The 229774-nt window shown below is 54.9% G+C and carries 217 protein-coding genes, 4 tRNA genes, 2 rRNA genes, 1 other RNA gene and 3 pseudogenes (2 of these 227 only partly in view); 101 read left to right on the forward strand and 126 right to left on the reverse strand.

The genetic code is table 11. The annotated features are described in order from the left end of the window. Positions 1-232, forward strand: the 3' end of a protein-coding gene (locus MKleb_RS24060) for a purine-cytosine permease family protein (RefSeq protein WP_025105908.1). It extends 1376 nt beyond the left edge of the window; only the last 232 of its 1608 coding nucleotides appear in the window; its start codon lies off the left edge, out of view; its stop codon occupies positions 230-232. Positions 233-279: 47 nt separating this feature from the next. On the opposite strand, the gene tsaD is transcribed toward MKleb_RS24060, so the two are convergent. Continuing rightward, entirely contained in the window at positions 280-1293 is a 1014-nt protein-coding gene (gene tsaD, locus MKleb_RS24065; RefSeq protein WP_025105907.1) for a tRNA (adenosine(37)-N6)-threonylcarbamoyltransferase complex transferase subunit TsaD, read from the reverse strand. A 237-nt stretch (positions 1294-1530) separates the two neighbouring features. Here tsaD and rpsU point away from each other — a divergent pair, with 237 nt between their 5' ends. The 4 genes from rpsU (at position 1531) to MKleb_RS24085 (ending at position 6750) form a co-directional block, all read left to right on the forward strand. Further along, on the forward strand, positions 1531-1746 hold the full coding sequence (rpsU, locus tag MKleb_RS24070; RefSeq protein ID WP_001144069.1) for a 30S ribosomal protein S21: 216 nt from the start codon (positions 1531-1533) through the stop codon (positions 1744-1746). 233 nt (positions 1747-1979) lie between these two features. Beyond that, on the forward strand, positions 1980-3725 hold the full coding sequence (gene dnaG / locus MKleb_RS24075; protein WP_014226898.1) for a DNA primase: 1746 nt from the start codon (positions 1980-1982) through the stop codon (positions 3723-3725). Positions 3726-3998: 273 nt separating this feature from the next. Then, entirely contained in the window at positions 3999-5843 is a 1845-nt protein-coding gene (gene rpoD, locus MKleb_RS24080; RefSeq protein ID WP_004105908.1) for an RNA polymerase sigma factor RpoD, read from the forward strand. Between the two features lie 244 nt (positions 5844-6087). Then, on the forward strand, positions 6088-6750 hold the full coding sequence (locus MKleb_RS24085; protein WP_025105906.1) for a TetR/AcrR family transcriptional regulator: 663 nt from the start codon (positions 6088-6090) through the stop codon (positions 6748-6750). Positions 6751-6819: 69 nt separating this feature from the next. Here the strand turns inward: MKleb_RS24085 and mug are convergent, their stop codons facing one another. After that, positions 6820-7326: a G/U mismatch-specific DNA glycosylase gene (mug, locus tag MKleb_RS24090; protein ID WP_009651862.1), complete on the reverse strand. Its 507-nt coding sequence runs from the start codon at positions 7324-7326 to the stop codon at positions 6820-6822. 124 nt (positions 7327-7450) lie between these two features. Here mug and MKleb_RS24095 point away from each other — a divergent pair. Next, positions 7451-7526, forward strand: a tRNA-Ile gene (locus MKleb_RS24095). Positions 7527-7621: 95 nt separating this feature from the next. On the opposite strand, the gene MKleb_RS24100 is transcribed toward MKleb_RS24095, so the two are convergent. The 3 genes from MKleb_RS24100 to MKleb_RS24110 all read right to left on the reverse strand — a co-directional run bounded on the left by MKleb_RS24100 (position 7622) and on the right by MKleb_RS24110 (position 11200). Further along, positions 7622-7945 carry a DUF1889 family protein gene (locus MKleb_RS24100; protein ID WP_071532228.1) on the reverse strand — a complete coding sequence of 108 codons (324 nt, stop codon included), beginning with the start codon at positions 7943-7945 and terminating at the stop codon, positions 7622-7624. Between the two features lie 139 nt (positions 7946-8084). Next, entirely contained in the window at positions 8085-9998 is a 1914-nt protein-coding gene (gene dhaR / locus MKleb_RS24105; RefSeq protein WP_025105905.1) for a dihydroxyacetone kinase operon transcriptional regulator DhaR, read from the reverse strand. A 104-nt stretch (positions 9999-10102) separates the two neighbouring features. Further along, complete coding sequence (locus MKleb_RS24110) at positions 10103-11200, reverse strand: glycerol dehydrogenase (RefSeq protein WP_009651847.1); 1098 nt, start codon at positions 11198-11200, stop codon at positions 10103-10105. A 596-nt stretch (positions 11201-11796) separates the two neighbouring features. Between MKleb_RS24110 and dhaK the strand changes: the two genes are divergently transcribed. The 4 genes from dhaK to MKleb_RS24130 all read left to right on the forward strand — a co-directional run bounded on the left by dhaK (position 11797) and on the right by MKleb_RS24130 (position 16660). After that, positions 11797-12867 carry a dihydroxyacetone kinase subunit DhaK gene (dhaK, locus tag MKleb_RS24115; protein WP_025105904.1) on the forward strand — a complete coding sequence of 357 codons (1071 nt, stop codon included), beginning with the start codon at positions 11797-11799 and terminating at the stop codon, positions 12865-12867. An 11-nt stretch (positions 12868-12878) separates the two neighbouring features. Further along, positions 12879-13511, forward strand: coding sequence for a dihydroxyacetone kinase subunit DhaL (gene dhaL / locus MKleb_RS24120; protein ID WP_014226902.1), 633 nt, complete (start codon positions 12879-12881; stop codon positions 13509-13511). A gap of 10 nt (positions 13512-13521) precedes the next feature. Further along, positions 13522-14943, forward strand: coding sequence for a dihydroxyacetone kinase phosphoryl donor subunit DhaM (gene dhaM, locus MKleb_RS24125; protein WP_217076302.1), 1422 nt, complete (start codon positions 13522-13524; stop codon positions 14941-14943). A gap of 67 nt (positions 14944-15010) precedes the next feature. Continuing rightward, a complete protein-coding gene (locus tag MKleb_RS24130; protein ID WP_025105902.1) occupies positions 15011-16660 on the forward strand; it encodes a glycerone kinase in 1650 nt (549 codons plus the stop codon). 583 nt (positions 16661-17243) lie between these two features. Here the strand turns inward: MKleb_RS24130 and MKleb_RS24135 are convergent. Beyond that, entirely contained in the window at positions 17244-18017 is a 774-nt protein-coding gene (locus MKleb_RS24135) for a siderophore-interacting protein (RefSeq protein ID WP_025105901.1), read from the reverse strand. A 238-nt stretch (positions 18018-18255) separates the two neighbouring features. Here MKleb_RS24135 and MKleb_RS24140 point away from each other — a divergent pair, with 238 nt between their 5' ends. Continuing rightward, on the forward strand, positions 18256-18810 hold the full coding sequence (locus MKleb_RS24140) for a PadR family transcriptional regulator (RefSeq protein WP_004854392.1): 555 nt from the start codon (positions 18256-18258) through the stop codon (positions 18808-18810). A gap of 240 nt (positions 18811-19050) precedes the next feature. Next, positions 19051-20430, forward strand: coding sequence for a putrescine aminotransferase (ygjG, locus tag MKleb_RS24145; RefSeq protein WP_004854393.1), 1380 nt, complete (start codon positions 19051-19053; stop codon positions 20428-20430). A gap of 37 nt (positions 20431-20467) precedes the next feature. Here the strand turns inward: ygjG and MKleb_RS24150 are convergent, their stop codons facing one another. Then, positions 20468-20800: a tRNA-binding protein gene (locus MKleb_RS24150; protein ID WP_014226909.1), complete on the reverse strand. Its 333-nt coding sequence runs from the start codon at positions 20798-20800 to the stop codon at positions 20468-20470. A gap of 219 nt (positions 20801-21019) precedes the next feature. Here MKleb_RS24150 and ebgR point away from each other — a divergent pair, with 219 nt between their 5' ends. The 7 genes from ebgR (at position 21020) to ygjK (ending at position 32956) form a co-directional block, all read left to right on the forward strand. Beyond that, positions 21020-22003, forward strand: coding sequence for a transcriptional regulator EbgR (ebgR, locus tag MKleb_RS24155; protein ID WP_025105900.1), 984 nt, complete (start codon positions 21020-21022; stop codon positions 22001-22003). 755 nt (positions 22004-22758) lie between these two features. After that, the gene (gene ebgA, locus MKleb_RS24160; RefSeq protein ID WP_025108300.1) at positions 22759-25851 is read left to right on the forward strand and encodes a beta-galactosidase subunit alpha; all 3093 of its coding nucleotides are present in this window, start codon (positions 22759-22761) and stop codon (positions 25849-25851) included. Beyond that, positions 25848-26297, forward strand: coding sequence for a beta-galactosidase subunit beta (locus MKleb_RS24165; RefSeq protein WP_025108301.1), 450 nt, complete (start codon positions 25848-25850; stop codon positions 26295-26297). The genes ebgA and MKleb_RS24165 overlap by 4 nt, the downstream gene beginning before the upstream one ends. 93 nt (positions 26298-26390) lie before the next feature. Continuing rightward, positions 26391-27824 carry an amino acid permease gene (locus MKleb_RS24170; protein ID WP_014226913.1) on the forward strand — a complete coding sequence of 478 codons (1434 nt, stop codon included), beginning with the start codon at positions 26391-26393 and terminating at the stop codon, positions 27822-27824. 227 nt (positions 27825-28051) lie between these two features. Further along, positions 28052-29485: an amino acid permease gene (locus MKleb_RS24175; RefSeq protein ID WP_025108302.1), complete on the forward strand. Its 1434-nt coding sequence runs from the start codon at positions 28052-28054 to the stop codon at positions 29483-29485. A 46-nt stretch (positions 29486-29531) separates the two neighbouring features. Beyond that, on the forward strand, positions 29532-30590 hold the full coding sequence (gene ygjJ, locus MKleb_RS24180) for a protein YgjJ (protein WP_025108303.1): 1059 nt from the start codon (positions 29532-29534) through the stop codon (positions 30588-30590). A gap of 17 nt (positions 30591-30607) precedes the next feature. Then, complete coding sequence (gene ygjK / locus MKleb_RS24185) at positions 30608-32956, forward strand: alpha-glucosidase (RefSeq protein ID WP_025108304.1); 2349 nt, start codon at positions 30608-30610, stop codon at positions 32954-32956. A 39-nt stretch (positions 32957-32995) separates the two neighbouring features. Here ygjK and lsrG read toward each other — a convergent pair whose 3' ends face one another. From lsrG to lsrA, 6 genes are read right to left on the reverse strand one after another with little or no spacing between them, the layout of a single operon-like run. Next, positions 32996-33292: a (4S)-4-hydroxy-5-phosphonooxypentane-2,3-dione isomerase gene (lsrG, locus tag MKleb_RS24190; protein WP_004854408.1), complete on the reverse strand. Its 297-nt coding sequence runs from the start codon at positions 33290-33292 to the stop codon at positions 32996-32998. After that, on the reverse strand, positions 33289-34176 hold the full coding sequence (lsrF, locus tag MKleb_RS24195) for a 3-hydroxy-5-phosphonooxypentane-2,4-dione thiolase (protein WP_004125444.1): 888 nt from the start codon (positions 34174-34176) through the stop codon (positions 33289-33291). Before lsrF ends, lsrG begins: the two co-directional genes overlap by 4 nt. 11 nt (positions 34177-34187) lie before the next feature. Continuing rightward, a complete protein-coding gene (gene lsrB, locus MKleb_RS24200) occupies positions 34188-35189 on the reverse strand; it encodes an autoinducer 2 ABC transporter substrate-binding protein LsrB (RefSeq protein ID WP_217076303.1) in 1002 nt (333 codons plus the stop codon). A gap of 1 nt (position 35190) precedes the next feature. After that, on the reverse strand, positions 35191-36183 hold the full coding sequence (gene lsrD / locus MKleb_RS24205) for an autoinducer 2 ABC transporter permease LsrD (RefSeq protein WP_014226923.1): 993 nt from the start codon (positions 36181-36183) through the stop codon (positions 35191-35193). Further along, positions 36184-37218 (reverse strand): autoinducer 2 ABC transporter permease LsrC, encoded by a 1035-nt coding sequence (gene lsrC / locus MKleb_RS24210; protein ID WP_014226924.1) that lies wholly within the window; start codon positions 37216-37218, stop codon positions 36184-36186. It lies immediately after the preceding gene. After that, complete coding sequence (gene lsrA / locus MKleb_RS24215; RefSeq protein ID WP_014226925.1) at positions 37215-38702, reverse strand: autoinducer 2 ABC transporter ATP-binding protein LsrA; 1488 nt, start codon at positions 38700-38702, stop codon at positions 37215-37217. The genes lsrC and lsrA overlap by 4 nt, the downstream gene beginning before the upstream one ends. 219 nt (positions 38703-38921) lie before the next feature. Between lsrA and lsrR the strand changes: the two genes are divergently transcribed. The 3 genes from lsrR (at position 38922) to MKleb_RS24230 (ending at position 43768) form a co-directional block, all read left to right on the forward strand. Then, the gene (gene lsrR, locus MKleb_RS24220; protein ID WP_004105944.1) at positions 38922-39893 is read left to right on the forward strand and encodes a transcriptional regulator LsrR; all 972 of its coding nucleotides are present in this window, start codon (positions 38922-38924) and stop codon (positions 39891-39893) included. 37 nt (positions 39894-39930) lie between these two features. Further along, positions 39931-41523 carry an autoinducer-2 kinase gene (gene lsrK / locus MKleb_RS24225; RefSeq protein ID WP_025108306.1) on the forward strand — a complete coding sequence of 531 codons (1593 nt, stop codon included), beginning with the start codon at positions 39931-39933 and terminating at the stop codon, positions 41521-41523. 223 nt (positions 41524-41746) lie between these two features. Beyond that, on the forward strand, positions 41747-43768 hold the full coding sequence (locus MKleb_RS24230; RefSeq protein ID WP_025108307.1) for an NADPH-dependent 2,4-dienoyl-CoA reductase: 2022 nt from the start codon (positions 41747-41749) through the stop codon (positions 43766-43768). Positions 43769-43818: 50 nt separating this feature from the next. On the opposite strand, the gene rlmG is transcribed toward MKleb_RS24230, so the two are convergent. Both rlmG and MKleb_RS24240 read right to left on the reverse strand, forming a co-directional pair. Then, complete coding sequence (gene rlmG / locus MKleb_RS24235) at positions 43819-44949, reverse strand: 23S rRNA (guanine(1835)-N(2))-methyltransferase RlmG (protein ID WP_014839608.1); 1131 nt, start codon at positions 44947-44949, stop codon at positions 43819-43821. 104 nt (positions 44950-45053) lie between these two features. Beyond that, on the reverse strand, positions 45054-46397 hold the full coding sequence (locus tag MKleb_RS24240) for a glycoside-pentoside-hexuronide (GPH):cation symporter (protein ID WP_025108308.1): 1344 nt from the start codon (positions 46395-46397) through the stop codon (positions 45054-45056). Between the two features lie 107 nt (positions 46398-46504). On the opposite strand from MKleb_RS24240, the gene MKleb_RS24245 reads away from it, so the two are divergent. The 3 genes from MKleb_RS24245 to MKleb_RS24255 all read left to right on the forward strand — a co-directional run bounded on the left by MKleb_RS24245 (position 46505) and on the right by MKleb_RS24255 (position 49725). After that, positions 46505-47371: a helix-turn-helix domain-containing protein gene (locus MKleb_RS24245; protein ID WP_025108309.1), complete on the forward strand. Its 867-nt coding sequence runs from the start codon at positions 46505-46507 to the stop codon at positions 47369-47371. A gap of 128 nt (positions 47372-47499) precedes the next feature. After that, positions 47500-49143 (forward strand): glycoside hydrolase family 43 protein, encoded by a 1644-nt coding sequence (locus MKleb_RS24250; protein WP_025108310.1) that lies wholly within the window; start codon positions 47500-47502, stop codon positions 49141-49143. Between the two features lie 78 nt (positions 49144-49221). Beyond that, on the forward strand, positions 49222-49725 hold the full coding sequence (locus MKleb_RS24255; RefSeq protein WP_025108311.1) for a M48 metallopeptidase family protein: 504 nt from the start codon (positions 49222-49224) through the stop codon (positions 49723-49725). Here the strand turns inward: MKleb_RS24255 and MKleb_RS24260 are convergent. Continuing rightward, positions 49705-50079, reverse strand: a complete 375-nt coding sequence (locus MKleb_RS24260) for a type II toxin-antitoxin system death-on-curing family toxin (protein WP_004105955.1) — start codon at positions 50077-50079, stop codon at positions 49705-49707. The genes MKleb_RS24255 and MKleb_RS24260 overlap by 21 nt on opposite strands. Continuing rightward, entirely contained in the window at positions 50076-50297 is a 222-nt protein-coding gene (locus tag MKleb_RS24265) for a type II toxin-antitoxin system Phd/YefM family antitoxin (RefSeq protein ID WP_004105957.1), read from the reverse strand. Before MKleb_RS24265 ends, MKleb_RS24260 begins: the two co-directional genes overlap by 4 nt. A 159-nt stretch (positions 50298-50456) precedes the next feature. Between MKleb_RS24265 and MKleb_RS24270 the strand changes: the two genes are divergently transcribed. The 3 genes from MKleb_RS24270 (at position 50457) to sstT (ending at position 54167) form a co-directional block, all read left to right on the forward strand. Continuing rightward, complete coding sequence (locus tag MKleb_RS24270) at positions 50457-51446, forward strand: Gfo/Idh/MocA family protein (protein WP_025108312.1); 990 nt, start codon at positions 50457-50459, stop codon at positions 51444-51446. A 250-nt stretch (positions 51447-51696) separates the two neighbouring features. Then, positions 51697-52665 carry a TerC family protein gene (locus MKleb_RS24275; RefSeq protein ID WP_014839614.1) on the forward strand — a complete coding sequence of 323 codons (969 nt, stop codon included), beginning with the start codon at positions 51697-51699 and terminating at the stop codon, positions 52663-52665. 254 nt (positions 52666-52919) lie between these two features. Then, complete coding sequence (gene sstT, locus MKleb_RS24280) at positions 52920-54167, forward strand: serine/threonine transporter SstT (RefSeq protein WP_004105963.1); 1248 nt, start codon at positions 52920-52922, stop codon at positions 54165-54167. 18 nt (positions 54168-54185) lie between these two features. Here the strand turns inward: sstT and MKleb_RS24285 are convergent, their stop codons facing one another. From MKleb_RS24285 to uxaC, 3 genes are all read right to left on the reverse strand, one after another. Continuing rightward, the gene (locus MKleb_RS24285) at positions 54186-54740 is read right to left on the reverse strand and encodes a YgjV family protein (protein ID WP_014226934.1); all 555 of its coding nucleotides are present in this window, start codon (positions 54738-54740) and stop codon (positions 54186-54188) included. A 194-nt stretch (positions 54741-54934) separates the two neighbouring features. After that, on the reverse strand, positions 54935-56422 hold the full coding sequence (locus MKleb_RS24290) for a UxaA family hydrolase (protein WP_014226935.1): 1488 nt from the start codon (positions 56420-56422) through the stop codon (positions 54935-54937). Positions 56423-56440: 18 nt separating this feature from the next. Beyond that, a complete protein-coding gene (gene uxaC, locus MKleb_RS24295; protein ID WP_025108313.1) occupies positions 56441-57853 on the reverse strand; it encodes a glucuronate isomerase in 1413 nt (470 codons plus the stop codon). A 481-nt stretch (positions 57854-58334) separates the two neighbouring features. Between uxaC and MKleb_RS24300 the strand changes: the two genes are divergently transcribed. The 11 genes from MKleb_RS24300 to MKleb_RS24350 all read left to right on the forward strand — a co-directional run bounded on the left by MKleb_RS24300 (position 58335) and on the right by MKleb_RS24350 (position 65779). After that, a complete protein-coding gene (locus MKleb_RS24300) occupies positions 58335-59636 on the forward strand; it encodes an MFS transporter (RefSeq protein ID WP_004854445.1) in 1302 nt (433 codons plus the stop codon). Positions 59637-59763: 127 nt separating this feature from the next. Then, positions 59764-60540: a transcriptional regulator ExuR gene (gene exuR, locus MKleb_RS24305; RefSeq protein ID WP_004854448.1), complete on the forward strand. Its 777-nt coding sequence runs from the start codon at positions 59764-59766 to the stop codon at positions 60538-60540. 336 nt (positions 60541-60876) lie between these two features. After that, entirely contained in the window at positions 60877-61539 is a 663-nt protein-coding gene (gene yqjA / locus MKleb_RS24310; protein WP_004125499.1) for a DedA family general envelope maintenance protein YqjA, read from the forward strand. Positions 61540-61547: 8 nt separating this feature from the next. Then, on the forward strand, positions 61548-61925 hold the full coding sequence (gene mzrA, locus MKleb_RS24315) for an EnvZ/OmpR regulon moderator MzrA (RefSeq protein ID WP_161506366.1): 378 nt from the start codon (positions 61548-61550) through the stop codon (positions 61923-61925). A gap of 149 nt (positions 61926-62074) precedes the next feature. After that, positions 62075-62443 (forward strand): DUF1090 domain-containing protein, encoded by a 369-nt coding sequence (locus MKleb_RS24320; protein ID WP_014226939.1) that lies wholly within the window; start codon positions 62075-62077, stop codon positions 62441-62443. A 45-nt stretch (positions 62444-62488) separates the two neighbouring features. Beyond that, a complete protein-coding gene (locus MKleb_RS24325) occupies positions 62489-62794 on the forward strand; it encodes an ElaB/YgaM/YqjD family protein (RefSeq protein WP_004854453.1) in 306 nt (101 codons plus the stop codon). Positions 62795-62796: 2 nt separating this feature from the next. Continuing rightward, entirely contained in the window at positions 62797-63195 is a 399-nt protein-coding gene (locus MKleb_RS24330; protein WP_004854455.1) for a phage holin family protein, read from the forward strand. Beyond that, entirely contained in the window at positions 63192-63491 is a 300-nt protein-coding gene (locus tag MKleb_RS24335) for a YqjK-like family protein (protein ID WP_004854457.1), read from the forward strand. The genes MKleb_RS24330 and MKleb_RS24335 overlap by 4 nt, the downstream gene beginning before the upstream one ends. Before the next feature lie 344 nt (positions 63492-63835). Next, complete coding sequence (locus tag MKleb_RS24340; protein ID WP_004125512.1) at positions 63836-64228, forward strand: DoxX family protein; 393 nt, start codon at positions 63836-63838, stop codon at positions 64226-64228. Positions 64229-64297: 69 nt separating this feature from the next. Further along, positions 64298-65284 (forward strand): glutathione S-transferase family protein, encoded by a 987-nt coding sequence (locus MKleb_RS24345; protein ID WP_025108314.1) that lies wholly within the window; start codon positions 64298-64300, stop codon positions 65282-65284. Between the two features lie 126 nt (positions 65285-65410). Next, entirely contained in the window at positions 65411-65779 is a 369-nt protein-coding gene (locus tag MKleb_RS24350) for a DUF805 domain-containing protein (protein ID WP_004105984.1), read from the forward strand. Between the two features lie 36 nt (positions 65780-65815). Here the strand turns inward: MKleb_RS24350 and MKleb_RS24355 are convergent, their stop codons facing one another. After that, the gene (locus tag MKleb_RS24355; RefSeq protein WP_014226944.1) at positions 65816-66712 is read right to left on the reverse strand and encodes a LysR family transcriptional regulator; all 897 of its coding nucleotides are present in this window, start codon (positions 66710-66712) and stop codon (positions 65816-65818) included. Positions 66713-66816: 104 nt separating this feature from the next. Here MKleb_RS24355 and MKleb_RS24360 point away from each other — a divergent pair, with 104 nt between their 5' ends. Beyond that, a complete protein-coding gene (locus MKleb_RS24360; protein ID WP_014226945.1) occupies positions 66817-67518 on the forward strand; it encodes a pirin family protein in 702 nt (233 codons plus the stop codon). Between the two features lie 24 nt (positions 67519-67542). After that, positions 67543-67704: a hypothetical protein gene (locus MKleb_RS24365; protein WP_162934508.1), complete on the forward strand. Its 162-nt coding sequence runs from the start codon at positions 67543-67545 to the stop codon at positions 67702-67704. A gap of 33 nt (positions 67705-67737) precedes the next feature. On the opposite strand, the gene MKleb_RS24370 is transcribed toward MKleb_RS24365, so the two are convergent. From MKleb_RS24370 to MKleb_RS24385, 4 genes and pseudogenes are all read right to left on the reverse strand, one after another. Further along, entirely contained in the window at positions 67738-68148 is a 411-nt protein-coding gene (locus tag MKleb_RS24370) for a Spy/CpxP family protein refolding chaperone (RefSeq protein WP_014226947.1), read from the reverse strand. 1170 nt (positions 68149-69318) lie between these two features. Next, complete coding sequence (locus MKleb_RS24375) at positions 69319-70476, reverse strand: PAAR domain-containing protein (RefSeq protein WP_217076304.1); 1158 nt, start codon at positions 70474-70476, stop codon at positions 69319-69321. A 19-nt stretch (positions 70477-70495) separates the two neighbouring features. Next, positions 70496-70981, reverse strand: a complete 486-nt coding sequence (locus tag MKleb_RS24380; protein ID WP_025108317.1) for a PAAR domain-containing protein — start codon at positions 70979-70981, stop codon at positions 70496-70498. 198 nt (positions 70982-71179) lie between these two features. Then, positions 71180-71297: pseudogene (locus MKleb_RS24385) on the reverse strand (IS3 family transposase); the annotation flags it as partial. 1086 nt (positions 71298-72383) lie between these two features. On the opposite strand from MKleb_RS24385, the gene MKleb_RS24390 reads away from it, so the two are divergent. Then, positions 72384-73549, forward strand: a protein-coding gene (locus MKleb_RS24390; protein ID WP_217076029.1) for an IS3 family transposase whose coding sequence is annotated in 2 segments (ribosomal slippage) — positions 72384-72639 and positions 72639-73549 — 1167 coding nt in all. Because the reading frame shifts where the segments join, the coding sequence is not laid out codon by codon here. 349 nt (positions 73550-73898) lie between these two features. Here MKleb_RS24390 and rnpB read toward each other — a convergent pair. From rnpB to garP, 5 genes are all read right to left on the reverse strand, one after another. Further along, an RNA gene (gene rnpB / locus MKleb_RS24395) (RNase P RNA component class A) lies at positions 73899-74277 on the reverse strand. Between the two features lie 32 nt (positions 74278-74309). After that, positions 74310-75455 (reverse strand): glycerate 2-kinase, encoded by a 1146-nt coding sequence (gene garK, locus MKleb_RS24400; protein WP_025108329.1) that lies wholly within the window; start codon positions 75453-75455, stop codon positions 74310-74312. Between the two features lie 65 nt (positions 75456-75520). Continuing rightward, positions 75521-76411, reverse strand: a complete 891-nt coding sequence (garR, locus tag MKleb_RS24405; RefSeq protein WP_217076305.1) for a 2-hydroxy-3-oxopropionate reductase — start codon at positions 76409-76411, stop codon at positions 75521-75523. A gap of 28 nt (positions 76412-76439) precedes the next feature. Beyond that, a complete protein-coding gene (garL, locus tag MKleb_RS24410; RefSeq protein WP_025108328.1) occupies positions 76440-77210 on the reverse strand; it encodes a 2-dehydro-3-deoxyglucarate aldolase in 771 nt (256 codons plus the stop codon). Between the two features lie 28 nt (positions 77211-77238). Continuing rightward, positions 77239-78573 (reverse strand): galactarate/glucarate/glycerate transporter GarP, encoded by a 1335-nt coding sequence (gene garP, locus MKleb_RS24415; RefSeq protein WP_025108327.1) that lies wholly within the window; start codon positions 78571-78573, stop codon positions 77239-77241. 518 nt (positions 78574-79091) lie between these two features. Here garP and garD point away from each other — a divergent pair. After that, positions 79092-80663, forward strand: a complete 1572-nt coding sequence (gene garD, locus MKleb_RS24420; RefSeq protein WP_025108326.1) for a galactarate dehydratase — start codon at positions 79092-79094, stop codon at positions 80661-80663. A gap of 60 nt (positions 80664-80723) precedes the next feature. Here the strand turns inward: garD and MKleb_RS24425 are convergent, their stop codons facing one another. After that, entirely contained in the window at positions 80724-81533 is an 810-nt protein-coding gene (locus MKleb_RS24425) for a DeoR family transcriptional regulator (RefSeq protein WP_025108325.1), read from the reverse strand. Positions 81534-81783: 250 nt separating this feature from the next. Here MKleb_RS24425 and kbaZ point away from each other — a divergent pair, with 250 nt between their 5' ends. The 9 genes from kbaZ (at position 81784) to MKleb_RS24470 (ending at position 91144) form a co-directional block, all read left to right on the forward strand. Continuing rightward, on the forward strand, positions 81784-83085 hold the full coding sequence (kbaZ, locus tag MKleb_RS24430; protein ID WP_217076307.1) for a tagatose-bisphosphate aldolase subunit KbaZ: 1302 nt from the start codon (positions 81784-81786) through the stop codon (positions 83083-83085). A gap of 12 nt (positions 83086-83097) precedes the next feature. After that, a complete protein-coding gene (gene agaV / locus MKleb_RS24435) occupies positions 83098-83571 on the forward strand; it encodes a PTS N-acetylgalactosamine transporter subunit IIB (RefSeq protein WP_025108323.1) in 474 nt (157 codons plus the stop codon). Between the two features lie 10 nt (positions 83572-83581). Next, positions 83582-84361, forward strand: a complete 780-nt coding sequence (agaW, locus tag MKleb_RS24440; RefSeq protein WP_009651887.1) for a PTS N-acetylgalactosamine transporter subunit IIC — start codon at positions 83582-83584, stop codon at positions 84359-84361. Beyond that, the gene (agaE, locus tag MKleb_RS24445; RefSeq protein WP_025108322.1) at positions 84351-85229 is read left to right on the forward strand and encodes a PTS N-acetylgalactosamine transporter subunit IID; all 879 of its coding nucleotides are present in this window, start codon (positions 84351-84353) and stop codon (positions 85227-85229) included. Before agaW ends, agaE begins: the two co-directional genes overlap by 11 nt. Before the next feature lie 17 nt (positions 85230-85246). Continuing rightward, the gene (gene agaF / locus MKleb_RS24450; protein ID WP_004125557.1) at positions 85247-85681 is read left to right on the forward strand and encodes a PTS galactosamine/N-acetylgalactosamine transporter subunit IIA; all 435 of its coding nucleotides are present in this window, start codon (positions 85247-85249) and stop codon (positions 85679-85681) included. Further along, complete coding sequence (gene nagA, locus MKleb_RS24455; protein WP_025108321.1) at positions 85678-86811, forward strand: N-acetylglucosamine-6-phosphate deacetylase; 1134 nt, start codon at positions 85678-85680, stop codon at positions 86809-86811. The genes agaF and nagA overlap by 4 nt, the downstream gene beginning before the upstream one ends. Positions 86812-87115: 304 nt before the next feature. Next, a complete protein-coding gene (locus MKleb_RS24460; RefSeq protein ID WP_025108320.1) occupies positions 87116-88270 on the forward strand; it encodes an SIS domain-containing protein in 1155 nt (384 codons plus the stop codon). Between the two features lie 12 nt (positions 88271-88282). Beyond that, the gene (gene kbaY, locus MKleb_RS24465) at positions 88283-89155 is read left to right on the forward strand and encodes a tagatose-bisphosphate aldolase subunit KbaY (RefSeq protein WP_004125566.1); all 873 of its coding nucleotides are present in this window, start codon (positions 88283-88285) and stop codon (positions 89153-89155) included. Between the two features lie 99 nt (positions 89156-89254). After that, positions 89255-91144: an alpha-galactosidase gene (locus MKleb_RS24470; RefSeq protein ID WP_025108319.1), complete on the forward strand. Its 1890-nt coding sequence runs from the start codon at positions 89255-89257 to the stop codon at positions 91142-91144. A 34-nt stretch (positions 91145-91178) separates the two neighbouring features. On the opposite strand, the gene rsmI is transcribed toward MKleb_RS24470, so the two are convergent. Continuing rightward, positions 91179-92039, reverse strand: a complete 861-nt coding sequence (gene rsmI, locus MKleb_RS24475; protein WP_217076309.1) for a 16S rRNA (cytidine(1402)-2'-O)-methyltransferase — start codon at positions 92037-92039, stop codon at positions 91179-91181. A gap of 63 nt (positions 92040-92102) precedes the next feature. Here rsmI and MKleb_RS24480 point away from each other — a divergent pair, with 63 nt between their 5' ends. From MKleb_RS24480 to dolP, 4 genes are read left to right on the forward strand one after another with little or no spacing between them, the layout of a single operon-like run. Then, positions 92103-94184: a penicillin-binding protein activator gene (locus tag MKleb_RS24480; protein WP_025108318.1), complete on the forward strand. Its 2082-nt coding sequence runs from the start codon at positions 92103-92105 to the stop codon at positions 94182-94184. Then, positions 94142-94528 (forward strand): YraN family protein, encoded by a 387-nt coding sequence (locus MKleb_RS24485; RefSeq protein WP_014226966.1) that lies wholly within the window; start codon positions 94142-94144, stop codon positions 94526-94528. Before MKleb_RS24480 ends, MKleb_RS24485 begins: the two co-directional genes overlap by 43 nt. A gap of 22 nt (positions 94529-94550) precedes the next feature. Further along, the gene (gene diaA, locus MKleb_RS24490) at positions 94551-95141 is read left to right on the forward strand and encodes a DnaA initiator-associating protein DiaA (protein WP_002918211.1); all 591 of its coding nucleotides are present in this window, start codon (positions 94551-94553) and stop codon (positions 95139-95141) included. 9 nt (positions 95142-95150) lie between these two features. Beyond that, entirely contained in the window at positions 95151-95726 is a 576-nt protein-coding gene (gene dolP / locus MKleb_RS24495; RefSeq protein ID WP_004125578.1) for a division/outer membrane stress-associated lipid-binding lipoprotein, read from the forward strand. Between the two features lie 107 nt (positions 95727-95833). On the opposite strand, the gene MKleb_RS24500 is transcribed toward dolP, so the two are convergent. Next, positions 95834-96874 carry a permease gene (locus MKleb_RS24500; RefSeq protein ID WP_025108139.1) on the reverse strand — a complete coding sequence of 347 codons (1041 nt, stop codon included), beginning with the start codon at positions 96872-96874 and terminating at the stop codon, positions 95834-95836. A gap of 69 nt (positions 96875-96943) precedes the next feature. Further along, a complete protein-coding gene (locus MKleb_RS24505; RefSeq protein ID WP_025108140.1) occupies positions 96944-97594 on the reverse strand; it encodes an NAD(P)H-binding protein in 651 nt (216 codons plus the stop codon). Positions 97595-97722: 128 nt separating this feature from the next. Here MKleb_RS24505 and MKleb_RS24510 point away from each other — a divergent pair, with 128 nt between their 5' ends. Further along, the gene (locus tag MKleb_RS24510) at positions 97723-98241 is read left to right on the forward strand and encodes a type 1 glutamine amidotransferase domain-containing protein (RefSeq protein WP_025108141.1); all 519 of its coding nucleotides are present in this window, start codon (positions 97723-97725) and stop codon (positions 98239-98241) included. Here the strand turns inward: MKleb_RS24510 and MKleb_RS24515 are convergent. Then, positions 98221-98664, reverse strand: a complete 444-nt coding sequence (locus tag MKleb_RS24515) for a YhbP family protein (protein ID WP_025108142.1) — start codon at positions 98662-98664, stop codon at positions 98221-98223. The two genes, MKleb_RS24510 and MKleb_RS24515, sit on opposite strands and share 21 nt — an antisense overlap. Positions 98665-98719: 55 nt before the next feature. Between MKleb_RS24515 and MKleb_RS24520 the strand changes: the two genes are divergently transcribed. Beyond that, entirely contained in the window at positions 98720-99004 is a 285-nt protein-coding gene (locus MKleb_RS24520) for a GIY-YIG nuclease family protein (protein WP_217076310.1), read from the forward strand. Here the strand turns inward: MKleb_RS24520 and MKleb_RS24525 are convergent. After that, complete coding sequence (locus MKleb_RS24525) at positions 98991-99494, reverse strand: GNAT family N-acetyltransferase (RefSeq protein ID WP_004125592.1); 504 nt, start codon at positions 99492-99494, stop codon at positions 98991-98993. The genes MKleb_RS24520 and MKleb_RS24525 overlap by 14 nt on opposite strands. Further along, positions 99488-100012, reverse strand: coding sequence for a ubiquinone anaerobic biosynthesis accessory factor UbiT (gene ubiT, locus MKleb_RS24530; RefSeq protein ID WP_004854523.1), 525 nt, complete (start codon positions 100010-100012; stop codon positions 99488-99490). The genes MKleb_RS24525 and ubiT overlap by 7 nt, the downstream gene beginning before the upstream one ends. 221 nt (positions 100013-100233) lie before the next feature. Here ubiT and ubiU point away from each other — a divergent pair, with 221 nt between their 5' ends. The 3 genes from ubiU to MKleb_RS24545 all read left to right on the forward strand — a co-directional run bounded on the left by ubiU (position 100234) and on the right by MKleb_RS24545 (position 103267). Further along, entirely contained in the window at positions 100234-101229 is a 996-nt protein-coding gene (ubiU, locus tag MKleb_RS24535) for a ubiquinone anaerobic biosynthesis protein UbiU (RefSeq protein WP_004106058.1), read from the forward strand. A gap of 8 nt (positions 101230-101237) precedes the next feature. Beyond that, the gene (locus MKleb_RS24540) at positions 101238-102116 is read left to right on the forward strand and encodes a U32 family peptidase (RefSeq protein ID WP_025108144.1); all 879 of its coding nucleotides are present in this window, start codon (positions 101238-101240) and stop codon (positions 102114-102116) included. 143 nt (positions 102117-102259) lie between these two features. Beyond that, the gene (locus MKleb_RS24545; protein WP_025108145.1) at positions 102260-103267 is read left to right on the forward strand and encodes a luciferase-like monooxygenase; all 1008 of its coding nucleotides are present in this window, start codon (positions 102260-102262) and stop codon (positions 103265-103267) included. Positions 103268-103299: 32 nt separating this feature from the next. On the opposite strand, the gene mtr is transcribed toward MKleb_RS24545, so the two are convergent. The 12 genes from mtr to MKleb_RS24605 form a co-directional block, all read right to left on the reverse strand. Then, positions 103300-104544 carry a tryptophan permease gene (gene mtr / locus MKleb_RS24550; RefSeq protein ID WP_025108146.1) on the reverse strand — a complete coding sequence of 415 codons (1245 nt, stop codon included), beginning with the start codon at positions 104542-104544 and terminating at the stop codon, positions 103300-103302. A gap of 144 nt (positions 104545-104688) precedes the next feature. After that, complete coding sequence (locus tag MKleb_RS24555; RefSeq protein WP_014839626.1) at positions 104689-106650, reverse strand: DEAD/DEAH family ATP-dependent RNA helicase; 1962 nt, start codon at positions 106648-106650, stop codon at positions 104689-104691. Next, positions 106643-106723 carry a protein YrbN gene (gene yrbN, locus MKleb_RS24560; protein WP_085954934.1) on the reverse strand — a complete coding sequence of 27 codons (81 nt, stop codon included), beginning with the start codon at positions 106721-106723 and terminating at the stop codon, positions 106643-106645. Before yrbN ends, MKleb_RS24555 begins: the two co-directional genes overlap by 8 nt. A gap of 100 nt (positions 106724-106823) precedes the next feature. After that, the gene (gene nlpI, locus MKleb_RS24565) at positions 106824-107708 is read right to left on the reverse strand and encodes a lipoprotein NlpI (protein ID WP_004854535.1); all 885 of its coding nucleotides are present in this window, start codon (positions 107706-107708) and stop codon (positions 106824-106826) included. Between the two features lie 107 nt (positions 107709-107815). Next, the gene (gene pnp, locus MKleb_RS24570) at positions 107816-109954 is read right to left on the reverse strand and encodes a polyribonucleotide nucleotidyltransferase (protein ID WP_009651902.1); all 2139 of its coding nucleotides are present in this window, start codon (positions 109952-109954) and stop codon (positions 107816-107818) included. A gap of 241 nt (positions 109955-110195) precedes the next feature. Continuing rightward, positions 110196-110465 (reverse strand): 30S ribosomal protein S15, encoded by a 270-nt coding sequence (rpsO, locus tag MKleb_RS24575; protein ID WP_002918244.1) that lies wholly within the window; start codon positions 110463-110465, stop codon positions 110196-110198. Positions 110466-110612: 147 nt separating this feature from the next. Continuing rightward, the gene (gene truB, locus MKleb_RS24580; RefSeq protein ID WP_014839629.1) at positions 110613-111557 is read right to left on the reverse strand and encodes a tRNA pseudouridine(55) synthase TruB; all 945 of its coding nucleotides are present in this window, start codon (positions 111555-111557) and stop codon (positions 110613-110615) included. Next, on the reverse strand, positions 111557-111958 hold the full coding sequence (gene rbfA / locus MKleb_RS24585; RefSeq protein ID WP_004106092.1) for a 30S ribosome-binding factor RbfA: 402 nt from the start codon (positions 111956-111958) through the stop codon (positions 111557-111559). The genes truB and rbfA overlap by 1 nt, the downstream gene beginning before the upstream one ends. A gap of 91 nt (positions 111959-112049) precedes the next feature. Continuing rightward, positions 112050-114740: a translation initiation factor IF-2 gene (gene infB / locus MKleb_RS24590; RefSeq protein WP_025108147.1), complete on the reverse strand. Its 2691-nt coding sequence runs from the start codon at positions 114738-114740 to the stop codon at positions 112050-112052. A 24-nt stretch (positions 114741-114764) separates the two neighbouring features. Then, positions 114765-116252, reverse strand: a complete 1488-nt coding sequence (nusA, locus tag MKleb_RS24595) for a transcription termination factor NusA (RefSeq protein ID WP_004854539.1) — start codon at positions 116250-116252, stop codon at positions 114765-114767. 27 nt (positions 116253-116279) lie between these two features. Beyond that, the gene (rimP, locus tag MKleb_RS24600; RefSeq protein ID WP_004125659.1) at positions 116280-116732 is read right to left on the reverse strand and encodes a ribosome maturation factor RimP; all 453 of its coding nucleotides are present in this window, start codon (positions 116730-116732) and stop codon (positions 116280-116282) included. 206 nt (positions 116733-116938) lie between these two features. Next, positions 116939-117015 (reverse strand) — tRNA-Met (locus tag MKleb_RS24605). Positions 117016-117323: 308 nt separating this feature from the next. Here MKleb_RS24605 and argG point away from each other — a divergent pair. Next, positions 117324-118667: an argininosuccinate synthase gene (argG, locus tag MKleb_RS24610; protein WP_004106101.1), complete on the forward strand. Its 1344-nt coding sequence runs from the start codon at positions 117324-117326 to the stop codon at positions 118665-118667. A gap of 154 nt (positions 118668-118821) precedes the next feature. On the opposite strand, the gene MKleb_RS24615 is transcribed toward argG, so the two are convergent. The 6 genes from MKleb_RS24615 to rlmE all read right to left on the reverse strand — a co-directional run bounded on the left by MKleb_RS24615 (position 118822) and on the right by rlmE (position 124422). Beyond that, positions 118822-118908: transfer RNA gene (locus MKleb_RS24615), tRNA-Leu, on the reverse strand. Positions 118909-118922: 14 nt separating this feature from the next. Continuing rightward, positions 118923-119252, reverse strand: coding sequence for a preprotein translocase subunit SecG (gene secG / locus MKleb_RS24620; RefSeq protein ID WP_004106103.1), 330 nt, complete (start codon positions 119250-119252; stop codon positions 118923-118925). A gap of 229 nt (positions 119253-119481) precedes the next feature. Further along, positions 119482-120819: a phosphoglucosamine mutase gene (glmM, locus tag MKleb_RS24625; protein WP_014226977.1), complete on the reverse strand. Its 1338-nt coding sequence runs from the start codon at positions 120817-120819 to the stop codon at positions 119482-119484. After that, positions 120812-121660 carry a dihydropteroate synthase gene (folP, locus tag MKleb_RS24630; RefSeq protein WP_025108148.1) on the reverse strand — a complete coding sequence of 283 codons (849 nt, stop codon included), beginning with the start codon at positions 121658-121660 and terminating at the stop codon, positions 120812-120814. Before folP ends, glmM begins: the two co-directional genes overlap by 8 nt. 98 nt (positions 121661-121758) lie before the next feature. Further along, the gene (gene ftsH / locus MKleb_RS24635) at positions 121759-123693 is read right to left on the reverse strand and encodes an ATP-dependent zinc metalloprotease FtsH (protein ID WP_004854549.1); all 1935 of its coding nucleotides are present in this window, start codon (positions 123691-123693) and stop codon (positions 121759-121761) included. A 99-nt stretch (positions 123694-123792) separates the two neighbouring features. Next, on the reverse strand, positions 123793-124422 hold the full coding sequence (gene rlmE / locus MKleb_RS24640; RefSeq protein ID WP_004106110.1) for a 23S rRNA (uridine(2552)-2'-O)-methyltransferase RlmE: 630 nt from the start codon (positions 124420-124422) through the stop codon (positions 123793-123795). A gap of 124 nt (positions 124423-124546) precedes the next feature. Here rlmE and yhbY point away from each other — a divergent pair, with 124 nt between their 5' ends. Continuing rightward, positions 124547-124840, forward strand: a complete 294-nt coding sequence (gene yhbY / locus MKleb_RS24645) for a ribosome assembly RNA-binding protein YhbY (protein WP_004139797.1) — start codon at positions 124547-124549, stop codon at positions 124838-124840. 152 nt (positions 124841-124992) lie between these two features. Here yhbY and greA read toward each other — a convergent pair whose 3' ends face one another. Further along, entirely contained in the window at positions 124993-125469 is a 477-nt protein-coding gene (greA, locus tag MKleb_RS24650; protein ID WP_004854554.1) for a transcription elongation factor GreA, read from the reverse strand. Positions 125470-125703: 234 nt separating this feature from the next. Here greA and dacB point away from each other — a divergent pair, with 234 nt between their 5' ends. Then, positions 125704-127137 (forward strand): serine-type D-Ala-D-Ala carboxypeptidase, encoded by a 1434-nt coding sequence (gene dacB, locus MKleb_RS24655; protein WP_025108149.1) that lies wholly within the window; start codon positions 125704-125706, stop codon positions 127135-127137. Between the two features lie 45 nt (positions 127138-127182). Here the strand turns inward: dacB and cgtA are convergent, their stop codons facing one another. The 4 genes from cgtA to rplU all read right to left on the reverse strand — a co-directional run bounded on the left by cgtA (position 127183) and on the right by rplU (position 130020). Then, positions 127183-128355: an Obg family GTPase CgtA gene (gene cgtA, locus MKleb_RS24660; RefSeq protein WP_004125676.1), complete on the reverse strand. Its 1173-nt coding sequence runs from the start codon at positions 128353-128355 to the stop codon at positions 127183-127185. Between the two features lie 15 nt (positions 128356-128370). Further along, on the reverse strand, positions 128371-129336 hold the full coding sequence (locus tag MKleb_RS24665; RefSeq protein ID WP_217076311.1) for a DMT family transporter: 966 nt from the start codon (positions 129334-129336) through the stop codon (positions 128371-128373). 95 nt (positions 129337-129431) lie between these two features. Continuing rightward, the gene (gene rpmA, locus MKleb_RS24670; RefSeq protein ID WP_003861831.1) at positions 129432-129689 is read right to left on the reverse strand and encodes a 50S ribosomal protein L27; all 258 of its coding nucleotides are present in this window, start codon (positions 129687-129689) and stop codon (positions 129432-129434) included. Positions 129690-129708: 19 nt separating this feature from the next. Next, entirely contained in the window at positions 129709-130020 is a 312-nt protein-coding gene (gene rplU / locus MKleb_RS24675; RefSeq protein WP_004106123.1) for a 50S ribosomal protein L21, read from the reverse strand. A 260-nt stretch (positions 130021-130280) separates the two neighbouring features. Here rplU and ispB point away from each other — a divergent pair, with 260 nt between their 5' ends. Then, positions 130281-131252: an octaprenyl diphosphate synthase gene (gene ispB, locus MKleb_RS24680; protein WP_004854564.1), complete on the forward strand. Its 972-nt coding sequence runs from the start codon at positions 130281-130283 to the stop codon at positions 131250-131252. A 197-nt stretch (positions 131253-131449) separates the two neighbouring features. Then, positions 131450-131722, forward strand: a complete 273-nt coding sequence (gene sfsB, locus MKleb_RS24685) for a DNA-binding transcriptional regulator SfsB (RefSeq protein WP_004854566.1) — start codon at positions 131450-131452, stop codon at positions 131720-131722. Between the two features lie 55 nt (positions 131723-131777). On the opposite strand, the gene murA is transcribed toward sfsB, so the two are convergent. The 7 genes from murA to mlaF all read right to left on the reverse strand — a co-directional run bounded on the left by murA (position 131778) and on the right by mlaF (position 136584). Then, complete coding sequence (murA, locus tag MKleb_RS24690) at positions 131778-133037, reverse strand: UDP-N-acetylglucosamine 1-carboxyvinyltransferase (protein ID WP_004854569.1); 1260 nt, start codon at positions 133035-133037, stop codon at positions 131778-131780. Positions 133038-133091: 54 nt separating this feature from the next. Continuing rightward, entirely contained in the window at positions 133092-133346 is a 255-nt protein-coding gene (gene ibaG / locus MKleb_RS24695) for a BolA family iron metabolism protein IbaG (RefSeq protein ID WP_004106141.1), read from the reverse strand. 135 nt (positions 133347-133481) lie between these two features. Beyond that, positions 133482-133772 (reverse strand): lipid asymmetry maintenance protein MlaB, encoded by a 291-nt coding sequence (gene mlaB / locus MKleb_RS24700; protein WP_014839634.1) that lies wholly within the window; start codon positions 133770-133772, stop codon positions 133482-133484. Continuing rightward, a complete protein-coding gene (gene mlaC / locus MKleb_RS24705) occupies positions 133772-134407 on the reverse strand; it encodes a phospholipid-binding protein MlaC (RefSeq protein WP_004125682.1) in 636 nt (211 codons plus the stop codon). Before mlaC ends, mlaB begins: the two co-directional genes overlap by 1 nt. An 18-nt stretch (positions 134408-134425) precedes the next feature. Then, complete coding sequence (gene mlaD / locus MKleb_RS24710) at positions 134426-134977, reverse strand: outer membrane lipid asymmetry maintenance protein MlaD (protein WP_014226983.1); 552 nt, start codon at positions 134975-134977, stop codon at positions 134426-134428. A gap of 4 nt (positions 134978-134981) precedes the next feature. Continuing rightward, positions 134982-135764 carry a lipid asymmetry maintenance ABC transporter permease subunit MlaE gene (mlaE, locus tag MKleb_RS24715; RefSeq protein ID WP_004125690.1) on the reverse strand — a complete coding sequence of 261 codons (783 nt, stop codon included), beginning with the start codon at positions 135762-135764 and terminating at the stop codon, positions 134982-134984. Positions 135765-135771: 7 nt separating this feature from the next. Further along, positions 135772-136584, reverse strand: a complete 813-nt coding sequence (gene mlaF / locus MKleb_RS24720) for a phospholipid ABC transporter ATP-binding protein MlaF (RefSeq protein ID WP_004125691.1) — start codon at positions 136582-136584, stop codon at positions 135772-135774. 209 nt (positions 136585-136793) lie between these two features. Here mlaF and MKleb_RS24725 point away from each other — a divergent pair, with 209 nt between their 5' ends. The 11 genes and pseudogenes from MKleb_RS24725 to npr form a co-directional block, all read left to right on the forward strand. After that, positions 136794-137771 (forward strand): calcium/sodium antiporter, encoded by a 978-nt coding sequence (locus MKleb_RS24725; RefSeq protein WP_004854581.1) that lies wholly within the window; start codon positions 136794-136796, stop codon positions 137769-137771. Next, the gene (kdsD, locus tag MKleb_RS24730; RefSeq protein ID WP_160741439.1) at positions 137768-138772 is read left to right on the forward strand and encodes an arabinose-5-phosphate isomerase KdsD; all 1005 of its coding nucleotides are present in this window, start codon (positions 137768-137770) and stop codon (positions 138770-138772) included. The genes MKleb_RS24725 and kdsD overlap by 4 nt, the downstream gene beginning before the upstream one ends. 14 nt (positions 138773-138786) lie before the next feature. After that, entirely contained in the window at positions 138787-139353 is a 567-nt protein-coding gene (gene kdsC, locus MKleb_RS24735; RefSeq protein ID WP_004854584.1) for a 3-deoxy-manno-octulosonate-8-phosphatase KdsC, read from the forward strand. Beyond that, positions 139350-139925 (forward strand): LPS export ABC transporter periplasmic protein LptC, encoded by a 576-nt coding sequence (gene lptC, locus MKleb_RS24740; protein ID WP_004854587.1) that lies wholly within the window; start codon positions 139350-139352, stop codon positions 139923-139925. The genes kdsC and lptC overlap by 4 nt, the downstream gene beginning before the upstream one ends. Beyond that, positions 139894-140439, forward strand: a complete 546-nt coding sequence (gene lptA / locus MKleb_RS24745; protein ID WP_004125703.1) for a lipopolysaccharide ABC transporter substrate-binding protein LptA — start codon at positions 139894-139896, stop codon at positions 140437-140439. Before lptC ends, lptA begins: the two co-directional genes overlap by 32 nt. 6 nt (positions 140440-140445) lie before the next feature. Continuing rightward, positions 140446-141171: an LPS export ABC transporter ATP-binding protein gene (gene lptB / locus MKleb_RS24750; protein ID WP_004125705.1), complete on the forward strand. Its 726-nt coding sequence runs from the start codon at positions 140446-140448 to the stop codon at positions 141169-141171. 47 nt (positions 141172-141218) lie between these two features. Beyond that, the gene (gene rpoN, locus MKleb_RS24755) at positions 141219-142652 is read left to right on the forward strand and encodes an RNA polymerase factor sigma-54 (protein WP_025108150.1); all 1434 of its coding nucleotides are present in this window, start codon (positions 141219-141221) and stop codon (positions 142650-142652) included. A 22-nt stretch (positions 142653-142674) separates the two neighbouring features. Further along, positions 142675-142962, forward strand: a complete 288-nt coding sequence (gene hpf, locus MKleb_RS24760) for a ribosome hibernation promoting factor (RefSeq protein WP_004106167.1) — start codon at positions 142675-142677, stop codon at positions 142960-142962. Positions 142963-143027: 65 nt separating this feature from the next. Further along, positions 143028-143516, forward strand: a complete 489-nt coding sequence (ptsN, locus tag MKleb_RS24765; protein WP_004854593.1) for a PTS IIA-like nitrogen regulatory protein PtsN — start codon at positions 143028-143030, stop codon at positions 143514-143516. Positions 143517-143561: 45 nt separating this feature from the next. Next, positions 143562-144416, forward strand: a complete 855-nt coding sequence (gene rapZ, locus MKleb_RS24770) for an RNase adapter RapZ (protein WP_004106169.1) — start codon at positions 143562-143564, stop codon at positions 144414-144416. Continuing rightward, a pseudogene (npr, locus tag MKleb_RS24775) lies at positions 144413-144667 on the forward strand (PTS phosphocarrier protein NPr); the annotation flags it as partial. The gene rapZ and the pseudogene npr, both read left to right, overlap by 4 nt. Here the strand turns inward: npr and mtgA are convergent. From mtgA to MKleb_RS24795, 4 genes and pseudogenes are all read right to left on the reverse strand, one after another. Next, positions 144644-145180: pseudogene (mtgA, locus tag MKleb_RS24780) on the reverse strand (monofunctional biosynthetic peptidoglycan transglycosylase); the annotation flags it as partial. The pseudogenes npr and mtgA sit on opposite strands and share 24 nt — an antisense overlap. Further along, a complete protein-coding gene (gene elbB, locus MKleb_RS24785) occupies positions 145177-145830 on the reverse strand; it encodes an isoprenoid biosynthesis glyoxalase ElbB (protein ID WP_014226985.1) in 654 nt (217 codons plus the stop codon). The gene elbB and the pseudogene mtgA, both read right to left, overlap by 4 nt. A gap of 234 nt (positions 145831-146064) precedes the next feature. Continuing rightward, on the reverse strand, positions 146065-148404 hold the full coding sequence (arcB, locus tag MKleb_RS24790; RefSeq protein ID WP_217076312.1) for an aerobic respiration two-component sensor histidine kinase ArcB: 2340 nt from the start codon (positions 148402-148404) through the stop codon (positions 146065-146067). A 131-nt stretch (positions 148405-148535) separates the two neighbouring features. After that, on the reverse strand, positions 148536-149471 hold the full coding sequence (locus tag MKleb_RS24795) for a tRNA modification radical SAM protein MnmL/YtqA (protein WP_014226987.1): 936 nt from the start codon (positions 149469-149471) through the stop codon (positions 148536-148538). Positions 149472-150144: 673 nt separating this feature from the next. Here MKleb_RS24795 and gltB point away from each other — a divergent pair. Together gltB and gltD are read left to right on the forward strand one after the other, a co-directional pair. Beyond that, positions 150145-154605 (forward strand): glutamate synthase large subunit, encoded by a 4461-nt coding sequence (gene gltB, locus MKleb_RS24800; RefSeq protein ID WP_025108152.1) that lies wholly within the window; start codon positions 150145-150147, stop codon positions 154603-154605. Positions 154606-154614: 9 nt separating this feature from the next. Next, positions 154615-156033, forward strand: a complete 1419-nt coding sequence (gene gltD / locus MKleb_RS24805) for a glutamate synthase subunit GltD (RefSeq protein ID WP_004854608.1) — start codon at positions 154615-154617, stop codon at positions 156031-156033. A gap of 53 nt (positions 156034-156086) precedes the next feature. Here gltD and MKleb_RS24810 read toward each other — a convergent pair whose 3' ends face one another. The 9 genes from MKleb_RS24810 to zapE all read right to left on the reverse strand — a co-directional run bounded on the left by MKleb_RS24810 (position 156087) and on the right by zapE (position 164939). Further along, positions 156087-156647, reverse strand: a complete 561-nt coding sequence (locus tag MKleb_RS24810; RefSeq protein WP_025108153.1) for a DUF1120 domain-containing protein — start codon at positions 156645-156647, stop codon at positions 156087-156089. Further along, a complete protein-coding gene (locus MKleb_RS24815; RefSeq protein WP_025108154.1) occupies positions 156638-159052 on the reverse strand; it encodes a fimbrial biogenesis usher protein in 2415 nt (804 codons plus the stop codon). Before MKleb_RS24815 ends, MKleb_RS24810 begins: the two co-directional genes overlap by 10 nt. Before the next feature lie 9 nt (positions 159053-159061). Beyond that, positions 159062-159772, reverse strand: coding sequence for a fimbria/pilus chaperone family protein (locus MKleb_RS24820; protein ID WP_416381396.1), 711 nt, complete (start codon positions 159770-159772; stop codon positions 159062-159064). A 106-nt stretch (positions 159773-159878) separates the two neighbouring features. Then, positions 159879-160556, reverse strand: coding sequence for a DUF1120 domain-containing protein (locus tag MKleb_RS24825; protein ID WP_025108156.1), 678 nt, complete (start codon positions 160554-160556; stop codon positions 159879-159881). A gap of 751 nt (positions 160557-161307) precedes the next feature. Then, on the reverse strand, positions 161308-161796 hold the full coding sequence (gene sspB / locus MKleb_RS24830; protein ID WP_014226996.1) for a ClpXP protease specificity-enhancing factor: 489 nt from the start codon (positions 161794-161796) through the stop codon (positions 161308-161310). 3 nt (positions 161797-161799) lie between these two features. Continuing rightward, positions 161800-162438, reverse strand: a complete 639-nt coding sequence (gene sspA, locus MKleb_RS24835) for a stringent starvation protein SspA (RefSeq protein WP_014226997.1) — start codon at positions 162436-162438, stop codon at positions 161800-161802. Between the two features lie 311 nt (positions 162439-162749). Then, positions 162750-163142, reverse strand: coding sequence for a 30S ribosomal protein S9 (gene rpsI / locus MKleb_RS24840; protein ID WP_000829815.1), 393 nt, complete (start codon positions 163140-163142; stop codon positions 162750-162752). 15 nt (positions 163143-163157) lie between these two features. Further along, complete coding sequence (gene rplM / locus MKleb_RS24845) at positions 163158-163586, reverse strand: 50S ribosomal protein L13 (protein ID WP_004106200.1); 429 nt, start codon at positions 163584-163586, stop codon at positions 163158-163160. Positions 163587-163805: 219 nt separating this feature from the next. After that, a complete protein-coding gene (gene zapE / locus MKleb_RS24850) occupies positions 163806-164939 on the reverse strand; it encodes a cell division protein ZapE (protein ID WP_025108157.1) in 1134 nt (377 codons plus the stop codon). 190 nt (positions 164940-165129) lie between these two features. Here zapE and zapG point away from each other — a divergent pair, with 190 nt between their 5' ends. The 3 genes from zapG to degS all read left to right on the forward strand — a co-directional run bounded on the left by zapG (position 165130) and on the right by degS (position 168216). Continuing rightward, positions 165130-165528, forward strand: a complete 399-nt coding sequence (gene zapG, locus MKleb_RS24855) for a Z-ring associated protein ZapG (protein WP_004854637.1) — start codon at positions 165130-165132, stop codon at positions 165526-165528. Between the two features lie 172 nt (positions 165529-165700). Further along, positions 165701-167068 carry a serine endoprotease DegQ gene (gene degQ, locus MKleb_RS24860; protein ID WP_014226999.1) on the forward strand — a complete coding sequence of 456 codons (1368 nt, stop codon included), beginning with the start codon at positions 165701-165703 and terminating at the stop codon, positions 167066-167068. Between the two features lie 86 nt (positions 167069-167154). After that, entirely contained in the window at positions 167155-168216 is a 1062-nt protein-coding gene (degS, locus tag MKleb_RS24865; RefSeq protein WP_009651894.1) for an outer membrane-stress sensor serine endopeptidase DegS, read from the forward strand. A gap of 27 nt (positions 168217-168243) precedes the next feature. Here degS and MKleb_RS24870 read toward each other — a convergent pair whose 3' ends face one another. The 10 genes from MKleb_RS24870 to mdh all read right to left on the reverse strand — a co-directional run bounded on the left by MKleb_RS24870 (position 168244) and on the right by mdh (position 178226). Further along, positions 168244-168948: a triphosphoribosyl-dephospho-CoA synthase gene (locus MKleb_RS24870; protein ID WP_025108158.1), complete on the reverse strand. Its 705-nt coding sequence runs from the start codon at positions 168946-168948 to the stop codon at positions 168244-168246. 213 nt (positions 168949-169161) lie between these two features. Further along, on the reverse strand, positions 169162-170463 hold the full coding sequence (locus tag MKleb_RS24875; RefSeq protein ID WP_025108511.1) for an oxaloacetate decarboxylase subunit beta: 1302 nt from the start codon (positions 170461-170463) through the stop codon (positions 169162-169164). A 15-nt stretch (positions 170464-170478) separates the two neighbouring features. Further along, a complete protein-coding gene (gene oadA / locus MKleb_RS24880) occupies positions 170479-172236 on the reverse strand; it encodes a sodium-extruding oxaloacetate decarboxylase subunit alpha (protein WP_108703544.1) in 1758 nt (585 codons plus the stop codon). 15 nt (positions 172237-172251) lie between these two features. Next, positions 172252-172500, reverse strand: a complete 249-nt coding sequence (locus MKleb_RS24885; protein ID WP_025108480.1) for an oxaloacetate decarboxylase subunit gamma — start codon at positions 172498-172500, stop codon at positions 172252-172254. 346 nt (positions 172501-172846) lie between these two features. Beyond that, positions 172847-173464 carry a L(+)-tartrate dehydratase subunit beta gene (ttdB, locus tag MKleb_RS24890; protein ID WP_014227006.1) on the reverse strand — a complete coding sequence of 206 codons (618 nt, stop codon included), beginning with the start codon at positions 173462-173464 and terminating at the stop codon, positions 172847-172849. Continuing rightward, entirely contained in the window at positions 173464-174363 is a 900-nt protein-coding gene (ttdA, locus tag MKleb_RS24895; RefSeq protein WP_025108481.1) for a L(+)-tartrate dehydratase subunit alpha, read from the reverse strand. The genes ttdB and ttdA overlap by 1 nt, the downstream gene beginning before the upstream one ends. Before the next feature lie 32 nt (positions 174364-174395). Next, on the reverse strand, positions 174396-175664 hold the full coding sequence (locus tag MKleb_RS24900; RefSeq protein ID WP_025108482.1) for an SLC13 family permease: 1269 nt from the start codon (positions 175662-175664) through the stop codon (positions 174396-174398). Positions 175665-175874: 210 nt separating this feature from the next. Further along, positions 175875-176540 carry a GntR family transcriptional regulator gene (locus tag MKleb_RS24905; RefSeq protein WP_014227009.1) on the reverse strand — a complete coding sequence of 222 codons (666 nt, stop codon included), beginning with the start codon at positions 176538-176540 and terminating at the stop codon, positions 175875-175877. After that, a complete protein-coding gene (locus MKleb_RS24910; protein ID WP_025108483.1) occupies positions 176512-177156 on the reverse strand; it encodes a GntR family transcriptional regulator in 645 nt (214 codons plus the stop codon). The genes MKleb_RS24905 and MKleb_RS24910 overlap by 29 nt, the downstream gene beginning before the upstream one ends. Positions 177157-177287: 131 nt before the next feature. Further along, positions 177288-178226, reverse strand: coding sequence for a malate dehydrogenase (gene mdh / locus MKleb_RS24915; RefSeq protein WP_004854646.1), 939 nt, complete (start codon positions 178224-178226; stop codon positions 177288-177290). A gap of 413 nt (positions 178227-178639) precedes the next feature. Here mdh and argR point away from each other — a divergent pair, with 413 nt between their 5' ends. The 3 genes from argR to yhcN-B all read left to right on the forward strand — a co-directional run bounded on the left by argR (position 178640) and on the right by yhcN-B (position 180097). Continuing rightward, entirely contained in the window at positions 178640-179110 is a 471-nt protein-coding gene (argR, locus tag MKleb_RS24920) for a transcriptional regulator ArgR (protein WP_004106225.1), read from the forward strand. A 354-nt stretch (positions 179111-179464) separates the two neighbouring features. Further along, positions 179465-179728, forward strand: a complete 264-nt coding sequence (gene yhcN, locus MKleb_RS24925; RefSeq protein ID WP_004106226.1) for a peroxide/acid stress response protein YhcN — start codon at positions 179465-179467, stop codon at positions 179726-179728. A 102-nt stretch (positions 179729-179830) separates the two neighbouring features. Next, positions 179831-180097 carry a DUF1471 family stress response protein YhcN-B gene (gene yhcN-B, locus MKleb_RS24930; protein ID WP_004106229.1) on the forward strand — a complete coding sequence of 89 codons (267 nt, stop codon included), beginning with the start codon at positions 179831-179833 and terminating at the stop codon, positions 180095-180097. 50 nt (positions 180098-180147) lie between these two features. Here yhcN-B and MKleb_RS24935 read toward each other — a convergent pair whose 3' ends face one another. From MKleb_RS24935 to aaeX, 4 genes are all read right to left on the reverse strand, one after another. Continuing rightward, on the reverse strand, positions 180148-180423 hold the full coding sequence (locus MKleb_RS24935; RefSeq protein WP_025108484.1) for a barstar family protein: 276 nt from the start codon (positions 180421-180423) through the stop codon (positions 180148-180150). A gap of 139 nt (positions 180424-180562) precedes the next feature. Continuing rightward, positions 180563-182530 (reverse strand): p-hydroxybenzoic acid efflux pump subunit AaeB, encoded by a 1968-nt coding sequence (aaeB, locus tag MKleb_RS24940; RefSeq protein WP_217076313.1) that lies wholly within the window; start codon positions 182528-182530, stop codon positions 180563-180565. 5 nt (positions 182531-182535) lie between these two features. Continuing rightward, positions 182536-183468, reverse strand: coding sequence for a p-hydroxybenzoic acid efflux pump subunit AaeA (gene aaeA, locus MKleb_RS24945; RefSeq protein WP_217076314.1), 933 nt, complete (start codon positions 183466-183468; stop codon positions 182536-182538). Positions 183469-183475: 7 nt separating this feature from the next. Further along, positions 183476-183679 carry a p-hydroxybenzoic acid efflux pump operon protein AaeX gene (gene aaeX, locus MKleb_RS24950; protein WP_002918640.1) on the reverse strand — a complete coding sequence of 68 codons (204 nt, stop codon included), beginning with the start codon at positions 183677-183679 and terminating at the stop codon, positions 183476-183478. A 131-nt stretch (positions 183680-183810) separates the two neighbouring features. On the opposite strand from aaeX, the gene aaeR reads away from it, so the two are divergent. After that, complete coding sequence (gene aaeR, locus MKleb_RS24955) at positions 183811-184740, forward strand: HTH-type transcriptional activator AaeR (RefSeq protein ID WP_004854659.1); 930 nt, start codon at positions 183811-183813, stop codon at positions 184738-184740. Here the strand turns inward: aaeR and fucR are convergent. The 9 genes from fucR to csrD form a co-directional block, all read right to left on the reverse strand. Then, positions 184737-185483 carry an L-fucose operon activator gene (gene fucR / locus MKleb_RS24960; protein ID WP_025108485.1) on the reverse strand — a complete coding sequence of 249 codons (747 nt, stop codon included), beginning with the start codon at positions 185481-185483 and terminating at the stop codon, positions 184737-184739. The genes aaeR and fucR overlap by 4 nt on opposite strands. Positions 185484-185541: 58 nt before the next feature. Beyond that, a complete protein-coding gene (tldD, locus tag MKleb_RS24965; RefSeq protein WP_004854666.1) occupies positions 185542-186987 on the reverse strand; it encodes a metalloprotease TldD in 1446 nt (481 codons plus the stop codon). An 88-nt stretch (positions 186988-187075) separates the two neighbouring features. Continuing rightward, the gene (gene yhdP, locus MKleb_RS24970) at positions 187076-190873 is read right to left on the reverse strand and encodes an AsmA2 domain-containing protein YhdP (protein WP_025108486.1); all 3798 of its coding nucleotides are present in this window, start codon (positions 190871-190873) and stop codon (positions 187076-187078) included. A 79-nt stretch (positions 190874-190952) separates the two neighbouring features. Beyond that, entirely contained in the window at positions 190953-192422 is a 1470-nt protein-coding gene (gene rng, locus MKleb_RS24975; protein ID WP_004125826.1) for a ribonuclease G, read from the reverse strand. A gap of 2 nt (positions 192423-192424) precedes the next feature. After that, the gene (locus MKleb_RS24980; RefSeq protein ID WP_014839653.1) at positions 192425-193006 is read right to left on the reverse strand and encodes a Maf family protein; all 582 of its coding nucleotides are present in this window, start codon (positions 193004-193006) and stop codon (positions 192425-192427) included. Positions 193007-193013: 7 nt separating this feature from the next. After that, positions 193014-193502: a rod shape-determining protein MreD gene (mreD, locus tag MKleb_RS24985; protein ID WP_004125830.1), complete on the reverse strand. Its 489-nt coding sequence runs from the start codon at positions 193500-193502 to the stop codon at positions 193014-193016. After that, on the reverse strand, positions 193502-194488 hold the full coding sequence (mreC, locus tag MKleb_RS24990) for a rod shape-determining protein MreC (RefSeq protein ID WP_004106252.1): 987 nt from the start codon (positions 194486-194488) through the stop codon (positions 193502-193504). The genes mreD and mreC overlap by 1 nt, the downstream gene beginning before the upstream one ends. Positions 194489-194558: 70 nt before the next feature. After that, on the reverse strand, positions 194559-195602 hold the full coding sequence (gene mreB, locus MKleb_RS24995) for a rod shape-determining protein MreB (protein ID WP_002918653.1): 1044 nt from the start codon (positions 195600-195602) through the stop codon (positions 194559-194561). Between the two features lie 305 nt (positions 195603-195907). Continuing rightward, complete coding sequence (gene csrD, locus MKleb_RS25000; RefSeq protein ID WP_025108487.1) at positions 195908-197848, reverse strand: RNase E specificity factor CsrD; 1941 nt, start codon at positions 197846-197848, stop codon at positions 195908-195910. Positions 197849-198067: 219 nt separating this feature from the next. Here csrD and MKleb_RS25005 point away from each other — a divergent pair, with 219 nt between their 5' ends. The 11 genes from MKleb_RS25005 to fis all read left to right on the forward strand — a co-directional run bounded on the left by MKleb_RS25005 (position 198068) and on the right by fis (position 208126). Next, positions 198068-199042 carry an acrylyl-CoA reductase (NADPH) gene (locus tag MKleb_RS25005; protein WP_025108488.1) on the forward strand — a complete coding sequence of 325 codons (975 nt, stop codon included), beginning with the start codon at positions 198068-198070 and terminating at the stop codon, positions 199040-199042. A 77-nt stretch (positions 199043-199119) separates the two neighbouring features. Continuing rightward, complete coding sequence (msrP, locus tag MKleb_RS25010; protein WP_014227018.1) at positions 199120-200121, forward strand: protein-methionine-sulfoxide reductase catalytic subunit MsrP; 1002 nt, start codon at positions 199120-199122, stop codon at positions 200119-200121. Continuing rightward, positions 200121-200720 carry a protein-methionine-sulfoxide reductase heme-binding subunit MsrQ gene (gene msrQ / locus MKleb_RS25015; protein ID WP_025108489.1) on the forward strand — a complete coding sequence of 200 codons (600 nt, stop codon included), beginning with the start codon at positions 200121-200123 and terminating at the stop codon, positions 200718-200720. The genes msrP and msrQ overlap by 1 nt, the downstream gene beginning before the upstream one ends. A 393-nt stretch (positions 200721-201113) precedes the next feature. Beyond that, positions 201114-201587: an acetyl-CoA carboxylase biotin carboxyl carrier protein gene (gene accB / locus MKleb_RS25020; RefSeq protein WP_004125844.1), complete on the forward strand. Its 474-nt coding sequence runs from the start codon at positions 201114-201116 to the stop codon at positions 201585-201587. A gap of 10 nt (positions 201588-201597) precedes the next feature. Further along, on the forward strand, positions 201598-202947 hold the full coding sequence (gene accC / locus MKleb_RS25025; protein ID WP_004125846.1) for an acetyl-CoA carboxylase biotin carboxylase subunit: 1350 nt from the start codon (positions 201598-201600) through the stop codon (positions 202945-202947). 110 nt (positions 202948-203057) lie between these two features. Next, positions 203058-203300, forward strand: coding sequence for a YhdT family protein (locus MKleb_RS25030; protein WP_004125848.1), 243 nt, complete (start codon positions 203058-203060; stop codon positions 203298-203300). Then, entirely contained in the window at positions 203290-204741 is a 1452-nt protein-coding gene (gene panF / locus MKleb_RS25035; protein ID WP_025108490.1) for a sodium/pantothenate symporter, read from the forward strand. The genes MKleb_RS25030 and panF overlap by 11 nt, the downstream gene beginning before the upstream one ends. Before the next feature lie 11 nt (positions 204742-204752). Beyond that, entirely contained in the window at positions 204753-205634 is an 882-nt protein-coding gene (gene prmA / locus MKleb_RS25040) for a 50S ribosomal protein L11 methyltransferase (RefSeq protein ID WP_025108491.1), read from the forward strand. Between the two features lie 136 nt (positions 205635-205770). After that, entirely contained in the window at positions 205771-206511 is a 741-nt protein-coding gene (locus MKleb_RS25045) for a carbonic anhydrase (protein ID WP_025108492.1), read from the forward strand. 328 nt (positions 206512-206839) lie between these two features. Next, positions 206840-207805, forward strand: coding sequence for a tRNA dihydrouridine synthase DusB (dusB, locus tag MKleb_RS25050; RefSeq protein ID WP_014227023.1), 966 nt, complete (start codon positions 206840-206842; stop codon positions 207803-207805). A gap of 24 nt (positions 207806-207829) precedes the next feature. After that, a complete protein-coding gene (fis, locus tag MKleb_RS25055) occupies positions 207830-208126 on the forward strand; it encodes a DNA-binding transcriptional regulator Fis (RefSeq protein WP_000462905.1) in 297 nt (98 codons plus the stop codon). Positions 208127-208633: 507 nt separating this feature from the next. Here the strand turns inward: fis and MKleb_RS25060 are convergent. The 16 genes from MKleb_RS25060 to MKleb_RS25135 form a co-directional block, all read right to left on the reverse strand. After that, entirely contained in the window at positions 208634-209215 is a 582-nt protein-coding gene (locus tag MKleb_RS25060; protein WP_217076316.1) for a tail assembly protein, read from the reverse strand. 69 nt (positions 209216-209284) lie between these two features. Further along, positions 209285-210946, reverse strand: coding sequence for a terminase large subunit (locus tag MKleb_RS25065; RefSeq protein WP_217076318.1), 1662 nt, complete (start codon positions 210944-210946; stop codon positions 209285-209287). Beyond that, positions 210930-211286: a phage terminase small subunit P27 family gene (locus tag MKleb_RS25070; protein ID WP_217076320.1), complete on the reverse strand. Its 357-nt coding sequence runs from the start codon at positions 211284-211286 to the stop codon at positions 210930-210932. The genes MKleb_RS25065 and MKleb_RS25070 overlap by 17 nt, the downstream gene beginning before the upstream one ends. After that, a complete protein-coding gene (locus MKleb_RS25075) occupies positions 211270-211434 on the reverse strand; it encodes a hypothetical protein (RefSeq protein ID WP_228740765.1) in 165 nt (54 codons plus the stop codon). The genes MKleb_RS25070 and MKleb_RS25075 overlap by 17 nt, the downstream gene beginning before the upstream one ends. Before the next feature lie 126 nt (positions 211435-211560). Then, positions 211561-212004, reverse strand: coding sequence for an HNH endonuclease signature motif containing protein (locus MKleb_RS25080; protein ID WP_217076322.1), 444 nt, complete (start codon positions 212002-212004; stop codon positions 211561-211563). After that, a complete protein-coding gene (locus MKleb_RS25085; protein ID WP_217076324.1) occupies positions 212004-212300 on the reverse strand; it encodes a head-tail connector protein in 297 nt (98 codons plus the stop codon). The genes MKleb_RS25080 and MKleb_RS25085 overlap by 1 nt, the downstream gene beginning before the upstream one ends. After that, positions 212293-212631: a phage head closure protein gene (locus tag MKleb_RS25090; protein WP_217076326.1), complete on the reverse strand. Its 339-nt coding sequence runs from the start codon at positions 212629-212631 to the stop codon at positions 212293-212295. Before MKleb_RS25090 ends, MKleb_RS25085 begins: the two co-directional genes overlap by 8 nt. Further along, positions 212628-213860: a phage portal protein gene (locus tag MKleb_RS25095; protein ID WP_217076332.1), complete on the reverse strand. Its 1233-nt coding sequence runs from the start codon at positions 213858-213860 to the stop codon at positions 212628-212630. Before MKleb_RS25095 ends, MKleb_RS25090 begins: the two co-directional genes overlap by 4 nt. Position 213861: 1 nt before the next feature. Then, on the reverse strand, positions 213862-214422 hold the full coding sequence (locus tag MKleb_RS25100) for an HK97 family phage prohead protease (protein WP_217076334.1): 561 nt from the start codon (positions 214420-214422) through the stop codon (positions 213862-213864). 51 nt (positions 214423-214473) lie between these two features. Continuing rightward, positions 214474-215637 carry a phage major capsid protein gene (locus MKleb_RS25105; protein ID WP_217076336.1) on the reverse strand — a complete coding sequence of 388 codons (1164 nt, stop codon included), beginning with the start codon at positions 215635-215637 and terminating at the stop codon, positions 214474-214476. A 234-nt stretch (positions 215638-215871) separates the two neighbouring features. Further along, positions 215872-216135 (reverse strand): hypothetical protein, encoded by a 264-nt coding sequence (locus MKleb_RS25110; RefSeq protein ID WP_217076338.1) that lies wholly within the window; start codon positions 216133-216135, stop codon positions 215872-215874. A gap of 526 nt (positions 216136-216661) precedes the next feature. Next, a complete protein-coding gene (locus MKleb_RS25115; protein ID WP_217076340.1) occupies positions 216662-218776 on the reverse strand; it encodes a DUF927 domain-containing protein in 2115 nt (704 codons plus the stop codon). Beyond that, positions 218773-219114, reverse strand: a complete 342-nt coding sequence (locus MKleb_RS25120) for a host cell division inhibitor Icd-like protein (RefSeq protein WP_217076342.1) — start codon at positions 219112-219114, stop codon at positions 218773-218775. The genes MKleb_RS25115 and MKleb_RS25120 overlap by 4 nt, the downstream gene beginning before the upstream one ends. 15 nt (positions 219115-219129) lie before the next feature. Then, the gene (locus MKleb_RS25125) at positions 219130-219330 is read right to left on the reverse strand and encodes a hypothetical protein (RefSeq protein WP_217076343.1); all 201 of its coding nucleotides are present in this window, start codon (positions 219328-219330) and stop codon (positions 219130-219132) included. Then, positions 219323-219532 (reverse strand): hypothetical protein, encoded by a 210-nt coding sequence (locus MKleb_RS25130; protein WP_217076344.1) that lies wholly within the window; start codon positions 219530-219532, stop codon positions 219323-219325. Before MKleb_RS25130 ends, MKleb_RS25125 begins: the two co-directional genes overlap by 8 nt. Then, on the reverse strand, positions 219525-219725 hold the full coding sequence (locus MKleb_RS25135; protein WP_217076782.1) for a host cell division inhibitor Icd-like protein: 201 nt from the start codon (positions 219723-219725) through the stop codon (positions 219525-219527). The genes MKleb_RS25130 and MKleb_RS25135 overlap by 8 nt, the downstream gene beginning before the upstream one ends. A 133-nt stretch (positions 219726-219858) precedes the next feature. Between MKleb_RS25135 and MKleb_RS30020 the strand changes: the two genes are divergently transcribed. After that, complete coding sequence (locus MKleb_RS30020) at positions 219859-220050, forward strand: toxin-antitoxin system HicB family antitoxin (RefSeq protein WP_228740769.1); 192 nt, start codon at positions 219859-219861, stop codon at positions 220048-220050. Between the two features lie 727 nt (positions 220051-220777). Here MKleb_RS30020 and MKleb_RS25140 read toward each other — a convergent pair. From MKleb_RS25140 to envR, 4 genes are all read right to left on the reverse strand, one after another. Next, positions 220778-220987, reverse strand: a complete 210-nt coding sequence (locus tag MKleb_RS25140; protein WP_217076345.1) for a helix-turn-helix transcriptional regulator — start codon at positions 220985-220987, stop codon at positions 220778-220780. Between the two features lie 109 nt (positions 220988-221096). Further along, complete coding sequence (locus MKleb_RS25145) at positions 221097-222002, reverse strand: DUF6387 family protein (protein WP_217076346.1); 906 nt, start codon at positions 222000-222002, stop codon at positions 221097-221099. Continuing rightward, entirely contained in the window at positions 221999-223222 is a 1224-nt protein-coding gene (locus tag MKleb_RS25150; RefSeq protein WP_217076347.1) for a tyrosine-type recombinase/integrase, read from the reverse strand. The genes MKleb_RS25145 and MKleb_RS25150 overlap by 4 nt, the downstream gene beginning before the upstream one ends. A gap of 263 nt (positions 223223-223485) precedes the next feature. Next, positions 223486-224127, reverse strand: a complete 642-nt coding sequence (gene envR / locus MKleb_RS25155) for an acrEF/envCD operon transcriptional regulator (RefSeq protein WP_004854718.1) — start codon at positions 224125-224127, stop codon at positions 223486-223488. A gap of 378 nt (positions 224128-224505) precedes the next feature. On the opposite strand from envR, the gene MKleb_RS25160 reads away from it, so the two are divergent. The 3 genes from MKleb_RS25160 to MKleb_RS25170 all read left to right on the forward strand — a co-directional run bounded on the left by MKleb_RS25160 (position 224506) and on the right by MKleb_RS25170 (position 229259). Further along, positions 224506-225645, forward strand: coding sequence for an efflux RND transporter periplasmic adaptor subunit (locus tag MKleb_RS25160; RefSeq protein WP_025108493.1), 1140 nt, complete (start codon positions 224506-224508; stop codon positions 225643-225645). A gap of 13 nt (positions 225646-225658) precedes the next feature. Further along, entirely contained in the window at positions 225659-228769 is a 3111-nt protein-coding gene (locus MKleb_RS25165; protein ID WP_217076348.1) for an efflux RND transporter permease subunit, read from the forward strand. A 268-nt stretch (positions 228770-229037) separates the two neighbouring features. Continuing rightward, positions 229038-229259 carry a hypothetical protein gene (locus tag MKleb_RS25170; protein WP_025108494.1) on the forward strand — a complete coding sequence of 74 codons (222 nt, stop codon included), beginning with the start codon at positions 229038-229040 and terminating at the stop codon, positions 229257-229259. A 236-nt stretch (positions 229260-229495) separates the two neighbouring features. Here MKleb_RS25170 and rrf (MKleb_RS25175) read toward each other — a convergent pair. From rrf (MKleb_RS25175) to rrf (MKleb_RS25185), 3 genes are all read right to left on the reverse strand, one after another. Next, a 5S ribosomal RNA gene (rrf, locus tag MKleb_RS25175) occupies positions 229496-229611 on the reverse strand. A gap of 38 nt (positions 229612-229649) precedes the next feature. Beyond that, a tRNA-Thr gene (locus tag MKleb_RS25180) sits at positions 229650-229725 on the reverse strand. 14 nt (positions 229726-229739) lie between these two features. Continuing rightward, a 5S ribosomal RNA gene (gene rrf, locus MKleb_RS25185) occupies positions 229740-229774 on the reverse strand (it continues 81 nt past the right edge of the window).

Here is a 229774-nt window from a genome sequence, read left to right on the forward strand (position 1 = left end):
GCTGGCGGTGGCTTTCGTGATGACGCCGGTCATGGGGATCGCCACCCGCGGGCGCTATTACATTAAACAGCACGATGATGGTATCGCCGAGCCGCGCTACGATGCGCAGGGTAACGCGTCGATCACCGTTTACCGCTGCCTGAGCTGCCGGGAAGAGTACGAACGTCCTGACGTGATGCATTCGCACAAGCACCAGGGGGCGATTTGCTCGCTGTGTAAGAGTATGGAATAAGTCGCGAAGGCAGGCCGACAGGACGTCGGCCTGTGAAATATCAGACGTTATGCCGCCGGAAGCTCAGCCAGCGGCCAGCGCGGACGAACGGTGACGCCGAGCTCCGCTTTAGCGCCGGAGCGCAGACGGACCATCCCCGCATAGGCAATCATCGCGCCGTTATCGGTACAGAATTCAGGACGAGCGTAGAAGACTTCACCACCGCGCTTTTTCATCATTTCCGCCAGCTTTGCGCGCAGCGTACGGTTCGCGCTGACGCCCCCCGCCATCACCAGCCGTTTAAAGCCGGTTTGATCCAGCGCGCGGCGGCACTTAATCATCAGCGTATCCACGACCGCATCTTCGAAAGCGCGGGCGATATCGGCGCGGGTTTGATCGTCATCGCCGTTGCTGCGAATGGTGTTCGCGGCAAAGGTCTTGAGGCCAGAAAAGCTGAAATCCAGCCCGGGGCGGTCGGTCATCGGGCGCGGGAAGACAAAGCGCCCTTCGGTGCCCTGGGAGGCCATCTTCGACAGCATCGGGCCGCCGGGATAATCCAGCCCCAGCAGTTTCGCTGTCTTATCGAAGGCTTCGCCCGCCGCGTCGTCAATCGATTCGCCCAGCAGTTCATACTGGCCAATGCCGGTGACGCTGATCAGCTGGGTATGGCCGCCGGAAACCAGCAGGGCGACAAAAGGATACTGCGGCGGATTATCTTCCAGCATCGGCGCCAGCAGATGCCCTTCCATATGGTGTACCGGGATCGCCGGCACGTTCCAGGCGAACGCCAGCGAACGGCCAACCGTTGCGCCGACCAGCAGCGCGCCCACCAGGCCGGGGCCCGCCGTATACGCAACGGCATCGATATCCTTTGCCGTCAGCCCGGCTTCCTTGAGCGCCGCCTGAATCAGGGGGACGGTTTTACGTACGTGGTCGCGCGAGGCCAGTTCGGGCACCACGCCGCCGTAGTCAGCGTGCAATTTCACCTGACTATACAGCTGGTTGGCTAACAGACCTTTTTCGTCGTCATAAATGGCGATGCCGGTTTCATCGCAGGATGTTTCAATTCCCAGTACACGCATGGCTAGTTTTACCTCGTTTCAATACCGCGCAGTGTAGGACCAATGCGGGTTGATGTAAAACTTTCCTCACCCCTGGCGTTCACTTCGTGTATACTCCCTGTCCTTATAAAAGTCCCTTTCAAAAATCGCGTCGGTGCTTTACAAAGCAGCAGCAATTGCAGTAAAATTCCGCACCATTTTGAAATAAGCTGGCGCTGATGCCAGCGGCAAACCGAATTTATCAAAGGTGAGAGTTACATGCCGGTAATTAAAGTACGTGAAAACGAGCCGTTCGACGTAGCGCTGCGTCGCTTCAAACGTTCATGCGAAAAAGCAGGTGTTCTGGCGGAAGTTCGTCGTCGTGAGTTCTATGAAAAACCGACTACCGAACGTAAACGCGCTAAAGCTTCCGCAGTGAAACGTCACGCGAAGAAACTGGCTCGCGAAAACGCACGCCGCACTCGTCTGTACTAATCTGTTGGGAGCCAGGCTCTCAATTCAGACCGAGTTGTAGTTGTAAGGCCGTGCTTCCGAAAGGAATGCGCGGCTTATTTTCGTTTATGCATTAGCATATACACTCAATCATTCAAGATGCATCAAGGCGGCAAGGGAGTGAGTCCCCGGAGCTTACCGAAGTAAGTGACAGGGTGAACGAGCGAAGCCAACGCAGAGGCAGCTTGAAGGGTAACGTGTATAAAACGGGGCATATGGCTGGACGAATTCCACGAGTATTTATCAATGACCTGCTGGCGCGCACCGATATCGTCGATCTGATCGATGCCCGGGTAAAGCTGAAAAAGCAGGGCAAAAATTTTCACGCGTGCTGTCCGTTCCATAACGAAAAAACCCCCTCTTTCACCGTCAACGGTGAAAAACAGTTTTACCACTGCTTCGGCTGCGGTGCGCACGGCAACGCTATCGACTTCCTGATGAACTACGACAAGCTCGAGTTCGTGGAAACCGTCGAAGAGCTGGCTGCCATGCATAATCTAGACGTGCCGTATGAAGCAGGTAGCGGACCCAGCCAGATTGAGCGCCATCAGCGGCAAAATCTCTATCAGCTGATGGATGGTCTGAACACGTTTTATCAACAGTCTCTGATGCAACCCGCCGCCGGCCCCGCGCGCCAGTATCTGGAAAAACGCGGCTTAAGCAGCGAGGTGATTACGCGCTTCGCGATTGGCTACGCCCCTCCCGGTTGGGACAACGTTTTAAAACGTTTTGGCGGTAATCAAGAAAACCGCCAGTCGCTGATTGATGCGGGCATGCTGGTCACTAACGATCAGGGACGCAGTTACGACCGCTTCCGCGAACGGGTGATGTTCCCCATCCGCGATAAGCGAGGCCGGGTGATTGGTTTTGGTGGTCGCGTGCTGGGTGACGCCATGCCGAAGTACCTGAACTCCCCGGAGACCGATATTTTCCATAAAGGCCGCCAGCTGTACGGTCTTTATGAAGCGCAGCAGGATAACGCTGAACCGCCCCGCCTGCTGGTGGTCGAAGGTTATATGGACGTGGTGGCTCTGGCGCAGTTCGGCATTAACTATGCCGTTGCGTCGCTGGGAACGTCGACGACCGCTGACCATATTCAGCTGTTGTTCCGGGTCACCAATCAGGTGGTTTGCTGCTACGACGGCGACCGGGCTGGCCGCGATGCCGCCTGGCGCGCGCTGGAAACGGCGCTGCCGTATATGACCGACGGGCGCCAGCTGCGCTTTATGTTTCTGCCGGATGGCGAAGACCCGGATACGCTGGTGCGCAAAGAAGGGAAAGCCGCATTTGAAGCGCGGATGGAGCAAGCTCAGCCGCTCTCCACGTTTTTGTTCAACAGCCTGCTACCGCAGGTGGATTTGAGCACCCCGGACGGCCGCGCGCAGCTGAGTACCTTAGCGCTGCCGCTGATAACGCAGGTGCCGGGTGAAACGCTGCGCATATACCTGCGCCAGGAGTTAGGCAATAAGCTGGGGATTTTAGATGATGCGCAGCTTGAACGTTTAATGCCAAAACAGTCTGAAAATGGCATCCAGCGCCCTGCTCCGCAGCTAAAACGCACGACCATGCGTATACTGATAGGGTTACTGGTACAAAACCCGGATCTGGCGCCGCTGGTACCGCCCCTGGAAGGGCTGGACCCGCGTAAAATGCCGGGGCTTGGGTTGTTCAACGAACTGGTTAAAACCTGTTTGGCACAGCCGGGCCTGACCACCGGGCTGCTGTTAGAGCAGTATCGCGGCACAAATGAGGCCGCAACCCTTGAAAAACTGTCGATGTGGGACGATATAGCAGATAAGGATATTGCTGAAAAAACCTTCACCGACTCGCTCAACCATATGTTTGATTCACTGCTGGAGCTGCGGCAAGAAGAGTTGATAGCTCGCGACCGCACGCACGGCTTAAGCAGTGAAGAGCGCCGGGAACTCTGGACCATCAGCCAGGAACTGGCCAAAAAATAAACGAAAGACAAACTCATTCAAGTTGTATCAAGGCAGCAAGAGAACGAATCCCCGGGAGTGCGCACAAGCACATGACCAGGATGAGAGAACGTAGCTAACGCAGAGACAACTTGAAAGATAACGCATTGAACGGCTTAAGTGCCGAATATCGTTCGGGAAGACCCCGACAGCCGCTCGAGGCGCAGCGGCAATAATATAAGTACGCCCTCGCTTTAAATGTTGGCAGTTCGCCTGCTTACACCAATCAAACGAATTAAGTGTGGATACCGTCTTATGGAGCAAAACCCGCAGTCACAGCTGAAGCTTCTTGTCCAACGTGGTAAGGAGCAAGGCTATCTGACCTATGCCGAGGTCAATGACCATCTGCCGGAAGATATCGTCGACTCCGACCAGATCGAAGACATCATCCAAATGATCAACGACATGGGCATTCAGGTGATGGAAGAAGCACCGGATGCCGATGATCTTTTGCTTGCTGAAACGAACAACAATACTGACGAAGATGCGGAAGAAGCTGCGGCGCAGGTTCTCTCCAGCGTTGAGTCTGAAATCGGACGCACAACCGATCCGGTGCGCATGTACATGCGTGAAATGGGTACCGTCGAACTGCTGACGCGCGAAGGCGAAATCGACATCGCTAAACGTATCGAAGACGGCATTAACCAGGTTCAGTGCTCGGTGGCTGAATACCCTGAAGCGATCACCTATCTGCTGGAGCAGTACGATCGCGTTGAAGCGGAAGAAGCGCGTCTGTCCGATCTGATCACCGGTTTTGTCGACCCGAACGCCGAAGAAGATATGGCGCCAACGGCGACGCACGTCGGTTCTGAACTCTCTCAGGAAGAGATGGATGACGACGAAGACGAAGATGAAGAAGAAGACGACGACAGCAGCGATGACGACAACAGCATCGACCCCGAGCTGGCGCGCGAGAAATTCGCCGAGCTGCGTACGCAGTACGAACTGACCCGCGACACCATCAAAGCGAAAGGTCGTAGCCACGCCGCAGCGCAGGAAGAGATCCTCAAGCTGTCCGAAGTGTTCAAACAGTTCCGTCTGGTACCGAAGCAGTTCGATTACCTGGTTAACAGCATGCGTATCATGATGGATCGCGTTCGTACTCAAGAACGTATCATCATGAAGCTGTGCGTTGAGCAGTGCAAAATGCCGAAGAAAAACTTCATCACTCTGTTCACCGGCAACGAAACCAGCGAAACCTGGTTCAATGCGGCCATCGCCATGAACAAGCCGTGGTCAGAGAAGCTGCTTGACGTGAAAGAAGACGTTCAGCGCGGCCTGATGAAACTGCAGCAGATTGAACAAGAGACCGGCCTGACCATCGAGCAGGTAAAAGATATCAACCGTCGTATGTCCATCGGTGAAGCGAAAGCGCGCCGTGCGAAGAAAGAGATGGTTGAAGCGAACCTGCGTCTGGTTATCTCGATCGCCAAGAAATACACCAACCGCGGTCTGCAGTTCCTCGATCTGATCCAGGAAGGCAACATCGGTCTGATGAAGGCGGTTGATAAGTTTGAATACCGCCGCGGCTACAAGTTCTCCACCTACGCAACCTGGTGGATCCGTCAGGCGATCACCCGCTCTATCGCAGACCAGGCGCGCACCATCCGTATTCCGGTGCATATGATTGAGACTATCAACAAGCTCAACCGTATTTCCCGCCAGATGCTGCAGGAAATGGGCCGCGAGCCGACGCCGGAAGAGCTGGCAGAACGCATGCTGATGCCGGAAGACAAAATTCGTAAGGTGCTGAAAATCGCCAAAGAGCCTATCTCCATGGAAACGCCGATTGGCGACGATGAAGATTCGCATCTGGGAGATTTTATCGAGGATAACACCCTCGAGCTGCCGCTGGACTCTGCCACCACCGAGAGCCTGCGCGCCGCCACCCACGACGTTCTGGCTGGCCTGACCGCCCGTGAAGCGAAAGTCCTGCGTATGCGCTTTGGTATCGACATGAATACCGATCACACGCTGGAAGAAGTGGGTAAACAGTTTGACGTAACCCGCGAACGTATTCGTCAGATCGAAGCGAAGGCGCTGCGTAAACTGCGCCATCCGAGCCGTTCTGAAGTGCTGCGTAGCTTCCTCGACGATTAATTATCGCCGCGTCCCCTGAAAAGCCAGTCACATGACTGGCTTTTTTTATGTCTAAGCAGAAACCATTTATTTAATAAATATTAAAACCCCAATATAAAACCCATCAATATATATCCAGGTCTTATTCTTATTATTTATTTATGTGCCATTAAACCGCTGGACTCATAGTTTTACGATTGTACTATTGGCTGGTTGATGGGGCGTATTTACGCCTAAAACCGCAGGCAAATCATAGGGAAATGAAATGAATAGCAAGCGTAAAATTCAGCTAGCTGATTTTAATAGAACGGTTATTTTAACCACCGCTAATACATTATTTCTAAGCCGTGGAATAGAAAGTACCACCATGGATGAGATCGCACATGAAGCCGGTTTTAGTAAAACCACGCTTTATACCTATTTCGACAATAAAAAGGATATTCTGGATCATCTTATCCTGGAGGTAATGGCGCGTTTCTATCAGGAGCTCATACCAATCGCTAATCGGCAAAATTCATTTCGCGAATTTTATCGCGAGCTGTGCCATGCGCTGATGGCTCTCCACGAAACAAGCCTTGCCTACTTTTCCGCGATAGCCGGGAAGATCGCCTGTTCTGAAAAAATCACTAAAAACAATAAGGCGTTGAAAAATATCGCTATGACTGGAGAACAGATCCACCAGATTATCGCAAAGCGAATCACAGACGCCGCCGAAAAAAAAGAGATTGGATTAAATGCTCCCGTCGCGGACGTCATGATGCTGTTCTGGCTCTGCCTGACCGGGCTAGTGGAAAAGTCCTCATACAGAGAAGAATGTCTTTTACGTCACCTTGAGAAAGACCGTAAAACCTTTCTCGACTTCGCTTTTGACGCCCTCTTATTCATGATAGAAAAAGGGAATATTAGCGATTGCGAAAAAGCTGACTAAAGCCTCAGGCTTAAGCCAGCCGCCGACGACCGGGCTGAAAGCCGTAACCCTTTTGTCGTCGGAAATGCATTAAAGCCCTCGCGTGGCCAGCGCCTCGTCAAGCTCCCGGTAGGCCTCCACCAGTTTATCCAGCGTCGCCCGGTTGAGGCCGCTGGGATTCGGCAGCACCCAAACTTCCGTCGCCCCAATGGTCACCTGCTGCTTGCCCCATTTTACGCCGCGCACCTGAAACGCTTTCTCGAAGGCCTGTTTACCCAGGATCGCCAGCGCGCGCGGCTGATACTCTTCCATTTTTCTGACCAGTTCACGGCCGCCATCGCGGAGCTCCAGCAGCTCAACCTCGCTGGCCTGCACCGTCGGGCGTTCGACGAGCATCGTGATCCCGCAGCGGGTATCCAGCAGCTGGAGTTCCTCCTCGGGTTTCAGAAGACGGTCGGTAAAGCCGGCCTGGTGAATCACTTTCCAGAAGCGATTGCCCGGATGGGCGAAATGAAAACCGGTATGGGCGGAAGACTTCCCCGGATTGATACCGCAAAAGACCACCCGCAGGTCCGGCGCCAGAATATCGTTAATCATGTTTTCCCCAGCTCAATGCCTAAAAGGTAATTATAAAGGATTGAAAATGCGTTGTTTATAAAAACAGCAGGCGTGATTTTTAGGCTGGATTGCGGGGAACAGTTACTTTATAATCCCTCGCCACGGCCCCTTAGCTCAGTGGTTAGAGCAGGCGACTCATAATCGCTTGGTCGCTGGTTCAAGTCCAGCAGGGGCCACCAGATACAGCAAGGGCTGACGAAAAATCGTCGGCCCTTTTGCATTGTGCGGCCCCCTCGGGGCGCCGCAGCTTAACGTGAGGTTCGCGACAGGCGGCTTACACCAGCGCCTGCAGCTGTTCGCGCATATAGACGGTGAAGAATTCCGGGTTTTTAATGACGATCCGGTTACCGGAGGCAATTTTTTCCGCCCAGCCGGCCACTTTTTCCGTGAACCCGGCATCCCATCCCTCCTTTTCACCCCGGGCCATGACGTCGGCAGGATTTGCCGGTACGCCTAGTTCATGCAAATACTTCAAAATTCCCTTAGCGGTACTTTCATCCATAGTATTCGGCACCGACAACGATGTGTTCATACCACCAATAAAATCCAGGGCTTTATCGATTGCTGTTGGCATACTCTTATCCTTAAAATTAACCACGTAATGAACATGATGACACTATGGACCCATCTTCGCCGGGATATCAAAGAGATCGTTGCCTTTCTTTGATTCAGACCGCAGCTAAACGCTTGCGTGGTGCTTTTCTGCTCGACTATTCCGTACTACTCCCCACAGGAAACTACTCCATACGTCCGCGCTTAAACTGGCCGGCATCGATATCGTACTGTTTCATTTTTCGCCACAGCGTGGTGCGGCCAATATTCAGCAGCTGCGCCATCTCCTGCACCCGCCCGCTGGTCACGCGGGCGGCATGGATAATCGCTTCTTTCTCAATGGCGCTAAAGGTCAGGCTGGTGGGCAGCAGCGAGGAGCCCGCGTCGGCGCCGGGCCGCTCGGCAAACAGATATTCCGGCAAATTACTCAGCCGGATATGGCCGTTATCGCTGCTAATGGCGATATTTTCAATCACGCTGTTCAGCTCAAAATCGTTGCCCGGCCAGGAGTAGGCCACCAGCTGCGCCAGCGCATCTTCATCCATTTTCAGCCGCGAGGAAAAGCGCTTTTCCAGGCTCTTAAGGCGATTGTGCACCAGCGAAGGAATACTGTTACGCCGCGCGCGCAGCGGTGGGATAACGATTTCAAAGGAGTGCAGCGCGTAGTAAAGCTGGCGGCTAAAGCGGTTTTGCTCCACCAGATTGGCCAGATCGACGGTGGTGGTGGCGATCACTTTAACGTCTACCGGAATCAAGCGGCGGGCATCCAGACGGGTTAAAACCCCCTGCTTGATCACCTGCAGCAGCGCGGACTGCAGCTCCGGCGCCAGGTATTCGATTTTTTCCAGAAACAGCGTCCCGCCGTTGGCCAGCTCAAGACGGCTAAGGCGGCCGTTTTCATCGTCCGTCGGCGCGCTGCCCATAAAATCCTGGCCCAGGACGCTGTCGGCATACAGCTGACAGTTGACCGCGATATACGGCCCGCCGCCCCGCTCGCTCTCATTGTGAATCGCCTGGCTGAGCAGCTCCTTACCCACCCCCTCTTCACCGCACAGCAGCACCGGAAAAGTGCCGCGCGCCGCCTGGCGGCCAAAGTGAATCAGCCGCCGGGTTTCCGGGTCGTCCGCCGACATCTGTTCAAAGGTATGGCTCACTTTGCCAAGCTGGCTGGTCATCAGCTGGCGCATCTGCTCGACCGGATGCAGCAGCAGAATGAAACTGTTGCCCTGCTCTTCAACGATTGGCTTGAGCGTAATGACGGCGTCGACAAACTGATGCTGGCTTTCGAAGGTGACCTCCACATGGTTCAGCCCGCGCGCGTGCTTAATGGCCCGACGCAGCAGGGCCGGCAGCGTCACCAGCTCATTGATATTTTTCCCCTGGCTGGCCTGGGCATCAAGATGCAGCAGCGTCGCCGCCTGCACGTTAAGAAACTGCAAAATCCCCTGCTCGTTCCACGCCATCACCCCGTCATCCATGCTCTCCAGCAGACCGTACATCTGGTTAAGATGGCGATTCGACTCGGCCAGCAGGCTATCAGTGAGCAGCGAGTTGCCGACTTCCCGGGCGATAGCCAGGGTCAGGGAGAGGTCAGACGAAGCCTGTTCTTCCGTCAGGCAGCACAGGGAAATGGAACCGAACAGACGCCCGTGGTTATCAAACACCGGCGTGGAGCTAAACGACCATCCGTGCAGCGCATGTTTAAAATGCTCCTCGCCCGTCGTTTTGACCGGCTGCCCGAGCATGGAGGCCAGCGAAAGCGCGCAGCTGCCGATAATGCTTTCCGCACAGTAGCTGCCGTCACGAAATCCCAGCGCCGCCAGCTGGTCGAGGGTCTGCGGATCGCCGCAGCGGCTAAGAATACAGGCGGACTCATCGAGGATGAACAGCGCGCAGGGGCGGTTATCCATAAACTCCCAGGCATCCTCCAGCGCCGCCTGACCAATCGTCAACAGCGCGGTCTTGCGCCGGCAAATCGATTCAAACGTCAGCCCCTGCGCCTGATGCGGCGTCTGCCAGGTTTCCCGCTGCATAAACTTGCTGCAGCGATGCCACGACTGGGTTATCACCAAAGGAAAGCTCTGAGTCTGCGCAGTCATATCCCTATCCGCTGTTTCATAAACGACAACCCCTCCGGCGGCTACCGCCAGAGGGGGAGAAAACGTCTCATCGCTTAAATGAGACGGGGCAGGTCGACGCTAAATTAGCGCGCCAGCCACTGCTGTCCGAGCAGGTCGGCGGTCAGAATCGCCGCATGCACGCTCTGCGCGCTGACCGGGAACGGCATGTTATGAATGGTTTCACCTTCCGCGCAGGTCGCTTTGGCGACTGCCTGAATTTTCTCATCGATGCCCTCTTTAACGCCCATTTGCGCCAGCGTAACCGGCAGCCCGACGGTATGGCAGAAGTTCAGCACCGTTTCGATCTCTTCCATCGGGCTATTTTGCAGCACCAGCTGCGCCAGGGTACCAAACGCCACTTTCTCACCATGGTACAGATGGTGGCACTCTTCGAGGATGGTGAAACCGTTGTGAATGGCGTGCGCGGCGGCCAGACCGCTACTTTCAAAGCCGATACCGCTGAGGTAGGTATTCGCTTCAACGATGCGTTCCAGCGCATCGGTCACCACGCCGGCCTGGGCGGCGAGGCGGGCTTTTTCGCCTTCCGCCAGCAGCGTATCATAGCACAGGCGCGCCAGGCTCAGCGCCGCTGCCGTCGACTGACCGCCCGCCATGCTGGTGGCTCTGGCGTCATAGCAGGCCCTGGCTTCAAACCAGGTTGAAAGCGCATCCCCCATCCCGGCCACCAGCAGGCGCACCGGCGCTTTAGCGATAATCGCCGTATCCATCACCACCATGTCCGGGTTTTTCGGGTAGATCAGATACTCTTCAAACTCGCCGGCTTCGGTGTAGATAACTGACAGCGCGCTGGTTGGCGCATCGGTGGAGGCGATCGTCGGGATCACCACCACCGGTAGCTTCTGGTAGTAGCCAATGGCTTTCGCCGTATCGAGCGTCTTGCCGCCGCCGATGCCCACCACGCCGCGGCAGCCGTGCTGTTTCAGAATGGCGATCAGGCGATTGATCTCAACGTGGCTGCATTCGCCGTTGAAGCGCTCCGCATGGCAGCTGATGTTGTGGCTGTGCAAACCTTCCAGCACTTTCTCTCCCGCCAGCTTCATCACGAAGTCATCGGCAATCACGAAAAAGCTGTCCGCCAAGTTTTTGGCGTATTGCCCAAACAGCGTGGATGCATCTGGTCCCTGGAGATATTTGGCTGGAGATTGAATAACTTTTAGCATTCCGTTCACCCTCAAATAAGTGCATGTTTTGACATGATGAGCCCCGGTGTTTCTCCGTCCGGCCTTACATCAAAGGCGGGGACGAAAGCGCTACCTGAGCGATGCCATCACTGTAGGGCGAGCCGCGGGCAAAAAAATCTTTCCCCTTTTTGTCCCGATATGAAACAGGACATAAATTATATTGTTTCATATTGAAACATGAATTCATGTGAAACGATGGGATTGCGATCTCGATCCGCCCCTTTGGCGCAAAAGAAGGTTACCAGCCGGACGATCGTCGACGTTTTTCACCACCACGGGCGGCAAGAAGGGGCAAAATTATTTCTCTGAGCGGGCTTTCCACGCTGATGAAGCGAGGTGAAAGAGGCGCCTTACTTCGCATTTTTCCCTTTCCTTGCGCAAAAATGTTTCATTAAGGAACAAAAATTAATAATTACGTTTCGTAATGAAACTCATTTTATGGCGATTTTTTTTCCCGCCAACTCAGCCAGAATCAATACATCGCCCGATATCGCATATCGTCAGGCGGTACCCCTACACGATGATCGCCTCCGTCAGCAGAGAGGCCGCATCGAAACTCCGACGGAGCATAAACAATGAAAAAACTGATTAACCGTGTCGAAGATGTCCTGAGTGAACAACTGGCTGGCCTTGCAAAAGCCCACCCTGAACTGACGCTGCACCAGGATCCGGTCTACGTCACCCGCGCCGATGTGCCGGTGGCCGGGAAAGTGGCGCTGCTCTCCGGCGGCGGCAGCGGCCACGAGCCGATGCACTGCGGCTATATTGGCCAGGGCATGCTTTCCGGGGCCTGCCCGGGAGAAATTTTCACCTCCCCGACGCCGGATAAAATGTTTGAGTGCGCCATGACCATCGACGGCGGCGAAGGCGTGCTGCTGATTATCAAAAACTACACCGGCGATATTCTTAACTTCGAAACCGCCACCGAGCTGCTGCACGAAAGCGGCGTCAAGGTTACCACCGTGGTAGTCGATGACGACGTGGCGGTGAAAGACAGCCTCTATACCGCCGGGCGGCGCGGCGTGGCGAATACCGTGCTGATTGAAAAACTGGTGGGCGCGGCCGCCGAACGCGGCGACTCGCTGGAAGCCTGCGCCGAACTGGGGCGCAAGCTCAACAACCTGGGCCACTCTATCGGCATCGCGCTCGGCGCCTGCACCGTTCCGGCCGCCGGGCAACCCTCATTCGAACTCCAGGACGATGAGATGGAGTTCGGCGTCGGCATTCACGGCGAACCGGGCATCGACCGCCGCCGCTTCACCTCTCTCGATCGCACCGTTGACGAAATGTTCGATACCCTGCTGGAAAACGGCGCCTATAGCCGCACGCTGCGCCACTGGGACAACGTGAAAGGCGCGTGGCAGGAGGTAACGCAGACCAAGCAGGCGCTGCAAAAAGGCGATCGGGTTATCGCGCTGGTCAACAACCTCGGCGCCACGCCGCTGTCCGAACTCTACGGCGTCTATAACCGTCTGACGCAGCGCTGCGAGGAGGCCGGTATCGTTATCGCGCGCAACCTTATCGGCAGCTACTGTACCTCTCTGGATATGGTGGGCTTTTCCATCACCCTGCTAAAGGCCGATGAAGAGACGCTGGCATTATGGGACGCCCCGGTCCACACCCCGGCGCTGAACTGGGGCAAATAAGGAGCAACGACATGTCATTAAGCAGAACGCAAATCGTAGACTGGCTCTATCGCTGCGGCGATATCTTCACCAAAGAGAGCGATTTTTTGACCGGTCTGGACCGGGAAATCGGCGATGCCGACCACGGACTGAATATGCATCGCGGTTTTAGCAAGGTGGTGGAAAAGCTGCCGTCGATTGCCGATAAAGACATTGGTTTTATTCTTAAAAATACCGGTATGACGCTGCTCTCCAACGTCGGCGGGGCCAGCGGCCCGCTGTTCGGCACCTTCTTTATTCGCGCCGCTCAGGTGACCCAGGCCCACCAGAGCCTGACCCTTGAGGAGCTCTATCAGACCTTTCGCGAAGGCGCGGAAGGGGTGGTGAATCGCGGCAAAGCCGAGCCGGGCGATAAAACCATGTGCGACGTCTGGCTGCCGGTGGTGGAATCGTTGCGCCAGTCCAGCGAACAGCACCTGTCGATACCAGGCGCCCTTGATGCTGCCTGCGAACAGGCGCAAGCCGCCGTCCACGCCACGATCGCCATGCAGGCTCGCAAAGGGCGGGCCAGCTACCTGGGCGAACGCAGCATCGGGCACCAGGATCCGGGCGCGACCTCGGTGATGTTGATGGTTCAGATGCTGGCCGCAGCGGCCAAAGAGTAAGGAAAACGCGATGGTAAACCTGGTTATTGTTTCTCATAGCGCCCGTCTGGGCGAAGGTGTCGGAGAACTGGCCCGGCAGATGTTAATGAACGATGGCTGTAAGCTGGCGATCGCCGCCGGAATTGACGATCCCGCCAGTCCGATCGGCACCGATCCCATTAAGGTTATGGAAGCCATCGAGTCCGTCGCCGACGCCGATCATATCCTGGTGATGATGGATATCGGCAGCGCCCTGCTGAGCGCCGAAACCGCGCTGGATCTCCTCGATCCGGCCATTGCGGCGAAGGTTCGCCTGTGCGCGGCGCCGCTGGTGGAAGGGACTCTGGCGGCGACGGTGAGCGCCGCCGCCGGAGCCGGCATCGACAAGGTGATCGAAGACGCCATGAACGCGCTGGAGGCAAAGCGCGTACAGCTGGGGTTACCATCGCAACCGCAACACGCTTCGCTGGCCGCCGCGCCGGTCGACGACCGCGACGCGCGCTCGGTTTCCGTGGTGATTCAAAACCACAACGGCCTGCACGTTCGTCCGGCGTCAAAGCTGGTCGCCGCGCTGGCGGGATTCAATGCCGACCTGGTGCTGGAGAAAGGGGGTAAATGCGTCACGCCGGACAGCCTCAACCAAATCGCCCTGCTTCAGGTGCGCCGGAACGATACCTTAAGGCTGCTTGCCCGCGGCCCGGACGCCGACGCCGCGCTGGCGGCGTTCCAGGCGCTGGCGGCGGAGAACTTCGGCGAGCCAACCGAGGCGGCGCCCGCGCGTCGGCCCGCCAGCGCCGACCGCGTTGAGGGTAAGGTCGTGCTTTATCCCCAGCCGCAGGACAGGATCTCGCGGGAAACGAGCGCCGCCATCGGCCAGCAGCAGCAGCTGCGGCTGAAACGGGCCATCGACCGGACGCTGGAAGACCTTAGCGCGCTGACGACTCTGGCAGAGGCGACGTTTTCCGCCGACATCGCGGCGATCTTCTCCGGGCATCATACCCTGCTCGATGACCCTGATTTATACGCAGCGGCGTGCGACATCATACGCGACGAGCAGTGCAGCGCGGCGTGGGCCTGGCAACAGGTGCTGAGCGATTTAAGCCAACAATATCGCCATCTCGACGATGCTTACCTGCAGGCGCGCTATATTGATATTGAAGATATTTTGCACCGCACGCTGCGTCACCTTAACGAGCGCGATGAAGCGCTGCCGCAGTTTAGCGCGCCTTCGATCCTCGTTGCCGACGATATCTTCCCTTCAACCGTCCTGCAGCTTAACGCAGAGCAGGTGAAGGGGATCTGCCTGCAGGCCGGCAGCGAGCTCTCTCACGGCGCCATTATCGCCCGCCAGGCGGGTATCGCGATGCTGTGCCAGCAGAGCGGTGCCCTGACGCTGCAAGATGGCGAGAACGTCATCTTTGATATTCCCGGCAAACGCGTGATTCGCGGCTAACCTGCCCTAACCTTTCCGCCCCGGAGGCTGTCCCCTCCGGGAACTCGCTTAACTTTCAGGATCCGTTATGTCTCAATTCTTTTTTAATCAGCGCGCCAACCTCGTCAACGAAGTGATTGAAGGGACCATAATCGCCAGCCCGTGGAATAACCTGGCGCGGCTGGAGAGCGATCCCGCCATTCGCGTGGTGGTGCGTCGCGATCTCGACAAAAACAACGTGGCGGTAATCTCCGGCGGCGGTTCCGGTCACGAACCGGCCCACGCGGGCTTTGTCGGTAAAGGCATGCTGACCGCCGCCGTCTGCGGCGATCTGTTTGCCTCGCCGAGCGTCGATGCGGTGCTGACCGCCATCCAGGCCGTGACCGGCGATGCCGGATGCCTGCTGATCGTCAAGAACTACACCGGCGATCGTCTGAACTTCGGCCTCGCCGCGGAGAAAGCGCGCCGTATGGGCTATAACGTCGAAATGCTGATCGTCGGCGATGATATTTCGCTGCCGGATAACAAACATCCGCGCGGCATTGCCGGGACGATTCTGGTGCATAAAGTGGCCGGCTACTTCGCCGAACGCGGCCACAATCTGGCAACCGTGCTGCGCGAAGCGCAGTATGCCGCCAGACACACCTTCAGCCTCGGTCTGGCCCTTTCCAGCTGTAATCTGCCGCAGGATGCGGAAACGACTCCGCGCCATCATCCGGACCAGGCCGAGCTGGGGATGGGGATCCACGGCGAACCGGGCGCTTCGGTTATCGCCACGCAGAACAGCGCGGAAATCGTTACGCTGATGGTAGAGAAGCTCAGCGCCGCCCTGCCGGAAACCGGCCGCCTGGCGGTGATGATCAATAATCTCGGCGGCGTGTCGATTGCCGAAATGGCGATTTTGACCCGCGAGCTGGCCAATACTCCGCTGCATCAGCGTATCGACTGGCTGATAGGCCCGGCGTCGCTGGTCACCGCGCTGGATATGAAAGGTTTCTCCCTCACCGCCATCGTGCTGGAAGAGAGCATTGAGAAGGCGCTGCTTTCCGCGGTAGAAACCGCCGGCTGGCAGACGCCGGTACAGCCGCGCGCGGTCAGCGTGATGCCATCATCGCTGCGCAGTACGCGGGTGGAGTTTGCGCCCTCGGAGAACAGCGAAGTTGCGGGCTACGTGGAACGTGTGACCGGCACGCTGTGCGGGCTGGAAGCAGACCTTAACGCGCTGGATGCGAAAGTCGGCGACGGCGATACCGGCTCCACCTTCGCCGCCGGCGCGCGCGACATCGCCGACTTACTTCAGCGTCGTCAGCTGCCGCTGGCTAACCTCGCCACGCTGTTTGCCCTGATTGGCGAGCGTCTGACGGTTGTGATGGGCGGCTCCAGCGGCGTGCTGATGTCGATTTTCTTTACCGCCGCCGGGCAGAAGCTGGAACAGGGGGCAAGCGTCGCCGAAGCATTAAACGCCGGTCTGGCGCAGATGAAGTTTTACGGCGGTGCGGATGAAGGCGACCGGACCATGATTGACGCCCTGCAGCCGGCGCTAACGGCGCTGCTGGCCGAACCGGATAACCTGCAGGCGGCTTTCGCCGCGGCACAGGCGGGCGCGGATCGTACGCTTCACGCCAGCAAAGCGGGCGCCGGGCGCGCATCGTATCTGAACAGCGATAGCCTGCGCGGCAATATGGACCCCGGCGCCCACGCGGTGGCCATGGTATTTAAAGCGCTGGCGCAGAAATAGTCTCCCCTGCTCGCGCTGCGCTTAGCAGGGCTACGGGTTCGCAGCCGTCTGCGGGCCGGTAGCCCGGACAGATGCGTAAGAATCGCCTCCGGGAAAATCAGCCACTCTGCGCGCTGCTCCCGGGGGCGGCGCTTAACGCGCCTTGCCCGGGCTACGGGTTCACCGCCATCTGCCAAACGGTAGCCCGGACAGGTGCGCAGCATCGCCTCCGGGAAAATCGGCCACTCTGCGCTCTGCTCCCGGGGGCGGCGCTTAATGCGCCTTGCCCGGGCTACGGGTTACCCCCGTCTGCGGGCCGGTCACCCGGACAGATGCGCAGCATCGCCTCCGGGAAATTCAGCCACTCTGCGCTCTGCTCCCGGGGGCGGCGCTTAACGCGCCTTGCCCGGGCTACGGGTTCACCCCCGTCTGCGGGCCGGTCGCCCGGACAGATGCGCAGCATCGCCTCCGGGAAATTCTGCCACTCTGCGCTCTGCTCCCGGGGGCGGCGCTTAACGCGCCTTGCCCGGGCTACGGGTTCACCCCCGTCTGCAAGCCGGTCGCCCGGGTAAGGCGCCAGCCGCAACCCGGGGTTTCTCCGCGCTTATTTGCTGTGCCAGTAGGCCTGCGAACGCACCAGCTGCGGATCAATCCCCGGGCCTTCAAAGCGCGCCAGCAGCGATTTCACCACCGCGCCTTCCCCGGTCAGCCAGATAAAATAGTCCTCAGCCGGCACCGCTATTCGCGCCAGGCGCTCGGCCACGGCAGAGGAGTGATGTCCCACCACCCACTCGATATGAAAACCATCGAGATCGGCCAGGTAATCTTGATAAGACTCATCGCCAATGGTGACGAGCGCCGTGACCTGCGGGCGCGTCGGAAGCTGCTGCAATCCCAGCAGACGGCGGCGCAGCGCGGGCATGCCTGACTCATCGGTCACATACAGCTGCCAGGCGTAATCTTCCGGCACCACCAGCGAACCGCGCGGCCCGCCGACCACCAGCTTATCGCCCGTTTTCGCCGCCAGCGCCCAGCTGCTGGCAATACCGCCATCGTGAATAAAAAAGTCGTACGCCAGCTCATGACGCCCGGCGTCGTACAGCGGCGTATAGTCGCGGGTCGCCGGACGCACGCCATCGCCCCAGTTAATGCCTTCATCCGTCACCTCCGGTGGCGTGAACGCAGCGCCCGCGGCCGGGAAAAAGAGCTTGGTGTGGTCGTCAAAACCCTGGGAAACAAAGCCTTCCAGCGCCTCTCCGCCCAGCACGACACGCTGGAATGCGCTGCCGATACGCTCGACGCGCAATACGGTTAACTCACGGAAGCGCAGTTCATTACGTACGCGCTGCGGGTATTTGGGGTGCCTGGTCGTTGTCATCTTTCATCGCCTTCGTGAACGGAATAGATATATCTAAAAATCTTGCAAATGATAATGATTGCCATTAAAAAAGAATGCAAGCGTTTTTTGATATAGTCATAGAAAAATGCCACAAAAGCCAAAATCAAAAATTAAAACGTTAAATATCAATTAAATAAAAAATACATTCACTACTTTGTTGCTACTTTATTATTTTTAGATATAAATTAGATATATCAAATAATCACAGGAGAAAAACATGAGACACCATCACGAAGAAGGCCGTGGCCCACGCGGACGCCACGGGGAACATAGCGAACACGGCGAGCACGGTCGCAGAGGCGGCGGACGCCGGCAGCGCTTCTTTGGTCACGGCGAGCTGCGCCTGGTGATTCTGGACATCCTCACCCGCAATGCCAGCCACGGTTACGAACTGATTAAAGAGATCGAAACCCTGACCCAGGGCAACTACAGCCCGAGCCCCGGCGTCATCTACCCGACGCTCGATTTACTTCAGGATCAGGGATTAATCAGCGTGGCTGACGAAAACGGCCGCAAAAAAATCGCCATTACCGCCGAAGGCAGTCAGCTGCACGCGGAGAACCTGGAGCAGTTGGAGCATATTCAGACCAGGCTGCAGGCGCGCATGGTGGGCTGTGAACTGCGTAAAAATCCGCAGATGAAGCGCGCGCTGGAGAATTTTAAGGCGGTACTGGATTTAAGGGTTAACCAGCAGGAAATAACCGAAGCTCAGCTAAAGCAGATCGTCGGCGTCATTGACCGCGCGGCAATGGAAATCTCCCAGCTCGACTAGCCCTCTGCCCCATCGCCGGGCAGCCTGCACCGCCGCGAAGCACGCGGCGGGACCCCTTCTGCGCATGGTTTCACGCCTTCAGGAGTAAAACATGCCAATAATTTCGCGATAAGATTAAATTTTGCTCAACCGCAATTTCACGTTGCGTTTATCCCGATTTTCCTGGCCCGCGCCGAAGTGGCGTAATCCCTGCAATACTTAATTCAGTATCATGTGATACGCCCCGCCAAGGAGCATATTTTGAACAGGTTACCTTCCAGCGCATCGGCTCTGGCCTGCAGCGCACACGCACTGAATCTCATTGAGAAGCGAACGCTCGATCATGAGGAGATGAAATCACTTAACCAGGAGGTCAGGGAATACTTTAAAGAGCATGTGAACCCGGGGTTTTTAGCGTATCGAAAATCGGTCACTGCTGGCGGGGATTACGGAGCCGTAGAGTGGCAAGCGGGAGGGTTAAATACGCTTGTCGACACTCAGGGACAGGAGTTTATCGACTGCCTGGGTGGGTTTGGGATTTTTAATGTAGGGCACCGTAATCCAGTTGTCGTTTCCGCCGTCGAAAATCAGCTCGCTAAACAACCCCTTCATAGTCAGGAGCTGCTGGACCCGCTGCGGGCCATGCTGGCTAAAACCCTGGCGGCCTTAACGCCGGGCAAACTGAAATACAGCTTCTTTAGCAACAGCGGTACCGAATCGGTCGAAGCGGCGTTAAAGCTGGCGAAGGCTTATCAGTCTCCGCGCGGCAAGTTTACCTTCGTCGCCACCAGCGGCGCGTTTCACGGTAAGTCGCTGGGCGCGCTTTCGGCCACCGCGAAATCGACTTTCCGTAAGCCTTTTATGCCGCTGCTGCCGGGATTCCGTCACGTGCCTTTTGGCGATATCAACGCGATGCGCACGCTGCTGAGCGAGTGCAAAAAGACCGGCGATGACGTCGCGGCGGTGATCCTTGAGCCTATTCAGGGCGAAGGCGGGGTGATTCTGCCGCCGCCGGGCTATCTGCCCGCGGTGCGCAAGCTGTGCGACGAGTTTGGCGCGCTGCTGATCCTCGATGAAGTGCAAACCGGCATGGGGCGCACCGGCAAGATGTTCGCCTGCGAGCATGAAAACGTCCAGCCGGACATTCTGTGCCTTGCCAAAGCGCTGGGCGGCGGCGTCATGCCGATTGGCGCAACGGTCGCCACCGAAGAGGTATTCTCGGTGCTGTTCGATAACCCGTTCCTGCATACCACCACGTTCGGCGGCAACCCGCTGGCCTGCGCGGCGGCGCTGGCGACCATCAACGTGCTGCTGACGCAAAACCTGCCCGCGCAGGCGGAGCAGAAAGGCGACATGCTGCTGGACGGCTTCCGCCAGCTGGCCCGCGAATATCCGGATCTGGTGAATGACGTGCGCGGCAAAGGTATGCTGATGGCCATTGAGTTTGTCGATAACGAAATCGGCTATGACTTTGCCAGCGAGATGTTCCGCCAGCGCGTACTGGTGGCCGGAACGCTCAACAACGCAAGGACGATCCGCATTGAACCGCCGCTGACGCTGACCCCTGAGCAGTGTGAACAGGTGCTAAAAGCGGCCCGCCTGGCGCTGGCGGCGCTGCGGGTTTCGGTGGAAGAGGCGTAGTGACCTGCCCTCTCCCTCACTGGGAGAGGGCATTGCGTTATACCACCCGCACGCCAGCAGGCATCGCCCTTTCCGGCGTAAGCAGTACGCTTTCGCTGCCATCGTCGGTTTCGGCGCAAAGCAGCATGCACTCCGAGGTTTCACCGCGCATTTTGGCTTTCGCCAGATTACACAGGACCACGACCGTTTTTCCCAGCAGCTCTTCTTCGCTGTAGTACGGCACGAGGCTGGTTACCGTCTGCAGCGTGCGATCGCCAACATCAATCCGGGCAATATAGAGCTTGTCGGCATTCTCATGTCGTTTTATCGCCACAATTTTTCCCGTACGCATTTCCAGTCTGGCAAAATCAGCATAAAGCACCGTTTCCATCTTGCACCTCCCAAGTAAAATTTTAGTAAAAGATAACAAATGTCGGCGAGGTTTCCGCATAATAGTGCGAAGAATGTTAGATTCATCACTCTTTTGCGCGGTGGAAACGCTGCGGCGGGGATGAATAATACGGCGGAAATTTACTGAAAAGAGATGCAGCTGCCCGCGCTTGCTTTACAATGGTTTGCGTCGATGGGGCAACGTCAGATAAGGAAAACAATGGCCACACTAAAAGATATCGCGACCGAAGCAGGCGTTTCACTGGCGACGGTTTCCCGCGTTTTAAACGACGACCCCACTCTCAACGTGAAAGAAGAGACAAAACATCGCATTCTTGAGGTGGCGGAAAAGCTGGAATATAAAAGTACCAGCTCGCGTAAGGCTCAGGTTCACACCGTCGGCCACCACCATATTCTGGCCATCTACAGCTACCAGCAGGATCTGGAAATCAACGATCCTTACTATCTGGCGATCCGCCACGGCATCGAAACGCAATGCGAAAAGCTCGGTATCGAGTTGACCAACTGCTACTTTAACAACACGCTACCCGAGCTGAAAAAAGTGACCGGCGTTCTGATTGTCGGCCAGCCTTCGCGGGCGATTCGCGACGCCGCCACGGCGTTAACCGACAACGTCTGCTTTATTGATTTCCATGAACCCGGCAGCAGCTATGACGCCGTCGACATCGATCTGGTGCGCATCGCCAAAGAAGTTATCGACTTTTTTATCGCCCAGGGCGCGCGGCGCATCGGCTTTATTGGTGGCCAGGATGAGCCGGGTAAAGCCGACATCCGCGAAGTGGCCTTCGTCGAATATGGCCGCCTGAAGGGAGTGGTTTCGGAAGAAGATATCTGGCGCGGCGGGTTTTCCAGCTCCTCCGGCTATGAGCTGGCAAAAACGATGCTGGCAAAGGCGGATTTCCCCACCGCGCTGTTCGTCGCGTCAGACTCTATCGCCATCGGCGTGCTGCGCGCCATTCATGAACGCGGTCTTTCGATCCCGGAAGATATTTCGCTTATTAGCGTTAACGATATCCCCACCGCGCGTTTTACCTTTCCGCCGCTCTCCACGGTGCGCATTCATTCAGAAATGATGGGCAGCCAGGGCGTCAACCTGCTGGTTGAGAAAGCCCGCGATGGCCGTGCGCTGCCGCTAAACGTCTTTGTCCCCAGCGTGCTGAAGCTGCGCGGCACCACCCGCTAATCCCGTTTCTGACGCTAAATCCTCTGCGCCCGGCCCCCGGGGGCGGCGCTTATCGCGCCTTGCCCGGGCTACGGGTTCACCGCCGTCTGCCAAACAGTAGCCCGGACAGATGCGCCAGCATCGCCTCCGGGAAATTCCCCCTCTCTGCGCCCGGCTCCCGGGGGCGGCGCTTGACGCGCCTTGCCCGGGCTACGGGTTCACCGCCGTCTGCCAAACGGTAGCCCGGACAGATGCGCCAGCATCGCCTCCGGGAAACTCCACCTCTCTGCGCTCTGCTCCCGGGGCGGCGCTTGACGCGCCTTGCCCGGGCTACGGGTTCACCGCCGTCTGCCAAACGGTAGCCCGGACAGATGCGCAGCATCGCCTCCGGGAAATTCCCCCTCTCTGCGCCCGGCTCCCGGGGGCGGCGCTTGACGCGCCTTGCCCGGGCTACGGGTTCACCGCCGTCTGCCAAACGGTAGCCCGGACAGATGCGCAGCATCGCCTCCGGGAAATTCCCCCTCTCTGCGCCCGGCTCCCGGGGGCGGCGCTTGACGCGCCTTGCCCGGGCTACGGGTTCACCGCCGTCTGCCAAACGGTAGCCCGGACAGATGCGCAGCATCGCCTCCGGGAATGTCCCCTTCCCGACGCTAACCGCAGGCGTCCGGTAACGCTCATTTTGTGATCGAGTTAAAGTAAATCGCTCCCGGTGATTTTATTTAGTAAAAGTTTTACTAAAATAACCTCTATCCGTTTAGTCCGTTCAGGGAGGCGATATGAATCGCTGGGAAAATCTTCAACTCACTCATGAAAACCGGCTGCCTCCGCGCGCCTATTTCTTCTCTTACGATTCGCAGGCCCAGGCGCGAACCTTCGCCCGTGAAACCAGCAGCCGCTTTTTGTCCCTTAGCGGACAGTGGAACTTCTGCTTCTTTAACAACCCGCTGCTGGTGCCGGAAGCGTTCACCTCGCAATACATGAGCGACTGGGGGCCGATTACCGTACCGGGAATGTGGCAGATGGAAGGCCACGGCCAGCTACAGTACACCGACGAAGGCTTTCCTTTCCCGATTGACGTTCCCTACGTGCCGACCGACAACCCTACCGGCGCCTATCAGCGCATCTTTACCCTCAGCGAGGGCTGGCAGGGCCAGCAGACCCTGATTAAATTTGATGGCGTCGAAACCTATTTTGAAGTGTACGTTAACGGTCAGTACATCGGTTTCAGCAAAGGCAGCCGCCTGACGGCGGAGTTTGATATTAGTCACGCGGTAAAAACCGGCGACAACCTGCTTTGCGTGCGCGTCATGCAGTGGGCGGACTCCACCTATATAGAAGATCAGGATATGTGGTGGTCGGCGGGTATCTTCCGCGACGTGTATCTGATGGGCAAAAACCCGCTTCACGTCCAGGACTTCACTCTGCGCACCGATTTTAACGATGACTACGTCGACGCCACGCTCTCCTGCCAGCTGGTACTGGAAAATCTCGCCGCGCAGCCGGGCGCAGCGACGCTGGAATACGCGCTGTTCGACGGCGAAAAGGTGCTGTATGAAGGCGCAACGCCGCGCCTGAGCGTCAGCCATCTGCTGAACGTCGACTTTGCGATCGACGTGAAGGCGCCGCAGCAGTGGTCGGCAGAAAATCCCTGGCTCTATCACCTGGTGATGACGCTGAAAAACGCCGCCGGGGAGATTATCGAAGTTATCCCGCAGCGCGTCGGTTTTCGCGATATCAAAGTGCGCAACGGCCTGTTCTATATCAATAACCGCTACGTGATGCTCCACGGCGTTAACCGTCACGACAACGACCATCTGAAGGGCCGCGCCGTAGGGATGGATCGCGTTGAGAAAGATCTGCTGCTGATGAAGCAGCACAATATCAACTCGGTACGTACCGCCCACTACCCCAACGACCCGCGTTTCTATGAGATGTGCGACATTTACGGCCTGTTCGTGATGGCGGAAACCGATGTCGAATCCCACGGCTTCGCCAACGTCGGCAACCTTAGCGCCATCACCGATGACCCGGCATGGGAGCATATTTACGTTGAGCGAATCGTGCGCCACGTCCACGCGCAGAAAAACCATCCGTCGATCGTCATCTGGTCGCTGGGCAACGAGTCCGGCTACGGCTGCAACATTCGCGCGATGTATCACGCCGCTAAGGCGATCGATGATACCCGGCTGGTGCATTACGAAGAGGATCGCGACGCGGAGGTGGTGGATATCATCTCCACCATGTATACCCGCGTGCCGCTGATGAACGAATTTGGGGAATATCCGCATGCCAAGCCGCGGATTATCTGCGAATACGCCCATGCGATGGGCAACGGTCCCGGCGGACTGAGCGAATACCAGAACGTGTTCTATCAGCATGACAGTATTCAGGGCCACTACGTATGGGAGTGGTGCGATCACGGAATCCAGGCCACCGACGACAGCGGCGCGGTATGGTACAAATTCGGCGGCGACTACGGCGACTATCCCAATAACTACAACTTCTGCCTCGACGGGCTGATTTTCTCCGACCAGACGCCTGGACCCGGGCTCAGAGAGTACAAGCAGGTTATCGCCCCGGTAAAAGTTCAGGCGACCGACATCGCCCGCGGCGAGCTGCGCATCGATAATAAGCTCTGGTTCTCGACGCTGGATGACTATACCCTGCGCGTGGAAGTGCGCGCCGAGGGGGCTACGCTTGCCAGCCAGCAGCTTAAGGTGCGCGATCTTGCGCCAAACAGCGGCCGCGATATCACTATCGACCTGCCGGAGCTGGACGATCGCGAAACCTTCGTCAACATCATGGTAACCAAAGATTCCCGTACGCCGTACAGCGAGGCCAACCACCCAATCGCCGTTTACCAGTTTCGGCTTAAGGAGCAGACCACAGCGAAAGCGCCGCTGATAAATGCCAGCGCAACCCCGCTACGGATAGCTGATGAACGACTGAGCTACAGCATCACCGGGCACAACTTCCGCGTAGTGTTCTCGAAAGTCAGCGGCAAACTGAGCGAATGGCAGGTGAACGGCATCGACCAGGTGACCCGCGAGCCGAAGATTAACTTCTTCAAGCCAATGATTGATAACCACAAGCAGGAATACGAAGGGCTGTGGCAGCCCAATCATCTGCAAATCATGCAGGAGCATCTGCGCGAATTCAGCGCCGAGCAGCGCGGCGATACGGTGATTATCACCGCCCGCAGCATCATCGCCCCGCCGGTTTTCGATTTCGGCATGCGCTGCACCTACCGCTGGCAGATTACCCCACAGGGGCATATTAACGTTGAGCTTGCGGGCGAACGTTACGGCGACTATCCGCACATCGTGCCGTGCATCGGTTTTATGCTGGGCATTAACGGCCAGTTTGAACAGGTGGATTACTACGGTCGCGGTCCCGGCGAAAACTACGCCGACAGCCAGCAGAGCAACATCATTGACCTCTGGCGCACCACCGTGGACGACATGTTCGTGAACTATCCGTTCCCGCAGAACAACGGCAACCGCCAGCACGTCCGCTGGGCCGCGTTTACCGACCGTCACGGCAGCGGTCTGATGGTGGTCCCGCGCGATCCGCTCAACATCAGCGCCTGGCACTATACGGCGGAGAATCTGCACGCCGCGCAGCACTGTAACGAACTGCGTCGCAGCGATGACATCACCCTGAATATCGACGCCCAACTGCTCGGCCTGGGCTCTAACTCCTGGGGGAGCGAGGTGCTGGATAGCTGGCGGGTGTGGCTCAAACCGTTCAACTATGGCTTTACGCTGCTGCCGCTGGAAGGCGGGAGCGCTTCCTCGCAGACGCTGGCGAATCATAGCTTTGGCGCCGGTTTCTTTTCCTCCGATTCACACAGCGAGGCTGAAAAATGAGAATTCTCGATAACTTAGAACAGTTTAAGCAAATTTATCACAGTGGGCGTAAATGGCAGCGCTGCGTAGAAGCGATTAATAACATCGACAATATTCGGCCCGGGGTGGCCCACTCTATCGGCGATTCGCTCTCCTATCGCTTGGCAAGCGACAGCACCACGGATGCGCTGTTCGTTGGCAACCGCCGCTATTTCGAGGTGCATTACTACCTTCAGGGTCAGCAAAAAATTGAGTTTGCCGCCAAAGAGCAGCTGCAGACCGTAGCCTGCTATCGCGATGAAACCGACCGTGAATATTTGAAAGGCATTGGTGAAACCGTGCAGGTTCACGAAGGACAAATGGTGATTTGCGACACCCATGAAGCCTATCGCTTTATCTGCGACTCGCCGGTCAAAAAGGTGGTGCTCAGAGTAACTATCGAAGACGGCTACTTCCTGAATAAGTAAGCCCGCGTGAAGCAAGATGAGGCCAGCGGATCGACTCGCTGGCCTTCCCGGCCCCAACCCTCAATGCGGGCCAGATAATTTTTCGGAGGACTTATGTCCGAATCAGTTCGTGCCAAAATAGGTAAATTCGCCCTGCTGTCGATGGCGTTTGCCGCCGTATTTAACGTACGAAATATTGTTAATAACAACATCGAGTTAGGGCTCAGCTCCGCCCCTATCTTTCTGTTTGCGACGGTGGTCTATTTTATTCCGTTTGTGTTTATCATCGCCGAATTCGTGTCAGCGAATAAGAATTCCGAATCAGGTATGTACGCCTGGCTGAAGCAGCCTTTAGGTACCCGCGCGGCCTATCTCGGCTCGTTCCTGTACTGGTTTGTGAACCTGTTCTTTTTCCTGTCGCTGCTGCCGAACGTGGTGGCCTACGCCTCGTACGCCATTATGGGTTACGCCATTCCTTTCTCGCCGATGGTCACATCGCTGATCTCTATCGTCCTGTTCGCCATGGCCACCCACATTTCCACTAAAGGCGCGACCTGGCTGGGGAAAATCTCCGAATGCGTGGCGTATGGCGTCTTCGCGCTATTTGCGATTTACGTGGTCGGCGCTTTTACCGCGCTGGGCGCGGGCCATGTCCCCGCGCAGCCGATTACGCTGCACGCCATGGCGCCTACCATCAACTGGGCGACGCTGGGGATCATGTGCTGGATTTTCCAGGCGGCAGGCGGGGCTGAAACCGTCGCCGCGTACCTGAACGACACCAAAGGTGGGCAGAAATCGTTTATTAAAGTCATCATCACCGCCGGGATCCTGATTGGCGGCATGTACGCGCTGGGCTCTTTGCTGGTCAACGTCTTTGTGGCACGTGAAGATCTGACCTATGCGGCCGGCATGGTGGAAATCTTCACCGGCCTCGGCGCCTATTTCCATATTTCAGAAGCGCTGATGGGCCGCTTCGTCGGCATCATTCTGTTTATCGCCATTTTCGGTAGCATGATGATGTGGACCGCCGCACCGGTAAAAATTCACTTCTCTGAAATTCCTGCCGGCATCTATGGCAAAAAAACAACCGAGCTGAACGTCCACGGCGTGCCGGTGCGCGCCGCCTGGTGGCAATTTGTCTTCGTCTTTCTGATGCTCATCGTAAACGGTTTCGGCTCCGCCAGCGTTCAGCAAATGATGAACACCGCTATCAACCTGACCGCGGGTACCGCGATGCTACCACCGCTGTTTATCATGGCCGCCTACTTTGTTTTCCGCTGGAAACACGACGACACGCCGCGCGACTTCCGCATGGGGTCACGAAAGGTTGGGATGGCCGTGGTGTCGATGCTGATGGTGATTTTCCTGGTCAGCATGACCGCCTCGGCTTTCCCACCGGGGGTCGATCTGGTGAATGCCTTCTTCATTAACGTCTTTATGACCGCAGTCTTCTCCGGACTCGCGTGGTGGTGGATAACCCGCTTTGAGAAAAAACAGCGCAAGAGCCAGCCATCGGTGCTGAAATCAGCGGTAAATCCGGTGAAATAAGCGACCGTTCCTCCCGCCAGCGTTAAATCGTCTGGCGGTTTTTTTTACCCGCCAGCCAGGATCTCGCGCTCAACCATTTTCGTGATCGAGTTAAAGCAATTCATTTTTACCGCTTTTATTTACTAAAATTTTTACTAAAATTAACCGAAATACTTAACTACCTCTACCCTACAAACAACACAATCCCCTTCGGCCATTCTCTGAAGGACAATGTGTGGAGATGTGTTATGTCTGATATCAAACGTAATACCATCGGCAAGTTCGGCCTGCTGTCGCTGACCTTCGCCGCCGTCTTCAGTTTTAACAACGTGATCAATAACAATATTGAGCTGGGGCTGGCGTCGGCACCCATGTTCTTCCTCGCAACCCTGCTCTACTTCGTTCCTTTCTGCCTGATCATCGCGGAATTCGTTTCGCTGAATAAAAACTCCGAAGCGGGGGTTTATGCGTGGGTAAAAAGCTCCCTCGGCGGGCGCTGGGCCTTTATTACCGCCTACACCTACTGGTTCGTGAATCTGTTCTTTTTCACCTCGCTGCTGCCGAGAGTCATCGCGTATGCCTCCTACGCCTTCCTCGGCTACGAGTACATTCTGACGCCCGCCGCCACCACGATGTTGAGCATGGCGCTGTTCGCCCTGTCGACCTGGGTGTCCACCAACGGCGCAAAAATGCTGGGTCCTATTACCTCAGTGACCTCGTCGTTAATGCTGCTGCTGACGCTCTCCTACATTCTGCTTTCCGGCAGCGCGCTGGTGGGCGGTATTCAGCCAGCGGATCCGATTACCGTGGATGCAATGATCCCGAACTTTAACTGGGCGTTCCTCGGCATCACCACCTGGATCTTTATGGCGGCCGGCGGGGCGGAGTCCGTCGCGGTGTACGTCAATGACGTGAAAGGCGGATCGAAATCATTCGTTAAGGTCATTATCCTCGCCGGGATCGTGATTGGCGTGCTGTACTCCATTTCCTCGGTGCTGATTAACGTGTTTATCAGCAGTAAAGAGCTGAAATATACCGGCGGATCGGTACAGGTCTTCCACGGCATGGCGGTCTGGTTTGGCCTGCCGGAAATCGTGGTCAACCGTTTTGTCGGCCTGGTCTCCTTTACCGCCATGTTTGGTTCGTTATTAATGTGGACCGCGACGCCGGTCAAAATCTTTTTCTCCGAAATCCCGGCCGGCATATTTGGTAAAAAAACCGTCGAGCTCAATCAACACGGCGTACCGGCGCGCGCGGCGTGGATCCAGTTCCTGATTGTGATTCCGCTGATGATTATCCCGATGATGGGCTCCAGTACCGTGCAGGATTTAATGAACACCATCATCAACATGACCGCCGCCGCCTCGATGCTGCCGCCGCTGTTTATCATGCTGGCGTATCTCAACCTGCGCCGCAGGCTCGATCATCTGCCGCGCGATTTTAAAATGGGCTCACGCACCACCGGTATTACGGTGGTCTCGATGCTGATTGTTATTTTCGCTATCGGCTTCGTCGCCTCAACCTTTCCCACCGGCGGCAATATTCTGACCATTATTTTCTATAACGTCGGCGGCATTGTTATCTTCCTCGGATTTGCGTGGTGGAAATACAGCAAATACGTGAAGGGATTAACGGTAGAAGAAAAAAGAATTGAAGCGGCGCCGGCTTCCGACGCGTCATAAGCCATTTTCCCTAAAATAATAAATTACAATATCTCTTAATAATGCGATGAAAAAGAATAACTTGATTTACGGGGCGCTTGCCGCCCTGGCCTTCTGCACACCTGCCATAGCGGCTGATGTTGCTCACCCGGCGGAACATGATGATATGAAAACGCCTCAACTGAGCGCCACTTCCTATCGTTTTTACGGTGAACTGGGGGTCGGCGGATATATGGATTTAGAAGGCGAGGATAAACATAAATATAGCGATGGCACCTATATTGAAGGCGGGCTGGAAATAAAGCACGGCAGCTGGTTTGGCTTAATTTATGGCGAAGGCTGGACGGTCCAGGCCGATCGTCAGGGGAATGCCTGGGTACCGGACCACGGCTGGGGCGGATTTGAAGGTGGAATAAACCGCCTCTACGGCGGATATAAAACCGATAGCAGCACCGAGATTATGCTCAGCCTGCGCCAGGATTCATCGCTCGACGATCTGCAGTGGTGGGGCGATTTCACACCCGACCTCGGCTACGTGATCCCCAATACGCGCGATATTATGTACGCGCTCAAGGTGCAGAACCTGGCGGGAGATTTTCGCTACAGCGTGACCGCCACGCCCGCCGGGCACCACGATGAAAGCAAAGCGTGGCTCCATTTCGGCAAATACGACCGCTACGACGATAAATATACCTACCCGGCGATGGTCAACGGCTACGTCCAGTACGATATTGCCGAAAAGGTCACCTGGATGAACGGTCTTGAGCTAACCGACGGTACCGGTCAGCTCTTGTTAACCGGTATTCTCACCCCCAACCTCGCCGCCCGCGCCTGGCACCATACCGGGCGCGCCAGGGGGCAAAACGTGCCGGGAACGGAGACCGGCTTTATGGCCAGCGCCATGTATGAAGCGCTCAAGGGCGTGTATCTCTCTACCGCCTATAGCTACGCCAAACACCGCCCGGATCGCGCCGCCGAGGAAACCACCTCGTTTATGCAGTTCGGCATCTGGTACGAATACGGCGGCGGACGGTTCGCGACCGCCGCGGACAGCCGCTTCTACATGAAAAACGCCTCCGGAGACCCGAGCGACCAGGTTTTCCTGATGCAATATTTCTATTGGTAAAAAGGGATATCAATACCGTGAAAATCATCACCACTCTGACGCCGCTGGCCTGCGCCCTGCTGCTAAGCTTTTCCGCCCACGCGCTGACCGCGGATGACTTTAAAAATGTTATCAACCGCAGCGGCGCGCCGCAGGCGATGCAGGATTTCGATGGCGACGACCACCAGCGTTTCAACCCGTTTTTCGATTTGGGCGCATGGCATGGGCATCTGCTGCCGGACGGTCCAGCCACCATGGGCAGCTTTCCGGGGCCCGCGCTGCTCACCGAGGAGTACATCAACTTTATGGCGACCCATTTCGATCGCCTGACGGTGTACCAGAACGGCAAAAAAGTGGCCTTCACCATGCAGGCCTGGAGCCTGCCCGGGGCGCTGGTGCAAACGCTCTCCGCGCCCGGCGTACAGATCGAGATGACCCTGCGTTTTGCCAGCGCGCACACGTCTTTACTGGAGACTAAAATCACCAGCAGCGGTCCGCTTAAGCTGGTCTGGGACGGCGAGCTGCTGGAGACGCTCTCCGCCAAAGAGGGGAAACCGCAGTCAACGCAAACCATCGACCAGGCCTTCCCGGACTATCAGCGCCGCCTGAGCGCGACCCACGACGGACTGACGGTCAGCTTCGGTAAAGTCCGTTCCGCATCGGATTTAATGACCTCCGGCGAATCGCAGTATCAGATCCATCGCTCCCTGCCGACGGTCACCCAAATCGATGGCCATCGATTCACCAGCAGCGCGCAAATCAACGGCTCGACCACGCTCTATACCACCTATTCGCACCTGCTGAACGCCGAGCAGGTGCGCCTTGAGAAAGCGCAAATCCGCGATATTCTGGCGCGACCGGCGCACTATCTGCGCGCTTCCGAGGCGCGCTGGAACGGCTATCTGCAAAAGGGGCTGACCAATCCTGATGCCACGGCGCAGCAAACCCGGGTGGCGGTGAAAGCGATCGAAACCCTTAACGGCAACTGGCGCGCGCCGGGCGGCGCCGTTAAGCACAACACCGTCACGCCGTCGGTAACCGGGCGCTGGTTCTCCGGCAACCAGACCTGGCCGTGGGATACCTGGAAGCAGGCCTACGCCATGGCCCACTTCAACCCGGAGATCGCGAAAGAGAACATCCGCGCCGTCTTCTCCTGGCAGATTGCCGCCGACGATAAAGTGCGGCCGCAGGATGCCGGGTTCATTCCGGATCTGATCGCCTGGAACCTGAGCCCGGAGCGCGGCGGCGACGGCAGCAACTGGAACGAGCGGAATACCAAACCGAGCCTGGCGGCCTGGTCGGTGATGGAAGTCTATAACGTCACCAAAGATAAAGCCTGGCTGGCGGAAATGTACCCGAAGCTGGTGGCCTACCATGACTGGTGGCTGCGCAACCGCGACCACAACGGTAACGGCGTGCCGGAGTATGGTGCGACCCGCGATAAAGCGCACAACACCGCCGATGGCGCGATGCTGTTTACCGTGAAAAAGGGCGATAAAGAACGGACGCTTTCCGGCCTGAAAACCTACGAGCAGGTGACGGCGAAGGGCGATTACGACAGCCTGGAGATCCCGGCACAGGTGGCCGCCTCCTGGGAGTCGGGGCGCGACGACGCGGCGGTCTTCGGCTTTATCGATAAAGATCAGCTGGATAAATACATCGCCGACGGCGGCAAACGCAGCGACTGGACGGTGAAATTTGCTGAAAACCGGGATAAAAGCGGCAATCTGCTCGGCTATTCGCTGCTGCAGGAGTCGGTCGATCAGGCCAGCTATATGTACAGCGACAACCACTATCTGGCGGAAATGGCGACCCTTCTCGGCAAGCCGGAGGAGGCAAAACGCTACCGGGCGCTGGCGCAAAAGCTCGCCGACTATATCAACACCTGCATGTTCGACCCGCAGAGCAAATTCTATTACGACATTCGCATTGAAGCACAGCCGCTGGCAAACGGCTGTGCCGGTAAGCCGATCGTCGAGCGTGGCAAAGGGCCGGAGGGCTGGTCGCCGCTGTTCAACGGCGCGGCCACTCAGGCGCATGCCGATGACGTCATTTCGGTGATGCTGGACAACAAAGAGTTCAATACTTTCGTACCGCTGGGTACCGCCGCATTAACGAATCCGGCGTTTGGCGCGGATATTTACTGGCGCGGCCGCGTGTGGGTGGACCAGTTCTGGTTCGGCCTGAAAGGGATGGAGCGCTACGGCCACCGCGAAGAGGCGCTGCAGCTGGCGGGCGCCTTCTTCAGGCACGCCCGGGGGTTAACCTCCGATGGCCCGATTCAGGAGAACTACAATCCGCTCACCGGCGCTCAGCAGGGCGCGCCGAACTTCTCCTGGAGCGCGGCGCATCTGTACATGCTGTATAACGAGTTTTTCCGTAAGTAGCTACGATGTCCCCTCACCCCGCCGGGGTGAGGGCTCGTCTTACACCTCCGGCAGCAGGCCGATAAAGCTGCGCTTCTGCCGCGGCTGCGACATCAGCGCCTCCAGCTTCGCCACGCAGGCCAGATAGTGCGGGGTTTTCTTGTGCGCCAGCACCGCGTCATCGTCGATATAGGCTTCATAGATAAAAAAGCGCGTCTTCACCTCCGGGTCCTGCAGGACGTCAAAGCGCAGATTGCCCGGCTCCTGCAGCGCCCCTTCGTGGTTGGCGCGGAACACCTCAAGAAACTCGTCGACCCGTTCCGGTTTGATATTGATTTCCACCAGCGTTACGTTCATTGCAGCTCTCCCTGTTTTTCCTCCTGCCAGAACTGATACGCCTCGCGGGCGCTCAGGTTCTCATGCACCACTTTTTTCACCGCCTTCAGCATCGCGCGCGGCGCGCTGGACTGGAAGATATTCCGCCCCATATCCACGCCGGAAGCCCCCTGGTCGATCGCCCGCCAGCACATCTCCAGCGCCTCCTGCTCCGGCAGCTTTTTGCCCCCGGCGATGACGATCGGCACCGGGCAGCTGGCGGTGACTTTCTCAAAGCCTTCCTCAACAAAGTAGGTTTTCACGAACTGCGCCCCCATTTCGGCGGCAATGCGGCTGGCCAGCGAGAAGTAGCGGGCGTCGCGGGTCATCTCTTTGCCCACGCCGGTTACCGCCAGCACCGGCATACCGTAGCGGTTGCCGGCGTCCACCAGCTTGATAATGTTGTTGATCGACTGATGCTCATGCTCGCTGCCGATATAGACCTGCGCCGCCACCGCGCAGACGTTCAGGCGCAGCGCGTCCTCCATCGCCACCGCCACGCACTCGTTGGAAAGTTCGCTGAGGATCGAGTTGCCGCCGGAAGCGCGCAGCACCACCGGTTTGTTGGTCGCCGCCGGCACCTGACTGCGCAGCACGCCGCGGGTGCACATCAGCACGTCGGTCTCTTCGAACAACGGCGCAATAGAGAGATCGATACGCTCCAGCCCGGTGGTCGGCCCCTGAAAATAGCCGTGGTCGAACGCCAGCATCACCGTACGGTTGCTCTGCGGGTTGAAGATACGCGCCAGCCGCGACTGCATCCCCCACTCCAGCGACCCGCAGCCCTTCAGCGTATACAGCGTATTCTGCTGCGGACGGTCTAAGCCGAAGTTTTTTCCCTCTTTGATATCGTCTAAATCAGCCATCTCATTCTCCATCAGAAATCGTAGTTATTGATATTCTCTTTGGTGAACACCACCCGCTCCGGCAGCAGCACGATGCCGTTGCCTTTCGCTTCATACTGATAGCCCTGTACGCTGTTGGGCTCGACTTTCAGGACGCCGAGATCTTTCACATCAACGCTGTCGCCGACGTTAAGATCGCCCTTTTTCAGCAGACGATCGGCGACGTTAACCGCGATCTTGCCCTGCTGCACCACGTCCCACAGGCCGAAGGCTTTTACCGTGCCGCGCTCCACGTAGGGGCGCATCACGTTCGGGGTACTAAAACCGACAATCGCCACGCCCTGGCGCTTGAGGTTCTCTGCCGCCTGGGCGGCCGCCGGAAGCGCGTTGGCGTCCGGGGCGATAATGGCGTCGAGATCCGGGTACGCTTTTAAGATCCCCTCGGCGGTTTGCAGCGATTTAGTGGCGTCGTTATAGCCAAACTGCGTGGTCACCACTTCCCACTGCGGATGCGCTTTTTCGATTTTGGCCTTCGCCTCTTTTACCCACTGGTTCTGGTCGGTCACCGTCGGGCTGGAGTAGAAAAACGCCACTTTGGCGCCAGGCTTCGTCACCTGCTTTTCCGCCATCTTCACCAGCAGGCCGCCGAGCTGCTGCGGCGTCCCCTGGTTGATATAGATGCTGCGGCACTCTGGTTTGGTATCGGAGTCCCAGGTCAGGACCTTCACCCCGCGCTGCATCGCCCGCTTCAGCGCCGGGCACAGCCCGTCCGGCGATACGGCGGAGACGATAATCGCGTTGTAGCCCTGGTTGACGAAGTTGTTGATCAGCTGCACCTGGCCGGAGACGCTCGGTTCGGTCGGGCCGTCGTAGGTGACGTCCACGCCGAGCGCTTTGCCCGCCTCTTTCGCGCCGTTACCGCCGCTGGTAAAGAAGCCGACGCCAACCAGCTTAGGAATAAAGGCGATACGGTCCGCCGCCTGGGCCGATGCCATACCCAGCGCCATCGCCAGCACGATCAGTTTTGTTTTCATTTTATGCTCCGATTGTTTTACGCGAGAAAAGACGCCGCCAGCTCATCCGCACCCATTCACGGTGCAGGCTCAGCGAACGCCCCATCACCACCACAACCAACAGCGCCCCTGACAGCGCGCTCGACACCTGGTTGGGGATGCCGACCATTTGCAAACCTTGTTGTAAATAGCCCACCAGCAGCGCGGCCAGCGCCGTGCCGACGATCGAGCCGGAACCGCCGTAGATATTGGCCCCGCCGAGCACCGCGGCGGTCAGCGCCGGCATCAGCAGGTCGCGGCCTAAGTCCGAGCGCGCCGAGCCGAAATAGGAGACCATCACCAGCGCCGCCACCGCCGATGCCACGCCCACCAGGCCATACAGCGCGTAGGGCATCCCGTTAACGGAAAGCGCGGCGTAGCGCGCGGCGCGCGGGTTCTGCCCGAGCAGAAACAGGTGCCGCCCAAAGCGCCCGCGGTGGGCCAGCAGCCAGAAGAAAAAGGTGATAACGGCGAACAGCACCAGCGGTATCGGCAGGCCGAACAGGGTCAGGTTGGCGAAGGCGGTAAAGCTATCCGGGAATCCGCCGATGCCTTCGTAGCCGGTTGCCCCAGCCATGCCAGAAAGCAGCAGCGCGCCGCCGCCGTAGAGGTAAAGGGTGCCAAGCGTAATCACCAGCGGGCTAATGCCGGTGTAATGAATCAGCGCCGCGTTCAGCAACCCGCACAGCAGGCCGAGCAGCAGCGTCAGGGGGATCGCGAGACTCATGGGCCAGCCCGCCTGCATCATCACCCCCAGCGCGATGGCGCACAGGCCGATGGTGGAACCGAGCGAAATATCAATCCCGCCGCTGATAATTACCAGCGTCAGCGGCAGCGCCACGATGCCAATGCAGATAAAGTCGCTGGTACTGAACAGCAGCATATTGAGATCCAGCATGCGCGGATTCAGGGCGCCAAACAGCAGGATCTCCAGCACCAGTAGCGCCAGCAGCGCGCTTTCCCAGTTGAGCTTCATTTACGCCACCTCTTTGTTTTTGCGTTCGGGAAACGGGGCCACGCGCTTGCCCCCTTTATTACCGGGCTGAAAGCGGCTGTACTTCAGCGCCCGCTGATGGCGGGCCAGCGCCTGGCGCAGCCGCCCGTCGAGCACCAGTACGCCGAGCAGCACCAGGCCGGCGATGAAGTCGTTCCACCACGCCGGGAGACGGAACAGCACCAGCACGGTGTCAATTTGGGTGAGGAAGAAGGCGCCGAGAAAAGCGCCCAGCAGCGTGCCGGTACCGCCAAGCAGCGAGATCCCGCCGAGCACGCAGGCGGCGATGGCCTTCATCTCCAGGCCGCTGCCGGTCTGATTGGGCACAAAGCCAATCTGCGCGGCGAACACAATCCCGGCGCAGGCCGCCAGCATGCCGTTAAGGGTAAATGCCAGCATCCGCGTGCGGTTCACCGCCACCCCGAGCTGGCGGGCCGCGGCGAGGTTATCGCCGACGGCGTAAAAATCACGGCCAAAGGCGGTGCGCGACAGTATCCAGCCGCCCGCCAGCAGCAGCGCCAGCACCAGCCAGCCCAGCGGCGAAATACCGATGAACGCCGGTTCCGACAGCGCCTTCAGGCTGTTCGGCAAGCCTTCAATCCACTTACCGCCGGTCCACAGCAGCATCACCCCGCGATAAAGCCCGAGGGTGCCGAGGGTGGCGACAATCGCCGGGATGCGCAGCCCCACCACCAGCAGGCCGTTAAAGGCGCCGGCCAGCGCGCCGATCGCCAGCGCGAAGGCGATGGCGGTCATCAGGCCATACCCGCTATTCAGCGCCACGCCTGTCGCGATAGCGCTCAGGCCGACGGTGGAGCCTACCGAAACGTCGATATTGCGAGTGAGCATCACCAGCGTTGCCCCCAGCGCCAGCAGGCAAAGGATTTGCGCGCTGGCAAAGATCATGGCCAGGGTTTGCAAACTGAAATAAGCCGGGTTGAGCGCCACCAGCCCGGCAAACAGCACCACGATGGCGAGAAAGGCGCTCAGTTCACGATTCTTTAATAACGTTTTCATGCCTGTCCTCCGAAGGCCAGGGTCATCATCCGGTCAACGCTGACCGCCTGCTGCGCCAGCTCGCCGCTCTGCCTGCCCTGATGCATCACCAGCACCCGATCGGCCAGGCCAACGAACTCGTCGAGATCGCTGGAGATCATCAATACCGCCACGTTCTGAGCGGCGACGCTTTTCAACAGCTGATAGATGTCGGCGCGGGCGGAAACGTCCACGCCGCGGGTCGGCTCATCGACGATCAGCAGCAGCGGGTTAGCCTCCAGGCAGCGCGCCAGCAGTACCTTCTGCTGGTTACCGCCGGAGAGCGTGCGCACCGGGCGATCGCCATCGGCCATTTTGATCCCCAGCGCCCGGTGATAGCGCTCCACCACCGCCGCTTCGCGCCTGTTCTGCTGCCACAGCGACGGCTGGTTAAACATCACCGTGTTCCAGCGCACCGGCGCATCGAGAAACAGCCCGGAAACCTGCCTGTCCTCCGGCAGATAGACCAGCCCGCAGGCCAGCCTGGCGCGCGTACTGTCGCGGCTGATATCGCGGTTTTCCAGCCATACCCGCCCGGCGCGCGCCGGCCGCAGACCGTAGAGCGTTTCGGCAAATTCGGTGCGCCCGGATCCGACCAGCCCGGCGAGGCCGACGATCTCCCCGGCGCGGATCTCCAGGTTGAGATCGATAAAACCTTCTCCGGTCAGATCTTCTACTCTAAGGACCGGGAAATCCTGCGCCTGAGTGCGGCGATTGCCCGGCAGCGCCAGCCACAGCTTTTGCGTGTCGCTCAGCGCACGATCGCGGCTGACGGGCGTCATTGCGCCGATCAGCTGGTTGTCGCCGTAGTGCGCGGTTTCCCCGCTCAGCACCACCGCGCCGTCGCGCATCACCGAGACGTGGCTGGCGACCTGGCGGATCTCCGGCAGCTTGTGCGAGATAAACACGATCCCGACGCCGAGCGCCTGCAAAGAGCGGATCTGGCGAAACAGGCGCTCGGTTTCCCCCGGCGTCAATGAGGCGGTGGGTTCATCAAGGATCAGGATCTGCGCGTCGCGCATCAGCCCGCGCAGGATCTCCACCATTTGTTGGTCGGCGACTTCCAGAGTGCTTGCCGCCGCCTCAAGGTTAAGCTGGCAGCTAAGCTGCTGAAGCTTTTCCTGCAGGCGGGCCTCGGTATCCGCCCGCTTTGGCAGACGAAAAAGAATATTTTCCCGCACCGTCAGATTGGGGAATAACATCGGTTCCTGCGGCACCAGATACACGCCCTGCTGATGGGCCTGGGCGGGAGTAAGGCGCGCAAATGTACGTTCGCCGAGGATGAGCTCACCGCTGTCGGGGGTCTCTACCCCGGCGATAATCTTCATCAGCGTCGATTTTCCGGCGCCGTTACCGCCCATCAGCGCGTGCACCTGGCCGGAAAGCAGCGTGAAATCAATCTGCTTCAGCACGGTGACGCCGGAGAACTGTTTGCCGATTTGGCGAGCTTCAAGCAGTGGCTTCATCATCGCGCCTCATTTTGAACAAAAGATTTTTTAAATTAATAATGTTCAAAAGCGTAGACGGTGAACTATATTTACAACCGTGCAACGATCACAGTTTTATGCTTTCGATCGTTTGAAGAAAACCAGCGGACAACGAAAGATCCGTTTTGCCAGTCGGCTCACATTTTCCGACCGCGCAATAACGAACATATGATCTAAATTTTTATAAGAGTTCAATTTATGAGCGAAAAACGCATTACGGAAGAGAGCCGCTACGCCGGGCTGGCGTTAGCCGAGGAGGAGCTGGTGGCGCGGGTGGCGTGGTGTTACTACCACGACGGCCTGACGCAGAACGACATCGGCGAGCGTTTAGGGCTGCCGCGGTTAAAGATCTCCCGCCTGCTGGAGAAGGGCCGCCAGTCGGGGGTGATCCGCGTCCAGATTAATTCGCGTTATGAGGGCTGCCTGGCGCTGGAAACCGAACTTCAGCAGCGCTTCGGTCTGAAAATTGCCCGCGTGCTGCCGGCGCTGAATACCCCGCCGATGAACACCCGTCTGGGGATTGGCGCGGCGCAATCGTTAATGGGCGTGCTGGAGCCGGGACAGCTGCTGGCGGTGGGCTTTGGCGAAGCCACCATGAGCTGCCTGCAGCATCTGAGCGGGTTTATCGGCTCCCAGCAGGTTCGGCTGGTGACGCTTTCCGGCGGCGTGGGCCCGTATATGACCGGCATTGGCCAGCTGGATGCCGCCTGTAGCGTCAGTATGATCCCCGCGCCGCTGAGGGTGTCATCGGCGGATGTGGCGGAGATCCTGCGCCGGGAATCGAGCGTCCGCGACGTGATCCTCGCCGCGACGGCGGCGGATGCGGCGGTGGTAGGCATCGGCGCCATTGACCAGCGCCGGGACGCCACCATCCTGCGCTCCGGCTATATCAGCGAAGGCGAACAGCTGATGTACGCCCGCAAAGGCGCGGTCGGCGACATTTTAGGTTATTTCCTGCAGGCCGACGGCAAACCGGTTGAAGGGCTGGAGATCCATCGGGAACTGCTCGGCGTCACCCTTGATGAGCTGGCGCAGCTGCCGACCATCGTGGGCGTCGCCGGGGGCACAGAAAAAGCGCAGGCGATTTACGCGGCCCTTATCGGCAAGCGGATTAATGGCCTGGTAACGGAAGAGACAACAGCACGCGCGGTGCTGACGCTGGCCTCATAACGGCCCTGCGCCGCGCAACACGAGCGAGGCGCATGTCATGAGTTACCTGTTAGCGTTAGATGCCGGGACCGGCAGCATTCGGGCGGTCGTATTCGATCTCCAGGGCCGCCAGATAGCGGTCGGCCAGGCCGAATGGAAGCACCTGAGCGTGGACAATGTCCCCGGCTCGATGGAGTTCGACCTTGGCACCAACTGGCAGCTGGCCTGCCAGTGTATCCGTCAGGCGCTGGCCGCCGCCCATCTCTCTGCGGCGGATATTCAGTCCGTGGCCTGCTGCTCGATGCGTGAAGGCATCGTGCTTTACGACCGCAACGGCGAGGCCATCTGGGCCTGCGCCAACGTTGACGCCCGCGCCAGCCGCGAGGTGGCGGAGCTCAAAGAGATCCACGACGACCGTTTTGAATCCGAAGTGTACGGCGTGTCCGGGCAGACCCTGGCACTGAGCGCCATGCCGCGCCTGCTGTGGCTGGCCCATCATCGCCCGGATATCTACCGCAAAGCGGCGACCATCACCATGATCAGCGACTGGCTGGCGGCAAAGCTTTCCGGCGAACTGGCGGTTGACCCTTCTAACGCCGGAACGACCGGCATGCTCGATCTCTTCAGCCGCGACTGGCGCCCGGCGCTGCTGGATATGGCCGGGCTGCGGGCCGATATTCTCTCGCCGGTCAAAGAGACCGGCAGCGTACTGGGAGCGGTGACCGACGCGGCGGCGGCGCAAAGCGGGCTGCGCGCGGGCACGCCGGTGGTGATGGGCGGCGGCGACGTCCAGCTCGGCTGCCTGGGCCTCGGCGTGGTGCGCGCCGGGCAGACGGCGGTGCTCGGCGGCACTTTCTGGCAGCAGGTGGTTAATCTGCCGGAAGTCCGAACTGACCCGGAGATGAATATTCGCGTTAACCCGCACGTCATTCCCGGCATGGCGCAGGCGGAGTCCATCAGCTTCTTCACCGGCCTGACCATGCGCTGGTTCCGCGACGCGTTCTGCGCGGAGGAGAAGCTGATTGCCGGGCGCCTCGGCGTCGACGCCTACAGCCTGCTCGAAGAGATGGCCAGCCGCGTGCCGGCGGGTTCCCACGGGGTGATGCCGATCTTCTCTGACGCCATGCACTTTAAGCAGTGGTACCACGCCGCGCCGTCGTTTATTAACCTCTCCATCGACCCGGAAAAATGCAATAAGGCCACCCTCTTCCGCGCGCTGGAAGAGAACGCGGCGATTGTCTCTGCCTGTAATCTGGCGCAGATTTCGCAGTTTTCCGGCGTGCAGTTTGACAGCCTGGTCTTTGCGGGCGGGGGCTCAAAAGGCGCGCTGTGGAGCCAGATCCTCAGCGATGTCACCGGCCTCCCGGTGCGGGTGCCGGAGGTCCGCGAGGCGACGGCGCTGGGCTGCGCGATCGCCGCCGGCACCGGCGCCGGGCTGTACGGCGATATGGCGGCGACGGGCGAGAAGCTGGTGAGCTGGCACCGGGAATTTATGCCCAATCCGGCGCATCGCGAGCTGTATCACGAGATGATGATCAAATGGCAGTCGGTGTACGCCGAGCAGCTCGGTCTGGTGGACAGCGGATTAACGACCTCGATGTGGCAGGCGCCGGGGCTGACGCGCCGTGCCCCTGTTGCCCCCTCACCCTAAGCCTCTCCCCTACAGGAGAAGAAACCGTCCGGGCATAACTGGCCCCAGCGCCATTCCGCCCTTCTCCCTCTCCCGGAGGGAGAGGGCCGGGGTAAGGGAGAACCTTCCGCCGTTCTTTGAATCCCATCACAATCGCCGCACTCCCCTTTTCCCTTTTCGCCCGCGGCGGCTAAATTAGTAACTCATCCGACCACATAACAATAATTTTACACTGGAAGAGATTATGAGCCGCTACCCGTCGCTTTTCGCCCCGCTTGACCTGGGGTTCACAACGCTCAAAAACCGCGTGTTGATGGGCTCGATGCACACTGGCCTGGAGGAGCTGCCGGACGGCGCACAGCGGCTGGCGGCGTTTTACGCCGAGCGCGCCCGCCACGGGGTGGCGCTGATCGTCACCGGCGGGATTGCCCCGGCGCCTTCCGGCGTCACCATGGCGGGCGGCGCGGTGCTTAACGACGCCAGCCATCTCGCTCATCACCGCCATATCACCGATGCGGTACACGAGGAGGGCGGCAAAATCGCGCTGCAGATCCTGCATACCGGGCGCTACAGCTACCAGCCGCAGCTGGTGGCCCCTTCCGCGCTGCAGGCGCCGATCAACCCCTTTACGCCTCACGAACTGAGCCACGAAGAGATCTTACAGCTGATCGATGATTTTGCCCGCTGCGCCCAGCTGGCGCGGGAAGCCGGGTACGACGGCGTCGAAGTGATGGGCTCGGAAGGCTATCTGATTAACGAATTTCTTGCCGCGCGCACCAACCTGCGCGACGACCAGTGGGGCGGCGACTACGCCCGACGCATGCGTTTTGCCGTAGAGGTGGTCAGAGCCGTGCGGGAGCGCGCGGGCAGCGATTTTATTATTGTCTACCGCCTGTCGATGCTCGACCTGGTCAGCGGCGGCAGCACCCTGGCGGAGGTCACCGCGCTGGCGAAAGCGATTGAGGCCGCCGGGGCCACGATTATCAATACCGGCATCGGCTGGCACGAGGCGCGCATTCCCACCATCGCCACTCCGGTCCCGCGCGGCGCGTTTAGCTGGGTCACCCGCAAGCTGAAAGGCGCGGTGTCGATCCCGCTGGTCACCACCAACCGGATTAACGATCCCGCCGTGGCGGAGGCGATCCTGGCCCGCGGAGACGCCGACATGGTATCGATGGCCCGCCCTTTCCTCGCCGACAGCGAATTTCTCTCTAAAGCACAGAGCGGGCGGGCGGATGAGATCAATACCTGTATTGGCTGCAACCAGGCCTGCCTCGATCGGATCTTCGCCGGTAAAGTCACCTCGTGTCTGGTCAACCCGCGCGCCTGCCATGAAACCCTGATGCCGATAGCGCCCGCGACCGCACCGAAGCGGCTGGCGCTAGTCGGCGCCGGTCCTGCCGGCCTGGCCTTTGCAGTTAACGCCGCCTCGCGCGGGCATCAGGTGACGCTCTTTGACGGGCACCATGAGATTGGCGGCCAGTTTACTATCGCCAAACAGATCCCCGGCAAAGAGGAGTTCCATGAAACTCTGCGTTATTACCGCCGGATGCTGGATCTTACCGGCGTCGCGCTGCGGCTTGAAACCCGGGTGACGGCCGACGATCTGCGGGCATTTGATGAGATTATCCTCGCCACCGGGATCGCCCCGCGGATGCCGGATATCGCCGGGGTCGATCATCCGAAGGTGCTGAGCTACCTCGATGTCCTGCGTGATAAAGCGCCGGTCGGCGAGAAGGTGGCGATTATCGGCTGCGGCGGGATCGGCTTTGATACCGCCATGTACCTCAGCCAGTCCGGCGTCGCCACCAGCCAGAATATCGACGAGTTCTGTGCGGAATGGGGGATCGATACCAGCCTGCAGAGCGCGGGCGGATTACGCCCGGAGGGGGTGCAGCTGGCTAAAAGCCCGCGCCAGATCGTGATGCTGCAGCGCAAAACCAGCAAGCCCGGCGACGGGCTGGGGAAAACCACCGGCTGGATCCACCGCGCCACCCTGCTGGCCCGCGGCGTCAAAATGATACCCGGCGTCAGCTATCAACGGATCGATGATGCCGGCCTACATGTGACGATCGGCGGCGAATCTCAGGTGCTTAACGTTGATCATGTGATTATCTGCGCCGGTCAGGATCCCCGCCGCGAGCTGGCCGATCCGCTGCAGGCGGCGGGTAAAACGGTGCATTTGATTGGCGGCTGCGACGTGGCGATGGAGCTGGACGCCCGGCGGGCAATCGCTCAGGGCACCCGGCTGGCGCTGTCGATTTAGGGAAAGGAAACCCGGCCGGTAGCCGGGGAAACCGGGAAAGCCGATAACGCTCAGCGCTGTTTGCGCACCTTTGTCGCTTTCAACACCACAAATTTATTATTGGTGGCGATCGTCGTGCAGTTACCGAACGCGCGTTTCAGCTTTCGGAAATAATCGAGATGGCGGTTGCCGACGACATACAGCTCGCCGCCGTACTTCAGACTGCGGCGGGCGTCGTTAAACATCTGCCAGGCAATATGATCGGTGATCGCATGCTGCTGATGAAACGGCGGGTTGCAGAGGATGGCGGCGAAGCGGTCCGGCTCAATATCGGACAGCGCGTTATTCACCACAAACTCGCAGCGCTCGAGGTCATCCGGCATATTGGTTTCGACGTTCAGCCGGCTGGAAGCGACCGCCATATAGGATTCATCGGTAAACATCACCCGGGCGTCCGGGTTTAAAGCCAGCGCTTTCAGGCCAATCACGCCGTTGCCGCAGCCAAGATCGGCGATCTCGCCTTCAATATTTGCCGGCAGATGCTCCAGGAAGAAGCGCGCGCCAATATCCAGGCCGCTGCGGGCGAACACGTTGGCGTGGTTGTGAATCGTCCACGGCGTACCGTCCAGCGGCCAGCTGTAGGTTTGCGGCGCATCGGCCACCTCAGGCGCGGTAAAGGTACAGAAAATCAGCCGCGCCTTTTTCCATGCCAGCGATGTGGTGGTGGTGCCCAGGATCTTCTCAAACAGCGCCAGGGTGGAATTGTGGACATCCCGCGCTTTCGCGGCGGCGATGATGCGGGTTTCCGGCGTGACAACCTCGCGCAGCGCGCGCAGCTGCTGCTCCAGCAGCGCCAGCTGCTTCGGAACCTTAATGAGCACCAGCGCCGGCGCGGCAGGCAGTTCGCTCAGGGGATCCTGAAAACGTACGCTCTCTTCATCAATGCCGTTCATCCGCAGGTTGTAGCGGGTCGCCAGCTCAGATACGTAGGAATCGTTGATGCTGACCGGGTTGCGTTCCGCCAGCGCGCAGCCCAGCGCGCCAAAGCTGTCATTGAAAATGAGCGTCAGGCCGTCGACGTCATTCACCTGTTGCAGCAGATATTCATCCGCCGCTTCCCACGCCTGAAGCGCTTCCTCTTCAGCATTCGGCGGGAACCGCTCTAATGTGAATAACTCACCGTTTAACTCTACCTGGCTCATCGCCTTTGTGCCTCCGGAACACTAAAACCCGCGAGTTTATACGCAAACTTCGCCCAGTAGAATAGAGATGCGCCGATTATCTCCATCTGCCGGGCGACAGTCCATTACGCCGGGATGTCGTCCTGCGCCAGGCGCGACAGGCGTTTATCGTCCAGGCTGTACTTGCTCATGATAACAATCAGCAGCGCCACCAGCACCCCGGGGAAGACGGTGAACAGCAGCTTGATCATCTGCAGCGCGGAGTCGGTTTGCTGCGCTGCGCCGCCAACGTAGTCGCCCCATGCCAGCATATAGCCCACCAGCGCGCCGCCGATGGCGATCCCCAGCTTGATGGCAAACAGGTTCGTTGAAAAAACGATCCCGCTGAGCTTTTTACCGCTGCGTTTCTCTTCCGCATCGATAATATCGGACAGCATGCTCCACTGCAGCGGCGTGGCGGCCAGCTGAATAATATTGATGATAATCACCAGCGCAAAGATAGCGGCCACGTTCCCCGCCGGGACGAAGTACATGCCTATCAGCAGCGCCGCCTCGATGGCCATCGAGATTTTAAACCCTTTCACTTTATCAATATTTTTAAAGATAAACGGGGAGAGCATCGCCCCCAGCACGCCGGAAGCCAGGGTGGTGGTCAGCAGCAGACTGCCCAGATCCGCCCGCCCCATAATGTTGTTGACGTAATAGAGCGTGGTCCCGCCTTTAAACAGCACCGCAATCAGGTTAACGACGTTGAGCGCGAAGAGAATGCGCCAGTCCTTGTTGGCGAGCAGGGTTTTCAGATCATCAAGAATGCTGCTTTGATTGTTGACCGCGATATCCGTGGTGTAGCGCTCTTTCGTCAGGCCGAAGCAGATAAAGAACAGAATGATGCTCAGGCACCCCATCACAATCATGGTGTAAAAATAGCCGTTTTGCACATTACCCTGACCCAGCCAGGCCACCAGCGGCAGCGCGGTCAGCGAGACAATCAGACCGCCGAGCGTACTGAGCGCAAAGCGCCAGGACTGAAGCGAAACGCGCTCGCGGGAATCGTTAGAGATATTATTGATCATCGCGCAATACGGAACGTTAATCGCCGTATAGACCAGCGATAATAAGGTATAAGAAACATAGGCGTAAATCAGCTTGCCGGTATAGCCGAAATCCGGCGTATAAAACGTTAAGCAGCAAAGTACGCCAAAAGGAATCGCGAACCATAAAATATAAGGGCGGAATTGCCCATATTTAGTCCGGGTACGATCCGCCACCGCCCCCATTAATACATCGGTGACCGCGTCTAATACCCTGACTGCGAGAAACATGGTCCCCATATGCGCCGGACTTAAACCAAATACGTCGGTATAAAACCAGGCCATAAACAGCATCACCGTCTGCCAGACTAAATTACAGCCGGTATCCCCTAACCCATAGCTAAATTTTTCTTTAATACTGATACGGGCAGTGTTCATCGCGCCTCCGCCAGAAAGATCGTTAATATTTGTCCTCTGTACGTTATTGCTTAGGGCTTACCGATTATGTATAAATCATCCTGTTAAATATAAGAAGAGTGTACCCGATGAGTGATGAATCTCCCGTTTTCGAAAAGATCCCCGTGGGCGCCGGCGAGCTATTTACCCTCCGGGTAGATAACATAAACGATTTCAATGGCATAAACGTAGTCCCGCATTTTCATATGATGGACGAACTGATGTGGTTCCGAGAGTCGGAGGGCAGCTATTCGATTGGTGATGAGAAATTTACGATAAAAAACAATACCCTGATTTTCGTCCCCGCCTTACTGATCCATGAAATGACGCTCCCGGCCGCCGCCTGCCACAAGCGTTATCTTATGCAATTCGAAAAAGAGTGGCTCGAGGGATACGACCTGTCGCTCCCCGCCGCCCACTGCGGCGCGGTCGCTTACCTTTCCGGCGAGGAAGCCGAGCGCCTGGAGCTGCTGCTGAGCTGGTGCGGCGAGTTCAGCGACTTTACCGATTCGCTGTTTCGCTCCCTGATGCAGAGCGTACTGCTGCACGCCTTTAATAGCCTGAAAGATTCCGTCCCCATTACCGAACGCACCAACCATCGCTATCTGAGCGAGCTGATCGAACTTCTGCAATCTATTGATGAAAATGAAAATTTTGAGATGACAACCGAAGAAGCAGCCCGCCGCTGCCGGTGGTCGAAATCCTGGTTTTCCCGCACCTTTAAATCCGCCTTCGGCATCAGCTTCAAAAAATTTATGCTGCTGCGCAAACTGAATATCGCTATCAATCTACTGACCAATACCGACCTGAAGATTAGCGATATCTCGCAAAGCGCCGGCTTCACCGACAGCGCCTACTTCTGCCTCAAGTTTAAAGAGATGATGAACGACACCCCGCTGGCCTTCCGTCACAAAGTCAGAAGCACCGATGCCGTAGGGCGTCAGGCGGAGAAATAACGCGTTTTTGTGAGCCGCATCACCGGATGAGTAGACGTTTATTATATAAATAGCCAGAGTCTATATATCCCCGTCGCCATCGCCTATTTACAATCATCGCTATATTTTGCGCATTAAGGGTAAATACGATGATTCAGAATCCTGTTTTTAAAGGTTTTAATCCTGACCCCAGTATCTGTCGGCGCGGCGATGATTATTATGTGGCGGTCTCTTCCTTTGAATGGTTTCCCGGTCTGCCGGTTTATCATTCGAGGGATTTAAAACATTGGCAATTACTTACCCACGTTCTTACCGATGATAATAATCCGGATTTAAAAAAGCTTCCCTCCGCCAAAGGCATTTGGGCACCGAGCCTGACCTGGTGTGAAGAGGAAAAGCTGTTCTACGTTATTTATGGCGTGATGAATTCCATGAATTCACGTTATTTCGATGTAGATAACTATCTTATTACCGCCAGTGAAATCACCGGCCCGTGGAGTGAGCCGGTTTATCTCCACTCTGCCGGGTTCGATGCCTCCATTTTGCACGACACCGACGGAAAAAAATGGATCGTATCCCTGGAGTGGGAAACCCGCGAAGGTTACGAAAAACCGGGCGCCATTTGCCTGGTGGAGTATTCGCCGCAAACGCGAAGCGTTGTCGGCTATCCGCAGCGGATCTGGCGCGGCGGTACCGATCGCGGCTGTATTGAAGCACCGCATTTGACGCGCCGCGGCGACTATTACTACCTGATGGTCGCCGAAGGCGGCACCGGCTACGGCCATGCGGTCACTATGGCGCGCGCAACGCAGGTCGCCGGCCCCTATGAAGGCGATCCGCAAAACCCCATCGTCACCTCCTGGCCGGAGAACTATAACGCGCGCCACGACGCAGACCATCTCAAACCACACTACTTCAATCCGCAAACCTATCTGCAAAAAGCCGGGCACGGCAGCTACGTCGAGACCCCGACGGGCGAAGTCTGGTTAACCCATCTTTGCAGCAGACCCTTCCGCCAGGCGCTGCGCTGCCCGCTGGGCCGCGAGACGGCGATACAAAAGATGGTATGGAGCGACGATGGCTGGCTGCGCATGGCGGCCGGGGGGAACCTCGCTCAGCACCAGGTGGAAGAGTCTAATCTGCCTTCTCAGCCGTTTCCGGCTAAACCAGACAGGGATGATTTTGATGGGCAGACGCTGGATAACGCCTTCTATGCGCCGCGGATCCGCCTTCAGCGCTTTACCAGCCTTGAACGTAAAGCAGGCTACCTTGCCTTACGCGGCCAGGAGTCGCTGAGCTCGCTCAATAAAGTCAGCCTGCTGGCGAAAAAGCTCACCTCGGTATACGCCACCATCGTCACGAAGATGGAGTTCAGCCCGGAGATTTATCAGCACAGCGCCGGCCTGACGCTCTATTACGACAACATGAACTATCTGTTTTTGCATAAAACCTGGGATGAAGCCTCCGGCGCAGCGCAGCTGACCATCATTTATATGGATAACGGCGAGCGTCACGACGACCCGCAGAAAATCCGCCTTGCGGAGGGAGAAGTCTATCTGGCGATGGCGATTAACGGCCGGGAGATACAATGCTCGTGGTCCGCGGATGGCGAAAAATACCAAAACATCGGCGCGGTCTACGACACCTCGCATTTTTCCGATGAATACAGCCGCTACGGCGAGTTTACCGGCGCGTTTGTCGGCATGGCCTGCGTGGATAGCATGCTGCATCGTAAAGAGGCGCTGTTTGACTTCTTTAGCTACCGGGCGGTAGAAGACGCGATAATCGAGTAACGCCGCCTTTCTGGCATCCTGCCCGCGCGGGGTGCTAGAATCCCCGGCAGTTGTCGCTGAATGACCCAAACAGGCTGCATGAGCACTTTAACCTATCTCCAGGGCTACCCTGAATCCCTGCTGGCGCAGGTCACCGCGTTAATCGAACAGAACCGTCTCGGCGAGGTGCTGAAAAAGCGCTATCCGCAGGGTCACGATATCAACAACGATAAAGCGCTGTACCAGTATACCCAGGATCTGAAGTCCCGCTATCTGCGCGGCGCGGCGCCGATCAATAAGGTGATGTACGACAACAAGATCCACGTGCTCAACAACGCGCTCGGCCTGCATACCGCCATCTCCCGCGTTCAGGGCGGCAAGCTGAAGGCGAAAGCCGAAATTCGCGTCGCCACCGTCTTTCGCGATGCGCCGGTGGATTTTCTGCGGATGATCGTGGTGCACGAGCTGGCGCACCTGAAGGAAAAAGAGCACAACAAAGCGTTCTATCAGCTGTGCTGCCATATGGAGCCGCAGTACCATCAGCTGGAGTTTGATACCCGCCTGTGGCTGACCCAGCTTTCGTTAGAGCGCCAATTGCCGTAACGCATCAGCAAGAACCACTACCGTAGCTTCGCCTGTCGCAGCCAGCACAGTGAGTTCTTCCAACCGGGTATCTTCATCAGCGATAAGATACCCATTGCGGGCCAGGAACGTCATGGTGATAAAAAAAGCAGTCCTCTTATTACCATCATTAAAAATGTGCCCACGCGCGATAGCGACCCAATAGGTTGCAGCCAGTTCAAAAATGTCGTTCACCCCTTCATAGTGAAAGCGGTTCTGTACACGATAAATTATGGCTTCCGCCCGACCAGGATCGGACATACCTTTAACGCCGGGGAGATGTTGTAAAATGCGATCATGAAAGGCAATGACTTCGCTTGCGCTCACCCATTTCATCGATCGGTCAACGCCTTAACTGTGCGGCCGTGTCGCTGCATAATAAAATCAAACTCCGCATCAAGTTTGGCATTCATAAACGTTTCATATTCCGCCTTACTGATCAAAACATTAGACGTTCCATCACGCCGTGTAATTTCAATCGGTTCTCCGCTGGCAGCGGCGTCCATGACGGCCGCAATATTCTGTCTGGCTTCAGATGTACTGTATGAGCGCATAAATTTCTCCCGGCTTGAATTGTACACATTAATTGTACGCTTTATGCGTACATCAGACAACTCACCACTCTTCGAGCTTCTGCGCCATAGCGCACTGGTTTTGTCATGATGGCGTGCTACAGTGACGAAAGGTCCCTTTTACGGAGTTCGTCAACGTTTATGATACGTTTCGCAGTTGTTGGCACAAACTGGATAACCAAGCAGTTTGTCGATGCCGCCCATGAAACCGGCAAATATAAACTCACCGCCATCTACTCCCGCAGCCTTGAGCAAGCCCAGGCCTTCGCCAGCGACTATCCCGTCGAACATCTGTTCACTTCGCTGGAAGATTTAGCGCAAAGCCCTGACGTTGACGCGGTCTATATCGCCAGCCCAAACTCGCTGCACTTCCCGCAAACCCGCCTGTTTCTGCGCCATAAAAAGCACGTGATTTGCGAAAAACCGCTGGCCTCGAACCTGCAGGAAGTTGAAGCCGCGATCAAAACGGCGCGGGAAAATAACGTGGTGCTCTTCGAAGCGTTCAAAACCGCCAGCCTGCCAAACTTCCAGCTGCTTAAACAGTCGTTCGACAAGATCGGCAAGCTGCGCAAAGCCTTTATTAACTACTGCCAGTACTCTTCCCGCTATCAGCGCTATCTCGACGGTGAAAATCCCAACACCTTCAATCCGGCCTTCTCTAACGGCTCGATTATGGACATCGGCTTTTACTGTCTGGCCTCCGCGGTGGCGCTGTGGGGCGAGCCTCGCACGGTGCACGCAACCGCCAGTCTGCTGGAGAGCGGCGTCGATGGCCAGGGCACGGTCGTTCTCAGCTACGGGGATTTTGATGTCACCCTGCACCACTCGAAGGTCAGCGATTCCGCTATCCCCAGCGAAATTCAGGGCGAAGCCGGCGCGCTGGTGATCGAAAAAATCTCCGAATGCCAGAAAGTGTGCTTCGTGCCGCGCGGCGGCAAGCCTCAGGATCTCACCCAGCCGCAGCATATCAATACGATGCTGTATGAAGCGGAGGAGTTCGCTCGCCTGGTCGAAGCCAACGAGGTGGCTCATCCGGGTCTGGAAGTGAGCCGCATCACGGCGAAGCTGCTGAGCGAAATTCGTCGCCAGACCGGCGTGGTCTTCCCGGCGGATAGTCAACCGGTGGCGTAAAGCTGTGTAAATGGTCCGTCGGCCTCCATTGACGCCATTTATAACCTGTAATACTTTGTTACGCGCAAAGGGGAGTAACTTCCTTGCCGGCCGATCGTCATTACGATGCGTGAAAAACCGCATCCGGTCGCCGGGCAACAGATTCTTGTTGTAAGTGAGACCTTGCCGGAAGGCGAGGTCTATGCATAAAAGCGCAGCGGCTGCCGTCTTCCGACGTCAGCCGTTTTGTTTTTATGTAAGGAAAATAGTAATGAATACTGTCGGCACACCGTTGTTATGGGGCGGATTCGCAGTGGTCGTGGTCATCATGCTGGCTATCGATCTGCTGCTGCAGGGACGGCGTGGTGCGCATAGCATGACCATGAAGCAGGCCGCTGGCTGGTCCATTCTCTGGGTTACCCTCTCGCTGCTGTTTAACGCCGCTTTCTGGTGGTATCTGGTGCAGACCGAAGGTCGCGCCGTGGCCGACCCGCAAGCGCTGGCGTTCCTCACCGGCTACCTGATCGAGAAAGCGCTGGCCGTGGATAACGTCTTCGTCTGGCTGATGCTGTTCAGCTACTTTGCCGTTCCGCCTGCGCTACAGCGCAGAGTGCTGGTTTACGGCGTACTGGGCGCGATCGTGCTGCGTACGATCATGATCTTCGCCGGCAGCTGGCTGATTTCTCAGTTTGAATGGCTGCTCTACGTCTTCGGCGCATTTCTGCTGTTTACCGGCGTGAAGATGGCGCTGGCGAAAGAGGACGATTCCGGGATCGGCGATAAACCGCTGGTGCGCTGGATCCGCAATCATCTGCGCATGACGGATAAAATCGAAGGTGAACGCTTCTTTACCCGCAAAAACGGCGTTATCTACGCCACGCCGCTGCTGCTGGTGCTGATCCTGGTCGAGCTGAGCGACGTTATCTTTGCCGTCGACAGCATTCCGGCCATCTTCGCCGTGACCACCGATCCGTTTATCGTGCTGACCTCAAACCTGTTCGCGATTCTCGGCCTGCGCGCGATGTATTTCCTGCTGGCGGGCGTCGCGGAGCGTTTCTCCATGCTGAAGTACGGCCTGTCGGTGATTCTGGTGTTTATCGGCATCAAGATGCTGATTGTCGATTTTTACCATATTCCCATCGGCATTTCGCTGGGCGTGGTCGGCGGTATTCTGGTGCTGACGCTGCTGATCAACGCCTGGGTCAATAAGCAGAACGATCGGAAAAAACAGCTGCAGTAAGACGTAAACGGCCGGGTGAAGACCTGTTTCACCCGGTCGGCAACGTTTGCCGCGCATTATTCTTACTCATGTCACAAAATAGTTAATACATAGTTAAAAAATAAGATCCCAGCGCGATAAACAGCATTTTACCCTTCCCCAGAAGCGTTCTTTCCGTATACTCAACCAGGCAAACATCTATTTACATCCGGACATAAACGTTACAAATAATACGTAGCCGGGACGGACAGCGACATCACTGGAAGGAATGAATTATGGCAACCCCATCACCCCGATCGACCCTGCTACGGCGACTGGCTCAGGGCAGTCTGGTCAAACAAATTTTAATTGGTCTGGTACTCGGCGTACTGCTGGCGACGGTCTCAAAACCGGCCGCCGTGGCGGTTGGACTGCTGGGGACGCTGTTCGTCGGCGCGCTGAAAGCGGTGGCGCCGGTGCTGGTACTGATGCTGGTCATGGCCTCTATCGCCAACCATCAGCAGGGGCAGAAAACCAGCATTCGCCCGATTCTGTTCCTCTATCTGCTGGGGACTTTTGCCGCCGCGTTAACCGCGGTGCTGTTCAGCTTCCTCTTTCCGTCAACGCTGCACCTGAACGCGGCGGCAGAGAGCATCACCCCACCGTCGGGTATCGTCGAAGTCCTGCGCGGGCTGCTGATGAGCATGGTTTCTAACCCCATTGACGCGCTGCTGAACGCCAACTATATCGGAATTCTGGTATGGGCCGTCGGTTTAGGATTCGCGCTGCGCCACGGCAATGAAACCACCAAAAATCTGATTAACGACATGTCCCACGCGGTGACCTTTATCGTTAAAGTGGTGATTCGCTTTGCGCCGCTGGGTATCTTCGGCCTGGTCGCTTCCACGCTGGCGACGACCGGTTTTGAAACCCTGTGGGGCTACGCCCAACTGCTGCTGGTGCTGGTTGGCTGTATGCTGCTGGTGGCGCTGGTGATTAACCCGCTGCTGGTGTTCTGGAAAATCCGCCGCAACCCGTATCCGCTAGTGATGACCTGCCTGCGCGAAAGCGGCGTATACGCCTTCTTTACCCGCAGCTCCGCCGCCAACATTCCGGTGAATATGGCGCTGTGCGAAAAGCTGAATCTGGATCGCGATACCTATTCGGTCTCTATTCCGCTGGGCGCGACCATTAACATGGCCGGCGCGGCGATTACCATCACGGTTCTGACCCTGGCGGCCGTACACACGCTGAATGTTCCGGTCGATCTGCCGACCGCGCTGCTGCTGAGCGTGGTCGCCTCGCTGTGCGCCTGCGGCGCCTCCGGCGTGGCGGGCGGGTCGCTGCTGCTGATCCCGCTGGCCTGTAATATGTTTGGTATCCCGAACGATATCGCCATGCAGGTGGTCGCCGTGGGCTTCATCATCGGCGTTCTGCAGGACTCCTGCGAAACCGCGCTGAACTCCTCGACCGATGCGCTGTTCACCGCCGCCGCCTGTATCGCTGAAGACGAACAGCTGGCGAAAAACGCCCTGCGCAGTTAATCTCACCTCCCCCCTCCGCTAACGCGCGGAGGGGTTCTCTTTCTGCCCCGCCTTTTCCGCTTTAAACGGATCGATACCGCGCTTTTGCATCCGCCGGAATCGGATGATATTCAGACCGTTCATCAACAGGAAGCTGCCTTCAATCAGGGTGCCGCCGATCGAGCCCAGCCAAAAGTTGTGGATCACCCAGCAGGCGGTCGAACACCACATGACGCAGCGGACGGTTAGACCCGAGCAGCGAAAGAGCGCCCAGGTACTGGCCAGGGTGCCAATAATCGGCAGCAGCTCCATGGCGTGCTGCAGCTTCGCCAGCCCCAGCACCAGGGTGAGCACGATAAACAGGGCCATCACCCACAGCCTGCGGGTGCGCATGGAGATCAGGGTGCGGACGGTATTCAGCTCGGCGCTCATTCCCGCCGGCCAGGCGCCCATCAAAAAGAAATGCACGCCAATGGTGGCGCTATAGACGGCCAGCTGTAGCTTAAAGCGACGCTCATCGCGGTTGAAAAAGGTCGTAATCCCGATCAGAAAGGCGATAACGCCGACGCCCTGGGCAAGCCAGTATGCGGTCATGAAAAGTCCTTATAAAACAAAACGGCGCATCATTATCTGAAACGCCGCTTCCGGAATACCGCCCTTTTATTACTCTAAAGATTTCGCGCCACAGCAAGGCGGCAAGTTTAGACATCCCCGGGAGCTTACTGAAGTAAGTGACCGGGGTGGATAAATGCTGCCAACACAGCGGTGGTGCGAAAGATGACGAGTAATTAAAGGGTGACGCCGCTTTTGAAAATAGCCAGCTCACGGAAATCATTACGCTCATTGCAGGTCTGCTTACCGTTCGCAAAGGCCACAATGGTATCGACAAACTCCTCCAGCAGCTGCGGCATCGCTTTACCGTGAATCAGCTGACCGGCATCGAAGTCGATCCAGTGTTTTTTCTTCGCCGCCAGTTCGCTGTTGGTGGCAATTTTCACCGTTGGCACAAAACCGCCGTACGGCGTGCCGCGACCGGTGCTGAAGAGCACCATATGGCAGCCCGCGCCGGCCAGGGCGCTGGTCGCAACCGCATCGTTGCCCGGGGCGCTCAGCAGGTTCAGGCCGTGCACTTTTAGCCGCTCGCCGTAGCGTAGGACGTCGACCACCTGGCTGGAGCCCGCTTTCTGCGTGCAGCCCAGCGACTTATCCTCCAGCGTCGTGATACCGCCCGCTTTGTTGCCCGGCGATGGATTCTCATAAATCGGCTGGTCATGAGCGATAAAGTACTGTTTGAAATCATTAACCATCGTCACCAGCTTGCCAAACGTCTCTTCATCGCGACAGTGGCTCATCAGCAGCTGCTCGGCGCCGAACATTTCCGGCACTTCGGTCAGCACGGTGGTGCCGCCGTTGGCAATCAGATAATCCGAGAAGCGGCCCAGCATCGGGTTTGCGGTGATGCCGGACAAACCGTCAGAGCCGCCGCACTCAAGACCAAACTTCAGTTCGCTCAGCTTACCCGGCTCGCGCTTGTCGTGGCGCATCACTTCATATAGCTGGCGCAGATGCTCCAGCCCGGCTTCCACTTCGTCATCCTGGTGCTGGCAGATCATAAAGTGGACGCGGTCAGGGTCGAACTCGCCCAGCGTTTCGCGGAAGGCATCAACCTGATTGTTTTCGCAGCCCAGGCCGACCACCAGTACCGCCCCGGCGTTCGGGTGGCGCACCATATTTTGCAGCATGGTACGGGTGTTGATGTGATCGTCACCGAGCTGTGAGCAGCCATAGGTATGGCTGAAGAGATGAACGCCGTCGATACCTTCCGCGTCGTTGGTTTCCTTCAGAAAACGGTTCTGCATCTGGCGCGCCATGGCGTTAACGCAGCCGACGGTCGGCAGGATCCACAGCTCGTTGCGCACCCCGACTTCACCATTGGCGCGACGATAAATCTGGATGTCGCGATCCGCCGGCTGCGCGGCGGGTTCGATCAGATCCGGTTGATAGCTGTACGCGTCGAGATCGCTTAAGTTAGTACGCGTATTATGGGAGTGGATATGTTCCCCCGGCGCAATATCCGCCAGCGCATGCCCTATCGGCAGACCATACTTAATGACGTTGTCTCCCTTCGCAATGCCGCGCAGCGTAAACTTATGCCCGCGCGCAATATCCTGCGCCAACGTGACCGTATCGCCGTCAATGGTGACTACCGTGCCTGCCGCCATATCCGCCAACGCTACCGCGACGTTATCGTGCGAATGGATTTTAATGTATTGCATATCAACCGACCTCTGGTCTTAGTTCAGTTCAATGGCGAAGTAGTCACGCGCATTGTTAAAGCAAATGTTTTTCACCATCTCGCCCAGCAGCTGAATATCCGCCGGCGCTTCTCCCGCTTCAACCCAGCGGCCAATCATCTGGCACAGGATGCGGCGGAAGTATTCATGACGGGTGTAGGAGAGGAAGCTGCGGCTATCGGTCAGCATCCCGACAAAGCGGCTCAGCAGGCCAAGCTGCGCCAGCTGGGTCATCTGACGTTCCATACCGTCTTTCTGATCGTTGAACCACCAGCCGGAACCGAACTGCATCTTGCCCGGCATGCCTTCGCCCTGGAAGTTGCCGATCATGGTACCCAGCACTTCGTTGTCGCGCGGGTTCAGGCAGTAGAGGATCGTTTTCGGCAGCAGGTTTTCTTCGTTCTGTTTGCTGAGCAGTTTGGACAGCTCTTCCGCCATCGGGCGGTCGTTAATGGAGTCAAACCCTACATCCGGCCCTAACAGTTTGAACTGGCGCAGGTTGTTGTTGCGCAGCGCGCCGATGTGGTACTGCTGCACCCAGCCGCGGCGGGCGTATTCCGCGCCGAGGAAGACCAGTACCGCCGTTTTGAACTGCGCGACTTCATGCTCGCTGAGGGCTTCACCCGCCAGACGACGCGCCAGGATGCTATCCAGTTCGCTTTCGTTGGCTTCGGCGAACAGCACCACGTCGAGCGCGTGGTCAGACACTTTACAACCGTGAGCGGCGAAGTGATCCAGGCGTTTGGTCAGCGCGGACTGGAGGTCGGCAAAGCGGCGAATGTCGGTGTCAGACACTTCGCCCAGCTTCGCCATGTAGTCGTTGAAGGTGGCCTGTTCGATGTTGAAGGCTTTGTCCGGGCGCCAGCTCGGCAGTACTTTCACGGAGAATGAACTGTCTTTAGCGACGGCGGCGTGATGTTCCAGCGAATCGACCGGATCGTCGGTGGTGCCGACCATTTTCACGTTCATCTGCTGCATGATGCCGCGAGCGGAAAAGCTATCCTGCGCCAGCAGATCGTTGCACTGATTCCAGATTTCATCCGCCGTCGCCGGAGAGAGAACCTTACCTGTAATACCAAAAGGACGGCGCAGCTCAAGATGCGTCCAGTGGTATAACGGGTTACCGATGGTATGCGGTACGGTGGCCGCCCAGGCGTCAAATTTCTCGCGATCGGAAGCATCGCCGGTGCACAAACGCTCGGCTACGCCGTTAGTACGCATCGCGCGCCATTTATAGTGATCGCCTTTCAGCCAGATGTCATACAGATTTTTGAAACGATAATTCTCCGCGATCTGCTGCGGCGGCAGGTGGCAGTGATAGTCAAAAATCGGCTGGTCTTTCGCGTAATCGTGGTACAGGCGGCGGGAAAACTCGGTATCAAGCAGAAAATCTTCGGTCATAAACGGTGTCATTTTCGTGTCCTCTTCGCCCCCTGGGGAGCCCATCAGATGATTGACTATAATGCTGACAAAGTTATCACACCAATTTCCACAGACCGAAGTATTTTTCGTGAGTTAGATCAATAAACGATGACAAAAAAAGTACCATCAAAGGAGTAAACGCCCCGCCAGAGCGCGCCAGCTCTGGCCTTTTTCGCATGAACGAATGCCCACACAAACTTTCCCACTTTTGTGACGTCACTCAACTTTTGAAGTTGTATGACAAGTTATCTTGCTGCCGTCGAAACATATAAACCGACGGAATGCATTACCGACGAACTATCACGTCGGATTTACCGGTATGGACACCGAATTAGACACAACAGTTAATGGCAAGGTTCGGGCCATACGAGGTTTCCTCTCCTGAACCCTCCGTTTCACCTTCTTCGCCTCAGTTACAGGGCTGGAAGATAGCCGCACCCGCTGCGGATATATAACAAACGATGAGGTTTACATGCGTAAAATTAAAGGGTTACGTTGGTACATGATCGCACTGGTGACGTTAGGTACCGTGCTGGGGTACCTGACGCGTAACACTGTGGCGGCAGCTGCGCCGACTCTGATGGAAGAGTTACACATCTCCACCCAACAGTATTCCTATATCATCGCGGCCTATTCCGCTGCCTATACCGTTATGCAACCCGTTGCCGGCTACGTGCTGGATGTTTTAGGCACTAAAATCGGCTATGCCTTCTTTGCTATCGCATGGGCGGTGTTCTGCGGCTCTACGGCGCTGGCGGGAAGCTGGGGCGGTCTGGCACTGGCGCGCGGCGCGGTGGGTGCCGCCGAAGCGGCAATGATCCCTGCGGGCCTGAAAGCCAGCTCCGAATGGTTCCCGGCAAAAGAGCGTTCTATCGCCGTTGGCTACTTCAACGTCGGCTCCTCGATCGGCGCCATGATTGCCCCACCGCTGGTGGTTTGGGCCATCGTGATGCACAGCTGGCAGATGGCGTTTATTATCTCCGGCGTTCTGAGCTTTGCCTGGGCGATGGCGTGGCTGATTTTCTACAAACACCCGCGCGATCAGAAAAAATTAACTGAAGAAGAACGCGACTACATTATCGGCGGCCAGGAATCTCAGCATCAGACCAACAACGGCAAGAAAATGTCGCCGTGGCAGATTCTGCGCAACCGTCAGTTCTGGGGTATCGCCCTGCCGCGTTTCCTTGCCGAGCCGGCGTGGGGGACCTTCAACGCCTGGATCCCGCTGTTCATGTTTAAAGTCTACGGCTTTAACCTGAAAGAGATCGCGATGTTTGCGTGGATGCCGATGCTGTTTGCCGATCTTGGCTGTATCGTTGGGGGCTATCTGCCGCCGCTGTTCCAGCGCTGGTTTGGCGTTAACCTCATCGTTTCGCGCAAAATGGTCGTCACCCTGGGCGCGGTGCTGATGATTGGCCCGGGGATGATCGGTCTGTTCACCAGCCCGTTTGTCGCTATCGCCCTGCTGTGCGTCGGCGGCTTTGCTCACCAGGCGCTGTCCGGTGCGTTAATTACCCTCTCTTCCGACGTGTTTGGGCGTAACGAAGTAGCGACGGCGAACGGCATGACCGGTATGGCCGCCTGGCTGGCGAGCACGATGTTTGCCCTGGTGGTTGGCGCGCTGGCGGACACTATCGGCTTTAGCCCGCTGTTCGCCGTGCTGGCGGTTTTCGATGTGCTGGGCGCCGTGGTTATCTGGACCGTGCTGAAAAATAAATCGGCGGATGACGACACGACACCGCTGGAAACGAGTAAACCCGCCACGCAAAGCTAGAGGCACGCGAGTTATCCCCTCCGAAAGCCGCCTTGATTAAGGCGGCTTTTTCGTCTCTTCTTATGGTGAGAAGCGCGTAAAAGTGGTATAACAAATCCAATATTGTCGCCATCTCCCGGGAGCGAATATGGAAATCACTGAATCGCGTCGTCTGTATCAGCAGCTTGCTGCTGAGCTTAAAACGCGCATTGAACAAGGTGTCTACCTTGTGGGCGATAAGCTACCCGCAGAGCGGTTTATCGCTGATGAAAAAAGCGTAAGTCGTACCGTGGTTCGCGAAGCCATCATTATGCTGGAAGTTGAAGGCTACGTTGAGGTCCGCAAAGGCTCCGGCATCCACGTCATCTCTAATCATCCAAAACATCAGCAAATTGCCGACGAATCGCTGGAATTTGCCAATTATGGTCCTTTTGAGCTGTTGCAGGCCCGTCAGCTGATAGAAAGCAATATTGCCGAATTCGCGGCGACTCAGGTGACCAAGCAGGACATCATGAAGCTGATGGAAATCCAGGAAAAAGCGCGTAAAGAGAAGTGCTTCCGCGATTCCGAATGGGATCTTCAGTTCCATGTCCAGGTCGCGCTGGCGACGCAAAATACGGCGTTAGCCGCTATCGTAGAAAAAATGTGGACCCAGCGCGTGCATAACCCGTACTGGAAAAAACTGCACGACCATATCGACTCACGTACCGTCGATAACTGGTGCGACGATCATGACCAAATTCTTAAAGCGCTGATTCGCAAAGATCCGCATGCGGCTAAGCTGGCGATGTGGCAGCATCTGGAAAATACCAAGCTGATGTTGTTCAACGAAACCAGCGACGACTTTGAATTCAATGCCGATCGCTACCTGTTTGCCGATAATCCCGTGGTTCATCTCGATACGGCCGCCAACGGCGTAAAATAGACGTTCTCCTTCTGCAGGGCAGCGATTCCTCCGCTGCCCGTAAAGCCTCAGGGTAAGCAAAGCATATATAGTGTCAGCCTGTGTAAATACACTCGCCACCCTCCTTCGCAATCAGCAAAATCAGAATGCAACAAACTGCAATTTCTATGACGTAAAGTCAGCGGGTTTGTTACAATTAGATGCATTTTGTCGTTCTGAGAGTTAGCTTTGGCTTACTTCACTTTTAAACAGGGAACCGTTCAGAGCGCAGTAGCGACCATAATCTAATAAAAAGCTATGTCGCCGTGCATATACCGCGTTCAGACGTGCCGTTAACCGATGTACCAGGAATCGTGAATGGAACTATTAACCCAATTATTGAACGCCTTGTGGGCTCAGGATTACGAAACTCTCGCTAATCCCTCCATGATTGGCATGCTGTACTTTGTCTTATTTATGATTTTGTTCCTTGAGAACGGTTTGCTGCCCGCCGCCTTTTTGCCCGGCGATAGCCTGCTTGTGCTGGTCGGCGTCCTGATAGCCAAAGGCGCGATGGGCTTTCCGGAAACGCTGCTGCTGCTCACCGCGGCGGCAAGTCTCGGCTGCTGGCTGAGCTATATTCAGGGCCGATGGCTTGGCAATACGCGAATCGTACAAAACTGGCTATCGCACCTCCCTTCGCACTATCATCAGCGCGCGCATCACCTGTTCCATAAGCACGGGCTTTCCGCACTGCTGATTGGCCGCTTTATCGCTTTCGTTCGTACGCTGCTGCCGACCATCGCCGGGCTATCAGGCCTGAGCAGCGCACGCTTCCAGTTTTTTAACTGGATGAGCGGGCTGCTGTGGGTTCTGATCCTGACCTCGCTGGGATACCTGCTGGGGAAAACGCCGGTATTCCTGAAGTATGAAGATCAGCTGATGTCCTGCCTGATGCTGCTGCCCGTCGCGCTGCTGGTGTTTGGCCTGATAGGTTCGCTGATTGTCCTGTGGAAGAAAAAATACAGAAGCCGGGGCTAACAATGGAGATGACACGCTCCTCTCTGCGTCAGATAAGCTGGGTGCTGGGCGGTTCGCTACTCCTGTGCGGCCTGTTCTGGCTCTGGCTCACCGTGCAACAGCAGGAATCCACGCTGGCTATTCGTCCCGTTAGTCAGGGTATCAGCATGCCGGACGGTTTTTCCGTCTGGCACCATCTCGACGCTAACGGTATCCGTTTTAAAAGCATTACGCCGCAGAATGACGGTTTGCTTATCAAGTTTGACTCCAGCGCTCAGGGCGCTGCGGCAAAAGAAGTTTTGGGCCGCGCTCTACCGCATGGTTATATTATCGCTTTAGTGGAAGACGATGATTCGCCTACCGCCTGGATTTCGCGCCTGCGCGATACGCCGCACAGATTCGGGTAATCCACGAAAATTCCGAATATATTCACCCTGTTTGGTGATTTCCCGGTTTACTTACTATCATTAAGTTTGCGGGCGTCACCAGACTCACGTTACTCAACTGGATAGGGGATATCCTGAGATATTCCCCCACACAATGGAAGGTCGTATCCATGAAACACCGCATCGCTTTGATCCTGGTTCTGTCATCACTGAGCGCCAGCGCCTTTGCCATCTCCCCTTGCCAGGAAAAAGAGCAGGATATCCAGCGGGAGATCAGCTACGCAGAAAAGCATCATAACCAGCACCGTATTGACGGTCTGAAAAAGGCGCTGAGCGAAGTAAAAGCGCACTGCAGCGACAGCCAGCTCAAAGCCGATCACCAGAAAAAAATCGCCAAACAGCAGGAAGAAATTACCGAACGTCGGAACGACCTGCGCGAAGCCGAACAGAAAGGCGATGCTGACAAAATCAGCAAGCGTCAACGTAAACTTGATGAAGCGCAGCAGGAACTGAAAGAGCTGCAGTCTCGCGAGTACTAATCGATTAAGCAAGACCAATATGGACCACTTTAACAGGAGATAAACATGGCTAAAGATAACGTTGCAGAAGACCTGCGTGCGGAACTGAAGACGCTGGCTGATACCCTGGAAGAAGTGCTGAACTCCTCCACGGATAAGTCGAAAGAAGAGATTGGTAAGCTGCGCAGTAAAGCCGAAAGCGCGCTGAAGGAAAGCCGTGTTCGCCTGGGGGAAACCAGCGATGCTCTCCTGAAGCAAACGCGAGAAACCGCTGCGCGTGCAGATGAATACGTCCGTGAAAACCCCTGGACCGGCGTGGGAATTGGTGCTGCCGTCGGGCTGGTACTGGGTGTCCTGCTGACGCGTCGTTAATTATGGCGAACTCTAAAAGCACGCAAGGGCCCGGGCAAAGCGTTTTCGGCATCGGACAGCGAATAGTCACTTTGCTGGTCGAGATGGTGGAAACGCGCCTGCGCCTGGTCGTCGTGGAGCTGGAAGAGGAGAAAGCCAATCTCTTCCAGCTGTTCCTGATGCTCGGGCTGACGCTGCTGTTTGCCGCGTTCGGGCTGATGAGCATGCTGGTGCTCATCATCTGGGCCGTCGATGCGCAGTATCGGCTCAACGTGATGATCGCCACCACCGCTATCCTGCTGCTGGCAGCGCTCATTGGCGGTATCTGGACCTTACGCAAAGCCCGACGTTCAACGTTCCTGCGCTTCACGCGGCAGGAGCTGGCTAACGACCGCGCATTGCTGGAGGACGATAAGCCATGAGCCGCGAACAGCAGGAACGCGAACGACAAAAAGCGCTTTTGCTGCGCCTGATCCAACAGCAGCGGCTGGACCTTAGCGCCAGCCACCGCCACTGGATTGAAGCGACCGCGCCCATTGATCGCGGCTGGAACACCTTCCTCAATCTGCGTTCATGGGCAATGGTCGGCAGCGGCATCGTGGCAATATGGTCCGTTCGCCATCCGCGCTTTTTGATGCGCTGGGCAAAGCGCAGCCTCGGTATCTGGAGCACCTGGCGGATGGCACGCAATCTGCTGCGTCAGTCCACCTCGCGCTAAGGCTAATGACCGGGTCCGGCGCCAGCCGCCGCCCGGCATCCCTCTCGCCCCGCTGTCCCCGTCAGGTTTGCCCCTCTTCTTGCTCACCAGCAGACCGCTTTCGCCTTTCAGCGTCTACCGTCATTTTGCGCAGCACCGCCTGTACGACCCGCTACAGCCCCACTTACATTCATGTCCTTTATCAAAAATTACTCAGAAACTTTGAAGAAGATCTACAGTTTTCCTTGCTAACAATCACATCTCATCCTCGCTAATATCCTCTCCATCGACAGCAAGCCCGCGTAACTACGCAGGATTGCACCAAAAAACAAAATCGCCGCCCTTTGGGTTTTCTGGAGTAAGAAATGAAAAAATTAGAAGATGTTGGTGTACTGGTAGCGCGCATTCTGATGCCCATTCTGTTTATCACCGCAGGTTGGGGAAAAATCACCGGTTATGCGGGTACTCAACAATATATGGAAGCCATGGGCGTCCCTGGGTTTATGCTGCCGCTGGTTATCCTGCTTGAATTCGGCGGCGGTCTGGCGATTCTGTTCGGTTTCCTGACCCGCACCACCGCGCTGTTCACCGCAGGCTTCACCGTGCTGACCGCGTTTCTGTTCCACAGCAACTTTGCTGAGGGCGTGAACTCGCTGATGTTCATGAAAAACCTGAGCATCGCAGGCGGCTTCCTGCTGCTGGCTATCACCGGTCCAGGCGCCTTTAGTATTGACCGCGTCCTGAATAAAAAGTGGTAAGCGCACTATACTAGTAAATAAAAAAGCGAGGGGACTTCTCCTCGCTTTTGCTATCTGAAGGAGGAAATAATGGGACAATTAGTTGACGGCGTCTGGCACGATACCTGGTATGACACCAAATCCACCGGAGGGCGATTTAAGCGTTCTGTGTCCGCCTTTCGCAACTGGCTAACCGCCGACGGCGCGCCGGGCCCAAGCGGCGAAGCCGGGTTCGCTGCGGAAAAAGACCGTTACCATCTGTACGTTTCTCTGGCCTGCCCATGGGCGCATCGCACCCTGATCCTGCGCAGCCTGAAAGGACTGGAGCCGTTTATCTCCGTCTCCGTGGTCAACCCCCTGATGTTCGAGAACGGCTGGACTTTCGACGATAGCTTCCCGGCAGCGACGGGCGATACCCTCTACCAGCACGAATTTCTTTATCAGCTTTATCTGCATGCCGATCCCCGCTACAGCGGGCGCGTCACGGTGCCCGTATTGTGGGACAAAAAGCAGCAAACCATCGTCAGCAATGAGTCGGCGGAAATCATCCGCATGTTGAATACCGCATTTGACGGACTGGGTGCCCGCGCTGGAGATTACTACCCGCCTGAGCTGCGCGCGCAAATTGATGAGCTGAACGGCTGGATCTATGACAACGTCAACAATGGAGTCTATAAAGCCGGATTCGCCACCAGCCAGCAGGCCTATGACGAAGCGGTCGATGGGGTATTTACGTCTCTGGAGCGTCTGGAACAAATCCTTGGTCAACACCGCTTCCTGACCGGTAACCAGCTGACGGAGGCCGATATTCGTCTGTGGACCACCCTGGTTCGTTTCGACCCTGTGTATGTGACCCACTTTAAATGCGACAAACGCCGCATCAGCGATTTTCTCAATCTTTATGGCTTCCTGCGCGATATCTACCAGATGCCGGGCATCGCGGAAACGGTGGATTTTGCCCATATTCGCAACCATTACTACCGTAGCCATAAGACGATCAACCCAACCGGGATTATCTCCGTCGGCCCGCAGCAGGATCTTAACGAACCGCACGGCCGCGATCTTCGCTTCCGCTAATCCGTTGGGCGCCCTTTACTGCGCCCAACAATTCACAAAACAAATATTTACCAGCATTTCATTCACGTCTATTCTTATTTCGATCGCTTTAAAAACAAGTGATTGACGGTTAATCGAGGCGTAAAAATGGACTGGTATCTTAAAGTATTAAAAAACTACATTGGATTTGGCGGCCGCGCCCGGCGCAAAGAGTACTGGATGTTTATTCTGGTCAACATCATCCTGACCGGCGTACTCAGCATTATTGATAAAATGCTCGGATGGCAGCGCGCCGGAGGGGAAGGCATTCTGACGACCATCTATGGCGTGCTGATATTCTTACCGTGGTGGGCGGTGCAGTTTCGTCGATTGCACGACACCGACCGCTCGGCATGGTGGCTGTTATTACTGCTGATCCCCGTGATCGGCTGGCTGGTGATCCTGGTCTTCAATTGCCAGAACGGCACTCCCGGCAATAACCGCTTCGGGCCGGACCCGAAACCGACCTCTTACTGACCATGCGCCCCTCGTCAAAAAGGGGCGCATTTTGTTTTATCTTGCCATAAATAGCTTCGGGATTTCCCGCAGACACCATGATTTTGCCTCACCCATGCTGTCCCGGCGCCAGGCCATAATAATGTCGATCTCGTTGCTGTACTCCGGGCTGACCACCCGCAGGCGCCCTTCGGCAATATCCCGCTCAACCAGCGGATAGGGCATCGTGGCGACGCCCAACCCTGCCAGCAGCGCCTGGCGTTTATCTTCGATCGAGCTCACGGTTAATCGCGGCTGTTTATCAAGCAGCTGCACCGTCAGCACCGGACGTTCGCGGGCGGTGTCCGCCACCGCCACGCCGCGATACTTCACGCGCGTGACTTCAGAAAGCGGCTCAGGCTCGAGGTGAATGGGATGGTCGGGGGCGGCAACGTAGACGCTCATAACCGAGTAGAGCTTACGGGAGTTAATTTCCGAGGAGGAACGAAAATGCATATCCGGCGCAACGACAATATCCGCCCGCCCCTGCTCAAGGCGCTCCCATGCCCCGGCCAGCACTTCGGTAATAATCGACAGCTGGGTGTTCGATTTGGTCGCGAGCTTTTCAATTAGCGGAAACAGGTCGGTGGTGGGTACCAGCGCCTCGGTGACGATGGTCAGGTGCGTTTCCCAGCCGCGCGATAGCGCTTCAGCATCGGTTGTCAGCTTATCCGCCGCTTCCAGCAGAACGCGCCCGCGCTCGAGCAGCATTCGGCCAACGTTGGTGAATTTTGTTCGATGACCTGAACGGTCAAACAGAACGACATCCAGCTCTTCTTCCAGCTTTTGCATGGTATAGCTGAGCGCTGAAGGCACCCGACCAAGCTCATCAGCCGCCGCCGCAAAGCTTCCGCGCCGGTCAATCGCATCCATAACGCGTAACGCTTCCAGCGTTAATGCTCTCTCTTTAGCCATCGTTCTCTCATTCAGGAAATTTGAACATACCGGGCAGAATATCTGGCTAACAATACAGCGTCCATACCTTTACCATTGATTTAGTGTAAAGAGAGGTCAAGAAGATGATTACAACCCGAACAGCCAAACAGTGCGGTCAAGCCGACTTCGGCTGGCTGCAGGCCCGCTACACCTTTTCCTTTGGCCACTACTTCGACCCGAAATTGCTAGGTTACGCGTCGCTGCGCGTGCTCAACCAGGAAGTCCTGGCGCCCGGCGCGTCGTTCCAGCCGCGTACCTATCCGAAAGTCGACATTCTGAACCTGATACTGGAAGGTGAAGCGGAATACCGCGACAGCGATGGCAACCATATCCAGGCTAAAGCTGGCGAAGCGCTGCTGATATCCACCCAGCCCGGCGTGAGCTACAGCGAGCACAACCTGAGCAAAGAGAGCTCGCTGACGCGAATCCAGCTGTGGCTGGACGCCTGCCCGCAGCATGAAAACCCGCTGGTGCAAAAAATCGCTATCGCCGAGGGAGCGCAGCAGCTGCTGGCTTCGCCGGACGGCAGCCAGAACAGTCTCCAGCTGCGCCAGCAGGTATGGATCCACCATATCAATCTGGCGAAAGGCGAGCAGCTTAACGTGCAGCTCCACGGCCCACGCGCCTACCTGCAGTCGATTCACGGCACGGTACATGCGCGAGTGCAGGAAGAAGAGAAACAGGCTTTGACCTGCGGTGATGGCGCGTTTATTCGTGACGAAGCTAACATTACCCTCGTTGCCGATACGCCGCTGCGCGCTTTGCTGATAGATTTACCTGTGTAACAACGGCAGTAAGGGAGTGTGTCAGTGGGCAAGAAGAAAACAAAAAAAGCGGTGCTGGCAGCGTCGCAGCCGCAGCCAGAAACCATAACAACGGTTAGCTTTGGTTATGAAGAGATGTTGAGCGAACTGGAGGCGATCGTCGCAGAAGCGGAGATACGGCTCCAGGAAGAAGAAAGCGTCGCCTGACGTCAATATCGGCCCCGGCCGGGGCCGATAAATTTACTCACTCAGCGCCTGAGCTAAATCTTTTTGGACCTGCTTACGCTGTTCTGGCGTCAGGACCTGATTCACATCAAAATAGTACTTCACGCGATAATAGCGGACCTGCTGTTCGACTTTACTAAACGCCGCCAGCTGATCTTTGACCGCTTTTTCATTCCATTTTCCGGAATCAATCACATCAAATAATACGCCGTCTTTAATATCTTTCTGGGAGATCTGCTGAACGTTTTTTTCCAGCTGCTGGTGCAGGCTTTTAATTTTCGTTACCTGATCCTGGGTCAGTTTTAAGTGTTGGACAATCGGATCCTGCGCCGGGGCTGGCGCAGCGTTAACATCCGCAGCCTGTGCCGCCATTGAGAAGCCCGTAGCGAGGACGGTTGTCACTGCAATGCGAGTCATTAATTTCATTTTTTGTTTTATCCTGATTAATTATCACCGATGTGGCTGGCTATTATTTTTCATAAGCCGATGACGAAATGTAAAAAATAGTTCGCATAAATGTAGTTAAATCAGGAAATACATAACAAACATGAATACTACAATTGAAGTCATTTATTTTAAATATATTAATTAAGCAAGAAGGACGCATAACCGTATGAGTCATAATGCGGTTGATGGCAAATCTGTTTCCCCCATTGTGCCGCTTTCTTGTCAGGTGGCGGCTGACGCCTTTCCTGATCGACTACACCCGCGCCGTTGCTACAACCCAAAGCAAAAGCCCCGCTATTGCTGGCAGGGGTTGTCTAATAAGTTGAAACGGACCGCTCAGCCGGCTTCGTTCAACCATACGCCAGATATCTGCGGCGCTGAGGATTGTGTCGCAGACCGTATCTTGTATGGCAGGGTAAAGCCCGCCAGGTACGTGTCTTTCACACCCAACCGTGTTTTATCGCCAGCATCAAAATCCCTGCAATTACAAAAAATACTATACTAACCAGACCAAGAAGTGCCTCTACATAAAATGGCCTGATAATCCGTTTCGGTAATCCCCGGATGAAATCTTTATCATCATTTTTGGTCAGTATTGAGCTTTTATTCCACAATAGCGGCATAAATATAAACTGCGTTTTTATGCCGTATGCGCCCTTGAAGTAAAGTGAGTTAACGTTCTCGAACAATAATACGGCATCGGGAAGGCTGCCGAACTTCTCTTTGTATAGCTGGCAGATCTCCTTAAATCTCTTTCTGTTCAGAAGTGAGGCAATGACACTGGCTCGGGGGGCACTCCAGTGCGTTGTCTTACCACCAACGTGTATTAGACTTGTATTGTCTAAAAACAGGGAAAAGGGGAAAGGCTGGATCTCTCCAGCCTTTGACGGTCATCTCACTTTCTTGAAGATAAGCAAGACTAAAAAAAGACAAATGGCGCTACCGACAAATGCAGTGATTAAGAGGCTATCCACTGAACGCGATAAGTCATCTATGATCGCTTCACATAAACGAGCTTCCATCTGACCTGTTGAAGGGGGGCCGTTGTATTTCCGGGTTAGTCCAAAATCAAGCACTGGTATCATCAAGGCAATAGAGTAGATTGCGAATACTAAAGCAATACCTCCCCATCGAAGGATAGCCTTTGCTCTATTCGTCAATGTCATACGAACCACCTAAAATGCCGCCAATCGTGCCCCCAGAATAGCCCGAAGATGATCCAACCGTTGACGCACTGTTAGCAAGCCCTTCCTCCACTCGTCCTGTGAGGCTTTCAGAGTTAGGCTTGAATTGTTCGATGTTCGGATACTGTTCTCTGAATGAGCTGGTGACTTCCATAACGTTCATTGAAGACAGATCGCCGCTCTTTTCCGTCAAGTAACGCTGTAAAGATACAGGGATAGTGAAATCTTCTTCATTGTCGATACGAAGCTGCGTTGTTGTCGATGTGTAACTGGTGTCAAAGATTTTAGTCCCTGCTTCTCTGATCACTTGTACCGTGTGAGTTGTGCAGTTGCTGCCGGTTAAATCGTAAACGTCTATCACCTTTCCGCGCCGCTTAGTACGGTCTCCCATCGCCTCCGTGAAAACGGGTGTTTTACCGGAGTTCCATAGAGATTCAAAAATTCTGCGGGTTTCCTCCGTAGTAACATCGTCGATCTGAAAAACTCTCGCTTGGTATTTGTACAGTTCTTCACGATAGTAAAGGCGTGCATCATCGCCAGTCAGGAAGTTAAGAATCCCATCACCTGTTAATGTGGCCGGGCCTTTCCGACCAAAGCGCCCGTATGTGTAAACATAGATCGAGTTATTCTCGTGTACAGAAACATAAGCATGTCCTGCGTCGGTGGTTTCAGTCCAGATGTAAACGCCGTTCAGTAGTTGATTATCTTCTGGCTTGCAGGTGTCAGCAAAACTGTTTTGCTTCTTCGCTACTTGGGCGTGCTGATCTGGTTCTTGTACTGAATCAGGTGTGGCTTTCGCTGCCGCTGGTGTGGATGTTGCCCGCACTGGTGCCTGATAAGGACCGTGTCGCATAAAAGTATGTGTGGCGATGAAAAATGACTTACACGGACAGGTAGAGCGGCTGTAGAGCGTACTGGCGGCTAACTGACCATGAATATACTCTCCAGGATATCCACCTGCCACGCTGTAAATGCCTGGGTGTTTACCGCAGGATACCTGGCAGCCCACTGTTGCCTGTCTGTTTAGATTCGGGCCAATCTGCTTCCCTTTCGGGTATCCGGTCAGTACCGATCCCCCGCATGTTGTTTTATCGCCTTTCACAACCCAAAAGCCTGTAGCCATTTTCTGGACTCCTTATTTTTTAGAGCGCCGCTGGAGCGAGAAAATCGGCTGGCATTGCTGGGCTGTTGTCTAACTGGCAGAGGAGGCCATAATCTTGTGGGGTGCTAACAATCACATCACCGTTATCAAGCTGGCTTCCTACGAGAGCATAAGAAACGCCGTTGCCGTTGGTATTGACTGACCCCGATCCGTTGATGATTTTCGCGCGTGTTCCGTCAGGATAAACAACGTCATCCCCAACCATTGCCCGAGTAACCTCGCTCCCATCCTCAAGAATAAAAGTGTCGTTGGCGCTGGCTTTCTCAATCTTTCCACCGTTTCGGGTGAGCGCTCCAGTCGTAGCAAAACGCCAAATTGCCATTAAAGAACGATCTTTCATTTCTTCAATATGGGATTTGAAAATCTGGCGCAGCTCTTCGTCTGCGTTTGCCAGTTGCTCTGCGCTGAATGGATGATTGAATGATGCGAGTACTGATGGCGTGAGTTCGTTGGTGTATTGCTTCATAAATCCCTCTACTTACTGTGAATTTATCTTGTCCAACACTCATTGTACAAATAACAACCACAAGCAGAAAGTTGTTCCCCCCTTAAAGTGAAACTATGTTTTAAAAAATTCACATGATGAATACCTCCTGTTTTTTCATTCGCTTTGTGAAGTATCAAAGCTTTTGCTGTGCCTGCCCGTTCGCCGTGTTTGTCTGTTCCGGGTTACGTTGCCGGATATACCGAAGGAAGCAGTGACTGTCAGACACTCCTTCATGAAATCATCGACCTCGTCTACGTTTAACACCCAGGCCGCTGAAATGATAAAGGCGGTAAATAATCATCAATGTCTTTTTGTTCTAATTTCTTCATTTTCTGCACTATGTCCAAAAGTTGGGCTGGCTCCATCCTGGACGCTTTTATAAAAGAAATGATCATAAAGAGTGGGAAGATATAAATCTTGCTCTACTCGCTGAATCGCAGCCCAGAGACACACGAAAAAAACGCCTGACGGGAGTCTGAAATAAAGGCAATAGCGGTTGTCGCACTTGAGGGTATTAGGGATGGAACAGCCGTTGGTATGCCTCGTCTGTATCACAGTTTGCGTCGCATTTTCACCTTTAAAGGTCTGAGACATGCCAACGTATTGCTTTAGAAGTAGTTGAAGCTGACCGTTAAGCCGCTTTCTTTTGGGGTATAGCGTCGTGTACAGTCATTCATCTGTCCTGTGTTTCAACCCGCCATATGAAGCAAAAACCCCCGCCATCGCTGGCAGGGGTTTTCTGAAAAGTTAAAGCTGACCGTTAAGCCGCTTTCTTTTGGGTATAGCGTCGTGGACAGTCATTCATCTGCCCTCTGTTTCAACCTGCCGTATGAAGCAAAAACCCCCGCCATCGCTGGCAGGGGTTTTCTGAAAAGTTGAAGCTGACCGTTAAGCCGCTTTCTTTTAGGTATAGCGTCGTGGACAGTCATTCATCTGTCCTGTGTTTTAAACTGCCGTATGAAGCAAAAACCCTCGCCATTTCTGACGAGGGTTTTCTTTGAATGAGGAAGCTGACCGTTAAGCCGCTTTCTTTTGGGTATAGCGTCGTGGACAGTCATTCATCTGTCCTGTGTTTCAACCTGCCGTATGAAGCAAAAACCCCCGCCATCGCTGGCAGGGGTTTTGTAGAAAGTTGAAGCTGACCGTTAAGCCGCTTTCTTTTGGGGTATAGCGTCGTGGACAGTCATTCATCTGTCCTGTGTTTCAACCTGCCGTATGAAGCAAAAACCCCCGCCATTTCTGACGAGGGTTTTCTTTGAATGAGGAAGCTGACCGTTAAGCCGCTTTCTTTTGGGTATAGCGTCGTGGATGTAGTGGCACACTGAATTTGGCCACCTGAGTAGAGGTGATATGCTCACCTCAACATCTTACAGGTGAACCAATGAGCAAAATATTTACTGCTGAATTTAAAGCCGAAGCGGCAAAACTGGTTCTTGATCAGAACTACACTCACGGTGAAGCGGCTAAAGCGATGAACGTCAGCCTCTCCGCCATCAACCGCTGGGTTAAATCGTTACGTATGGAGCGCCAGGGGAAAACGCCCCCGGGGCTGCCTCTGACGCCTGAGCAGACGGAACTCAGGGAAATGAGAAAACAAATACAACGCCTTGAAATGGAAAATGAAATCCTAAAAAAGGCTACCGCGCTCTTGATGTCGGACTCCCTGAAAAGTTCACGATAATCGACAGTCTGAGGGCGCACTACCCGGTAGCGCCATTGTGCCGGCTGTTCGGTGTTCACCGAAGCAGTTATCGTTACATTCGTAAAAATGGCAGGGATTCTGACGCTGAGCGGGCCGTCAAACGGAGTCTCGTCAGTGAAGTCTGGAATGCCAGTGGTGGCTCTGCTGGCGCGAGAAGTATCGCCACGATGGTCAGCGGCCGGGGCGTCAGACTCGGGCGATGGCTTGCAGGTAAGCTGATGAAAGAGCTGGATATCGCCAGTTGTCAGGCCCCGGCGCATAAATACAAACGCGGCGGGAACGAACACGTTGAAATACCTAACCATCTCGACCGGCAGTTCGCGGTAACAGCGCCGGATCAGATCTGGTGCGGCGATGTGACCTATATCTGGACGGGAAAATGCTGGGCTTATCTGGCCGCCGTGCTGGATCTGTTCGCCCGTAAACCTGTGGGCTGGGCGATGTCGACGTCGCCGGACTCGGCCCTCACGGTCAAAGCGTTGCAGATGGCCTGGGAGCATCGGGGGAAGCCAACAGGAGTGATGTTCCACAGTGACCAGGGCAGTCACTATACCAGCCGCCAGTACCGGCAGGCTCTGTGGCGCTGTCGAATAAAGCAGAGCATGAGTCGACGCGGTAACTGCTGGGATAATGCCCCTATGGAACGGTTCTTCCGGAGCCTGAAGACCGAATGGGTGCCGACGAAGGGCTATAACAGCTTCAAAGAAGCTCAGAGCGCGATAATCCGCTACATCACGGGCTATTACAGTGCCATCCGGCCCCACTGGTATAACGGTGGGTTAACGCCAAATGAATCAGAGCGGCTGTTCCACGAACAGTCAGGTCGTGTGGCCAAAATTAGTTGACCACTACAGGACAGTCATTCATCTGTCCTGTATTTCAACCTGCCGTATGAAGCAAAAACCCCCGCCATCGCTGGCAGGGGTTTTGTAGAAAGTTGAAGCTGACCGTTAAGCCGCTTTCTTTTGGGGAATAGCGTCGTGGACAGTCATTCATCTGTCCTGTGTTTCAACCTGCCGTATGAAGCAAAAACCCCCGCCATTTCTGACGAGGGTTTTCTTTGAATGAGGAAGCTGACCGTTAAGCCGCTTTCTTTTGGGTATAGCGTCGTGGACAGTCATTCATCTGCCCTCTGTTTCAACCTTTAGCCGAAAACAAAAACCCCCGCCATTTCTGACGAGGGTTTTCTTTGAATGAGGAAGCTGACCGTTAAGCCGGGTTCTGTCGTGGACAGTCATTCATCTAGGCCAGCAATCGCTCACTGGCTCAAGCAGCCTACCCGGGTTCAGTACGGGCCGTACCTTATGAACCCCTATTTGGCCTTGCTCCGGGTGGAGTTTACCGTGCCGCGAACTGTTACCAGACGCGCGGTGCGCTCTTACCGCACCCTTTCACCCTTACCTGATCCCACTTACGTGGGCCATCGGCGGTTTGCTCTCTGTTGCACTGGTCGTGGGCTTGCGCCCCCCAGGCGTTACCTGGCACCCTGCCCTATGGAGCCCGGACTTTCCTCCCCTCCGCCCGTCTCCCCCGAAGAGGACGACGACGAAGCGGCGACTGTCTGGTCAGCTTCGGCGCGAAGTATAGAGGGTTTACCGACGGTTGTCATCCTTCTGTCGCCATCCCAACCTGCAATGTCGCCGCAATATTACGCGACGCATGATAAATATTGTCCGCCGCGCCGCGAAACGCCTCTTCGAGCGTCGTTACGCTGGTCAGCACGCTAAACACCGCATCAATCCCATACTGGTGAACCACGCCGACGTCCCGGGTCAGACTACCGGCAATGCCAATTACCGGCTTATGATACTTTTTCGCCACGTTCGCTACGCCAACCGGCACTTTACCGTTAATACTCTGGCTATCCAGCCTGCCTTCACCGGTCACCACCAGCGAACAATCGAGGATATGCTCTTCCAGATTCAGCGCCTGGGTTACGATTTCAATCCCGCTGCGTAATTCAGCGTTCAGGAACGCCATCAGCGCTGCGCCCATACCACCCGCCGCGCCCGCGCCGGCAACCTGCTTCACATCGACATGCAGATCGGCCTTAATAACGTCCGCATAGTGCGCCAGGTTGCTGTCCAGCTCGCGGATCATCGCTTCGGTAGCCCCTTTCTGCGGACCAAATATCCTTGATGCGCCAGTATCACCAGTCAGCGGATTGGTGACATCGCAGGCGACCCGAATAGCGCAATCATGCAGTCGCGCGTCAAGACCGGAGAGATCTATCGAATTGAGGCTACACAGACTACCGCCGCCGTTGCCAATCTCCGCGCCATTGGCATCGCAGAGACGCGCGCCCAGCGCCTGAACCATTCCCGCGCCGCCGTCATTGGTGGCGCTGCCGCCAATGCCAATGATGATATTTTTCGCCCCATGATCCAGCGCCTGCAAAATCAGCTCGCCGGTACCGCGCGACGTCGTCAATAGCGGGTTACGCTGAGCGGGCGGAACCAGCCCCAGCCCGCTGGCCGCAGCCATTTCGATAAACGCGGTTTTGCCGTCTCCGGAAAGCCCCCAGCAGGCATTAACCGGAACACCCAGCGGCCCCGTCACGCAGGCGCTCATTTCGGTTCCCTGCGTCGCGGCAATCATCGCCTCAACAGTACCTTCTCCGCCATCGGCGAGAGGAACCTTCACGTAGAGCGCATCGGGGAAAATTTCCCGAAAACCTTTTTCTATAGCCTGAGCAACCTCGGTGGCCGAGAGGCTTTCTTTATAAGAGTCTGGGGCGATTACGATTTTCATAGTTATGTAGCCTGACAGTGCCGCGCGAGGCAAGAATTACAGGGCGCGCATCCGCGCCCTTCTTGTTAGCAAGTGACTTCCACTTTCGCCAGTTTTTCGTAGTAGCATGCAAGCGCGCTGTGGTCGGCGGTACCCAGACCGTCGGCGCGCAGCGCCTGCATCATCTCCATCACCGCGGCGGTCAGCGGCAGCTGGGCGCCCACGCCGTGAGAAGTGTCCAGCGCATTCGCCAGATCTTTGATATGCAGATCGATACGGAAACCCGGCTTGAAGTTGCGGTCCATCACCATTGGCGCTTTGGCATCCAGTACGGTGCTTCCGGCCAGCCCGCCGCGGATGGCCTGATATACCAGATCCGGGTTCACGCCCGCTTTGGTCGCCAACGTCAGCGCTTCGGACATCGCCGCAATGTTCAGCGCCACGATCACCTGGTTGGCCAGCTTGGTCACGTTGCCCGCGCCGATCTCGCCGGTATGCACCACCGAACCCGCCATCGCTTTCAGCAGATCGTAATATTTGTCGAAAATCGCTTTATCACCGCCCACCATCACCGACAGCGTACCGTCGATGGCCTTCGGTTCGCCGCCGCTGACCGGCGCATCCAGCATATCGACGCCTTTCGCTTTCAGCGCTTCGCTGATTTCGCGGCTCGCCAGCGGCGCGATGGAGCTCATATCGATCAGCACGGTGCCCGGCTTCGCGCCTTCAATAATGCCGCCTTCACCCAACGCCACCTCTTTCACGTGCGGGGAGTTCGGCAGCATGGTGATGATCACATCGCACTGCTCGGCAATCGCTTTCGCTGACGCGGCGGTTTCTGCGCCTGCGGCAATCACTTCGGCAATCGCTTCCGGGTTACGGTCAGCAACCACCAACGAGTAACCTGCCTTGAGGAGGTTTTTACTCATTGGTTTACCCATGATACCGAGGCCAATAAAACCAACTTTCATTGTCATGTCTTTATCTCTCTAGTTTCGGTGGTGGTTATTTCTTAAAGGAGTCAGCCAGCTTCTGCGTGGCAGAACGGAAAACGCCCAGGTCGCTGCCGACGGCAACAAAGGTCGCGCCCCATTCCAGATAGCGGCGCGCGTCGGCTTCAACCGGCGCCAGAATGCCGCTCGGCTTACCGTGCTTTTTCGCGCTGGCAAAAATGTGCTGAATAGCTTTCTGCACTTCCGGATGGGAAGCATTGCCCAGATGGCCCAGCGCAGCGGCCAGATCGCTTGGGCCGACAAAAATACCGTCAACGCCCGGCGTGGCGGCTATCGCATCAACGTTATCCACGCCCTGCTGGCTCTCAATTTGCACGAGAATGGTGATGTTGTTGTTCGACTGCGCGAAGTAATCCGGCACGGTGCCAAACATATTGGCGCGGTGCGAGACGGATACACCGCGAATGCCTTCTGGCGGATAGCGGGTTGAGGCGACGGCGTTAACCGCCTGCTCTTCCGTTTCGACAAACGGAATCAGGAAGTTATAAAAACCGATATCCAGCAGACGCTTAATAATCACCGGCTCGTTGGTCGGTACGCGAACGACCGGCGCGCTGGCGCTGCCTTTCAGCGCCATCAGCTGCGGGATAAAGGTTGAGATGTCGTTCGGCGCATGTTCGCCGTCCAGTACCAGCCAGTCGAAACCTGCCAGACCTAAAACTTCGGTGCTAATCGGGCTCGCCAGCGCGGACCAGCAGCCGATCTGAACCTGATGCGCCGCCAGGGCCGCCTTAAATTTGTTCGGGAAGATATCGTTGTTCATCGTTTATACCTTGTCACTTAACCGTTAATTATTTCTGCAGTTCCATGCGTTTGATGTCGCCAACCACAAACAGATAGCAAACCATCGCCATCAGGGCTGAGCATCCGACGAAGACCAGCGCTGCGTTGAATGAGTGCAGCTCGCTCACCAGGTAACCGATAACCAGCGGGGTTACGATGGAAGCGACGTTACCAAATACGTTAAAGACGCCGCCGCACAGGCCGACAATCTCTTTCGGCGCGGTATCGGAAATCACCGGCCAGCCCAGCGCGCCGAACCCTTTACCGAAGAAAGCCAGCGCCATCAGGGTCACCACCAGCGCGGTGTTATCGGTGTAGTTACACAGAATGATGGTGGAAGCCAGCAGCATTCCGAGGACGATCGGCAGCTTACGCGCCACGGTGATGGAAAAACCGCGTTTAATCAGATAGTCGGAGAACACCCCGCCCAGCACGCCGCCGGCAAAACCGCACAGCGCCGGAATCGATGCGACCAGACCCACTTTCAGAATCGACATGCCCTTTTCCTGCACCAGATAAATCGGGAACCAGGTGAGGAAGAACCAGGTGATGGTATTGATAAAATATTGGCCGAAGAACACGCCCAGCATCATGCGGTTGGTCAACAGCTGCTTGATATAGTGCAGTTTAGGTCCGCTGGTCGCCGCGCTGCCGGGCTTTTTATGGTCCATATCAACGACGGCGCCGTTCTCGGAGATAAACTTAAGCTCCTCCTGCGTCATGCGCGGATGGTCGGTGGGGTTATGGATCAGTTTTACCCACAGGCCGGTCAGCACAAAGCCAATCACGCCCATGACGGTGAAGACATGCTCCCAACCCCAGGCGAAGGTCAGCCAGCCCAGCAGCGGCGAGAACAGCGCCAGGGAGAAATACTGCGCGGAGTTAAAGATCGCCGATGCGGTCCCGCGCTCTTTCGTCGGAAACCACGCCGCGACGATACGGGCGTTTGCCGGGAAAGATGGCGCTTCAGAGAAACCCAGCATAAAGCGCATAAAAAACATTGAGATACCCGCCCACGCCAGTGGAAACATATCCACAAAGCCTTGCAGGAAGGTAAACAGCGACCAGAAGAACAGGCTGTAAGAGTATACTTTCTTCGAGCCAAATTTATCGAGCAGCCAGCCGCCGGGGATCTGCATCAGCAGGTAGGCCCAGCCGAAAGCGGAGAAAATATAGCCCATCGAGACCGCGCTCAGCTGCAGCTCTTGCGCCACCTCTGTACCGGCGATCGAGAGCGTCGCCCGGTCGGCATAGTTAACGGCGGTAACAATGAAAATGATCAACAGAATTAAATATCGAGTTGGCACTTCCTTTTTCTGTTCTATCGTTGCATCCAGACTCATCTAATATTCCTCAGGTACAACACACCTTCCATTATTTATTTTGGCGTGATTCTTCATTATTCAGAAATCAATATCAGGAGGTATCGATTTACTTATCCGGCGCATTGCAAGCATGACTCAGTATAATCAGCTTGCGAGCGTTAAACACTGTGCATATAACCTGTAAATGGCGTTTAATTATCGTTATTGTTGTGCAAATGCAATAATCAGTGGGCGCTGTTCCACAGTTCCAGCGATTTCCCTCTTTAACGTATTCGCCCGCGCAGCAATTGGTGATTTAGATCACATTTTCAGATTCAAACACCTGACATTCTCTATTTCACAAATCTGCACATCAGAAATTGAATATACCCTAAATATTTCGAGTTGCATGAAGGCGGCAGCGCAGGGAATCCCCAGGAGCTTACTAAAGTAAGTGACTGAGGTGAGCGAGGAAAGCCAACGCACATGCAGCTTGAAATATGACGGATATAAACGTTTTATTTTATTATTCGCACCTTGCTGGAGAATACTGGACAATGGCTGATATTGAAATTAGACAAGAATCGCCAACGGCGTTTTATATAAAAGTACACGAAACGGATAACGTGGCGATTATTGTTAACGATCGAGGTTTAAAGGCCGGAACGCGTTTCCCTGACGGGCTCACGCTCGTTGAACATATCCCGCAAGGCCATAAAGTCGCGCTGGTCGATATTCCCGTCCACGGTGAAATCATCCGCTATGGCGAAGTGATTGGCTATGCGGTACGCGATATTCCGCAGGGCAGCTGGATTGACGAATCGCTGGTCGAACTACCGAAAGCGCCGCCGCTGCATACCCTACCGCTGGCGACCAAAGTCCCGGCGCCGCTGCCGCCGCTGGAAGGCTATACCTTCGAAGGCTATCGCAACGCCGACGGTAGCGTGGGCACCAAAAACCTGCTCGGCATTAGCACCAGCGTGCACTGCGTGGCGGGCGTCGTCGATTACGTGGTGAAAATTATCGAACGCGATCTGCTGCCGAAGTATCCCAACGTCGATGGCGTTGTGGGTCTGAACCACCTGTATGGCTGCGGCGTAGCGATTAACGCTCCGGCGGCGGTCGTCCCGATCCGCACCATTCATAACCTGGCGCTCAATCCAAACTTCGGCGGCGAAGTGATGGTGATTGGCCTTGGCTGCGAAAAACTGCAGCCGGAGCGCCTGCTGGAAGGCACCGACGATGTGAAAAGCATCCCCGTGGATAGCGCCAGCATCGTCAGCCTGCAGGATGAGAAGCACGTCGGTTTTAAATCCATGGTGGATGACATTCTGCAGGTCGCCGAGCGCCACCTGGAGAAGCTGAACCAGCGCCGGCGTGAAACCTGCCCGGCCTCCGAGTTGGTTGTCGGTATGCAGTGCGGCGGCAGCGATGCGTTTTCTGGCGTCACCGCCAACCCGGCGGTGGGCTACGCGTCCGATCTGCTGGTGCGCTGCGGGGCGACCGTTATGTTCTCGGAAGTCACCGAAGTGCGCGATGCGATCCATTTGCTGACGCCGCGCGCCATCAACGAAGAAGTCGGAAAACGCCTGCTGGAGGAGATGGCCTGGTACGATAACTATCTCGATATGGGCAAAACCGACCGCAGCGCCAACCCCTCCCCGGGCAACAAGAAAGGCGGCCTGGCGAACGTCGTTGAGAAAGCGCTGGGCTCTATCGCTAAATCCGGGAAGAGCGCGATTGCCGAAGTGCTCTCTCCGGGGCAGCGCCCGACCAAACGCGGGCTGATTTACGCCGCGACGCCGGCGAGCGACTTTGTCTGCGGTACTCAGCAGGTAGCTTCCGGGATCACGGTGCAGGTCTTTACTACCGGTCGCGGTACGCCGTACGGCCTGGTCGCCGTGCCGGTCATAAAAATGGCGACGCGTACCGAGCTGGCAAACCGCTGGTATGACTTAATGGATATCAACGCGGGAACCATCGCCACCGGAGAAGAAACCATCGAAGAGGTAGGGCTGAAGCTGTTTGAATTTATTCTTGATGTCGCCAGCGGCCGCAAGAAGACCTTCTCGGATCAGTGGGGATTGCACAATCAGCTGGCGGTGTTTAACCCGGCGCCGGTGACGTGATAATCCTTAGCAGAAAAGCCGGGCGGCGGTGAATGAGCATCGCCCCCGGCGTATCAATATTTACGCATTAACCAGAATGACTTCAACGCCGCTCTTACGCAGCCCCTCCAGGCTTTCTGGCGGGATACCATCATCAACGATGATGGTATCGATCCGCTGAGTGTCGACGATCTTATGCAAGCTGGAACGGTTGAATTTTGTCGAGTCGGTGACCACGATAATGCGCTCCGCAACCTCACACATCCGACGATTTAGTCTGGCCTCGTCTTCATTATGGGTGCTGACGCCCCGCTCCAGATCGATCGCATCAACACCGAGAAACAGCATATCAAAGTGGTAATTTTGCAACGACTGTTCTGCCTGGTCGCCATAGAACGAAAGCGATTGACGACGCAAGTGCCCACCGGTCATCAACAGCTCAACACCATCCGCTTCAAGTAATGCATTAGCAACATTCATACCGTTGGTCATAGCAATAACATCAGTATGCTCGCGCAGCAGACGGGCGATCTCATATGTCGTGGTACCGGAATCGAGAATAACGCGATGCCCCGGCCCGATCAGCGCAACAGCAGCTCCGGCGATACGCCGTTTTATCGCCGTATTCAGCGAGCTTTTATCCTCAACAGAAGGCTCTCCGCCGGGGATATTACTGTCGCAAATCAGTGCACCACCATAAGCCCGAACGGCGATCCCCTGCTTTTCGAGAAACGCAAGATCGTTACGGATCGTCACCGTAGAAACGCCGAACAATTCAGAAAGATCGTTCACCTGCACGCTTCCATGCTGCCGCAACCGCTGGATGATCTGCTCTCGTCTTTCGCTGGTACCGGGTACCCGCTTATCTGCAGCATGGTCTGTGTTGCTCATAAGAAATCCTTTAACTAATTCTTTCGTTTTATTTCGTTTTCCTTATTAACGCCTTTCTTTTACCCGAATGCAAGCCCCGCGATAGGTATCTCAGCCCATAAACTCGCCGCAAAACACTTTCATTATGTTTCTTTTGTGAAACAGATCGGAAAACTATTATCTTTCGTTTTATTTTTATAACACCATGATGCAGTATAAAATGAAACAAAACGAAAGATAATTATCATAACCATCCAACCTGGAGAGGAAAGTGAAACATCTGACGACTATGGTGGAACAGCATAAACGGGGGAAAGCAAACGGTATATATGCCGTTTGTTCGGCGCATCCACTAGTTCTGGAGTCTGCAATACGCTACGCACATGCTAACCGAACTCCTCTGCTGATCGAGGCAACCTCCAATCAGGTTGATCAGTTTGGCGGTTATACGGGAATGACCCCAGCTGATTTTCGCCACTTTGTCTGCCAACTGGCCAACTCGCTTGATTTCCCCGAAGAGCAGTTAATTCTGGGCGGCGACCATCTCGGCCCAAATCGTTGGCAGCATCTGCCAGCAGAGCAGGCGATGGCCAATGCTGACGGTTTGATCAAAAGCTACGTGGCTTCTGGATTTAAAAAAATCCATCTTGATTGCAGCATGTCCTGTCAGGGCGATCCGGTTCCGCTAACCGATGCTATCGTCGCTGAACGTGCTGCACGTCTGGCAAAGATTGCCGAGGAAACCTGCGTGGAGCAGTTCGGCGAATCGGATCTCGTCTACGTCATTGGCACCGAAGTGCCTGTACCAGGCGGTGCCCACGAAACATTAGCCGAGCTAGAGGTCACTACACCCGATGCGGCATGCGCCACGCTGAAAGCCCATCGCCATGCGTTTGAAAAACTGGGTCTGGATACCATCTGGTCCCGCATCATTGCCCTGGTTGTGCAACCCGGCGTCGAGTTCGATCATACGCACATCATAGATTACCAACCGCAAAAAGCCGTCGCTCTGAGCAAAATGGTTGAAGCTTACGACACGTTGGTATTCGAAGCACACTCCACGGATTACCAGACGCCGCAATCTTTGCGCCAGCTAGTGAAAGATCACTTCGCCATTCTGAAAGTTGGTCCGGCGTTGACTTTCGCCCTGCGCGAAGCGCTGTTCTCGCTAGCAGCCATTGAGGAGGAGCTGTTGCCGGCCAAAGCCTGCTCTGGCCTGCGTCACGTACTTGAGAGCGTAATGCTAGATCGCCCGGAATACTGGCAAAGCCACTATCACGGCGATGGCAACGCACGTCGTCTGGCCCGCGGCTACAGCTATTCCGATCGCGTTCGTTATTACTGGCCGGACAGCCAGATTGATGACGCATTCGAAAGATTGGTTCGCAATCTGGCGGGTGAGCCAATCCCGCTACCGCTTATCAGCCAGTATTTACCTTTGCAGTACGCAAAAGTACGCGAGGGAGATCTCAGTGCCACGCCGCGGGAACTCATCATGAGCCACATTCAGGACATACTGCAGCAGTACCATGCCGCCTGTCAGGGCGTTACTTCCATAACGGATAACAACTAAGAGGAAAACGCTATGCCAAATATCGTACTGAGTCGTATTGACGAAAGACTCATCCATGGCCAGGTAGGCGTACAGTGGGTCGGATTTGCGGGGGCAAATCTGGTACTGGTCGCTAATGATGAAGTCGCTGAAGACACCGTGCAGCAGAATCTGATGGAAATGGTTTTGGCCGAAGGGATTGCCGTACGTTTCTGGTCGCTGCAAAAAACGATCGATAACATTCACCGCGCCGCCGACCGGCAGAAAATTTTACTGGTATGCAGAACACCGACTGATTTTCTCAAGCTGGTCGAAGGCGGTGTGCCCGTCACACGCATCAATGTGGGAAACATGCATTACGCCGAAGGTAAAAAACAAATTGCCAAAACGGTTTCTGTCGACGCGAACGATATCAGCGCCTTTAACGGTCTGAAAGCGGCCGGAGTGGAATGCTTCGTTCAGGGTGTCCCGACAGAACCTGCTTTGGATCTCTTTAAACTACTTTGAGGGATTCACAATGGAAATTAGTCTGTTGCAGGCTTTTGCATTAGGTATTCTCGCCTTTATTGCCGGCCTCGATATGTTCAACGGTTTAACACACATGCACCGTCCAGTGGTACTTGGGCCGCTGGTTGGTCTGATTCTGGGCGATCTGCATACCGGTATTTTAACCGGCGGCACGCTGGAACTGGTGTGGATGGGTCTGGCGCCGCTGGCTGGCGCTCAGCCGCCTAACGTAATTATTGGCACTATCGTGGGAACAACTTTTGCCATAACCACCGGCGTGAAACCTGACGTGGCTGTAGGGGTCGCCGTACCGTTTGCCGTCGCAGTACAAATGGGCATTACCTTCCTGTTCTCCGTCATGTCCGGCGTGATGTCCCGCTGCGATCGCATGGCCGCAAATGCCGATACAGCAGGTATTGAACGGGTTAACTATCTGGCGCTGCTGGCGCTAGGCATTTTCTACTTCCTTTGCGCTTTCCTGCCAATTTACTTCGGAGCAGAACACGCGAAAACCGCCATTGATGTGCTGCCCGAACGTCTGATTGACGGCCTGGGCGTTGCAGGCGGCATCATGCCCGCTATCGGCTTTGCCGTACTGCTAAAAATCATGCTGAAAAACGTCTATATCCCTTATTTCATCATAGGTTTCGTTGCCGCGGCCTGGCTCAAGCTTCCGGTCCTGGCTATCGCCGCGGCCGCGCTGGCAATGGCGCTGATCGATCTGCTGCGTAAATCTCCCGAACCGACTAAACCAGCGGCACAGAAAGAGGAATTCGAAGATGGCATCTAACCAACATACCTTGTCGAATACGACTGAAAATGAAGAAACGCTGCTCACCGGGGTGAATGAAAACGTCTATGAAGATCAGAATATTGGCGCCGATCTCACTAAAAAAGACATTAACCGCGTGGCCTGGCGTTCCATGCTGCTGCAGGCTTCTTTTAACTATGAGCGTATGCAGGCATCTGGTTGGCTATACGGTCTGCTACCCGCGTTGAAAAAGATCCATACCAACAAACGCGATTTGGCCCGAGCCATGAAAGGCCATATGGGATTCTTTAATACCCATCCTTTCCTGGTGACGTTTGTTATTGGCATCATTCTGGCAATGGAACGCTCCAAGCAGGATGTCAACAGCATCCAAAGCACCAAAATCGCCGTTGGCGCACCGCTCGGTGGGATTGGCGATGCCATGTTCTGGCTGACGCTGTTGCCGATCTGCGGCGGGATAGGAGCCAGCCTGGCGCTGCAAGGCTCTATCCTTGGCGCAATAGTCTTTATCGTGTTGTTTAACGTCGTCCATCTCGGTCTACGCTTTGGTCTGGCGCACTATGCATATCGAATGGGCGTCGCAGCAATTCCGCTTATCAAAGCGAACACAAAGAAAGTGGGTCATGCGGCATCAATCGTTGGGATGATGGTCATTGGGGCGCTGGTAGCAACCTATGTTCGCCTGAATACGACGCTCGAAATCAAGGCCGGCGATGCGGTGGTTAAACTGCAGGCCGACGTTATTGATAAATTGATGCCCGCATTTTTGCCGCTGGTCTATACCCTGACCATGTACTGGCTGGTACGCAGAGGCTGGAGTCCGCTGCGCCTTATTGGCATCACCGTGGTTCTGGGCGTCGTCGGTAAATTCTGTCACTTCCTGTAAAGCAAAAGAGGTCAGAGATGTTAGGTATCATTTTGACGGGGCATGGCGGATTTGCCAGCGGCATGGAAAAAGCGATGAAGCAGATCCTCGGCGAGCAGTCTCACTTTATCGCTATCGATTTTCCTGAGACTTCCACCACCGCGCTGCTTACCTCGCAGCTTGAGCAGGCTGTTGGAGAACTGGACGGCGAAGAAGGCCTCATATTCCTGACCGACCTGCTCGGCGGGACGCCATTCCGCGTTGCATCAACACTGGCGATGCAAAAAACCGGCCGTGAAGTGATTACCGGCACCAACCTGCAGCTACTGCTGGAAATGGTGCTGGATCGCGATGAACTCAGCGGCGAGGCGTTTCGCATACAGGCCCTGGAGTGCGGGCACCGTGGCTTGACCAGTCTGGTGGACGAGCTAGGACGCTGTCGCGAAGAGAGCACCGCCGAGGAAGGGATATGACACAAATTCTGCGCGCCAGACGTCTGCTGACGGAACAAGGCTGGCTGGACGATCATCAACTGCGTATTGAAGAGGGTGTCATTACGGCAATAGAGCCTATCTCCATGGGAACCATGCTCCGTGATGCTGAGCTACTCGCTCCCGCTTACATCGATACTCACGTCCACGGTGGCGCCGGGGTCGATGTGATGGACGATGCTCCGGATGTACTTGATAAACTAGCCATGCACAAAGCACGTGAAGGGGTTGCCGGCTGGCTCCCCACCACCGTTACGGCTCCGTTAGAGACGATACACCGAGTGCTGGCGCGTATAGCGCAACGCTGCTATTCCGGAGGTCCCGGAGCGCAGGTGCTGGGAAGCTATCTGGAAGGTCCTTATTTTACGCCGCAGAACAAAGGCGCTCATCCTGCGGAATGGTTCCGCGAACTGGATCTCGCAGAACTGGATGAAATGATAGCCATTTCTCGCGATACCCTGCGCGTGGTTGCGCTGGCACCGGAAAAAACCGGAGCACTTCAGGCGATTAACCATCTGAAGCATCGAGGTCTGCGGGTAATGTTGGGGCATAGCGCGGCGACCTGCGAGCAAACCCGGAGCGCTTTTGATGCCGGTGCGGACGGGCTGGTGCATTGCTATAACGGTATGACGGGATTACACCATAGGGAACCGGGCATGGTTGGCGCAGGGTTAACCGACGCACGTGCATGGCTGGAACTTATCGCCGACGGACACCACGTTCACCCCACTGCCATGAAGCTATGCTGCTGCTGCGCGCAAGACCGGATAGTACTAATTACCGATGCGATGCAGGCCGCGGGAATGCCTGACGGGAGCTATACCTTATGCGGCCAAAAGGTAGAGATGCGTGGTGGTATTGTGCGGACCGCTTCCGGTAGTCTGGCGGGCAGTACGCTTTCGGTAGATGCGGCGGTTCGTAATATGGTCGAACTCACCGGTATCTCCCCTGAGAATGCTATCCATATGGCTTCACTACATCCAGCCCGTCTGCTGGGAATCGACCATCAGTTAGGTTCGCTAAAGGCCGGTAAACGCGCCAGCGCCATCGCCCTCAACGGTGGACTGCATTTACAAGGGATATGGATTCAGGGCCAGGTTTTCCCTCTATAGCCCTTCATTAAACGTCATAGTGGCCTTCGACTTACGATCGCAAGGCCTTTACTTTCTTTTCCTTTCGTAAAACAAAACTCTCACGTTGCTTTCATGGGATTTATTATCCATTTATCAATTACATATATAAAACCCCCGCTCCCTCGATCACAAATTTCGTTTTATTTCATTTTGCATCATTGAACTTTCGATTTCTTTCCTATAAATTTTAATCAATCGATCACATGAACAAGTGAAACAAAACGAAAGATAGCGACAATTTGCCAGCGTCTGATGTGGAGTTCACAAGATAAGGACTTACGTTATGTCAGAAATTTATACCCCTGCTGCCGCGGCGACCGGAACCTGGACAGAAGAAGAGATCCGTCAGCAGCCTGTCTGTTGGATGCACTCACTGAAAAACATCGACAATATTCGTCCGGCGATCGACAACTTTCTCACGCCACTGCTGCATAAAAACGATCTGCGGATCATCCTGACCGGAGCTGGCACTTCGGCATTTATCGGCGAAATCATCGCTCCATGGCTTGCTAATCACAGCGCAAAAAACATTAGCGCGGTACCAACTACCGATCTGGTTACCAATCCGATGGATTACCTGAACCCGGCGCATCCGCTACTGCTGGTCTCCTTCGCCCGTTCCGGCAACAGCCCGGAGAGCGTAGCCGCCGTTGAGCTGGCAAACCAGTTCGTCCCGGAGTGCTATCACCTTTCAATTACCTGCAACGAAGCGGGTAGCCTTTATCAAAACGCTCTTGAGAACGGGAACGCCTTTGCGCTATTGATGCCAGCAGAAACGCACGATCGCGGCTTTGCGATGACCAGCAGTATTACCACAATGATGGCCAGCTGCCTGGCGGCCTTTGCGCCAGAAGTTATTAACAGCCAGACATTCCGCGATGTGGCCGATCGCTGCCACGCAATACTGACCTCACTCGGCGATTTCAGCCACGGCGTATTTGGCAGCGAGCCCTGGAAGCGGATCGTTTATCTCGGCAGCGGTGGGTTACAGGGCGCTGCGCGTGAATCGGCGTTAAAGGTCCTGGAGCTAACGGCGGGTAAGCTGGCAGCGTTCTATGACTCACCGACCGGTTTCCGCCATGGACCAAAATCACTGGTCGATAACGAAACGCTGGTTGTGGTGTATATATCTAGCCACCCCTACACCCGCCAATACGATCTCGACCTGCTGGCAGAACTACGGCGCGATCGGCAGGCCATGCGTGTGGTGGCCATCGCCGCGGAGAGCGATGCCGTTATTGAAGCTGGCCCACATATCCTTCTGCCGCCAGCGCGTCACTTCGTTGATGTAGAACTGGCCTTCTGCTTCCTGATGTACGCCCAGGTATTCGCCCTTACGCAGTCGATCGCCGTAGGAAATACGCCGGATACCCCCTCCGCCAGCGGCACGGTTAACCGCGTAGTGCAGGGCGTCGTTATTCATCCATGGCTGGCTTAAGAGGATCCGATCATGAGCATTATTTCTACCAAGTATCTCCTGCAGGATGCCCAGGCAAAAGGCTACGCGGTACCCGCGTTCAACATCCATAACGCCGAAACGATCCAGGCGATTCTGGAAGTGTGCAGCGAAATGCAATCACCCGTGATCCTCGCCGGAACCCCGGGTACTTTTAAGCATATTGCGCTGGAGGAGATCTACGCGCTATGCCGCGCCTACTCCACCAGTTTCGGCATTCCGCTGGCTCTGCATCTCGATCACCATGAATCGCTGGAAGATATTCGCCGGAAAGTGGACGCAGGCGTACGCAGCGCCATGATCGACGGCAGCCACTTCCCGTTTGAAGAGAATGTGAAACTGGTAAAATCGGTGGTGGATTTTTGCCATGCCCGCGACTGTAGCGTAGAAGCTGAACTCGGACGCCTGGGTGGAGTAGAAGACGACATGAGTGTGGATGCGGAAAGCGCGTTTTTGACCGATCCGCAGGAAGCCAAACGTTTTATTGAGCTAACGGGCGTAGATAGCCTGGCCGTAGCGATTGGTACGGCTCATGGCCTTTACACCAAAAAACCCAAAATCGACTTCCAGCGTCTGGCGGAAATCCGTGAAGTGGTGGATATTCCGCTGGTACTCCATGGCGCAAGCGATGTGCCTGATGAGTATGTTCGCCGCACCATCGAACTGGGTGTGTGCAAAGTCAATGTCGCTACTGAACTGAAAATCGCCTTTGCTGCTGCGGTGAAAAAATGGTTTGCCGAAAATCCGCAAGGTAACGATCCGCGTTATTACATGCGCGTTGGCATGAACGCGATGAAAGAGGTGGTACGCAGTAAGATCGCCGTATGCGGGTCGGCCAACCGCCTTTTACAAATCGCCGAAGCCTGAGTGTAGCCAGCCCCCAGCACCTCCCCCTTACCAAAGCGTTAACCCAATGGAGGCTAACGCTGCTTACCTCTGAAAAAAACGAAAACAAGGACTTTTCTCATGAAAAAAACGCTCAATGTTTCGTTACTGGCTCTGCTTATTTCCAACGGGGCTTTCGCCGCCCAATATGCACTGGATAGCGAATACCTTGCCGTTTCATTTAACGATGCGAATTCTGTGATGGCGCTTAAAGACGTTAAATCACAGCATCAGCTTTCACCCGAAGAGCTTTTCTTTCTTACTCTTCCGGATGAAACGGTCATTCACGCCGCTGACTTTAAAATAAAGCATGTGGATAAGAAAGATAACACCATTATCATTGATTATGCTCATCCGGATTTTAACGTCGAGGTAAAACTGAATCTGGTTAAAGATAAATACGCCAGCATTGATTATACGATTACCGCCCTCGGGAAGGCACAAGAGGTCTCGAAAATCACGTTTTTTCCCACCAGAAAACAGTCACAAGCCCCGTGGGTAGAAGGTTCAATAAATAGCTCACCGATTATTGCTGATTCATTTTTTATATTGCCGAATAAACCTGTAGTGAACACCTGGGCTTATGAAGCAACCACCAATCTTAATGTTGAACTAAAAACACCTTTACAGCCAGGCACCGCCGTTAGCTATACCACCTGGTTCGGTACATTCCCGGAAATCAATCAGCTACGCCGAAGCGTCAACCAGTTTATCGATGCGGTTCGCCCGCGGCCCTATAAGCCCTATCTGCACTACAACAGCTGGATGGATATTGGATTCTTTACCACCTATACCGAACCCGAAGTTCTACAGCGTATGGATGAATGGAATAAGGAATTCATTACCGGACGCGGTGTAATGCTGGATGCCTTCCTGTTAGATGATGGCTGGGATGATCGGACCGGAAGATGGTTATTTGGCCCGGCTTTTAGCAACGGATTCAGTAAGGTAAGAGAAAAAGCCGATAGCTTGCATAGTTCAATCGGACTCTGGCTTTCTCCCTGGGGCGGATATAACAAGCCGCGGGATATTCGCGTATCCCATGCTAAAGAATATGGCTTCGAAACCGTCGATGGAAAATTTGCGCTCTCCGGCCCTAAATATTTTAAAAACTTTAATGCACAGGTTATTAATCTAATTAAAAAAGAGCATATCACTTCATTTAAACTGGATGGTATGGGGAACGCAAATTCACATATTAAAGGTAGTGAGTTCGCATCTGACTTCGATGCGTCAATTGCCCTACTTCATAATATGCGTAGCGCCAACCCAAATCAGTTTATTAATTTAACCACCGGGACCAACGCCAGCCCCTCATGGCTTTTCTATGCTGACGCTATCTGGCGTCAGGGTGATGACATTAATCTCTACGGTCCCGGCACGCCAGTACAGCAATGGATGACTTATCGGGATGCAGAAACCTGGCGCTCTATCGTACGAAAAGGTCCGCTATTTCCACTTAACTCACTGATGTACCACGGCATAGTTAGCGCTGAAAACGCCTATTACGGGCTTGAGAAGGTACAAACGGATAGCGACTTTGCCGATCAAGTATGGAGCTATTTCGCTACCGGTACCCAGCTACAAGAGCTTTACATCACACCGTCCATGCTCAATAAAGCGAAATGGGATGTCCTGGCGCAGGCGGCAAAATGGTCCCGCGCTAACGCCGATATATTAGTCGATACCCACTGGGTGGGCGGCGATCCTACTGCGCTGGAAGTGTATGGTTGGGCATCCTGGAGCAAAGAAAAAGCTATCCTGGGGATACGTAACCCATCGGATAAACCGCAGCAATACTACCTCGACCTGACGAAAGCATTTGAGCTTCCGCATGGGGCAACCTCAAACTTCACGTTAAGAAGCATCTATGGGAGCAATTCGACATTCCCTGATAAATACCAGGCCCCAATTGTCGTCACGTTGCAGCCATTACAGATGCTTGTATTCGAAGCAACCCCCGCTAAATAAGGTATTGGCCCGGGCAATCGCCCGGGCATTCTGCTTACCCCTGCTGCTCCAGGGCATACTTATACAGGGCGTTTTTCTTCACGCCGTGGATTTCCGCAGCCAGCGCGGCGGCTTTTTTCAGCGGCAGCTCAGCCTGCAGCAGGGCCAGCGTACGCAGCGCTACCGCCGGCAGCGCCTCTTCCTGCGCTTTAAAACCTTCTACGATCAGCACCATCTCGCCTTTACGGCGATTTTCGTCCTCTTTCACCCATGCCAACAGCTCGCCGATCGGCGCTCCGTGAATCGATTCCCAGGTTTTGGTCAGCTCACGCGCCAGCACCACGTAGCGGGACTCCCCCAGCACAGCGCAGATATCCTCCAGGCTTTCCAGCAGACGGTGGGTAGACTCATAAAAAATAATCGTCCGCGGCTCTTCTTCCAGCGCCTTCAGCGTGTCACGACGCCCTTTGGATTTGGCAGGCAGAAAGCCTTCATAGCAGAAGCGATCCGAAGGAAGACCCGCCGCGCTCAGCGCCGCAATCGCCGCACAAGGGCCAGGCAGAGGCACCACACGGATATTAGCTTCACAGCAGGTGCGCACCAGATGATAGCCGGGATCGTTAATCAGCGGCGTTCCGGCGTCGGAAACCAGCGCGATGTTTTGCCCCGCTTTAAGCTTCGCGACCAGCGTTTCCGCCTTTTGCTGCTCGTTGTGGTCATGAAGCGCGAATAAACGGGCGTTGATCGCAAAATGCTGCAGCAGCAAACCGGTATGGCGGGTATCTTCCGCTGCAACTAAATCAACGGCTTGCAACACTTCCAGCGCGCGTTGCGTGATATCAGACAGATTCCCTATCGGAGTGGGCACAATATAGAGCTGTCCCTGAGAATTATCTGCTGATTCGTGTTGTTTCATTGTCTCGTCCGTATTGCCGAATTAATATTGAGCATTGAGCCAAAAAAATATCACTGGACACATATGGTACCGTCAACATTTCTTCGTTCTAAACCCGTGCGTTGTCTGCCCGTACTGCTGGCCGCGCTGATCTTTGCCGGCTGCGGTACCCATACTCCGGATCAAAGTACGGCGTATTTGCAGGGTACGGCTCAGGCAGACTCCAGTTACTATCTGCAACAGATGCAGCAAAGCACGAATGATAGCAAGACCAACTGGCAATTACTCGCCATTCGTGCACTGCTGAAGGAAGGTAAGAAACCGCAGGCGATCGACCTGTTCAACCAGCTACCGTCTAATCTCAACGGTGTGCAAAGCCGCGAAAGGTCGCTGCTGGCGGTGGAAGTGAAGCTGGCGCAGAACGATTTCCAGGGCGCGCAGACGCTGCTCAGCAAGCTCGACCCGGCAAGCCTTGAGGAGAACCAGCTGCCCCGCTACTGGCAGGCGCAAATTGACGCCAGCCAGGGTCAACCCTCGCTGAACCTGCTGCGGGCCCTGATTGCCCAACAGTCGCTGTTAAGCCTGCCTGCGCAAAAGCAGAAAAACATCGACGCGACCTGGAAAGCGCTCACCGCCATGACCAAAGATCAGGCCAACGCGCTGGTCATTAACGCCGATGAGAACGTCCTGCAGGGCTGGCTGGATCTGCAGCGCATGTGGTTTGATAACCGCAGCGATCCAACGATGCTCAAGGCGGGAGTGAAAGACTGGCAGACTCGCTACCCGCAAAACCCGGGGGCGAAAATGCTGCCGACGCAGCTAGTGAATATGCAGAACTACCAGGCCGCATCGACCAATAAAATCGCCCTGCTGCTGCCGTTAAACGGCCAGGCGGCGATTTTTGGCCGCACGATCCAGCAGGGCTTTGAAGCGGCGAAGAACGGCGCGCCTGCCGTTGCAGGAAGCGCAGTACCCGCCCAGGTCGCCCAGGCGGCGAACGTTGCCGAAAGCGCCGTAGTCAGCCCATCGCAGGCGGAGGTCACCGATCTGACGACCACCAATAACGCTCAGACCCCGGTACAGGCGCCAGCGGCCGACCAGGCGCAAACCGCGGCACCGGTCACCGCGCCGGCGGCAGTACAAGCCCCGACGCCGGAGGCCACCAGCCAGCCGGCGGAAGCGCCGCAGGCTCAGGCCGTCGCCGCAACGCCAGCCAACCCTTCCGCAGAACTGAAAATCTACGACACCACCGCTCAGCCAATGAGCCAGCTGCTGGCCCAGGTGCAGCAGGATGGCGCGACCATCGTCGTCGGCCCGCTGCTGAAAGATAATGTCGAAGATGTCATCAAGAGCAATACCTCGCTGAACGTGCTGGCGCTCAATCAGCCGGAAAAAGTCGAAAGCCGGGCCAATATCTGCTATTTCGCCCTCTCGCCGGAAGATGAAGCCCGCGACGCGGCGCATCACATTCACGATCAGGGCAAACAGACTCCGCTGCTGCTGGTGCCTCGCGGCGCCCTGGGCGATCGGGTGGTTACCGCCTTCGCCAACGAGTGGCTGAAGCTGGGGGGCGGTACCGTCCTGCAACAGCGCCTGGGCTCCACCGCCGAGCTGCGCGGCAGCGTCAACAGCGGTATTTCGCTAAGCGGTACGCCGGTCTCAACCCTGCCGTCAGCGCAGGACAGCGCCCTGGGTAGCCCGAGCGATGTGCCGGTCAGCAGCACCGGCGGCGTCGACGCCGCGTATATCCTGGCCACGCCGGAACAAATCGCTTACATCAAACCGATGATCGCACTGCGTAACGGCAGCCAGAGCGGCGTGACGCTCTACGCCAGCTCCCGCAGCGCCCAGGGGACTTCCGGACCGGACTTCCGTCTGGAGATGGAAGGTCTGCAATATAGCGAGATCCCGATGCTGGCGGGAAGTAACCCTGCCCTGCAGCAGCAGGCGCTGGCCGCCGTTCGTAACGACTACTCGCTGGCGCGCCTGTACGCCATGGGCGCCGACGCCTGGTCCCTTGCCAACCATTTCTCGCAGATGCGCCAGGTTCCCGGCTTTGAGCTGAACGGCAATACCGGCGATCTCACGGCCACTCAGGATTGCGTGATCAACAGGAAACTGTCATGGCTCAAATACCAGGGTGGGCAAATCGTCGCGGCCAACTAAGTAAACAGACCGGCGATGCCTGGGAAACCCAGGCGCGCCGCTGGCTGGAGAGCCAGGGTCTGCGTTTTATCGCCGCCAACGTCCGCGAGCGCGGCGGAGAGATAGACCTCATCATGCGCGACGGCAGCGTCACCGTCTTTGTCGAAGTACGCTATCGTCGCAGCGCAAACTACGGCGATGCCGCCTCCAGCGTGACGCCGCAAAAGCAACAAAGACTGCTCAAAGCCGCGCGTCTGTGGCTCTGCCGACAGAATGGGAGCTTTGAGACTGTGGATTGCCGTTTCGATGTGGTAGCCTTCACCGGAAACGACATCCAATGGCTAAAAAACGCCTTTGGCGAATAGCGTAAACGAATTAAGGGATCCCGTGCTCGACAGAATCAAAGCCTGCTTCACCGAAAGCATTCAAACCCAAATTGCAGCAGCGGAAGCACTCCCGGACGCCATCTCCCGTGCGGCGATGACGCTCGTTCAGTCGCTGCTGAACGGCAACAAAATCCTCTGTTGTGGTAATGGCACTTCCGCCGCCAACGCACAGCATTTTGCTGCCAGTATGATTAACCGTTTTGAAACAGAGCGTCCTGGTTTACCCGCCATTGCACTAAATACCGATAATGTGGTCTTAACCGCAATTGCCAACGATCGCCTGCATGACGAAATCTATGCTAAGCAGGTGCGAGCGTTAGGACACGCCGGCGACGTGCTGCTGGCGATTTCTACGCGCGGCAACAGCCGGGACATCGTGAAAGCCGTGGAAGCGGCGGTCACCCGCGATATGACTATCGTGGCGTTAACCGGTTATGACGGCGGTGAACTGGCTGGCCTGTTAGGGCAGCAGGACGTCGAAATCCGCATTCCGTCGCATCGCAGCGCGCGAATTCAGGAAATGCACATGCTCACCGTCAACTGTCTGTGCGATTTGATCGATAACACGCTTTTTCCACACCAGGACGATTAAGGAGAACACATGAAGGCTCTCTCGCCCCTCGCCATTCTGCTGTCTGCGCTACTGCTTCAGGGATGCGTTGCTGCCGCGGTAGTCGGAACGGCAGCAGTCGGCACTAAAGCCGCGACGGACCCGCGTACGGTAGGTACTCAGGTGGACGACAGCACGCTGGAGCTGCGCGTTAACAGCGCGCTGTCGAAAGATGAACAAATTAAGAAACAGGCCCGCATCAACGTGACCGCCTACCAGGGCAAAGTTCTGCTGACCGGGCAGTCCCCAACGTCCGATCTCTCCGCGCGCGCGAAGCAAATCGCTATGGGCGTAGAAGGTACGACGGAGGTGTTTAACGAAGTGCGTCAGGGCCAGCCGATCGGCTTAGGAACCGCGTCTTCGGATACCTGGATCACCACCAAAGTCCGCTCCCAGCTGCTGGGTACCGACCAGGTGAAATCCTCCAACGTGAAGGTGACAACCGAAAACGGTGAAGTGTTCCTGATGGGTCTGGTAACCGACCGTGAAGGACGCGCGGCGGCGGATATCGCCAGCCGGGTGAGCGGCGTGTCTCGCGTCACCACCGCCTTTACCTATATTAAGTAAGCATCTCTGCCTCCCGGCCTGCGCTACGCTGAGCCGGGCTACGGGTTCACCGTTGGCTGTGGGCCGGTAGCCCGGACAGGCGCGCAGCGCCGCCTCCGGGAAGATCATCAGAGTAAAGCAACGCCCCCAACCACCGCGCCGCACAGCGCCACCAGCCCACCGGTCAGCCACAGCGCCTTCGCCGGGAACGCTTTACGCAGCATAATCAGTGACGGTACGCTGACAGCAGGCAGCGTAATCAGCAGCGCCAGCGCGGGCGCCGTGCCCATTCCTGCCAGCATCATGGTCTGCACAATCGGGATCTCCGCCGCCGTCGGTATCACAAACAGGCAGCCGGCAATCGCCATGGCAATCACCCAGAACAGCGTATTCTCCACCACGCCATCGGCGTGAGGGAATAGCCACACCCGCGCAGCGCCCAGCACCAGAACCGCCAGAATATAAACCGGGATGGTATTCCAGAACAGCGTCCACAGCGCGCGCAGCCAGCGGCTGAAGAAGCCGTCCTGCCCCGTTGTGACCGACATTTCAGGCACGGGAACCGGCTGCGTCGCCGCTTCTTTCACCCATTTCTGAACCAGCGTGGCGACCACCAGTACGGTCGCCAGTCCCGCCAGCAGGCGAATCAGCGCAAACTGCCAGCCCAGCACGAAGCCCATAAACACCAGCGTCGCCGGGTTGAGCAGCGGATTGCCCAGCCAGAATGCCAGCGCGCCGCCCATGGATACCTGCTGTTTACGCATTCCCGCAGCCACCGGCGCGGCGCAGCAGGTGCACATCATCCCCGGTAGAGAGAATGCGGTCCCCAGCAGCGTACCGCGAAAACGCGATTGCCCTAACGTGCGCCGCAGCCAGTCACGCGGGATCAGCACCTGAATGAGCGATCCCAGCAGCACGCCTAATACCGCCGCTTTCCATACCGCCAGGAAATAGACCAGCGCGTAATCCCAGGCCGCAGCGAAAGGATTCGCATCGCTATTTGCAAGAATGGATTTGCCGATACTGTGCGTCTCAGCGGCGGTAAAGGCTTTGCCGTAATAGGGCTGCCATTTAACGAACCACAGACCAACGATAACGACGAGAAAAAACAGCGCGGGCTTCCACCATTGAAACGGTGCTGCCGCCTGAGATGAAGACTGACCAGCCATAGCATTCCCCAGGGAGTGTCATGATAAATTGAGGACATGAATACTACGCCTCCGGGGAAACTTTGGAAATCAGTAATCCCCCGCGCGCGCGGCCCTCTCGCGCAGCTGCGACGAGGAGAGAATGCGGACGCCTTCCTGCGCGGGCGAGAGCGCCTCCGCGAGTAGCGCGCTTGCCACGTCCCGCGCGTCTATCGATTTCAGGTTTCCCGGCAGCAGGCTAAAAAGCGGCGCAAGGAGCGTCTCGCCGGCGCGTTTTTTTTCGCGCTCGCCTACCAGCATTGATGGACGGGCAATCGTCAACCTCGGCCACTGCTGCGCAATCAGCGCCTCTTCCATCTCGCCTTTTACCCGATTATAGAAAAAGGGGGAATGCGCGTTCGCCCCCATCGCGCTGACCACCAGCATATGCTGCGCGCCCAGCTTTTTCCCCACCAGCGCGGTATCAATGACCAGCGTATAATCGGCATGCACAAACGCCTCTTTGCTTCCCGCTTCCCGGCGGGTAGTTCCCAGGCAGCAGAAAACAATATCGACCGGATCGACCACCTGCGCCAGCGCGTCCGTGAGCTGCGGATCGTGGGGGTTAAATACGCCGGAGATATCGGTCAGCGGCCGACGCGTGGGCGCAGCAATGGACTTAACATCCGGCGCGTTGAGTAGCATTCGCAGTAAGTGACCACCAACTAACCCGGTTGCCCCCGTTAACAGTACCTGACTCATCGAAACTCCTTTGCAGATTTTTCTATGTTGCGATCCCAGCCTCATGTTCCAGACTTAATACTCTACGAGGTAATTATCCATCATCATCAGGGAAATGCCTCATTCCACACCGAAACACTGGAGGAAGAATGAGTAAGAAGATAGCCGTTTTAATTACCGACGACTTTGAAGACTCCGAGTTCACCTCACCCGCGGACGCCTACCGTCTGGCCGGACACAAGGTGGTGACCATTGAAAAACAGGCGGGGAAGAAGGTAAAAGGGAAAAAAGGGGAAGCTGAAGTCGTCATCGATAAAGCCATTGATGACGTCAGCCCTGCCGACTTCGACGCCCTGCTGCTGCCAGGCGGATATTCACCGGACTCGCTGCGCGGTGACGAACGCTTTGTCACCTTCACCCGCGATTTTGTCAACAGCGGCAAACCGGTCTTCGCCATCTGCCATGGTCCGCAGCTGTTGATTAGCGCCGATGCGATTCGCGGGCGTAAGCTGACGGCCGTGAAGCCTATCGTAGTCGACGTGAAAAACGCCGGTGGCGAATTCTATGACCAGGAAGTGGTTATCGACAACGAACAGCTGGTGACCAGCAGAACCCCGGACGACCTGCCGGCCTTTAATCGTGAAGCCTTACGCCTGCTCGGCGCCTGATTCGCGCAGCCAGTGCAGCTTTTTCCCAAAGCCCAGCGTGTTATCGGTGAACTTAAGCTCATCGGGACGAATCTCCCAGACGGATGCCGATAGCATGCGGGCGACAGGAAAACGGCTGACGTAGCGCTTGCGCATCGCCGCCTCTTCTTCCCCGGTGAGGCGGCGAATTTTACCTTTGAACTGTACGCCGCGGATCAGCGCCACGCTCTTTGGCTGGCCATTGACCGTCCCGGCCACGTTGGCGCTTTCCCCGGTCATTTGGCCGTGGCGCGTTTTTTCATCGCTGAGCAGATAAAATGCGACCTTCTCCGGGTCATAAACGTAAAAAGCATTGGCGCACCACAGCTCATCATCGCGGGCGACGCACCAGGTCACGACGTGCTGCTTACCCAGCCAGCGGCCGATCGCGGCGAGCGTATCCATCTTTACTCTCCAGTATGTTATGGTGCTCACACCTTAACATAGCGACCTCTGTACCGTGTGCTGGTTTCTCTATCTGATTCGTACCGCCGATAATCGTCTTTATACCGGGATTTCCACCGATGTTTCACGCCGCTTTTGCCAGCATCAGACTGGTAAGGGCGCGAAAGCGCTGCGTGGAAAAGGCGAGCTTCAGCTGGCCTTCAGTCAGGAAGTTGGTGAACGCTCACTAGCGTTGCGGCTTGAGTATCGTATTAAGCAGCTAACGAAGCGCCAGAAAGAGCGCCTCGTTGCCGGGGACGGTTCATTTGAGGCGCTGCTGGAAAGCCTCAGAAGCGATTAAAGTGGTCGCTATATTCGACCAGCCCGCTCACGCCGTTCAGCGCGTCATCGGCCAGACGATGCACCTGGAAAGCCTCGGCGCTATCGGGCCAGCGGCAGCGCAGATCGAAACGCGCCGCGGGTTCAAAGCCCAGACGGCCATAGAGCGCCGGATCGCCAAGCGTCACGACGGCGGCATAGCCAAACTCGTTCAGGGAATCGAGCCCTTCATAGACCAGTTGACGCCCGATGCCCTGACCGCGGTAGCTTTCATCGACCGCCAGCGGAGCCAGTCCAACCCACTGCAGCTCTTCGCCTTCGACGGCGACCGGGCTAAAGGCCACGTAGCCTACGACCTGACCTTCGTCATCCGTCGCCACCACGCCCAGCGTGATCAGGCCATCTTCACGAAGACTGTGCACCAGCTGCGCTTCCGCGTCGCCGCCGAAGGTACGACGCAATAGAGCATCGATACCCGGCGCATCAATCCCAATCTCTACTCGAATCAGCATGCCTCACCTACCGATGTCTGTTCAGGTTTCTGCGGGCCTTTCAGGCCAGCTTCAACAAAGTCCGCCAGCTGCAGCAGCATAATACGCAGCGCCTTTGGCATCTGCTCCAGCTCAATGGCATCCATCAGGTTTTTTACATACAGTCCCAGCTCGGTATCGCCTTCGATAACCAGGCGACGCTGGAAGAACAGCGTATCCGGATCCTGCTTACGCGCCGCGATCATCAGCAGGTCGCTGGCGTCGGCGCTGAAGCTAACGTCCGCTTCAGCCGCAGGGCTGACCACCAGACGACCGTCCACCACCGAGGTATACCACAGCAGGCCGATGTCGCGCACATGAATACTTAACCAGCGCCCCTCGAGAAACTCCAGTTCCCCATCCGCCAGCGCCTGGCGAAATTGCCAGCTTAATACCTGTTCCAGCACCTGGCGCTTGAGGGCAAATGGCGCCAGCTTAACCGGCACGCTCATCATCGACGGGCCAAAGTGAACCAGTTTGGAACGCAGTTTATCCAACACAAGCTTTACTCCATGAATGCAATAGTTCCTCTATTGTGCCATATCAAATAAACGACATAGCGGCGTAAATCAACAAAATCACGATGCCGGGCCGCAGGTATTGATCCCGCCAATACGCTTTTAACTGCCTCAAATCAAAAATTGTCACCAAAAGGTTAACTAAAATCCCAGCTCATTAACCATCCAGCGTCCCTGACGGGCCGCGTTTTTCAGGAAAAATTATGGAGCTGCTCTGCCCAGCCGGTAACCTTCCGGCGCTTAAGGCGGCCATCGAAAACGGCGCCGATGCCGTCTATATCGGGCTGAAAGATGACACCAACGCCCGCCACTTTGCCGGCCTTAATTTCACCGAAAAGAAACTGCAGGAAGCCGTCAGCTTTGTGCACCAGCATCGTCGCAAACTGCATATTGCCATTAACACCTTCGCGCATCCTGATGGTTATGCCCGCTGGCAGCGCGCGGTCGACATGGCGGCGCAGCTGGGCGCCGACGCGCTGATCCTCGCCGATATCGCGATGCTGGAATACGCCGCCGAGCGTTATCCGCATATTGAGCGCCACGTTTCCGTCCAGGCCTCGGCCACCAACGAAGAGGCGGTAAAGTTTTATCATCGCAATTTTGACGTCGCCCGCGTGGTGCTGCCGCGCGTGCTGTCGATTCACCAGGTCAAACAGCTGGCGCGCGCCACGCCGGTGCCGCTGGAGGTTTTTGCCTTCGGTAGCCTGTGCATTATGGCGGAAGGACGCTGCTACCTTTCCTCTTATCTGACCGGCGAATCGCCGAATACCGTCGGCGCCTGTTCGCCGGCGCGCTTCGTGCGCTGGCAGCAAACGCCGCAGGGGCTGGAATCACGCCTTAACGAAGTGCTGATTGACCGCTATCGGGACGGTGAAAACGCCGGCTATCCCACCCTCTGTAAAGGGCGGTATCTGGTCGACGGCGAACGCTACCACGCGCTGGAAGAGCCCACCAGCCTGAACACCCTAGAGCTGCTGCCGGAGCTGATGGCGGCAAATATTGCCTCGGTCAAAATCGAGGGCCGCCAGCGCAGTCCGGCGTACGTCACCCAGGTGGCGAAAGTCTGGCGTCAGGCGATCGATCGCTGCAAAGCCGATCCGCAAAACTTCGTACCGCAGTCCGCGTGGATGGAGACCCTCGGTTCCATGTCCGAAGGGACGCAAACCACCCTTGGCGCCTATCACCGTAAATGGCAGTGAGAACAGCAATGAAATATTCATTAGGGCCGGTGCTTTATTACTGGTCAAAAGAGACGCTGGAAGATTTTTACCAGCAGGCGGCAAGCTGCAGCGCGGACACGATTTACCTCGGCGAAGCGGTATGCAGCAAACGTCGCGCCACCAAAGTCGGCGACTGGCTCGACATGGCAAAAACGCTGGCGGGAAGCGGTAAACAGGTGGTGCTTTCCACCCTCGCGCTGGTGCAGGCGTCCTCGGAGCTGGGCGAACTGAAGCGCTATGTCGATAACGGCGAATTTCTGATTGAAGCCAGCGATCTCGGCGTCGTTAACCTGTGCGCGGAACGTAAGCTGCCGTTCGTCGCCGGGCACGCGCTTAACTGCTACAACGCCGTCACCCTGCGTCTGCTGCTCAAGCAGGGCATGGTGCGCTGGTGTATGCCGGTCGAACTTTCCCGCGACTGGCTGGCGAATTTGCTGACCCAGTGCGACGAGCTGGGCATTCGCGACAGGTTTGAGGTAGAGGTCCTGAGCTACGGTCATCTGCCGCTGGCCTACTCCGCCCGCTGCTTTACCGCGCGCTCGGAAGACCGGCCGAAAGACGAGTGTGAAACCTGCTGCATAAAATACCCTAACGGGCGCGACGTGCTTTCGCAGGAGAACCAGCAGGTGTTCGTCCTCAACGGCATTCAGACCATGAGCGGCTACGTCTACAACCTCGGGAATGAGCTAAGCACCATGACCGGGCTGGTGGATATGGTTCGCCTGTCGCCGCTGGGTAGCGAGACCTTCGCTATGCTGGACGCCTTCCGGGCGAATGAAAACGGCGCGGCGCCGCTGCCGCTGACGGCGAACAGCGACTGCAACGGCTACTGGCGACGGCTGGCCGGGCTGGAATTGCAGAGCTGATTAACCGCTCACTTTGTTAATGGCTATCGCTGCTTTTTAATGCACTATTAAAGATGCAGCTTTTCTGGCTGGCGTATCCTGGATGCGCCAGGCTGGAAGAAGACCTTCAATCTGATGACGATGCTGTAGCAAAGTGAGCCTTTATGACTGACAAATCTGTTTCGTTCTCGGTGCTCGATCTGGCGCCGATCCCGCAAGGTTCTTCCGCAAAGGAAGCCTTCTCCCACTCTTTAGGCCTGGCGCAGCTGGCGGAAAAGCGCGGCTATCACCGCTACTGGCTGGCCGAACACCATAATATGGTCGGTATCGCCAGCGCGGCGACTTCCGTACTGATTGGCTACCTTGCCGCGAATACCACCACTCTGCATCTGGGCTCCGGCGGCGTGATGCTGCCGAACCATTCGCCGCTGGTGATTGCCGAGCAGTTCGGTACGCTCAATACGCTCTACCCGGGACGCATCGATCTCGGCCTTGGCCGCGCGCCGGGCAGCGATCAGCCAACCATGCGCGCGCTGCGTCGCCATATGAGCGGCGATGTCGATAACTTCCCGCGCGATGTCGCGGAGCTGGTGGACTGGTTCGACGCCCGCGATCCTAATCCGCACGTGCGCCCGGTTCCCGGCTATGGCGAGAAGATCCCGGTCTGGCTGCTCGGCTCAAGCCTGTACAGCGCCCAGCTGGCGGCGCAGCTTGGGCTGCCGTTTGCCTTTGCCTCGCACTTCGCCCCGGATATGCTCTTTCAGGCCCTGCACCTCTACCGCACCCACTTCCAGCCGTCAGAGCGGTTAGCGAAGCCGTACGCGATGGTATGCATTAACATTATTGCCGCCGACAGCGACAGAGATGCGGAATTTCTGTTTACGTCCATGCAGCAGGCGTTCGTCAAACTGCGCCGCGGCGAGACCGGACAGCTGCCGCCGCCGGTGCAAAATATGCATCAGCTGTGGTCCGCTTCAGAGCAGTACGGCGTCGAAAAAGCGCTGAGCATGTCGCTGGTCGGCGATAAAGCGAAAATCCGTCACGGGCTGGAGTCGATCCTGCGGGAAACCCAGGCCGATGAAATCATGGTCAACGGCCAAATCTTCGATCATCAGGCGCGCCTGCATTCATTTGATTTGGCGATGCAGGTGAAAGAAGAGCTTCTCGGATAGTGAAAAATGCGGCATTTCTGCCGCATTTTCAACTAGTGATAGGTGGGTAATACGTTAAAGCTCGACAGGAAATGCACGATAACGTTACCCAGCCCGAACAGCAGAACCAAAGCAATCATCGGCTTTCCGCCCCAAACGCGAAACAATGGGCTACCAAAGCGTTTGCGCGATGCGCGAGCCAGCAGCGCCGGTACAATTGCCGCCCAGATCGTCGCCGCCAGCCCCGCATAGCCGATCGCGTAGAGGAATCCGTTCGGCCACAGCAGGCCACCCGCCATCGGCGGAACAAAGGTGAGAAGCGCGGTTTTAAAGCGTCCCAGCGCGGAGTCATCGAACCCGAACAGATCCGCCAGATAATCAAACAGACCGAGCGTCACGCCAAGGAATGAACTGGCAACGGCAAAGTTCGAAAAAATGACTAACAGCAGATCCAGACTCCGGCTGTTCAGTACCCCACTGAGCGCCTGGACCAGGACATCTATGTTGCCCCCCTTCTGCGCAATACCGATAAACTCAGGGCGTGGGATATTACCCATCGTCACCAGCAGCCACACCACGTACAGGCCCAGCGCCAGCAGCGTACCGTAAACCAGACACTTAACGATTGTGCGCGGATCTTTGCCGTAGTACTTCATCAGGCTCGGCACGTTGCCGTGATAGCCGAAGGACGCGAGGCAGAACGGCAGCGTCATCAGCAGATAGGGCATATACGAGGCATTTTGTTCAGCCACGTTAAACAGGGTGGTCGGCTGGACGTGCCCCAACAGGCTGCCAAAGGTCAAAAAGAAGGTAATGACCTTAGCTCCCAGCACAATGGCCGTCATGCGGCTCACCGCTTTGGTGCTCAACCAGACGATAAACGCCACCAGCAGCGCAAAACCGAAACCTGCCGCCCTTGCCGGTACGTTCAGCGACATTTCGCTAAACGTATGGTGCAGAATCGAGCCGCTGGCGGAGATATAGGCGTAAGTCAGAATATAAAGAACAAAGGCGATCGACACGCCGTTAACCAGATTCCAGCCTTTGCCGAGCAGATCTTTAGTAATGGTATCGAAGCTCGAGCCAATCCGGTAATTCAGGTTCGCTTCGAGGATCATTAACCCGGAGTGAAGCATACAAAACCAGGTAAAAACCAGCGCTGCCAGAGACCAGAAGAACCACGCGCCGGACATCACAACCGGCAGTGAGAACATGCCCGCCCCAATAATCGTCCCGCCAATAATCACTACGCCGCCAAACAAGGACGGTCGGGTTGCCGTAGTGGTAAGTGTCGCCATTTGCCGAAATCTCCAGTCGAAAATACTTTTCTTGTTATTAACGTGACGCACTGTACCAGTACACGAGTACAAAGGGAATAAAAAAAGCCCCAATCATAAAGATCGGGGCTGTATCGTTTACTTTACGTTAGCGGAAAGCGCTAATTATGCATCGCCACCGAAACGACGACGACCTGCGGAGTCATCGCGACGCGGAGCTGAAGCATCATCGCGGCGCGGCGCGCGGCCACCTTCACGACGTTCGCCGCTGAAACGACGACCTTCACCACGGCCGCCTTCGCGACGCTCACCGCCGAAACCACGGCCTTCACGACGTTCACCGCCGCCGAAGCTACGACCGCCTTCACGACGCTCACCGCCGCCACGACGTTCGCCGCTGCGTTCAGGACGCGGCTGAGCATCGCCCAGCAGCTGCATGTTCATCGGCTTGTTCAGGATGCGGGTACGCGTAAAGTGCTGCAGCACTTCGCCCGGCATGCCTTTCGGCAGTTCGATGGTGGAGTGAGAACCAAACAGCTTGATGTTACCGATGTAACGGCTGCTGATGTCGCCTTCGTTGGCAATTGCGCCAACGATGTGACGAACTTCAACGCCGTCATCACGGCCCACTTCAATACGGTACAGTTCCATATCGCCAACGTCACGACGTTCACGCTTCGGACGATCTTCGCCACTGCGTTCCGGACGGTCGCCGCGCGGGCCACGGTCGTTACGGTCGCCGCGACGTTCGAAACGATCGTCACGGTCGCGGAACTCGCGCTTAGGACGCATAGGCGCATCCGGCGGCAGGATCAGCGGACGTTCGCCCTGAGCCATTTTCAGCAGCGCGGCGGCCAGCGTTTCCACGTCCAGCTCTTCGCCTTCGGCAGACGGCTGGATTTTCGCCAGCAGTGCACGGTACTGATCCAGATCGCTGCTTTCCAGCTGCTGCTGAACTTTCGCCGCGAATTTTTCCAGACGGCGTTTGCCCAGCAGTTCTGCGTTCGGCAGTTCAACTTCCGGAATGGTTAGCTTCATCGTACGTTCGATATTGCGCAGCAGACGACGCTCGCGGTTCTCAACGAACAGCAGCGCGCGGCCAGCACGACCCGCACGACCGGTACGGCCGATACGGTGAACGTAAGACTCGGAATCCATCGGGATATCGTAGTTAACCACCAGGCTGATACGCTCAACGTCCAGGCCACGGGCCGCAACGTCGGTTGCAATCAGGATATCCAGACGACCGTCTTTCAGACGCTCCAGAGTCTGCTCACGCAGGGACTGGTTCATGTCGCCGTTCAGCGCAGCGCTGCTATAACCGCTACGCTCCAGCGCTTCGGCCACTTCCAGGGTCGCGTTTTTGGTACGAACGAAGATAATCGCCGCATCAAAATCTTCCGCTTCCAGGAAACGCACCAGCGCTTCGTTTTTACGCATACCGTAAGCAGTCCAGTAGCTCTGGCTGATGTCCGGGCGAGTTGTTACGCTCGACTGGATGCGCACTTCCTGCGGCTCTTTCATAAAGCGGCGGGTAATACGGCGAATGGCTTCCGGCATGGTGGCAGAGAACAGAGCGGTCTGATGACCCTCCGGGATCTGCGCCATAATGGTTTCTACGTCTTCGATGAAGCCCATGCGCAGCATTTCGTCAGCTTCATCCAGAACCAGACCGCTCAGCTTAGAGAGATCCAGCGTACCGCGTTTCAGGTGGTCCAGCAGACGACCCGGGGTACCGACAACGATTTGCGGCCCCTGACGCAGCGCCCGCAGCTGCACGTCATAACGCTGGCCGCCGTACAGGGCAACCACGTTTACGCCGCGCATATGTTTAGAGAATTCCGTCATTGCTTCAGCAACCTGTACCGCCAGTTCGCGGGTCGGCGCCAGCACCAGAATCTGCGGTGCTCTCAGCTCAGGATCGATGTTGTTCAGCAGCGGTAAAGAGAACGCTGCGGTTTTACCGCTACCCGTCTGGGCCATACCCAGAACGTCGCGGCCGCCCAGCAGATGCGGAATGCACTCAGCCTGGATCGGAGATGGTTTTTCGTAACCCAGATCGTTAAGCGCTTCAAGGATGGGAGCCTTCAGGCCCAGATCTGCAAAAGTGGTTTCGAATTCAGCCATGTAGTACGTGTGCCTCAAAATTAATGGCGGCCAGTCTACATAACTCATCGTGAAAATTTTCGGTAATTTTCATTGAAAAGTGTGAACCGGCTCAAAGTAGGTGTATTAACGAACAACAACGCCCTCACCCGCAAAGGTGATGGCAATCAAAAAAGGGCTGATGTGTTCGTCAGCTATTGCTGGTCCGATTCTGCCAGGTCATCTTGCTCCTGGCCCAAGAGCGATAATTCCAACAATGCGTATCGGTGCTCAACGTAGTTATGAACGTTGTTTGCGACCGCCAGTTTGAACAGTGCCGTAGCGCTGTCCTTGTCCCCCAGACTTAGGTAGTACTTACCTAAATAGAAGTTGGTTTCACTGAGATGCTCAGCGAGCGAGGTGTTATCCGTTGCGTCTGCCTTCAGACGGTCCATTAGCTCTTTTTCGCTAATGTCGCCAAGGTAGAACCCGACAATGTTCCATCCCCATTGTTCTTTATCCGACTTGTTTAAGCGCTGTCTCAGTGCTTCAAGCGCCTGCTTCTCATCGAGCTGACGCTCGGCGAGATAAAGCCACAGGCTTCGGAAAGGATCATTGGGATCGTCTTGATAAAACGCCAGCAGATCATCTTGCGCTAACTTAGCGCGACCGCCGTAATACAGGGCGATACCGCGATTTAAGTGCGCGTAGTTGTAAGTTGGATCAAGCTCAAGTACAGAATCAAACGCTTCATAGGCAGCATCAAAATTGCCTGCCTGCGTTAAGTAAATGCCTAAGTAATTGAATACTTCAGGCATATCCGGTCGGATTGCCAGCGCTTGTGAAAAATCATTTCGCGCTAATGCCCTCAGACCGAGACTATCATACAACACTCCGCGCTCATATAAAAGCTGTGCGCGTTCGTCATCGGTTAAAGCCCGACTGGCAAGAATTTGTTCCATGCGCGCCAGAATCACTTCCTGCTGCAAAGTCGGTTGCAATGGCACCGCGAGGACTGCGTCCTTACGCCAGGCAGAGTTGCTGCATCCTGCCAGCGTGAGAGCTGTCGCCACGAAACACCAGCGCAAAAAAGGCTTCATTTCCCACTCCCGAAGACAACGATTGGATGAACGTCCAGTTCCCCGGCTGCAAACAGGGCGTCCTGCCCGCAATGCGCCCTCCGCAATGCGGAGGGCAAACGGCAACCTTACTCGCCCTGCTGTTCGGCAGCCGGAGCTTCCGGCGCAGCCGCAGGCTGAGTTTGTTCAGTTGCTTCTTTGATGCTCAGACGGACACGGCCCTGACGGTCAACTTCCAGAACCTTAACCGGCACTTCCTGACCCATCTGCAGATAGTCGGTCACTTTCTCAACGCGCTTGTCGGCGATTTGAGAGATGTGAACCAGACCTTCTTTACCGCCGCCAATGGCAACAAACGCGCCAAAGTCAACGATACGGGTCACTTTACCGTTATAGATACGGCCAACTTCGATCTCAGCGGTGATCTCTTCGATACGGCGAATCGCGTGCTGCGCTTTGTCGCCGTCGGTTGCCGCGATCTTCACGGTACCGTCATCTTCGATTTCGATAGTGGTGCCGGTTTCTTCGGTCAGCGCACGAATAACGGAACCGCCCTTACCGATAACGTCTTTGATTTTGTCCGGACTGATCTTGATCGTGTGGATACGCGGTGCGAATTCAGAGATATCGCCGCGCGGCGCGTTAATCGCCTGTTCCATCACGCCCAGGATGTGCAGACGCGCACCTTTAGCCTGGTTCAGAGCAACCTGCATGATCTCTTTGGTGATACCTTCAATTTTGATATCCATCTGCAGAGCAGAGATACCTTCGCGGGAACCCGCTACTTTGAAGTCCATATCGCCCAGGTGATCTTCATCGCCCAGAATGTCAGACAGTACAACGAAGTTGTCGCCTTCTTTCACCAGACCCATTGCGATACCCGCAACGGCGGCTTTCACCGGCACGCCTGCGTCCATCAGTGCCAGAGAAGCGCCACAGACGGAAGCCATGGAGGAGGAGCCGTTAGATTCGGTGATTTCAGAAACCACGCGAACGGTGTACGGGAACTCTTCGATAGTCGGCATCACGGCCAGTACGCCGCGCTTAGCCAGACGACCGTGACCGATTTCACGACGCTTCGGAGAACCGACCATTCCCGTTTCGCCTACGGAGTACGGAGGGAAGTTATAGTGGAACAGGAAGGAGTCCGTGCGCTCGCCCATCAGTTCATCGATGTTCTGCGCGTCGCGTGCGGTGCCCAGGGTCGCAGTAACCAGCGCCTGAGTTTCGCCACGGGTAAACAGTGCGGAACCGTGGGTACGCGGCAGAACGCCGGTACGAACGTCCAGACCACGAATCATATCTTTTTCACGACCATCAATACGCGGCTCACCGGCCAGTACGCGGCTACGCACCACGTTTTTCTCGATTGCGTGCAGGATTTCACCCAGTTCGTTAGCGTCCAGAGCTTCATCTTCCGCAACCAGGGTCGCGATAGTTTCGGATTTGATCACGTCAACCTGAGCATAGCGCTCCTGTTTGTCGGTGATGCGGTAAGCATCGCTCAGGCGAGATTCAGCCAGCGCGGCAACGCGCGCGTTCAGCGCCGCATCAACCACTTCCGGCTGCCAGTCCCAGCGCGGCTTACCGGCTTCTTTCACCAGATCGTTGATGTTCTGAATAACCACCTGCTGCTGGTCGTGACCAAACACGACCGCGCCCAGCATCTGGTCTTCGCTCAGCAGTTCAGCTTCGGATTCAACCATCAGTACTGCGGCTTCGGTACCTGCGACAACCAGATCCAGTTTGCTGGACTTCAGCTCTTCCTGGGTCGGGTTCAGCACGTACTGGTCATTAATATAACCCACGCGAGCGGCGCCAATTGGGCCGTTGAACGGAATACCGGACAGGGACAGCGCTGCGGAAGCGCCGATCATCGCGACGATATCCGGGTTAACCTGCGGGTTAACGGAAACCACGGTCGCGATAACCTGAACTTCGTTAACGAAGCCTTCCGGGAACAGCGGGCGAACCGGGCGGTCAATCAGACGCGCGATCAGGGTTTCGCCTTCGCTCGGACGGCCTTCACGACGGAAGAAACCACCCGGGATTTTACCTGCAGCGTAGGTACGCTCTTGATAGTTAACGGTCAGCGGGAAGAAATCCTGGCCTGGCTTCGCTTTTTTCTGGCCCACAACGGTAACGAATACCGCGGTGTCATCCATGCTAACCATAACGGCGGCAGTTGCCTGGCGCGCCATCATGCCGGTCTCCAGCGTTACGGTATGTTGGCCGTACTGGAATTTACGAACGATCGGATTAAGCAAAATTCTATCCTTTTATCTATAGATGATGTCAAATCCACGATAAGACATCGTATGACCCGATCTTCTGCATCCTCGCGACTAATGACAACCTTTACCCGCCCCTGCGAGTCAAGCCTCTCATTAGCCGCGCGAACCTCTGCATGAAGATCATTAATAGCAACAATACATGAGTTTTTAATGAATTGCTGCCGCCCGGTCGAAAAAAGGGGCCGTGAGGCCCCTTCTTCTGAAACTCGCAGAATTAGCGACGCAGACCCAGACGCTCGATCAGCGCAGAGTAACGTGCAACATCTTTACGTTTCAGGTAGTCGAGCAGTTTACGACGCTGAGAAACCATGCGCAGCAGACCACGACGGCTGTGGTGATCTTTTTTGTGCTCTGCAAAGTGACCCTGCAGGTGGTTGATCTGTGCAGTCAGCAGTGCAACCTGAACTTCAGTAGAACCGCTGTCGTTTTCGCCACGACCGAACTCAGAAACGATTTTTGCTTTAGCTTCAACGCTTAGAGACATTTTCGAACTCCAAAATTAAAAGAAAGAAAGGGTGCCGATCTCTAATTCAGCAACCCCTGATATAACGCTCGCAAATGTTAAAACACGTTGGCGAGTGTTAAGCGGCGATATTCTACTCGCAGCAGCCTTTTATCGCAAGGAAAGCGCTCAGACAGGGTATTCAACCACCAGACGACGAGGCGCCACGCGGCCTTCATCATCCATCTCACCCATACCAAGAAACTTCTCTTCAGCGCCTTCAGTAACGCGAACCAGCCCCTGCAGCGGCGCGCCCGATGTCCGCACCGGGTTACCGTTTTTAAAGTAGACGGCCGAGGTTTCCGGAATATTCACCAGCGGGTAATCCGAAGCCGGACTGTCCATCGGCATCAGCAGCGGGTCCAGCAGCTGGGCTGCGGGAATATCCTGCGCATGTGCTTGTTCGACAAGCGCCTGCAGCTGCTCCAGCGTCACCATCCGTTCGACGGGATATTTACTGACAGCCAGGCGACGCAGGAAAATGACGTGCGCACCGCACCCGAGTTTCTCGCCTAAATCATCAATAATCGTGCGAATGTAGGTGCCTTTCGAGCAGTGAATCTCCAGCTCGAGCTCCGTCCCCTCATGGCGAATAAACAGCAGCTCGTACACCGTAATCGGCCGGGATTCACGCGGTACTTCAATCCCCTGTCGGGCATATTCGTACAGCTTTTTCCCCTGGTATTTCAGCGCCGAATACATCGACGGTACCTGCTGGGTTTCGCCACGGAAGCCGTCGAGCGCTGCCGCCAGCTGCTCCGGGCTAAAAGTCAGCGGACGCTCTTCCACCACCTGGCCATCGGCATCAGAGGTATCGGTGCGCTGGCCAAGCCTGGCAATGACGCGGTAGCGCTTGTCAGAATCGAGCAGATACTGGGAAAACTTTGTCGCTTCCCCAAGGCAAATCGGCAGCATACCGGTCGCCAGCGGATCCAGCGCCCCGGTGTGCCCTGCCCGATTAGCATTATAAAGCCGCTTAACTTTCTGCAGCACGTCGTTGCTGGATGCGCCCTGCGGTTTATCCAGCAACAGTACGCCATGCACGTCACGGCCGCGACGACGAGGACGACTCATTAGTCCTCCTTACTGTCGTCCGGGTTCACACGACGTTCATCGTCATGTTTTACCACGCTGGTCACCAGGTTCGACATGCGCATCCCTTCGACTAATGAATTGTCGTAGAAGAAAGTCAGTTCCGGCACGATACGCAGGCGCATCGCTTTGCCCAGCAGCGAGCGGATAAAACCAGATGCTTCCTGCAAGGCCTTGATCCCCGCTTTCACGGCGGCTTCGTCTTTGTCGTTCAGGAAGGTCACAAACACTTTGGCATAGGCCAGGTCGCGGGACATTTCAACGCCTGAAACGGTCGTCATCATGCCCAGACGCGGGTCTTTAATTTCGCGTTGCAGGATGATTGCGATCTCTTTTTGCATCTCCTGGGCCACGCGCTGCGGGCGACCAAATTCTTTCGCCATAATAAATTCTCCAGACAAATAAGGGGGCCACGCGGCCCCCTTTAATTTTGTATAACCGGGTGGCGCTGCGCTTCCCCGGCCTACTAAACGATTAATCGATGGTACGTTGAATCTCGATGATTTCGAACACTTCGATCATATCGCCAACGCGAACGTCGTTGTAGTTCTTAACGCCGATACCACACTCCATACCGTTACGAACTTCGTTAACGTCATCTTTGAAGCGGCGCAGGGATTCCAGCTCGCCTTCATAGATAACCACGTTGTCGCGCAGGACGCGGATTGGGTTATGACGCTTGATCGTACCTTCGGTAACCATACAGCCTGCGATGGCGCCGAATTTCGGCGATTTGAACACATCACGGACTTCAGCCAGACCAATGATCTGCTGTTTCAGTTCCGGAGACAGCATGCCGCTCATCGCTGCTTTCACTTCGTCGATCAGATGGTAGATGACGGAGTAGTAGCGCAGATCCAGGCTTTCCGCGTCGATAACTTTACGTGCGGATGCATCAGCACGTACGTTGAAGCCAACCAGAATCGCGTTGGATGCGGCCGCCAGGGTCGCGTCGGTTTCGGTGATACCACCTACGCCGGAACCGATAATCTTCACTTTCACTTCGTCGGTAGACAGTTTCAGCAAGGAGTCGGAGATCGCTTCCACAGAGCCCTGCACGTCCGCTTTGAGGACGATGTTCACTTCGTGAACTTCGCCTTCGGTCATGTTGGCGAACATGTTCTCAAGCTTAGATTTCTGCTGACGAGCCAGTTTAACTTCACGGAATTTACCCTGACGATACAGCGCAACTTCACGTGCTTTTTTCTCGTCACGCACAACGGTCACTTCGTCACCGGCAGCCGGTACACCTGACAGGCCAAGGATTTCCACCGGAATGGACGGACCCGCTTCCAGCACTTCCTGACCCAGTTCGTTACGCATCGCACGAACGCGACCGTATTCGAAACCGCACAGGACGATGTCGCCTTTATGCAGCGTACCTTCGCGTACCAGAACGGTGGCAACCGGACCACGACCTTTATCGAGGAAAGATTCGATAACCGCGCCGCTCGCCATACCGTTGCGAACCGCTTTCAGCTCCAGAACTTCAGCCTGCAGCAGGATAGCATTCAGCAGATCGTCAATACCGGTACCGGCTTTAGCGGATACAGGGATGAACTGCGCTTCGCCACCCCACTCTTCCGGCATAACGCCGTACTGAGAGAGCTCGTTTTTAACGCGATCCAGGTCCGCTTCCGGCTTATCGATTTTGTTCACCGCAACCACCAGAGGTACCTGCGCCGCTTTCGCGTGCTGGATAGCTTCGATAGTCTGCGGCATTACGCCGTCGTCTGCCGCCACAACCAGAACCACGATATCCGTCGCCTGCGCACCACGAGCACGCATAGAGGTAAACGCGGCGTGACCCGGGGTATCCAGGAAGGTGATCATACCGTTGTCGGTTTCGACGTGGTACGCACCGATGTGCTGGGTAATGCCGCCCGCTTCGCCAGAGGCCACTTTCGTTGAACGAATGTAGTCCAGCAGAGAGGTTTTACCGTGGTCAACGTGACCCATGATGGTCACAACCGGTGCGCGCGGTTCAGCCGCAGCGCCGGTGTCACGGTCGCTCATTACCGCTTCTTCCAGCTCGTTTTCACGACGCAGGATAACTTTGTGGCCCATCTCTTCGGCAACCAGCTGTGCGGTTTCCTGGTCGATAACCTGATTAATCGTCGCCATGGCGCCCAGCTTCATCATCGCTTTGATGACCTGAGAACCTTTGACGGCCATCTTGTTGGCCAAATCGCCAACGGTGATGGTTTCGCCGATGATAACATCACGGTTAACCGCCTGAGCCGGCTTCTGGAAGCCTTGCTGCAGAGCAGAACCTTTACGATGCTTGCCACCTTTACCGCCGCGAACGGCCGCACGGGCTTCTTCACGATCGGCTTTCGATTCAGCGTGTTTGTTGCCTTTCTTAGCCGGACGCGCTGCTTTCGCATTACGTCCACGGCCGCGACCGCCTTCAACTTCACGATCGTTATCGTCTTCAGCCTGACGCGCATGCTGAGAAGTCGTTACGTGATAGTCAGTGGTCTCTTCAGGGGTTTCTGGCGCTTCAGTCCAGTTCTTTTCATTTTCTTGAGCCATACGGCGTGCTTCTTCCGCTACACGGCGCGCTTCTTCTTCAAGTTTGCGGCGTGCTTCTTCTTCCGATTTGCGCTTCAGCTCCGCAGCTTCGTTTTCGCGGCGTTGCTTTTCAGCCTGGGCGGTTTTGGTCATATCGTCGGTTTGTTGATTGCTCACTTTGTCTTTTTCCGCGGCTTCACGTTTCGCTTTATCGGCGAGTTCACGTTTCGCTTGTTCTGCGGCCTCACGTTCAGCTTTTAATTGCGCCTCGCGTTTGGCAGCTTCTTCTGCCTCACGACGGGCTTGCTCTTCCGCTTCACGCTGCGCCTGCTCTTCCGCGGCAAGGCGTTCGGCCTCTTGCGGATCGCGTTTCACAAAGGTGCGTTTCTTGCGGACTTCGATTTGTACCGACTTACTCTTTCCACCGGTACCCGGAATATTTAACGTGCTGCGCGTTTTGCGCTGCAGCGTCAGCTTGTCGGGCGCTGAGCCGTGTTCACGGTTCAGGTGCGTCAACAAGGTTTGCTTCTCTTGCGCGGTCACAGAATCATCAGCCGATTTGCGGATCCCTGCATCAGCAAATTGCTGTATCAGGCGATCCACAGAGGTCTGAATCTCCGAGGCCAGCGCTTTAATGGTCACATCTGTCATGCTGTTCCTTCCTGCTACAGTTTATTACGCTTCGTCGCCGAACCAACAAATATTACGAGCGGCCATGATAAGTTCTCCGGCTTTCTCGTCGGTCAAGCCTTCGATATCAGCCAGATCATCAATGCCCTGCTCGGCGAGATCTTCCAGCGTACAAACACCACGGGCGGCCAGGGTGAATGCCAGAGCGCGATCCAAACCTTCCAGATTCAACAGATCGTCGGCAGGTTTGCTGTCACCCAGGCTCTCTTCTTTGGCCAGCGCCAGCGTGGTCAGCGCGTTTTTCGCCCGCTCACGAAGTGCTTCAACGGTCGCTTCATCCAGACCGTCAATTTCCAGCAGTTCTTTCATTGGCACATAGGCCAGCTCTTCCAGAGTGGCGAAACCTTCTTCAACCAGCAGCGTGGCGAAATCTTCATCAATATCAAGATATTTAGTGAAGGTATCAATCGCTGCATGGGCTTCAGCCTGATGCTTAGCCTGGAGGTCATCAACGGTCATGACGTTGAGTTCCCAGCCGCTCAGCTGAGACGCCAGACGGACGTTCTGACCGTTACGGCCAATGGCCTGCGCCAGGTTGCCCGCTTCTACTGCGATATCCATGGTGTGCTTGTCTTCATCTACCACGATAGATGCGACGTCAGCCGGAGCCATGGCGTTAATCACGAACTGCGCCGGGTTATCGTCCCACAGCACGATATCGATACGCTCGCCGCCCAGTTCAGTCGAGACTGCCTGAACGCGCGCGCCGCGCATACCGACGCAGGCGCCAACCGGATCGATGCGCTTGTCGTTGGTTTTAACCGCGATTTTGGCACGAGAGCCAGGATCGCGAGCCGCCGCTTTAATTTCGAGAACTTCTTCACCGATTTCCGGAACTTCAATGCGGAACAGTTCAACCAGCATTTCCGGCTTGGAGCGAGTCACGAACAGCTGCGCGCCGCGCGCTTCCGGACGAACTGCGTACAGTACGCCGCGGATACGGTCACCCGGACGGAAGTTCTCACGCGGCAGCATGTCTTCGCGCAGGATCACGGCTTCAGCGTTGTTGCCCAGATCCAGCGTAATATTGTCGCGGTTCACTTTCTTCACTACGCCCGTGATGATTTCACCTTCGTGCTCACGGAACTGATCGACGACCATTGCGCGTTCGGCCTCACGTACTTTTTGTACGATAACCTGCTTCGCGGTCTGCGTAGTGATACGGTCAAAGGTGACAGACTCAATCTGGTCTTCGACGTAATCGCCAGGATTCATGCTTTCATCTTCGAAACGCGCAGCTTCCAGCGTGATTTCGCGAGTCGGCTGGGTCACTTCTTCAACAACCAGCCAGCGACGGAATGTGTCGAAATCACCGCTTTTACGATCGATTTCTACGCGAACGTCGATCTCTTGCTCATATTTTTTCTTGGTAGCCGTTGCTAGCGCACTTTCCAACGCTTCGAAAATTTTCTCACGCGGCAGCGCCTTTTCGTTGGAAACGGCTTCAACAACAGCCAAAATTTCTTTGTTCATCGGGGCCTTTCACCTCAATCCAGACTGTTAAAAGTGGGGAACCAGGTTCGCCTTCTGGATGTTACTCAGCGCGAACACTTCATCTTTGCCTTCGACGGTTACCGTGATCATCTCACCGTCTACCGCTTTGATAAGGCCCTGCCATTTGCGTCGGTTCTGTACCGCCATGCGCAAAACCAGCGAAACTTCTTCGCCGATGAAACGCTCATAGTGCTCGGCGGTAAACATAGGACGATCGAGACCTGGAGAAGAAACTTCCAGGTTATAAGCGACTGTAATCGGGTCTTCTACGTCCATAACAGCACTGACCTGGTGGCTCACATCAGCACAATCATCAACATTGATGCCATCTTCACTATCAATATAGATGCGCAGTGTGGACGTGCGACCGCGAATAAATTCGATGCCGACCAGCTCAAAGCCAAGCGCTTCAACTGGCGCTGTGAGCATCTCTGTTAATTTTTGCTCTAATGTGGACAAACCCACCCCCAAGACATAAAAAAAGGGCGTATAGCCCAGTTATTCTGAAGTCAGATAACAAAAAACCCCGATAAATCGGGGCTTTAGATAACTGAACCCTGAGATCGCAACTGCGATCTGGAACACTTTCCAGAAGAATTCTTTCAAATTCGTCTACGAAGGACCCGGTCCTCACAGTATATTTGAAAAAGTACTTAATGGGAAAGTGGTTGCGGGGGCCGGATTTGAACCGACGACCTTCGGGTTATGAGCCCGACGAGCTACCAGGCTGCTCCACCCCGCGCCTGAAACGTGGCATATTTTACTCGTTTTGAGTAAAAGACGCAAATACTGCTGGGATTTGGTACCGAGAGACGGGACATAAAATCGTAGTGAATTGTATTGATACTTCATATATTTTGTCAACATGAATTTCACATTGCCAGGTTTCGGTTCATGCTGGTATTTCTGGGTTTTTTGGCAAAAAGCGGCTCAGCCTCTTCCTGTCGCCAGCAAAAGATGATTAAATGAAAACTCACAATTAATGCATAAACATGCAATAAAGATTGTTGAGTCAAACTCACCACAGTCTATCTAGCAGGGTTTTATTTTATGACGACGATTCTCAAGCATCTCCCGGTTGGCCAACGTATTGGTATTGCTTTTTCTGGTGGGCTGGATACCAGCGCCGCGCTGCTGTGGATGCGTAAAAAGGGAGCAGTCCCTTATGCATATACCGCCAATCTGGGACAGCCAGACGAAGACGATTACGAGGCCATTCCTCGTCGTGCCAAAGAGTATGGTGCTGAAGGGGCTCGTCTGATCGACTGCCGTAAGCAGCTGGTTGCGGAAGGCATTGCCGCGATCCAGTGCGGCGCATTTCATAACACCACCGGCGGGTTGACCTACTTTAATACTACGCCGCTGGGCCGCGCAGTGACCGGTACCATGCTGGTCGCCGCAATGAAGGAAGACGGTGTTAACATCTGGGGCGACGGGAGTACCTATAAAGGCAACGATATCGAACGTTTCTATCGTTACGGCCTGCTGACCAACGCTGAGCTGAAAATTTACAAACCGTGGCTGGATAGCGACTTTATCGACGAGTTAGGCGGCCGCCAGGAGATGTCAGAGTTTATGATCTCCTGTGGGTTTGACTATAAAATGTCCGTTGAAAAAGCCTACTCAACCGACTCCAATATGCTGGGCGCGACGCACGAAGCTAAAGATCTTGAATTCCTGAACTCCAGCGTCAAGATTGTGAACCCGATTATGGGCGTCAAGTTCTGGGATGAAAGCGTCAAAATCCCTGCGGAAGAAGTCACCGTTCGCTTTGAACAGGGCCATCCTGTTGCGCTGAACGGGCAGACCTTTAGCGATGACGTTGAACTGATGCTGGAGGCTAACCGCATCGGCGGCCGTCATGGTCTGGGTATGAGCGATCAGATCGAAAACCGTATCATCGAAGCGAAGAGCCGCGGCATCTATGAAGCCCCGGGAATGGCGCTGCTGCATATTGCCTATGAGCGTCTGCTGACCGGTATTCATAACGAAGATACCATTGAGCAATACCACGCGCACGGTCGTCAGCTGGGTCGGCTGCTGTATCAAGGGCGCTGGTTCGATTCCCAGGCGCTGATGCTGCGCGACGGCCTGCAGCGCTGGGTAGCAAGCCAAATTACCGGCGAAGTGACGCTTGAACTGCGTCGCGGCAACGACTACTCCATCCTGAATACCGTCTCTGATAATCTGACCTATAAAGCAGAGCGTCTGACGATGGAAAAAGGTGACTCGATGTTCTCCGCTGAGGATCGTATCGGCCAGCTGACGATGCGCAACCTGGATATCACCGATACTCGCGATAAGCTGTTTGGCTACGCGCAGTCTGGACTGCTAACCGCGTCTTCCGCAACTGGCCTGCCGCAGGTGGAAAACCTCGAAAATAAAGCGAAGTAACGCTGCAGAGAAATTCGCAAAGGCCGCTAACGCGGCCTTTTTTATGCAGAAAAATCCCGAACCCAACCGGAGTGACATATCTGCCGCTGATGCAGCTGCTCAACTTTTTCGGGACGAAAAAAAAGACGCTTTTCAGCGTCTTTCTTCAGGAAATTGGTACCGAGGATGGGACTCGAACCCACAAGCCCGTTAGGGCACTACCACCTCAAGGTAGCGTGTCTACCAATTCCACCACCTCGGTACGGATACTGCTTATCAGTGCGGGATGTCGCTGCTCGGCTGCGCCGGCGCGGTCGGCTGAGTTTGCTCAGTTTTCGGCGCGCTCAGGTTATCCCACTCACTTCCTTTATTGGTCTTGTTGCTGTTGATATTGCCCAGCGCCAGACTGATGATGAAGAACAGCGCAGCCAGGATACCAGTCATACGGGTCATGAAGTTACCAGAACCGCTGGATCCAAACAGAGTGCCGGAAGCGCCTGCTCCGAAGGAGGCTCCCATATCAGCGCCTTTACCTTGCTGCAGCATAATCAGACCCACAAGGCCAATTGCCACAATAAGGAAAACAACTAAAAGAGCTTCGTACATAATCAACCTGTTCCTTGCGGATTTGCCGCATACCAAGTGCTTCGACCAATAAAGCGGGACGTTTTAACGTTTCCCACTGAAGCGGGTGTGAATACTAACCAAAGCGAATGACCTTCGCAAGGGCAATTTCAGCGCATTGTATCAAGTGCGGAAAAAAACAGCAAAAAGCGATTTTTTGTCGATTAAAAAGGCGGCAAGCGTCGCCTTTTTAATCACTTAGCAAGAGAGATTAAACGCTTTTTACGGCATCGGCGATACGGTGGGCAAATTCGTGCACCTGCTCTTCGTGCTCACCTTCCACCATAACGCGAATCAGCGGCTCTGTACCTGATTTACGCAGCAGTACACGACCCCGATTGCCCAGCGCCGCTTCCACTTCAGCCGTTACCGCTTTTACATGCTCATGTTCCAGCGGGTTACCGCTACCTTCAGTAAAGCGTACGTTAACCAGAAGCTGCGGGAACATTTTCATTCCGCTGCACAGGTCGTGCAGGCTCATATGGTTACGCACCATCGCCGCCACAACCTGCAGACTGGCGACAATCCCATCCCCCGTCGTGGTTTTATCCAGTAAGATCACATGACCGGAGTTTTCTGCGCCAATGCGCCAGCCTTTCTCCTGCAGCTTCTCCAGCACATAGCGGTCGCCCACCTTCGCGCGAACGAAAGGAATGCCCAGCTGTTTGAGCGCCAGTTCAAGGCCCATGTTGCTCATGAGCGTCCCGACGGCACCGCCCCGTAGCTGCCCCTGGCGTAGCCCCTCACGGGCAATGATATAGAGGATCTGGTCACCGTCGACTTTGTTGCCTTCGTGGTCCACCATGATGACCCGATCGCCATCGCCATCGTAGGCAATACCCAGGTCGGCTTTCTCCGCCAGCACGCGTGCCTGCAGAGCACGAACGTCCGTCGCCCCGACCTCTTCATTGATGTTGAGGCCATCAGGCTCACAGCCCATCGCAATAACCTGAGCGCCCAGCTCGCGGAAAACATTTGGCGCAATATGATAAGTCGCCCCGTGAGCGCAATCGACTACCACCTTCAAAGCATTGAGGCTCAGCTCGTTCGGAAAGGTGCCTTTGCAAAACTCGATATAGCGACCGGCGGCGTCGACGATACGACTGGCTTTACCCAGCTCGGCGGAATCCACGCAGGTCAGCTCTTTTTCCATTTCGGCTTCAATGGCTTCTTCTACCTCATCCGGAAGCTTGGTACCTTCGATAGAGAAGAATTTGATGCCGTTGTCATAGAACGGATTATGTGAAGCCGAAATCACAATCCCGGCTTCCGCGCGGAAGGTGCGCGTCAGATAGGCAATTGCCGGCGTTGGCATCGGGCCGGTAAAAGAAGCGGATAATCCCGCGGCGGCCAGGCCAGCCTCCAGCGCGGACTCCAGCATATACCCTGAAATACGGGTATCTTTACCAATAATAATCTTCCGTGAACCGTGGCGTGCCAGCACTTTACCCGCCGCCCAGCCCAGCTTTAATACAAATTCTGGCGTTATTGGCGCATCGCCTACGCGGCCACGAATACCATCCGTTCCAAAATATTTGCGGTTACTCATAACGTTTATTTTCCTTAGCGGCCAGGGTAGCTTCAACCACGCGCAGCGCTTCTACCGTTTCTTTGACATCATGGACGCGAATAATCTGCGCGCCCTGCATTGCAGCAATGACTGCGCAAGCCAGGCTGCCATTCAGGCGTTCCGTCGGCCCGACATTCAGCAACTGACCTACCATCGACTTACGTGACATGCCTACCAGCAGCGGAAGACCAAAATGATGGAATCCCCCAAGTCGGGCAAGCAGTTCATAATTATGAGAAAGATTTTTACCGAAACCAAATCCCGGGTCGAGCAACAATTTATCTTTTGCGATACCGGCCCGTTCGCAACGCACAATATGTTCGATAAAAAAGCGCTCAACGTCAGCAAACACGTCCGCGTACTTCGGGGCATCCTGCATTGTCTTCGGCTGACCCTGCATATGCATCAGGCACACCGGCAAGCCCGTTTCAGCCGCCGCCTCCAGCGCTCCCGGTTCGGTCAGCGAGCGGATATCATTGATGATATGCGCGCCAACACGCGCTGACTCGCGGATCACCTCCGGCTTTGAGGTATCAACGGAAATCCAGACTTCAAAGCGCTGGGCAATCGCTTCTACCGTCGGAATGACTCGCGCCAGCTCTTCCTCGACGCTGACATCTGCCGCCCCCGGACGCGTCGATTCCCCACCGATATCAATGATAGTCGCCCCGGCATTGATCATCAGATTGGCATGCTTCACGGCTTCGACCAGCGTGTTGTGGGTCCCGCCATCAGAGAACGAATCCGGGGTAACGTTAAGAATACCCATCACATGTGGGTGAGAGAGATCGAGGGTTGAGCCCTGGGCTACAAGTTTCATCGCTAAATCCCTGAGTCAGAGAAAGATTGAAAAAGAAAAACCCCGGAGCAAACGCTCAGGGGTTTTAGAAAAGTACAACAGCATCAATAACGGCTAACTTATTTGTCGCCCAGCTGTTCTGACATCGTATTACCCGGGTTTGGCGTACGCGGTTCATCGACCGGACGCGGCGCACGAGGCGTGCCATTGTTGTCAGAATTATTGGACGAGCCCGGTTCTTCCCAGCCAGCTGGCGGGCGAACATCGCGGCGAGCCATCAGGTCATCAATCTGCGGGGCGTCGATGGTCTCATATTTCATGAGCGCGTCTTTCATCGCGTGCAGGATGTCCATATTATCGTTCAGAAGCTGGCGTGCACGATTGTAGTTACGCTCAATCAGTGACTTCACTTCCTGGTCGATGATACGCGCCGTTTCATCGGACATATGCTTCGCTTTCGCAACGCTGCGGCCAAGGAATACTTCACCTTCTTCTTCGGCATACAGCAGCGGGCCGAGTTTGTCAGAGAAGCCCCACTGGGTCACCATGTTACGCGCCAGGTTGGTCGCGACTTTAATGTCGTTCGACGCACCGGTAGAAACATGCTCTACGCCGTAGATAATCTCTTCCGCCAGACGACCGCCGTAAAGGGTAGAAATCTGGCTTTCCAGCTTCTGACGGCTGGCGCTGATCGCGTCGCCTTCAGGCAGGAAGAAGGTGACACCCAGCGCGCGACCGCGCGGAATAATCGTCACTTTGTGCACCGGGTCGTGTTCCGGCACCAGGCGACCAATAATTGCGTGACCGGCTTCGTGATACGCGGTGGACTCTTTCTGCGCTTCCGTCATCACCATGGAGCGACGTTCCGCACCCATCATGATTTTGTCTTTCGCTTTCTCGAATTCAACCATCGATACAACGCGCTTATTGCCACGAGCGGCAAACAGCGCAGCTTCGTTCACCAGGTTTGCCAGGTCAGCACCGGAGAAGCCAGGCGTACCGCGGGCGATAATTGCCGCGTCGATATCCGGCGCCAGCGGTACGCGACGCATATGCACTTTCAGAATCTGTTCGCGACCGCGGACATCCGGCAGACCGACCACAACCTGACGGTCAAAGCGGCCTGGACGCAGCAGCGCAGGGTCAAGAACGTCCGGACGGTTGGTTGCTGCGATAACGATGATACCTTCGTTACCCTCGAAGCCGTCCATCTCTACCAGCATCTGGTTCAGCGTCTGCTCACGTTCATCGTGACCACCGCCCAGGCCAGCGCCACGCTGACGGCCGACGGCGTCGATTTCATCGATAAAGATGATGCACGGAGCCGCTTTCTTGGCTTGTTCAAACATGTCGCGCACGCGGGATGCACCCACACCGACGAACATTTCAACGAAGTCAGAACCGGAAATCGTAAAGAACGGTACCTTTGCTTCACCCGCGATGGCTTTTGCCAGCAAGGTTTTACCGGTACCCGGAGGGCCGACCATCAGGACGCCTTTCGGGATTTTACCGCCCAGCTTCTGGAAACGGCTCGGCTCGCGCAGGTATTCAACCAGTTCACCGACTTCTTCTTTCGCTTCGTCACAACCGGCGACGTCGGCAAAAGTGGTTTTGATCTGGTCTTCCGTTAGCATACGCGCCTTGCTCTTACCGAACGACATGGCGCCTTTGCCACCGCCGCCCTGCATCTGGCGCATAAAGAAGATCCAGACGCCGATAAGAAGCAGCATCGGGAACCAGGAGATGAAGATAGAAGCCAGCAGGCTCGGTTCTTCTGGCGGCTCACCTACCACCTTGACGTTTTTAGTCAGAAGGTTATCAAGCAGCTTAGGATCGTTCACCGGGATGTAGGTCGTGTAACGGTTACTATCTTTCTTGGTAACGTTTATCTCACGTCCGTTGATACGCGCTTCGCGAACCTGGTCCTGATTGACCTCCTGCAGGAAGGTAGAATAATCCACCTTGCGGCCATTCGACTCGCTGGGCCCAAAGCTCTGGAATACTGACATCAGCACAACGGCAATGACCAGCCAGAGTATTAGGTTTTTCGCCATGTCACTCAAGGGATTAACCTCATATTACAACTGTGTTAAAAACAGCGTCAGGATACTCTATATCCAGCGTCTTTCAAACTTTCGTTTGAAATCTGCCGGTTATGGTTTACGCCCGGTCGCTACAATATACACTTCACGCGAACGGGCGCGAGAAGAGTCCGGCTTACGAACTTTGACCTTCGTAAACAGGGAGCGAATCTCTCTTAGATACTCATCGAAGCCTTCGCCCTGGAACACCTTCACTACAAAACTACCACCTGGCGCTAATACATCACGAGCCATTCCAAGCGCCAGTTCCACCAGATACATGGCCCGGGGAATATCCACCGCCGGTGTTCCACACATATTTGGCGCCATATCGGACATGACAACTTGTACTTTACTGTCACCTACACGCTCAAGTAACGCTTTCAGGACTAATTCATCACGAAAGTCGCCCTGAAGGAAGTCCACACCAACGATTGGATCCATAGGTAAAAGATCGCAAGCAATGATGCGGCCGCTGTTACCGATCTGCGTAACCGCGTATTGCGACCAGCCACCGGGTGCAGCGCCGAGGTCAACTATCGTCATCCCCGGTTTAAAAATCTTGTCACTTTGCTGTATTTCATCAAGTTTAAACCAGGCACGGGAACGTAACCCCTTTTTCTGTGCCTGCTGAACATATTTATCGCTAAAGTGTTCCTGAAGCCAACGACTTGAGCTGGCAGAACGCTTTTTACCTGTCATTTAACATTCCCATTTCGGGTTCATCGTACTTCGCGACGTAAAAATCGACGCGGTAGTTTGGCGATATATGGGAGATGGCGGTAGAATGAACCGTTTTCAATCCCAACGTAAGCAAAAAAATACGATGAATCTGAGTACTAAACAAAAACAGCACCTGAAAGGTCTGGCACATCCGCTCAAGCCGGTAGTTATGCTTGGCAACAATGGTTTGACCGAAGGGGTACTGGCCGAGATTGAACAAGCGTTAGAGCACCATGAACTTATCAAGGTGAAGATCGCCTCGGAAGATCGCGAAACTAAAACCTTGATCGTGGAAGCTATCGTGCGCGAAACCGGCGCCTGTAATGTACAGGTCATCGGTAAAACGCTGGTTCTGTACCGCCCGACTAAAGAGCGTAAAATCTCGCTGCCACGCTAAGAATATCCTGGTTATCGACACAACTTTGTGTAAATCGAGGGTTTTCTGCGGGTAGACGAGCAAAATGCCATGCTCCGGACGCTGATAAAAGGCCGCTACGCGGCCTTTTTCCTTTCTTTACAATCCATCAACATCGTAGCGTTAAATTCGAATTAAAGGTACTCAACCTTAAGAATTTCGAATTCGACTTCCCCGCCCGGTGTACGGATAACCACCACATCGTCCTGCTCTTTACCGATTAAACCACGTGCAATCGGTGAGTTTACAGAAATCAGATTTTGCTTAAAATCGGCCTCGTCATCGCCAACGATACGATAAGTTTGCTCTTCATCCGTATCGAGATTCAGAACGCTGACCGTCGAACCAAAAATCACCCGGCCATTGTTGGGCATTTTGGTGATATCGATGACCTGCGCGTTCGACAGCTTCGCTTCGATATCCTTAATGCGACCTTCACAGAAGCCCTGCTGTTCACGGGCAGCATGATACTCAGCATTTTCTTTCAGATCGCCGTGCTCGCGGGCCTCAGCGATGGCCGCGATGATTTCAGGACGACGTACGGACTTCAGAAAATCCAGTTCTTCGCGCAGTTTTTCAGCGCCACGTAAGGTCATCGGAATAGCTTGCATTTGTTATACCTCTTTTTCATTCCTTCATGGAGCAGACAACGCCGCTCCGCAGCCGGTCAAGACTTGAGCAGGGCCGGAGCAAAAGAAAACCGACCCGGAAAGTCATCCCCAGGCCAGCAGCAATTTTCAATTTGATACGTATTTTACCCTGAAGTTCACTATGGGTCATCGTTTACTTTACAGGGCGATGCACCGTAGTATGACGGACTGGTTTCAGGTTGTTAGCGCGAGATTATGCGATTTTCCAGATTTATCATCGGATTGACTGCCGGTATAGCGCTTAGCGCTCAGGCGGCGAATATTGACGAGTACATCAATCAGCTTCCTGCGGGCGCAAACCTTGCCTTTATGGCGCAGAAGGTGGGATCCCCGACGCCGGAGATAGACTACCATAGCCAGCAGATGGCGCTCCCCGCCAGCACCCAAAAAGTGATAACCGCGCTTGCTGCGCTGCTGCAGCTGGGTCCGGACTTCCGCTTCACCACGACGCTGGAAACGAAAGGCAGCCTCGATGGCGGCGTCCTGAAAGGCGACCTCATTGCGCGCTTTGGCGGCGATCCTACCCTCAGGCGTCAGGATATTCGTAATATGGTGGCCACGCTGAAGAAAGCAGGCGTCCAGCGAATTGAAGGTAATGTGCTGATCGATACCTCCATCTTCGCCAGCCATGACAAAGCGCCTGGCTGGCCATGGAACGATATGACGCAGTGCTTTAGCGCCCCGCCGGCGGCGGCGATTGTCGATCGGAACTGCTTCTCCATCTCGCTCTATAGCGCGCAAAAGCCGGGCGATCTGGCGTTTATTCGCGTGGCGTCTTACTACCCGGTGACCATGTTCAGCCAGGTGCGTACGCTGCCCCGGGGCTCTTCTGAAGCGCAGTACTGTGAGCTTGACGTGGTTCCCGGCGATCTGAACCGTTACACCCTGACCGGCTGTCTGCCGCAGCGCAGCGAGCCGCTGCCGCTGGCTTTTGCCATTCAGGATGGCGCCAGCTACGCCGGTGCGATTCTGAAAGCTGAGCTGACCGACGCCGACATCACCTGGAGCGGCACGCTGCTGCGCCAGACGCTGGCAAACGATCCGGGTACCGTCCTGACAAGTACACAATCTGCGCCGCTGCACGATCTGCTGCGTATTATGCTGAAAAAATCGGACAACATGATCGCCGATACGGTATTCCGCACCATTGGGCACGCTCGCTTCAACGTACCGGGTACCTGGCGAGCCGGTTCCGATGCGGTACGGCAGATCTTACGTCAGCAGGCCGGCGTCGATCTCGGGAATACCATCATTGCCGATGGCTCAGGTCTGTCGCGCCATAACCTCATCGCACCCGCGACGATGATGCAGGTGCTGCAGTACATCGCCCAGCACGATAATGAACTCAACTTTATCTCGATGCTGCCTCTGGCCGGCCATGATGGTTCTCTGCAGTACCGCGCAGGCCTGCATCAGGCTGGTGTCGATGGCAAAGTCTCGGCGAAAACGGGTTCACTGCAGGGGGTGTATAACCTGGCCGGTTTCATCACGACGGCCAGCGGGCAGAAGATGGCGTTCGTGCAATACCTTTCTGGCTACGCGGTGCCTCCGGCCGACCAGCGTAATCGCCGCATTCCACTGGTGCGGTTCGAAAGCCGATTGTACAAAGACCTCTATCAGAACAACTAAAGCAAAAGGGCCGCATCATTGGCGGCCCTTTTCGTTTGTTCAGGATTAACGTTTGTAGATGAATTCAACGCCTTCTTCGTCGTCTTCATCCCAATCATCATCCCAGTCTTCATCATCTTCCACTTCAGCTTCTTCAAGCTGCTGGCGGTGGTAGTCGTCCCACATAAACTCGACTTTTTCGGCAGGCTTCGCTTCTTCCGCATGCACAATCGGGTTTTCGATGATAAAGGTCATCACGTCCCAGCACAGGTCTTTTACGCCCTGCTGGCTGGCCGCCGAAATCAGGTAGAACTTATCTTCCCAGCCCAGCGCCTGCGCGATAGCTTTCGCTTTCGCTTCCGCCTCAGCTTTGTCCATCAGGTCAATCTTGTTAAAGACCAGCCAGCGCGGCTTAGAAGCCAGTTTCTCACTGTATTTTTCCAGCTCACCGATAATAATCCGCGCGTTCTCCACCGGATCGGAACCATCAATCGGCTCGATATCGATGAGATGCAGCAGCACGCGGCAGCGCTCCAGGTGCTTCAGGAAGCGAATACCGAGACCCGCGCCTTCAGCGGCGCCTTCAATCAGCCCCGGGATATCCGCCACCACGAAGCTCTTCTCGTTGTCCATACGCACCACGCCGAGGCTCGGCACCAGCGTAGTAAACGGATAGTCAGCGACTTTAGGCTTCGCGGCGGAAACGGCACGAATAAAGGTCGATTTACCCGCATTCGGCATTCCCAGCATGCCGACGTCCGCCAGCAGCATCAGCTCCAGCTGCAGATCGCGCTTATCGCCCGGCGTCCCCATCGTCTTTTGACGTGGAGTACGGTTAACGGACGATTTGAAACGGGTGTTACCCAGACCGTGCCAGCCGCCTTTGGCGACCATCAGGCGCTGACCGTGCTTGGTCATATCACCCATCGTCTCGCCGGTGCCCTGATCGATGACGCGAGTCCCTACCGGTACCTTCACCGTTACGTCTTTACCGCGTTTACCGGTACAGTCACGGCTCTGACCGTTCTGCCCGCGCTCAGCGCGGAAAGACTTCTCAAAACGGTAGTCGATCAGGGTGTTGAGGTTTTCGTCCGCCTCAAGCCAGACGTCGCCGCCGTCACCGCCGTCACCGCCGTCCGGGCCGCCTCTCGGGATATATTTTTCGCGGCGGAAGCTAACGCAACCATTGCCGCCATCGCCTGCTACGACCAGGATCGTTGCTTCATCAACAAACTTCATTTTACTCTCCGTAAATCATTCGCCTGAGCGGGGGAGCGGCACAACCGCTTCTCGCTTACGCCATCGTCCCCCAAGACGATGACCGACGGCGGAATACATCGCGCCCGCAACCACGACAAACGCACCGAGATAACCCATCAGGTTCAACAGCGGTCTGGCGAAAACGTCGGGCCAGGCCAGTGATAATAAATCTGAAAACAGCAGCGTAAACAGCGGCGTTAAGGTAATCAACGCGCTCACCTGCGCCGCCTGCCAGCGCGCCATTGCTTCCGCCAGAGCGCCGTAGCCGACCAGGGTATTGAGCCCGCAAAAAACCAGACAGGCCAGCTGCCAGTCGCTTAATGCCAGCACCTGCGAAGGCTTCGCTAATGGCAATAGCGATATCGTACATAAAGTGTACAGCAAAAAAAGGATTTGCTGTGATGCCAGACGGCGCAATAACACCTTTTGCGCGACGCCGTAGCACACCCACACCGTCGCCGCACCTACGCCGAAAATTACCCCCCACGTGTAGTCCGTCAGGCGGGTAAAAATCTCGATCAGGCTGGTGTTAAAAAACATCACCAGACCGCTCACCAGCATCAGCGCTCCCACAACCTGAGTGCCGCGCATTTTCTCTTTAAGGACAAAAACGCTGGCCACCATCATGCCGACCGGAGACAGCTGGCCAATCACCTGGGAAGCGGTGGGGCTGAGATATTGCAAGGAAGAACTAAACAGAATGAAGTTACCGAACAAACCCGCTGTCGCAATAACCAGCAGTACCAACCACCGCGGGTTGCGAAAAATCCGCAGCGGGGGCAGCTTTCTTTTCATGGCGAGGATAGCGCCAAGACCAAAACTTGCCATCAAAAAGCGGTAAAACACCACCGTCGGCGGTTCCATCACTTCAAGAACCTGCTTCATTGCTATCGGCAGGGCACCCCAGCACATCGCCGTGGTGAGCGCTAAAATAATGCCGATGCCGGCCTGCTGCTTCATGCCCGTTTTCCCTGCAGAAAATTTTCCGGGGTTTCAATGTAAAAAGCCCCGCAACACGTTGCGGGGCTTTAATCCGTTACCGGACCACGAAAAACTTACTCAGCAACGATGCTGATGTATTTACGGTTGTTCGGGCCTTTAACTTCGAATTTCACTTTACCGTCTGCTTTAGCAAACAGAGTGTGGTCACGACCGCAACCTACGTTAGTGCCAGCGTGGAATTTGGTACCACGTTGACGAACGATGATGCTACCCGCCAGAACGGATTCGCCACCGAAACGCTTAACGCCCAGGCGTTTAGCTTCTGAATCGCGACCGTTACGAGTTGAGCCGCCAGCCTTTTTATGTGCCATTTAAATCTCTCCTCAGGTCTTAGGCGCTGATGCCAGTAATTTTCACATCAGTGAACCACTGACGATGGCCCTGCTGCTTACGGTAGTGTTTACGACGACGAAACTTAACGATTTTAACTTTCTCGCCACGACCGTGTGCAACAACTTCAGCTTTGATTACGCCGCCCTCAACGAAAGGAACGCCGATTTTAATTTCTTCACCGTTTGCGATCATCAGCACTTCTGCGAACTCAACAGCTTCGCCAGTTGCGATGTCCAGCTTTTCCAGGCGAATGGTTTGACCTTCGCTTACTCGGTGTTGTTTACCACCACTTTGGAAAACCGCGTACATATAAAACTCCGCTTCCGCGCACCTCTTCGTATGATTCAGAGTGCGCTATAAATATTCACAATAGGGCGCGAATATTACGCAAAACGCGAGCCTTTGACAAGAGCGATCAGCGATCAACGCAGAAAAAAAACACAACTTTCACTCCAGCGTTTAACTACGGCAATTTTTCAGTACAATCATAGCTTCTTTTAATTCTATCTTAATCCTTCTGTGATCCCATTCGGATACGCGGTAACAGGACATTTGGCCCGGCTTTTGCGATGAATTTAGAAAAAATCAATGAGTTAACCGCGCAGGATATGGCGGGCGTCAATGCGACAATTCTTGAGCAACTCGACTCTGATGTTCAGCTTATCAATCAGTTAGGCTATTACATTGTTAGCGGAGGCGGTAAACGCATTCGCCCGATGATTGCCGTACTGGCCGCGCGTGCCGTTGGATATCAGGGAAACGCTCACGTCGCCATTGCCGCGCTGATCGAATTTATCCATACCGCCACCCTGCTGCATGATGATGTCGTCGATGAGTCTGATATGCGCCGGGGAAAAGCCACCGCAAACGCCGCTTTTGGCAATGCGGCTAGCGTGCTGGTCGGTGATTTTATCTACACCCGCGCCTTTCAGATGATGACCAGCCTTGGGTCATTGAGAGTGCTGGAAGTGATGTCGGAAGCCGTTAACGTCATTGCCGAAGGGGAAGTCCTGCAGCTGATGAACGTTAACGACCCGGATATCACTGAAGAAAACTACATGCGGGTCATTTACAGCAAGACCGCACGTTTGTTTGAAGCCGCAGCCCAGTGCTCCGGCATTCTGGCCGACTGCAGCGCGGAACAAGAGAAAGCGTTACAGGATTACGGACGCTATCTGGGTACCGCTTTCCAGCTGATCGACGATCTGCTTGATTACAGTTCAGACGGTGAGCGTCTGGGTAAAAACGTCGGTGACGATCTGAATGAAGGCAAACCCACCCTTCCGCTGCTGCATGCTATGCAACACGGCAACGCAGAGCAGTCCGCCATGATCCGTGGGGCGATTGAGCAGGGTAATGGCCGTCATCTTCTCGACGCCGTACTGGAAACGATGGCAACCTGCGGCTCGCTGGAATGGACCCAAAAACGCGCGGAGGAAGAGGCTGATAAAGCGATTGCCGCGCTTCAGGTCCTTCCCGATTCTCCGTGGCGTGAAGCGCTAATCGGTCTTGCCCACATCGCTGTGCAACGCGATCACTAACCCCTCCTCTTGCTTTCCCGCGCAAACCGCGGAAAAGTTCCAGTAAGCGTCAAAAAACCAAGAACCAGCCGTATCCCTTGATATATTCCTAATATCAAACCCATTAAAAGAACTTGTTAGAACATTACTGGAACCCACGGTATAGTCATTTTGTCGTCCATTAAGGACGCCAGGCATGTTTATTACCAGGAGAATTTATGGATAAGTTCATCGACTGGCATCCGGCGGATATTATTGCCGGATTACGCAAAAAAGGGACGTCGCTGGCAGCTGAATCGCGGCGTAATGGTTTAAGTTCTTCAACGCTCGCCAATGCGCTGACCCGGCCCTGGCCCAAGGGCGAGCTGATTATTGCTAACGCGCTGGAAACCGATCCGTGGGTAATATGGCCATCGCGCTATCACGATCCCCATACCCATCAGTTTATCGACAGAACGCAAATGATGCGCCCAAGGAAGAACAACAAGTAAAGCGAGGTTGCAGACAACAGCCCCCGGACAAACGTCAGAGGGCTGCTGCTACGGCTTATTCGCCTTTGACGCGTTCGATATTCGCACCAAGCGCCTGAAGCTTGTCTTCGATACGTTCGTAGCCGCGGTCAATGTGGTAAATACGATCGACAATCGTCGTACCTTCCGCAATACAGCCCGCCAGTACCAGGCTGGCTGACGCACGCAGATCCGTCGCCATCACCTGGGCGCCAGAAAGCTGCTTCACGCCGTGGCAAATCGCCGTATTGCTTTCGATTTCCGCATGCGCGCCCATACGGATCAGTTCCGGGATATGCATGAAACGGTTTTCGAAGATCGTCTCGGTGATCACGCCGGTGCCCTCGGCAACCAGATTCAGCAAGGTGAACTGAGCCTGCATGTCGGTCGGGAAGCCTGGGTGTGGGGCAGTACGCACGTTGACGGCCTTCGGACGATTGCCGTGCATGTCCAGGCTAATCCAGTCTTCGCCCGTTTCGATATCCGCACCGGCGTCGCGTAGCTTGGCCAGAACCGCATCAAGGGTATCCGGCTGGGCATTGCGGCACAGGATCTTACCGCCAGAAATCGCCGCCGCCACCAGGAACGTCCCGGTTTCAATACGATCCGGCAGAACGCGGTAGACGCCGCCGCCGAGGCGCGCTACGCCTTCGATGGTGATACGATCGGTACCCTGACCTTTGATCTTCGCACCCAGCGTGTTGAGAAAGTTCGCGGTATCGACAATTTCCGGCTCGCGCGCGGCGTTTTCGATAACGGTCGTACCTTCCGCCAGCGTCGCAGCGCTCATGATGGTCACGGTAGCGCCAACGCTGACCTTATCCATCACAATATGCGCGCCTTTCAGACGTCCATTAACCGACGCCTTGACATAACCCTCTTCCAGCTTGATTTCCGCACCCAGCTGCTCAAGGCCAGTAATGTGTAAATCAACGGGGCGCGCGCCGATGGCGCAGCCGCCGGGAAGAGAAACCTGCCCCTGGCCAAAACGCGCCACCAGCGGTCCCAGCGCCCAAATAGACGCGCGCATGGTTTTGACGAGGTCATACGGAGCACAGAAAACGTCGACCGGGCCGGCATCGATCCATACGGAGCCGTTGCGCTTAACGTTCGCGCCCAGCTGGCTCAGCAGTTTCATGGTGGTATCGATGTCTTTCAGCTTCGGTACGTTTTGGATCTCAATCGGCTCTTCGGCTAATAGCGCGGCAAAGAGGATTGGCAGGGCGGCGTTTTTCGCGCCGGAAATGGTGACCTCGCCCTGAAGACGAGTTGGCCCCTGAACACGGAATTTATCCATTGATTCTGTTCTCTGTTAAGAATTCACATACGCTGCGGGGAACATCCCCACAGCTTATAAGCCATTAAGTTTGCGGTCTCGCGCCCACTCCTGCGGAGTAAACGCTTTAATCGACAGAGCATGGATGCGGTTATCGGCAATATATTCCATCAGCGGGGCATAGATAGCCTGTTGCTTCTTGACCCGACTCATGCCGTCGAACATCTCACCCACAGCAATTACCTGAAAGTGGCTGCCATCGCCAGAGACGTGGACTTCCTGAAGGGAGAGTGCGTTCATCAGCACGGTCTGAATTTCATGATTTTCCATGGGCTACATTTATCTGATAGTGAAAACAGCCCAACATCTTAGAGGAAAGTGGCGCCGTCTTAAACAAGCAAAAAGCCCCATCGAAAAGTTTGATGGGGCTTTCAGAATAGCTTCAGCACTAAGGCACTGAAAAAGTTATGGGATCATATCAGCAGGAAGGTTATACAACCTGACCAGGGTTTGCAGATTTTCACTCTTCCCGGTCAACTTCGCTTCCCCGCCCTGCCGACGAACCAGTGCGATAAAATGCACTAATAGCGCCAGCCCGGCGGTGTCCACGCGGGTCACGGCGCTCAGGTCGATGGCAGACACGCCATCCGTCGCCTGCGCGCGCGCTTCCCACAGCGGGACCAGAAGATCCTGGTCCAGCTCTCCGCGCAGCGCCAGCGTCTCACCATCGCGAGCCCAGCTCAGCTGCCCGGTCATTATTTTTTCTGTTCCAGCGTAATCGGCTGCGCGGAGCTTGCCTTCAGCTGCGCCGTCAGACCATCAACGCCTTTAGTACGCAGCAGATCGCTCCACTCGTTTTGTTTAGTGGTGATCATGCTCACCCCTTCCGCAATCATGTCGTACGCCTGCCAGTTACCGGTCTGGGTATTTTTACGCCACTGGAAATCCAGGCGCACCGGCGGACGGCCATTCGGATCAAGGATGGTGACGCGGATAGGAACAATGGTCGCGCTGCCCAAAGGCTGCTCAGGGGCAATCTGATAGGTCTGACCGTGATACATCGCCAGCGCCTGGCCATAGGCCTGCTTCAGATATTCGCGGAAGGCGGCAAAATAGGCTTCACGCTGCGCCGGGGTCGCTTCTTTGTAATAACGGCCTAACACCAGCGCGCCGGCGTATTTCACCTGAACATAGGGCAGCAGTTCCTGATCGACGATATCGCGCAGGTAGTTCGGGTTGGCCTGAATCTTCGGCTGCTCGTTCTTGAGGCGATCGAAGGTTTTCTGCGCCGCTTCGTCCATCAGCTTGTACGGATTGGACTGATCCGCGGCGGTGGCCGCAGTCAAGGGGGCAATCACCAGCATGGCGACCATTAGTAAGCGTTTAAACATATCTTAACTCTCCTGAAATTAGTGCGTCGTGCCGGCTGGCGGCGTAGCGTCAGTATGACTCTCTCCAGCAGCCTGTTCATCGCCAGAATTCTTATTGTCGCTACCTTTACTGTTATAAAGGAACTGGCCTATCAAATCTTCCAGCACCATTGCGGATTTGGTGTCCTGAATGGTACCGCCATCTTTAAGGATAGTGGTTCCCAGTTCAGGATCTTCAAACCCGATATTCATCGCCAGGTACTGTTCGCCCAGCAGACCGGAAGTTCGGATCGCCAGCGAGCTGGTATCCGGAATATGGTTGTAGCGCTCATCAATATCGAGCGCGACGCGAGGCAGGTAGGTCTTAGGATCGAGCGTAATATCCGCCACGCGTCCAACGACAACGCCGCCAATCCGCACCGGAGAGCGCGCTTTGAGACCGCCGATATTGTCAAAAGTGGCATAGAGCCGATAAGTCGGTTCGGTACGTAAAGAGGTTACGTTTGCCGCCTTCAGGCAGACAAACAGCGCGGCCAGCAGCGCAACCAGTAAAAACACCCCTACCCAGATTTCATTTTTTCTCGTTTGCATGAACTCAATTCCCAAACATCAGCGCAGTCAGCACAAAATCCAGCCCCAGAACCGCCAGCGACGCATGCACCACGGTACGCGTCGTCGCCCGGCTAATCCCGGCGGAAGTGGGGATAGCGTCATAACCGTTAAATAACGCGATCCATGTTACCGTAATGGCGAAAACCAGGCTCTTAATCAGGCAGTTAACCAGATCCATCCGCCAGTCAACGGCGTTTTGCATCGCGCTCCAGAAGAATCCGCCATCGATGCCCTTCCAGCTGACACCGACCAGCGAGCCGCCCCAAACGCCGACCGCCACAAAAATAATCGTTAACAACGGCAGTGAAATCACCCCCGCCCAGAAGCGCGGAGAGATCACGCGGCGAAGCGGGTCGACCGCCATCATCTCCATACTGGAGAGCTGCTCCGTTGCGCGCATCAGGCCAATTTCAGCAGTCAGCGCCGAGCCGGCACGCCCGGCAAACAGCAGCGCGGCGACCACCGGCCCCAGCTCACGCAGCAGCGATAGCGCCACCAGCATGCCCAGACTGGTTTCGGCGCTATAGGTGGTCAACACCAGATAGCCCTGCAGACCCAGCACCATACCGATAAACAGCCCCGATACAATGATGATCAGCATTGATAACACGCCAACGTTGTACAGCTGACGCACCAGCAGCGGCGCATGCTTGCGAAACTCAGGCTTGCCCACAACCGCGTTGAAGAGCATTAATCCAGCACGCCCGAACGTCGCGATAGTTTTTATACCGCGATGCCCAAGCGCGGCTAGCGCATTTAACAACATGAGTCGCTTAACTCCCTTTGCCCAATAAATCATGATGATAATCACCCGCCGGATAGCGGAACGGCACCGGGCCGTCGGCGATACCATCAATGAACTGACGAACCCGAGGATCGGCATTTTCACGCAGCGACTGCGCGCTCCCATGCGCTACGACCTTTTTGTCCGCCACGATATATGCAAAGTCCGCGATGCTGAGCACCTCCGGCACATCATGCGAAACCACGATACAGGTGACACCCAGGGTGCTATTGAGTTCAGAAATCAGCTTCACCAGCACCCCCATCGTAATGGGGTCCTGCCCGACAAAGGGCTCATCGAACATGATTAAATCAGGTTCGAGCGCAATCGCCCTCGCCAGGGCGGCACGGCGCGCCATGCCGCCGGAAAGCTCAGAAGGCATCAGCTTCGCGGCTCCGCGTAGCCCAACGGCTTCCAGCTTCATCATCACCGTGGTGTGCAGCAGCGCTTCCGGCAAACGCGTATGCTCGCGCAGCGGATAAGCGACGTTATCGAACACATTCAGATCGGTGAACAGCGCGCCGGACTGAAACAGCATGCTCATGCGCTTGCGGACGGTATACAGGCGCGAACGCGACATCTGCGGTACGTTTTCACCATCAAACAGGATCTCGCCTTTATCGGGCGGGATCTGACCGCCGATGAGACGTAACAGGGTGGTTTTGCCGATCCCTGATGGCCCCATTATCGCGGTGATCTTGCCGCGGGGTACAGATAGCGAGATATCATCGAAGATCACGCGATCGCCCCTCGAGAAGCGAATACCGCGCACTTCGACTAGATTCGCCGAACTCTGGCTCATAAAATCATCCTTACTAGACACCCGTCGGGCTAAGCATGGCGCTTTCTTTCACCACAAACCCAACATTTTTACAGAATCTTACCCGCCCGGGTTAGCGAAAGCTGGCATTTGTTTTACTTTTGGCACACATAAAGTCAAAATTAAGAATTCGTTACGCTGCCTACGGACGGCCAGCGAGGCGACGATTATACCTGAAGAAAGGACTTTAGATGCTCTTAGCGACGGCTCTGTTAATTATTGGTTTATTGCTGGTTGTCTACAGCGCCGATCGTCTGGTCTACGCCGCTTCAATACTCTGCCGTATGCTGGGGATCCCTCCCCTGATTATTGGCATGACGGTAGTCAGCATCGGTACCAGTTTGCCGGAAGTGATTGTTTCCGCCGCCGCTTCCTTGCATGGGCAAACCGATCTGGCGATCGGCACCGCTCTCGGATCGAATATCACCAATATCCTGCTGATCCTCGGCCTCACCGCGCTGTTTCAACCTTTTACCGTGCATTCTGATATCCTGCGCCGCGAATTGCCGTTAATGTTGCTGGTTAGTTTACTGGCAGGATTTGTGCTGTACGACGGCCAGCTTACGCGGATAGACGGCCTTTTTTTGCTGGCGCTGGCCATACTGTGGCTGCTGTTTACCCTTAAAATTGCCCGCCTTGCGGAACGCCAGGGTAACGACAGCCTGACCCGTGAACAGCTGGCGGAGCTGCCGCGAGAAGGCTCGCTTCCCGTCGCGCTGCTCTGGTTGGGCGTCGCGATGATTGTGATGCCGATGGCTACGCGGATGGTGGTCGATAACGCCACGGTGCTGGCAAACTTTTTTGCTATCAGCGAACTGACCGTCGGCTTAACGGTCGTCGCTATCGGCACCAGCCTGCCCGAGCTGGCCACGGCCATCGCCGGAGCGCGAAAAGGCGAAAATGACATCGCTATCGGCAATATCATTGGCGCTAATATTCTTAATATTGTACTGGTCCTCGGGCTCCCCGCGCTGATTGCGCCAGGCACCTTTGCCGCCGAGGCCTTTACCCGCGATTATGGCGTCATGCTGCTGGTCAGCCTGATCTTCGCCGCGCTGTGCTGGCGCCGTAAGCAGCAGCCCGGTCGCCTTGCCGGTGCCCTGCTGCTGGGTGGTTTTGTGCTTTGGTTAGCGATGCTGTACTGGACAGCGCCGCTCTTCGTTGAATGATTCGGGATAACATTATGTCGCAAATAGATTTGCCAGCGGATTTTGACTTTCAACGGGCAGGCCGCGAGGTTCTGGACATTGAACGTGAAGGTCTGGCCCAGCTCGATCAATACATTAATGAAGATTTTACCCGTGCCTGTGAGACCATTTTCCGCTGTACCGGTAAAGTTGTGGTGATGGGAATGGGGAAATCCGGCCATATCGGGCGAAAAATGGCAGCCACTTTCGCCAGTACCGGAACGTCATCTTTCTTCGTTCATCCCGGTGAGGCCGCGCACGGCGATTTAGGCATGGTAACTCCATGCGACGTGGTGATCGCGCTATCCAACTCGGGCGAGTCAAATGAAATCCTCGCCCTGATTCCGGTGCTTAAGCGCCAGCAGGTGGCGCTGATTTGTATCACCAGCCGACCGGAAAGCAGCATGGCGCGCGCGGCGGATATTCACCTGTGCGTGAAGGTGCCCAAAGAGGCCTGCCCGTTAGGGCTGGCCCCCACGTCAAGCACCACCGCCGCGCTGGTCATGGGCGATGCCCTTGCCGTAGCGCTGCTGGAAGCCCGCGGTTTTACCGCTGAAGATTTTGCGCTATCGCACCCTGGCGGCGCTCTGGGCCGTAAGCTACTGCTGCGGGTCAATGATATCATGCACACCGGCGATGAAATTCCGCACGTTGGCCTAGAGGCCACGCTCCGCGATGCGTTGCTGGAAATCACGCGCAAAAATTTAGGCATGACCGCCATTTGCGATGATGAAATGAATATCATCGGCATCTTCACCGATGGCGATCTGCGCCGCGTATTTGATACCGGCATTGATATGCGTAACGCCAGTATTGCCGAAGTGATGACGCGAGGCGGAATCCGCATCCGTCCCGGCACGCTGGCCGTTGATGCGCTGAACCTGATGCAGTCCCGTCATATCACCTGCGTGCTGGTTGCTGATGGCGACCGTCTGGTAGGTGTGATACATATGCACGATCTCCTGCGCGCGGGCGTAGTGTAAGTAAGGAAAAAATAATGAATAATGCTGATGCCCTGATAGCGACCTGCTACGGGCCGGTAAGCCAGGACTTTCTTGACCGGGCGGCGAAGATCCGTTTATTGATACTTGATGTAGACGGCGTTTTGTCCGACGGTCTTATCTATATGGGTAACAACGGCGAAGAGCTGAAGGCGTTTAACGTGCGCGACGGCTACGGTATCCGCTGCGCCCTGACTTCAGATATTGAAGTGGCGATAATTACCGGGCGAAACGCTAAACTGGTGGAAGATCGCTGCCAAACGCTGGGCATTACGCATCTCTACCAGGGGCAGTCGGATAAGCTGCTGGCGTTTCGTGAACTACTCAATAAACTGGCCGTTAGCGCGGATGAAGTCGCCTATATTGGCGACGATCTGATCGACTGGCCGGTGATGGCTGAAGTGGGTTTAAGCATAGCGGTAGCCGATGCGCATCCGCTGCTGCTCCCGCGCGCGGATTACGTTACTCGTATCAACGGGGGTCGCGGAGCGGTACGCGAAGTGTGCGATTTGCTACTATTGGCGCAGGGCAAGCTGGATGAGGCCAAAGGGCAATCTATATGAGTAAAACCAGACGTTGGGTTATCATTTTACTGTCGCTGGTCGCGCTGATCCTGATCGGCCTGAACCTGGCGAGTACGGACGATACCACCCAGCAAGCGATCAATCCTGACGATCCAACGTATACCAGCGAGCATACTGATACCGTCGTGTATAGTCCCGAAGGGGCGCTTAACTACCGGCTCATCGCGGAACACGTGGAGTATTTTTCCGAACAGCAGCTCTCGTGGTTCACAAAACCGGTGATGACCACCTTTGATACCAATAAAGTACCAACCTGGTCTATCAAAGCGGATAAAGCTAAGTTGACGAATGACCGCATGCTGTATCTTTACGGGCACGTTGAGGTAAATGCGCTGACGGCGGATTCTCAACTGCGCAAAATTACGACGGATAACGCCCAGATAAACCTGGTGACGCAGGATGTTACCTCCGATGACATGGTGACGTTGTACGGAACAACATTTAATTCCAGCGGCCTGAAAATGCGCGGGAACCTGCGCAGTAAAAATGCCGAGCTGATTGAAAAGGTTAGAACCTCATATGAAATTCAGAACAAACAAACTCAGCCTTAAGATTGCGCTCGCCAGCGCCTTACTGGCCGCCAGCCTGTCGGCACAGGCAAAGACAGGTGATACCGATCAGCCGATTCACATTGAATCCGATCAGCAGTCGCTGGATATGCAGGGCAACGTCGTCACCTTTACGGGGAATGTTGTCGTCACTCAGGGAACGATCAAAATCAACGCCGACAAAGTTGTTGTGACCCGTCCGGGTGGAGAGAAAGGCAAAGAGGTTATTGATGGCTACGGTAACCCGGCCACCTTCTACCAGATGCAGGACAACGGTAAGCCGGTAAAAGGCCGCGCGTCGAAAATGCATTATGAACTGCAAAACGACTTTGTCGTCCTGACCGGCAATGCGCATCTGGAACAGATCGATAGCAATATCCAGGGCGACAAAATCACTTACCTGGTGAAAGAGCAAAAAATGCAGGCCTTCAGCAATAAAGGCGGGCGCGTGACCACGGTTCTGGTTCCTTCGCAGCTGCAGGACAAGGGTAGCGATCAGTCAAAGAAGGGTAAGTAATTCGTTATGGCAACATTAACTGCAAAGAATCTTGCTAAAGCCTATAAAGGCCGCCGCGTTGTAGAAGACGTCAGCCTGACCGTGAATTCGGGCGAGATTGTTGGTCTGCTCGGTCCGAACGGTGCCGGTAAAACCACCACGTTCTATATGGTCGTTGGTATCGTACCGCGCGACGCCGGCAACATTATCATCGATGATGAAGATATCAGCCTGCTGCCCCTGCACGCGCGCGCGCGTCGCGGAATCGGCTATTTGCCGCAGGAGGCCTCCATATTCCGCCGCCTGAGCGTTTACGATAACCTGATGGCGGTACTGCAGATTCGCGACGACCTGAGCAACGAGCAGCGTGAAGACCGGGCGAAAGAGCTGATGGAGGAGTTTCACATTGAGCATCTGCGCGATAGCCTCGGCCAGGCGCTCTCCGGTGGTGAACGCCGCCGCGTCGAGATCGCCCGCGCGCTGGCCGCTAACCCGAAATTTATCCTGCTGGATGAACCCTTCGCCGGCGTGGACCCCATCTCCGTCATTGATATCAAACGCATTATTGAACACCTGCGCGACAGCGGTCTTGGCGTCCTGATAACCGACCATAACGTCCGGGAAACGCTGGCCGTGTGTGAGCGTGCTTATATCGTCAGCCAGGGCCACCTGATAGCTCACGGTACGCCACAGCAAATCCTTGAAGACGAGCAGGTTAAGCGCGTGTATCTTGGGGAAGACTTCAGACTCTGATAGGGTAGAGGTTACAGACGTTTTAGCCGGAGATATTGGCCCTGAATATGAAGCAAGGTTTGCAATTAAGGCTAAGCCAACAGCTTGCCATGACGCCACAACTGCAGCAGGCGATTCGTCTACTGCAGCTGTCCACGTTAGAACTCCAGCAAGAACTCCAGCAGGCGCTGGACAGCAACCCGTTGCTGGAGCAAACCGATCTTCACGATGAGGTAGAAACCAAAGAGGCCGAAGATCGTGAGTCTCTGGATACCGTCGATGCCCTTGAGCAGAAAGACATGCCCGAAGAGCTGCCGCTTGATGCCAGCTGGGATGAGATTTACACCGCCGGAACGCCGTCAGGCAACGGCGTTGATTACCAGGATGATGAACTGCCCGTCTACCAGGGCGAGACCACGCAAAGCCTGCAGGATTATCTGATGTGGCAGGTTGAACTGACGCCCTTCACCGATACCGATCGCGCCATCGCGACCTCTATCGTCGATGCCGTTGATGATACTGGCTACCTGACCGTTCCTGTCGAAGACATCGTGGAAAGTATTGGCGATGATGAAATCGGGCTTGAAGAAGTAGAAGCGGTTCTCAAGCGCATTCAGCGTTTCGATCCCGTCGGCGTAGCGGCAAAAGATTTACGCGATTGCCTGCTGGTTCAGCTTTCACAGTTTGCCAAAGAGACGCCGTGGATTGATGAAGCTCGCCTGATCATCAGCGAACACCTTGATCTGCTTGCCAATCACGACTTCCGTAGCCTGATGCGCGTGACTCGCCTCAAAGAAGACGTGCTAAAGGAAGCGGTAAATCTGATCCAATCGCTGGATCCGCGCCCGGGCCAGTCGATCCAGACTGGCGAGCCAGAATATGTCATTCCTGACGTTCTGGTGCGTAAAGTGAACGATCGTTGGGTCGTTGAGCTCAATTCAGATAGCCTTCCGCGCCTGAAGATCAACCAGCACTATGCCGCCATGGGTAACAGTACGCGCAATGACGCTGACGGCCAGTTTATCCGCAGCAACCTGCAGGAAGCGCGCTGGCTTATCAAGAGCCTCGAGAGCCGCAACGACACCCTTCTGCGCGTCAGCCGCTGCATTGTCGAACAGCAGCAGGCTTTTTTTGAACAAGGTGAAGAGTTTATGAAACCGATGGTGCTGGCGGACATCGCTCAGGCCGTCGAAATGCATGAATCCACCATTTCACGCGTTACTACGCAAAAATACCTGCACAGTCCGCGCGGTATTTTTGAGCTGAAGTATTTCTTCTCCAGCCATGTAAACACCGAAGGCGGCGGCGAAGCATCGTCGACGGCCATTCGTGCGCTGGTGAAGAAATTAATCGCCGCGGAAAACCCCGCGAAACCATTGAGTGACAGTAAGCTCACCACCCTGCTATCCGATCAGGGTATTATGGTGGCGCGGCGAACCGTTGCTAAGTACCGAGAGTCTTTATCCATTCCGCCGTCAAATCAGCGTAAGCAGCTGGTTTGACCCAACCGATAAGGAAGACACTATGCAGCTCAACATTACAGGACACAACGTTGAAATAACCCCCGCGATGCGCGATTTCGTTACCGCGAAGTTCAGCAAACTGGAGCAGTTTTTCGACAGGATCAACCAGGTCTACATTGTGTTAAAAGTGGAGAAGGTGACGCAAATAGCGGACGCCAATCTGCATGTCAACGGTGGTGAAATCCATGCCAGTGCGGAAGGGCAGGATATGTATGCTGCGATCGATGGTCTTATCGATAAGCTGGCAAGACAGCTAACAAAACATAAAGATAAACTGAAACAACACTAATTGTCCGGGCAATAGCCTACGCCAACCGCCCGCAGGCGGTTGGCCAGGAGAGCTCAGGTGAAATTATGATAAATAACGATTCGGCTCTACAACTGAGCAATGTCCTTAACCAGGAATGTACCCGTAGCCAGGTTCACTGCCAGAGCAAAAAACGCGCGCTGGAAATCATCAGCGAGCTGGCGGCAAAGCAGTTAGGCTTACCGCCCCAGATCGTCTTCGAGGCGATCCTCACCCGTGAGAAAATGGGCAGTACCGGGATTGGCAACGGTATTGCGATCCCACACGGTAAACTCGAAGAGGATACGCTGCGGGCCGTGGGCGTTTTTGTTCAGTTGGAAACCCCAATTGCCTTCGATGCTATCGACAATCAACCCGTCGATCTGCTGTTTGCCCTTCTTGTCCCGGCCGATCAAACTAAAACGCATCTGCATACGCTCTCGCTGGTGGCGAAACGTCTGGCAGATAAAACTATTTGCCGCCGCCTGCGCGCTGCGCAAAGTGATGAAGAGCTGTATGAAATCATTACTGAAGCGGGAAGTAATAATGAGGCGTAACGGAAGTCGCACCTTACTCTTTTTCGTACTGAGGAGAAACGGTACATGGTACTGATGATCGTCAGCGGCCGTTCAGGGTCGGGGAAATCCGTCGCCCTGCGAGCGCTGGAAGATATGGGTTTTTACTGCGTCGATAACCTGCCGGTTGTGCTGTTGCCCGAGCTGGCGCGCTCGCTCGCCGACAGAAACATCTCGGCAGCCGTCAGCATTGACGTGCGTAACATGCCCGAGTCGCCGGAAATCTTCGAGCAGGCGATGAAAAATCTGCCCGCAGAATTTTCACCTCAGCTGCTGTTCCTGGATGCCGATCGTAACACCCTGATTCGCCGCTACAGCGACACGCGTCGTTTACATCCTCTGTCCAGTAAAAACCTGTCGCTGGAAAGCGCCATCGATGAAGAGAGCGACCTGCTGGAGCCTCTGCGTTCCCGCGCCGACCTGATCGTCGATACCTCAGAAATGTCGGTGCATGAGCTGGCAGAAATGCTGCGCACGCGTTTATTAGGCAAACGCGAGCGCGAACTGACGATGGTGTTTGAATCCTTTGGCTTTAAGCACGGTATACCTATCGATGCCGACTACGTTTTTGACGTGCGCTTTCTGCCGAACCCACACTGGGATCCGAAGCTTCGTCCCATGACCGGCCTCGATAAGCCCGTCGCCGCCTTCCTCGACCGGCACACGGAAGTTCACAATTTTATCTACCAGACCCGCAGCTATCTTGAGCTATGGTTACCTATGCTGGAGACCAATAACCGCAGCTATTTGACGGTGGCCATTGGTTGTACCGGTGGTAAACACCGTTCGGTTTACATCGCCGAACAGCTGGCTGACTACTTCCGCTCGCGCGGTAAGAACGTGCAGTCTCGTCATCGGACGCTGGAAAAACGCAAATCATGACCGTTAAGCAAACCGTTGAAATCACCAATAAGCTGGGCATGCACGCTCGCCCGGCGATGAAGCTGTTTGAATTAATGCAGAACTATGATGCCGAGGTGCTGCTGCGTAATGATGAAGGTACCGAAGCGGAAGCAAATAGCGTGATTGCGCTGCTGATGCTCGATTCAGCTAAAGGGCGTCAGATCGAGATTGAAGCCAACGGCCCACAGGAAGTGGAGGCGCTGGCAGCGGTTATCGCGCTGTTCAACGCCAAACGTCCCCTCACCAAATTCAGCAATATTGAGATAGACCGTGAGGATCCGCTTTTTACTCCATACCGTCTCAATGCCGACGGTCAGTCCCGCCTCCAGCCCTTTTCTCAGCCAGCTGCGGCCGTCCCACAGAAACAGGTTTTTTGCCGTCTGTTGCGACAGGGTTGAGGCGCCGCGAATGCGGTTCTCATTGCGTTCATTATGCGCCAGCGCCTTCTCAATGGCCGTGACGTCAAATCCCCAGTGTTCCGGGAATTTCTGATCTTCTGCGGCAATAACCGCCAGCCCCATCCACGGCGAAATTTCATCCATGTCCACCCAGTCGGAATGGGCGAGGTAATGAAAATCCCCTGAAAGCCAGGCGCCGACCTGCCGCTCCAGCATCACCGCCGAAAAAGGAACAGGTACGAAGCTAAACAGGGCAATCCCGCCGCCCCATAGCACCGCACAAGCCAACAGCAGCCTCAGCACAAAGCGCTTAATCAACCGCAACGGCGAAAAGCGAAATGTCATGCCGTCAGAACCAATACGCGAGAGACCAGTTTTTCAATGCCGCTCGCCGCTTCGGCGATGTTCTGCGCCAGCATATACGCGGGGGTCGTCACCACTTTGTTGTCTTCATCCACCACAATATCGTCGACCGGGCAAGGCACGTGTTCAGCCCCCATCTCCTCAACCGCGTCGGCAGTATCAAGATCGGTACCAATGGTCACGCGTAGCGGTATAGCAAATATTTTCGGCAACAGTGCCGGAGCGATACAGATAAAGCCCAACGGTTTACCCGCCTGATGCATCGCCAGCGCCAGCGCCTTGAGATCGCGATCGACTTCACATTCGCTCCCCTGTGAAGCAAAGCTGCTGAGGTTCTTTGCTGCACCAAAACCGCCGGGGACGATCAGCGCATCCAGCGCATCCGCTCGGGCATTGGCCAAAGGCTGAATCTCTCCGCGTGCGATACGCGCCGCTTCCACGAGCACATTACGGCTTTCCGCCTGCGCTTCGCCGGTCAGGTGATTGATAACATCGGTTTGCACTTTATCTGGCGCATAGCAGATGGCCTGAGCGCCGCTGCGGGCTATTGCCAGCAGGGTAATGACGGCTTCATGAATTTCACTTCCGTCATAAACGCCGCAGCCGCTCAGCACCACACCAATTTTCTTCATCACATCAGCCCCTTAGTACAAGTTTATGAAAGCAGTCAAAAATTTTGAATTACTCGCTATGCTTCACATATTTTACTGTTTCATGTAACAAACTATTTAAGGTTTGCTATCTTAATGAGCGAGTAAGCCAAATCCTCAGGTTGCGCCGTGTAAAAAAATCACTCAAATGATTCTGGCGTAACGACCAGTTCCCTGGTGTTGGCGCAGTATTCGCGCACCCCGGTTTATCCGGGGTCATTTTTTATCTGCCGCCGCGACCCACGCTTTCAGCACCGCGACATCGTTTTGCCACTCTGATTTCATCTCTTCAACCCATTCACCCACGTTATCCGACCACGCAGGTAAATCCGACGTTTGAATCTGCTGCCCTAATTGCTGGATATGGCGCAAACCGATTGAGCCCGCTGCCCCTTTAATCTTATGACCCTCATCGACAATGCCTTTCTGGTCGCGAGCGGTTAAATTGGATTCCAGGACCGCCAGGTAGCCCGGCATCATTCTTTCAAAAACGGCCAGACCGTCATTAATCAGCTTCGGCCCTACCAGTTCGATATACTGCTCAAGCATCGGAATATCCAGTACAGAAGCCGATTTACTGCTATCTACAGATGGCATTGCATTCTCCTCTTCTTCCGGCGCATCCCAGAATTTTTTGATAATCGCGGTTAATGCCGGAACCGATAATGGCTTACTAAGAACATCATCCATTCCCGCATCCAGATACTCTTTCTTGTTCTTCAGCACGTTAGCGGTAAGCGCCACCAGCGGCGGGAGCTCATCGGCGGCAAAGCGTTGTTTCAGCTGACGAGAAATATCGAGTCCAGTCATATCCGGCAGCTGAATATCAAGCAGAACCAGATCGTACTCGCCGGGTACAAACATCTCCAGCGCAGCCTTGCCGGTCATCGCCACATCCACGCTGTTGCCCAGCTTCTCCAGTACCGAGCGCGCCACGATAACGTTGAGCTCAATATCTTCCACTAGCAGCACGTTCAGCGCAGGTAATGGCATTTCATCTTCCGCCAGCGTGTCCTCGACCTCTTCAGCCACGGCCGGAGCGTGTACGGTAAGCGTAAAAGTCGCGCCTTTACCCGGGAGGCTGGTAACGCAAATATCACCGCCCATATTCCGCGCCAGGCGCCTCGATACGGCGAGGCCGATGCCGGTACCCGTCGCTGGCTTGCCGCCCTGGCTATCTTTCACCTGGTAATACATAGCGAAAATTTTATCCTGTTCCGCTTCAGGGATGCCAATCCCTGAATCTTCTACTTCAAAGTGCAGGATATCTCCTTCGTCGTAGCGCACGCGGACGTTCACATTCCCGCCTTGCGGAGTAAATTTCACGGCATTACTAATAAGATTCCACAAGATTTGGCGCAAACGCGTTCCATCGGTGATCACTTTATGCGGCAGCGGAAGCGTGGGGTCCAGCACAAAATGCAGGCCTTTCTGCTGCGCCTGCAGGCCGGAGAGATTTTCCAGGTCGGCCAGGAAGCCGGTAAAGTCCACCGGCTGGTTATCCAGCTGAATTTTACGCCGCTCCATCTTATCCATCTCAATAATATCATTGAAGATATTACCCAGCGTTACCGCTGAGACGTGGATGGTTTTCAGGTATCTTTCCTGTTCATCGGTAAGATCGGTATCCAGAAGGATTCGGCTAAGGCCTACGATGCCGTTAAGAGGCGTACGCAGCTCGTGGCTGATCGTTGAGATAAAGGTGGTCTTATCACGGCTGGCCCGCTCCAGCGCGTCCTGATAGCGCTTACGCTCCGTAATATCGCGGCCAAACCCCATCAGACCGCGGCGCTTACCGACGCGGTCATAATAAGGCACTTTGCGGATTTCAAAGCAGGCCTTGCGCCCGTCCGGATAATCCAGCCACTGCTCGTAGGTGAGCGATACGTTATGGCGGAAGACTTTCTCATCCGTCTCCAGCACCTTCTCCGCCACCTCTTCGCTGTAAACATCCTGCGGCTTAAGATGAATAAGCTGCTTTTCACTTTTACCGGTCAACAGTTCCATGGCTCGGTTACAGCCAGAAAACTCTTTATCTTCATTACGATAGAAAACCAGGTCCGGAGAGGCATCCAGGAAGGAACGCAAGAAGGAGGATTGCTGTTCCAGCTGAATTTGCGCCTCTTCACGCTCTTTCATCTCAATTTTCAGCTGCTCAAGCGTCGTTTCACGTTCCGCTTCCGCCTTTTCACGTTCGCCGATTTCCTGATTAAGCTGGGCGATGTTGTCCTTAAGCTGCACATTCAGCTTGAGATCGCGTTCGCGCATCTCCTCCAGTTTCTCCACCAGCCTCGAGAGGCGCTGCCGGGACTCTTCCAGCTGCTCAACCACCACCGACAGGAAATAGACCGCCCACGGGGTAATCAGCAAGCCAAAGAAGATGGAGCGGATCACATCAATACTTTCCACCTGGCCGTGCAGCACCATCGTCACGGCCATCTGCACAACGATCGCCAGCACCACCAGCGCAAAGGCCAGCAGCATTGAAAAGCGCACCAGACCCAGCTTCATCATCAGGTCAACATAATACTGCGCCAGCATACGGATTTGCTTCATAAGGGATTCCTTCGCGACAACTTCGCACAATAATACTCAATTCTGAGCAAGACGCTGTAAGTTGTGCCAAAAATGCGGGAAGGATTGTAGTTACGCGCCTGACGGTGGAGAGCCGTCAGCCGGAAAAGACGTTATTCGGCAGCAGCCGGAGAGATCCAGCAACGCCCGATGGCTGACCCCTGCACGCCGTATTCATTGAGATATTTATCCAGCTCAACCATCCCGGTCCAACGGTTCTCACACCACAGCGGCGCCAGCAACGTCGGGCGTCGGGCGCTGGCGGAGATACGGTGATAAATCACGTCTGGCGGAGTATGGCGAATCATCTCTCCTGCAGTGACCGTATACGCTTCCAGCGCAATACCGTTTAACCTGCCGGCCTGCCACGCCCTGGCCATGATACTGCCCTTCACAATATGAAGTGGATGCAGCTTAATGCCGTCTACGCCGGTCTCTACCACCTGCGCTAAGGTCTCCAGACATTCGCGCTGCCCTTCGCCCGGCAGGCCCACGATAAGGTGGCTACACACTTTGAGGCCGCGCTCGCGTGCCAGACGGGTGGTTCGCTGATAGCAGGCAAAATCGTGGCCGCGATTGATTCGGTGCAGCGTTTTATCATGCGCGGTCTGTAAACCCAGCTCGAGCCAGACTTCATACCCCTGCTCCCGATATTCAGTCAGCAGATCCAGTACCGCGCCGGGGACGCAGTCCGGGCGAGTCCCTACGCATAGCCCGACAATATTCGCCTGGCTGACCGCCTGCTGATACATGGCGCGCAGCACCTGCACCTCGGCAAAAGTGCTGGTATAAGCCTGGAAATAGGCCAGATAGCGCTTTGCACGATTCACCCGCTGCGCCTGATGGGCCAGCTGTTCCGCAATCGAGCGGTGCTGCTGCTCTTCATCGGCAAAAGAGGCCACATTACAGAACGTACAGCCGCCGCGACCAATAGTGCCATCGCGATTTGGGCAGCTAAATCCACCATGCAGCGTCAGTTTATGAACCTTTTCACCATAGCGGCGCATAAGATCCCCACCAAACATATTGACTAATTTTTGTAACTGCATAATCTGATAGACCGGCCTTAAGAAAGGGGCCAAGCCTGCCATTTTTAGCTACCGACGGCGATGACCTGGATCAATCGTCAACGCGGCTGCCTATCTCATTGCATAAACACTCAAGATAACTGCAATTTAATTCATCCGTATGGTAATGAGTTTTCCTTATATATAGCCGCTGATTTGCCATTATCTTTACCAGGGCATAAAACAGTATCAGTCACCGCAAATCAAACAAAAACCAGTTTAAAAAACTGCAATGAAAAAACAATTCAGCACAGAAGGATAATGTCTCGCCGTCGATATAGTGAGACAGATCACACTCAATTATGACGACCGGTACGTTTCCCTGGCATTTAAAATGCCATTATTTTCTTAAAAATCATTAAATTAGGTGTTGTATAGCACATTTTTGTATAAATAAGATTGCCATTTGACGTATGTGTGGATTCCCGATAAGTTGGGAATCCGCTGGAAGCTTTCTGGATGAGTGCTCTGCTCATCATATTTATGCAGTAATTGAGATTCCCTCTTAACAGCAAGTCCTCAAACTTGTGTACCGATGCGAAAAGGATTTAAAGAGGGCGAATGCGAGGTGTAAACCCCGTCGCCATGCTCTTTCTGTGCCCGTGCGCAATCGGTATCGGAGGGTGTCCCGTAGAGCCTGGGGAGGTTCACTGATATGTTGTACGATAAATCCCTTGAGAGGGATAACTGTGGTTTCGGCCTGATCGCCCACATAGAAGGCGAACCTAGCCACAAGGTAGTGCGAACCGCTATACACGCACTGGCCCGAATGCAGCACCGCGGCGCGATTCTTGCCGATGGAAAAACCGGCGACGGTTGTGGCTTGCTGCTACAAAAACCCGATCGTTTCTTCCGAATTGTTGCGGAAGAGCGCGGCTGGCGTTTAGCCAAAAATTATGCCGTTGGGATGCTGTTCCTTAATAAGGATCCTGAACTGGCCAAAGCGGCGCGCCGCATCGTCGAAGAAGAACTTCAACGCGAAACGCTGTCTATCGTCGGCTGGCGCGATGTGCCGACCAATGAAGGCGTTCTCGGTGAAATCGCCCTCTCCTCGCTGCCTCGTATTGAACAAATCTTTGTGAACGCCCCGGCTGGCTGGCGTCCGCGCGATATGGAACGCCGTTTATTCATCGCGCGTCGCCGTATCGAAAAGCGTCTGCAGGAAGATAAAGATTTCTACGTTTGCAGCCTGTCGAACCTGGTCAACATTTATAAAGGTCTGTGTATGCCGGCGGATCTGCCGCGCTTCTACCTGGACCTCGCGGACCTGCGCCTGGAGTCGGCAATCTGCCTGTTCCACCAGCGCTTTTCCACCAACACCGTGCCGCGCTGGCCGCTGGCGCAGCCGTTCCGCTATCTGGCGCACAACGGCGAGATCAACACCATCACCGGTAACCGCCAGTGGGCCCGCGCCCGTACCTATAAGTTCCAGACGCCGCTGATCCCGGATCTCCACGACGCCGCGCCGTTCGTCAATGAAACCGGCTCTGACTCCAGCTCAATGGATAACATGCTGGAGCTGCTGCTGGCGGGCGGGATGGACATTATCCGCGCTATGCGCCTGCTGGTTCCGCCAGCCTGGCAGAACAACCCGGATATGGATCCTGAGCTGCGTTCGTTCTTTGACTTTAACTCCATGCATATGGAACCGTGGGACGGCCCGGCGGGCATCGTGATGTCCGATGGTCGTTTCGCCGCCTGTAACCTCGACCGTAACGGCCTGCGTCCGGCGCGCTATGTGATCACGAAAGACAAGCTCATCACCTGCGCCTCCGAAGTCGGTATCTGGGATTACCAGCCGGATGAAGTGGTTGAAAAAGGCCGCGTCGGCCCGGGCGAGCTGATGGTTATCGATACCCGCGAGGGGCGTATTCTGCACTCCGCGGAAACCGACAACGATCTGAAAAGCCGTCACCCGTATAAAGAGTGGATGGCGAAAAACGTCCGTCGTCTGGTGCCGTTCGAAGAGCTGCCGGATGAAGAAGTCGGTAGCCGCCAGCTGGATGATGATACCCTCGCCAGCTACCAGAAACAGTTCAACTACAGCGCCGAGGAGCTGGACTCCGTCCTGCGCGTACTGGGTGAAAACGGCCAGGAAGCGGTCGGCTCAATGGGCGACGATACCCCATTTGCCGTGCTCTCCAGCCAGCCGCGTATCATTTACGATTACTTCCGCCAGCAGTTCGCGCAGGTGACCAACCCGCCGATCGACCCGCTGCGCGAAGCGCACGTCATGTCGCTGGCCACCAGCATCGGCCGTGAAATGAACGTCTTCTGCGAAGCGGAAGGCCAGGCGCACCGCCTGAGCTTCAAGTCGCCGATTCTGCTGTACTCCGATTTTAAACAGCTGACCACCATGGAAGAGGAGCACTATCGCGCCGACGTCCTGGATATCACTTTTGATGCCACCGAAACCACGCTGGCTGAAACCGTGAAGGCGCTATGCGATAAAGCCGAACAAATGGTGCGCAGCGGTACCGTTCTGCTGGTGCTCTCTGACCGCAACATCGCCAAAAACCGTCTGCCGGTACCGGCTCCGATGGCGGTAGGCGCGATCCAGACCCGACTGGTCGATAAGAGCCTGCGCTGCGATGCCAACATTATTGTCGAAACCGCCAGCGCCCGCGATCCGCACCACTTTGCCGTGCTGCTCGGCTTCGGCGCGACGGCGATCTACCCGTATCTCGCCTATGAAACCCTGGCGAAGCTGGTGGATAACAAAGCCATCGACAAAGCGTACCGCGCGGTGATGCTGAACTATCGTAACGGCATCAACAAAGGTCTGTATAAGATCATGTCGAAGATGGGGATTTCGACCATTGCCTCCTATCGCTGCTCGAAGCTGTTTGAGGCGGTAGGTCTGCATCGCGAAGTGTCCGACCTGTGCTTCCAGGGCGTCGTCAGCCGTATCGGCGGCGCGGGCTTCGAGGATTTCCAGCAGGATCTGCTGAACCTGTCGAAACGTGCCTGGCTGGCGCGTAAACCGCTGGATCAGGGCGGCCTGCTGAAATACGTCCACGGCGGCGAATATCACGCCTATAACCCTGACGTGGTGCGCACGCTGCAACAAGCGGTACAAAGCGGCGAATACAGCGATTACCAGCAGTACGCGAAGCTGGTTAACGAGCGCCCGGCGGCAACGCTGCGCGATCTGCTGTGCGTAACGCCGGACGGAACCACGGTGAACCTGGACGACGTTGAGCCGGCCAGCGAACTGTTCAAACGCTTCGATACCGCGGCGATGTCTATCGGCGCGCTGAGCCCGGAAGCGCACGAAGCGCTGGCGGAAGCAATGAACAGCATCGGCGGTAACTCCAACTCCGGCGAAGGCGGCGAAGATCCGGCACGCTACGGCACCAATAAAGTCTCGCGCATCAAGCAGGTCGCCTCCGGCCGCTTCGGCGTGACCCCGGCTTACCTGGTTAACGCCGACGTTATTCAGATTAAAGTCGCTCAGGGCGCGAAGCCCGGCGAAGGCGGCCAGCTGCCGGGTGATAAAGTCACCCCCTATATCGCCAAGCTGCGCTATTCCGTACCCGGCGTAACGCTGATCTCCCCGCCGCCGCACCACGATATTTACTCTATCGAGGATCTGGCTCAGCTGATTTTCGACCTGAAGCAGGTTAACCCGAAAGCGATGATCTCCGTGAAGCTGGTTTCTGAACCGGGCGTCGGGACTATCGCCACCGGCGTAGCCAAAGCCTATGCGGATTTGATCACCATTGCCGGCTACGACGGCGGCACCGGCGCCAGCCCGCTCTCTTCCGTGAAGTATGCGGGTTGTCCGTGGGAACTGGGACTGGTGGAAACCCAGCAGGCGCTGGTTGCCAACGGGCTGCGCCACAAAATTCGTCTGCAGGTGGACGGCGGTCTGAAAACCGGCCTTGATATCATCAAAGCGGCCATCCTCGGGGCTGAGAGCTTCGGCTTCGGTACCGGCCCGATGGTCGCGCTGGGCTGTAAATATCTGCGTATTTGCCACCTGAACAACTGCGCAACCGGCGTAGCGACTCAGGATGACAAACTGCGTAAGAACCACTATCACGGTCTGCCGTTTAAGGTCACCAACTACTTTGAATTCATCGCCCGCGAAACGCGCGAGCTGATGGCGCAGCTGGGCGTGAAGCGTCTGGTGGATCTGATTGGCCGTACCGACCTGCTGAAAGAGCTGGACGGTTTTACCGCCAAACAGCAGAAGCTGGATCTGAGCAAGCTGCTGGAAACCGCGGAGCCGCATCCCGGCAAAGCGCTGTACTGCACAGAGAACAATCCGCCGTTCGACAATGGCGTACTCAATGCTCAGCTGCTGCAGCAGGCAAAACCGTACGTTGACAGCAAGCAGAGCAAAACTTTCTGGTTCGATATCCGCAACACCGACCGCTCCGTTGGCGCATCGCTGTCCGGCTATATCGCCCAGACCCACGGTGACCAAGGCCTGGCAGCCGATCCGATTATCGCCCACTTTAGCGGTACCGCGGGTCAGAGCTTCGGCGTGTGGAATGCCGGCGGCGTTGAGCTGCATCTGACCGGCGACGCGAACGACTATGTGGGTAAAGGGATGGCCGGCGGCCTGCTCGCCATTCGTCCTCCGGTAGGCTCGGCCTTCCGTAGCCATGAGGCCAGCATCATCGGCAACACCTGTCTGTACGGTGCGACCGGCGGTCGTCTGTATGCTGCGGGTCGTGCAGGCGAGCGTTTCGCGGTACGTAACTCCGGTGCGATCACCGTCGTCGAAGGCATTGGCGACAATGGCTGTGAATACATGACCGGCGGTATCGTCTGCGTGCTGGGCAAAACCGGCGTCAACTTTGGCGCAGGCATGACCGGCGGCTTTGGTTACGTTCTGGATGAAGACGGCGACTTCCGCAAACGCGTGAACCCTGAGCTGGTAGAAGTGCTGGACGTTGACTCTCTGGCCATCCATGAAGAGCACCTGCGCGGTTTAATTACCGAGCACGTGCAGCTTACCGGTTCGCAGCGCGGTGAAGAGATTCTGGCCAACTGGCCGGCCTTCTCAGCGAAGTTTGCGCTGGTTAAACCGAAGTCCAGCGATGTTAAAGCACTGTTGGGTCACCGTAGTCGTTCCGCAGCTGAGCTGCGGGTGCAGGCGCAGTAAGGGGTTAAGATGAGTCAGAATGTCTATCAATTTATCGACTTACAGCGAGTTGATCCGCCAAAGAAAGCGCTGAAGATCCGTAAAATTGAATTTGTGGAAATTTACGAGCCGTTTTCAGAAGGCCAGGCTAAAGCACAGGCAGACCGCTGTCTGTCCTGCGGCAACCCGTACTGCGAATGGAAGTGCCCGGTTCATAACTACATCCCGAACTGGCTGAAGCTGGCCAACGAAGGGCGTATTTTTGAAGCGGCGGAACTGTCGCATCAGACCAATACCCTACCGGAAGTGTGCGGGCGCGTTTGCCCGCAGGACCGCCTGTGCGAAGGTTCCTGCACGCTGAACGATGAGTTCGGCGCGGTAACCATCGGTAACATTGAGCGCTATATCAATGATAAAGCGTTCGAAATGGGCTGGCGTCCTGACCTTAGCGGCGTAAAACAAACCGGTAAAACCGTCGCCATCATCGGCGCGGGCCCGGCGGGCCTGGCGTGCGCCGACGTATTGACCCGTAACGGCGTGAAGGCGGTGGTCTTCGATCGCCATCCGGAGATCGGCGGCCTGCTGACCTTTGGTATTCCGGCCTTTAAGCTGGAGAAAGAGGTGATGACCCGTCGTCGCGAGATCTTTACCGGTATGGGCATCGAGTTCAAACTGAATATCGAAGTGGGCCGCGATGTACAGCTCGACGATCTGCTGAAAGATTACGATGCGGTGTTCCTCGGCGTCGGAACCTATCAGTCTATGCGCGGCGGGCTGGAAAACGAAGACGCCAGCGGGGTCTTTGATGCGCTGCCGTTCCTCATCGCCAATACCAAGCAGATCATGGGCTTTGGTGAAACGGCGGATGAACCGTACGTTAGCATGGAAGGCAAGCGCGTCGTGGTTCTCGGCGGTGGCGACACCGCAATGGACTGCGTGCGTACCTCGATCCGCCAGAACGCCACCCACGTCATCTGCGCCTATCGCCGTGATGAGGAGAACATGCCGGGATCGAAGCGCGAAGTGAAAAACGCGCGTGAAGAAGGCGTGGAATTCCAGTTCAACGTTCAGCCGCTGGGCATTGAAGTGAATGCCAACGGTAAAGTCTGCGGCGTGAAGATGGCGCGTACGGAGATGGGCCAGCCGGATGCAAAAGGCCGCCGCCGCGCGGAAATCGTGGCCGGTTCTGAGCATGTGGTGCCCGCCGATGCCGTGGTGATGGCGTTTGGTTTCCGCCCACACAGCATGGAATGGCTGGCGAAGCACAGCGTCGAGCTCGATTCTCAGGGCCGCGTGATTGCGCCGGAAGGTAGCGACAACGCCTTCCAGACCAGCAACCCGAAAATCTTCGCCGGTGGCGATATCGTTCGCGGCTCTGACCTGGTGGTCACCGCGATTGCCGAAGGCCGTAAGGCGGCTGACGGCATCCTGAACTACCTGGAAGTGTAAAAAACAAAACGCCGGATGAGAAAATCGTCCGGCGTTTAGCGTTTAGCTAAGTGCTATTTGATGAGCAGTCGCCAGGCGATATCCGCTTCAATTGTTGTGTTATCGGTATTTCCACTGAACATACTCTCGTTGAGCACGGGGAACAGCATCACGCGAAAACTCATCTGCTTCCCTTGCGGCACAACATTATTTTCTACGGCGATCACCGCCTCATTGTTACGCACATACAGAGGAGATGTTGTCCCGCTCTCCGGCGTAAAATTCAGCTGGTCCACTGTTTTTCCAGCGCTGTAGGACTTGCCATCAACGGTAATATTTTCAACCTTAAGCCCAACACCACCGCGAGCGCCAAACAAAAAGCGACCTTTCTCGCCAGCAGCACCCTGAACCAGCACCGCCATCTGATGCATTTCAGAACAGGAAACATTCACATTCACTTCCCACTCAGACAGTTTGTGCCAATTCTGGGTAGTAGAAACAATGTCATCACGGCGTATCTGGTTATAATCAATTTTTGTCCGGGAGAGCGTAATCTGGCACTCTTCGGCACGAACGGTGCCTGACAGCAGCATTCCCGCAGATAACAGCATCCCTATCCACTGATTCATCGACATACGCCGTCCACCTCTTCGTAAAATGCGTCTTCATCCCTCTTGTCGCTTAAGATGTAATCAATCTTGCACAGTCGGTTATTATCGTCGTCCATGACATACAGTGCCGAAACCTGCTCAGCCTCATTAAGGAAAACATGCCCGTCATCCACGCTGGTGACAATATAATTGCCTTTCTCATCAACGATGGATAATCCCTTATCCAGCGCCCTGTTATCCGCACGCTTAACGCGGATCATCACCCGACGGTTATTCAGGACTTTAAAACCGACTTCGCTCACCGAAGCATGCGCAGCTGCCACATACTTTGTTCCATTTGCCAGCGTCATACTCGCAGGCAGCTTGTTCGCGTCAATTTCAATGCGCGAATTACGCCACTCATTCAGCCCAGGGATAACAGCCTGCCCCCAATAATCGGTCCAGACCGTCCCCTGCGGAGTACTGATTTCAACGCCAGCTTTCGATTCACTCAGTTTTGCAATGGCAAACGTATTCCGAATGGTATAAGGCGTGAAGGTGACGCCGCTTTTATGCGCCGCAACCCCACCTGAGAGCGTGGCATTATAATTACGGTGGCGGGAACCCACGCGCCCGCCGCCAATGCCTAATCGAGTGTAATGTAAGTTAGTGCTCAGGTTGCCGTTAACGCTATTCTCACTCTCTCCCCTGTCCCGATCGACGGAGATATAGTAGTAAGAATCCTGTGACAGTGCGCCAGAGTTCTGTACGCCGTAGCTGTTACGGTTGCCCTGTTTACGCATATAGCTACTGACGCGCTGCGAACCGCCAAACGGAATGCTCAGGTTAACGTAGAGCAGATCATCATCCTGGCGCCCGTCTTTGTTCCCCATCGCTCTCTGCCAGTTAACAGAAACGGTGGCTCGATCGAAGCTCCTGCCCCATGAAAGCAACAGGTAGCGGGAATCATTACCCGCCCCTCTGCTTTGGTTGTAGTTAAAACCAGCGCTAAATGTCCCCCCAGGCGGCGTAAACCAGGCCAAACTGGTGGAATACGTATTGCTATAGGGTTGAAAATCATCGTTCAGCGCGTCCGTCAGTTCACGATAGCCGGGGGTAAAATGTGCCGCGCTCGCTGACGCACTTAAAGATTCTGCCAGCTTAAGTGAACTCTGTAGCTCAGTTTTCACACCGCTGTTTTTCTCGCCGAATTTTTCCTGGCTTGCGGCCACGCTGGTGGAGGCACTCCAGTTATCGGTCAACAGATATTCAGCATGGACGCCGCCGCCAAGGTAATTTTTCGTTGCCGCACCAGAAGCCAGCAGATTCAGCCGAGGCAATATACGCCAACCGTCAGAGAGGTTAAGCACCCAGGGATTTTCATAATCCTCTTTAATATCGCGTATCTGACCAAAAGAGGCGGCCAGGCCCTGCGGCCGGGAAAGCTTCCGCGCCATGACGGATGCGGCTGGAACAATAAAGCGATTGCTTGAACCATCGGATTCAATAACCGTCACCTCCAGTTCCACATTACTGCTCGCTATCGGTACATCATCGAGCGTGAACGGTCCGGCCGGAACCAGCGTGCTGTAGATAAGTCGTCCGCTCTGACGTACCTCCACGCGGGCCTGAGCATTATGCGCCATTCCTGCAACGCTGACGCCGCTTCCGCTGCCCTGCAAAGCACGGGTAGGCATCAGCTGTACGCCAACGATCGGGGCTCCGCTCAGGACATATGAGCTGGCATTGATCTCCCCGACCTGCGCAGTCATCTTCAACGCGTCAAAAACGTGCTCGGCAAAGGTGTAAACACTTTCAGCATTCTTATCGCCATTATCGTCGGTAAGGATATAGCGGCTACGCAACGACCAGTCGCTGATGTTTATGCCCCCTTCCAGACTGGCCTGAGAATAGAGATTGGTATCGCTGCCGCCATATTCGCTGCGGGTACTGAACAGGTCATAGTTGAGCAATCCAGCTATTCCGCCGTGCTGAAAGTTTTTGATATCACCATTCATCCCGTTCAGCGCCTCCGGCGGGAGATACAGTTCGACCATTTCCTGGCCTGGCAGGGCTTTCACTACCGCCTGCGCGTAGTCATTGACGATGTCATGGCACTCTTCATTCTTTTTCAGGGGGACCGGCATTAACCCGGAAAACTCAATAAAATCATGATCAACGCACAGCGTACCATCCTCGCCAAAACGCGCCGCGACGGTTCCTTTATCCTTACCGTTAATCTTCACCTGCACGGAATGCGTACCGGGGAGAAAGCGCGGAGCTCGCGCAAAATAACGGTTGAGATTGACATTCAATCCGCGTGACTGAATCATCTCGGTATCAAACGTTATCTCTTTGGCTTGTACATCAACGGAACAGAGCGCAGCCAGCGGCAAGATTCCACACAATGACGCACAGGAGCGAGAAGTAAGACGGCGTTTTTTAAACATAGACGCTTCTTATTTTGCATTCAGGTCCGAAATAAAACTAGGCACTTCAATACCATAGCGGCTAGCAGGATAGAATTGAACTTTATTATCACCATTAATATTTTTTGAAACGGTGATATTTAACGTTTCTCCTGGCAAGATGTAACTTGTACTAATATGCCCCTTCGTACCAGAGGGAAGAAAAACTATCTCGGGAGCCAGACGAACGACATATTTATCAGGATTGACGACTTTTGCAGTATTTCCTGAGCCTGACCACTGCAGATACTTCCACGCATCAGTCACAACGGGAAGGCCCGCGGGGCGAATCAGCACGGGTAAATCCTGACGAATATTGAAGCCGATTTTAATTCTTTTATTTTCACTTTTTGGCGGAATGCCTTCAAACGTCACGCGTTTAAAATGCTCGACGTCCAATGGTTTATTATTCTGCAGAATAAAACGGATTTGTTGCGTTTGCCCGGGTTCTACGCGAACCACGGGTTGCGTAGGTATCAGCTTTAAATCCTTACTTTCATCAGGCAAATCAACAACCGTTGTATACAATAATGCGGGGTGCGCATCCGTATTTTTCACGTTCATTGTGCCACTGTGAGTCGCCTCATCAATGACTAATAAACTTGTTTCCGGCACCATTCCTTCAGAAAAAACAGAGAGTGAGACAAAAGAGAAAATAGAACAAATAATAATTTTGGCAGATGAATAATTAAAAAAACGCAAAACAAACCCCTTGGATAATTCACACCCCGTGTTAACCACGACAATAAAAATGGGAGCAGCCCAAAATAGTCGCTCCCATTTTATTAATAGCCTATGGTATCAATAATTACAGATAACGCAGGCTGATAGTCAGCTCACCATCCAGCGCAGTGTCATCAGTAATAGCCAGCGTGCTGGTGTTTTGAATAGCCAGAGACGTTACCAGTGGGAAAGTCGCGGTTTTGAATGCAACCGGAGCTTCAGAACCGAAGGCCGCAACAGAAAAGTCGCGGAAAGTGCCTGCGGTGATACCGCCGGTGCTCTTGGCCCACTTAACACCTGAGTCATAATAATCAGCGCTAATAGCGGTCACACCTTCGCCGTCAGCGGTTACGCTATCCACTTTTACGAACATGCCATAAGAACCAATATTGACGTTACCCGCTTTGCCCACGCCGTAAGTCACACGATCGTCATCAAGGGAGTTACCAAGAGCAGTAGCATTTTCTACGGTTAATTTAGCATTAGAACTGCTACGCTCATCAATCAAATTCCAGGATAATTTGGTTGCAGCAGTACAGTTAATGGTCAGGTTGATATTTTTCTGCCCCAGCTGATTAACCGCTGTGGAAGATAATTCACCGAGGTTAATCGTGCCATAGTCCACCACGCCGCCATTATCCAGAGTGGGTGTGCATGCTGCGTTTGTTAAAGTACCCTTTACTTTTAATACAGCAGTAGGATTAGCAGCAATAGCCGAAGTCGCGCTCATTGCCAGAATGGCAGCCAGAAGTGTTTTTTTCATGAGTCAATCCTTAACGTATAATATATTTACATATCTAATAAACGCATTTTAAAAGAAAGAGCGTGTCTTAAATACGAAACGGATAATACGTTAAAGGGTACAATAAAATACACTTAGAAAAATTAACTTTAAATGTAGAAGAACTTAATCAATAGTTAATTCTTATGATTACTTTTTTGCAACTCACGAAAACAAAAAAAATAATAATGAATCGTAGCAAAAACCCAACGATTTTGCGCCTTAACATGGATATTCATTGACTTTGATTATAAAACCGTCATAAACGATAAAAATAATATTGATATATTTTATCATCATAGCGGCAATAAAACACCATTATTCCGAACAGTCATTTACAAGGAAAATAAGTTAATATCAAACACTAGAATATTAATTATATGAATTCAATAAATTCACATAAATTTCTCGCACTATATTATAATTTCAGCCACCCCCTGATGTATTACAGACTCAGCAAGCTCTTTCGCTCATCGGCAACCCAGCTTAATAGCTTAATTAAAGACGTACCAGATAGCGGATATACACTTAAAAGGGGGTGGAAAGGGAATACAATCAACCCAGGAGCCCTACACGGAGTGTAGTAGAAATATGAGGTTTATTAGCGGAGTTTGAAATCAACGCCACGTACCCGCATCGGAGAGTATGAAATAGAGAATTAAAGCGGGGATGCTTTACGGTAATCACGGTGAATGGCAGAAAGTAAAACAGGCCCCGAAGGGCCTGGCAAACATTATTTAACGACGCGCAGCGCCGGACGGCCGCCGCGAGGAGGCGGCGTATCGTCAGGATCGTCGTCGTGATTATCCGGCTTATCGCCATCGATCACCGACATGACCGTTTCGCTGTCAGGCAGCTCTTCGTCATCGTTCAGGCTAGTGACATCTTCATCATAAGCCGCTTCTGGTTCGAACATGGTTCCCGCACCATTCTCGCGCGCGTAAACCGCCAGCACGGCCGCCATCGGCACGGAGACATTGCGCGGCACGCCGCCAAAGCGCGCGTTAAAACGCACTTCGTCGTTGGCCAGCTCGAGGTTACCGACAGCACGTGGGGCAATATTGAGAACAATTTGCCCATCGCGAGCGTACTCCATCGGGACCATTACGCCCGGCAGAGTGACGTCAACGACCAGATGCGGAGTCAGCTGGTTATCCAGCAGCCACTCATAGAACGCTCGTAACAGGTACGGGCGACGCGGCGTCAGCTGTGATACATCCATCATTTAGCCCCGACCGAGACGCATTTCACGTTCGGCTTCAGTTAAAGAAGCGAGGAAAGAGTCGCGCTCAAACACGCGAGTCATATAGCCTTTGAGCTCTTTCGCGCCAGCACCGACCAGCTCTACGCCGAGAACCGGCAGACGCCACAGCAGCGGTGCCAGGTAGCAGTCTACCAGGCTGAACTCATCGCTCAGGAAGTAGGGCTTCTGGGTGAATACTGGCGCAATCGCCTGCAGTTCTTCACGCAGCTGCTTACGCGCAGTATCAGCCTGCGCAGCGGTACCGGTCTGAATGGTATTCATCAACGAATACCAGTCCTTTTCGATACGGTGCATGTACAGACGGCTTTCCCCACGCGCAACCGGATAAACCGGCATTAGCGGCGGATGCGGGAAACGCTCATCCAGGTATTCCATAATGATGCGAGATTCCCACAGAGTGAGCTCACGATCCACAAGCGTCGGTACGCTTTGATTCGGGTTGAGGTCAATCAGATCCTGAGGCGGGTTGTCCTTCTCCACGTGCTCTATCTCAAAACTAACACCTTTTTCGGCCAGCACGATGCGGACCTGATGGCTATAGATGTCAGTAGGACCAGAAAACAGCGTCATTACCGAACGTTTGTTGGCAGCGACAGCCATGAAAACCTCCAGGTATATTCAGAATTTTTGTACTGCTGCCGACCACGCATGGCCAGCCAGATGTAAAAACCCCATTTGCGTGACTTCATTTCGTTCGTCATCCAAACAAAAAATGAACAATCACCTGCATTTGGGCAGAAAATTGGATGATAGTTTACCAGATTTTGAAGACGTTGTGGTGAGGGGATTCTGGAAATGCTGAAAAAGTGGTAATAATGGGGCGTTTGTAGAGGGAAAATGGCAAATTTATCCATAAAAAAACCCGCCGAAGCGGGTTTTTTCGCAAATTGTTCTGCGTGAGCAGAAAACAATTAACGTTTGGAGAACTGCGGACGACGACGTGCTTTACGCAGGCCGACTTTCTTACGTTCAACCTGACGAGCATCACGAGTAACGAAGCCAGCTTTACGCAGTTCGCCACGCAGGGACTCATCGTACTCCATCAGAGCGCGGGTGATACCGTGACGGATCGCACCAGCCTGACCAGAGATACCACCACCTTTAACGGTAATGTACAGATCTAATTTCTCAACCATGTCGACCAGTTCCAGCGGCTGACGAACTACCATGCGGGCAGTTTCACGACCGAAGTACTGTTCCAGAGAACGCTGGTTGATAACGATTTTACCGTTGCCCGGTTTGATGAAAACGCGAGCTGCGGAACTTTTGCGGCGACCGGTGCCGTAGTATTGATTTTCAGCCATTGCCTATAATCCCGATTAGATGTCAAGAACTTGCGGTTGCTGTGCCGCGTGGTTGTGCTCGTTACCCGCGTAAACTTTCAGCTTACGGTACATAGCACGACCCAGCGGGCCTTTTGGCAGCATGCCTTTAACCGCGATTTCAATCACACGCTCAGGACGGCGGGCAATCATCTCTTCAAAGGTCGCTTCTTTGATACCACCGATGTGGCCGGTGTGGTGGTAGTACATTTTGTCTTCGCGCTTGTTGCCGGTTACAGCAACTTTTTCTGCGTTCAGAACGATGATGTAATCACCGGTATCAACGTGCGGAGTGTATTCCGCTTTATGCTTGCCGCGCAGGCGCAGAGCCAGTTCGGAAGCCAGACGGCCCAGAGTTTTACCGGTCGCGTCAACAACATACCAGTCGCGTTTTACGGTTTCTGGTTTAGCTGTAAAAGTTTTCATTAAAAGCTTACCCAAATAAATAAGTTACACGTTGGTGAACACCCAAACGTTTAGTCAGTTGAGGTTCACACGACATTGTCCAGCAAACCTACCCCTTCGAATAGCCTATGCCGGCACATAGAAAGTTTTGGGAAAAAAACCTTCTCGTAACGTGGGGTCGCAAGATTATAGAGAAGTCGGGGTCAAAGATCGACCCCTTTATGTGATTTGTCCCCGGTTTTACCCCGCCAGGTGTTCCCGCTTCAGATACTCCTCGCTCTGCATCTCCTGCAGGCGCGATAAACAGCGCTGGAACTCGAATTTTAATCTCTCGCCCTGATAGATCTCATACAGCGGTACCGCCGCGCTGACCACCAGCTTGACGTGGCGCTCATAGAACTCATCGACCAGGGCGATAAAGCGCCGCGCCTCGCTCTCCATCAGTCCGGTCATCACCGGCACATCAAAGAGCATCACGGTATGAAACAGACGTGAGAGCGCAATATAGTCGTGCTGGCTACGCGCATCCACGCACAGCGTGGCGAAGGAAGCCGCCAGCGTCTGGTTCTCAACGCCCAGCGTCGGCAGCGGGCGATGGTTGATCTCCAGCGTTGGCATCTGCTCGCGCTTCGCCCCCGCCAGCGCCAGCCACAGTTTATCCATCTGCTGCTGCGTCTCAGCGTTCAGCGGCGACAGCCACAAATGCGCCTGGGTTAGCGTGCGCAGGCGGTAATCAATACCGGCGTCGACGTTCATCACATCGCAATGCTGTTTAATGGCGTCGATGGCGGGCAGGAAACGAGCGCGCTGAAGGCCGTTGCGGTACAGCTCGTCAGGCGGAATATTCGACGTCGCCACCAGGGTTATGCCGCGGGCAAACAGCGCTTTCATCAGGCCGCCCAGCAGCATTGCATCGGTAATATCAGAAACGAAAAACTCATCGAAGCAGAGCACATCGGTTTCAGCTTTAAAGCGATCCGCGACGATTTCCAGCGGATCGCTGTGCCCCTGCAGCGACGTTAACTCTTCATGAACCCGCAGCATAAAGCGATGAAAGTGCAGACGTTGTTTACGTTCCCCCGGCAAACTTTGATAGAACAGATCCATCAACCAGGTTTTTCCTCTGCCGACGCCGCCCCACATATAGAGGCCGCGAACGGCAGCCGTTTCGGCAACGGGTTCGCGCTTGCCCAGCAGTTTGCCGAATTTGGCCCGCAGGCCGCCGCCGGTTTGCGGCGCGACCGAAGGTTTATTCTGCAGTTCTTGATAAATCGTATCGAGGCGGCTGACCGCTTCTCGCTGGACGTCGTCAGGTTGATGGCTCCCCTCCTTGAGAGAGGAAAGGTAACGCGATGTTGGGGACAGGCTTTGCATGATCTAATTGTTATTCCTTGAAAACCGTAATGCCGTAGCTCACGATTGACGAAAAAAAGGCCGCTCTACACTACGTGATGATACGCCAGGATTCCACTTCTGTGGAATTAGCGGTTATAGTGGCACTATCGGGCGCAGGCGGAGAGCCTCACAGCCACCCTACGGAACCACAAAACAACGGGAGATGTTCATGACCTGGGAATACGCGCTAATTGGGCTAGTTGTCGGCATCATTATCGGCGCCGTCGCTATGCGTTTTGGCAATCGCAAATTACGCCAACAGCAGGCGCTGCAGTTCGAACTGGAAAAGAATAAAGCAGAGCTGGAAGAGTACCGCGAAGAGCTGGTGAGCCATTTTGCCCGGAGCGCAGAGCTGCTGGATAACATGGCGCATGATTACCGCCAGCTGTATCAGCATATGGCGAAAAGCTCCAACAACCTGCTGCCGGACAGCATGGCGGACGCCAATCCGTTCCGCAATCGTCTGGAAGAGTCCGAAGCGGGCAACGATCAGGCCCCGGTCCAGATGCCGCGCGACTACTCTGAAGGCGCATCCGGTCTGCTGCGCGGCGGTGTAAAGCGCGACTAAACCGGCAACGACAGTAAAAATATTTTCCGGGCGCACCCTCTGCGCCCGTTTCCACCTTCCATCCCAGCTACAATTTAACGATTGCCCACGTTGTTACCGGGTCGAAAATTCAATAACATCAGGCCATTCGGGACGTTTACCATACACCTTAGGTTACGAGAGCCAGCAACTAATGAATAAACCGACTTTGCTGTTGAGTGCGTTAGCGTTAAGCATTGGGTTGTCGTTGTCCGCCTTACCTCCGGCAGCAGCGTCTTTACCGACACAGGTTCCCGGTCAGGGCGCGTTGCCAAGCCTCGCGCCGATGCTGGAGAAAGTGTTGCCGGCGGTGGTGAGCGTACAGGTTGAGGGTACCGCGTCACCCGCGCAAAATATGCCGGAAGAGCTGAAGAAGTACTTTGGCGACAACGCGCCGCAAGAGCAGGCGCAGCCTTTTGAAGGCCTGGGCTCAGGGGTCATTATTGACGCTGCAAAAGGCTACGTGCTGACCAATAATCACGTCATTAATCAGGCCCAGAAAATCAGCGTCCAGCTCAACGACGGGCGTGAGTTCGATGCCAAACTGGTCGGCAGCGACGAGCAGAGCGATATCGCCCTGCTGCAGCTGCAAAAACCCAGCAACCTGACGCAAATCGCGATCGCCGACTCCGATAAACTGCGGGTGGGCGACTTCGCCGTCGCCGTCGGTAACCCGTTTGGCCTGGGCCAGACCGCCACTTCAGGGATTATTTCAGCCCTTGGCCGCAGCGGCCTGAACCTTGAGGGGCTGGAGAACTTTATCCAGACTGATGCCTCAATCAACCGCGGCAACTCCGGCGGCGCGCTGCTGAACCTCAACGGCGAGCTGATTGGTATCAATACCGCTATTCTGGCCCCGGGCGGCGGCAGCGTCGGCATTGGCTTCGCGATCCCCAGCAATATGGCGAAAATCCTCTCCCAGCAGCTTATTCAGTTTGGTGAAATCAAACGCGGCCTGCTGGGTATTAAAGGTATGGAAATGAGCGCGGATATCGCCAAAGCGATGAACCTTGACGTCCAGCGCGGCGCGTTCGTCAGCGAGGTGCTGCCAAACTCCGGATCGGCCAAAGCGGGAATTAAATCTGGTGACGTTATCGTCAGCCTCAACGGTAAACCGCTCAACAGCTTCGCCGAACTGCGTTCACGCATCGCCACGACCGAGCCGGGCACCAAAGTGAAGCTAGGACTCTTGCGCGAAGGAAAACCCGTTGAAGTGGAAGTCACTCTGGACAAGAGCACCTCTTCTTCCGCCAGCGCCGAGCTTATCGCACCGGCCCTGCAGGGCGCATCGTTAAGCGACGGTCAGATGAAAGACGGAACCAAAGGCATCGTCATTGATAATGTCGATAAAGGCAGCCCGGCCGCGCAGGCGGGCCTGCATAAAGACGATATCATTATTGGCCTCAACCGCGAGCGCGTGCGCTCCATTGCCGAACTGCGCAAAGTGCTCGAAAGCAAACCGACGGTGATTGCGCTGAACGTCATTCGCGGCAGCGAAAGCATCTATCTGCTGCTGCGTTAACTCGCCTTCCGGGCATCGCGTGCAGTGCGATGTCCGGACAAGACGTGTTATGCTGCGCCTGTCTATCCATCAACGATATCTGCATCATGCCTGGAAAGTTTTTACGTTCGATACTTATCGGTTTGATTGTCGGCGGCCTGCTGCTGGCCGTTATGCCTTCGCTGCGCCAGTGGCAGCTTTCGCCGACCACGCAGTACGATAGCGCGGATGAATCCCCCGCCAGCTATAATTCCGCCGTTCGCCGCGCCGCCCCAGCGGTCGTGAACGTCTATAACCGCGCCCTCAACAGCACCAGCCATAACCAGCTAACGCTCGGTTCCGGCGTGATCATGGATCAGCGCGGCTATATCCTGACCAATAAGCACGTTATCAACGATGCCGACCAGATTATTGTTGCTCTGCAGGATGGACGGGTCTTTGAAGCACTGCTGGTCGGCTCCGATACCCTCACCGATCTGGCGGTATTAAAAATCAACGCCAGCGGCGGCCTGCCGGTCATTCCGATTAATCCGAAACGCGTGCCGCATATCGGTGACGTCGTGCTGGCGATTGGCAACCCGTACAACCTCGGGCAAACCATTACCCAGGGCATTATCAGCGCCACCGGCCGTATCGGCCTGAACCCCACCGGGCGCCAGAACTTCCTGCAGACCGACGCGTCGATCAACCACGGTAACTCAGGCGGCGCGCTGGTGAACTCGCTGGGCGAGCTTATGGGTATCAACACCCTGTCATTTGATAAAAGCAACGACGGCGAAACGCCGGAGGGCATCGGCTTTGCGATCCCCTTCCAGCTGGCAACCAAGATTATGGATAAGCTGATCCGCGATGGCCGCGTGATTCGCGGCTATATAGGGATCAGCGGCCGCGAAATTGCGCCGATGCATGCGCAGGGCGGCGGCGGTATCGATCAGCTGCAGGGGATTGTGGTGAATGATGTTGCGCCGGAAGGCCCGGCCGCCCAGGCGGGTATCCGCGCCAACGACGTGATTATTTCCGTTAACGACAAGCCCGCCGTTTCCGCCCTCGAAACCATGGATCAGGTCGCAGAGATTCGTCCGGGTTCGGAAATTCCGGTGGTGATTATGCGCGACGATAAAAAAATCACGCTGCATATCGCCGTACAGGAATATCCGGCAACCAATTAACAGGCTCCCCCGCAGGGGGAGCACCTTTCAATCAGCAAATAGCGGCCCGGCCGGGAATGTTGCCAGAAACCCGGTTATGGCCAGCAGCGACCGCAGGTCAGGCCACGCAAACTGGCGCTCCCGCAGCTCGTCATCCAGCGTCATGAGCGCAAACTCGCCTTTATCCCCCAGAACGCCGCCCTGCCAGAGCAACCGTTGAGCCTGCTGCCGGGCCCAGGGGGAATCGCTCTTCCAGGCCAGCAGGTGCAGCAGCGCCTGCTGCAGACAGATGCCAGAAGGATGCTTATCCCGCAGCAGCCGCCGGTAAACCGGCAGCGATATGCTGCGTACGGTATAAAAACCGCTGCGGGTTTCGGCATCAGCATCCGCCACGCTGGCGCAATACTGACCGGCCAGATCGCATAGACGATTGTGCGTCAGCGGCTGGCCCAGGGCATTCAGGCGACCCGCTGCGGCACACAGCAGCGCGCATCTTTGCTGCTCATGTGACAGCGAATCAGGCAGCGCTGATACCGTTTCAGCGACTCCCGCTTGCGCATGCTGTACGCCAGCGTCATAACACTGGAAAAAGAAATCATGACTCCCCTGACCGATTGATGGATGCGCCAGCAGATTCAGCGCCGGATGCAGTTGCTCGAGCTCGTTGAGCGACGCCAGCATGTCATCCACGACCACACCCTTTGTCGATATCGATGCCCTGCTTTCGGGGCGTAATGTTATGGTTTCATTCATCAAAGCCTCCTTATAGGAAATCTCCCGGTGGCGCTGCGCTGACCGGGCTACGGGTCCGTGCAGTCTGGTAGCCCGGACAAGGCGCGTTAAGCGCCGCCTCCGGGATAATCCCCGGGTCGCGGCTGACGCCTTACCCGGGCTACAGGTTTACAGCCGTCTGCGATCCGGTAGCCCGGACAGGCGCAGCGCGCCGCCTCCGGGAAAGGTAACGATTTACATCGCCAGCACGTACTTGAGCATCACCCCGGCGGCAATCGCCGAGCCAATCACCCCCGCCACGTTCGGGCCCATCGCGTGCATCAGCAGGAAGTTCTGCGCGTCCGACTCCAGACCCACTTTGTTTGACACCCTGGCCGCCATCGGCACCGCCGACACCCCGGCCGAGCCAATCAGCGGGTTGATTTTGTTCCGGCTGCACAGGTTCAGCAGCTTTGCCATCAGCACCCCCGCCGCCGTCCCCACGCAGAACGCAATCACCCCCAGCACCAGTATCCCCAGCGTCTGCGGCTGCAGGAACTTGTCCGCCACCAGCTTGGCCCCCACCGACAGCCCGAGGAAAATGGTCACGATATTTATCAGCCCGTTCTGCACCGTGTCGCTCAGGCGCTCCACCACCCCGCTCTCGCGCATCAGGTTGCCGAAGCAGAACATCCCCAGCAGCGGCGCCGCGTCCGGCAGCAGCAGCGCCACCAGCAGCAGCAGCACCGCCGGAAAGAGGATTTTTTCCCGCTTACTCACCGTGCGCAGCTGCACCATGCGGATTTTCCGCTCCTTCTCGCTGGTCAGCGCCTTCATAATCGGCGGCTGGATTAACGGCACCAGCGCCATATACGAGTACGCCGCCACCGCGATGGCCCCGAGTAATTCCGGCGCCAGCTTGCCCGACAGATAAATCGCCGTCGGGCCGTCCGCGCCGCCGATGATGCCGATGGCCGCCGCCTGCGGCAGGGTGAAGCTGATGATGCCGAAGTAGTTCAGCGTCAGCGCCCCCAGCACCGTGGCGAAGATGCCGAACTGCGCCGCCGCCCCCAGCAGCAGGGTCCGCGGGTTGGCCAGCAGCGGGCCGAAGTCGGTCATCGCCCCGACGCCCATAAAAATCACCAGCGGGGCGATACCCGAGCCGATGGCGACCTTATAGAAGATGGCCAGCACCCCGGCGGAGTAGCCCATATCCGCGGCGAGGTCCTCCATCTGCCCCTGCACCGACGGCAGCGCCAGCGCCAGCGCCTCCCTGATGGCGTGGACATCCGGCGTACAGTGGAGCTTCGCGGCAATCACCGCCAGCTGCCCGGCGTCGTGGTGCGCCAGCAGGCTCTCCAGGGCGGTCAGCGCCAGCCCGGCCTCCGGGATATTCGACAGCAGGCCGCCGAAGCCAATCGGCAGCAGCAGCAGCGGCTCGAACTTCCTCGCGATGGCCAGCCACAGCAGCAGCAGGCTCACCAGCAGCATGACGGCCTGGCCGGCGCCGAGGTGCATCAGCCCCATGCCCTGAATCAGGGCGTTCAGACTTTCCATTTCCGTTCCTCTTCCTTACGCCAGGCTCAGCAGGGTGTCGCCCACCGCCACCGCGTCCCCGGATTTCACCGCGATACCGCGCACGGTCCCGGCCTGCGCGGCGCGGATTTCGGTTTCCATCTTCATGGCTTCCAGAATCAGCAGCACGTCGCCCCCGGCCACCGCCTGGCCTTCCGTGGCAATGACCTTCCAGATGGTGCCCGCCAGCGGCGCGGTCACCGGGGTGCCGGCAGCTGCGGGGGCCGTGGCCTGAACGGGGGCCGCTGCCGTCAGCGGGCTGATATCGCCGCCGTCGCTGACCTTCACCACAAAGGCCTTGCCTTCCACTTCCACGGTGTAGACGCCGGAGGCGGCAGCTTTTACCGGGGCAGCAGCAGGCTGCGCAGCTTCCACCTGCGGTACCGGCTCAAAGGCCGCCGGGTTGTGGCGGTTCTCCAGGAACCTCAGGCCGACCTGCGGGAACAGGGCTACGGTGAGCACGTCGTCGATGGCGTTGTCGGCAAGCTGAATACTCTTCTCCTGCGCCTGGCGCTTCACGTCGGCTTCCAGCTGCGCCAGCTCCGGCTTCAGCAGGTCCGCCGGACGGCAGGTGATGGCCTCTGCTCCGTCCAGCACGCGCGCCTGTAATGCCGCGTTGACCGGCACCGGGGTGTGGCCGTACTCGCCCTTCAGTATCCCGGCGGTCTCCTTCGCGATGGTTCTGTAGCGTTCGCCGGTCAGCACGTTAAGCACCGCCTGGGTGCCGACAATCTGCGAGGTCGGAGTGACCAGCGGGATAAAGCCGAGGTCCTCGCGCACCCGGGGGATTTCCGCCAGCACCTCATCCAGACGGTGGGCGGCGTTCTGCTGCTTCAGCTGGCCCTCAAGGTTGGTGAGCATCCCGCCCGGCACCTGGGCCACGAGGATACGGCTGTCGGTGCCCTTCAGCTGGCCTTCAAAGGCGTGGTATTTCCTGCGCACCTCGCGGAAGTACGCCGCGATGCTCTCAAGCTTCAGGATATCCAGCCCGGTGTCATGTTTTGTGCCTGCCAGCGTCGCCACCAGCGCCTCGGTGGCCGGGTGGCCGTAGGTGGCGCTCATGGAAGAGATGGCGGTGTCCACGCCGTCAACCCCCGCTTCAATCGCCTTCAGCAGGGCCATCTCCGCCATCCCGGTGGTGGCATGAGCATGCAGGTGCAGCCTGACGTCATAGCGTTTTTTGATTTCGCTCACCAGCTCGAAGGCCGCCATCGGGGTGAGAATGCCGGACATGTCCTTAATCGCGATGGAATCGACGCCGGTCTCCAGCAGCTGTTCGGTCAGGTCGAGCCAGGTCTGCAGGGTGTGGGCCGGGCTGGTGGTGTAGGAGAGCGTGCCCTGGGCGTGGGCGCCGTGGCTGCGCACCGCCTGCAGGGCGGCCTGCATATTGCGCGGGTCGTTCATGGCGTCGAAGACGCGGAACACGTCCATGCCGTTTTTGACGGCGCGCTCGACGAAGCGCTGCACCACGTCATCGGCGTAGTGGCGGTAGCCGAGCAGGTTCTGGCCGCGGAGCAGCATCTGCAGCGGGGTCTTCGGCATGGCCTTTTTGAGCTCGCGCAGGCGGACCCAGGGGTCCTCGCCGAGGAAGCGGATGCAGGCGTCAAAGGTGGCGCCGCCCCAGCATTCAAGGGACCAGTAGCCCGCGTCATCGAGGGCGGCCGCAACGGGGAGCATATCGTCGAGGCGCAGGCGGGTGGCGAAAAGGGACTGGTGGGCGTCGCGCAGGACGACATCGGTAATGGCAACGGTCATGGATTCCTCCGTGAATTAAGGGTTAAGTCGGCGATGGTGGTGGATAGCGGCGGCAATCACCGGCACCAGGCGGGCGAAGTCGTCAGCGGGCGCGGCGGCGGGTGCGGCCTTCGGCGCGGGAGCCGGTTCGGGGAAGAAGCGGTTGACGGCGGCGGACATGCCGCGGATGGCGAAAATCAGCAGAAACAGAAACGCCAGCACGAACCCCATGCCGAGAAACATCAGGGTGAAGCCTTCACCTAATAGCAGTGCTGCATCAGTCATAAAATAGCCTTCGGGCAGGAGGCACGATAATGATGTTATTTATCCCCGTCATCTTTCAAATTGCTTCTTTGTTGGCCAGCTTCGTTCCCCCCAGTCACTTACTTGCGTAAGCTCCCGGGGATGTAATGAGGGACATCCATGTCCCTCACCAGAGGCAGCCTTTGGCTGTTCAAATTCGTTCCAGACGAATTTGTCTCTCCCTTGCCGCCTCAAAGCAACTCGAAATCTTTTGGGTATATAACGAAAATAATAAGGGTGGATTTCCCTGGACCGCCCGGTCAGAGCCCCTGTTTATTATCGTCATAAACATCACGCCATCATTATCGTGCGAATGATATCATCCAGATTATTTGATAAAGCTTACGTTCTGGCATATTTCATCAGCGACAATCTCTTTACGCTGATTGAAAATAACTTTGTTCTGTTCAAACAGGTTATTACCATGAGTATCAATAGAAACAATTAACGGGCCAAACTCTTTCACCCGACATACCCACAGCGTTTCCGGCATACCCAGATCGCGCCACTGCGCATCTTCAATTTCTTCGACGCACACCGCAGCCACTACCGCGCAGCCGGCCGGGAATACGCAGTGCAGCGCTTTATGCTCCGCGCAGCCCTCTTCAGTGCCCTTGCCCATACCGCCTTTACCAACAATTAATTTCACGCCGGTCTTTGCAATAAATTCTTTTTCGAATTTTTCCATGCGCATGCTGGTCGTTGGTCCGACGGAGACCATTTCAAACTTATCGTCTTCGCCTTTAATCGGACGGACAATAGGCCCGGCGTGTAAAATAGCGCCGCCGCTAACATCAACGGGTAATTCGCGGCCACCTTCAATTAAGCGACGGTGCGCCACATCACGACAGGTAACAATATGGCCATTGAGATAAATAATATCGCCAGCCTTAATATCGGCTAAATCTTCATCTTTAATTGGCGTAGTAAGGATTTTTTTCGTCATCAGAAATTCACTCCGCTGTGAGACATAATGGTGTAGTTCAAGTCTTTATCAAAAACGATATGCCCTTTCCGGTGTGACCAGCAGCCCACGTTCACCGCCACCCCAATGGTGGAAGGATGACGCGCGGTGTTTTCAATATTCACGCCCATAACGGAGGTATTACCGGACATCCCCTGCGGCCCAAGGCCAATTTTGTTAATACCGTCTTCCAGCATTTTTTCCAGCGAGGCCGCACGTTCATTTTCATTATGCGAACCGATCGGACGCATCAGCGCTTTTTTCGACAACAGCGCCGCCGTTTCAACGGAGGTCGCCACGCCCACGCCGACCAGCAGCGGCGGACACGCGTTCAAACCGTAGCTGGTCATCACGTCGAGAACAAAGCGGGTAACGCCTTCATAACCCGCGCCCGGCATCAGCACCATCGCTTTCCCCGGCAGGGAACAGCCGCCGCCAGCCATATAGGTATAAATGCTGCACTGGTCAGAATTGGGGACAATCTCCCAGAACACCGTCGGCGTGCCTTTACCCACGTTTTTGCCGGTATTGTATTCATCAAAAGTCTCAACGCTGTTGTGGCGCAGCGGGGAATCCACGGTCGCTTTAATCACCGCTTCACGCAGCAGCGCTTCCAGCTCGCCGATCAGCGGGAAGTTCGCCCCGCACTCCACCAGAAACTGAATCACGCCGGTATCCTGGCAGGAAGGGCGATCCAGCTCCTTTGCCAGACGCTGGTTCTCAATCATGGTCATAAAGATGACGTCAGCCAGTTTACTGGTCTCTTTTTTATGCAAATCTTCCAGTTTTGCAGTGACGTCATCAGGTAAGACTTTGCCGGTATACCCCACAAATTTGGCCATCACATTGGTCATATGGGATATCTGTTCACTTTTGCTCATACAGGCTCCTTAGTCAGGACAGCTTCCGTTCATTACGGATGAAAAGGGAAAAGGATTGGCAGCAGAATCAGGCTGACAATGGTGGAAACGATAATCAGAGGGATGCCGGATTTGGCGTAGTCGACAAACTTATAGCCACCTGCCGACAGCACCATCATGTTGGCAGGCATACCGATTGGCGTAGCGTAGGCGCAAGAACTGCCGATAACCGTCGCCATTAGCACCGCACGAGGATCGGCGCCCATGCCCGCGGCAATCGACAGGCTCACCGGTACTAACAGCGCGACGGTCGCGGTGTTGGACATGAAGTTAGTCATAATGATGGACAGCGCAAAGACCACCACCAGCAGCATAAACGGCGAAGAGTTTTGCCCCAGCATGCCAATCACGTGATCCGCCACCAGTTTTCCCGCCCCGGTCATTTCCAGCGCTTTCGCCAGCGCCAGCGTGCCGCCGAAGATAAAAATGGTCTGAGAATCAATGGCTTTATAGGCCTGCCTTTCTGTAAGTACGCCGGTAACCACCAGCACCAGCGCGCCGATACAGCCCGCTACCGCCAGACTCACACCGGTCTGCTTTTCGAAAATCATGCCGAGGATCGTGGCGATCAGAACAACCAAAGAGAGGATCTGCTTCCAGCGCGGTACGTGGCTGTAATCGCGCTGTTCACCGATGCTGCCAACTGCACCGCTGTTCGGGTGATTGGGCAGGAATTTATAGCCGATGGTCAGGAAGTAAATAACGCCGCAAATCAGCATCGGTAAACCGACTTTGGCATATTCAAAAAAGCCAAAACCGCTGCCAATATTCTGCAAAGCTGACTGCGCAATCAGGTTGCCCGGCGCGCCAATCAACGACAGGTTACCGCCGAGCGCGGCGGCAAAAACCAGAGGCATCAGCAACCGGGAACGGGCAAAGCCTGATTTCGCCGCCACGCCGATAACGACCGGGATCAGTACGGCTGCGGTACCGGTATTGGAGAGAAAACCGGACATCACGCCAACCACGACCATAATGGTAAAAATCAGCTGTTTTTCCGTTTTCGCGAAGCGCGTAATCACGCCCCCCACCTTATTCGCCATTCCGGTTTCAAATAGCGCCCCGCCGACGATAAACATGGCGACGAAGAGAATAACGTTGGTGTCGATAAAGCCGGCGAAAGCCTGCTTGAGATTGAGCACGCCGGTAAGCACCAGCGCGACGCAAACCACCATAGATGTGACCGCGAGGGGGATTTTTTCCCACACGAACATGGCGATAGCAAACACCAGCAAACATAGGGTAATGGTAATCGGTTCCATATTTATAGTTATCCCATCAATGATATATGATATTGTATCCAATATTGACGGGAGGGAAATTATTCCCATACAAAGAGTAAGTCAACGCGTTTTTTTCGAAAGCTTCAGGATTGAGATCTTTATCAAAATCTTGCGAAAGCAGTCACTTATCGAAACTTATTTATGAAATGAATAAGTAAGGCGCCTGCAGCGGTCCTACAGGCGATGCGATCAAGCGGAGGGTTCTTCGACGTAGCGCGTTAGCATGTTCTCCATCGAACGGATAATATGCTCGCGCATTCGCTGGCGCGCCAGCGCTTCATTATGCTGCTCCAGGGCCTGTAAAATCCCCTTGTGCTCGCGGATGGAAATGATCGCGTACTCTTCCTCAGTGACCTTATGCCCCATCGAAAGCCCGTTCCACATATTGCTGAGCAGCAGCTTCATTTTGCCATTTCCCGCCGCGTTCCATATCTCCATATGAAACGCCTGGTTCAGGTCTGAATATTCAGCTGAGTTATTTTCCGCCAGCGCTTTTTCCGCAGAGTAATGCACTTCGGCAATGCGCGAAATGTCCGTCCCGGGACGACACGCTTTAGCGACTGCTTCACTCTCCAGCAGCGCGCGAATCTCATAATGCTCGCGGATCGTTTGTTCGTTAATTCCCAGCACGACCGCCCCTTTATTGGGCCGGACTTTAATCAGCCCATCCGCAGCCAGTATCTGAAACGCTTCACGCACGGGCATACTGGACACGCCGACCATGGTGGCGATCCCTTCAAGGGTAATTTCTTGCCCTTCAACTAAATCTCGCGACAGTATAGCTTTACGTAATACTGCCGCGACCTGCTCTTTCGCTGAAAGAAGCTTAATTTTCCCTAATCGAGGCTTCTGCACTTTCCCAATCCTTCATGTGTTGACGCATTATTTCTGCCAGAGAGAGGAAATAACGCTGCGTTTCCTGCGCGATCTCGGCGCGATCGCCCTGACGAATAGCCTCCATCAGAGAGCTGAGTATTTGCGCCGACTCTTGATTATCCTCTTTCAGATACAGAATGACATAACCGATATAACCATCCAAAAACTGCTGATAAATTTTTTCCAGATAGCGATTATCAATATAAGAAATGAGCGTCTCGTGGAACGCCAGCTCTCGCGCTCGCTCACCGGGATGCCCCAGCGCGCGCGCGCTGGCCGCCAACGATTCGCCCGCCGCTGCGGGTACCAATGAAAAAAGCTCCGTTGCCATCACCGCAATGGCCCGGAAAATATGGCTGACGTGGTCAGGCGCCAGCCTTGCGACCTGCATATGGCGGTTTGGCAAACGCACCAGAAACCCTTCCTGCTCAAGGGCCTGTAGCGCTTCCCGAACCGGCATACGAGAAAGCCCCAGCTGTTCGGCAATACTCTCCTGCGCGAGTTCATCCCCCGGTTTCATGCTACCGGAAAGGATCTCGTAACGGAGCATTTGCGTAATGTGGTCCCTGGTCTGCTTTCTTTCGATTTTTTTCACAACGTCCTCGTTTATTACCGCTCAAGACGCGGGGAGTTTAGCAGATTTACCAGCAGGTTGAGTCATTCAGGGGTGGGAGAAAGCCATAAAAAAGCCGGAACCCAGGCTCCGGCTTTTCTTTTCATGAAACGTTATTTATTCACAAAGTCTTCGCCAAGGGCGATATCTTTCTTCAGCGTATCCAGCATCCCCTCCAGCGCCTGCTGCTCAAACGCGCTCAGCGTGCCGATAGACTGACGCTGCTCTACGCCATTTTTGCCTAACAGCAGCGGCTGTGAGAAGAAACGGGCATATTGACCATCACCTTCAACGTAGGCGCATTCCACTACCCCTTTCTCTCCCTGCATGGCGCGAACTAAGGAGAGACCGAATCGCGCGGCGGCCTGTCCCATCGAGAGCGTTGCTGAACCGCCACCGGCTTTTGCTTCCACAACTTCAGTACCGGCGTTTTGAATGCGCTTAGTTAAATCGGCCACTTCCTGCTCGCTGAAGCTGACGCCCGGAATTTGTGACAATAAAGGAAGGATAGTCACGCCTGAGTGGCCGCCAATCACCGGAACCTCAACATCTGATGAAGATTTGCCTTTCAGTTCGGCAACAAAGGTATTCGAGCGGATAATATCCAGCGTTGTGACGCCAAAGAGCTTGTTCTTATCGTAAACACCGGCTTTTTTCAGCACTTCTGCGGCAATCGCCACGGTGGTGTTCACCGGGTTGGTAATCACCCCGACGCAGGCCTGCGGACAGGTTTTGGCGATTTGCTGTACCAGATTTTTCACAATACCGGCATTAACATTGAATAAATCGGAGCGATCCATGCCGGGCTTACGCGCTACGCCCGCGGATATCAGCACCACATCAGCGCCTTCCAGCGCAGGGGTGGCGTCTTCGCCGGAAAAACCTTTGATTTTTACATCGGTAGGGATATGGCTTAGATCAACCGCCACGCCCGGGGTTACCGGAGCAATGTCGTACAACGAGAGTTCTGAACCTGAAGGCAGTTGGGTCTTAAGTAGTAGGGCAAGCGCCTGGCCAATTCCACCAGCGGCGCCGAGGACTGCAACTTTCATCCTAAACTCCTTATTATGGTTAAAATAGTCTTTCGTTACTCCGTCGCCTGGACCTTAATTCACAAGATGAACAATTACAATAATTATGGCTGAAGAATGCGTGGTCGTGCGCAGCGATGCAGCAGCTTCGCATTTTCCTCCCTGAGACTGACCATCCAGCAAAGCGTAGTACCGGATCGACTGTTGGTTACAATACACCCAGCACATTGAGCAGAACAACATCATTTAATAACATTTCATTTACTTTTGTGGCAATTTGCGCGCCGTGACGAAAGCATGTTCCTTATTAGGGTTTTTTGCTAAAATATGCGCCCTTCATAACATTATTTACGCTTCTCCCCTGCGGATTATTTGCATAAAAATGCATGTCTATGCATAATGATGTTGTTTTTACCACCATAATTGGGTGACTTATGCGTAGTTCGGCAAAACAAGAAGAACTGGTTAAAGCGTTTAAAGCGCTGCTTAAAGAAGAGAAATTCAGCTCTCAAGGTGAAATCGTTCAGGCCCTGCAAGAGGAAGGCTTCGATAATATCAACCAATCGAAAGTCTCACGTATGCTCACCAAGTTTGGCGCCGTACGCACGCGTAACGCCAAAATGGAAATGGTTTACTGCCTGCCCGCCGAGCTTGGCGTCCCGACGACCTCCAGCCCGCTAAAAAACCTGGTGCTGGATATCGATTATAACGATTCGGTCGTGGTTATTCATACCAGCCCAGGCGCAGCGCAGCTGATCGCCCGGCTTCTGGACTCCCTTGGCAAAGCCGAAGGGATTCTCGGCAGCATTGCGGGTGATGACACTATCTTTACCACCCCGGCCAGAGGTTTTACCGTTAAAGAGCTGCATGACGCCATTCTCGTCCTGTTTGAGCAGGAACTCTGATGCCCTTCCCTCTGGTTAGCGCCGGAGGGTATCCCTTCAAAAAATTATCATTTCTTTAACATTTTGTGTGTTTTTCCGCTTCTATACATTCATTTACGTGATGAAACCGGCTTAAGCGCACAAAAGATCAAATTCACCTATCCTTATGATTTTATTAGCCATAATGACCAAGCATGGCGAAGAAAAGACATTTCTAATTCTTATATGTTATAAAAAAGACATTTCTTTGTAATTATTTACATGAAAAACAATTAGCAAGGTATTAATATTTTCAGTGATTAGTGTATACTTGATTTTGTGATGAGGGTCACGAAACAAAGACCCCCAACAAAAAGATTCGACGAGGTGAACATCATGAAAATCAAAACCACTGTAGCAGCATTAAGCATCCTTTCCGTTCTGTCTTTCGGCGCCTTCGCCGCTGACTCTATCAACAGCGAACAGGCTCAAGGCCGTCAGGCAATCGGCACCGTTTCCGTCGGCGCGGTAAGTTCTTCCCCGATGGATATGCACGAAATGCTGAACAAAAAAGCACAAGAAGAAGGTGCTTCTTCATACCGCATTATTGAAGCACGTACCGGTGACCACTGGCACGCAACGGCTGAACTTTATAAATAAGATTTAACGATTGTCGGTCATTAACTGAAACAGAATCTCTCCAGCGGCCCCAGGTTCATTAAGCCTCCCGCCGCTGCAAATATTAAGGTTGGAGAAAAAATTATGAAAAGCGCAATTATCATCGCATCCCTGGGTCTGGCTTCCGTTCTCTCTTTCGGCGCAAACGCCGCCGTTAATCAAGTGAACGCCGAACAGGCGCAAAATCTGCAGTCCATGGGCACCGTTTCCGTTTCTCAGGTAGGCAGCGCGCCGATGGATATGCGTCAGGAACTGGCGGCTAAAGCTGAGAAAGAAGGCGCCAGCAGCTACCGTATTATTGAAGCCCGTACCGGCGATAACTGGCACGCTACGGCTGAGCTGTACAAATAAACCCTCGTCGTCTTATCCGACGACTTGCCCCCGCTCCGTCGGGGGCTTTTTTATGACTGCCGCACATTAAAACGCAGCTCCCCTTCCAGCTCCTCTTCCGCCTCATCAAAGAGCAGAATTAACGCGCCGAAACGCCGGCGCTGATAATCGCTTAAATGAATAAACTCAATCTCCAGCGGTAAGGGTAACAGCCCGGCGGTCACGGCTTCCCACAGAGAATCCAGGTTATTCACTTTCTCACGCGCTAAAGCAAAGGTACGAGAAAACTCACGATAAAAATCCTGCTGCTCAGCTATTTCATCAAAATCAAAGGTATAGGTAGTCATTGCCCGCATCCCGTCCACACCTGCAACTTTTCATAGCCCGGTCATCCCGGCGTGTAGTTCCACTCTGACGGCGGAATTCATACTCTGAGCGTTAAGTATAGCGATAAAAAAACCGACGCTTCGGCGTCGGTTCTGGCGGCTAGCTGTTGGTTAACACATGCTGGTACTTATGCAGCATCTCCACCAGCCTTCGTACCGGCTCGGTCACCTGCGGAGAGGCTTCCCAGTGCTGTAATTTTTGCTGGTAGATATCCAGTTCATCAAGCAAGCGGGCAAAATAGTAGCGGCGCTTATCATCACTACTGGCTGAAATGACGCGATCCGCGGTACGTCGCAGCTGCCGGTGAAAGGCCGACAGATCGTCATTTATCGGTACCGGCGCATCGCGCAGACGCTGATGCGCGATAATCAGGGTCAGCGCCAGACGAAAGCGGGCGATATCGCCAGGGAATTTATTCAGCAACAAAAAGAGCTGACGATACAGGGCCGGCAAGTGGTTCTCTTTACGTCGCGCCATATTGGTGGTCAGCGATGATACCGCCGCCGAGACAAACTGGTTGAGCAGCACGCGGCCGGTGCGGGCCTGCGAATTATCACGCACCAGCAGGATCACCATCAGCGCAAGGAAGCATCCGACAATCTGGCCCAGGGCACTATCAAGAAACTGGTTGAATTCAAACTTCATCGGATTGTCGAGCACCAGAATATTAATGGTGCTGGCCAGCGCCCCCAGCGAACCGAGCCGCCGCTTTTGTACCTCGATGCCGATAAAAAAGGCCATCACCGCCAGGCTGATACACAGCAGCAGCATACTTTGCTGCGTCGCGGGCATAATCACGAGGAAAAACAGCGCCCCCAGCGGTAACGCCGCCAGCGTGCCGTAGAGGAAATCGATAGCTACCATCCGCGGATTAGGTAAACGCATCGCTAAGGCCGTGACAACCGCAATCATGACCATCGCCCCGCTTCCTGAAGTCCAGCCGGTCCACAGCCAGAACAGCGTACCGAGGATACAGGAGATAGACGTACGCCAAAAGTTGACCATCGCATGGTGCCGCTCGGCGGATTCCGCCTTCACCACCACTTCGCCTTGCAGCACTTCTTCTTCAATACGGCTGATTTTGGTATTGCCGACCACGCCCCGCTTCAAAAGCAGATAGCGCGTCGCAGCGCCTACCCAGCTGTAGATTGTTACCGGCGTATTGTGCTCTCCCTTCCAGGTCAAGAAGCGGCGCATCCGCTTTAGCTGGCGGTGCACGTCCTGCACGGTCTCGACCGGTTCAGCAAACAGCTCGCGGTAATCATCCGTCACCATCTCAGGCCGGGTATTCTGAATCAAATAGGTTTCACAGGCCTGAGTAATTAAGGTCAGAGAGAGGGTATTGATCGCCTTCAGCCGCTGATTCACTTTTGCCCAGCGCGAGGACTCCATGATCAAGTTGCCGCGCATCCCTTCCAGCCCGTTGGTACGACGCACCAGCGCGCTCCAGGCCTTATCGACGTCATCTTTATCACCATGCGCCACGCAAAGCTGCATCAGGCGATAGTGATCGATCAGCAGATTATCCAGTTCAAGGCCGATCTCTTTTTTAATCGAACGCGGAGAAAACAGCAGGTCGGCCACAATGGCGCTGACGATACCGATGACAATCTCACTGCATCGCTCAACGGCGAACTGCGGCGCCAGCATCGGCTCTTCATGAATGGTGATAATAATGATAAGCGCGGTATAGCCCGCCAGGCCCCAGGCATAGGAGTTCTCAACCCGCACCAGCGAGGAGATCCAGGTGCAGAATCCGGCCCACAGGCAGCATACCAGCACCATCAGCAGCGGGGCGCGGATCATCAGGATGATGATCGCCAGCGCGGCGATACAGCCGATAAAGGTGCCGGCAATACGCAGCATCCCGCGATAGCGGATCGCCCCGGAGTAAGGCTCCCCGCCTGCGGCAAACGCCGGGCCGGCAGCAACGATGGCGGCGGTAAGCACCGCCCAGCGCGGCGTTTCCAGCTGAAAATGAAAACCGACGAATAACGCCAGCACCACCGCGCAGGCTAACTTAACGGCGAAGCGGAGATGCCGGAGTTCAATGGTGAAGATCCCCATGGCGATTAACCGAACTCACGCAGGCGCATCGCCAGTTTCTGGAAGAAGTTTGCCTGGCGAGTATCGCGATCCTCTTTACCTGTAATCACCACCGTCGCGGTGGTACCCGCAGGCCAGAGATTGCCCTGCTGTTGATCGAGGCGAATACGTACCGGCACCCGCTGTGCCAGACGTACCCATTCAAGGTTAGAATCAATAGAGGCTAGCCCTTTTGAATCGCTGCTGCTGCTGGCATTGGTGACGCCTGCAGCAATGCTGTCGACGGTGCCCCTGAGGGTGTGTACGCTTCCCAGCGTGGTAATTTCAGCACGAAAACCGGGGCGCACGCCCTCAAGCTTGGTCTCTTCAAGATAGGCCATAACGTAGAAGGTATTCTGCTTCACCAGCGCAACCGCGGTGGAGCCTCGGGTGATAAACTCGCCGCGGTAAACGTTCAGGTTGGTCACCCAGCCGTCGGCCGGGGCGCGAATCACCGTACGTTCAAGGTCAAGCTTCGCCAGGTCGCGACTTGCCGTCGCTTTGGCTAATTGATGCTCAACGGTTTGCAGAACGTTATTCGCCTGGTCTATCTCTTCCCGGGACATGGCCTGGACGCCAAGGCGGTTACGACGGCCGGCTTCGACGCGTTTCTCCTGCGCCAGAGTCTGATAGTAGGAGACATCGGCTTCAGCCTCGGCTAACGCCTTCTGGTAACGCGGCTGGTCAATGACGAACAAAACCTGGTCTTTCTTAACCAGTTGGTTATCCTTGATATTCACCTGCGAAATCAGGCCGGAGACATCGGGAGCGATGGCCACAATATCCGCACTAAAACGCGCATCGCGCGTCCAGGGCGAGGCGGTGTAATACACCCATGCGCGAAAAATCGCCATAAATGCAAGGATAACCAGTATCACAGTGATTGCGGTACGGAGGATATTTCTTGTTAGTGTTTTCACATCAACCTCAAACGAACAAACGTGATATCAGATAAAACAGGCAGCAATATAGCGCGGTATTAAACAGTGCCGGGTGCCAGACAAAATCATAGATGCCCGTTGGAACCAGCAGGCGGTGCACCAGCCAGAAGATGGCTAGCGACAATAGCAATTCAAAGAAGATCGGCGGAAACGACAAGCCGAAAATCACAATGACAGGAAACAGACTCATGATGACCTTGATAAGAAGCGTACAGGTGATATGCGCGATGCGTTTATTATTAAGCTAACTATATAGTAACGTAACAATTGCGGTCTTATCTATAATGTGTGATCTAAATCACTTTTAAGCCAGAGTGAATAATGGAACGATTAAAACGCATGTCCGTTTTTGCCAGAGTGGTCGAATTAGGTTCATTCACCGCCGCGGCCCGCCAGCTCCAGATGAGCGTTTCTTCCATCAGCCAGACGGTAGCCAAACTGGAAGATGAACTGCAGGTTAAGCTACTCAACCGCAGTACGCGCAGCCTTGGCTTAACAGAAGCGGGAAAAATATATTATCAAGGCTGTCGGCGAATGCTGTTCGAAGTCCAGGATGTCCATGAGCAGCTGTACGCGTTTAACAATACGCCCATCGGTACGCTGCGCATCGGCTGTTCTTCAACTATGGCACAGAATGTCCTGGCTCGCATAACCGCCGATATGCTCAAAGAGCACCCGGGTCTCTCAATCAATCTGGTCACAGGCATTCCCGCGCCGGACCTGATTGCGGACGGCCTGGATGTGGTTATTCGCGTGGGAGCGCTGCAGGATTCCAGCCTCTTTTCCCGCCGCCTGGGCTCCATGCCGATGGTGCTCTGCGCGGCAAAAAGCTACCTTCAGCACGCCGGATGTCCGGAAAAACCGGCGGATCTCGCCAGCCACTCGTGGCTGGAATACAGCGTCCGGCCGGATAACGAATTTGAAATCATCGCTCCGGAAGGGATTTCAACCAAGCTGATCCCTCAGGGCAGATTCGTCACCAACGATCCGATGACGCTGGTGCGCTGGCTGACGGCAGGCGTCGGCGTGGCTTACGTTCCGCTGATGTGGGCGATCGAAGAGATCAACCGCGGCGAACTGGAGATCCTGCTGCCGAGCTACCAGTCCGATCCGCGACCGGTATACGCGCTGTATACCGAGAAAGATAAGCTGCCGCTGAAGGTACAGGTATGCATTAATTACCTGACTGAGTATTTCGTCGGGGTGGCGAAGATTTACCAGGGGATGCACGGCCGGGGGATTGCCCGCTAGCGGCCCGAGCCCGCCACAGAGGGTAAGAACAGATTATCGGGCCCGGCATCGGAAATAATCTGCGTTACGTCGCGGAGATTGCCGATACGCACCTCGCCGGAACGATCAAATTTGCTTTTGTCGATTAATAATAGCGACTGTGCCGCCCGTTTCAGAAGCAGCGATTTGTAGGCGGCATTATTGGCGCTGGAATCCCAGAGTACGCCATCGTTATCGATCCCCTCGCAGGAAAAAATAAACAGATCGATCTCCAGCGATTTGACCTGAGAGAACAGCGCCGGATTAACGTAATAACCATACTGACGCAGGAGCTGCCCCCCGGCGCTGATCAGCTGGATCCGCTCACGGCGGCCCAGCTCTACGCAGACCGGATGGCTATTGGTAAACACCGTCAGGGTCATATTCGGTAGCTGACGCGCCAGAAACCAGCAGGTTGAGCTGGCATCCAGGGCGATCGTCATTCCTTCATCAATCCACGCCAGCGCCGTACGCGCGATATCAGATTTATGGGCATAATGGCTTTTCACGCGGCTATGAAAAGGCTTCTCGCCGTTGTGATTGTTACGCTGGAGAACGCGCGCCTGCCCGTGGCTACGCTGAAGACGCCCCTGCTTCTGCAGCTCGCTCAAATCGCGACGAATGGTCTCGATACTGACCTGCAGCAGATGGGACAACGCTTCGGTGGTTAAGGTGTGATGCTGGTTGAGTAGTTCGACTATCTGCTGCTGACGCGCGGCTTTCATCGCGACTCCGCGGAGGTGATTTGCGCTTTCGCCGCGGGCGAAAGCGCCTTGAGAAGTATCAGGCGGTACCGCCGACGGTGAGTTTATCCACTTTGAGCGTTGGCTGACCGACGCCAACCGGTACGCTCTGGCCCTCTTTGCCGCAAACGCCGACGCCGCTGTCCAGCTTCAGATCGTTCCCCACCATCGAAATCTGCTGCATCGCTTCGATACCTGAACCGATAAGCGTCGCGCCCTTCACCGCTTTGGTCACTTTACCTTTTTCAATCAGGTAGGCTTCAGACGTGGAGAAGACAAATTTCCCGGAGGTGATATCCACCTGACCGCCGCCGAAGTTCGGCGCGTAGATGCCGTAATCGACCGATTCGATAATCTCCTGCGGCGTAGATTTCCCCGCCAGCATGTAGGTGTTGGTCATACGCGGCATAGGCAGATGCGCGTAGGATTCGCGACGACCGTTACCGGTTGGCGCCACGCCCATCAGCCTGGCGTTGAGCTTGTCCTGCATATAGCCTTTGAGAATGCCGTTTTCGATCAAAACGTTATACTGGCCCGGCGTGCCTTCATCATCAATGGCAAGGGAGCCGCGACGGTGAGCAATGGTGCCATCATCCACTACGGTGCACAGCTCAGAGGCCACCAGTTCGCCCATATGGCCGCTGAATACCGACGTCCCGCGACGGTTAAAGTCACCTTCCAGGCCGTGACCGACGGCTTCATGCAGCAGGACGCCAGGCCAGCCCGCGCCCAGCACAACCGGCAGCATCCCGGCAGGCGCCGCGACGGCGGTCAGGTTGACCAGCGCCATACGCACGGCTTCTCTCGCCCAAACATCCGCGCGAACGTCGCCATCCTGCGAGTCCAGGAAATAGTCGTAGCCAAAGCGGCCGCCGCCGCCGCTGGCGCCGCGCTCGCGTTTGCCATCCTCTTCCACCAGCACGCTGACGGAAAGGCGAACCAGCGGGCGAACGTCCGCCGCCAGCGTGCCGTCGGTGGCGGCGACAAGAATTAACTCGTAGACGCCGGTCAGGCTGGCGGAAACTTCCTGCACCCGCTTATCGGCCGCGCGGGCGGTTTTATCTACCCGGCGCAGAATATCCAGCTTCTCTTCCCGGCTCATACTTTGCAGCGGATCGATGCTGGTATAGAGGGAACGATGTTCCACCCCGCCAAGGGTATGCACTTTACCATCCCCATGGTCGCGTACAATGGTGCGGGCCGCCTGTGCGCTCTGTTCCAGCGCCAGTCGACTAATCTGGTCAGCATAGGCAAAGCCGGTTTTTTCCCCGCTCACCGCGCGGACGCCAACGCCCTGGTCGATATTGTACGAACCATCTTTAATGATGCTGTCTTCAAGAACCCAGGACTCGTGATAGCTCGACTGAAAATAGAGATCGCCGTAATCCAGACGGCGCTCGGCCAGCTGGCCAAGAATGGTAAACAGATCCTGATGATTCAGGCCGTTTGCCGACAGTAATTGTTCACTTACCAGGTTCAGACTCATCGTTTTGCTACTCGTTTGTTGCCGCCTCAGGGGCGGAAATAAAAAAGGCTATCTATTGAGAGTGCGGTAATTACGCACAATCGTCAAATCATTGCTTTTTGTCGCTCCGCGCCTGGCGCAGCACTTCGTTAATTTGCGGCTGATCGATAGGACCGGTGATGCGATAGCGCAAAATAGAGACCTTGTTCCACAGCGGCCCCAGTACCTTACTGGCAGCAAAGACCGCGGCGCCGATAATCGGGTTAACGGCAAAGGCCGCGGCGACGCCCACGGTCGCAGAAATCTCCGGCGCGACCACGGCCTGCATATCCAGCTGACGACGCACGAGATCCACCGATCCCTTCATGGCGATATCCGCTTCCAGACCATCGACCAGCGTATCGTCGGTATGCAGAACGCCGTCTTTAATCCACGCCGTACTGCGAATGGAATCAAAGTAGAACCCTTCGCTGAACGTATCGCTAAAGTCGAAGCGCAGCTTGCGCAGCAGCGCGTCAACGCTCAACAAACGCAGAAGCTGGCCGGCATGACCGGTGCTGAGGTCGGTAAATTCGCCTTTTCCAAGACGGCTTTTGAGGATCCCGTTAAGCGAGGCAACGTCGGGCTGCCACGGCGGCGCACGCCAGTGCAGGTCATAATCGATATCAAACGACGAACCTTTTACCGGCGTGGAGACGCCGAAGAAGTTCACGAAATCGTCGGTTTTATTACCGTGCAGCTTACCTTTCAAAGAGGTTCGTACGCCCGCCGGCGCGCTCACCCATACGCCATCGGTCGTCAGACGGCCAAAACCGGTATCGACCAGTCCGTTCGCCAGCGTCAGGGTATCGCCGCGAATATCAAAATCCCCTTCGATACGGCCATATTTTTGCCCCCACAGCCAGCACTCGGCGCAGCGAAGCTGAAGGTCCGGCCAGCCGTGGAAATCAATGTTGGTATCGGCCAGCGGGGCGCTGCTTTTTTCTGTACCGCGGCTTTTCGCCGCCGTTGGGTTGTAGTAGAGATAGCGAATGGCCGCCAGCCACGGGGCGTTCTTCCGCATCGTCAGGGTTGCGTTGACTTCACGCCCCTGGGCTTCAATCTTCGTTCCCCCGGCATCGGGCCGGGAGACAAGGCTAACGTTATTCCAGCTTTGGCCCGCCATCGTTAACGCCGGCGTTCGCAGCGTGACCTGCTCCGGGAAGACGAGATTACTGCTGACGTCATTCGCCGCTCCGCCCTGGAACAGCGCCAGCCACTGCGCGCCATCCATCGGCGGCATATTCAGCTCCACGCCTGGCTGCTCGGGAAGCGGAGAAACGGCTTTACTGTCCGTGGTTAAAATAGCGCGGTCCAGGGTCAGCTTATGACCCAGCAGCCAGCGGCTATTAATATGGTTCTTCGCCCCCATGGAGCCGGCCAGATTAAAACTGCTTAAGCCGCCATCAACCTTAATTTTTACCGGCAACGGCTCCCCGGCCTGCTTATCTAACGGTGCAGGTAAGTGACTACTTACACTCTTCAGGTCAGCGTTGAGGTCAACCTTATAGGCCGCGCTACCGCGATACGGAAGCTCAATCGCGACTTTTCCGTCCCAGGGCACGCTGCCGCTCAGGGTGCCGTCCAGGGATTTCGGCAATAAACCGGTACGCGCAGGCTGCCAGTTGGCGTTCATCCCGACGTTCACGAGAAATGCTTTCGCGCCTTCGGTGGTCGAGAAATCAAGATTCAGCGGCTGATTAAACCAGCTCGCGCTCATCGGTTCGCTTTTCAGGTCGCCGTTTACAAAGCTGAATTTACCGCTCAGGTTCTGCAATGTGGTATCGATAGGCTTGATAAACAAGCTGTTATTGTTCAACCGGACATCACCTTTAGCGGTGGTCATCTCGCCATCCAGGGGGATATCAAGATGTAAGCGAGCGCTAACATTACCGTCCAGCTGGAGCTCATCCAGCGCCGCGCCCAGCGTCTCTTTCAGCGGCGTCTCGTTAAAATAAGGGCCAACCTCTTTACCCGGGCCGTTAACGTCGGCATCAATCAGCAGCTTTTCTCGCGAATAGTCGGGAATCACCGCATCGAGATTGCTGGCGGTCACATTGCCGAGCATCGCCTTATAGGCCTTCATCCATAGCCCATCATTGATAAAGTTAAGGTCGATATTAAGCCCGGTAAGCGCGGGCCAGTCAGGCTGAAAGGCAAAGGTGGCGTTCTTGAGCGGCACCGTGACCTGGAATTGCCCCTCATTATGCTTGTACGGGAAAAGATGCGGGTTACCGCCATAAGCCAGCGTAGCATCGGTGGCCTGACCGCCTTTAATGGCTCCGCTGAGGTAATCCACCAGCGCTTTGCCCATCAGATTTTCCGGGAAGTAGCGCCAGGCCTGTCCGCCATCGTTGGTACTGATACCGGCCAGAATACCGAGCCAGGGTTCGTCGCCCTGCGGCTGCAGATAGCGGAACCCACCGCGAGCGCGAACGCCGGTAGCCTGTACGTCAATATCGCGACCATCGAGCATAAAACCCTTGTCATTCTTCACCCAACTGAGGGTCGCATCGCCTTTGGCGATCTCCAGCGGCGCACGAAAGACCGTTTCATAGGGCATTTTCGCCTGCGTCATGCTGGCATGCAGAGTACCGTTTTCTACGCTCCCGGCAATGTTGCCGGAGAAATGCTCAGCCCCTGGCAGCAGCTTCCACTGCTTCCAGGACATGTCGCTCCAGTCCGCCCGGAAGCGCGTTTTTTCCGCCATTTGCAGCGGAATATCCAGCGCCAGAAGATTGATTTTGCCGTCCGGCTGCGTCGTACGCCAGATTTCGCCCAGCGACGGAGCCAGTTTATCCGCCATCGGCTGCAGCCCGGTCAGACCGCTAAGGTTAAGGTTGCTGGCGCGAATGCGCAGCTCATCGCTGCGTTGACCATTTTTTCCGCCCACATCCTGAGCCGGGATCCACGCCATCGACAGCGCGCCGCGCGGCCAGGGTTTGTCATCCATCGAGATGCGCGTATCAGGGATGTGAAAGCCCCAGCTTTGATTATCGCGATAGATGTGCGCCGTCAGATTATCAACCGACAGATGGTGCTTCTCTTTATCGCCCTGCCAGCTGGCGCCGCCTTTTTTAAGCCATACATCGCCGCTGGCGACATCGCCTTTGTCGATAGTCATCCAGCCTTCCAGGCTAAACCGCGCGCTCTGCAGGGCGATGTTGTCCTGCATCCAGCGCCCAAGCCACGGCTTAACGTCGATATCATCCGCCTGAAGCCAGACGCGCCCCTTATTGAGCAGGCCGTCTTCATCGCGCAGGTCCATTCGCACCTGCATCACGCCGTGCTGGCCGGTCAGGCTGCTGAGGCTAAGCTGCCCCTCCGCGCGATGGCGATTTTTACCGTTCAGCCAGGTAAGCTGCGGAATGGTGAGCTCCGCACGCTGGCCGGAGATGGTCAGAAAGCTCAGATGGCTATCGCGAAGAATAAAGTGATCGAACTGGCGGAGGAAAAGATCGCTGATACGGTCGGTTTTCAGCCCTTCACCGCTATTATTCGTTTGAATGGGGGTATTGGTATGAACCTGCAGCTGCCAGAAGGTCAGATCGCGAAACTGCCAGCGCATATGCAGCAGGCTTTGCCAGACGTCGAGCGCCAGGGTGACGCGTTTAGCGGAAAGCTCGCCGCCATCATTCAGGCCGGCCTTAACATCGCGGACATCAAGCGTCGGGCCAAAAGTCTGCCAGCTGGCGACAATATTTGAAGCATCGACCGGTACGCCGGCCATCGCGGAGACTTTTTCCAGCACCTGCGGACGCCAGCTGTTTAACTGCGGCAGAACGAGACGCAGACCGCTCACCAGCAGTGCGACGACAACAATCAATGTTGCCACGGTGAGCAGTAATATCCCGGGCAGTCGCCTCACGCATCTCTCCTTGTCAGCCTGTTACGCGTCATCCTTTTGCCCGCCTCTTTATCTCGACATCAGCAAGCAAAACGGATGATTACATCATTACTACATCAAACTGCTCTTGATTATAGAGCGGTTCAATTTGCACTTTGACCTGCTTACCGACAAAGATCTCGACTTCTGCCAGCGCGTGCGACTCTTCCCCTTTCAGCGTTTCCGCTACCGCAGGAGAAGCATAGACCAGGAACCGGTCGGAATCGTAGGCATGGTGCACGCGCACGATTTCGCGCATGATTTCATAGCACACCGTTTCCACCGTTTTCACCGTACCGCGACCGTGGCAGGTAGGGCACTCATTACACAGCACATGCTCCACGCTTTCGCGAGTACGCTTGCGGGTCATCTCTACCAGCCCAAGCTGGGAGAAGCCGTTGATGCTGGTTTTAACCCGGTCTTTGCTCAGCGCCTGCTCAAGAGAGTGCAGCACCCGACGGCGGTGATCTTCATTGTTCATATCAATGAAATCGATGATGATAATCCCACCGAGATTGCGCAGCCGCAGCTGGCGGGCAATCGCCTGGGTCGCCTCAATATTGGTATTAAAGATAGTATCGTCAAGATTACGGTGACCGACGAATGCCCCGGTGTTGATATCAACGGTGGTCATCGCTTCCGTTTGGTCAATGATCAGATAGCCGCCTGATTTCAGTTCAACTTTGCGTTCCAGAGCGCGCTGGATTTCATTTTCCACGTCAAAGAGATCGAAAATCGGCTGACGGCCGCTGTAGTGCTCCAGCTTGCTGGTCATCTCCGGAATATATTCGGCGGTAAACTCCAGCAGCGATTCGTAAGTCAGACGAGAGTCAACGCGAATCCGGTCAAGATGCGCATCGGCGAAATCACGCAGCACGCGCTGCGCCAGCGCCAGTTCGCCGTACATTTGATATCGGGTCTGCTGGCGCTTTTTGCGTTCCATCACTTTTGTCCAGACGCGCTTGAGATAGGCGGCATCTGCTGCCATCTCCTGCTCATGAACGCCTTCCGCCGCGGTACGGATAATGAATCCGCCCTGCTCGTCACAGTATTCAGAGACCACTTTTTTCAGGCGTTCACGTTCCGCTTCGCTTTCAATACGCTGAGAGACGCCGACGTGCGAAGCGCCGGGCATAAAGACCAGATAGCGAGAGGGAATGGTGATATCGGTGGTCAGGCGGGCGCCTTTGGTACCGAGGGGGTCTTTCACCACCTGCACCATTAAATCCTGCCCCTGGCGCACCAGCTCGGAGATATCGCGGACGGCGAACTGTTTTTGCTCTTCGCCCGCCACGCACTCGGTGTGCGGCATAATATCGGAAGCGTGCAGAAACGCGGCCTTATCCAGGCCAATATCTACAAAAGCCGCCTGCATTCCCGGCAGCACCCGACTGACACGACCCTTGTAGATATTGCCTACTATTCCGCGTCGCGCTTCACGCTCAATATGAATTTCCTGAAGTATACCGCCATCAATATAAGCGACGCGCGTTTCTGATGGCGTTACGTTAACTAATAATTCAGCAGTCATCTTTATCCCTTTTCTTCACGCAGTGAGTTAAAGTTACTTAGCAACTCATACGTTTCCACCAGCGGTAAGCCAACGACGGCGTGATAGCTGCCATTTATCTTCCTGACGAAACAGCCACCCAACCCCTGAATACCGTATGCACCTGCTTTATCTAAAGGTTCGCCGCTGGCGACATAATCGGCGATATCCTGCCCTGAGAGCACGCGGAAAGTGACCTCCGTGACCACCAGGCAATCCAGCGTCTGCCGCTTATCAGCCAGCGCCACGGCGGTCATCACCTGATGAGTCTTTCCGGAAAGCATGCGTAGCATCTCGGCGGCGTGCCCGCCATCGCGCGGTTTTTCCAGCACTTCACCGTTAAGGATGACAATGGTATCCGCGCCTAAAACCGGGAGATCGCGCGGTGCCAGCGCGACGCCAGCCTGGGCCTTTTCGCGCGCCAGCCGGACCACATACTGCTGGGCGCTCTCCTGCGGGCGGCGCTGTTCCTCAATACCGGGAACCACGCGCTCAAAAGCGAGGCCAAGCTGTGTCAGCAGTTCCTGCCGACGCGGAGAACCTGAAGCAAGATACAGAGTCGTCATATCAACCTTATTGCACCGCAAACTGCTGGCGCACTTTACGCATCAGCAGGAAAATCCATGGCCAGAGCACACCGTTTACTACACTACTCCAGAACACTTCCGGACGGAAAGAGACGTTGATCACTAAAAACTCTGCCCAGAAAACAATGATATCCACGGAGAGGGATAACATGACCACCACCAGCGCCTGTTGCCAAAGCGCCAGGTTGCGGAACAGTTGATACTTCAGCGCAACCAGATAAGCCACAATACTTAATGATAGTGCGCGAACGCCAAGCGTCGACCCGCTGATGAGATCGAGGATCGCGCCCATCACAAAGCCTGTGCCAACGTTAACCCGGTGGGGTAGCGCGAGGATCCAGTACAACAGGATAAGCAATACCCAGTTTGGCCGGTAGACGCTAATGTCCGCCGGCCAGGGCATAATCTGCAGCAATAGTGCGATAAGAAACGAGAGCCAGATAACCCAGCGTCCCTGGCTACGGTAACTTGCCACTATTGCCCTCCTGCTGGCAGAGGCTGCTGTGGCATACCGGTTGCCGGCGCGGGCATCTGCGGCCCCATCGCATCCGGCGCAGGCAGAACCTGCGGCATCATCTGCATCAGGCGTTCATTCGCTACGCGATGAACCTCTTCCGGCGTCATCGGATTCGCGCCGTTGCGATCGGCTCCCCACAGCAGCAGCAGATAACGCAAGCGCTGCAGACCGGCAGTCGGACGCGCCTGAATCACCGTATACGCACGCTGCGTATCCAGCTTAACGGACGAAACCACCCCGACCGGATACCCTTCAGGGAAGCGGCCGCCGAGACCCGAAGTGACCAGCACGTCGCCGACGCGAATATCGGTATTGGCCGGCAGATGTTCCAGCTGTAAATCGTCAGTACAACCGTTGCCTGCGGCAATGACGCGAATATCGTTACGCAGTACCTGAATCGGTAACGCATGCGTGGCATCGCAAATCAGCAGCACGCGGCTGGTCAGTTTCGCGACCGCGACCACCTGACCCACAACGCCTTTATCGCTGATAACCGGCTGGCCTTCATAGACGCCGTTAACGCTGCCTTTATCGATAACCACCTGATCGCTATAGGGGTCGTTAACCGTTGAGATGACCTGGGTCACCATTTTTTGCTCGTCCTGGCGCAGCGGAGAGCCCAGCAGCTCGCGCAGACGCGCGTTCTCCTGTTTGTACTGACCCAGCATCAGTAAGTCGCTGTTCTTGAGCAGCAACTCCTGACGCAGCGCGCGATTTTCCAGTTCGAGCTGATCGCGGGTGGCCAGCGTTTGCGAAACGCTATCCAGCAGCTCCCGGGGACCATTAGAGACAAAGTAGAAAGGGCTGACGGCTGTATCCATATACGTTCGAATTTGGCTGAACGTACCCAGGCGGCTGTCGGCGATTATCACGCCAAGCGCCACCAAAACCGCCAGAATAAGGCGAATCTGTAGCGACGGGCCACGGCTAAAAATTGGCTTCATAGGCTATGCGTATTCTCGTGTCAGTTAAGATCGGGGCAGCCGTAGGCCAGCTACCCGGATCTCAGGCTGACTACTCTTCGCTGAACAAGTCGCCGCCGTGCATATCGATCATTTCCAGTGCCTTACCGCCGCCACGAGCGACGCAGGTCAGTGGATCTTCTGCAACTACGACAGGGATTCCTGTCTCTTCCATTAACAGACGGTCAAGGTTGCGAAGCAGAGCACCGCCGCCGGTCAGAACCATCCCGCGTTCGGAGATATCGGAAGCCAGCTCCGGTGGGCACTGTTCCAGCGCGACCATCACCGCGCTGACGATACCGGTCAACGGTTCCTGCAGCGCTTCGAGGATTTCGTTGGAGTTCAGAGTAAAGCCGCGCGGAACGCCTTCAGCAAGGTTACGCCCGCGAACTTCGATTTCGCGGACTTCATCACCCGGATAAGCGGAGCCGATTTCGTGCTTAATGCGTTCTGCGGTCGCTTCGCCAATCAGGGAGCCATAGTTACGACGGACATAATTAATGACGGCTTCGTCAAAACGGTCGCCGCCGATACGGACAGAAGAGGAGTAAACCACGCCGTTAAGGGAGATGACCGCCACTTCAGTGGTACCGCCGCCGATGTCCACAACCATTGAACCGGTTGCTTCGGAGACCGGCAGGCCTGCGCCGATCGCAGCCGCCATCGGCTCTTCAATCAGGAAGACTTCACGGGCGCCAGCGCCCTGTGCGGACTCACGAATCGCGCGACGTTCAACCTGGGTCGCACCAACCGGCACGCAGACCAGCACGCGCGGGCTCGGACGCATAAAGCTATTGCTGTGCACCTGTTTAATAAAGTGCTGGAGCATTTTTTCGGTAACGAAGAAGTCGGCGATAACGCCGTCTTTCATTGGGCGAATAGCTGCAATGTTGCCCGGTGTACGCCCAAGCATCTGCTTCGCTTCATGACCCACAGCGGCGACGCTTTTCGGCGATCCGGCACGATCCTGACGAATGGCCACAACGGAAGGCTCATTCAATACGATGCCTTGTCCTTTTACATAAATCAGGGTATTCGCGGTACCCAGGTCAATGGACAGGTCATTGGAAAACATGCCACGAAATTTTTTTAACATACTAAGGGATAATCCTGAAAGCTGGGGCGGAAAACAAAATCCGCTTACTTTACCAACCACGCGCAGCAGCGACAAGGCGCAAAAATCATCTGCTGCGGTGAAAATTAGTGCAGTTCGTTACCTTTGTTACAAATTTGACTGAGTCCGTCCAACGCAGAAATCTTCAGCAGCGCTCCGCGCTTGAATCTGCAACCTGTCAAAGGTCATTCACTGGCATTTACATTGCGACAATCCGGCAGGTAGACAAGCACACCCCCATCACTATGGCGCGCATTATTCTACGTGAAATCACGCTAAACGGCAGATCAAACAGAGTATCTTTGCGAATATTTTTTCACATTTGTGTCAAGTGGCTGTGAGGCGGCAAAAAATTCCCCCTGGCCACCGGTAACACCGCATTGAGACAGCACCTGCCACTCGCTTCGGCTGAGTACGCCGGTTGCGAAAACCTGAACCGGCATTCCTTTACAGGCTTCTACCAGGCTCTGCACCAGCAGCTGATTTTCACTGCGTTTTTCTATATTGCGCGATAACCCCGAATGCAGCTTAATCACTTCAACATCGAGCTGCTTGATCCAGCTGGTTCCAACCAGCGTCAAACCGGCCTGAACCACGGCAATTCGAATACCTAAAGCGTTAACCAACCGCATAACCGGCTGCAGGCGGCCGATATATTGACAAACATCCGCCTCTGCAAGTTCAAAAATAATACGTCGACGGTGCGATTTTTCGCATTGCATCAAAGTATCGCGCAGCCAGCGCTGGAATCGAGGGCGGATCAAGGACTCGACCGTCACCTGCAGCGCGAGGTTTTCTTCCGGCCAAAAGCCTAAAAACGGCAGCAATCGCGTAATTTGCAAACGGTCATACTCCTCCGCCAGGCCAAACTGCAGCACCATCGGCATATATTCGGCCGCAATCACCTCTTCCTTACCATCATAAAGACGGCACATTAGCTCACGATGATGTACGCGACCATCACGAGTGACGGCGGGTTTCTGGTAAAGTCGCGGGCCGCCGCGGCTAAGCATTTGCTCGATAAGCGTACGCCAGCGCACGTTGCCACGCCCTTTCTCCGGCAGAGAATCGTCATAGACGGCCCAGCTGTTGCTGCCCTGCAGCACCGCATTACGCGTGGCCGCTTCCGCATGCTCCATTACCTGGGCCGCCGTTTGTCCGCTGCGGAAAGCGCAGATCCCGATATGCATCATATCGTCACGATCGAGAATTCGCGTCGGCGGCAGGGCATCCATGGCTTTCAGGAGTAACCCGGCAATGCTGTCCGCCTCTTTCAACGTGCGATGCGGAAGCAGAACGGCAAAATCGCTGCGGTGGTAGCGAGCCAGCAGTGCGCCAGGGTAGCGCATAATAAAAGTGGAAAGCATATTGATCAGCGTAAAGTAGTGCTCTTCGGTCGCTGCGCGTCCCCAGTTATCGCGCAGCAGGTCGAAATCCGGCAGGCGGATCATCATTACGATGCCGTATGACCCTACTTTCTCCTGATCTTCAAGCAGCGTCGACAGCTGATTATCAAAAAATAATCGGTTACTCAGCCCGGTTTTTGAATCCTGCGCGACATAGGAACGGATCAGAGTATCCATGCGGCTTCGCTGATCGCTGGCGAACTGAAGTTCGGATAGCAGCATATCCAGCGCGCTACTGGTATTCGCTGGCCACTCGTGTACCGACCCTCGCACCTGCGGTCCGCGTTCGCCATTAAGAATACGCGCAGTGCGGAGTTCCAGTAGCTCCTGACCCGCCAGCTGGCGACGGATCCAGCGCACGGAAAAAAAGATAATCAGCACCATAAAACCAATGGCGATGGAGAGCGGCGCGGTGATGTGCAGTGAACGGAAGTAATTGGCCATCGGATCCAGGTACACCAGATGGATTGCCATACCGGGCTGCTTGAGCGACGGTACCGTGATATCGCGAAACTGATTGCTGCTACCTAAAGGACGATAGTTATCGGTGCGGGAATGGCTATAGACCGATTTGCCATTAAGCTGAAAGTCAACGCGCGTCGCGTCGATCGGCGTCATCAGCTCATCCATCTGCGGTTCAATCTGGTCAAAAGACATAGAGACCAGACGGTTATCCAGCATGGTCGCCACCGCCTGAACGCGGTTGGTCATTTTTAGCTGAATGCCGTTGTAAAAACTCAGCGAAGCGCCAATCAGCGTGACAAAGATCGTCAGGCTGGTGAGTAACGTGACAAACGCTGAGAATTTCGTCGTTAATCGCATCCCTGTGTTAACTCCGCGTGTGAATGACTACCCGATAAACATCCGGGCTCCTGTGCTGGCGCCTAAACTAAAGTAAGCACTAACTTTCTAAAGAGCGACGCATACTATCAAAGCTGGCGCATCTGGCAATTTATTGCGTTACATCGGTGTAATAATGCCGTTAGCGAGTATAGTCTGCAGAAAAAATTTTCCAATCATCCAACCTATGAGGACCGGCGCATGCAGGCTTTAATCTTAGAACAGCAGGATGGCAAAACTCTCTCTTCGGTGCAAACCATTGACGCCAGCCAGCTGCCGCAGGGGGATGTGACAGTGGATATCCACTGGTCCAGCCTCAACTATAAAGATGCGCTGGCCATCACCGGTAAAGGAAAAATTATCCGCAACTTTCCGATGATTCCTGGCATCGATTTTGCCGGTTTTGTCCACAGCAGCGAGGATCCGCGTTTCCACGCCGGCCAGCAAGTCCTGCTGACCGGATGGGGCGTGGGGGAAAACCACTGGGGCGGACTGGCGGAGCGCGCTCGCGTTAAAGGCGACTGGCTGGTGGCGATGCCGCAAGGCCTGGATGGTCGTAAAGCCATGGTCATTGGGACCGCCGGTTTCACCGCGATGCTGTGCGTGATGGCGCTGGAAGACGCCGGGGTTCGTCCGGAAGATGGCGAAGTCGTGGTCACCGGGGCCAGCGGCGGCGTCGGCAGCACCGCGGTCGCTTTGCTGCATCATCTCGGGTACAAGGTGGCGGCGGTTTCCGGGCGCGAAAGCACCCATGAATATCTTAAAAACCTCGGCGCGCAGCGCATTCTTAGCCGCGATGAGTTCGCCGAAACCCGCCCGCTGGAAAAACAGCTGTGGGCCGGTGCCGTTGATACCGTTGGCGATAAGGTGCTGGCAAAAGTGCTGGCGCAGATGAACTACGGCGGCTGCGTGGCGGCCTGCGGTCTGGCAGGCGGCTTTGCCCTGCCCACGACCGTGATGCCGTTTATTCTGCGTAACGTGCGCCTGCAGGGCGTTGATTCGGTAATGACGCCAGCCGCGCGCCGGGCCGAGGCCTGGCAGCGTCTGGTGCGCGATCTGCCGGAATCCTTCTATGCGCAAAGCGCGACGGAAATCTCCCTCGCCGAAGCCCCTGAATTTGCCGATAAGATCATGACCAATAAGATTCAGGGGCGCACGCTGGTTAAAATCGCCTAATCTGCAATTTTTCGTGACATATTCGCAATAACGCTCCGCCTCCGTCATGCTAAGAAAAACGCACGACGGAGGATGCCATGAAATCCAAAAAACTGACGGAAGCCGACGTAACGGCAGAATCCGTTTTTATGCTGCAGCGTCGCCAGATCCTGAAAATGTTGGGAATTAGCGCCACCGCCCTTTCCCTCTCACCCTCCGCGCAAGCTGACCTGCTGGATTGGTTTAAAGGCAACGACCGCCCGCCGGCGCCGGCAGGTAAAGCGCTGACGTTCGATAAACCGGCGCAATGGCAAAACACTCTCACGCTCACGCCGGAAGATAAGGTATCAGGCTACAACAACTTTTATGAGTTCGGCCTGGATAAAGCCGATCCGGCGGCCAATGCCGGAAGCCTGCGCACTGATCCCTGGACGCTGACGATTGGCGGCGAAGTGGCAAAACCCCTTACGCTCGATCATGACGACCTGACCAGCCGATTTCCGCTGGAAGAGCGAATTTACCGGATGCGCTGCGTCGAAGCCTGGTCGATGGTGATTCCCTGGGTCGGCTTCCCGCTGCATAAATTGTTATCGCTGGTCGAGCCCACCAGCAATGCGCGCTACGTCGCGTTTAAAACGCTTTATGCGCCTGAGCAGATGCCGGGTCAAAAAGACCGTTTTATCGGCGGCGGGCTGGCGTATCCCTATGTCGAAGGGCTGCGGCTCGACGAGGCCATGCATCCTCTGACGCTGCTTAGCGTAGGCGTGTATGGCAAAGCGCTGCCTCCGCAAAACGGTGCGCCGGTCCGACTCACCGTGCCCTGGAAGTACGGTTTCAAAGGGATTAAGTCTATCGTCAGTATCGAGCTGACGCGTGAACGTCCCCCCACGACCTGGAACCTCGCCGGACCTGAGGAGTATGGCTTCTACGCCAACGTCAATCCGCATGTCGATCACCCCCGCTGGTCGCAGGCAACTGAGCGCTTTATCGGCGCAGGCGGCGTACTCGACGTCAAACGCCAGCCAACACTGCTCTTCAACGGCTATGCTGACGAAGTGGCTTCGCTCTACCGGGGCCTGAATTTGCGGGAGAATTACTAGTGCGCCTGACTGTAAAGCAGATTACCTGGCTGAAAGTGTTTCTCCATCTGGCCGGATTTTTGCCTTTTGTCTGGCTCTTCTGGGCCGGACATCAGGGGTATTTCAGCGCCGACCCAGCAAAGGATATCCAGCACTTCACCGGTAGGATGGCTCTTAAATTCCTGCTGGCTACCTTGCTTGTTTCGCCGCTGGCGCGCTACGCTAAACAGCCGTTATTGATACGCACCCGGCGCTTACTTGGTTTATGGTGCTTTGCCTGGGCTACGCTGCATTTGACCAGCTATACGCTGCTCGAACTTGGGATTAACAATCTGGCGCTATTGGGTACAGAAGTCCTCACCCGCCCTTATCTGACGCTGGGGTTAATCAGCTGGCTGATTCTGCTGGCGCTGGCGGCGACGTCAACGCAAGCGATGCAGCGAAGATTGGGTCGTCGCTGGCAAACATTGCATAACTTCGTCTATGTTGTCGCGATCCTCGCCCCCATTCACTACCTGTGGTCGGTGAAGATTTTATCCCCCCAACCGCTAATTTATGCGCTGCTGGCGATCCTGCTTTTAGCATGGCGATACAAGAAGTTCCGCCAGTGGTGGCGCTAATTCCGGATATGTGCAGTTTCCCGCAGTTCTTTTATCAACCGCCACTCTTTACACGATAGCGGTTGATAATCTTCCCTGATAAGACCAGTATTTAGCTGCCAAATGCTACGAAATCGTTATAATGTGCGACTTTGGTTTTCCTGACGGGCTTTTTGAGTCCCGAAAAGGTGACAATCGCGCATCGAAGGTATATTTTGTTTTTTACCCGAGAATGGCAGAAGATAGCCGCATATTGGCCGATAAGTTTCGTTTTTTGCTTTCGAGCATCGGAGGCTTAACCTGTCGGCTTCTGAAGAAGCGCGGCGTCTTGCAACAGCAGTAATTCATATGCTTTACAGACGGTGCTAACACGCCTGTCACAATCACACTAAACAAAGAGTACGGAACCCACTCATGGATATTCGTAAGATTAAAAAACTGATCGAGCTGGTTGAAGAATCAGGCATCTCCGAACTGGAAATTTCTGAAGGCGAAGAGTCTGTACGCATCAGCCGTGCCGCGCCAAACGCAGGTTTCCCGGTGATGCAACAGGCTTACGCCGCACCGATGATGCAGCAACAGCCAGCGCTGTCTAACGCAGTCGCCTCTGCGGCAACGCCAGCAATGGAAGCCCCTGCGGCAGCGGAAATCAGTGGCCACATCGTACGTTCCCCAATGGTTGGTACTTTCTACCGCACCCCGAGCCCGGACGCGAAAGCCTTCATCGAAATCGGTCAGAAAGTTAACGCGGGCGATACCCTGTGCATCGTTGAAGCCATGAAAATGATGAACCAGATCGAAGCCGATAAATCCGGCGTGGTGAAAGCCATTCTGGTCGAAAGTGGTCAACCGGTAGAATTTGACGAGCCACTGGTCGTCATCGAATAACGAGGCGAACATGCTGGATAAAATTGTTATCGCCAACCGCGGCGAGATTGCATTGCGTATCCTGCGTGCCTGTAAAGAACTGGGCATCAAGACCGTTGCTGTGCACTCAACGGCGGATCGCGATTTAAAACACGTATTGTTAGCGGATGAGACGGTCTGTATCGGCCCGGCTCCGTCCGTAAAAAGCTACCTCAATATCCCGGCGATTATCAGCGCTGCTGAAATCACCGGCGCGGTGGCTATTCACCCGGGTTACGGATTTTTGTCCGAAAACGCAAACTTCGCTGAGCAGGTTGAGCGTTCCGGCTTTATCTTTATCGGCCCGAAAGCTGACACAATCCGCCTGATGGGCGACAAAGTGTCTGCGATCACCGCGATGAAGAAAGCGGGCGTTCCGACCGTACCGGGCTCTGATGGCCCGCTGGGCGAAGATATGGACGTTAACCGCGCCCATGCAAAACGCATTGGCTACCCGGTGATTATCAAAGCCTCCGGCGGCGGCGGCGGTCGCGGTATGCGCGTTGTGCGCAGCGATGCTGAGCTGGCGCAATCCATCTCCATGACCAAAGCGGAAGCCAAAGCCGCGTTTAACAACGACATGGTGTATATGGAGAAATACCTGGAGAATCCTCGTCACATCGAGATCCAGGTACTGGCTGACGGTCAGGGTAACGCTATCTATCTGGCTGAGCGCGACTGCTCCATGCAGCGTCGTCACCAGAAAGTGGTCGAAGAGGCGCCAGCGCCGGGCATTACGCCGGAACTGCGTCGCTATATCGGCGAGCGTTGCTCCAAAGCGTGCGTCGATATCGGCTATCGCGGCGCGGGTACTTTTGAGTTCCTGTTCGAAAACGGCGAGTTCTATTTCATCGAAATGAACACCCGTATTCAGGTTGAACACCCGGTAACCGAAATGATCACCGGCGTCGACCTGATTAAAGAGCAGCTGCGCATCGCAGCCGGCCAGCCGCTGTCCATCAAGCAGGAAGAAGTTGTGGTTAAAGGCCATGCGGTGGAATGCCGTATCAACGCCGAAGACCCGAACACCTTCCTGCCGAGCCCGGGTAAAATTACCCGCTTCCACGCGCCGGGCGGTTTTGGCGTGCGCTGGGAGTCTCATATCTACGCGGGCTACACCGTGCCTCCGTACTATGACTCAATGATCGGTAAGCTGATCTGCTATGGCGAAAACCGTGATGTCGCGATTGCCCGCATGAAAAATGCGCTGCAGGAGCTGATTATCGATGGCATCAAAACCAACGTTGATCTGCAGATTCGCATCATGAACGACGAGCATTTCCAGAATGGTGGCACCAATATCCACTATCTGGAGAAAAAACTCGGATTGCAGGAGAAGTAATTCTGCCATCGCTGCAAAAGGCCGGATAATCCGGCCTTTTTTCTTTTTCTCTCCTCTCCTCTTTTCCATGCGGTACAATCCCCGCTTTCTTTATCCTCAAGGGACAAAAAATGGACAAACGCTTTGTTCAGGCCCATAAAGAGGCGCGCTGGGCGCTGTGGCTAACCCTTCTCTATCTTGCGGCCTGGCTGGCTGCCGCCTATCTGCCGGGCGTCGGTATTGGCCTAACCGGCCTGCCGCACTGGTTCGAAATGGCCTGCCTGCTGGTACCGCTGGTGTTTATTCTGCTGTGCTGGGCGATGGTAAAAGTCATCTATCGCGATATTCCTCTGGAGGATGACGATGCAGCTTGAAGTCATACTGCCGCTTATCGCCTACCTGCTGGTGGTGTTTGCTCTCTCCATCTATGCAATGCGTAAGCGCACAACGGGTTCCTTCCTGAACGAATATTTCCTCGGCAGCCGCTCGATGGGCGGCATTGTATTAGCCATGACGCTTACCGCTACCTATATCAGCGCCAGTTCGTTTATAGGCGGCCCCGGCGCGGCCTATAAATATGGCCTCGGCTGGGTGCTGCTGGCGATGATCCAACTTCCGGCGATCTGGCTTTCGCTGGGGATTTTGGGTAAGAAATTCGCCATTCTGGCGCGCCGCTATAATGCCGTAACCCTGAACGATATGCTTTTTGCCCGCTACCAAAGCCGTCTGCTGGTCTGGCTCGCGAGCCTGAGCCTTCTGGTGGCGTTTGTCGGTGCAATGACGGTGCAGTTCATCGGCGGGGCGCGGTTGCTGGAAACCGCAGCGGGTATTCCCTACGAAACCGGTCTGCTAATTTTTGGCGTGAGTATCGCGCTCTATACCGCGTTCGGCGGTTTTCGTGCCAGCGTCCTCAACGACACGCTCCAGGGAATGGTGATGCTGGTCGGCACTATCGTCCTGCTGGTTGGCGTCGTTCATGCGGCGGGCGGGCTACATAATGCGGTTGAAACCCTGCAAACCATCGATCCTAAGCTGGTTTCCCCGCAGGGGGCTGATGACATTCTTTCCCCCACCTTTATGACCTCCTTCTGGGTGCTGGTCTGCTTCGGGGTGATTGGCCTCCCGCACACCGCCGTTCGCTGCATCTCCTATAAAGACAGCAAAGCGGTGCACCGGGGAATTATCATTGGCACCATCGTGGTGGCGATCCTGATGTTTGGGATGCATCTTGCGGGTGCGTTAGGCCGGGCGGTGATCCCGGATCTGACGGTGCCGGATCTGGTCATCCCGACGCTCATGGTGAAAGTCTTGCCGCCCTTTGCCGCCGGGATCTTCCTCGCCGCGCCGATGGCCGCCATTATGTCGACGATCAACGCCCAGCTGCTGCAAAGTTCCGCTACGATCATTAAAGATCTGTATCTGAATCTGCGCCCCGAGCAGATAACAAATGAAGCCCGGTTGAAGCGGATGTCGGCAACGATCACCTTGCTGCTGGGCGCTTTACTGCTGCTGGCAGCCTGGCGTCCGCCTGAGATGATTATCTGGCTCAACCTGCTGGCGTTCGGCGGCCTGGAGGCCGTGTTCTTATGGCCGCTGGTGCTGGGCCTGTACTGGGAACGCGCGAACGCGAAAGGGGCGTTGAGCGCGATGATCGTCGGCGGCGTACTCTATGCCATACTCGCCACTTTTAATCTGCAGTACCTGGGCTTCCATCCGATAGTGCCCGCGTTGCTGTTAAGCTTATTGGCTTTCCTGGTCGGAAACCGGTTCGGTACCTCCGCCCCGCAAGCCGCCGTATTGACTACTGATAAATAAAGAGTTTTGCCATGCCATGGATCCAACTGAAACTGAACACTACCGGCGCGAACGCGGAAGAGCTGAGCGATGCGTTAATGGAAGCGGGTTCCGTTTCCATTACTTTCCAGGATACGCACGACACGCCGGTATTCGAACCTCTGCCGGGCGAAACCCGTCTGTGGGGCGATACTGACGTTATCGGCCTGTTTGACGCCGAGACCGATATGAAAGAAGTGATTGCGATGCTGGAGCAGAATCCGCTGCTGGGCGCCGATTTCGTGCATAAAATCGAACAACTGGAAGACAAGGACTGGGAGCGCGAATGGATGGATAACTTCCACCCTATGTGCTTCGGTAAACGCCTGTGGATCTGCCCGAGCTGGCGCGATGTGCCGGATGAAAACGCCGTTAACGTGATGCTCGACCCGGGCCTGGCGTTTGGTACCGGTACACATCCCACCACGGCAATGTGCCTGCAGTGGCTGGATGGCCTCGATCTCGCGGGCAAAACGATTATCGATTTTGGCTGCGGCTCAGGCATTCTGGCCATTGCGGCATTAAAGCTGGGCGCCGCGAAAGCTATCGGTATTGATATCGACCCGCAGGCCATTCAGGCCAGCCGCGATAATGCCGAGCGTAACGGGGTTTCTGAACGCCTGGAACTCTATCTGCCTAAAGATCAGCCAGAGGCGATGAAAGCCGATGTGGTGGTCGCAAACATTCTGGCAGGCCCATTACGCGAACTGGCTCCGCTTATCAGCGTGCTGCCGGTTACAGGCGGTCTGCTGGGGCTTTCCGGCATCCTTGCCAGCCAGGCGGAAAGCGTTTGTGAAGCGTACGCCGATCTCTTTAGCCTCGATCCCGTCGTGGAGAAAGAGGAGTGGTGCCGGATCACCGGTTATAAAAAGTAATCTCCCTGTGGCCTCATCGCAGGCCACCGCTTTTCGCGTTTTCTGTACAAAATCATTCGCTCAATGAGAATAAGATGATGCGGTAACGTATTGTAGTTACCAATAAAATCATAAATTTATTCATTGGACGAATGATATGAAAACAACTTTAGGCAAGGCGGCATTACTGGCGTTAAGCATGATGCCCGTTACGGTTTTCGCTTCCCACTGGAGCTATGAAGGCGAAGGTTCGCCGGAACACTGGGGGGCGCTCAATGAGGAGTACAAAACCTGTCAAAATGGTATGAATCAATCCCCTATCAACATCGATACCACGTTTAAGACACACCTTTCACCGCTGGATACGCACTACATCGATGGCCTCATTACGCTCATCAACAATGGTCACACTATCCAGGCGGGGTTAAAGACCACAACAGCGGATACCGTTACGATTGACGGTACGCCATTTACCCTTCAGCAGTTCCATTTTCATGCCCCGAGCGAAAACACCGTTCACGGTAAGCACTATGCGATGGAGATGCATCTGGTACATAAAAGCGCTCAAGGCGCCGTTGCCGTCGTGGCGGTGATGTTCGACCAGGGCGCGGAAAATAGCGAACTGAACAAACTGTGGGCCACCATGCCCGAGAAAGCCGATCAGACGGCTAAAATCGTCACCCAAATGGATCTCAACGCCCTTCTTCCCGCAGACAAGACATACTGGCGTTTCAGCGGCTCCCTGACCACGCCGCCTTGCTCCGAGGGGGTAACCTGGATTGTGCTTAAACATCCCCTGACACTTTCATCAGCGCAGCTGGCAAAATTTAGCCACGCTATGCATCACGATAACAATCGTCCGATACAGCCGCTGAATGGTCGCGTGGTCATAGAATAAACATCAGCTGTGCTTCACGATCATGTTCTGAAATGAGAGCCAACTCACATAAAGCCAAGGTAATTTGCTGATTTCTTCAGCAGATTATCTTGCCCGTTCCCTGTGTCGGGAAGAAAAAATGAGAAGTTAGACAAAATTATATGTGTAGATAAATTCATCACATGTTTTTAATGCAATGATTTATATAGCTAATTATTCATGCACACTGACCTGCAAGGCGATTCTTTGATCCACCGCAGAGGATTGCTCAAAGTTTGGCCTTTCATCTCGTGCAAAAAATGCGTAATATACGCCGCCTTGCAGTCACAGTATGGTCATTTCTTAACTCATGCGCATCGGACACTACCAGCTCAGGAATCGACTCATCGCAGCGCCTATGGCTGGCATTACTGACAGACCATTCCGCACGTTGTGTTACGAGATGGGAGCAGGATTGACCGTATCCGAGATGATGTCCTCCAACCCGCAGGTTTGGGAGAGCGACAAGTCACGCTTACGGATGGTGCACGTTGATGAGCCCGGTATTCGTACCGTGCAAATCGCCGGTAGCGTACCGGAAGAGATGGCTGCAGCCGCCCGTATTAACGTGGAAAGCGGCGCCCAAATTATTGATATCAATATGGGGTGCCCGGCTAAAAAAGTGAATCGTAAGCTTGCAGGTTCAGCCCTCTTGCAGTACCCCGAGCAGGTGAAGTCTATCCTGACGGCGGTCGTCAAAGCAGTGGACGTTCCCGTAACTCTCAAGATTCGCACCGGTTGGGAACCGGAACACCGTAACTGTGTAGAAATTGCCCAACTGGCTGAAGAATGTGGCATTCAGGCTCTGACTATTCACGGACGCACGCGCGCCTGTTTGTTTAACGGAGATGCTGAGTACGACAGTATTCGGGCAGTTAAGCAGAAAGTTTCCATTCCGGTTATCGCGAATGGTGACATTACTGACCCGCTTAAAGCCAGAGCTGTGCTCGACTATACGGGGGCAGATGCCCTTATGATAGGCCGTGCAGCTCAGGGAAGACCCTGGATCTTTCGGGAAATCCAGCACTATCTGGACACTGGAGAGCTGCTGCCGCCGCTGCCGTTGGCAGAGGTTAAGCGCTTGCTTTGTGCACACGTTCGGGAACTGCATGGCTTTTATGGCCAGGCAAAAGGGTACCGAATCGCACGCAAACACGTATCCTGGTATCTGCAGGAACACGCTCCAGATGACCAGTTTCGGCGCACATTCAACGCCATAGAAGATTCCAGCGAACAGCTGGAGGCGTTGGAGGCATACTTCGAAAATTTTGCGTAATAGAAATAAAGAGCTGACAGAACTATGTTCGAACAACGCGTAAATTCTGACGTACTGACCGTTTCTACCGTTAACTCTCAGGATCAGGTAACTCAAAAGCCCCTGCGTGACTCGGTTAAACAGGCACTGAAGAACTATTTTGCTCAACTGAACGGTCAGGATGTTAATGACCTGTATGAGCTGGTACTGGCTGAAGTAGAACAGCCCCTGTTGGACATGGTGATGCAATACACCCGCGGTAACCAGACCCGTGCTGCTCTGATGATGGGCATCAACCGTGGTACTCTGCGTAAAAAATTGAAAAAATACGGCATGAACTGATAGATTTCAGCTATGTTATTGAATAAAAAGGCGCTACTCAGCATGGGATAGCGCCTTTTTTATTGAACTGACTACACCACTGACTACACCTGACAGTGAACAGCAGCGAACAAAGCCGCCGAGTAGTGAGGGGTTATGCAAGGAACCAATAATCGTATGCTCCGGCTAACCATTACTGATCTACCCCTCTATCGAGATGATGTACCGATACAATCACTATCGAAGCATCCAGTCCAAATGGACGCCTTTACAAAGTACGGACTATCTAATACCCGGCATATTAGCCAGAACCAACAGCAATGATGAATTAGCGCTTTCCGATGAGTTGAAGACAACTCTCATGGATACCCTGCATTGGCAGAACGGACATCACTCATAAAATTCTTATTGTATGATAGATGTATCCCACAATAAGGAATCAACCCACTATGAGACTAACCAGCCGTAAAAAGACTCTTCTCTGTATCTTCTGCCCCAAATAACAGAGAGCGGGTTGCTGGGTTATTTTTAAAGCTGATCCTCAACATAAATCCCGGCTGAAATAATCGCGCCGCCAATTCGACGCTTGCCGTAAAGCAGGCCAACGGGGTAGCCCTGTGAAGCTGTGTTCGTGACGCCACCAAAGGCGTAAGAGGCTTTGTTTTCCGGAGATTCCTTACGGGCCAGCCCCGCAGGCTGAGGGGAAAGCATCTGGACGATGCCGCCCAGCATCATACCCACACCAGATGCAACGAGTGGTGCCCCAATAGGCGTGGCCCATAAAATGGCTCCAGCAACCACCAGCACTGCGCCAAGAATGGTTTGCATAATCCCTGCCTTTTTACTGCCGATGACAACCGGCACAATCCGGATAACTTCGCCAGTAATGGGAAAACCCAAATCATCCTCGCCAATATTCTTTTTCCCTCTGAAAACAGCGAAGGTCAGTCCCTGTTCCTGGCTGTTAACCATGAACTTTTCAAACCCCGGAATAGTCGCCGCTAACGCGATCCCTGCTTCATGAACAGTGCTGATTAAACGGTGATGGACCTTGCCAAAAGTCTTGCCAAGAACACCGCTCAGTTCTATTTGAGTCATTTTTTCGCTCATAAATACCTCTCAAAAAATATTTTTTCAATTAGATACCCGCATAGCATCTGCGGATATCAGGTAATAAATTCAAAGACCATTAAATGTTGCCAGCCGTTCTTTGTGGCTATTGCTCATATCAAAAGCAAAATCTTCGTGTTCCGCCTGGAAAGTACCGAACGCCATCAGTGACGCTACAGCCGGGTCTATCTTGTTGGAGGATTTCTTTTTGTTGGGCTTAATGTTGGCGTTAGCGTCTGACTCCATCACCACATTACCTATCGCCCAGGCCAGCACCGGATCGCCGCGATGGCGCACCACTTTACGGTTAACAAATACCTCGAAGGATTTCGCGACCGGGCTGAATTTAAGATAGGTTTGCGGGAACGGCTCCACATCGAGGCCCGCCCCCTGTAGCTGGGTGCGCAGGTGCGTGGCGTTCCACGTATCGAAACCCACCAGCCTGATATTGAAGATTTCAGCGTCGCGCAGAATATCGTCACGGATGCGGTCATAGTCGATGCAGTCGCCGGGCGTGGTGCGTATCCATCCCGCTTTTACCCACTGGCGGTAGATGGCGCGGTTTTTGTTGGCGACGTTAAGTAGCTGGGCTTCCGGCAGATAATGACGGGTCAGCAGGCGGATCTCCCTGTCGAACGGGAAAGCGTAACTCACGCTGGTAATGTCGCTGGTAGAGGACAGGTCAAATCCGGCGTAGCACTCCATTCCGGCGAGGTCTTTTTCTTCGTAGTCGAGTTGGCAGGCATCCCATGCACCGGCCCCCATCCACGGCGTGGAACCCTGACACCAGATATTGAAACGTTTGGTCAGCATTTCCACCCACTGCGAGGGTATGCCCCGCGCTTTCTGGATGGTGGATTCCAGTTTCGCCGCGTCAACGGACACATGCAGGTTAGGGTTGGCCTTGATCCACATTTCCGGCTGCTCAACCTCGCTTTCGTCGTCCAGTTCGTAAATCAGCACAAACAGCGAATCATTCCTTTCTTCCCCTGCCAGAATCTGGCAGCAGTAGTCATAATGCTGCTTACAGGCAGAGACAACGTTACTCCCGGCGGTAGTGATGGCGAATAAAATCGCCTCCGGGCGTGCCCCCATGCCCAACTCAAGCGCGGAGTAAACGCCGTTATCCGGGTGAAGGTGGTACTCATCGACAACCGCAAGGCTGGGATTTGTCCCCTCAATGGTGGCTGCTTTCGCCGCCAGCGGCTTTAACAGGCTGTTGCTCTTCGGAAAAATGACTTTGTGCGCCTGAATATTGACTCGTTTTTTCAGCGGTTTTGACAGCAGGCACATCTGGCGGGCATCGTCGAACACGATTCGGGCCTGATCCCGGCTCACCGCCGCCGTGTAGATATCCTGCTGGCCCTTTTCCATCACCAGAAACCAGTTAGCCAGCATGGCGGCTACGGTGGATTTGGCGTTCTTGCGCGGCACTTCAATAAAGGCGCTGCTGTATTTCCTGCGGCCTGTAGACGACTCCTTGAAACCAAGGAGACAGGCAAAAGCGAACTGCTGCCACGGCTCCAGTTCGATGGGCTGGCCCCGCAGCGGGCCTTTGACGTGCGGACAGAGGCGGGAGAATGCAATAAACCGCTCAACGGTCGCGGTATCAAACACAAAACGGGGGTCATTCAGGTCTGAAAAGTACCTTTCGACGGCCTGTTTTACCCGCTTACAGGCCGGAATTTCGCCCGTTTTTATGGCATTTGCGTATTCATTCCAGGCGGTCAAGCTCGTCTACCTCTTCCGTTTCTGGCGGGTTACGGCGACGGCTTACCGGGTCAAAGCCCAGCAGCGACGACATTTTAATCATTATTTTTTCTGCGTCTGATTTGGCCTTGAGTGCCGGGTTGCTGGTTGCCGCACCGCGCGAACCTTCGACCGTAAAGCCACGCCGGGTAATATCTTCAACCGCCTTTCGGTACATCGAATAGTTGACACAATACAACTCAAGGCTGTTCCAGTCGGCGGGGGTCAAATCGCCGCGTTCGGCAAGTTGTTTCGCTTTCGTCTTCCACTGCTGCGCGGCTACCTCATCGAGGTAGGCAGGGGGTTTAGGTGGTCTTGCCATAATTAATTGTTTCCTTTGAATTTTCTGCTATCAAAAAAATCACCGTGCGTAAAAATTTGAGGGGGAGCGTGGTGCCTTGCAGCAGAGGGGTTGTCTTTAAAACCGCCCCCTCCCCGCCCATGCGGCCTGTCAGCGGTTGCGGAAGCATTCCATAAGCTCCCGGTCACGCTCACTCATCCGCTTTGCTACGGGCTTCGTGTGCGCTCTCTGTCTGGCGGGTTGCCATGCCTCGCGCTGCTTTATCAGTCCACTAATCAGCCGCTGCTGTTCCTGCTCAGTCATTGTCAGCCTCATATATCCAGTCGTTACGATGTGCTGCGCGTTCTTCCTGCTCGCGATACAGCCCTGCCTTTCGGTGGACTTTGGTGGTTGGGTCCTGCTGCGTGGTCTTGCGGCTATGGTGTGAATGGCATAACGCCTGGTGATTCCACTCAGGCCAGAACAGAACATCATCACCACCGTTAACAGGGATGATGTGATCGACAATCTTTGCGGGAACATAGAGGCCCAGCTTCTCGCACTCCACGCACAGCGGGTAGCGTTTCAGATACTGAGCGCGGTACTTCTCCCATGAGGCAGAGTAACCACGGGCGCGACGGTGTCCGCGTCTGGCATCCTGCGCCCGCCACACTTCCCGTTTATGCTCATCGCACTTGCCAGACTTAACCCGCTTATTGCATCCCGGCTCAGTGCACCGGCGTAGTGGTTGCCACGGCATCAGTACACCCCCACGCTGCGGTAATAGTTCCACAGGGATGTGGTGGCAAAAGGAAGCTCTGCGACTTTGTCAGCGGTTAAATCCCGGTTCTCGTACCAGTGACTTATCAGCAGCAAACATCCCACTTTTATCGCCGGATTGAATTCCAGTCCGCCATCAAAGCGTCTGCCAATATGCTTCTGGCAGACTTCAAGCGCTGCGGCAATATATCCACAGATAAGGGTATCTTCCTCAGCAAAATCAGGTTCAATCCGGCAGTGTAGTTTTGTCTCTTCCAGCGTGATTAACTCAGCCATTACCTGTGCCCCCCTTGCATAACAATTCCAGGTAAGTCCTGTTATTGTCAGGAATAGCGGCGGTAATACCGTAAACATCACCGTTGAGCGCATCAGACTGGTATCTCACTACATGACCCTGCTTAACATCGCGGCGGTAACGGATCCAGATGCGGACTGTGGCTTCCGATGTCACTGCACCAGAGGCCAACAACTCCCGACCTGAAATACCTTTAACTTCCGCCCAGACGGTCGCATAGCTCACCCATTGCTTCAGCGGCTCCCCCAACGGCCCACGACCTTCCTCAAATCGCTGTAAAATTACGCGGTGCTTCAGTCTTCCCACTTTCATTCGTCACCATCCTTGTTACTTTTACTGCTGTTAACTTCTATCTGCTGCTTCCATGCCTGGCTGAACTCATCACCCCCTTCACGCGGTGGCATCCCTTCACGCTCGCGAGCTTCGTTCGGGTTCATGATCCCGTTTTTGATACCGCGTTCATAAGTGGCGTAACGCTCGGTAGGTGTGGCGCGGAGAAGGTCGGCAGAGTCAAACTCCACCTGATAGCGAGTGCCGGGTACAGGAGAGGCCACCAGCAGCGCGGATTTAATCTGCTGCTCGAAGTTCGCCAGCCACGGACGCATGGTCATGGTGAGAAATGCCCGGCTCGCCTCACTAAAGTTGCTGTAGGTGCTGTTACTGTATTCCTGCAGGAAGATGGGCGACACGTTGAACATGCGGGCAATATCTTCAATAGTGAAGCGGCGGGAGGCCAGCCATTCGGCATCCTGATTGCTCATACCAAGCTGCTTGTAGTCCATACCGCCTTCAAGGATTGGCGTTTTTCCGGCGTTTCTGGCACCTTTGTAGCGCTCAAGCGCGTCCAGCGCCTGTTTACCCTTCACACTATCGAGCCATTCAGCAGTAGTGACTACGCCCGCCGCCATCATGCCATCTTTCATAATGCTGGCACCGTGGCGCTGCTGGGCCAGACCTAACCCCAGCGCTTCACGGCAGATGGTGATCGGCGAGCGTCCCAGAAAGCCATCATCGGTGGAGTAACGCAGATGCAGAATCTCTTCCTGTAGATAGATGCGCACAGCCCCGGTAAACGGCTCAGTCACCGTGTATTTATACTTATGCTGTCCGATACGCTCAGGAACAACCGCCCCCGGCGCATACGGATGCAGGGATTGCGGCTGTCCATCACGCCCCCACTGGATCACCGCGTAGGCGTTACCGTTCAGCAGACAATGACGCATCATCGTGCGCTTGAACTGGTAAGGCGTCTGGCAGTCGTTCGGCTGCTCGTTCAGCAAAAAATCGACCGGATGATTACTCAGCCATTCCCGCGCCTCACAGCCGTTATCATTGCGTACCCGGTAGAGATAGCAGGGCATGGTTGCCACCGCCTCGCTGATAACTGACACGGCATTCATCACCGCCGGCAGAGATTCCGCCGTACCCGCAGACACATATTCGCCTGACCCGGTATTTGGAATCCCTGCCATCTGCAAAAACTCATCAATGGTGATACTGCGCTGCTCTGTCTTACGGCTAAAGGGCCAGATATTCCACATATCACAGCCCCGCTAATTCGGCCCAACGCCGACGATTATCATCAACCCGGCATAATTCGGGATGTTGAGCAAAAAGAGAGCGATGCGCGATTTCAACGCCGGACTCAGGGTAAGCGGGCATGGAAGTAACGGTGATTTCCCGTAGTTCGGCAGCGGTCACAGTTCGCAGGTACGGCGATTGCGCAATATCCCAGGACTCTTTCAGCGCGCGGAAACCAAAGCTCATACCTGAAAGATCGCCACGTTCCACCAGCGCCAGCACATCATTACCAAGCTGAGTATTCGGCGGCGTCAGCTCGAAGCGTAACCCGGTATCATCTTCTGACAGCACCAGCGTGCCCGATTTGGTACGCCCCAGCAGCTGGGTATAGTTATGCTCGTACAGCGCACGCACATCGCTACCCGATGCCAGACTGTCTTTAAACGCCCCCGGCGCGAACTGTTCCCTGAATTCATCCCAGATGATTTCTGACAGGCTGTTCCAGCGCACGGCATAGCCCACCAGCTTTTTATCGCTGGCGGTCAGTTCAGAAGTGCGGATTTCAAAATCTATTGTTTTCATTATTGGACTCCACAGAGGGCAGAAAGGGGCCGAAGCCCCTCACACGTCGAATCAGGAACCAGCAGCAAGCTCAAGTACCTTGATAGCGTTGGAGTCCACTACGCCACCGCCCAGGTATTTATCGGTATGCACCTTGTAGAAACCCGGCTCGGTAATGTTGTCAGGACGGGTACGCACGCCCGTGGTGTGATCCACGATGAAATAGCCGCGCTTAAAGTCGCCCACAGCAAGGAATGCTTCACCCGCAGCGGCATCAGGCATGGTTTCCAGATACTGAACAGGACGGCCCAGAAGCGTATCTGGAGAACCGGCAACCAGACGATCGCGCCAGATGTAATCCCCGTTACCGTTTTTCAGTTTTTGTAGCGTTGCGGCGGTGTTGGAGTTCATCACCCATACGGCATTTTTGCGGTATTTGGCTTTCAGCTTGTACAGCAGGTCGATCAGACCATCAGAGGTGACAGCGGCTGTTTCCATTTTCTCCAGCGTACCGAACGGGCGGGTTTTGTCGCTGGTGGCTGCACGGGGATAAGCCAGGAAACCTTTGGATTTTTTGTCGCCATCACCATTCACCAAATCATTCTCTTCGGCGGTGGTGAAAGTGTCTGCCACTTCGTAGGCCAGCCAGCCGAGGATATCCACTTCGGAGAAATCGAGAATCTCCTGGGTGGTTTTGGGATAGGCGTAGATCGGATTCAATTTGATATCCACACGCTCAAGTTTTGGCGGCGCGGTTTCGGCGCGTTCTTCACCTTCAGTACCACGTTTAACCGTTGCACCGCCCACAGATACCAGTTTCTGGTATTCATTGGTTTTGGTCGTCTTCACCGTGGCGATGGAGCGCATCACGCTGTCATCCTGCAACTGGCGCATGATCTCTTTGTCCAGCTCAGGGATAACGGTATAACCGCCGTCAGCCTGCACCAGCGTGGTGAGTGAGCGGGTATCGCCTGTCATGATGTAGTGGCGCAGCTCATCGTTGCTCACGCCTTTACCTTCAACGGAAGTGCCAGGCAGATTGCGCTGATCGTCGGCGACGGCCTCAAGGCGGGTAATTTCAACTTCAAGCGCATCAGCCTGAGCGCGGAGTTCGTCGAACTGCTTGCCCTCTTCATCGTTCAGGCTGCGCTTTTCGGTGTCGGCTTTGTCCAGCATGGAGCGCATCCGGGTTTTGAGTGCAGCCTTTTGCTGGCGTAATTCGAGTAATTTCTTCATGGAGTGATTTCCGTAACAATTAACGTTGAGACGTGAAACCAGCGCGGAATGGAGGGTGGGCCGTTTAACCTTTTTCTGACTCTCTCAGGCTGTACTCACTACAGCTTGATTAAACGACCCGTGGCGGCTCACGTCTGAGTGCCACTCTTCAAGGTATACATAAACATCAGCGAGTAAACCGTCATTTATTGCCGTGAACGATAATGAAAACAGGTGAACAAATAATTTACAAAACTATTTATTCAACAAGTCCCACATATTGTAATCCGTCAACTCCTTACGCATGGATTCCATATGCGCGATCAGTAGATCCAGTTGCTCTCCATCAGCAGCAAGGGTGAGTCCAGAGAAGGACTCAACAATGGAGCCGCGGGAATTAATCATCACCACTGCATCTTTCTTAAGCGCATCTCTGTATTCCTCCGTTCCCATATCCTGCACGCCGTTCTTAATGCCGTGCACCTTGCGATGCTCCAGAATGTCTTTAGCGCTAAACATTGTTTCTCCTTTCAGTTAAATACTAGCCACTCAAAAATCATCATTAGGTGACTGCTACTGGTCGATATCCTTCATTCTGTTGTATAGTTTTTGTTCCGGGGTGGTGGAAGGGGGAGTTGCTGACTCGCCATGGTCAGTTGCAGGGCCTCTTCTGCCTCCCCGGTTCCTGACTTTTCCTCGCCGTTTTTTCTCTTTTTTTCTCCGTATATAAACAAAAGTTAGTGGGTTACGTGGGTTACTGGGTTATCTTTGCTTGCTAAGTATTTTTTATCCATCCTATTCAATGACTTAACATTTACGCTACACAAAATCGTAACCCACTTTGCCCCTCAAATAACCCACTAAGCCATTTTAAAAGTGGGTTACGATTTTCATAGTGGGTTATTTTTCCCTGTTAGTGGGTTATAAATGGCATTTAGTGGGTTACGAGTGGGTTACGCTGTTCCTTTAAAATCATAAGGTTATATAACTTATCCACTGCGTAACCCAGATAACCCACTACTTTTACTCTCACGTATGCAAAAAATTACTCAACATCAGGCGAGAACATCAGCACATAAAACACATGCTGCTTACCGCCCATCCTCCGTAACGCTTTCTTTTTGTGTCGCCCGTTATCCCCGGCCTCAAGCATTCCGGCGCTGGCTAACGCTCTGGCAAACTGACGTGGGTTAAAACCACTGGCAATCTCTTGCTCAAACGCCGCCGGGAAGGTGTAAAACTTATAAAGCTCATCCCCCGCCGGGCTTCCTGTCCGGTAGCCAGCCAGTTCTTTTATCGGCAAATCCCGTGCGTCGGTCTCCGGGTAAGGAAGGTAACGGCTGAACCCGTAAGCATTGAGAAACGCCTCGCACTGCTCAATGATTTGCTGGTGCTCTTTGTTCCCGGTGCCAAACTCTTTTACCCAGGCGTTAAAACTATGCTGGATAGCATCCCGGCTGGCCTGTACGTCCCACCCGGTGATATGGCTGGACAGCACCAGCGCGGCCTCCAGTATTGCAAAGCGTTCTGCCACCCTGTGTACCTGCTCACCGTAATCAACCGGGATAAGACCGCGCCAGCGCGTCTGCGCATCCCTTACAGCCTGTTTAGCTTCCTGCTGGTGACTTGCCAGCCACTTCACCCATTCACGCCCTGCGGCCCCGTGGTTATCGCTCCACGCCTCTTTCAGCGCGTCTGCATGGGCTTTGCCGTTGGGTAATCCGTTAAAAACGGTCGCTTTCTCCATCGGGATATTCAGAAGCCGTACAAGCTGCCCCGCTTTGACCTTAATTCCCGCGGCTGACAGAAAAGTTTCTATGTCCATTTCCCCCGTACTGATTGCCACGGTTCGCCAGCGCTTTAACTCACGGTTGCCGCCCTCTTTAGCCCCCTGCAACTTTCCGGCGCCGTTAAACAGGGTATATGCTGACGTGGCAACATCTTTAGCACTGCTGCCCTGCCCGACTTCATCCAGCGGTAACAGGTTATCGTTGTGCGCTTCCGCTTCGTTCGCTATACCCAGCGCCGTGCCGTACCATGTAAGCCGTAGCGCGTCAGGCTCCCCCCACAGGCTGCTGGCGATATTGGCGGTCGTTGTCTTCCCGGCACTTGACTGTTCGAACAGGTGAACACCAAAACCATCTGCGCCCACCAGCCCGATAAGCGCCGATGCCAGCGCCGTGGCAACCCCCAGCATCATGGAAGAATTGCCCCCTGCAAGACGCGCAACGGAACCCCGCCAGCTTTCAGCCGTACCCGCAACGGTATAGCCGTAAGATGCCGCACTACGACCACCGAACAGAAGCGGTAGCTCTGGTTCCCCGATAACATCACCATCAGGCATAACGTAAGCGCCATTGTGCCAGCCCGACGTGTGGATAATGCGCCACTCCTGCCCCTTACCGCTTTGTTGCAGCCAGTCAGCCAGAATAGCCCGGTATGTACTTTTAGTCGTCACAGTCACACCACCCGCTTTGAGTGTGCGCCAGCCGTCACGCTCTCCGATATCCGCACAGGGAAGCGCTCTGGTGATATCTTCCTGACCTCGCGGCGAACGCCAGCGTAAAACGAGATAACGCTCTGCACCGTCACTACCGGAACCCACCACCTCAAGCGGTGAGCACAGCCACGTTTCGTTATTGATTATCTCGCCGCTTTCCTTATCGACCTTTGGCGTTATCCAGAAAACCCCATCTCCACGGCTTTCTACCCGCGCTTTAAGTTCATCAACTTTTTCCTGCGTCTGCTTAACTGTCACCGATGCAATAAGACTTTCCCCGGCCTGTAGCTGCTCACGTGACCGGTTCAGAAAATCATGCCAGTCCTCCGGCTGGTTATCGGTCATACCCTTGTAGAGTTTTGCATCCTGTACCCCTGCCTGTGCCAGCTTCTCCCCTATCGCATTAATCATTAACTGCTCAATGCTGCCAGCCAGATAGACCCGCGCCGCCCTGCGGCCCTTATCGACGATACGCAGGCTCGCCAGTTCGTTCAGTTGATTCGGCCCCAGATAAACAGGCGGCGTGGTATCTTCCGCTATGTGTTTGCCTAACCCCTCTTCCCAGCCTTTTGCATGGCTCCACGCATCCGCCCCGGCAAAAATGACCGCCTCGGTGTATTTTTCTTTCGGTAACAGCTTTACGTTCGGTGCGTTTTTCATTTCAGCATCCCTCCGTTTAACAGGAGTTTTTCCGACTGTGAGTCGTCTCCTTTCATTTGCTGAAGGGCCGCACCTGCATTGCAACCCATGACAGACCACAAAACAGAACTATGCCGATCCATCCAATGGCAAGTGAGAGGACAATCAGTACGGATTTTGGCTGCGAATGTCAGAGAAAAATCACCAGCCAACTGTGAACGGGCTTCATATTCGGTATTAGCCTGGGTACGCAGAACAACTGGTAGCGCTTGTGAGTCGGCAGAAATAGCCAGAAACAACCAGGTAAATTTAGGTTGAGTATGAGCGCCAGCAATTAAGCCGGAATTAATATTATTCATATATCTAATCCTTAATTACTGGCGTGGAGTTACCTGAAACCCAGTCAGGCGGCAACATTCAATAAAACTATCAACTGAGCCAACGAATTCATCTGGCCTTAACGGAAAGCCATTAATAGCAATGCCTTTTTCAACATTCACAAGTATTTTCCCTGTGAAGTTTTCGGGGATGGGTAGCGATAAATGAACAACAGGCATTTGCATTGATTTAGGCATGATTCCCCCCGCTAACTTCTGCACGTGATTCTTCTTCACCCAGAAAACCGCCTACATCGCCGATCAGCTTTTTAACCATCACGAGCAACGCGTCAACTTCGCTACTTTCCATGTGAACAACCGACTTTTCGCAAATCAGGGCGAGAATAATTTCAGTCTGATAGGCTTTTTCAGCAACTTGCTGGATAGTGAGTTCACACATGGCGCACCTCCTGAACAGGCAGACGTGCGGCCTGAGACAGAATGAAGTGGGGTGCCAGAATACTACGGGCTTCGCGTTCGGTTGTAGCTTCAACGGACAGGCGGCAGGGTTTAGCCTGTTTGTCATGGCGGTTGAGGGCCAGAAAACGATACTGATATTTGGGGCGAGTTTGGGTATGCTGTAATTCAGCCATGATCGTTACTCCAGTTAACGGTTTGGTTAGACGCCCCAATACTGCTCCAACAGTTTGGGGCGTTGTCTTTTCTATGCCCGACGTGTTAACGTACGTACATAATAAAATCCATGTTATGAGGTTATGTACGTACGTGTCAACTATTAAACGAGACAAAACCCCTAAAGGTGAAGGTTGGTCACCAACTTTCCAGATCAGAATCAATCCTGAGCTACGCCAGCAATTGAACGATGTAGCGGAGCGTGAAGGCGTAAGCCTTGGTAATTGGATGAAAGAATTAGCCCGCGCAGAATTGCGTCGGCAAGGAATAGAACCAAAAGGTTGATTTGAGGGAAAAGATGATGCGCATAGATGAGAAAGGACATTTTTATTGCACATGCGAACTTTGTGGTGCAGAAACGAGATTCGGCCCAGACCTTTACCAAGGACATGTATTGCAATTATACGGTAGAGCTTTCTGCTGTAACGACTGCTGGGAAGGTAATTGGGATGGATGGGGCCCGCATTCAGAACCTGCCATTTTGAGGATTTTGAAGGAAAAGAACCTACCAATTCCAGAAAGGAATGAGAAAGGCTGGTTACCACGCGATTAATTTGCCGCCTTTGCGAAAAGTCCAAAGAAGAGCCGAAAGATTGGGAGGTATACGCCATCGCCGTACCCTGCAGGTATACGGAAAAATTCATCAGTAATGAGATGCGATTTTCTTCGCATCGGCTTACATACCCGTAAAGCGGGTGATGTACCATTGGCGCAACTCTCGGAATGCAAAAATGCATTGTGCTCACGCTTTGAGGTACAGCATCGGCAACATTTTTTGCCGATAATATTTCACCTGCATCAGTCCTCAAAGTGAGGACTTGCATAATAAACAAAGAATTTAATTGCGAATTGTACGCCGATACGGGAATTCCCGTTTCCGAAGCAGGATTTCCGGCTTCACTGTTGACCAGATCGATCACTGTGATATCCTGGAAGTTCGAATTCAAAGCAGTAAACCTACATGAGCGGCTCTGCAAAGCCGCTTTTGTTTTATGTGACATTACCCCCCCCCCTACGCTGCTTTGCTGCGGCTTTGCTGCCATGCTGTGACCTCAGACAAAAGCCAACCGATGGCGCGACCGCCCAATTTGCGGCGGGCGGGAAAGCTCCCCTCTTTTTCCATCATGTAACGGGTGGTACGGCAAATGCCTGTCAGGCGGCGACACTCATCCTCGCGAATGACACGTTCTTCGGGTGGTAGTGGTTGTTTGAATTGGTTCATATAGAAACGCCCTCGTTTGTTACAGTTCGAGGGCATTCTTTACTAATTACTTAATTGCTGCGACTGTAAGAAATTAACCATCGCTTCACTAAGAAGATATCACCTACGCCTATTGCTTAGAGATTTTTTGCTTCAATTTCTCTAAAGACTCAGGCGTCATTAAATTTTCTATAAAAGGTTTAATCGTTTGAGTAATAGAAAATATGTCTCTTTCACCATAAGGGAATAGAGCAACACACATAACCCCATGAGGGATGATGATTTTATTAGCGCAGGCCCATATGGTTAAGTCTATGTATGGAATGACTTTGTATTCGATGATTTTTTTTCTAACGATAGCCCACGAGGCGTTTATGGATAAGCTTTCCTCTACATTTAATTCTTGCCGCCATATTGGAATCAATCGTTTAAACTCTGATAATAGAATATCATCAGGAGTGCTAATATCAATAGACAAAAACAAAGAGTCGAGCTGACCAGTTACTAATGTCACACAGTCATTCAATTTGGCACGTAAAGTTCCATCTTTCTCAGGATCGTCCTGCTCATTCAGCATGAACTGAAATTCATTATCATCTAAGATTACGGGCATTCCACTTCTTGGCCCTTCTGAATCATCCATATGTGATAAATACATTAACACTTCCCTGGAAAGATAGTTAATACCATACCCAGTACTTACACTCATAGACTTTTTGCAATTCTCCATATACCTCTCATAAAATTCCCTTCCCCCCTTCATCCAGTCGTATTCATCTGGCGGTACATCCGGTTTAATCTCATCGAAAGGATCTTCTTGTCCAAAAGAAATACTCAAATCACAGCCATGCTCTAAAAAATGGGTTGTAGCAGCATATTCCCACTTCGAATCGCTCTCTACGGAATCTAGATACCAATAAATTCTAAGGCTAAGTTGCCTAAATAAATCCTTATCAGACATCGAATCAATATCGGAGTATTTTTGTAAATCGAATTCTTTCGGTAAATCAAGAGTGCTTTTTATTTTTTTGTTCATTTTGCGACCTTCATCAAAACAACATTTTCGTGGTTCTCAGATATAAGGGTTAGCCTGTCAATCCATTTATTCAGAGCATCTAATTTTTCGGGTAAATACTGGCTACGGTTATAAACAGCCATAACACCGCCCAGCGTATGCCCAAGTAGTTGCTCAACGACATGAGGCGCGATCCCCATGTTGTTTAATGTTGTAGCGAACGTCCGGCGCAGGTCGTGAAGTGTCCACGGTTCCGAATGCCCCAGACGTTTATAGATTCCCCGTCCCCACTGGCTGACAGCTTCAGGTTTCTTTATACAGCCCAGCAGCAAACCAGTTTCCTTGTTTTGCTCAATCAGGTCTTTGACAAACCGGCGCAGAACTTCGGGGATAGGTCGCAATATCTTTTCGCCGCCTTTGCTATGTTCTTTTGGAACTGTCCAGATCCAGTCTTCTAAATCCCATTCTGAAAGCCTGGACAAGCGTAGCTCCTGAGTTCGGCATCCAAACGCTACCAGCAAATGCAGCAGCGCAGCGTAGTAAGGTTTAAACTTCAATCCGGTACTTTCCCCCCATATATCGGCTAATTCCTGTCTGGTGTGCTCTCTGTCGCGCTTCTCCTGCTTTTTGCCAACATCATCAATCGTCAGGTCACTGAGTGCATTGCTCGTCGCGTATCGATGCACCCGGCAGAATTTAAGCGCCTGTTTGCACATTTGCAGGAGATAGCCCGCAGCCACAGGAGCATCAGACCTTACGCGGCTGAAACACTCCAGCCAGTGGCGGGTTTCACACATGGAAAGTGGATAATCCCCAATGTACGGGTAAATATGCTTATTTAGCTGTTCAACATGCTTTTCCACATTGGCCCGTTTGTGGGTCGCGTATTCTCTGATCCAGTAATCAAGAGCCTCTCTCACAGTGACGGGCTGCAACGATTCCTGAGTAGTAATCATAAGCTGGTGCTTAGGGTTTTTCCCCTCGGCAAGCCACGCTCGGCATTGCTCACGTTTTTCTCTGGCGGCTTTAATGGAGAGGTCTGGGTAATTTCCCAGCTTTATGCGCTGCGGGGCCGCAGCACGACCACCAATACGGTACGTAAAATACCAAGTCATTATTCCAACCTTCGACACCTTAACGCTCAGGCCGTCACCATCGGCATAGAAGCTGTCGCCGGGGCTTTCCCTTCCGATCATCTTACGAAGGGATGTATCGCTTAATTTGTTCGTACCACCAGCCATAAAACCTCAGTTCATTTTCAGCACTGACTACACCACTGACTACACATCACTATGTTACTCCATGAACGGCAATGAACAAAGCCAAACAAATAATGGTTAATTGTCCATTCATTTCAGTAGGATAGGCGAACATATTTAAACGATGGTGAACCATAAAAAACATAGGTTCTGAAAATACGGCATGAACTGATACTAACCAGTTAAATGTTTGATATAAAAGGCGCTCTTCGGCATGGGGAAGCGCCTTTTTTATTACATGAATTTTAATGGCTGGCTATCGTCTGCCGCCCATTAGCCCCGCAAAGGATTGACATAATATTATCAACCAGGGCGGGTGCCTGGCGATACAGATCGAATTGCCCGGGCTCCACCAGCCAGTTTTTAATAATACCGGTAAATGCGCTGTGTAATACAATTAATGAAATTTCAACATTGGTTTCCGCTGGCAATAATCCGTTACGAATACAGAGCTGCAAAATGCTGCGAATAATCGGATAGCTAAAACCAATTCTCTTGCGAATCTCAGCTTCCGGCATCATGTCGCTGGAAAACTCACACTTCTGATACAGAATTTGCATTAAGGCACGTTGACGGGGATTATTGGCGATATATTGTAAGCCAATAATAAATTTCTCTCGTAGCGTGCTGAGCGGATCCTGATCGTCTTTAAGGTTAAATTCATGCTGAAGCAGGTCGCGTAGCGGCAGCTGCTGTTGCCACATTTCATTAAATAGCTCAGCTTTGCTTGCAAAGTGCCAGTACACCGCTCCGCGCGTCACGCCAGCAGCATCAGCGATATCGGCTAAGGTCGTGCTGGTCACGCCACGTAAGGCAAACTGCTGAATGGCAGACTCAATCAGAAGCTGCCGCGTCTTTAACGCATCTTCTTTCGTTCTTCTGGGCATACGGTGCTCCACTCAACGCCAGATTGAGAGTGTGGGGAAATCGCTGGATACCTATAAACCTAACATCTGACAATCAATATTGTTTAGCAAAAATACAGATGAGTTAAATCTCAAACGCTCTCCAATAAATACACCGCAAGAATAATTAAGATAAATATATTCATATATTAAATATCAATGTAAGCAAATTTTAATTTAAGTTCATTCTAAAAACATTATTCCTGATATTTTGTTTTTACGTGCCTTGCTGATGGCTAAAAAATAACTATGTCTTACATCCATCGTTTTTTATTTGTAGGATAACAAACCGCATTTTAATTCATTATTTCTTGCACAGATTCGTGGCCATGCCTGGCTCATAATCTATAAGGAACAGCAATGACACCTCATGTCAGGGTTACACTTTTATCCAGCCTTATCATCCCGGCCATCCTGCTCAGCGGTTGCGATAATTCAGGCGATCGGCAACCGCATGCGCAGATACCTCAGGTCTCCGTTTATGTCGTACACAGCGCGCCGCTGTCCGTCACCACGGAGCTACCTGGCCGCACATCAGCCTACCGCGTCGCGGAAGTCCGCCCGCAGGTCAGCGGAATTATCCTGCAACGTAACTTTGTCGAAGGTAGCGATGTCACCGCTGGACAGTCTCTTTATCAAATCGATCCGGCGACCTATCAGGCGGCTTACAACAGCACAAAAGGTGATGAAGCGAAAGCAGAAGCCGCGGCGGCTATCGCCCACTTAACGGTAAAACGCTACGCGCCTCTTCTCGGCACAAAATATATCAGCCAGCAAGAATACGATCAGGCGGTGGCGACCGCGCGCCAGGCCGATGCCGATGTTATTGCCGCAAAGGCAGCCGTGGAAAGCGCGCGTATTAACCTGGCGTACACAAAAGTGACGTCGCCAATCAGCGGCCGCATCGGCAAATCCAGCGTGACCGAAGGTGCCCTGGTGACAAATGGTCAGGCTGACGCGATGGCGACGGTACAGCAGCTCGATCCCATTTATGTGGATGTCACTGAATCCAGTAATGATTTCATGCGCCTGAAACAGGAAAGCCTGCAGCACGGCAGTGGCACCAAAAGCGTGCAGTTGATTATGGAAAACGGAAAACCTTATGCGCTTCAGGGCACGCTGCAGTTCTCTGACGTCACGGTAGATGAGAGCACCGGCTCTATTACGCTTCGCGCCATCTTCCCCAACCCACAGCACGCTCTGCTGCCAGGGATGTTTGTTCGCGCCCGTATTGATGAGGGCGTTTCACCGGATGCCATTCTCGTTCCTCAGCAGGGAGTCACCCGAACGCCGCGCGGCGATGCCAGCGTGATGCTCGTTAATGATAAAAACCAGGTGGAAACGCGAGCCGTCACCGCCTCACAGGCGATTGGCGATAAGTGGTTAATCACGAGCGGTCTGAAAGCCGGTGAAAAGGTTATCGTCAGCGGTCTGCAGAAAGTACGTCCCGGCGTCACCGTGAAGGCCGAAGAGGATACCGCGACGTCCGTCGCGCAATAAGGTACGAATCCCTATGTCTAAGTTTTTTATCCATCGACCGGTCTTCGCCTGGGTGCTGGCGATCATCATGATGATTGCCGGTGGCCTCGCAATTATGCAGCTACCGATTGCACAATACCCGACTATCGCGCCGCCAGCGGTGGCCATCTCCGCAACCTATCCAGGTGCGGACGCACAAACCGTTCAGGATACGGTGACTCAGGTTATCGAACAGAACATGAACGGTATCGATAATCTGATGTACATGTCCTCAACCAGCGATTCCGCAGGCGGCGTTACCATCACCCTGACCTTTAAATCAGGTACGGATCCGGATATTGCGCAAGTTCAGGTGCAGAATAAACTGCAGCTGGCGACGCCGCTTCTTCCTCAGGAAGTACAGCAGCAGGGGATTAGCGTCGAGAAATCAAGCAGTAGTTTCCTGATGGTTGCCGGATTCATCTCCGATAACACGAGCACCACTCAGGATGATATATCCGACTACGTTGCATCGAACGTCAAAGATACCATCAGCCGCCTTAACGGCGTCGGCGATGTACAGCTCTTCGGCGCGCAGTATGCCATGCGCGTCTGGCTGGACGGTAATCTCCTGAATAAGTACAACCTCACGCCTGTCGACGTCATTAACCAACTGCAGGTACAGAACGATCAGATTGCAGCAGGCCAGCTTGGCGGTACGCCGGCCCTTAAAGGCCAGCAGCTAAATGCATCCATTATTGCTCAGACGCGACTGAAGGATCCGGCAGAGTTTGGCAAAGTGACTTTGCGCGTGAACGCGGATGGCTCAGTGGTACACCTGAAAGATGTGGCACGTATTGAGCTGGGAGGTGAAAACTACAACGTTGTCGCAAAAATCAATGGAAAACCGGCTTCAGGACTGGGAATTAAGCTCGCTACCGGCGCCAATGCCCTCGATACCGCCGCCGCGATTAAAGCGAAGCTTGCCGAACTGCAGCCGTACTTCCCGCAGGGGATGAAGGTCGTCTATCCCTACGACACTACGCCGTTTGTGAAAATCTCTATTCATGAGGTTGTGAAGACGCTGTTTGAAGCGATTATCCTCGTCTTCCTGGTGATGTATCTGTTCTTACAGAATATCCGGGCCACGCTGATCCCCACCATTGCGGTTCCGGTCGTCCTGCTCGGGACCTTTGCCGTACTGGCAATGTTCGGTTACTCCATCAATACGCTAACGATGTTTGGTATGGTGCTGGCAATAGGCCTTCTGGTCGACGATGCTATCGTGGTGGTGGAAAACGTCGAACGCGTCATGGTAGAAGAGAAGCTTCCCCCCAAAGAAGCGACGGAAAAATCAATGTCGCAAATTCAGGGGGCGCTGGTCGGCATTGCCATGGTGCTATCGGCAGTGTTTGTCCCGATGGCCTTCTTTGGCGGCTCTACGGGGGCGATCTATCGGCAATTTTCTATCACCATCGTCTCCGCCATGGCGCTGTCCGTCCTGGTCGCGCTGATCCTGACCCCCGCGCTTTGTGCCACATTACTGAAACCCGCATCAGCCGATCATCATGAGAAAAAAGGATTTTTTGGCTGGTTTAATGCGAAATTCGATCGTAGCGTGAACCACTACACTAACAGCGTTAGCGGGATCCTGCGCTGTACCGGACGCTACCTGATCATCTATTTGCTGATCGTTGTGGGTATGGCCGTCCTGTTTATGCGCCTGCCCACCTCCTTCTTGCCGGATGAGGATCAGGGGGTATTTATGACCATGATCCAGCTTCCTTCAGGCGCAACGCAGGAACGCACGCAAAAGGTTCTTGATACGGTTACCGATTACTATCTGCATAAAGAGAAGGTGAATGTTGAAAGCGTCTTTACCGTTAACGGCTTTAGCTTTAGCGGTCAGGGTCAAAACTCCGGTATGGCGTTTGTCAGCCTGAAGCCATGGGAAGAACGCAGTGGCGCAGAGAATGGCGTTGAGGCAATCATCAAACGTGCGACCGTTGCCTTCAGTCAGATTAAAGATGCTATGGTCTTTCCTTTCAATCTGCCGGCAATTATCGAACTGGGTACGGCGACCGGTTTTGACTTTGAGCTTATCGATCAGGGTAACCTTGGCCATAGCGCGTTAACCCTGGCCCGTAATCAACTTCTGGGTATGGTGAGAGAGCATCCCGACCAGCTGGTACGCGTTCGCCCCAACGGGCTCGAAGACACGCCGCAATTTAAGCTGGATGTTGATCAGGAGAAAGCTCAGGCTCTGGGGATTTCGCTATCCGATATCAATGAAACCATTTCCGCGGCGCTAGGGGGTTACTACGTCAACGACTTTATTGACCATGGACGAGTGAAAAAAGTCTACGTTCAGGCCGATGCAAAATTCCGTATGCTGCCGAGCGATATCAATAATATGTACGTCCGCAGCGCGAATGGCGAAATGGTTCCGTTCTCCGCCTTTGTCACCTCACGCTGGGTTTATGGTTCACCGCGCCTGGAGCGCTATAATGGCTTACCCTCTATGGAAGTTTTGGGTGAAGCTGCTCCGGGGAAAAGTACCGGCGATGCGATGATTTTAATGGAGCAGTTAGCCAGCAAGCTTCCTGCCGGTATTGGTTACGACTGGACGGGAATGTCCTATCAAGAACGTTTATCCGGTAACCAGGCGCCCGCGCTCTACGCCATTTCGCTTATTGTTGTCTTTCTGTGTCTTGCGGCGCTTTATGAAAGTTGGTCTATTCCCTTCTCCGTCATGCTCGTCGTTCCATTAGGGGTAGTTGGTGCATTACTGGCGGCGTCGTTACGCGGGCTTAATAATGACGTTTATTTCCAGGTGGGCTTATTAACAACTATCGGCCTCTCTGCGAAAAACGCGATTCTTATCGTGGAGTTTGCGAAAGACCTGATGGATAAAGAAGGCAAAGGAATTATCGAAGCCACACTTGAAGCATCGCGTATGCGTTTACGCCCTATCCTGATGACTTCGCTGGCCTTTATCCTCGGGGTTCTGCCTCTGGTTATTAGCCATGGAGCCGGCAGCGGCGCCCAAAACGCGGTCGGTACCGGCGTTATGGGCGGAATGCTGACGGCAACATTACTGGCGATCTTCTTTGTTCCTGTCTTCTTCGTCGTGGTAAGACGCCGCTTTACGAAACACGCAGAGTAAATATGTTTTTCTAAAGGCACCTTTCAGGTGCCTTTTTTTCGTCTGCGTTTCGATAACTATCCTGATGATATTAAATATATTTATTGCCGCGGTACCCAATACACATTATTTCCCCATAGTTCTCTGGTTTTCTTCATGATATTTACGTTACTCATAAATTGAGATTATTTACTCTAGCGGCACCCCATATTGCTGATGATAAAATAAACCGTTCCGCGCAGGTACGGGTTCTCCAATACAGCGAAGCGGATTATTTAGAGGTAATATCATGACTAAAGTTATTCTAGTGGCATTGCTGGCAACGCTACTCGCCGGCTGTGCACATGACTCTCCGTGTGTACCGGTCTATGATTCTGAAGGCAGATTAGTGCACACCAATACCTGTATGAAAGGAACGACCCAGGATAACTGGGAAACCGCCGGCGCGATTGCCGGGGGCGCAGCTGCCGTTGCTGGCCTGACGCTCGGCATCGTGGCGTTGACTCGTTAATTCCTTTCTTTTCTCTGCCATGACAGGTGCCGGAGCGAGCTCCGGCACCGCTTTTCCCGAAGGTAAGCTCCACAATGCTTAAACTGCAATACCGGCAGCTGAAGCTCGGGAAACGATCCTTTAGATAAGATCAAATGGGCAAATTGTCATTGCCAGGTCTGGTATAAATGGATATTTTCGCAGCAGCACAAACGCAAAAAGCCCATCCTGACGGATGGGCTTTTCACTTATTTGATGCCTGGCAATGCCCTACTCTCACATGGGGAGACCCCACACTACCATCGGCGCTACGGCGTTTCACTTCTGAGTTCGGCATGGGGTCAGGTGGGACCACCGCGCTATCGTTGCCAGGCAAATTCTTTTCAAATCGCCGAACTTTAACCTAAAAACTGGTGCTGATACCCAGAGTCGAACTGGGGACCTCACCCTTACCAAGGGTGCGCTCTACCAACTGAGCCATATCAGCACACTTAATTTGATGCCTGGCAGTTCCCTACTCTCACATGGGGAGACCC

The organism is Klebsiella sp. PL-2018, from assembly GCF_019048985.1.
Lineage (GTDB): Bacteria > Pseudomonadota > Gammaproteobacteria > Enterobacterales > Enterobacteriaceae > Klebsiella > Klebsiella michiganensis.

What these genes read in the sequence shown, in the direction of transcription:
- glmM (WP_014226977.1), bottom strand. Translation starts at nt 120,819, where the DNA reads ATGAGTAACCGCAAATATTTTGGAACGGATGGTATTCGTGGCCGCGTA.
- mug (WP_009651862.1), bottom strand. Translation starts at nt 7,326, where the DNA reads ATGATTAACGATATTCTGGCGCCGGACCTGCGGGTGGTCTTTTGCGGT.
- yrbN (WP_085954934.1), bottom strand. Translation starts at nt 106,723, where the DNA reads ATGAAAATTACCGAAAATTTTCACGATGAGTTATGTAGACTGGCCGCC.
- MKleb_RS24335 (WP_004854457.1), top strand. Translation starts at nt 63,192, where the DNA reads ATGAGCCGCGAACAGCAGGAACGCGAACGACAAAAAGCGCTTTTGCTG.
- accB (WP_004125844.1), top strand. Translation starts at nt 201,114, where the DNA reads ATGGATATTCGTAAGATTAAAAAACTGATCGAGCTGGTTGAAGAATCA.
- rbfA (WP_004106092.1), bottom strand. Translation starts at nt 111,958, where the DNA reads ATGGCGAAAGAATTTGGTCGCCCGCAGCGCGTGGCCCAGGAGATGCAA.
- ubiU (WP_004106058.1), top strand. Translation starts at nt 100,234, where the DNA reads ATGGAGCTGCTCTGCCCAGCCGGTAACCTTCCGGCGCTTAAGGCGGCC.
- MKleb_RS25135 (WP_217076782.1), bottom strand. Translation starts at nt 219,725, where the DNA reads ATGGCTGAATTACAGCATACCCAAACTCGCCCCAAATATCAGTATCGT.
- MKleb_RS24540 (WP_025108144.1), top strand. Translation starts at nt 101,238, where the DNA reads ATGAAATATTCATTAGGGCCGGTGCTTTATTACTGGTCAAAAGAGACG.
- nlpI (WP_004854535.1), bottom strand. Translation starts at nt 107,708, where the DNA reads ATGAAGCCTTTTTTGCGCTGGTGTTTCGTGGCGACAGCTCTCACGCTG.
- MKleb_RS24470 (WP_025108319.1), top strand. Translation starts at nt 89,255, where the DNA reads ATGAAAAAAACGCTCAATGTTTCGTTACTGGCTCTGCTTATTTCCAAC.
- dhaM (WP_217076302.1), top strand. Translation starts at nt 13,522, where the DNA reads ATGGTAAACCTGGTTATTGTTTCTCATAGCGCCCGTCTGGGCGAAGGT.
- arcB (WP_217076312.1), bottom strand. Translation starts at nt 148,404, where the DNA reads ATGAAGCAAATCCGTATGCTGGCGCAGTATTATGTTGACCTGATGATG.
- rpsU (WP_001144069.1), top strand. Translation starts at nt 1,531, where the DNA reads ATGCCGGTAATTAAAGTACGTGAAAACGAGCCGTTCGACGTAGCGCTG.
- mzrA (WP_161506366.1), top strand. Translation starts at nt 61,548, where the DNA reads ATGACACGCTCCTCTCTGCGTCAGATAAGCTGGGTGCTGGGCGGTTCG.
- agaV (WP_025108323.1), top strand. Translation starts at nt 83,098, where the DNA reads ATGCCAAATATCGTACTGAGTCGTATTGACGAAAGACTCATCCATGGC.
- nusA (WP_004854539.1), bottom strand. Translation starts at nt 116,252, where the DNA reads ATGAACAAAGAAATTTTGGCTGTTGTTGAAGCCGTTTCCAACGAAAAG.
- yhcN-B (WP_004106229.1), top strand. Translation starts at nt 179,831, where the DNA reads ATGAAAAGCGCAATTATCATCGCATCCCTGGGTCTGGCTTCCGTTCTC.
- MKleb_RS25160 (WP_025108493.1), top strand. Translation starts at nt 224,506, where the DNA reads ATGACACCTCATGTCAGGGTTACACTTTTATCCAGCCTTATCATCCCG.
- murA (WP_004854569.1), bottom strand. Translation starts at nt 133,037, where the DNA reads ATGGATAAATTCCGTGTTCAGGGGCCAACTCGTCTTCAGGGCGAGGTC.
- rpsO (WP_002918244.1), bottom strand. Translation starts at nt 110,465, where the DNA reads ATGTCTCTAAGCGTTGAAGCTAAAGCAAAAATCGTTTCTGAGTTCGGT.
- MKleb_RS24355 (WP_014226944.1), bottom strand. Translation starts at nt 66,712, where the DNA reads ATGGCTAAAGAGAGAGCATTAACGCTGGAAGCGTTACGCGTTATGGAT.
- dusB (WP_014227023.1), top strand. Translation starts at nt 206,840, where the DNA reads ATGCGCATCGGACACTACCAGCTCAGGAATCGACTCATCGCAGCGCCT.
- MKleb_RS24885 (WP_025108480.1), bottom strand. Translation starts at nt 172,500, where the DNA reads ATGACTGATGCAGCACTGCTATTAGGTGAAGGCTTCACCCTGATGTTT.
- MKleb_RS25060 (WP_217076316.1), bottom strand. Translation starts at nt 209,215, where the DNA reads ATGAGCGAAAAAATGACTCAAATAGAACTGAGCGGTGTTCTTGGCAAG.
- sfsB (WP_004854566.1), top strand. Translation starts at nt 131,450, where the DNA reads ATGGATAAGTTCATCGACTGGCATCCGGCGGATATTATTGCCGGATTA.
- MKleb_RS25090 (WP_217076326.1), bottom strand. Translation starts at nt 212,631, where the DNA reads ATGAAAGTGGGAAGACTGAAGCACCGCGTAATTTTACAGCGATTTGAG.
- rlmE (WP_004106110.1), bottom strand. Translation starts at nt 124,422, where the DNA reads ATGACAGGTAAAAAGCGTTCTGCCAGCTCAAGTCGTTGGCTTCAGGAA.
- MKleb_RS24300 (WP_004854445.1), top strand. Translation starts at nt 58,335, where the DNA reads ATGCGTAAAATTAAAGGGTTACGTTGGTACATGATCGCACTGGTGACG.
- lptA (WP_004125703.1), top strand. Translation starts at nt 139,894, where the DNA reads ATGAAATTCAGAACAAACAAACTCAGCCTTAAGATTGCGCTCGCCAGC.
- rpoD (WP_004105908.1), top strand. Translation starts at nt 3,999, where the DNA reads ATGGAGCAAAACCCGCAGTCACAGCTGAAGCTTCTTGTCCAACGTGGT.
- MKleb_RS25075 (WP_228740765.1), bottom strand. Translation starts at nt 211,434, where the DNA reads ATGCTTCCGCAACCGCTGACAGGCCGCATGGGCGGGGAGGGGGCGGTT.
- MKleb_RS24150 (WP_014226909.1), bottom strand. Translation starts at nt 20,800, where the DNA reads ATGGAAACGGTGCTTTATGCTGATTTTGCCAGACTGGAAATGCGTACG.
- rplM (WP_004106200.1), bottom strand. Translation starts at nt 163,586, where the DNA reads ATGAAAACTTTTACAGCTAAACCAGAAACCGTAAAACGCGACTGGTAT.
- accC (WP_004125846.1), top strand. Translation starts at nt 201,598, where the DNA reads ATGCTGGATAAAATTGTTATCGCCAACCGCGGCGAGATTGCATTGCGT.
- MKleb_RS24250 (WP_025108310.1), top strand. Translation starts at nt 47,500, where the DNA reads ATGATTCAGAATCCTGTTTTTAAAGGTTTTAATCCTGACCCCAGTATC.
- csrD (WP_025108487.1), bottom strand. Translation starts at nt 197,848, where the DNA reads ATGCGATTAACGACGAAATTCTCAGCGTTTGTCACGTTACTCACCAGC.
- MKleb_RS24815 (WP_025108154.1), bottom strand. Translation starts at nt 159,052, where the DNA reads ATGTTTAAAAAACGCCGTCTTACTTCTCGCTCCTGTGCGTCATTGTGT.
- cgtA (WP_004125676.1), bottom strand. Translation starts at nt 128,355, where the DNA reads ATGAAGTTTGTTGATGAAGCAACGATCCTGGTCGTAGCAGGCGATGGC.
- MKleb_RS24510 (WP_025108141.1), top strand. Translation starts at nt 97,723, where the DNA reads ATGAGTAAGAAGATAGCCGTTTTAATTACCGACGACTTTGAAGACTCC.
- rng (WP_004125826.1), bottom strand. Translation starts at nt 192,422, where the DNA reads ATGACTGCTGAATTATTAGTTAACGTAACGCCATCAGAAACGCGCGTC.
- panF (WP_025108490.1), top strand. Translation starts at nt 203,290, where the DNA reads ATGCAGCTTGAAGTCATACTGCCGCTTATCGCCTACCTGCTGGTGGTG.
- MKleb_RS24980 (WP_014839653.1), bottom strand. Translation starts at nt 193,006, where the DNA reads ATGACGACTCTGTATCTTGCTTCAGGTTCTCCGCGTCGGCAGGAACTG.
- rlmG (WP_014839608.1), bottom strand. Translation starts at nt 44,949, where the DNA reads ATGAGCCAGGTAGAGTTAAACGGTGAGTTATTCACATTAGAGCGGTTC.
- mlaD (WP_014226983.1), bottom strand. Translation starts at nt 134,977, where the DNA reads ATGCAAACGAGAAAAAATGAAATCTGGGTAGGGGTGTTTTTACTGGTT.
- MKleb_RS25095 (WP_217076332.1), bottom strand. Translation starts at nt 213,860, where the DNA reads ATGTGGAATATCTGGCCCTTTAGCCGTAAGACAGAGCAGCGCAGTATC.
- MKleb_RS24255 (WP_025108311.1), top strand. Translation starts at nt 49,222, where the DNA reads ATGAGCACTTTAACCTATCTCCAGGGCTACCCTGAATCCCTGCTGGCG.
- zapE (WP_025108157.1), bottom strand. Translation starts at nt 164,939, where the DNA reads ATGCAAAGCCTGTCCCCAACATCGCGTTACCTTTCCTCTCTCAAGGAG.
- fucR (WP_025108485.1), bottom strand. Translation starts at nt 185,483, where the DNA reads ATGAAAGCCGCGCGTCAGCAGCAGATAGTCGAACTACTCAACCAGCAT.
- ygjJ (WP_025108303.1), top strand. Translation starts at nt 29,532, where the DNA reads ATGAAAAAGAATAACTTGATTTACGGGGCGCTTGCCGCCCTGGCCTTC.
- garK (WP_025108329.1), bottom strand. Translation starts at nt 75,455, where the DNA reads ATGAAAATCGTAATCGCCCCAGACTCTTATAAAGAAAGCCTCTCGGCC.
- MKleb_RS24375 (WP_217076304.1), bottom strand. Translation starts at nt 70,476, where the DNA reads ATGGCTACAGGCTTTTGGGTTGTGAAAGGCGATAAAACAACATGCGGG.
- MKleb_RS24505 (WP_025108140.1), bottom strand. Translation starts at nt 97,594, where the DNA reads ATGAGTCAGGTACTGTTAACGGGGGCAACCGGGTTAGTTGGTGGTCAC.
- MKleb_RS24545 (WP_025108145.1), top strand. Translation starts at nt 102,260, where the DNA reads ATGACTGACAAATCTGTTTCGTTCTCGGTGCTCGATCTGGCGCCGATC.
- MKleb_RS25145 (WP_217076346.1), bottom strand. Translation starts at nt 222,002, where the DNA reads ATGAACAAAAAAATAAAAAGCACTCTTGATTTACCGAAAGAATTCGAT.
- agaF (WP_004125557.1), top strand. Translation starts at nt 85,247, where the DNA reads ATGTTAGGTATCATTTTGACGGGGCATGGCGGATTTGCCAGCGGCATG.
- ispB (WP_004854564.1), top strand. Translation starts at nt 130,281, where the DNA reads ATGAATTTAGAAAAAATCAATGAGTTAACCGCGCAGGATATGGCGGGC.
- degQ (WP_014226999.1), top strand. Translation starts at nt 165,701, where the DNA reads ATGAATAAACCGACTTTGCTGTTGAGTGCGTTAGCGTTAAGCATTGGG.
- folP (WP_025108148.1), bottom strand. Translation starts at nt 121,660, where the DNA reads ATGAAACTTGTAGCCCAGGGCTCAACCCTCGATCTCTCTCACCCACAT.
- dnaG (WP_014226898.1), top strand. Translation starts at nt 1,980, where the DNA reads ATGGCTGGACGAATTCCACGAGTATTTATCAATGACCTGCTGGCGCGC.
- MKleb_RS24140 (WP_004854392.1), top strand. Translation starts at nt 18,256, where the DNA reads ATGAGACACCATCACGAAGAAGGCCGTGGCCCACGCGGACGCCACGGG.
- lsrR (WP_004105944.1), top strand. Translation starts at nt 38,922, where the DNA reads ATGAGCGAAAAACGCATTACGGAAGAGAGCCGCTACGCCGGGCTGGCG.
- MKleb_RS25100 (WP_217076334.1), bottom strand. Translation starts at nt 214,422, where the DNA reads ATGAAAACAATAGATTTTGAAATCCGCACTTCTGAACTGACCGCCAGC.
- gltD (WP_004854608.1), top strand. Translation starts at nt 154,615, where the DNA reads ATGAGTCAGAATGTCTATCAATTTATCGACTTACAGCGAGTTGATCCG.
- zapG (WP_004854637.1), top strand. Translation starts at nt 165,130, where the DNA reads ATGACCTGGGAATACGCGCTAATTGGGCTAGTTGTCGGCATCATTATC.
- MKleb_RS24870 (WP_025108158.1), bottom strand. Translation starts at nt 168,948, where the DNA reads ATGAATGAAACCATAACATTACGCCCCGAAAGCAGGGCATCGATATCG.
- tsaD (WP_025105907.1), bottom strand. Translation starts at nt 1,293, where the DNA reads ATGCGTGTACTGGGAATTGAAACATCCTGCGATGAAACCGGCATCGCC.
- MKleb_RS24370 (WP_014226947.1), bottom strand. Translation starts at nt 68,148, where the DNA reads ATGAAATTAATGACTCGCATTGCAGTGACAACCGTCCTCGCTACGGGC.
- msrP (WP_014227018.1), top strand. Translation starts at nt 199,120, where the DNA reads ATGAAATCCAAAAAACTGACGGAAGCCGACGTAACGGCAGAATCCGTT.
- lsrK (WP_025108306.1), top strand. Translation starts at nt 39,931, where the DNA reads ATGAGTTACCTGTTAGCGTTAGATGCCGGGACCGGCAGCATTCGGGCG.
- MKleb_RS25105 (WP_217076336.1), bottom strand. Translation starts at nt 215,637, where the DNA reads ATGAAGAAATTACTCGAATTACGCCAGCAAAAGGCTGCACTCAAAACC.
- aaeB (WP_217076313.1), bottom strand. Translation starts at nt 182,530, where the DNA reads ATGGGGATCTTCACCATTGAACTCCGGCATCTCCGCTTCGCCGTTAAG.
- dhaK (WP_025105904.1), top strand. Translation starts at nt 11,797, where the DNA reads ATGAAAAAACTGATTAACCGTGTCGAAGATGTCCTGAGTGAACAACTG.
- lsrD (WP_014226923.1), bottom strand. Translation starts at nt 36,183, where the DNA reads ATGAAGCTCAACTGGGAAAGCGCGCTGCTGGCGCTACTGGTGCTGGAG.
- ibaG (WP_004106141.1), bottom strand. Translation starts at nt 133,346, where the DNA reads ATGGAAAATCATGAAATTCAGACCGTGCTGATGAACGCACTCTCCCTT.
- MKleb_RS24340 (WP_004125512.1), top strand. Translation starts at nt 63,836, where the DNA reads ATGAAAAAATTAGAAGATGTTGGTGTACTGGTAGCGCGCATTCTGATG.
- ptsN (WP_004854593.1), top strand. Translation starts at nt 143,028, where the DNA reads ATGATAAATAACGATTCGGCTCTACAACTGAGCAATGTCCTTAACCAG.
- rapZ (WP_004106169.1), top strand. Translation starts at nt 143,562, where the DNA reads ATGGTACTGATGATCGTCAGCGGCCGTTCAGGGTCGGGGAAATCCGTC.
- hpf (WP_004106167.1), top strand. Translation starts at nt 142,675, where the DNA reads ATGCAGCTCAACATTACAGGACACAACGTTGAAATAACCCCCGCGATG.
- ebgR (WP_025105900.1), top strand. Translation starts at nt 21,020, where the DNA reads ATGGCCACACTAAAAGATATCGCGACCGAAGCAGGCGTTTCACTGGCG.
- MKleb_RS24345 (WP_025108314.1), top strand. Translation starts at nt 64,298, where the DNA reads ATGGGACAATTAGTTGACGGCGTCTGGCACGATACCTGGTATGACACC.
- lsrB (WP_217076303.1), bottom strand. Translation starts at nt 35,189, where the DNA reads ATGAAAACAAAACTGATCGTGCTGGCGATGGCGCTGGGTATGGCATCG.
- rpmA (WP_003861831.1), bottom strand. Translation starts at nt 129,689, where the DNA reads ATGGCACATAAAAAGGCTGGCGGCTCAACTCGTAACGGTCGCGATTCA.
- MKleb_RS24525 (WP_004125592.1), bottom strand. Translation starts at nt 99,494, where the DNA reads ATGCTGATTCGAGTAGAGATTGGGATTGATGCGCCGGGTATCGATGCT.
- MKleb_RS24515 (WP_025108142.1), bottom strand. Translation starts at nt 98,664, where the DNA reads ATGGATACGCTCGCCGCGATCGGCCGCTGGCTGGGTAAGCAGCACGTC.
- MKleb_RS24795 (WP_014226987.1), bottom strand. Translation starts at nt 149,471, where the DNA reads ATGCAGTTACAAAAATTAGTCAATATGTTTGGTGGGGATCTTATGCGC.
- mlaB (WP_014839634.1), bottom strand. Translation starts at nt 133,772, where the DNA reads ATGACCGGGCAGCTGAGCTGGGCTCGCGATGGTGAGACGCTGGCGCTG.
- dhaL (WP_014226902.1), top strand. Translation starts at nt 12,879, where the DNA reads ATGTCATTAAGCAGAACGCAAATCGTAGACTGGCTCTATCGCTGCGGC.
- MKleb_RS25085 (WP_217076324.1), bottom strand. Translation starts at nt 212,300, where the DNA reads ATGGCTGAGTTAATCACGCTGGAAGAGACAAAACTACACTGCCGGATT.
- nagA (WP_025108321.1), top strand. Translation starts at nt 85,678, where the DNA reads ATGACACAAATTCTGCGCGCCAGACGTCTGCTGACGGAACAAGGCTGG.
- argR (WP_004106225.1), top strand. Translation starts at nt 178,640, where the DNA reads ATGCGTAGTTCGGCAAAACAAGAAGAACTGGTTAAAGCGTTTAAAGCG.
- kdsD (WP_160741439.1), top strand. Translation starts at nt 137,768, where the DNA reads ATGATTCGGGATAACATTATGTCGCAAATAGATTTGCCAGCGGATTTT.
- MKleb_RS24485 (WP_014226966.1), top strand. Translation starts at nt 94,142, where the DNA reads ATGGCTCAAATACCAGGGTGGGCAAATCGTCGCGGCCAACTAAGTAAA.
- MKleb_RS24825 (WP_025108156.1), bottom strand. Translation starts at nt 160,556, where the DNA reads ATGAAAAAAACACTTCTGGCTGCCATTCTGGCAATGAGCGCGACTTCG.
- garR (WP_217076305.1), bottom strand. Translation starts at nt 76,411, where the DNA reads ATGACAATGAAAGTTGGTTTTATTGGCCTCGGTATCATGGGTAAACCA.
- mreB (WP_002918653.1), bottom strand. Translation starts at nt 195,602, where the DNA reads ATGTTAAAAAAATTTCGTGGCATGTTTTCCAATGACCTGTCCATTGAC.
- ttdB (WP_014227006.1), bottom strand. Translation starts at nt 173,464, where the DNA reads ATGACGAAAAAAATCCTTACTACGCCAATTAAAGATGAAGATTTAGCC.
- garL (WP_025108328.1), bottom strand. Translation starts at nt 77,210, where the DNA reads ATGAACAACGATATCTTCCCGAACAAATTTAAGGCGGCCCTGGCGGCG.
- mlaF (WP_004125691.1), bottom strand. Translation starts at nt 136,584, where the DNA reads ATGAGCCAGAGTTCGGCGAATCTAGTCGAAGTGCGCGGTATTCGCTTC.
- dolP (WP_004125578.1), top strand. Translation starts at nt 95,151, where the DNA reads ATGAAGGCTCTCTCGCCCCTCGCCATTCTGCTGTCTGCGCTACTGCTT.
- MKleb_RS24135 (WP_025105901.1), bottom strand. Translation starts at nt 18,017, where the DNA reads ATGACAACGACCAGGCACCCCAAATACCCGCAGCGCGTACGTAATGAA.
- lsrC (WP_014226924.1), bottom strand. Translation starts at nt 37,218, where the DNA reads ATGAAAACGTTATTAAAGAATCGTGAACTGAGCGCCTTTCTCGCCATC.
- argG (WP_004106101.1), top strand. Translation starts at nt 117,324, where the DNA reads ATGACGACGATTCTCAAGCATCTCCCGGTTGGCCAACGTATTGGTATT.
- MKleb_RS24245 (WP_025108309.1), top strand. Translation starts at nt 46,505, where the DNA reads ATGAGTGATGAATCTCCCGTTTTCGAAAAGATCCCCGTGGGCGCCGGC.
- MKleb_RS24175 (WP_025108302.1), top strand. Translation starts at nt 28,052, where the DNA reads ATGTCTGATATCAAACGTAATACCATCGGCAAGTTCGGCCTGCTGTCG.
- infB (WP_025108147.1), bottom strand. Translation starts at nt 114,740, where the DNA reads ATGACAGATGTGACCATTAAAGCGCTGGCCTCGGAGATTCAGACCTCT.
- MKleb_RS24935 (WP_025108484.1), bottom strand. Translation starts at nt 180,423, where the DNA reads ATGACTACCTATACCTTTGATTTTGATGAAATAGCTGAGCAGCAGGAT.
- sspB (WP_014226996.1), bottom strand. Translation starts at nt 161,796, where the DNA reads ATGGATGTATCACAGCTGACGCCGCGTCGCCCGTACCTGTTACGAGCG.
- MKleb_RS24275 (WP_014839614.1), top strand. Translation starts at nt 51,697, where the DNA reads ATGAATACTGTCGGCACACCGTTGTTATGGGGCGGATTCGCAGTGGTC.
- yhcN (WP_004106226.1), top strand. Translation starts at nt 179,465, where the DNA reads ATGAAAATCAAAACCACTGTAGCAGCATTAAGCATCCTTTCCGTTCTG.
- mtr (WP_025108146.1), bottom strand. Translation starts at nt 104,544, where the DNA reads ATGGCGACACTTACCACTACGGCAACCCGACCGTCCTTGTTTGGCGGC.
- mlaE (WP_004125690.1), bottom strand. Translation starts at nt 135,764, where the DNA reads ATGTTGTTAAATGCGCTAGCCGCGCTTGGGCATCGCGGTATAAAAACT.
- MKleb_RS25070 (WP_217076320.1), bottom strand. Translation starts at nt 211,286, where the DNA reads ATGGCAAGACCACCTAAACCCCCTGCCTACCTCGATGAGGTAGCCGCG.
- MKleb_RS24285 (WP_014226934.1), bottom strand. Translation starts at nt 54,740, where the DNA reads ATGACCGCATACTGGCTTGCCCAGGGCGTCGGCGTTATCGCCTTTCTG.
- sspA (WP_014226997.1), bottom strand. Translation starts at nt 162,438, where the DNA reads ATGGCTGTCGCTGCCAACAAACGTTCGGTAATGACGCTGTTTTCTGGT.
- MKleb_RS24130 (WP_025105902.1), top strand. Translation starts at nt 15,011, where the DNA reads ATGTCTCAATTCTTTTTTAATCAGCGCGCCAACCTCGTCAACGAAGTG.
- MKleb_RS25045 (WP_025108492.1), top strand. Translation starts at nt 205,771, where the DNA reads ATGAAAACAACTTTAGGCAAGGCGGCATTACTGGCGTTAAGCATGATG.
- agaE (WP_025108322.1), top strand. Translation starts at nt 84,351, where the DNA reads ATGGCATCTAACCAACATACCTTGTCGAATACGACTGAAAATGAAGAA.
- garP (WP_025108327.1), bottom strand. Translation starts at nt 78,573, where the DNA reads ATGAGTCTGGATGCAACGATAGAACAGAAAAAGGAAGTGCCAACTCGA.
- mdh (WP_004854646.1), bottom strand. Translation starts at nt 178,226, where the DNA reads ATGAAAGTTGCAGTCCTCGGCGCCGCTGGTGGAATTGGCCAGGCGCTT.
- mlaC (WP_004125682.1), bottom strand. Translation starts at nt 134,407, where the DNA reads ATGTTTAAACGCTTACTAATGGTCGCCATGCTGGTGATTGCCCCCTTG.
- MKleb_RS24725 (WP_004854581.1), top strand. Translation starts at nt 136,794, where the DNA reads ATGCTCTTAGCGACGGCTCTGTTAATTATTGGTTTATTGCTGGTTGTC.
- sstT (WP_004105963.1), top strand. Translation starts at nt 52,920, where the DNA reads ATGGCAACCCCATCACCCCGATCGACCCTGCTACGGCGACTGGCTCAG.
- MKleb_RS24290 (WP_014226935.1), bottom strand. Translation starts at nt 56,422, where the DNA reads ATGCAATACATTAAAATCCATTCGCACGATAACGTCGCGGTAGCGTTG.
- MKleb_RS24170 (WP_014226913.1), top strand. Translation starts at nt 26,391, where the DNA reads ATGTCCGAATCAGTTCGTGCCAAAATAGGTAAATTCGCCCTGCTGTCG.
- MKleb_RS24230 (WP_025108307.1), top strand. Translation starts at nt 41,747, where the DNA reads ATGAGCCGCTACCCGTCGCTTTTCGCCCCGCTTGACCTGGGGTTCACA.
- lsrG (WP_004854408.1), bottom strand. Translation starts at nt 33,292, where the DNA reads ATGAACGTAACGCTGGTGGAAATCAATATCAAACCGGAACGGGTCGAC.
- MKleb_RS25110 (WP_217076338.1), bottom strand. Translation starts at nt 216,135, where the DNA reads ATGTTTAGCGCTAAAGACATTCTGGAGCATCGCAAGGTGCACGGCATT.
- MKleb_RS24555 (WP_014839626.1), bottom strand. Translation starts at nt 106,650, where the DNA reads ATGGCTGAATTCGAAACCACTTTTGCAGATCTGGGCCTGAAGGCTCCC.
- MKleb_RS24500 (WP_025108139.1), bottom strand. Translation starts at nt 96,874, where the DNA reads ATGGCTGGTCAGTCTTCATCTCAGGCGGCAGCACCGTTTCAATGGTGG.
- MKleb_RS24350 (WP_004105984.1), top strand. Translation starts at nt 65,411, where the DNA reads ATGGACTGGTATCTTAAAGTATTAAAAAACTACATTGGATTTGGCGGC.
- MKleb_RS24110 (WP_009651847.1), bottom strand. Translation starts at nt 11,200, where the DNA reads ATGCTAAAAGTTATTCAATCTCCAGCCAAATATCTCCAGGGACCAGAT.
- uxaC (WP_025108313.1), bottom strand. Translation starts at nt 57,853, where the DNA reads ATGACACCGTTTATGACCGAAGATTTTCTGCTTGATACCGAGTTTTCC.
- rpsI (WP_000829815.1), bottom strand. Translation starts at nt 163,142, where the DNA reads ATGGCTGAAAATCAATACTACGGCACCGGTCGCCGCAAAAGTTCCGCA.
- truB (WP_014839629.1), bottom strand. Translation starts at nt 111,557, where the DNA reads ATGAGTCGTCCTCGTCGTCGCGGCCGTGACGTGCATGGCGTACTGTTG.
- garD (WP_025108326.1), top strand. Translation starts at nt 79,092, where the DNA reads ATGGCTGATATTGAAATTAGACAAGAATCGCCAACGGCGTTTTATATA.
- dacB (WP_025108149.1), top strand. Translation starts at nt 125,704, where the DNA reads ATGCGATTTTCCAGATTTATCATCGGATTGACTGCCGGTATAGCGCTT.
- MKleb_RS25005 (WP_025108488.1), top strand. Translation starts at nt 198,068, where the DNA reads ATGCAGGCTTTAATCTTAGAACAGCAGGATGGCAAAACTCTCTCTTCG.
- MKleb_RS25115 (WP_217076340.1), bottom strand. Translation starts at nt 218,776, where the DNA reads ATGAAAAACGCACCGAACGTAAAGCTGTTACCGAAAGAAAAATACACC.
- MKleb_RS25120 (WP_217076342.1), bottom strand. Translation starts at nt 219,114, where the DNA reads ATGAATAATATTAATTCCGGCTTAATTGCTGGCGCTCATACTCAACCT.
- prmA (WP_025108491.1), top strand. Translation starts at nt 204,753, where the DNA reads ATGCCATGGATCCAACTGAAACTGAACACTACCGGCGCGAACGCGGAA.
- lsrF (WP_004125444.1), bottom strand. Translation starts at nt 34,176, where the DNA reads ATGGCTGATTTAGACGATATCAAAGAGGGAAAAAACTTCGGCTTAGAC.
- MKleb_RS25125 (WP_217076343.1), bottom strand. Translation starts at nt 219,330, where the DNA reads ATGCCTAAATCAATGCAAATGCCTGTTGTTCATTTATCGCTACCCATC.
- MKleb_RS24875 (WP_025108511.1), bottom strand. Translation starts at nt 170,463, where the DNA reads ATGGAAAGTCTGAACGCCCTGATTCAGGGCATGGGGCTGATGCACCTC.
- agaW (WP_009651887.1), top strand. Translation starts at nt 83,582, where the DNA reads ATGGAAATTAGTCTGTTGCAGGCTTTTGCATTAGGTATTCTCGCCTTT.
- MKleb_RS24900 (WP_025108482.1), bottom strand. Translation starts at nt 175,664, where the DNA reads ATGGAACCGATTACCATTACCCTATGTTTGCTGGTGTTTGCTATCGCC.
- MKleb_RS24165 (WP_025108301.1), top strand. Translation starts at nt 25,848, where the DNA reads ATGAGAATTCTCGATAACTTAGAACAGTTTAAGCAAATTTATCACAGT.
- aaeR (WP_004854659.1), top strand. Translation starts at nt 183,811, where the DNA reads ATGGAACGATTAAAACGCATGTCCGTTTTTGCCAGAGTGGTCGAATTA.
- dhaR (WP_025105905.1), bottom strand. Translation starts at nt 9,998, where the DNA reads ATGACTGCGCAGACTCAGAGCTTTCCTTTGGTGATAACCCAGTCGTGG.
- ebgA (WP_025108300.1), top strand. Translation starts at nt 22,759, where the DNA reads ATGAATCGCTGGGAAAATCTTCAACTCACTCATGAAAACCGGCTGCCT.
- kdsC (WP_004854584.1), top strand. Translation starts at nt 138,787, where the DNA reads ATGAATAATGCTGATGCCCTGATAGCGACCTGCTACGGGCCGGTAAGC.
- MKleb_RS24085 (WP_025105906.1), top strand. Translation starts at nt 6,088, where the DNA reads ATGAATAGCAAGCGTAAAATTCAGCTAGCTGATTTTAATAGAACGGTT.
- tldD (WP_004854666.1), bottom strand. Translation starts at nt 186,987, where the DNA reads ATGAGTCTGAACCTGGTAAGTGAACAATTACTGTCGGCAAACGGCCTG.
- MKleb_RS24360 (WP_014226945.1), top strand. Translation starts at nt 66,817, where the DNA reads ATGATTACAACCCGAACAGCCAAACAGTGCGGTCAAGCCGACTTCGGC.
- elbB (WP_014226985.1), bottom strand. Translation starts at nt 145,830, where the DNA reads ATGAAGAAAATTGGTGTGGTGCTGAGCGGCTGCGGCGTTTATGACGGA.
- rplU (WP_004106123.1), bottom strand. Translation starts at nt 130,020, where the DNA reads ATGTACGCGGTTTTCCAAAGTGGTGGTAAACAACACCGAGTAAGCGAA.
- yhbY (WP_004139797.1), top strand. Translation starts at nt 124,547, where the DNA reads ATGAATCTGAGTACTAAACAAAAACAGCACCTGAAAGGTCTGGCACAT.
- MKleb_RS25080 (WP_217076322.1), bottom strand. Translation starts at nt 212,004, where the DNA reads ATGCCGTGGCAACCACTACGCCGGTGCACTGAGCCGGGATGCAATAAG.
- gltB (WP_025108152.1), top strand. Translation starts at nt 150,145, where the DNA reads ATGTTGTACGATAAATCCCTTGAGAGGGATAACTGTGGTTTCGGCCTG.
- MKleb_RS24320 (WP_014226939.1), top strand. Translation starts at nt 62,075, where the DNA reads ATGAAACACCGCATCGCTTTGATCCTGGTTCTGTCATCACTGAGCGCC.
- MKleb_RS24810 (WP_025108153.1), bottom strand. Translation starts at nt 156,647, where the DNA reads ATGTCGATGAATCAGTGGATAGGGATGCTGTTATCTGCGGGAATGCTG.
- MKleb_RS25165 (WP_217076348.1), top strand. Translation starts at nt 225,659, where the DNA reads ATGTCTAAGTTTTTTATCCATCGACCGGTCTTCGCCTGGGTGCTGGCG.
- MKleb_RS24330 (WP_004854455.1), top strand. Translation starts at nt 62,797, where the DNA reads ATGGCGAACTCTAAAAGCACGCAAGGGCCCGGGCAAAGCGTTTTCGGC.
- MKleb_RS24665 (WP_217076311.1), bottom strand. Translation starts at nt 129,336, where the DNA reads ATGAAGCAGCAGGCCGGCATCGGCATTATTTTAGCGCTCACCACGGCG.
- ftsH (WP_004854549.1), bottom strand. Translation starts at nt 123,693, where the DNA reads ATGGCGAAAAACCTAATACTCTGGCTGGTCATTGCCGTTGTGCTGATG.
- greA (WP_004854554.1), bottom strand. Translation starts at nt 125,469, where the DNA reads ATGCAAGCTATTCCGATGACCTTACGTGGCGCTGAAAAACTGCGCGAA.
- MKleb_RS25140 (WP_217076345.1), bottom strand. Translation starts at nt 220,987, where the DNA reads ATGAACCAATTCAAACAACCACTACCACCCGAAGAACGTGTCATTCGC.
- lptC (WP_004854587.1), top strand. Translation starts at nt 139,350, where the DNA reads ATGAGTAAAACCAGACGTTGGGTTATCATTTTACTGTCGCTGGTCGCG.
- lsrA (WP_014226925.1), bottom strand. Translation starts at nt 38,702, where the DNA reads ATGAAGCCACTGCTTGAAGCTCGCCAAATCGGCAAACAGTTCTCCGGC.
- oadA (WP_108703544.1), bottom strand. Translation starts at nt 172,236, where the DNA reads ATGACCGTTGCCATTACCGATGTCGTCCTGCGCGACGCCCACCAGTCC.
- MKleb_RS25130 (WP_217076344.1), bottom strand. Translation starts at nt 219,532, where the DNA reads ATGTGTGAACTCACTATCCAGCAAGTTGCTGAAAAAGCCTATCAGACT.
- MKleb_RS24380 (WP_025108317.1), bottom strand. Translation starts at nt 70,981, where the DNA reads ATGAAGCAATACACCAACGAACTCACGCCATCAGTACTCGCATCATTC.
- MKleb_RS24270 (WP_025108312.1), top strand. Translation starts at nt 50,457, where the DNA reads ATGATACGTTTCGCAGTTGTTGGCACAAACTGGATAACCAAGCAGTTT.
- kbaY (WP_004125566.1), top strand. Translation starts at nt 88,283, where the DNA reads ATGAGCATTATTTCTACCAAGTATCTCCTGCAGGATGCCCAGGCAAAA.
- MKleb_RS24480 (WP_025108318.1), top strand. Translation starts at nt 92,103, where the DNA reads ATGGTACCGTCAACATTTCTTCGTTCTAAACCCGTGCGTTGTCTGCCC.
- yqjA (WP_004125499.1), top strand. Translation starts at nt 60,877, where the DNA reads ATGGAACTATTAACCCAATTATTGAACGCCTTGTGGGCTCAGGATTAC.
- rsmI (WP_217076309.1), bottom strand. Translation starts at nt 92,039, where the DNA reads ATGAAACAACACGAATCAGCAGATAATTCTCAGGGACAGCTCTATATT.
- MKleb_RS25150 (WP_217076347.1), bottom strand. Translation starts at nt 223,222, where the DNA reads ATGGCTGGTGGTACGAACAAATTAAGCGATACATCCCTTCGTAAGATG.
- degS (WP_009651894.1), top strand. Translation starts at nt 167,155, where the DNA reads ATGCCTGGAAAGTTTTTACGTTCGATACTTATCGGTTTGATTGTCGGC.
- mreC (WP_004106252.1), bottom strand. Translation starts at nt 194,488, where the DNA reads ATGAAGCCAATTTTTAGCCGTGGCCCGTCGCTACAGATTCGCCTTATT.
- MKleb_RS25030 (WP_004125848.1), top strand. Translation starts at nt 203,058, where the DNA reads ATGGACAAACGCTTTGTTCAGGCCCATAAAGAGGCGCGCTGGGCGCTG.
- MKleb_RS24260 (WP_004105955.1), bottom strand. Translation starts at nt 50,079, where the DNA reads ATGAAATGGGTGAGCGCAAGCGAAGTCATTGCCTTTCATGATCGCATT.
- MKleb_RS24240 (WP_025108308.1), bottom strand. Translation starts at nt 46,397, where the DNA reads ATGAACACTGCCCGTATCAGTATTAAAGAAAAATTTAGCTATGGGTTA.
- rpoN (WP_025108150.1), top strand. Translation starts at nt 141,219, where the DNA reads ATGAAGCAAGGTTTGCAATTAAGGCTAAGCCAACAGCTTGCCATGACG.
- MKleb_RS24425 (WP_025108325.1), bottom strand. Translation starts at nt 81,533, where the DNA reads ATGAGCAACACAGACCATGCTGCAGATAAGCGGGTACCCGGTACCAGC.
- ttdA (WP_025108481.1), bottom strand. Translation starts at nt 174,363, where the DNA reads ATGAGCAAAAGTGAACAGATATCCCATATGACCAATGTGATGGCCAAA.
- exuR (WP_004854448.1), top strand. Translation starts at nt 59,764, where the DNA reads ATGGAAATCACTGAATCGCGTCGTCTGTATCAGCAGCTTGCTGCTGAG.
- MKleb_RS24265 (WP_004105957.1), bottom strand. Translation starts at nt 50,297, where the DNA reads ATGCGCTCATACAGTACATCTGAAGCCAGACAGAATATTGCGGCCGTC.
- envR (WP_004854718.1), bottom strand. Translation starts at nt 224,127, where the DNA reads ATGCCCAGAAGAACGAAAGAAGATGCGTTAAAGACGCGGCAGCTTCTG.
- MKleb_RS24325 (WP_004854453.1), top strand. Translation starts at nt 62,489, where the DNA reads ATGGCTAAAGATAACGTTGCAGAAGACCTGCGTGCGGAACTGAAGACG.
- MKleb_RS24460 (WP_025108320.1), top strand. Translation starts at nt 87,116, where the DNA reads ATGTCAGAAATTTATACCCCTGCTGCCGCGGCGACCGGAACCTGGACA.
- aaeX (WP_002918640.1), bottom strand. Translation starts at nt 183,679, where the DNA reads ATGAGTCTGTTTCCTGTCATTGTGATTTTCGGCTTGTCGTTTCCGCCG.
- secG (WP_004106103.1), bottom strand. Translation starts at nt 119,252, where the DNA reads ATGTACGAAGCTCTTTTAGTTGTTTTCCTTATTGTGGCAATTGGCCTT.
- fis (WP_000462905.1), top strand. Translation starts at nt 207,830, where the DNA reads ATGTTCGAACAACGCGTAAATTCTGACGTACTGACCGTTTCTACCGTT.
- MKleb_RS25170 (WP_025108494.1), top strand. Translation starts at nt 229,038, where the DNA reads ATGACTAAAGTTATTCTAGTGGCATTGCTGGCAACGCTACTCGCCGGC.
- lptB (WP_004125705.1), top strand. Translation starts at nt 140,446, where the DNA reads ATGGCAACATTAACTGCAAAGAATCTTGCTAAAGCCTATAAAGGCCGC.